Origin of the sequence: Dictyoglomus thermophilum H-6-12, assembly GCF_000020965.1 — a bacterium.
In the GTDB taxonomy this organism is placed as follows: domain Bacteria; phylum Dictyoglomota; class Dictyoglomia; order Dictyoglomales; family Dictyoglomaceae; genus Dictyoglomus; species Dictyoglomus thermophilum.
Genome location: NC_011297.1, coordinates 1,729,416 through 1,959,987, shown reverse-complemented (window position 1 = coordinate 1,959,987; position 230,572 = coordinate 1,729,416). Strand labels below are relative to the sequence as shown.

The following is a 230,572-nucleotide window of genomic DNA, read 5'->3' as shown; positions in this document are numbered from 1 at the left end:
TTGTATTGTTCAATTAAGGAAAGTTTAAAATTTAACTGTTAATTGAAAAATATATAGCATTAAACAATAACCTTAAATTATATGGATCTGAGAGTTTGATTGAGGTACCAGGTAAAGAGTTTAATTCTGGATGAAAAGAAAAAAGAATTATGTCACCCTTTTTAAAAGGTATATGCGATAGAGCGATACCAGTAGTTATTATCTTATTTAGTTCATAGAGATTGGGGAGATTATTGAGAAAATCTTTCGGAGAGGATAGAGGTAGATATGAGGCAATATTATAATTAGGGTTTATATTTTTAATTATAGGTCCATTGATATATATGACTGGTAGTTCTTCATAATTGAGACCTAATGTTATAGGGTGTTCTTTCATTTTTATTTTTAGGACTCCCATTCCAATATTCCAAGGTTTTTGGTTTAGGGTTTCTATATCTTTTAAAAATTTTAAGGATTCTATTCCGTGGGTACTATCTGATAAGAGTAAGTAGGCTCCTGCGCATATACCTATGTAGTTTCCTCCTTTTTCTATAAACTCTCTTATTTTCTTTCCTCCAATCTCTCCAAGGTTTTTGGCTATAGTATGAGATGTGCCTGGGGGAATGATTAATATATCGAAATTATTGATATCTAAGGCATTTTTCTTGATATCTTCTGGAGTTATTTTATGATAGGCAAAGTTTAGCATGTTTAATGAGTTATAAAGATAAAATGTATCTCCTGATTCAAGAACAGCAATTTTTACAGGTTTTATTTCTAAGGTAGGTACGTTTATTTTAGATATTTCGAGAAATTTTTTTATGTTGTGCTTTTTGATAAAATCTAAAATAAGTTTTTTATTATCTTTATTCACATAGAGTATAAGGGATCCTTTAGGAAAGGTATTATCTTTTATACTTAATGGCTCAAGAGTGAGATAAGCTTTAAAATTATCTTTATTAACTCTATTATTTAGATCTGATAAGATATTTAAAATTTTTGATTGGGTAAACTTTTCACTTTCAAGAGAGAATATTATATAGTGACTTGTTGTGTTTACATTGACAAGGACTATAATTAATAATGGTATTAACAATAAAGTGCTTACTATAACTGGAAATTTATATATAAAAGTCTTTGTTTTAGTAAAAGCGATCATAATTGTAATATATTATATAAAATTTTGGCAAATTTGACGATGGTTAACCTCTGATATAAAATACTTGAATGTGCTCTTAGAGTTTGTTTTTAAGGAAAAGAGGTGAATTTTTAACCTTTTTATGATAGAGAATGAATTAGCTCCTAAGAAGAGGGGAATTAATCCTGCAGCCTTCTTCATTATAAGTTTCTTAGTCATAATACTTACTGGAGCTGTTTTATTAACCCTTCCCATATCCTCTAGTCAGGGTAAATTTACTGATTTTCTTACCGCACTTTTTACAGCAACGTCGGCAACTTGTGTTACTGGGCTTGTTGTGGTTGATACAGGTACTTATTGGTCTGATTTTGGGCATTTAGTAATTCTTCTTCTTATACAGATTGGTGGCTTAAGTTATGCTGTAATTGCTACAGGAATGATGCTTCTTTTAAATAGAAGAATTCAACTTAGAGAAAGACTAATTTTGCAATATTCTTTAAATGCTACCTCTTTAAGAGGTATTGTTTCTTTTTTGAGAAATGTCTTGATAACTGTTTTTGTTTTTGAGACTATAGGGGCCTTTTCTTTGTTTTTTGTTTTTATTAAAAATTATCCTCTTCTGAAGAGTATAAAATTTGCTGTTTTTCATTCTGTTTCTGCTTTTTGTAATGCTGGTTTTGACTTAATAGGCGGTTTTAAGAGCTTCACTGAATACGTTTCTAATGCTCATCTTGTTTTTACTATTACGACTCTTATTATAGTTGGAGGAATAGGATTTATTGTTATACATGATATAATTCAGAAAATTAGAGGCATAAGAATGCATCTTTCTTTACACACTAAGATGGCTCTACTTACTACTTTATTTCTAATTGTAATTGGTACTCTCATAATTTTTGTACTTGAATATAATAACCCAAATACATTAAGGCCTCTAAATCTATGGGGCAAACTTTTAGGTTCCTATTTTCAGGCTGTAACTCCTAGGACAGCTGGTTTTAATACCTTGAATATTGGTAAAATGAACCCTTCTACATTGCTTTTTCTCATAGTTTTAATGTTTATTGGAGCTTCTCCTGGAGGTACTGGAGGAGGAATAAAAACAGTAACCTTTCTTGTTTTGTGGTTAAGTGTTACTGCTGTTATTCTTGAGAGAAAAAGTGTACGTTTTAAGGACAGAGCTATACCTTGGGAAAATGTAAAAAGAGCATATACAGTATTTCTGCTTTCATTAACTTTGGTAGTTGTTAGTTGGTTTTTGCTTCTTATTACTGAGCCCTTTCCACCCTTAAATATACTTTTTGAGGTAGTATCTGCCTTTGGTACTGTAGGACTTTCTACAGGAATTACTCCTTATCTTTCCCCTTTTGCAAGAATTGTTATTATTTTGACTATGTTTTTAGGAAGGGTTGGTACCGTTACTGCGGGTATGGCGGTTCTAATACCTTTCTCTAAGAGATCACAAATTGAGTATCCTTCTGAGGAGGTGAGTATAGGTTAATTTATGAAATCTTTATCTTATAGGTTAAAAAGAGCTGGCCTTGATAAGTCAAGATTAAACAGTTTTGCAGTAATAGGTCTTGGTAGGTTTGGGGCTTCAGTAGCTGTTACTCTTGAGAGAATGGGGTTTTCAGTGATTGCCATTGATAAGGATGAGAATAAAGTAGAAGAAATTAAAGATTATGTTTCTTATGCTAAAGTTTTGGATTCTACAAATATAAATGCATTAAGAGAAGCTGGCGTACAAAATGTAGATGTAGTTATAGTTTCCATTGCTCATGATATAGAGGCGAGTGTACTTACCTCACTGTTAGTTAAAGAACTTGGAGTAAAATTTGTTATTGCAAGAGCTATAAGTGAGCCTCATGAGAAGATTCTTGATAAAATAGGTGTAGATCTTGTGGTGTATCCAGAAAGAGATATGGGGGTAAGGATTGCTCAGAGACTAGTAGTTCCAAACGTTATAGATTATATGGAATTTTATGCAAATACTAAGATCTTTGAGTTAGAACCTCCAGAAGCGATTGTTGGTAAGACAATACAAGAACTTGATCTTCGTAAAAATTATGGATTATCTATAATTGCTATTCAGAGAGGCTCAGATTTAATTAGCAATATTTCTCCTTCTGAAAGAATACAAAAGGGCGATATTCTATACATTATAGGTAGTTTTGAAAATCTTAATAAGTTTTTAAGCAAATTATAACATTGGAAAGGGGGTTGTATTATGGCTTTTTTTGATTTACCTTTATCGGAACTTTGGAAGTATCTGCCTGAAAGAGAGGAGCCTGAGGATTTTGATAGTTTTTGGAAGGAGACTTTGGAAGAGTCTAAAAAATATCCTTTGAATCCTATTTTTGAGAAGGTAGATTTTGGCCTTGAGCTTGTGGATACCTATGATGTAACCTTTTCAGGATATAAAGGACAAAGAATAAAGGGATGGTTAATAGCTCCTAAAAATAGATCGGGAAAACTGCCGGGTATAGTGGAGTATATAGGATATGGTGGGGGAAGAAGTTTTGCTTATGATTTTCTTTTATGGGCAAATATGGGATTTATTCATCTTATAATGGATACAAGAGGACAAGGGAGTTCTTGGAGCCCTGGTAATACTCCTGACTATGATGATGAACCTTTCGATCCTCAGTACTCTGGATTTATGACAAGGGGTATTCTCCATCCTAAGAAGTATTATTACAGGAGAGTATTTACTGATGCGGTAAGGGCTGTGGAGACCCTTATGGCTTTTCCTGATGTGGATAGAGAGAGAATTGGAATAACAGGAGGAAGTCAAGGGGGAGGTATTACCATAGCAGTTGCAGGACTTGCCCCTTATGTAGGTATAGATATTAAGATTGCAATGCCTGATGTACCCTTTTTATGCCATTATAGAAGAGCAGTAGAGATAACGGATGGATATCCATACCAAGAAATAGTGCAATATCTTAAGACTCATAGGGATCATGTGGATAAGGTTTTTAAAACCTTATCTTATTTTGATGGGGTAAATTTTGCTGTAAGAGCAAAGGCAAAAGCACTATTTTCAGTGGCTCTTATGGACAATATATGTCCACCCTCAACGGTCTTTGCTGCATATAACTATTATGGAGGAGAAAAGGAGATAAAAGTTTATCCTTTCAATGGACACGAGGGTGGCGGTACTTTCCATACTTATGAAAAGATGAAGTTTGCAAAGAGAAATCTAAAAGATTAATCGGAATTTTCTAAGATCTTTCTTATGGTATGTAAATTATAGAGGTCTGCCATTGGAGTGTCTTTGGGGGTTTCGAGGATAAGAGGAATTTTTCTTATTTCTGGGATACTTAAAAGATTTTTAAATCCTCCTATCCCAATAGCCCCCTTTCCTATGTGAGCATGTTGATCTCTATGGGATCCTAAAGGAAAGTGAGAATCATTTACGTGAATCAGCACTAATTTTTCCATGGGAATCTTTTCAAAGAAAGAATGAAAGATTGATTGGCATACCCTCGGATTCTTCAAGTTGTACCCTGCTGCAAAGAGGTGACAAGTATCAATACAAAAATATACTACTGGGAATTCTTCATATATGGAGTAAAAGTCTTCTAAGGTTGAACCCCAACCGTCACCTTCTCCTGCGCTGTTTTCAACTATGAGTTTAGCTCTTATATCTTCTTCTAAAATTTTTTCAAGGGCTTTGAAAAAGTTCTTTTTAGCTACCTCTTTTCCCATCTTTTTACTACTTCCAGGATGTATTATTAGTCCTTCCCAGTCTAATTCTTCTGCAAGTCTTAATTCTTCTATGACTTTTTTGATAGAGAGATTAAAGACTTTTTCATCGGGAGATGCTATGTTTACTACATAAGGAGCATGGATAAAAACAGAATTAAAGGGAAAGATTGGAAGTTTCTCATTGGTAGGTTTATAGCTTCTTGGATTTCCTGAAAAAAGTTGAGCAGTATTTATTCGAAGTAATTTTATATCTTCTAATACTGATCTTCCACCTCTGAAAAGATGAACACCAAGTTTATAACTGTTCTTAGTCATTTTAAAATGGATGGCTCCCCCGTGAAGGGGGAGCCTTTTTGGTTTCATGATATTTATTTATTTGTAGCTTCTTCCATACTGAGGAGTCTTTTCCATTCTTCTTCTATATCTTTTTTGAATTCTTCTAATATATGAGCATTTTCTGGTTTGAGGAGGTGTGCAAATCTTCCTTGTACTTTTAAGAACTCCTCGACAGGTTTAAATCCTTTTGGCGGTTTGTAATTTATCTTGTATTTTCCATTCTCTACTTCGTAGAGAGGCCATACACCGGTTTCTACTGCAAGTCTTGCAATACTTATGGCAGAATTATCGGGAGTTCTCCATCCTCTTGGACATGTGGAGTATATATTTAAAAAGGCGGGTCCATCGGTGTTTACCGCCTTTTTTACCTTCTCCATTAAATCTCTCCAGTGACTTGGTGATGCTTGAGCCACATATTTTGCTCCATTTGCCACCATCATTTCTGTTAAGTTCTTTCTTTTCTGAGGTTTTCCAGGAATTGCTTTTCCTGCAGGAGATGTAGTAGTGAAAGCACCTCTTGGGGTTGCTCCTGATCTTTGGATTCCTGTGTTCATATATGCTTCGTTATTGTAGCAGATAAATACTGCTCTATGTCCTCTCTCTATTGCTCCAGAGAGAGCCTGAAGTCCAATGTCGTATGTTCCACCATCTCCGGCGAAGCTTATAAACCTTATTTCCCTATCTATTTCTCCTTTTCTCTTTAAGGCTTTGTATGCTGCCTCTACTCCTGCTATAGTTGCTGCTGCATTCTCAAAGGCAGAATGTATCCATGGTACATTCCATGCATTAAAGGGGAATATGGTTGTGGCAACTTCAAGGCATCCGGTGGCATTAGCTACTACTACGGGTTCGTCTATAGCGTTAAGGACCATTCTTACGATGATGCTTGCTCCACAACCTGCACACAATCTATGTCCACTAACTAATTTTTCCTCTTTTAAGGCTATTTCCCTTAAATTAATTGCCATTTTTAGCACCTCCTATTCTCTTACTCCGATATAGGTAAGAGGATTTGGCTTTCCTTTCTTACCTATATCTATGAGCTCTTCAAATACTTTTTCTATATGTTGAGTAGTGATATCTCTACCTCCAAGGCCATACACATATGCTTGAGCGATAGGCCTTTTTTCGTAATGATAGAAGGCAGAGGTAATTTCGTGATAGAGTGGTCCGCCGAAGGATCCAGGTACCATGCTTCTGTCAAGGATTCCTATTACTTTTGCATCTTTAAGAGCATTTATAATATCCTCGGTAGGGAATGGTCTAAATACTCTAATCTTAAGAAGTCCCACAGGAAGTCCCTTTTCTCTTAGGGTATCGACCACTTCTCTTGCGGTCCCCACTGTAGAGCTCATAGCAACTATGATATATTCTGCTCCTTCAGTTCTGTATCTTTCTATTACATCATAATATCTTCCTGTAAGATCACCGTATTCCTTGCCTACCTGTTTTATAATTGGAAGAGAATTTTCAAGGGCATAAGCCTGTGCTACTTTGAACTCAAAATAGGAATCGGTTAGAGCGAGGGGACCAACGGCTATAGGATTATCTACATCGAGCAAGGTGTATTTTGGTTTATATTTGCCTATGAAATTTCTTACTACATCGTCTTCGAGTATTTCTATCATCTCTTCTGAATGGCTTGTGATGAATCCATCGTATCCTACCATTACAGGAAGTCTTACATCGGGATGTTCTGCAATTTTTACTGCTTGAAAGATATTATCATATATTTCTTGCACATTTTCAGAAAAGATTTGTATCCAGCCAGAATCTCTTGCTCCCATAGCATCGCTATGATCTCCATGAATATTTATTGGAGCAGATAAAGCTCTGTTTGATACGGACATAACGATAGGGAGTCTGAGGGCTGATGCAATATAAAGCATCTCCCACATTAAAGCAAGTCCTTGGGAGGCTGTAGCAGTCATTACTCTTGCTCCTGCGGCAGCAGCACCAATACATGCACTCATGGCGCTGTGTTCACTCTCTACGGGTACAAATTCTGTATCTACCTCTCCATTGGCTACATATTCAGAGAATTTCTGAACTACCTCAGTAGAAGGTGTTATAGGATAGGCAGCAACTACATCAGGATTTACTTGCTTAAAGGCTAATGCTGCTGCCTCATTACCTTCTATAGCAATTCTTTTAATTTGAGTTTTCATTTCCTCTTCCCTCCTTTATTTTTCTTCTTCTTTCATAGTTATTGCTTTGACAGGACATTCAGCTGCACAAACACCACAACCTTTGCAGTAATCATAATCAATGTAGACTTTTTGTCCGTCAAATTTTACTGCAGAATCGGGGCAGAAGAGCCAGCAAAACAGACATGTAGTGCACTTGCTATAATCAATTTCAGGTCTGAAGGTTCTCCAATCACCCGTTTTATACTCTTTAGAAGTTTGTGCAGGTACAATAGGACCTATATTTACTAATTCTTTCCATCCTGGTAATTTCATTCTCCCTTTACCTCCTCGTAAGCTCTTTTTATTGCTTGAAGGTTACCCTCTATTACTTCGGGTTTAAACCTTCCTTCAAATTTCTTTCTAAACTGATTGAGAACTTCATCTAAGCTTATTATTGGAACTACACGAATTAAGGCTCCAAGCATAGGAGTATTTGGTATAGGTCTTCCAATAGTCTCTAAGGCTATACCAGTAGCATCTACAGTGTAAATTTTTCGGTCAGAGATTCCAAGCTGTTCTCTTATTTCTTCGGGAGGCTGAGTGGTGTTTACAATGATTATTCCGTCAGATGGAAGCCCCTCTAATACGTTGACTTTTCCGATAAGGGTCTTGTCGAGAACTACTACCACATCAGGGTTGTATATCTGGCTATGAATTCTTATAGGCTTGTCACTTATTCTTGTGTATGCTTTCATGGGTGCTCCTGTTCTTTCTGGACCGTACTCTGGGAATGCTTGGATATATTTTCCAGCCTCCATGGCTGTTTCAGCAAGGAGATAAGAAGCTGTTTTTGCTCCTTGCCCTGCCCTTGCATGCCATCGAATTTCTAGCATATCTTTCATACTATAACCTCCTTCTTTATACTTATTATAATATTAATTCCTTTCTTCCTTCCAATGCATGAATGAGGGTTATCTCATCGGCAAAATCAAGTTCTGTACCTGCAGGAAGTCCGTGAGCAAGTCTAGTGACTTTTACAGGATATTCCATAAGAAGCCTTGCAATATACATGGCTGTTGCTTCTCCTTCTGGGGTAGAGTCGGTGGCAAGAATAACTTCTTTTATCTCTCCTTTTTTAACTCTCTCTATGAGCTCTTTTATTCTTAGATCTTCAGGAAATACGCCATCTAATGGAGATATAAGTCCTCCAAGGACATGGTAAACCCCATTAAATTTAGAGGTCTTTTCTATAGCCCACAGATCTTTAGGTTCTGCTACTACACATATGGTTGTTTTATCTCTTTCTGGGTTTGAACAGATTTCACAGGGGTCTTTTTCAGTAATGTTAAAACATATGGAACAGTGTTTTATCTCTTTTTTTACTTTTAAAATGGTGTTTGCAAGGCTTTCCACACTTTCCTGTGGCTGTTTTAAGAGGTAAAAAGCAATTCTTTGGGCTGATTTAGGCCCAATTCCAGGGATCTTTGTTAGCTCGTCAATGAGCTTTTCAAAAATGCTTTTTTCTGCCATTTACTAAAAGAGCCCAGGTGGTAAAGGAAGTCCATCGGCGAGACTTCCCATCTTTTCTGCTGATTTTTCTTTTGCTTTTGTAAGGGCGTCTCTTAATGCAGCTGCAATAAGGTCCTCTAATATATCTACTTCATCCTTATTTACCACCTCAGGGTCTATTTTTACCTCCTTTATCTCTTCTTTAGCATTCATTATTATTTTTACTACTCCCCCTCCTGCAGTACCTTCTACTAAAGTTTGTTCTAATTCTTCCTCTATTTTTGCCATTTTTTCCTGAAGTTTTTTAAGTTGTTTCATTGCCTCAAATGGATTTTTCACTCTATCCCTCCTATTCTATTAATTTACCCTTAAACATATTTTTGACGTCATCAGTGGATAATGTCTTCTCTTCTTTTTTAGGATTTTCTTTTTCAGGATTACCTAAGGTTGGATTATCCTCAATAGTTATAAATTTTACTTGTATAGGGAAACCATATACTTTTTTAAATTCTTCTTCAATTAATAGTCTATTAGGCCTTTCCTCAAGCCTTTCTTTAAGAAAAGAGAAGTTTTTAGGAAGTCCAAGGATCAATTTACCGTCCTGATCTATTTCTATAATTCTTGCTTCTCTCAACATGGCTTCTAAGGAGATTTTTCTTCTTTTAATCTTTGCAAGAAGTTGGGGCCATTTGTCAATAATCTCGTCTATATTAGGTTTTCCTGTGACAATTTCCTCTTTTTTATCCTTTTCTTCTGTTTTTTCTTCGCCTTTAGGTGAAGAAGAGACTGCTTGAGTTAAAGGCTGACTGATTGGCTGAGTTTCAGCAGTTTCTTCTTTCATAAATAATGGTAAGAGAATCATTTCCATAACAAGAGGTGCATTGGTAAGGTCTCTAAGCCTATTTTCAAGGATAAGAAGTTGGTCAATAATATCCTGAAGCCTTTTTATCGTATATAATTTTGTTTCTTGCATTAGTTCTTCAAATTCTTCTTGGGTTAGAGATAGAAGATTTCCTATTCTTTCATCAGCTTTTAATAGAAGTAAGTTTCTGAAGTGTTGTAGTAGCTCCTTTGCAAATTGCTGAGGGTTTTTCCCCATTTGAAAGATTTGCTGAAGCAGGCTATATCCTTCAAGGATGTTATATTCACCAAGAGCTTTTGCAAAGTTGTAGGTAAATTCATAAGTAGGAAGGCCAAGAAGATTTCTGGCAAGTTCTTCGGTAATTTCCTGATCAGAATAGACTAACAGTTGCTCTAAAAGGCTTATAGCATCTCTCATAGAGCCTTGGGATTGTATGGCTATAAGTCTTAAAGCACCTTCGGATATTTTTGCTCCTTCTTTTTCTGCAATTTTTGCTAGTTGTTTTATTACTTCATCCCTTGTAAGTCTTCTAAAATCAAATCTTTGGCATCTTGATAAAATGGTTAAAGGAACCTTTTGAGGTTCTGTAGTTGCCATGATAAATACTACATGCTCTGGAGGCTCTTCAAGAATTTTTAGGAGGGCATTAAAGGCCTCGTTGGTTAGCATATGGACTTCATCTATAATGTAAACTTTATATCTATCTCTTACAGGAAGGAGTCTTGCTTTCTCTCTAATATCTCTTATCTCGTCTATTCCTCTGTTTGAGGCAGCGTCTATTTCAATCACATCTATACTTCTTCCTTCTGCAATCTCAACACAGGACTCACATTTTAGGCACGGAGTTGGGGTAGGCCCTTGAACACAATTTAATGCTTTTGCAAGGATTCTTGCAATAGTAGTTTTTCCTGTACCTCTTGGTCCTGCGAAAAGATACGCGTGGCCAATATGGTTGTATCTCAGGCTGTTTTGTAGGGTAATTACTATGTGTTCCTGCCCTACAACTTCCTCAAAGGTTTGTGGTCTCCATTTTCTATAAAGGGCTATAGGCATTTAGCTCACCTTCGATCCTGGATCTACCTCTTTTTCAGGAGTTAAAATAGCAAGTCTTCCTTTGTTATCTTTTGCAGCAAGAAGCATTCCTTGAGATTCATAGCCTCTTATTTTAGCAGGTTGTAAATTATAAACGACAACTATTTCTTTACCTATAAGTTCTTCTGGTTTATAGTATTCTGCTATTCCAGCCACAATTTGCCTCTTTTCGTCTCCAAGATCAATCTCAAGAAGTAATAGTTTGTCACTATTTTCTACCTTTCTTGCAGAAATAACTCTTGCTATTCTTAAGTCTATTTTCTTAAATTCTTCAATAGTTATTTTAGGTTCTTCTTTTTTCTCTTCAGCTACCTCTTTTTCTTCCTTTCTTTCTACTCTTGGGAATAAAATTTTACCTTTATTTAATTTTTGTCCTACAGGTATTTTAACATCTTTAATTAGGTCCCATGCAAATTGTACATCTTTGTATCCTAACTGTCTCTGGATTTCTTCTGCAGTGTTAGGTATAAAGGCATAAAGCATTATAGAAATTTTTCGTAAGGTCTCTAATAAGGTATAGATAACCGTATTTAGTCTGTCGTTATCACCAGAAGAAGCTAAATTCCAAGGGGCTTGCTGATCTATGTATCTGTTTGCTTCTTGAATTACTTCCCATATTTGTGTTAAAGCATTGGCAGGATTGAAATTTGCCATTGCCTCTTCTACTTTATTAGCCACATCTTCACCCTTTTGAAGTAAGTAAGTATCTTCTTCTTTAAATTCTTTTGGCTCTGGTACTTTTCCTTCAGTGTATTTTTCGGCTACTGTAAGAACTCTGTTTACTAAGTTTCCTAAATCGTTGGCAAGATCAGAGTGATATCTTCTATGGAAGGCCTCATCGCTGTACTCTCCATCAAGTCCTAAGGGTACTTCTCTCAGTAGGAAATACCTAAGAGCGTCTACTCCATAAAGGTTTATCAATTCATGAGGATCCACTCTATTCCCTTTTGATTTAGATATCTTACCACCTTTTATAGTCCAGAATCCGTGGGCAAGCACTGTCTTGGGCAGTGGAATGTTTAAAGCCATAAGTATAGCAGGCCATATAATTGCGTGGAATCTAAGTATGTCTTTTCCTATGAGATGAATATCTGCAGGCCAATATCTTTTGAATTTTGTGTCGTCATTGGTTAAATATCCTAAGGCACTTATATAGTTTACTAAAGCATCAAACCATACATATACGGTATGCTTTGGATCAAAGGGAACGGGAACACCCCATTTTACAGTGGTTCTTGTGGCACTTATATCTTTTAAACCGCTTTTTATGAAGCTTATAACCTCATTTCTTCTTGTTTCAGGGTATACAAATTCGGGATGCTCTTCGATATATTTCAATAGTGGCTCTGCAAAGGCAGAAAGCTTAAAATAATAAGTTTCTTCTTCGAGCCATTCTACAGGTCTTCCACAGGATGGGCAATTTCCATCATGAAGGTCTTCCTTTTGCCAAAAAGTTTCACATGGAGTACAGTACCAACCCGCATAGCTTCCCTTATATAGATATCCTTCATCGTATAATTTTTGAAAGACTTTTTGTACCACCTCTTCATGTCTTTTTTGAGTAGTTCTTATAAAGTCATCATTGGTTATGCCAATTTTTTTCCAAGTTTCTAAAAATTTCTGTGCCATCATGTCTACATATTCTTGAGGCATATAACCTTTTTCTTGAGCTGTTCTTGCTAATTTTTGCCCGTGTTCATCAAGGCCTGTGAGGAAGAATACATCATAATCTTTAAGTCTATAGAAACGAGCAAAGGTATCCGCAACTATAGTGGTGTAAACAGTACCTATGTGGGGTTCAGAGTTTGAGTAATATATGGGAGTTGTAATGTAGAATTTGTTCCTCACAAGTTATTCGCTCCTTTCATACACTAAAATTCCTTGATAATAATACTACTTAAATAGGAGTATGTCAAATTTATGTCTATTTTAAAAACTCACAGAAATATTACTTCCTATTTGGAGAATAAAAGAATGATTTAGAGCTAAACTATGATATATTCCTTTTAAATAGAAATAATTATACAAAAATTTCTGAGAAAGATTTTTAGGTATATAATTGATAGTTATTAAATATTTATCTAAACCAGTATTATATCTTTCATGGACTAAAGAGAACTCATATTTTCCTCTCTGAAGATCCTCCGAAAGGTTTATAGACTCGGAATTTAATAAATAAGTACCAAGGTTAGTTGATGGGGTATATTCTCTCCATGTTTTATGAAGTCGAAGTTTTAGTTCTTTTTGGGAAATCTTCTTTTTAACTTCTAGGATGAGAGAGAGGAACCTAAAGTATATATCGTAGTATGTATTTTCAAAATATTCGAAGGAAAGGTTTAGGAAGTTTTCTCCCCAAATCAATACTGGATTAAATTTAGAAGTTATTGTTTTTGCATAGGGAAAACTATTTATGTTGAGGTCTAAATATAAGTAGGAAGGGGTGAAAGAATACACAAATTTAAATGAGAATCGGTTATTCTTTTCATAAAATTTATAAATATTTGCCAGATCTAACCAAGCGTTTTCAAAGATTGTACCTTGAGTCGATAAATTTATAATATGTTCATAGTTGAGATCTTTTTCGATTCTCTGCAAAGATATAGAAAAACTTCTTTTAGGATTTATAAATTTTAACTGTAAATTTTGACTTAAAAGGTAGCTTTCTTGAGGAATGGCTATTGGATAGTATACGGTTATGGAAAGGTCTGGAGGAGGAGGATGTATACCTTCATTATCAAGGAAGAAAATATCTACTCTATTTTCGTAGATATATAAATTTACTCTGTAGGTTTTGGAGGTACCATCAGGGAGAAGATAGGTGAAGGTACTGTCGTTTTGAATAGGGATGTTATTAATATAGACACTTACGGAGCTTATATCGAGGGTAGTGTATGAAAAATAAAAAGAATAGTTTAATCCATCAGTCATATAGATCTGAGCTAAATAGATATATTCTTTAGAGGATAAGTTTTCTTTTTTATTAAAGCTTTCTCCTATATTGCATTCAAAATTTTTAGCCCTTATATTTATTCCTATGGTGTAAGAAAGGTCTTTAAGATAAGATTTGTCATAATAATTTTGAGTGCTAGACTGTAATATAAAGTATGGGTTTAAAAATTCTGCTATTGGGGAGAGAGAAATACTGTAAGTCTCACTTATAGACTGGGTTGTAATATTTTTTTTGTACATACCATTTAAGGATAGAGGGTTATATGTATAGGTTATTTCAATTTCTTCTTTTTGATTTTTGTAACTATAGGATAATTTTGTTTTGAGATTATTGGTATCTAATATAAGATTATGATTTTGTTTTGAATATTCTGTTTCAGTGTTATTTTTCCGCTCTAAATTAAAAGAATAACTTAAAGGTGAAAAAGGGAATAGATTTAGATTTAAATAGGTATATTTTGAGCCTGGTACAAGATTATTATTTCCTAAAATCTCAGGCTTATAGGAATAATCTTTATCTGCATATAAGTATTCAAAAGAAGTTATTAGAAAATCTTTACTTAACGCCAATTTTAAATAATCTGCGTGTCCTAAATATTCCCAATTATTAAAAGAAAAAGATCTTCTAATATTTATCAAGTTATTTTCATCTTTTTCAATATTTATGCCTACTTCTAAAAAATTATTTTTGGTATTATTGCTTGGATTTTCTATGTTGAGGTAAGATAAGTTTAGAAAGCTCATCCCTATAGATATTCCCGAAAGATTGTAAATTTCACTTATGTTAGAGGATTCATATTCTATAACTATTAGATCATTCGGTGTGATTACAAAGTTAAATAATAATATTCCTTGTCTATAATCTATAGTGTAATCGAAGTCTCTTTGTAGAAGGTTTCCATTTAAATATATTCTTTCACTAAGAGGGGTGATAGATGTATCTTGAAGAAAGTAAGGTCCAGGAGTATTGTCTCCGTAAAATTTTTTATATTTTTTAGCACCTTCTATTTTAGAAATTAGGCTTTGTAGTGAGAAAAGATTATTGCTGTATGATGTGTAAACTCCATTAACCCTTTTATTATATAGAGAAAGAGGAGAAAGGGTTAGGTCTATGATGTTACTAAATTTAATCTTAAATTCCGATAAATTTAAAAATAACTCCATAGTATCTATAGGATGAGATATGTAAGAAAAATCAAGAGTAAACTTGGGGATGTGGTAATTTAAGAAAAATTGAGAGTTTTGATAAATATATATTCCTTTAAGGATATCGGTAGTAAGAGATAAAAGATACGAATCTCCTGAAAATATGGAGAAATACGTATTTGTGTAAATATTTCCATTTACATTGAGACTCTGAGAGAAGGAGGGGGAAATGAGTGATATGATTATAAATATTATTAGAAAAACGTTTTTCATAGTAAAAATTATACATAAAATTTTTTATTTTTGTAATTTGGATAAGGTTAAAAATCTAAGGATATATTTCCTCCAAGTTGCAAGATGTGCAAAGTTGTATCTTTTTTATTTTGCGAATATCTTATAAAAAACAGTGAATTTGGCAAAGTTTTTATAGGAATTATAGATAGAGTTATTGTGTAGTTTTCTGCATTATTGCTATAGCATTCATAGGATAGGGATATTTCACTACTTAGATATTCATTGATTGCTCTTGATATAGATAGGCTTTGAGTGTCCTTTTTATAAGGAGGTAGTGAGTAAGAGGCTTCTTTTTTGCTCTTAATGATTTTTGCCTTAAGATCTCCAAAAGAAAATGATCTTTTTAATTCCAAGGATAAGGAAATATTTTTGTAGAAGTTTTCATAATAGAGATTTTGATAGTATTCGCAATAGAGAATAAGGTTGTAAGGAGTTATAGAAAGATTTAGATTAGTCTTTAAAGATAAGGTTTCTATATTTTCATTCTCGTTATAATAAAGATTGAAATTTAAAGAAGAAGGTTTGAGATAGTAATTACTATTTAAGGTTAGATTTCCTCTTTTTATTTCTATATCTTTATTTGCTGTGAGGCTTAGCCAGAGATTTTTTACAGGCATTCCATAGGTATATAAAGATATGTTGTGGTATATGAGATTATTATCGTTATTTTTCTGAAGAGTTAATAATGTGTTCAAGTTAAGGTATTTTACTCTTATCTTTGAGAAGATATTTTGTAAAAAAATCTTCTGAGGAAGAAGAGTCTGATAATTTATAGTTATGTTAAGGCCTGCTGGAGGAGGATTTTCTCCTTCTTCATCAATGAAAAATACAAAGACAGTGTTGTTGTAAAGGTAATAATTTACTGTGTAAGTTTTGGTTGTATGGTCTGGGAGATAGTAGGTAAAAGTTTCATTGTTTTTAACGTATATGTTATTTATATACAAGCTTATAGAGTCTTGAAGAGGAGTGTATTGAAGTTCAAACATATAAGTTTCACCATCGGTGATAAAATTTTGAGAGACTGGAATAGGAGTTTGAGGATCTAAATTTTCTTCTATTTTGTATTTTCCACCTATGGAAAAGTCAAAGATTTTTCCTATTAAAGTTATACTTCCTCCTACTACTTGTTCTTTTAGATAAGAGGAATCTATTAATTGATTATTTTGTGAGAAGTGAAAAGAGGAATTAAAGTTTCCAATTTGGGGAGAGACAGAGAAAGTATAGGTCTCTTTAATAAAAGAGGAAGTATTGATTTTTTGAATTAAGCCACATAGGTTTAGGGGGGTGTATGTAAAATTAAAGCCTTGAATTTCTTTGTCATTTTCCCTTCGGTAGGAGAGAGAAAATTGAGAGGAAGTGAGCTTAATATTTATATTATGAGACCATTTTATATTATCCTTACTTGTGTTGTATAAAAAATTATAATTAATAGAACTTAATGGGTTTAAATTTAAATTAAAATTTAACTTTTGATCTCCAGGAGTAAGGTTGAGATTTCCAAGTATTTCTGGTATGTAGGGATAGCTTTCTGTAGAATTTATAATTTCAAGGTTGGCATTCAATATATTTCCTTTTAAGGATAATCTCAAATAGTTAGCATAGCCAGAATAATTATTTCCAAGAAAAGCATAAGAATTTCTTAATTCTATAAAATTATTTTCATCTCTTTTTATAGTAAGAGATCCTTCTATAAAGCTTCTTCTTATATTTGTAGATGTGCTTTGTAAGGAGATATAGCTTAATTTAAATGGAGAGTAGCCTATGCCTATACCTAATATATTGTAAATTTCAGTTGTTCCTGAGATCTCATACTCTACTAATATTTCATCTTGAGAAGATATTATAAAATTAAAATAAATTATTCCATAGGTGTAATCTATAATATAGTCTTCCTCTCTTTTTAAGAGATTACCATTTAAGTAAACTTTTTCTTTATAAGGGATTAAAAAGAAATCTCCAATAAAATAGGGACCTTCAGTATTGTTTCCGTTAAGTTTTACTGTCTTTTTTCTTCCCTCAATTTTGGCAAATATTAGATCGACCTTTAATTTTTCTTTCTCATATATTCCATAAATACCATTTAGGACTTTATTGTAAAGGGTGAGAGGAGAAATACTTTTATAGAGTTCATTGCTGAAATTTCCATAAAAATCGCCAATTTTTATGGAAGATTCTACTTTTTCCTTGGGCTGAGATTTATATTCAAAGTTTAAAGATAAACTTTTTGAAATATAACTTATAGAAAAGTGGGAATTCTGTTGAAAATATATTCCTTCTTGTATATCTGAAGAAAGATAGCTAAGAGAAGGATCTCCTATAAAGTATGCGTAATATGAATTTATATAAATGTTTCCACTGAAACTCATGCTTTGAGCAAAAGTAAGAGATGACAACGATATTAGTATAAAAAATATTGTTATTAAAAATTTTTTCTTTCTCATAGAAAATATTATATATTAATTTATGATATAATTTCTTCAGGAAAAAGGAAACTTTAAGAGAATTAATATTATGAGAGAATTTTTTGAAAATCTAAATGGTGGTATTTTTATTATAAACTCTCAGGGATTAATCTTGGAGTGCGATCTAAATTTTGAGCTGAAGTCAGGATATAAAGGAGAAGAAATTAAAAATAAATATATATATGAAATCTTTGAGGATTTTAGCTCTTGGAGGAAGTTAGATTGGGGTTATGAAACCTATTTAACAAAGAAGAATGGAGAAAAAATAAAGGTATTTGTAAGGGTTTTACCCTTTTCAGATTATGATTTTAGAGTGGTAGCTGTTTATGATGGATTCTTTTTAACCTATATTTATGAAAATTACTCTTCTTTTATATCTCAAAGCCCATTTCCTATAGTTGAGGTAGATCTTTCAGATCTATTTAATTATTTTAGAACCTTAAAGAAGATTGCAGGAGACGAGATTAATAGATATTTTGAGATTTATCCTGAGGTTATTTATGAGATTATAGAAAAAATAAAAGTTACTCGCATAAATGAGAGTTTCTTGAAAACTTACACTTATGAAGGATTTAATTTTAATAATTTTAAAGAGAATATATTTAATTTTTTTACAGAAGAAAGTTTAAACATTCTTAAGGATACGCTTATAAAGGTTTACAAGGGGGATTTAAATCTAAATTTTGAGATTGAAGTTATTGATCCTACTGGGAAGATAAGATTTATAAATACTTATATTTATCCTATTGGAAAAGAAAGGGTTTTGATATATGTTCTTGATAAGACTAAGGAAAGAGAATTGGAAGCGGATTTAAGGAAAAGTCTTAATAAGATTACTTCTTTGTATAATCAAGTGATTAATGCTCTTTCCTCAATAATGGAGTATAAAGATTCTTACACTTCTTATCATCAAAAGAGGGTTGCAGAACTTTCTCAGGCTATTGCGATAGAGTTGGGATTGCCTAAGGATAAGGTTGATGCTATTAGGATAGGGGCTCTGCTTCATGATATTGGAAAGATTGCAGTTCCAGGAGAAATCTTAAATAAGCCAGGGAAACTAAACAATATTGAAATGGAGATAGTGAGGACTCATCCATTGATAGGGTATAACATGCTTAAAAATATAGATTTTCCTTCAGAAGTGCTTCATGCTGTACTTCAACATCATGAAAGACTCGATGGGTCAGGGTATCCTGAGGGATTAAAAAATGGGGAGATAAGCCTTTCTTCTAAGATTGTAGCTGTAGCAGATGTGGTTGAAGCAATGTCGTCTCATAGACCTTATAGGCCTCCTCTTGGAATTGAGAAGGCTTTAGAGGAGATAGAAATGAATAAGGGAATAAGATACGATCCTAATATAGTTGATATTTGTGTAAGACTTTTTAGAGAGAAGGGATTTAAATTTTCACTATAGTAAGTTGGAAAGCAGGGGATCCTTGATAAAAGATTGGGGTAGTTATAATTTCAAGCTCTGCAGATTCTCCCGAGGGCAGAATTGCGCTAATTTTAGTCTTTCTTTTCTCTTTTGAGGGTGTAAGAGTTTCTCTAAGTTGGGTGGTATTGAAAGTCGTAGTTTTTAATATTTCAAAAATATTTTTATTAACAATCTCCTCTCTTTTCATGTTAAATAAAGATAAAGCGGATGAATTTGCTCCTATAATCTCTCCCTTTACGTCTCTTATTATGATAATAGGTATAGGAATTCCCTCGATTAGAAAATCGTACTCTTTGTCTTTCTCATATAATTTTTTTAGTTCTTTATTTAATCTTTCAATTTCCTGTTTTAATTTCCGAATTTCTTCCATATTCTCAATAGCTTTTTCATAGGAAAGTAGTAATAAGTTTAATATTTGAATTTGGGTCGATCTGAGAGTATAATTCTTTCCCATAATATTTACTTCTAAAGTTGTTTCTGTATAACCAAGTTTTTTCAACTCTCTATGAGAGATGAGATATTGAATTGTAGCTATAAGATATTTGGAATCAAAAGGTTTTGTTACAAAACCATCAGCGCCAACTTCTAAAGCTTTTACTATATCTTGAGGATGAGATAAAGTGGTAACTAATAATATGATTATATCTTTCCATTTTTCATTACTTTTTACGATTTTACAAAGTTCAAACCCGTCAATTCCAGGCATTATTATATCAGATATTATTAATTTAGGAGTTTTATTTTTTAAAAGCTCTAAAGCCTCTTCTCCAGAAAGAGCTACAAGAGAGGAAAGATTATGGTCTTGCAAGATCTTTCTTAAATATTCTGCCTGAGTAGGAGAGTCTTCTACTATTATTATGTCTTTGTCATTTTCGGAGAGTTGCATTTTGTATTATTTTTATACACATTTAATTTCTAAACCTTTGGAATTATTATACCACAAATCTTTTTAACTTTTTCTTTTTGTGTTATAATTTTTTAAAAAAGTGATACTAAGAGGTGAAAAGATAGTTATGAAAAGGAATGTGTTTGTTCTTAGATTTATCTTATTATTACTGTTTTTAATTCTTGTTTCCTCCTTTTCCTTTTCTCAGTCAAAAAAGAGTGTTACTATAGTGGATCTTGCGGGTAGGAAAGTAGAGATCAATCTGCCAGTAAAAAGAGTTGTAGCTATTGGCCCTGGAGCTTTAAGGATTGTGAGTTATATAGATCAGTTTAATAAAATTGTAGGGGTAGAAAATATTGAGAAAAGATACACTGTTGGAAGGACTTATAATATGGCATTTTTCGATATTATAGAGAAGCTCCCTATAATTGGGCAAGGAGGTCCTGACACTTTACCTGATCCTGAGAAATTAATCTCGGTAAATCCTGATGTGATTTTTGTTATTCAGCTTCTTGATAAAAGTGGAGCAGATAAGTTGTATGAAAGGACAAAAGTTCCTGTAGTGGTCTTGAATTACGGAACTCTTGGGACTTTTGATGAGGATCTTTTTAAGTCTTTAGAAATTATTGGAAAGGTACTGAACAAGGAGGCAAGAGCCTCTGCTATTATAACTTATATTAAAAACGTAAGAAATTCCTTTGCTTTGAAGACAAGATATATTCAAGATAAGAATAAGCCCTCCGTCTATGTTGGAGCCTTGGGGTTCAAAGGAGCAAGGGGTATAGAGAGTACTCAGGGATATTTTCCCATTTTTACTCCTCTTTACATAAAGAATGTGGCAGATTCTCTTGGTAAAAAGGGAAGTATATTTATAGAGAAGGAGATGTTATTGGTTTGGGATCCTGATATAATCTTTGTTGATCTTGGAAATCTCAACCTTGTTAGGGATGATTTTAAGAAAAATCCTAATTTTTATAAAGCTCTAAAAGCTTATAGGAATAGAAGTATATATGGGATATATCCATATAACAATTATAATACCAATGTTGATACTGCTATATTAGATATGTTTTGGGTGGCAAAGGTAGTTTATCCTGATAAATTTAAAGATTTGGACATAGAAAATAAAGCACAAGAAATTTATACCTTCTTCTTTGGAGAAAGAGGCAAGAAAATTTATCCAGAATTTGTAAAAACTTATGGAAATCTTAAAGAAGTAAATCTTGAAGAGTGAAATCATGGAACAGGGAATTACTATAAAAAAGTATAAAGAATATACAGCAAAAAAGTTCTTGTTTATCTTTTTATTGATTTTTCTCATAATAGTTTTTTCTATCGTTGCTTTAAATATAGGGTCTTCAGGAGTTAATTTATTGGATTTTGTTAAACTTCTTATTGGAAAGGGCGATGATAGATTAAGTCTGATTGTATGGCAGATAAGGATTCCAAGGGTAATTGGAGCTATTTTGGCAGGTGTTGGCCTTGGAGTGGCGGGATGTATATCTCAGAGTGTTTTGAGGAATCCTATGGCCTCTCCCTTTACCTTAGGTATCTCTCAAGGGGCAGCTTTAGGAGTAACTTTATCTGTTGTATTGTTTAGGCAAACCCTTCCTTATTTAACTTCTCTTTTTGCCTTCTTAGGTGCTATGATGACTACTTTATTAATCATTCTTATTTCTTCAAAATTCAAGGTAACACCGGAAGCTATGATTCTTACTGGAGTTTCTCTTTCCTCACTTTTTTCGGCTTTAACCACTATTATTCAATATTTTGCCGATGAACTCAAGATTGCTACGGTTGTTTTTTGGACCTTTGGAGATATAGGAAGAGTTTCGTTAAGAGAGATAAGGATAATATTTGTTGTAGTAGTTTTAGGTATTTTCTATTTTCTTTTAAAAAGATGGGATTATAATGCATTAGAAAGTGGGGCCGAGACTGCAAAAAGTCTTGGAGTTAACGTGGAGAGAGAAAGAATTGTCTCTATGCTTGTAACCTCTCTAATTTCTGCAGTAATAACCGCTGGAGTTGGGGTTATAGGTTTTGTGGGACTTATTTCACCTCATATTGTGAGAAGATTTGTGGGGAATGATTATAGATTTCTTATCCCTGCCTCTGCTCTTTTCGGAGGCTTGCTTTTACTCTTAGCTGATACTTTAGCAAGAACCATAATCTCTCCTATAGTACTTCCTGTAGGAGCTATTACTTCTCTGCTTGGTGCTCCTTTCTTTCTTTATCTTCTATCTGTGAGGTTTAGGAGATGATTCTCGAAATTCAAGGAATTTTTTTCAGCTATAGAAGTATACCTGTTTTAAAAGATATAACCTTCTCTATAAAGGAAGGAGAAATGGTAGGTATTCTTGGAAATAATGGGGCAGGAAAATCTACGCTTATAAAATGTATTAATAGAATTCTCTCTCCTCAAAAGGGAGTCATTTATTTAAATAAAAAGGATATAAGAAGTATAAAAAGAAAGGAAATTGCAAAGCTTGTTGGATATGTAGCCCAAAAATATGATTATTCTAATCTTACAGTATTCGATGTGATTCTTTTAGGAAGAAGGCCTCATATTGAGTGGGATGCTACAGAGAAAGATCTTCAGATAGTAGAAGGGATTATTGGGGAGTTGAAACTTGAAAAGATTGCTTTAAGAAGCGTTAGTGAAATATCAGGAGGAGAACTTCAAAAGGTGATAATAGGGAGAGCTTTAGCTCAAGAACCTCGAATCTTACTTCTTGATGAGCCTACCAATAATTTAGACTTAAAGAATCAAATTGAAGTACTGCAAATTATAAGAGATTATGTAAAAAATAAAAATATTTCCGCTCTTGTGGTGCTTCATGATATAAATTTAGCCTTGAGATTCTGTGATAAGTTTATCTTTTTGAAGGATAACACAATATATGCTCAGGGGACAATGGATGTAATAAATGAAAATATTATTGAAGAAGTTTATGAAGTAAAAGTAGTTATTAATAAAATAAACGATATCCCTATAGTAGTACCGCTAACAGTATATTCCTAAGATAAATGTATTTGCTATTGCCTTGGAGCTAAGTCTAAGGAGTAAGATATTCAAAAAAGGAGTTAATAAGATTAGGAGGTATTTAAGATGAAAGAGATAATACTGAATAATGGTGTTAGAATGCCTATATTGGGATATGGGGTGTTTCAAATACCCCCTGAGCAGTGTGAAGAGTGTGTTTATAATGCTATATTGGTAGGTTATCGTTTGATTGATACAGCTGCTTCTTATATGAATGAAGAGGCAGTTGGTAGGGCAATAAAGAGGGCTATTCAGGAGGGAATAGTTAAGAGAGAAGATTTGTTTATTACTACCAAGTTATGGATTCAAGATACGGGTTACGAATCTACAAAAAAAGCTTTTGGGAAATCATTAAAGAGGCTGCAATTGGAATATATTGATCTTTATTTAATTCATCAACCCTTTGGAGATGTTCATTGTTCTTGGAAAGCTATGGAAGAGCTTTATAAGGATGGGTTTGTAAGGGCAATTGGAGTAAGTAATTTTTATCCTGATCGTCTTATGGATTTGATTGCTTTTCATGAGATTGTACCTGCTGTGAATCAGATTGAGATACACCCATTTTATCAAAGATATGAAGATGTTGAATTTATGAGAAGAAATAATGTTCAACCCGAGGCTTGGGGACCTTTTGCTGAAGGAAGAAATAATATTTTTCAAAATGAAGTTTTGCTTTCTATTGCTGAAAAGTATAAGAAAACTGTAGCTCAAGTAATTTTGCGTTGGTTAATACAGAGAGATATTGTAGCAATTCCTAAGACTGTTAAAAAAGAGAGAATGATGGAAAATTTGAGTGTTTTTGATTTTGAACTATCAGAAGAGGATATGGAAAAGATTAAAACATTAGATAAAAAGGAAAGTGCGTTCTTTTCTCACAGAGATCCTGAAGTTGTAAGATGGCTTACTTCAAGAAAACTTGATATTTAATTGGGAGAAGGGGGTTTTATATGGAGCTTAGACCTATTGGAGTTATTCACAGTCCATATAAGACTAAAGATGAGGCTCCCTTTCAAGGTAGATGGGCTAAAGAATTAAAAGAGTCTGTTATAGAGGTTTTTGAAGAATATAAAGATGCAATGCAAGGTTTGGAAAATGTAAAACATATAATAGTCCTCTACTGGTTTGATAGGGCAGATAGGGATAAGCTAAAGACTATAACCCCATGGGGTCCTGAGGAAAAAGGGGTTTTTTCCACAAGGTCTCCTTCAAGACCTAATCCTATTGCTTTTTCTATTGGAGAGATAAGAAAAATAGAAGAAAATAAGATTTATGTGTTGGGCCTTGATGCTCTTGATAAGAGTCCTCTTATTGATATAAAGGTGTATTCTTATGATATTGATGCTATAAAAAGACCGAGAAAGAGAATAGTTTTTAATTCTGCACTATGGGATGAATGTGTATCTTTTCATGGACATTCTTGTCCAGGACTTGCCATAGGATATAGGGCTGCCGAGGCGGCAGTTTTGAAGCTTAAGCTTACTTTTTCTGAGGATGAAGAAGTGGTTTGTATTACAGAGAATAATGCTTGTGGAGTAGATGCTATACAATACATTTTAGGTTGTACTTTTGGAAAGGGAAACTTGATTTTTAAAGATCGAGGAAAGCAGGCTTTTACTTTTTTTAGGAGAGACACAGGAGAGGGAGTAAGAATAGTATTGAAGGATCTTCCTAGGAAAGAAAACAGAGAGGAATGGACCGAGGAGCTTTTGAGGATGAATGTAGAAGATATCTTTGATTTTCAACCACCAAAAGATGATATTCCTAAAAAAGCGAGGATATATCCTTCTTTGAAGTGTGAGATTTGTGGAGAAAAGGCTTCAGAAAGAAGTATGAGGATTAAAGATGGTAAAATTGTTTGCATAGATTGTTTTGAAAAGGATTAGCTTCTAACGATTTCTGCCATTTTATCTTCAGCAAATTGCACAGAGCAAAGTTTGTAGTAAAGACCTTTTCTTTTCATAAGCTCTTCGTGGGTTCCTATTTCAACAATTTCTCCATCCTTCAGCACTATGATTTTGTCTGCCCTTTTTACAGTAGAAAGTCTATGGGCAATAATTAGAATAGTTCTTGTCCCAGCTAAGTTATTTATAGCCTTTTGAATCTCACTCTCAGTCTCTGTATCTACTGATGATGTGGCTTCATCAAGAATAAGTATAGGAGCATTTTTTAAAACCGCTCTTGCAATAGCCAGTCGCTGTTTTTGTCCTCCAGAAAGTTTTATTCCTCTTTCTCCTATTTCTGTGAAGTAACCCTTAGGAAGTCTCTCTATAAATTCGTGGGCGTGAGCTATTTTGGCAGCTTCTATTACTTCCTCAAGGGTTGCATTTTCTTTGCCATAGGCTATATTTTCAAAAATGGTACCATTAAATAGAAATACATCCTGAAGCACCATACTTATATTCTCGTGAAGAGATTTTAGGGTTACGTCTCTAATGTCTATGTCATCGATTTTTATCCTTCCAGAATCAGGATCAAAGAATCTGTTTATCAAATACATTATGGTGGTTTTTCCTACACCTGTAGGACCAACAAAGGCTACCATTTCTCCAGGGTTTATCTCAAAGGAGATATTTTTTAATACGGGTACTCCGGGGTTATAAGAAAAAGTAACGTTTTCAAAGGTAATTTTGCCTTTTACGTTTTTGAGCTCAGTGGCATTTTCTTTCTCCTTTATCTCTGGCTCTGTCTCTAAAACTTCAAAGACTCTTTCTGCTCCTGCAAGAGCTTGCTGAACATTTTCAAGAATTTGGGCAAGGGCATTTATAGGTTGATAGAACATACCAAGATAAAGTAAGAATCCTACAATATCCTGAACCTGAATCTTGCCGGAAAGGGCCATTATTCCACCTACGGAAACCACAATTAAATTTCCTAAAGAACTTAAAAATCCAACAGTGGGATGGAATATGGCACTAAGTTTTAAGGCAGAAAGGAGTGCGTGTATTTGGTTATATACTTTTTCCTTTATCTTTTTGTATTCTTTTTCTTGTTTGTTAAAAAGTTGTATTTCTCTTATACCAGAAAGATTATCTTGAAGGTCTGCATTAAGATCTGCAAGAGCTTTTTGAGCTTTACGAAATATGGGCATAATTTTTTTAGCAAATACAGTACTACTAAGAAGTAGAAAAGGAATTGGGATGAGAGAAAGAGCTGCTAATATGGGATTTATTATGAAAAGTATTACAGCAATGCCTATAAGTATTAGTAAATTACTTATTAGATCTGGAACTGCATGGGCAATTAGCATTTCAAGATTTGCTGTATCATTTACTACTCTTGACATAAGCTGTCCTGTTTGTTTATCTACAAAGTATCTATAAGATAAGTTTTGTAGTTTATCGTAAACCATCATTCTTACATCTGCTACAAGATGCCATGCTGCGTAATGAGAAAAATAATTTCTTAAAAATTGAAAGATTATGCCTAAAATATAAGATAAAACAAGGATGAGGGATATTCTTATTATATCTACCCTTGCATTGGGATATTGGCTAATATTTGTAATAATTCCTATAAGGCTTCTTATAAGCCATGGACCAATAAGGTTTAAGCCTGTTAATATAAGAAGACTTATGGCAGATATTATTAAATATCCCCAGTAAGGTTTCGCTATTTTAATAAGTTTCAAAAGATAGCGCAAAATTAACACCTCCAATAATTAGCTATCAAACTATTTTAATACAAAAAATAAAGTTTGTCTACTTTTGTGTAAAAATCCTAAAATAGTTTTATGAAAAATATAAATAGTTTCATTTTTTAAATGTGTTTTTCTTAAATCTTGTTTTTCTCAATATTAATTTCATTATGTAATTTTTTCATTGGATATTGACAAAGTTTTTTTCTTTCATATAATTTTTATTAAAATTATTTAAAGGTTTGTAAAAACGATTTTAAAATAAAAACGATTTTAAGAACGACCCCGAGGAGGCTACGTAGCCGTTAAGGGGAAAATTAAAGTAAAGTGGGGTGCGTAAAATGTTTCTTAAAAAACTTAGTAAGTTGCTCTTAGTCGTACTACTTGTCGCAGTATATACACAAGTTCATGCTCAAACGTCTATAACACTAACAAGTAATGCAAGCGGTACTTTTGATGGCTACTACTATGAACTATGGAAAGATTCAGGGAATACAACCATGACTGTATACACACAAGGAAGATTTAGCTGTCAGTGGAGCAATATAAACAATGCATTATTCAGAACGGGTAAGAAGTATAACCAAAACTGGCAGTCATTAGGCACTATTAGAATCACCTACTCAGCCACATATAATCCTAATGGTAACTCCTACTTATGTATCTACGGTTGGTCTACTAATCCCTTAGTAGAGTTTTATATTGTAGAGAGTTGGGGTAATTGGCGTCCACCAGGTGCAACCTCTCTTGGACAGGTTACTATCGACGGTGGTACCTATGACATTTACAGAACTACCCGTGTAAATCAGCCATCTATTGTCGGTACAGCTACTTTTGATCAATATTGGAGTGTAAGGACATCTAAGAGAACAAGTGGAACAGTCACTGTAACAGATCACTTTAGGGCATGGGCAAATAGAGGTTTAAACCTTGGTACTATTGATCAAATTACTCTTTGTGTTGAAGGATATCAAAGCAGTGGTTCGGCTAATATAACACAAAATACTTTTTCTCAAAGTAGCAGTAGTGGAAGTAGTGGTGGCAGTAGTGGTAGTACAACAACTACTAGAATAGAATGTGAAAACATGTCATTAAGTGGGCCCTATGTATCGAGAATTACAAGTCCATTTAATGGTATAGCTCTTTATGCAAATGGAGATAGTGCAAGAGCTACAGTAAACTTTCCAGCAAGTCGTAACTATAATTTCAGGTTAAGAGGATGTGGAAATAACAATAATTTAGCTCGAGTTGATTTACGAATAGATGGGAGGACAGTAGGTACGTTCTATTATCAGGGAACATATCCTTGGGAGGCTCCTATAGACAATGTATACGTGAGTGCAGGTTCTCATACAGTGGAAATTGTAGTTACTGCTGATAATGGTACATGGGATGTTTATGCAGATTATCTGTTGATACAGTAAGGAGGGGGAAGTTTAGGAGCTGGGAGGGACAACCTCCTAGCTCTTTTTATTTTTTCTCTTTTTCTTTTCTTTTTCTTTCTTCTTCTTTAAGATGTGCTATAAACATTCTTGCTCGAAGTTCGAGGGTTACAGTTTCAAGCATAGAAGGAGTAGGTTTTTTGTTAAACTCTTCTATCATTTTGCTTTCTATTTTTTTATACCATTCCTGATCTTCTGCTATCTTTATCCTTCCAAGAAGATTTAATATTATTTCTTGAATTTCTCTCCATCTTCTTAATATGAGTTCTATAAAGAAAAGTATTATACAAATTATTAAAAGAAATGGAGAAAGGTCTTTTTTATCTGCATCCTGGTAAGGCATTCTCCTAAAAACATCAGAAGGAGAGGATATAATTTTCCCTAAGGATAAAGAAGTGATTTTTTGGGCCAATTCTTTATTGAAGGTTTTAGGTATGAATTCCTGTGAACTTCCAAAGAACCATGGCACTTTAGCAAGAACCTTATCATTATCTTTAATAGTGATCTGATATTTTCCAAGTTTTTCTATAGGGAATACAGCCTCATAGGTTCCTGAAGACTTTTGGTAAAGGCTTCCTTTTAGCTCTTTTCCTTGTACATCAATAAGGGTGTATTTTAAATTGGCAAAATTTATATAATTTCCTTCTTTATCAGCATAAATTACATTTATAATTCCTTTTCCTTCTTCTTCTCTTATGGAAACTTTTATTTCAGGTACTTGGTGGGGTATTGTTTCTCTCAACATTTCACTGAAAAATTTTCCTAATTTATTCCATTTTAGCCACTCATCTCCCCAGTAACCTTTTAATGCAGAGGTGAAGGCTATTACTTGTCCAAGACCAAACTGTCCCCTTGCAAGTATAGGATCCCCTTCTGGAGAAGAAAGTATGGTGGGATAAGGGTATCGTGGAGATGTGAGAACATATCCCTTTAATGGAGGAACCTCTATTTTTTCTTCTGTAGAAGACTTAGGTACAAAATTTTTTTCTACTATATTAGATCTCAATAAAGCTTTTGTTTCTGAGAGTAAAAGTTGAGGAAGATTCCTTATATTCCATGTATGATAAAATCTGCCATTTCCCCAATTAGCTATATCTTTTAAGAGGGGTATATTAGCATCTTCTCCTATACCTATGGTAGATACAGTAATTTTATACTTTGCTAAGTATTTTACCAAATTATAGAAATCGCCACCTTCGGTTTGTCCATCGGTAATTGCGATGATATGTTTGCTTTTAATAGGAGCTTTAATTAAAGCTTCTCCGGCAGATTTTAAAGGTGGATATAAGGCAGTACCTCCTCCAGGAGATATTTTGGATATTAAACTTGCAGTCTCTTCTTTATTAGTAAGAGGTTGTAATGGGACAATCCATTGATAGGAATGATCAAAGGCAATGAGTCCAAAGTAGTCCTTTTCTTCCAGAAGATCAAGGACAAGTTGAGCAGATTCCTTTGCAAGCTCCATTTTCATGTCTCCTCCAGAATAACTTCCCATGCTTCCAGAGGCATCAAGGACTATTACTATAGCAACATTGCTCTTTTTAAGTATTTGTTCTGGTCTTAATGTTACAGGTAAGATTTCCTCTAAAGGAGTTCCTTGATAATTTCCTGCAGAGAAGCTTTTATCTCCTCCTAATACTAACAGAGTACCTCCTTTTTCAGTTACAAAATTTTTAAGGATTTCCATTTTATCAATGGATAGATCTTCTTGGGGAATATTGTCCATAATTACCGCTTGGTAGGAATTTAGATTTAGAATTTGAGGATATGGTTTGGAATCAAAGACCACATCCCAACCTTGTACCGCAAGAGATTTGGCAAAAGTTGGATTAAAATCTCTCCCTATGAGGTATAAAACTTTAGGTTTCCCTTGGATGTATATGTAAGAGGAGGTTACATTGTTATCTCTATAAGTATCTTCAGGAGAATATATTTCTGCTTCTATCTCTTTTAATCCTGTATTTTGGGATTTAAGAGATAGAGAGATGATATTATCTTCTTGAAGGTTTTTTAAATCATGGGTTTGAGATGTACCATCAAAATTTATCTTCAATTTTGCCTCTTTTATACCATAGCTTCTTATTCTTATACTCACAGGAAATTCTTGTCCTAAATGTCCTATATCGGAGTTTTGGATTTTTTCAATGGCTATCTCTTTATGAAAGGAGGTATTTAAGGGAAATACGTCTATTTGAATTTTTTCTTTTTTTATTCTTTCTTCCAAGTTTAATACTCTTCCTACATTTTCTTGTAAATCACTGAAGATAATTATTCTTGCTGGTTTTTGTTGGGGTTTAAGGAGAAGTGTTCGGTTCAAAGCCTCTTCTATATTAGTAAAATATGGATTTTTAATACCAGAGATGTTTGAAAGGTCAAGGTTTTCTGACAAATCTTGTTCTACGTTTACATCTCCTGCAAAGGATATAAGCCCTACTCTATCATAAATCTTTTTATTGTTGAGAGATTCTTTTATAAAACTTATAGCTCTCTCTTTTTCCCAGGAAGGAATACTTGCGGATTGATCAAGTAAAAAGAAGGTATTTACTCTATCTGAATAAGACAGTAACTTCATCCCAGAAAGGGAGAGTAAAATAAGTAATATCTCTATAGATCTTAAAACTGCCTTTTTCTTATATCTCTTAATAAGGAAGTATATTATGGGTATTAAGATTAGAAATAACGGTTTTTCAAAGCTTATCATGTATAAATCCTTCCTCCCATGTAAAGAAGCATTTCAAAAAATATGGCTATCAGAGCTAAAAATAGAAAAATGTAGGATAGATCAAGACTAATGTAAGATTTTTCTTTTGGTTTCTCCTTAGAAGAGATGACTTCTTGAGATCCTATTTGGGGTTCTATTTTAGATTCTTTTTCAGAGAATAAATTTATTGCGTAGACTCTCTTATCTTGTGGATCTTCATAGAATCCTGTAAAGTTTAAATTTTCTTGTACTTGTCTTTGAGGATCGTAAGATAGCATATATTTTATTAAATTGTATATGAAAAGTGGGAAAGAGTCGTGATATATCCATGATGTGGAAAGAAGATCAAAGGAAAGTATAACCCCCTCCATGTTTTCTTCTTTTAAGTAATAACCTACAGGTCCTTTTGTAGAATAGATGATAGTTTTTAATTTTTCGTCTTTGAATACATAGGCATTATCTATTTGAGTTCCATAAAGCTGTACAAATCTTAAAATAGGGTGGTCTTCCCAGGAGAGTATTTTTACCTTTCCTACCTTTTCTATTTTATTAGGATCCATACCAGGATAAGCTCCTATAAAGAGAAATTTTCCTGGAATTTTCAGGTAGGGTATTAGGCCATCAAAGATAAAGAAATCATAATTTTTAAAATCCATCTTCACAATGTCTCTTCTTATCTCTACCTTAGCTCCAGGTATAGCTCTTACAGCCTTTTCTAAAAATGGATTTCCCATGGTTATAATTAATATCTTTGGAGAAAAATCTGGTACATAAAAATAGGCAATATTGTCTTCTGGAAGGTCATCCTTCATATCTATAGAGGCTTCTATTTTTCCTTTCAATATTGGAGTCTCAAAGGTTAAAGTTTTTATCTCTTTTTGCTGTAAATGTATTTTGGTTCTAAAAAGATTTTTGCCATCGTTCTTTACAGTTATGGGAATTTCTTCTGAATTATTGCTAAAGTTCCCAATTTTTAAAAATATTTGAGAGACCTCTTCATTTTTTTGAAATACCCTACCATCAAGAATTGCTAAGTTTTTTCCTCCCTTCCCAATTATATGGATAAAATAATTGTTTTGAGAATTTTTAGGAATATCTAATTTTTCTGTACCATCAGTAAATATATGTATATCGCAAGATTCTTTAGGAAAGAGGTTTTCTACATAACTTATAGCATAATTTAGGTTTCCTTCTCCTAAAAAGGGTTTTTCATCTTTTAAGACTTTTTCAATCTCAGTATTTTTTCCCGAAGAGATTAAAAGCTGAGGTTTATCCTTGACTATAATGAGAGAGGCTTTATTATGAATTTTTTTAGAAAAGTTTATAATTTCTGTTTTTGCCCTTTCAAAGCGGGATGGAGAGATATCTTTTGCGGTCATACTTGCGGAAGAGTCTAATACAAAGATAACAGGCCTTCCTGCTATTCCTTCAAAACTAAGAACAGGTTTTGAGAGGAATAGAATTATAAACATGACAGTTAAGATTTGAAGGAGAAGAATTAAGTTTTTAGGAAGTTTTTTAAACCATCTTCCTATAGGTTCCTCTTTTAAGAGTCTTTCCCATAAAAGAAGACTTGGAACTTTTAATCTTAATCTTTTAGGCTTTATAAGGTATAGGATTATTATTAGTATTTCTAAGGACAACAATGGTAAGAAAAAGGGATTTAAGAATTTAAGGTTCATTTAATCCAACCACCTACTCTTAGATATTTTAGAATAAGATCTTCTATAGGAATAGTAGTTATGCTTCTTAAGTATTCTACATTGTAAAGCATGGTGAAGTATTCTATCTCGTTTAGGAATTTCTCTAATGTTTTCTGATACTTTATTTTCATATCGTCATCAAGAAAGAGATCTATTTTTTCTCCTGTTTCGCTATCCACAAGGGTTAGGTTTCCTGAATAGAAGGGAGAAATCTCTTCTTCACATATTATATGGGCAATATATACAGGTAGTTTTTTATATCTTGCGTATATTATTCCTTCTTTAAAGTCTGAGGAGAGGAAGTCTGAGATAAGAATTAAAATACCTTTCCTTCTTAAAGATGAAGCATATTTTTTAACTGTTTCATTTATGTTAGTAATACCTTCTGGCTTTATCTCATTTAAAAGATTTAAAAGTTTATATATATTCTCCTTTTTTCTCTCTAACGGAATGATCTCTTTGGTTTTGTTTTGAAAATAGGAAAAGGTAGTTTTTTCCCAAGAGGAAAGACTAAGGTATGCGAAGGCTAAGGCAAGTTTTTTACCATAGAAGAATTTTGAAGGATTTCCAAAATCCATAGAGGAAGAAGCATCAAGAAGAATATGTACCTCTACATCCTCCTCTTCTTCAAAAAGTTTTACAAGAAATTTTTCAAATCTGGCATATATGTTCCAGTCTAAATATCTTAATTCGTCTCCAATTTGGTAAGATCTATAGTCAGAAAATTCTGTTCCTCGCCCCATTTTGGGGCTTTTTCTTTCTCCGAGGCTACTCTTAAATCTTAGCCTCTTTACGGCAAGTCTTAACTTTTCAAGTTTTTCTAAAAACTCAATATCTAATTTTTCCATTAATCTTCTTTTATCTCCTCCAGAATATTCTGAATTATCTCATCAGGGGTTATGCCCTCTGCTTCTCCTTCAAAACTTAGGATAATTCTGTGTCTTAGGGCAGGAATTGCCACCTTCTGTATATCCTTAATGCTTACGTTGGCTCTATTATTTAATAATGAGAGAGCTTTTGCTCCTAATATTAGTGCTTGGGCACCTCTTGGGCTTGATCCATATCTCACATATTTCTTTACTTTTCCTGTGGCATATTTGTTTTCAGGATGGGTGGCAAGTACGATTCTTACAGCATATTCTTTTACTGCTTTTGAAATAGGTACACTTCTTACTAATTGTTTTAAGGCTTCGATCGTAGTTCCATCTGCAATCTTTTCTACTTTTGGCATCTCAACATTTGTGGTTCTTTCTATAATTTCAAGAAGTTCTTCCTCTCCTGGAGGAGTGAGAATTAGTTTGAAGAAAAATCTGTCAAGTTGAGCCTCAGGAAGAGGATATGTTCCTTCCATCTCAATAGGGTTTTGGGTTGCCATGACAAAGAAGGGCTTAGGTAGTAGGTAGATGTTTCCTCCTGAAGTTACACTACCTTCCTGCATGGCTTCTAAAAGGGCAGATTGGGTTTTAGGGGTAGCTCGGTTTATTTCGTCTGCAAGGATGATATTGGCAAAGATAGGGCCTTCTTGAAATTTAAAATGTTTTCTTCCATTTTCATCTTCCATAATTATGTTTGTTCCTGTAATATCGGCAGGCATCAAGTCAGGAGTAAATTGGATTCGAGAAAACTTTAGATTTAAAATCTCACTTAATGTCTTAACAAGCAAAGTTTTTCCAATTCCAGGCACACCTTCAAGGAGTACATGCCCTCCTGAAAGGAGAGCTATGATAGTAAAATCAATAATCTCACTGTATCCTACTATTACTTTACTGATCTCATTTTTTATCCTTCCTACCACATCGGTAAAGTCTTGAAGAGATAAAGCCAAGTGAAACGACCTCCTTTATTGAGAAAAGTATAGTTTTAATATTTCTTGAAACTCTTTAGGAAGAATTCTTGATGCAGTTGGATCCTCTCTTTCATAGGAGGGATTCAAGCTAATATTACCTCCTGAGGTTTTTCTTCTACCCTCCAAAGTAGGGGCTTGAAATAGATAGTTTTTACCTTCTTTTTCCGAAAGAGAGGGTGGAACATATATTTTTTCTCCTGAAAATACCTTTCTTTGACTTTCTGTTTCTCCAAGTTTTGTTTCTCTTTCTTCAGTACCAGGTAGAGATCCTGTTTGTTTTGTCTTTTCGGGTAATCCTTCGCCAGGAATAGGATTCTGTAACATTCTTTCCTGGGGTGAATTTTGAGAGAGATTGGAATCTTCTTTGGGCAAGTTTTCTTCTCCTTCTCTTTCAGCTCCTGAACTTTTAGGAGATTGGGCTAAGGAAGCTTGGTTTTTGCCCGCCAACGAAGGAAGATTACTACTATCTATGGAAGCTTCTTTATTTTCTTTTCCTTTTTCTTCTTTATTTTTATTTTCAGAGTTTTCTTTTTCTTCCTGAGTTTTATTAGAAGAGGCAGTTTTAATCTTTTCGTTTTTTAAAGTGTTTTTATCAAAATTATATTGGGATAAAAATTCTTCCAAAGATTTAGGCTTTTGAAGATCGCCTATTTTCTCTTTATAGAATTCATCTTCGGAGGCTTTCTCTTTTTGTAATTTTTCATTTAGAAGATCATTTTCAAGCATTTTACCTTTATTATTTACTATTTTTTGAAGATTTTGATTTTGCTCTTTATTTTTCTCGTGAGCAAGGTTTATGACTTTTGATATGTCCTTTGGAAAGGAGTATACAAGATTGAATATGAGAAGAATTACAAAGAATAATAATAAACCTTTTAAAAGTTTTGATGGTTTGAATTTATAAGCTTTAGAAAGATCAATTTTAGAAAGTTTTTCTTCAAGTTCTTCTTTTAATTTATTTATAAGGCCATAAGAATCATTAAAATCTTTGTACTCCCAAAAAGTGATTAGTCTTTCTTCTAAAGAGTAGTGTCTGTCAGCTCTAAAAATTATCTTATAATGGTCGGGCTTTTTCTTTAGTCGTATGTAGAGATAAAAAGTGAGAATATAAAGTATAGAATATACAGCAAAGCTAACCCTTAGTGAGAAAAGATTTAATAGAAGAAAAAGATTTAAGGTAAAAAAAGTGGATACCAATAAGCCCTCAATAAGATAGTATAGATTTGCTTTCTTAATAAGTCTTTCTATGTTACCGAAAAAATGTCATTTGTTTTTCTCTCCTCTATAATATTTTAATCTTTTTTGGGCTATTAGTATAGATATTAAAAAAATAAGTAAATAGAACAAAATAATTACAGGTAGATGCTTAGATGGATTAAAGTTTACACTTACATAGAGAACATTTTCTGCTCCTACCAACCAGAGAATATTGTTTAGAGGAAAAAAGAAAAAGGTTGAGGGAAAGATAAAGGGAATTATTATAAAGGCTAAATAGGAGATCCAATGAGAAAACCAGTTTAAGGCAGGGTTTATAAGGGTAGACCATAAGAGGCCAAGACCAATTAAAGGTATAGAATCTATTAATATCAGTAGATAGAGAATAAGGATCTTATTAGTACTTCCTGTAAAGCTTATTATAAGATTAAAAGGGAAAAGGATTATGAAAAGATAAAGAATATATAAAAGGGTAGATAAAAATCTTCCTAAAAGAATGTTTACAATGGAGAAATCCGAATATCTTACGAGGCTTAGTGTTTTAAATTCTTTTTCTGCAAGAAGATTCCCCGAAGAAATTAAAGACGAAAGATAGGTTATGAAGAAAAAATGGGATAGAGAAAAAATAAGGAATAGGTCAGGTATATAGTATTTATTCACATCTAAGGTTTTTGATGGCCATAAAATAAGGGTTAAAAGAAGAAGGATAAAAAAATAAGTGAATTCTGTCTTCATGTATTTTCTATCATTGATTTTAAATTTAAACTCTGTTAGCCACCAAAATCTCATTCTTTCTCCTCCAAGGGTATTATTAAGATATTGTCTCTGTAGATATCCACTTTTATATATTCAAAGTTAAAATGATTTATAGGTTCCTTTATTCTTCCCCAAAGAAGAATTTTCTTTTGGGAAATCAAAGGGGTTTTAAAGCGATAATTTTTGAGAATTTCGTTAAGAAGAGAAGGCTCTTTGAGTCCACTCTTCCATACTACTATGCTTTTCCTTTCTCCCCTCATAATACTTCCTATGTAGTTTTCTGCATTTCCCGATTTTAATATCAAATCTTTTAGATCAAAGTTTGCATCATTTTCAATATTAAGAATAAATCGGTCGGAAAGTTCTCTAAATTCTATATTTATAGGTAAAAAGTGAAAAGAAAGCCCTTCCAAAAAATAAACTCTGTTTCTCTCGATGGTGATCTTGCCATTATTTTCTTTTCGATCGATGATGAGGGATATTTTCCCTTTTTGGGGTTGATAGTAGGCATTGTAAAGGAGAAAAATATTGGGAGAGTAATTAAAGGAAAGGTTTCTTTTAAAGGGAGAGAAGATGGATAGGTTAAAGTAGTTTTCTGCAACAAAGGTTTCTGGATCAAGATATATAATAGATTTTTCAGAAATTGCGAGGGCGTCTTTTTCAAAGTAATTTTTTATTTGAAATCCAAAAACAGAGGAGAGAAGAATAAATATAGAGAAAATAATAAAGGAGAATCTTTTTCTTAGGAGGTATCTTTTCCATACAAACAGGAATAGGAAATAGACAAATAATGCTATTACAATAGTAAATCTATCGGGGTATAGGAATTTTTGTCCTTGAAGAAGGCTAATGTCAGGATTGTAAAGAATTGTATTGTGGGGAATAGTTATGCTTACAGGTGGTATTTTTAATAATTCTAAGGAGATTTTTTTGATTTCGTCCATAAAATATACTCTTCCTGTGAGAATTTTATACATGGTTATAGAATTTTTTAAATTTTGTGGTAGCGTTTTCCAAAAGTCTTTGTCAATTAATACCAGATCGTAGGTATCATAGGCTTTGTAGTTTAAGGGAAGAAGTCTTTCATCATATATTCTTAAGATCCTTGCTTTTTGGGAAATGGGTAGTTGAGGGATGTTTTTCCCAAGAATGAGAATGAGAGGAAGAACTATTTTTTCAAAGGATATTTCAATTTTTTCCTCCCTTAGTAACTTATTGTTATGCCATATTCTTACTCTTAGAGGATATCTGAAATCTATGGGAGGAATTAGAAATTCAATTTTTTTTGTTGCAAGAGGAGGAATCTCAACATTTTCTTGATATATAGTTTCACAGTATCCTGCATATCTAAGTCCTTGATTATATATGACTTCTATCTTTAAAGTTAGGCGATTTCCAGGGTTGTAGATTTCTATGAAAAGAGGTGAAAATCTTTCTAATTTCCATTCTGAGTTTATTCCTAAGGAAATATTAAAGCTTGGTTCCTGGGGATAGGATATAGAAGTTAAGAATATTAGTATAAAAATTAACAAAATTATCTTTTTCATACCTAAATTATACAATTTTTTGTGATAAAATAATTTCTATGATTATAGCTTATTTATTTTTGCTTGGTAGAATTATACTTCTTGGGTACGAAAAGATTGTGGTAAAAAAGGTAGGAGATAAGAGCGATAGCATAGCTACATCCTTTCTCTTTTTCTTTATAGCTACTTTATTTCTCCTTCCCTTTGCTTTTAACAAAAATATTTCTATAGACTTTGCAAGGCTGAAATTTGGAATCTTAAGTGGATTTATTTATTCCATATCCTTTGTACTCTATGTTAAATCATTATCTATAGGAGAAGCATCTTTAGTAGGTCCTCTTTATAATTTTAATGTTTTCTTTCTTCTTATTTTAACAACATTATTTCTTGGTGAGCCTTTTACTTTTCAAAAGGTTTTGGGACTTTTCCTTTTAGTTTATGGAGCTTCTTTTCTTAATAAACAAGAAAATCTACTTAGATCTCTTAAAGCACTTTTTGAGAGAAAAGAGACTCTTTATATGCTGGGAAGTTCTTTCCTTATAGCTATAGGAAGAACCATTGATGGTTTTGTAGTGGGGAAGGTTGATCCTTTATTTTATTGTTTTTTCCTTTACCTTGTTATAAGTATTTATCAATTTTTTTATATTCTTTTTAGGAAGGAGTTAAAAGAGGTTATTAGGATTTTAAGGGAGAAAACCTTTCTTGTCATTATTGCTGGAGCTATTAATGCTTATTCTTATTTATTTCTTCTTATTGCCTTTAGGAGTATAGATGTTAGTATTGCGGAGCCTCTTTCCATGTTGAGTATGATAATAACGTTAATTCTTGCCAAGAGTATTTTTAGGGAGAGTATAAAAGAGAGGACTATTGGGGTTTTAGTTATGATATTAGGGGCATGGATTCTTAATTGGAGGTAATTTATGGATAATATATGTTCTCCTTATTTAGAGATAAATCTTCCTGCAATCTATCATAATGCAAAGATAATAGTAGAAAAAGGGAGAGATTATGGAATTTTAATTGATGGGGTCACGAAGGTATCTCTTGGAGATCCAAAGATTGCAGAGGTTCTTGTTGAGGCTGGAGTATTTGGAATCTCTGATTCAAGAATTGAGAGTATAAAGAGAATGAAGGAAAGTAATTTAAATACTAATTTTACCCTTATAAGACTTCCTTGTCTTTCTCAGGTAGAGGAGGAAATAAAGTATGCAGATATTTCTCTAAACTCAGAGTTATCAACTCTTAGGGCTTTGAATGAGGCTGGCGAAAAACTTAAAAAGAAGCATAGAGTAGTAATTATGGTAGAGATGGGAGATATAAGAGAGGGTATATGGAATAGAGAAGAACTTTATTTTGTTGTTAGGGAAGTTTTGAAAATGAAGAATCTTGAACTTTTTGGGGTCGGAACTAACTTTACTTGTTTTGGAGGTGTTATTCCTACCGAAGAAAAGTATATGGATTTTATAGAAATTGTTGATGATTTGAAAAGGAAGTTTAATATCTCTTTTGCTATTGTTTCTGGAGGAAATTCTAGCACTATTCCTCTCCTTTTTAAGGGGAAGATACCTTTGGGAGTAAATCATTTAAGAATTGGCGAAGGAATTATGTTAGGGAGAGAAACAGCATATAGAAAAGTTATTCCTGGAGCAAGAACTGATACTTTTAGGTTTATAGGAGAGATTTTGGAGGTAAAAGAGAAGCCTTCTGTCCCCTGGGGAGTTATTGGGGAGGATGCCTTTGGGCATAAACCATCCTTTAAGGCAAGGGGTGTAAGAAAAAGAGCTATTCTTAATTTTGGAAGACAAGATATAGATCCTGAGGGCATAAAACCAGAAATTTTAGGGGTGGAAGTCTTAGGGGCTACTTCAGATTATACTGTTGTAGATATTTCTGAGAGAGATGATTTGAAAGTGGGGGATAGCATAAGCTTTTCTTTGAATTATTCTGCTCTACTGCAGGCTTTTACTTCTCCTTTTGTGAAAAAGATCTACAAGGAGGTAGATCTATGAGAAAAAGAGTAATTATTATGGGGGCTGGAGGTAGGGATTTTCATAATTTCAATGTATTATTTAAGCATAACCCTAACTATGAGGTGGTTGCTTTTACTGCTACTCAAATTCCTGGTATTGAGAATAGGGTTTATCCTAAAGAACTTGCGGGAGACCTTTATCCTAATGGAATACCTATATTTTCTGAAGATAGGCTTTCAGAATTAATTGAAGAATACAAAGTGGATGAAGTAATCTTTTCCTATAGTGATGTTTCCTATAATTATGTGATGCAGAAAGCAAGTATGATACTTTCTTTAGGAGCTGACTTCAAATTATTAGGTATAGAGACTATGCTTGAAAGTACGAAACCTGTGATTGCCATATGTGCAGTGAGGACAGGTTCTGGAAAGAGTCAAACCACAAGGTATGTGGTGAGATTATTGAGAGGAATGGGTCTTAAAACGGTGGTTGTTAGACATCCTATGCCCTATGGAGATCTTTTAAGACAGAAGATTCAAAGATTTGAGAAGATGGAAGATCTTGATACTTATGAATGTACCATTGAGGAGAGAGAGGAATATGAGCCTCATTTAAGGCAAGGGGCGGTGGTTTATGCAGGTGTGGATTATGAAGAGATATTAAAGGAAGCTGAAAAAGAGGCTGATGTGATTGTATGGGATGGAGGCAATAATGATTTTCCTTTTTATAAGCCTAATCTTTATATTACTGTTGTAGATCCTTACAGAGCTGGGCATGAAATCTCCTATTATCCTGGAGAGGTCAATTTAATCCTTGCAGATATTGTTGTGGTGAATAAGGTTGATACTGCTCCAAAGGAGAAGATTGAAGAAGTGGTGGAGAATATAAGGAAGAAAAATAAGAAATGTAAAATAGTATATGCTAAATCACCTATTAAGGCAGAAAAAGAAGAAGACATAAAAAACAAGAGAGTACTTGTGGTGGAAGATGGGCCTACCGTCACTCATGGAGAGATGCCCTTTGGAGCAGGTTATCTCTTTGCAAAAGAGAGAGGAGCAATAATAGTGGATCCAAGGGAATATGCTGTGGGTAGCATTAAGGAGGCTTATGAGAAGTATTCGCATCTAAAGGAGGTGCTTCCTGCTCTTGGTTATAATAAAGAGCAACTTAGGGAGCTTGAGGAGACTATTGATAGATCTGATTGTGAGTATGTGATAATTGGTACTCCTGTTGATTTGAGAAGGGTGATTGAGATTAGAAAAAAAGTTATAAGGGTATTTTATGAATATGAGGATTATGAAGAAAGAGCCTTAGAAAAGCTAATTGAGAGTTGGGTAAAGGAAAGAACTAAGTAATTTTTACTTTACTTTTTATAATCATCTCTATAAAGTAATCCGAAAGGTTTGGATCAAATTGGGAGCCTTTACATTTTTTTATTTCTTCAATTGCCTCTTCGATAGCTAATCTCTTTTTGTACGGTCTATATGCGGTCATTGCTTGAAAACTGTCTGCAAGGGTAAGAATTCTTGAATAAAAAGGTATTTCTTCTCCAGAGAGTCCATCAGGATATCCTCTTCCATCCCATCTTTCATGATGGTATCTTATTAATTTTCCAATTTCTCTAAAAGCAGAGACATTCTTAAGTATTTCTTCACCCCATACGGGATGCATTTTCATTATCATAAACTCTTCATCCGAGAGTTTTCCTGGCTTTTTTAAAATATAATCAGGAACTTTTATTTTTCCAATATCATGTAGATATCCCGCATATTCTAAGATTTTTAACTCTTCCTCTTTTAGACCTATATATTTACCAAAGTCTACTGCTATGTTTCTTACTTCTCTTGAGTGTCCTCCTGTATAGGGGTCTCTTGCATCAATCATCTCTACAAGTACAATTAATGATTCTTTGTTTAATCTATGTATTCTCTGTTCTAATTCCTCTTTGTAAAGTAAGTAGGCAATAACAGAAGCTATTTTTTCTACCATTGCTAAATCATTTTTATCGAATTTTTTAAAATCTTTTAAGCTATTTATGTTTAAAACTCCTACTAATTTGTTGTTATAAATTAAGGGATAACATATAGAAGATTTTATATTAAAACGAGGTTCAATTATAACAAATCTTTTGTCCTTATAAACATCTTCTAAGATTAAAGGTTCTCTATGTTGAGCCACCCAACCAGCTATACCCTCCCCCATTCTTAATACAGTATTTTCTACTACTTCTTGGGGGAGACCAAAACTTGCAACAATCCTTAGTACATTATCATCCTCATCATATCCCATTATGGAACCTGCATCCGCATCTAATATATTTAGAACTCTTTTCAGGATGCTCCCAAGTGGGGTTACTTTTTCTGTTTTTTCTGAAAAAAGATCAATAAGCTCTGAAACTTCCTTTTCTTTTTCTAATTTTTCTATTAGGGTTGTTTTTTCAATAACATGTTTGAATTCCTCTATAAGAAGATCAAATAGTCCCTCAGGTATTTCTTTTTCATAACAGATTACATATTGAATTTTGTTTTCTATGTCTATATATACTTTTTGGGATTTGTCTATCTCTAAATCTTCCATTTTTATTTTTAGCTGATCTTGTTTTGGATATAGATTTATAAATTCACTGTTTATTCTTTTTAATAGTCTTATGTTATTTTCAGGAAAAAGTCTATTTAATTCCTCATAGAAGGTTTTTTCCAATTCTTGTATATTTTTTGTAGAGATTTCCTTTAAAAAGTTATATCCTATTCTCAACTCTTCATATTTTTTCTTGTTTTCTTCAAGAAGTTTCCTTATCTCAAAAGTTTGTCTCTCTACTTCTTTTTTTAAGTACCTTCTGCTAAGGAAAATTACAAGAGATATAAAAAGTAGTATTGAAAGGAGAGTTAAAAGCCATTGGGTTTGGCTTTCTTTCTTTTTTATTTCAAGCCTTAAGAGTACTTCTTCACCAAACCATTTTTGTAAAAGATATATATATTGGGGGGATTTTATTATTTCATCTATTCCTTTTTTAAGGATTAAAAAGTAAGGGCTTCCTTTAGGAAGGGCAATTCCAGCGTAGTTTGTAAATAATTTGTCAGGAAGAATTTTCAATTTATCGTTCCAATTATTCTGGGTAATAAGCCATTTAGCTGTATAATAATTGATAACTCCAGCATCTGCCTCTCCTCTTAGTACTCCTAAAAGTACCTCGTAGGAAGATTTGTAAGAAATGGTTTGAGTAATATCTCTAAGGAAGAGTTGAGCTACATCAAGATTAAATACTCCTACTTTTCTTTCCTTCAAGTCCATAAAGTTATGTATGGTAGAGTTAACAGGTACAACAATCACACTAAAACTTTCTAAATAGGTTATAAAGTCGTATCTCTTTTTTCTTTCCTCGGTAACTCTCATAAACTCTATGCCATCTACTCTACCTGTATTTAAGAGCTCTACTGCATCATTCCAGGGTACAAGTTTTACTTCTATTTTTTTGTTTATTTTTTTGGAAAGTTCATTAACAATATCTACTGCAAAACCCTTAGGAACGCCTTGTGAATCCAAATACTCTATAGGTGGTAAATTAAAATCTCCGGCTAAGATAAGGGTATTATTCTCTTCACCTAAGGATAGAGAGGTAATTATAATTATTATTAAAATTATTGAAAATAATTTCTTCATTTATTTTTATTTTACTCAGATTTTTAAATTTTTGCATGATGAAAATTTTCATAAAAATAAAAAAAGGAGGGAAACCCTTAACGGGCCCCCCTCCCCCCTCAGCTTATTTGGAGGATGTCTCTACTACAATTTCTACTGGTGGTTTGGAAATACAAGTTTGATTTGCAATTATAACTTCATCTGCTAACACAGCGTTCAATAAAGTTAGAACAACTATTATAATAATTGCAATTATCTTTTTCATTTTTATATACCTCCCTTTTAGGATTCTTGTCTTTAAGGATAAGGGATTTTATTTGATAATCAAATTATGTCCATCCGTAAAAACTTTTATTTTGAGAGTTTCTCGATAGTTTAAAAAACTTTTTAATGGGAAACTCAGATTATAAGATTTTTACAATGATTTCTGATATAATAAATTTATACTATGTATAAAAAAGTGCCTATTATTGCTTATATTTTATTTAAATATGGCAATTTTTCAAAGCCTTTTTTAAACCTTGTTTTAGAGGAGAAATTGCCAGAGGATTGGCATCATTATTTTGTTGCTCAGAAATATAAGTGGAGAGGAGAATGGAATAAAAGTTTAGAAATTATAAAGAAATCTCTGAAAAAGGCAGAGGATAATTTAACTCTATTCTATTTATTGCAAGCAGAGCTTTTATACTTATCAAAGCTTGTAAAAGATGAGTCTGCAGATAAGATTTTTGATGAGTTAAGAAAGAACTTTTTTAAAATACCCCTTCTCGCAAGAAGAATTATTGCACCTACTCTTTGGAGTTATTCTATAAGTAACATTTCTTATAGTGGTGTATCAAAGGTAAGATTATGGAGCAGAGATTATGTGGAGGACAAGACTACTTATCTATTTATGCTTTTTAATAAAGCTAACGAAGAGAATAAGCGGGGAAATTTATCGAAGGCGATAAAATATTATTTCCAAAGCATTAAGATAGCAAGAGATATACCTCATCCCACAGGCTTGATATACTCTTTAAACAATTCTGCATGGTGTTTAAGGGATAGACATCCCTTATTTGCTCTAAAGCTTGCAGAAGGTGCCTTATACTATTTGGGATACTTTCGAGAAAACATAGAAAGTGGTTTTTTTGTTGTTGATACCCTTTTTCATATTCAAAGGAAGTTAAAAAGAGAAGATGTTTTTAATATGAGAGATATGGTGGTTACTCTTTATGGGAAACTTCCTGAAGGGAAAGGTTGGGGAACAAAGGAGCACTATAAGACGCTTAAAGAATTTTTTGATGTTAGAAAAATAAATTTAAACATAGATGTTTATGAAAATACTGATGAAGTAAGAAATTACCTAAAAAAGCTTTTTCAAGGTAAGAACTTAAGCACACTTTCAGAGGAGTTGAAAATTACGAAGACAAATCTTTCAAACTTGCTTAGAGGTCGAACATTAAAGATAAAGGGAAATACTATAAGAAAAATTATGGAAAAATATAGAGAGAATATTGATTTATTTGAAGCTCCCTTTCCTATAGTTAATGAATTTTTCAAAGAGAAGATAAGGAAAGAATATTTTGGGAAAAATAGAGATAAATTTATTAAACTCTCTACTGGAGAAAGGATAATTGGCGTGGTCTCAACTTATATGAGTCTTATTAATAGGGATTATTTTAAAAGAGACAATGATATCGGGAGTTTGGTAAAAATTATGGAAAGAGATTTTGAAGGCTTTTTGAGGATAGTAGATGAGGATTTATACCTTATGGAATTTTTAAATAGAATTTTCAGAGTAGATCCAATAATAGAGGCAAGAAAATGCTTAGTTCTTAAATTTATTAATGTGATTTCTGAAAAAAGGAGAGTAGATTTTATAAAAAGGTACCTTGAGTTAGAGGAGAAAGATAGAAATCTTATAGATGTCTTTGTAAGAAATTATGTAAGATACAATTTAAAATGGGAAATGGAACCTGAATCTAATTACTTTCCTGAAAAGTTTTTAAAATATTATCAACTTAAAAAGACGCCTTTAATTCTTTCTATTTATTACCTTGATAACAAGTTGCAAAGGAAAAGATTAATTAATTTACTTGACCAAATGGTGTTATAATAAGTTATGAGGTATCTAAAATCTTTAATTAGTCTTTTAGAGGAATTAGATAAGGAGAGTAACAATTTTCAAAAAGCAGTCGATAAAACCGTTGAAGCTATTAAAAATGGAGGAATAATACATATTTTAGGTTATGGTCATTATAATGTTATCCCTATGGAACTATTTTTTAAGCCTGGTGCTCTGGCTTGTATAAATCCTCTTTTAGATTTAAGTACGCTATATTCTGAGAGTATTTACAGGGCTAATTATCTTGAAAAGAATGAAGGATACGGTAAAAGCTTAATTGCTAATATTAATGTAAAGGAGAATGATATTTTTTATATAGCCTCATATAGTGGCAGAGATCTTGTTGCTATTGATGTATGCCTTGAGTTAAAGAAAAAAGGCATCTTTACTATAGGGATTATTAATAAAGAAAATTCAGCAAAAACTTCAAAACATTCATCTAAAAAGAATTTAAAAGATCTTGTCGATCTTGCTATTTTGGTGCCTGGTCCTTCCGATGAGCTCCTCTTGGCCTTAGAAGAGAATAGAGATATAAAGGTGGGTCCTTTAGGAGTTTTAATTCCTCTTTTAGTGATCAATGATATTTTTACTGAAGTGATTTATAAAATTGAAAATATAGGTATTATTCCTCCTGTCTTTAGAGTTCCTATTAGTAGTAAGAATCAGGAGATAAATGAAAAGTTGATAGAGGTTTATAGAGAAAGGGTTAGAGGTTTCTAAATGAGTAGTATTGTTATTTTGGGAAAAGTAATATTAAAAGATAGAATTTTAGAGAATGGATTCTTAAAGATTGAGAATGGTAGGATAGTACATATAGGAGAAAAAAGGGAAAGTAGTATAGATAAAGTAGATTATGATTTTAGTAATTTTTATATTTCTCCAGGATTTATTGATGTCCACATTCATGGAGCTGTTGGAGAGGATTTTTTAGATTGTGATTACTCCGATATAGAAAAGATAACAACTTTTTTGGCTTCAAAAGGAGTTACTGGTTTCTTACCTACTATAGTAACAGGCCCCCTAACAAGTATGAAGTTGGCTGTTAAAAAATTGGAAAGATATATAGAAAACCAAAAAGCTGGTGCAAGAGTTTTGGGGATGCATTTAGAGGGTCCTTTTTTAAATCCTAAGTACAAGGGTGCTCAACCTGAAGAGCATATTTTAGAGCCTAATATTGAGGTTTTAGAGGAATTATATTCCCCTTATTTAAAGTTAATGACTATTGCCCCAGAAAAAGATAAAGAATTTAAAGTAATAAGATATCTTAAGGAAAGAAATGTAATTATCTCTGCAGGACATACCGATGCATCGTATGATGTGATGAGGGAGGCAGTTTTAAATGGACTTTCCCATATTACTCACCTTTTTAATGGTATGAGGCCTCTTCATCATAGGGATCCTGGAATTGTGGGATATGCCCTTGTTAATGATGTAAGTGTAGAGGTCATCGTTGATGGTTATCATTTATCTGATGTAATCCTAAAGATGGTAACTAAATTAAAATCTAAGGAAAAAATTTTACTTGTTACTGATGCTATGATGGCTACAGGACTTGATGATGGAGAGTACAAGCTCTCAGGCCAGAAGGTAATAGTTAAAAATGGAAGAGCGGTTCTTGAGTCTGGCTCTCTTGCAGGTAGTACTCTCACTATGGATAGGGCTATAAAAAATATGATGAGTATGACAGGGATGGACATTGTAGATGCAGTTTTTATGGCTTCCTATGCTCCTGCAAAACTTCTTGGCATAGAAGATAGAAAAGGAAGTATAGATATAGGTAAAGATGCAGATATTAATGTTTTTGATGAAAATTTAAACATAAAAATGACCATGGTAAAGGGGAAGAAAGTCTTCCCCTCGTAATTTAATAGATTTCTAAATCTGCTCTTCCTCCTGCTCCATAGACTTTGGTTATTACTTTCTCTAAATTTTCTTTTTTCCTTTCGGAGAGCCATAATTCAGCATATTTGTTGCCAAAACTGGCAAATTCTGAGAATTTTAATCTTCCATTAATTCTATCAATGGAAATCTTTAACATATCTCTTATAAGTGCCAAATCTTCAGGTAGATTTGCCTGAGAAATGGTCTCAAAAACTTCTTCATATTTCTTTTTGAGTTTTTCTTTATTGGAAAGAAGATTGGTCATTTCCAGGTAATAATCTGCCCAGAAATCTCCAGTGGGTTTTCTTTCTCTATCCTTTAATAGTTCGGTAGCATGTCTATACATCTGATCTCCTAAGAATACATGTTTAATGGTTTCTGCTATGTCGTTTTGGCCTAAGGTTTTTCTTACTTCAAGAATCTCTCTACTCTCACCTCTTAAAGAGATCCATTTTTCTTCCCAATCTTTATTTCCCTCTGCTATTTCCATGGTGGCCAATATGAGTGGATCTAAGAAGGAGTATAGGCATTCTGCCCCATCATCTCCCCAAGAAGTAAGAAGAAAACCAATAAGTTTTTCCTTTTTGGCAGGAATTAGAAAGTTTGTGATATTGGCCAGAGCAACATCAAAATTAGGATAGAATCTGTTCCAATTGGAAAGCCCTGGACAAGCAATCTCCCTTTCTTTTCTTTTACCAAACATATTTATCTTGTTTAGGAAATGTTCTTGAGGAAGGTGAGTATAATCCCAATTAGCTATTATGGTTTCATCCCATATGTCACTTTCAAGCACAATCTTCCATCTTTCTTTTTCTTCCTCTCTTAAATACATGCCTGTTAACATATCTCCCCATACCATGGGGATTTTTCCCTTTTCTTTTACTTTGTAGATTAGATTTCTATGGTGCATCTCAAAAAGCTCTGGCCCTTTAAATACTCCATCTTTATCAAGACTTCGTCCTCTTCCAAGAGCCCAGGTTTCATCTCCACCTATATGAATGTACTTTGAAGGGAAGAAATTTATTACCTCTTCTAAAAGATCATAGGTAAAATTCTTTGCTTCTTCATTAGAGAGGTCTATACATCCTTCTTCGGGTCTATGCCACTCACTAAACTTCATAAAATTAGGAAGCACTAAAATATTTTCCATGTGGCCACAGAGCTCAAGAGAAGGAAACACCTCTATATTTAATTTTTGGGCATAGCTTATTATTTCTTTTAATTCCTCCCTTGTAAGTCTTCCTCTTAAGGCTCCAATCTCTGGATATTTTTCCCACGGAAAGAGATCTTCAAAGTAAATAGCAAAGTAATTATACTTGAGGAGGAATAACCATCTTAAAATTCTCTTGAATTCCTTTAAATGAGGAACTCCTCCTCGTGCAATGTCCAAATGGTAGCCACGGAATTTAAAAGAGAATTCTTCTTCTATTATTGCTTCTGGAAGTTTATTGGGGTTTTGCGTTAAAAGTTGAATAAGGGTTGCATAGGCTACATTTTCATCTCCCCATATTAATATCTCGTTTTCTTTTATTTCTATACCATTTCCTTCTTTTTCAATCTTTTTTATTCTTAAATTCCCCTTGGGAACTTTAAACTCTTGACTTAAGAATTCTGGGAAATTTTCAAAGCCTTTAAATTCAAACCATCTTCCTTTAAACTCTAATCTTTTAGGCTCTGGCACTATGAATATCTTATTCATCTTTTTCTTTAACCCCTTTCAAATAGTAATCTTTGTTTACTTATTATAGCATAAACTTCATTTTATTCTTAGTATTAGTTTTTCCCTGTCTACATTAGAAGTTTTTAGGTTGATTAATTCAGGATTATTTATACCTACACCAAGTTCTATTGCTCTCTTTATCTGAGGATGTTCCCACATGTTTTTATTTTGGATCTCTGGAGTAGTACCAAGGAGTTTTAATAAAGATAAGCCAGTAATATCGCAGGCAATTCTATCAGTAGAGGCTATAATCATTCCTACCTCTCTTTCCTCTCCCTTTGCAGGTCCTCCTCTTACAAAAACCTTTGAGGCATCAAGTATGTTTAAAGAGGGACTAAAGGCGGTATTTAATTCTCCAATCATCTCTTTTAGATATCTTGAGCTATGCATTAGTATTCTATCCTCTCTGTGAATGAATCCTACAAAATTTTTCAAAGACATTGTGAAGTCAGCTATAGAATGGGTCTTTACTACTGCCACATTTATGATATGATCTACTTCTTTTACAAGCTTTGGTATTCTGAAGCCTCTGCTCCAATATTTTAAGCCTTCTGGTTTTACCCAAATCCATTCCATGTTATCTAAAGAGTAGACTTCTATGCCTGCTTTTTTGGCAACTGCCAATATCCCTGTAGTTTCCATGTTTTTTAGAGTATTGGGCCAGGGAATTCCTGAGGAGTCTGCAACAATTATTCTTTTCGCTCCTTTTTCTTTTACCATTTCAATCACTTCTGCTAAAACTTCTGGGTTTGTAGTGCCTGGATAGGGATCATTGGAATTAACATTTGGTTTGATCAACACAGTATCTCCAGGCTTTATAAAGCTCATTCCTCCACAAAGTTCCACTGCTTTTCTCACTGATTTACGTATATTCTCTTCTTTAGCAACTCCTACATCTACAACTTCGGGGATTCTTTTTTCTTGATTTATTAGTTCAATGTTGTTTTTGGCAATGTAAACCCTATTTTTTTCAGAGATTTTAAATAAGGAATTTTCTTTTAAGATATCCTGTCCTTTTGATAAACTTTGAGAAATTAGAAAAAGAGCACCTAAACCAAGGGTAAGATATGTTTTCTTATCTTTCATAATTTATCCCCCTCCTCTTTTCTAATAAAAATTCTGCAAATTCTTCGTAGGGTTTAAGATCTTTACTGGGAATGGAGATTCCAATTTGCAAATTCTTACCATGAATTATAAGAAAAGTAGGCCTCCATAAGAGATATATTAAGAGAGAAATTAAAGATAGAATGTATAGTCTTCCTACTACAAAGGCCATGAAGAGAAAGGAAAATATCTTGTCTCCCTTCTGGGTTATTTCTACCCCTTCTATTTCTTTAATAAGAAGATAGGTTTTTCTTTCCTCAAAAAATACTTTTCTTCTCTCTATAAGAAGGTCTCCTTCTACCTCTAAAGTGCTTTCTCCTACAAGAAGATCTGATGGGAGAGATAACCAAACAGTTGCAGGTCTTCCCTTAACTTGCATTTTAATTACCCCCTATTTTTAAATCTAAAAAAATAAGGAGGAGACCAAAAGGCTCCTCCTTATTATATCAATTTCTATCTTAATAGGTTATTTTTAGCTATTTATTTCTTTTAATAGGTTTTCTAACATTTCTTCTGTAAATTTCCCTTGTCCAAAATGAATGAGATTTCTTAATGGCATGTATTTCATCATTTCTGCAAAATTCATAATTGCTTCTTCAGAAGAGAAGGCAGGGAAAGCACTTGCAAATTGCTCTAATATGTGCTTAAACTTGGCAGATGCCTCTGGATCGCTCATGATGTCCCCGATGGTTGAATTAATATGGTAATGTCTTTTTATCTTTGTGGTAGATTTTACGAATACTTTATCTTTTAATACAATGTCTCTTGATGATTTTCCAATTAGTATTTCAAACTCTCCGTCTTCCACATACCAATCTTTTATGTCTATGTTGTAAAAGGCAAAGGCTCTCTTATCAAGATAAAATACCACTTCTTTTTCTTCTCCTGGCTCGAGTTCTACTTTCTCAAATCCTTTTAGTTCTTTTTCAGGCCTTATATAATTACTTTTTACATCTCTTACGTAAAGTTGTACTATCTCTTTCCCTTTTACTTTTCCTGTATTTTTCACCTTTACACTAACTTTGAGTACTTCATCATCTTTCATCTCTTTCTTATCAAGTTTTAAATCAGAATATTCAAAAGTAGTGTATGAAAGACCATAGCCAAAGGGGAATAATACTTCCATCTCTTTCTTATCATAGTATCTGTATCCTATAAATATACCCTCTCTATACTCTGATCTATCGTCTTCTCCTGGGAAGAATAAGTAAGAAGGATTATCACTCAATTTCTTAGGAAAACTTTCTGGAAGTTTACCAGAGGGGTTTACTACTCCGAAGAGTACATCAGCTACTGCTCCTCCCCAAGCTTGTCCTCCTCTGTAGGTTTCGAGGATTGCTTTTGGTTTATCCACCCATGGCATCTCTATAGGAGCTCCATTACTTAGTACAACTACAAGATTGCTATTTACTTTTGCAACTTCCTCTATTAATCTATTATGGCTTTCAGGCATCTTCATATGAGGTCTATCAAATCCCTCCGATTCATATCTCTCAGGGAGTCCTGCAAAAATTACTACTACATCTGCTTTTTTGGCAATCTCTTTTGCTTCTTCTATAAGTTTTTCATCTACATCATCCTTTTCTATATGGTATCCATCTGCATAAAGAATTTCTACTTTATCTCCCACAAGTTTCTTTATTTCCTCTACTGCATCGTCTACCCTGGTAGGATTTACATGAGCGCTTCCTCCTCCTTGTATTTGAGGTTTCTTAGCAAAGGCACCTATTAAGGCTATCTTTCCCTCTTTCTTTAAAGGAAGGATATTATTTTCGTTCTTAAGAAGTACAAAACATTCTCTTGCTATCTCTCTTGCAAGTTTGTGATGAGCCTCTTTATCATATGTGGCATTTTCTTTTTTATTCTCTATTGCTTTAAACACTATTTTAAGGATTCTTTCTACTGCTCTGTCCAAGACTTCCTCAGGAAGTTTACCACTTTTGACTGCCTCTATAATCTTTTTATCTCCATTTCCGCCATCGTAGGGCATTTGAAGATCAAGTCCTGCAGCAAGTCCTTTTACTCTATCGTTTACTGCTCCCCAATCGGATACTACAAATCCCTCAAATCCCCACTCCTCTCTTAGCACTTTTGTAAGGAGAAATTCATTCTCTGAGGCATAAGTCCCATTTACTTTATTGTAAGAGCACATTACGGTCCAGGGCTTTGCTTCTTTTACTGCCTTTTCAAAAGCAGTGAGATAGATTTCTCTTAATGTTCTTTCATCAATTATAGCGTCAACAGTAAGTCTTCGGTGTTCTTGATTGTTGGCAGCAAAGTGTTTAAGAGAGGTTCCTACTCCTTGACTTTGTACTCCTTTTATAAAGTGGGCTGCAAGCTCTCCTGCAAGTATTGGGTCTTCAGAGTAATATTCAAAATTTCTTCCACATAGAGGGGATCTTTTCATATTTATTCCAGGACCAAGTAGTATCTGTACATTCTCAGCCTGACACTCTTCACCTATGGCTTTTCCCATCTTTTCAGCAAGCAACTTATCCCAAGAAGCAGCTATTGTCACTGCAGTAGGGAAACATGTTGCAGGTACTGTTTTGCTGAACATAGTTTCTTCTTTTCTAAGTCCATGGGGACCATCCGACATTCTTATGGATGGTATGCCAAGCCTTTCAATGGGTTTTGTATGCCAAAAGTCAAGTCCAGAGCAGAGACTTGCTTTTTCTTCAAGAGTCATTTGAGATATAAGCTTTTTAATATCCTTCTCCATTTGTTTACCTCCTTGACTAATAATTCTAATAAAAAGGGGAGAGAAATTTGTTTGCTCTCCCCTTTCTATTCTATAAGGAATTTTATACTCGAGTTTCAAGTTCTCCTATATCTTCCCACTTTTTATATAGAGTCGGTATACTTCCAATAAGATTCTTAGTGTAATCATGCTTTGGATTAGAAATTATTTCATCAGGTGTTCCTGTTTCTACTATTTCTCCTTTATACATTATGAATATTCGATTTGAAATATAATAAGCAAGTCCCATATCATGGGTAATAAATATGACTGATGTTCCTGCTTCATCTCTTAGATTTTCAAAGAGTTTGATTATACCACCACGGGTTGATGCATCGATCATAGATACAGGTTCGTCTGCTATAACAAGAGATGGTTTTAATAACCAGCATCTTGCGATCATTATTCTTTGTTTTTCTCCTCCAGAAAGCTGGTGAGGATACTTTCCAAGAATATTTTTAGGCTCTAATCCTACATGCCTTAATGCCTCTTCTATTAATTCTTTTGATTTTGGATTTTGGGGATCTACATCTATAAGTCTTAGAGCTTGATGTAATATTCTATCAATGGGGTAAAATTGGTTATAACTTGCAAAGGGATCTTGGAATACTGCGTGCACTTTTCTGTAGTAATTTTTCTTATCTTCCACTGTTTTTATGTCTTTCCATACATTTATGCCTTCTACAATGATATCCCCTGATGTTGGTTTTTCAATTCTTAATATCATTTTTGCGGTGGTTGTTTTTCCAGAGCCACTTTCTCCCACAAGGGAAATTATTTCTCCTCTTTCTACAGAGAAATTTACATTTTTTACAGCATGAACCTGTCTTCTTACGAATAAGCCAACCTCATATATTTTGTTTAAATTTTTAACTTCTAACAGTGCCATCTTCTCTCACCTCATTTATTAAATAGAAAACATGCTACTTCTCTATTGGTATCTACCTTCTTAAGGGGAGGTTCTTGTTCTTCACAGATAGGCATCTTGTAAGGACATCTTGTGTGGAATCTGCATCCTACGGGAGGATTAGCAAGGTCAGGAGGAGTTCCTGGGATGTATGATATTCCACGTTTTTTAATCTCAGGCTCAGGGGTCACTACTGAAAGTAGTAGACCTTTTGAATAAGGATGTAATGGTTCTTTAATAATATCTTCTACGGGGCTAACTTCGACTATTTTTCCAGCATACATAACCACCATTCTGGTTGCAATTTGTCTTACTGTAGCGATATCGTGGGTTATAAAGACAATGGATTCGACAATTTCTCTTCTTCTAAGTTGTTCCAAGGTTTTTAATACTAACTTTTGATTTGCTACATCTAAAGCAGATGTAGGCTCATCACATATAAGAAGCCTTGGATTTAGAAGAGTTGCGATGGCTATTACAGCTCTTTGTCTCATTCCTCCCGAAAGTTCAAAAGGATATCTATATATGTCATTAGGGCTTATTCCTACATCAGTAAATCTTTGTTTTGCTCTTTCTATTATTTCTTCCTCATTTAGAGCTCTTTCGAAGTGGTCTTTAACTAAATCCGATATAAAGTCTCTTATCTTTTTAGTAGGCATGAGGGCATTCATAGCAGATTGAGGGACTATAGAGGTTTCTCTTCCCCAAATAATTTTTTGGAGTTCTTGTCTTGGCATTTTATTTAATTCTAAAAAGTCTGCTCCTACGTTCAAAGTTACCTTTCCATCAATAAAAGTTAGGGGTTTTTTAATATTCATTATCATCACGTTGGAAAGAGTTGACTTTCCTGATCCGCTTTCTCCTACAATACCCACTACTTCCCCCTTGTATACATTTAGGGTAACTCCATCTACTGCTTTTACATAAGCATCTCCTCTTGCATAGTAAGCTTTTACGTTATCTAAGCTAATTATCAAAGTTCCTTTCATTTTTATCACCTCTCTCTTAACTTTGGATTGAATACTTCGTCCATTGCTGTAGTGATTATTAATAGAGAAGAAGTGAGGGCAACTATAATGACGCCAGGGGGAATAAACCACCACCAAAGTCCTCTTCTTATTGCTTCCATCAACACTGCCCACTGAAGAACTACTCCTAAGGTTACGCCTTTTGTAGGTCCTAATCCAATAAGACTTAATCCTGCCTCTCCTAATATACCACCGTTAATAAAGAGGATAAAGGCCATGAAGGTATATGTTGCAATTGCAGGGATTAGGTCTTCTATAGCAATTCTAAAGTCTCCATATCCTGCAAGTCTGGAGAGATATACATACTCTCGGTTTATTAAGCTCATGAGTTGAGCACGTATAGCCCTTGCAAACCATGGCCAGGAAAGTATTCCTAATATTATTGCGATAACTTCTAAACTTCTTACTTTTAGATAACTAGCAATAAGTATAGCAAGAAGAATACTTGGTATTGTTAGAACTATATTAGTAAGTCCCATCAAAAGGTCATCAACAACCCCACCTTTTATAGCAGAAAAGGTTCCCACAAGAAGTCCTATACTCATAGAGATAATTGCAACTAAAAATCCTATATATAGAGATGACCTTGTGCCATTTAGAACTTTTGCTAATAGATCTCCTCCATAGGTATCGGTTCCTAATGGATACTGTTTGCTTGGAGGTTGTTCTGGCATTCCTGCAAAGGAATTAGGATCCTTGGGATAAACAATAGGACCTAATATAGCCATTAAAACAATTAATAAGAAAATGGTTATGCCTACTATAAATTTGGGGCTTTTAAATAATGGTCTTATCATTTCTTTCCACATTTTAGCTTCCCTCTCCTTGTCCTAATCTTATTCTTGGATCCACAATGGCATATACAAAATCAACAATAAAATTGGCTAAATATATAGCCACAATTAAGATGACAAAAATAGCTTGAATTAATGGATAATCAAGGGTACTTAAGGCTCTAAAAAGAATGTATCCTGTTCCAGGATAGTTAAAAATAAGCTCCGTTATTAGGGCACCACCCAGGGCAGAACCTAAGTTAAGGGCTAAACCAGTAATCTGGGGTAACAATATATTTCTAAATACATATTTGAAAACAGTACGGTCTCTCATACCTAAATTTACAGCAAAAACAGTGTAGTCTGCATCTAATTCATATATAACCAGGAGTCTTGTTCCAATAGCCCAGCCTCCTATAGCAGCAATTACTATGGAGAGGAATGGAAGAATGTAATGATAAAGTACATCAAGAATAAAAGTAAGGGAAAAACTTGGAATTAGTCCTTGAGAGTATCCACCTTGGTTGGGAAAAATATTTAATTTCACAGCGAATAAATAAATGAGAAGCATTCCTAACCAATAATAGGGGATTTGGCTAATTACGAGAGAAGAGTTTAATACTATATTATCAATCCATGTCCCTCTCCTATTTCCAGCTACTGCTCCAAGGGTGTTTCCAATAATCCAGGCAGTTAGGGTTGCAGGTATCAGCAAGAATAAAGTCCATGGAATAAAGGGAGCTAAAACATCGATACATTTTTTTGGATAGTAGTGAATAGATGTTCCGAGATCTCCTCTGAAAAGACGTCCTAAAAAACTTAAGTATTGAACATGAAGAGGTTTATTAAACCCAAATTCTTCCATCATGGTTTTTTGTACGTTGGATATAGTTTCTGGATTGCTTGCTCCCTGTACTGCTATACGTTGGAGAAGAACTGCTAATGGATTTCCTGGAATAGCTCTTGGTAGTATGAATATTATAGTGATTGCTACAAAATAGGTGAGAATTAGGAAGAAGAGTCTTCGACCTATGTACTTTAGGAAGGGTTTCATGGCTGTTTTTGGCATTTACTCTTAAGCCTCCTTTTGCATTCCTTTAAATTTCCTAACTAAATAACCCCCCGGAAAGCCCGGGGGGTTTATATTTCTGGCTTTACATTAGGACCTTAGAGCATGGTCCATTAAAATCTTCCTAAGACTATTTTGCTTTTGCTAATGCGTTGAGAACGTCGTTTGTTGGTATAAGGAGCCCACCCTTTGCTTTTAACTCTACCCAAGTTGGCACTTTAGGTGTTTGTCCTTTTGGTGCTATACCAAAGAGCACAGGAAGTGCCATGTTGCTCCAAGGAGCAGCTGGGAACCACCATGGTCTGCTCTCATTGGGCCATCCAGTCCATACAGTCTCGTTGTACTCGTACCAGTGAGCACCATAGAAGAGTGGAATTGCTGGTAGATCTCTGTAGATTATTCTTTGTAATTGATAGAATAGTGTCTTCTTTACCTTTGGATCAAGAGTTGCTGCAATCTTATCTAAGATCTTACCAACTTCTGGATTATTATATCTTTCAAAGTTACCATATTGATCTTGACCAAATGGTTTGTAAAGGGCTGGGTCTAATACTAATCTGTATACGTTCCATGGATGATCAAATCCAGGACCTGCAGACCATCCAAGGATGAAATCAAAGGTTCCTTGAGTCCATCTGGTCCACCATACAGAGTAGTCTGGGAATTCTGTCTTGACATCGAGTCCGATTGCTCTCATGTTTGCTGCCATCATTTCACACATCATCATCCAGTCAGTCCAACCACTTGGAACTTGTATGGTGAAGGTACCCATTCTCTTACCATCTGGGCTTATTCTTATACCATCTTTTCCTCTCTTGTATCCAGCCTTATCCAGTATCTCGTTTGCTTTCTTAAGATCAGTCTTTGGTTTTCCATCGGGTGAACCCCATACATATTTTGCGTAGGCTTGATCGATGTATTCTTTGTATGATTCGAACACATCTATTACCATTGATGGATGAGCCTGGTTACCATAACCAAAGTATGCCTTATCAAGCATTTCTTTATATGGTATTGCATAAGCTATAGCTTTTCTTACAGCAGGGTCTTTAAGTAATGGATTGTAATAGCTAATGTAGAGGAGATTAACACCCTCTGGCATGAAGTATGGTTTGTTCTTGAACCAGGTTCCAATGGGGAGCTTCTTCTGAGTCCAGAGAGAGCTTACATCTGGTATGAATACCCCTGCCCAGTCAGCATTTCCTTTCTCAAAGTCTAAATTTGCTACAGCGTTATCTCTGTAAATTACGTTAGCAATGTATTTAGGAACAGGAAGTCCAAATACTGCTTTGCCCCACCAATCGTCTATTCTTCCATATACTACAATGTTGGGATCTGCATAATAGAGTTTGTATGGTCCAGAAACTACTTGTTTTGCAGGATCATCATTTTGAAAGTCCTTTACTGCTTGTACTCCTTTCTTTAATAGAGGCTCGTATACATGTTTTGGAACTATCCTTGTAGTGAAAGCATAACCTAAGAAGGATGCATAGTTTTGAGCATCTGGTCTCATTACGAATTCTACTGTTTTATCATCTATTGCTCTTACGGTTTGAATGTAGTCCCACCATCCATTACCAGGTCCAAATCCTACTTCTTTTGTGCAATTAAAAGTGAATACTACATCATCAGCAGTTATTGGTGTTCCATCGCTCCATTTTGCAATATCTCTAATCTTTACCCTTAGTGTTCTCTTGTTAACTGCTGTGAAGGACTCTGCAAGTACTGGAAGCCATCCATCTTTCATGTTGCTGTAGATGAAAAGTGGCATATACATGAAGTGCTCAGTACCGTAGGTGGAAGATGGTGCATATAAACTATAAGTGGTTGCAGACCAGAGAGCTCCAACGGTATAAACGGTCTCATTACGTGGTAAAGAAACCTGTCCTAATGTGGAAGGTACAAGTAAGAGAGTTAAAAGTAAAACTGTTAAAAATACCCCTAAAACTTTACCCCTCATTTTTACACCTCCTGTTTTGGGGTAAATTTATATCTGGACCATGCTCCAGGTCCTTCGTGTAAAGAATAATATCATAAGGAAACAATTTTGTAAAGGGGGTAATTTCAATTTGAAATTATTAAAATTTTTTAATAACTTTATGCAAAAAATTACTAAAACTCTTAGTTATACTTGAGGTACATCTTCTATGAAAACGACCTCTTCCAAATTTATAGCTTCCTTGAAATAGTAAAAGGGATCTTCATAAATATTGAGATTGTCCTTTGGAAATATAAATATATTCGTTCCATGGTTAGGCACATAAAATAAAGCAAAATAAGGTAGTTTCTTTTTCTCTTCCCAAAGTTCTACTGCCTTTTTCATGGCATATTTGCTCATTTCTTGCATTAGATCTACCCCACATCCTACCGGAGGATAATCTTTTATATCTATGGGAATTTCGAAAAATTTTGTAGAGAACTGTTTTATCTTATATCCTCGATGTAGGTGTACAACTCCTATTATGGGAGGATAGAGGTCAATTTTTGTTTTTATATTTAGTAAAGGTAATGTGAATTCTTCTGCCTCCACAGAGGGGCCAAGATTTTCTTCTTTTTCTTTTTTAATTAATCCCACCTTTCCATTTTTGAGAGGAATTATGGGGGCTAAATCTTTGTAAGATAGATTGCTTTTTACTGTACCATATTTTCCTGAACAGGTAACTATAAATATACCATTCATAAGATTAAACTCTTGAGGGGGTTTTATTTCAGGTTCAAAAGCTATAAAGGCTCCTTCTGCTTGACGTGAGTAATTTACAAGTCTTACGATAAGCTTTAGAAGTTTTTCATCTTTTACTAAATCCTTTATCTCTACAGGTTCAGAGAGTAATTTCTTTTCTCCTAAAAAATTCCCCAGGTTTATCATGCTATTTACAATTTTAGAGTTTTGCCATATTTCTTTCTTTATCTCCCAATCTATCTCTTCATAACCTCCTACTTCTTTGCAAGATCCGAAAACCATAAGCCTTTTTGCTAATTCTTTAAGGTCTAAAGATGGATGTCCTCCTTCTAATGTTCCTAATATAACTTTGTTTTGGGCAATATTTCCGTTTTTATAGGGAACAATAATATTCTTGAAGGCTCCTAATTTTGCCATTAGGAATCTTATGAATTGAATTTTTGTTTTTGAAGATAAAAGGTGAAAATTTATATTGTCCTCAATAAATATTAAATTTATAAAATTAGGGTGGAGTTCGGGAAATATTCCTAATTTCTTACATATTTCCCTTCCAATACTAATAGCGAAAGGGGGATTTACTTCAGGAAGATATTCCCTCAAAACTTTGCTTTTCTCCGAGATTTTGTTGTTTTTTAATACTTCTTCAATTTTCTCATCTAATTTTCCTAAAAATACTGGATTTATTATTACTGCATAATTATTTTTTAGTTTTTTGTCTGTGTTCTCTTTCCATGTAATTACTTCACAGCTTTTTTTAATAAATTCTTCTTTTAGGATATTAAAGATATGATTTTTAATCTCTTTGATATTCTCTGGTATCTCTATATTAGTCACTTTCTGTATATCTTCTAATAATATCAATGTGGGATATTTTAGCCACCAAGACATATTCCAATTTCCCCTCACCATTTTTAATTATTATAATACGTTGTATTAATTGTGTTGATAGGTTATTATTTTAAAAGTTAGGAAATAATAAGAGGGAGGGATAATAAGTGAAAAAAATTAAAGTAAAAAATCCTATTGTGGAACTTGATGGAGATGAGATGGCAAGAGTAATGTGGAAATGGATTAAAGAAGAACTTATTTTTCCATATTTAGACATTCCCATTAAGTATTTTGATTTGGGTATTCAAAATAGAGATGCTACCTCGGATATGGTTACTCTTGAAGCTGCCAAGGCTATAAAGGAATATAAAGTGGGAGTAAAGTGTGCCACTATTACTCCAGATCAAGAGAGGGTAAAGGAGTATAACTTGAAGAAAGCCTGGAAAAGTCCCAATGCTACTATAAGAGCTTATTTGGATGGGACGGTTTTTAGAAAACCTATTATTGTTAAAAATATACCTCCTTATGTAAAGACTTGGAAAAGGCCTATTATAATAGGAAGACATGCTTATGGAGATATATATAATGCTTTTGAATACAGAGTAGAAGAACCTATAGAGGTGGAGATTGTTTTAAGGAGTGGTTCTGAGGTTAAGAATTTTAAAGTTCACTCCTTTGACGGGAAAGGCGTATTTATGCTTCTCCATAATACGGAAAAATCTATAAGGAGTTTTGCGAGATCTTGTATAAATTATGCTCTTTCTGAGAAGGTAGATCTTTGGTTCTCTGCTAAGGATACTATATCCAAGATTTATCATGGATATTTTAAAGAAATATTTCAGGAAGAGGTAGAAAGAAGAAAAGATGATTTTGAAAAAGCAGGGATAAATTATAGGTATTTTCTTATTGATGATGCTGTTGCCCAGATATTGAAATCCGAAGGTGGTATGCTTTGGGCTTGTATGAATTATGAGGGTGATGTAATGTCAGATATGATTGCTGCAGGTTTTGGAAGTCTTGGACTTATGACCTCAGTACTTGTTTCCCCTGAAGGAGAATATGAGTTTGAGGCTGCTCATGGTACTGTAAGAAGACATTACTATGAGTATTTAAAAGGTAATAAAACTTCTACCAATCCTACGGCGTCAATTTTTGCTTGGACAGGTGGCATAAGGAAAAGAGGAGAGTTAGATGATACACCTGAAGTTGTTAATTTTGCCGATAAGTTAGAAGAGGCAACCATAAAAACTATAGAAAGTGGAATTATGACAAAAGATTTGCAACCTTTAGCAGATCCTCCAGTGGATAGATATTATTACACCGAGGATTTTATAAGGGCTATAAAGGAGAGATTAGAAAGTCTTTTAAAAAACTAAATCTTTCCAAAAATTTAGTAATTCGAAAAGATCATTGAATAGAAAGTTGGGATTAGAAAGAATAAGTTTCTCTTTTGGGGTGAAGGGGGAGAAAATTCCAATGGTTATGATTCTAACTCTTTTTCCCATCTCTATATCTTCAGGAGTATCTCCTACATATATTACCTCTAAAGGGGAAAGTTTTAGTTTACTTAATATTTTTAAAAGGGGTAAAGGATCGGGCTTTGGTTTTTGAGAATCTTCCCAAGTAATCCATTCATCTATGTATTTTTCAGGATGGAGATATGGTTTTTCTCTTTTTATGTCTTCCTTTGTGCTTGCTGTAACTACCCCTATTTTAAGATTAAGATCTCTCAAGAAAGTTAGGTTTTCTATTGCTCCCTCTCTCCATTTTACAAGGGAATAATCGAAGTAGTCTTTCCATAGTAGGTCAATTTCTTTCCAATATTTTTCTGGGATATTGTGCCTTCTATATATTTCGTACCAGTTAGGAGAAAATTTTTCTCTATATTCTTCTTCGGATATGTCAAATCCAAATTTATTAAAAATTTCCCTTGTAGCCTTTATACAAGCTGAAAATGAATCTACAAGGGTTCCATCCCAATCAAATATTACACCTTTTAATTCCATAGGGTTATATTATATTTATGAATACTTCTACTAATTTAGGATCAAATTGTATACCTGCAAATTTTCTTAATTCTTCTATAGCTTCTTCTTTTGTCTTTGCCTTTTTGTAGGGTCTTCCTGAGGTCATTACCTCATAAGCATCTGCTATAGCAAAAATCCTTGATACTAATGGTATTTCTTCGGCTTTTAACCCTCTCGGATATCCTTCTCCATTCCACCATTCATGATGAGTAAGAATATATTCTGCAATAGGGGCAAGTTCATGAGAGGTTATAGCGATTCTATAACCTGTTTCTGGATGAACTTTTACTTTTTCAAATTCGGTTGGAGTAAGTTTTTCAGGTTTTTTCATAATTTCCTTTGGAATTGCTATTTCACCAATATCATGAAAATGGGATAAAAATATTAGAGCTTCTCGATCTATATCAGAGAGAGTAAGAATGTCAGACATTTTTACCACTAAATCTTTTATATTCTTTTCATGTTCTTCATTTTCAAAGGTGTTTTCCCATAAAAGATTTTTAAGAGATCTAATGATGGAGTCTCTAAAGGTTTTGTCTTCAATTAATTTATTCCTATACATGCGGTCTTCTGCTTTTCGGAGGATCTCTGTCATCTCTTCATCTTCTTTTTCTTTTGTAGCATATCCAAGGGCAATACTAAGAGGTATGGGATGATTTTTATCGGTTTCTTGATTATATTTTTTGCAGTTTTCTTTTATTCTTTCACAGATTTTTTCTACCACGTCCTTTGGGGTTTTGGGGAAAATTATGACAAATTCATCTCCGCCCCACCTTGCAATTATATCTTCTTTTCTACACGATCTTTTTAAAACTTCTGCTATTCCCTTTAAGAGTTTGTCTCCTTCATTGTGTCCAAAGGCATCATTTACAAGTTTTAGACCATTTAGATCTCCCATTACAATGCTTATAGGAAGTTGCCTTTTAGTGTCGAGCCTTTTTAATTCTTCTTCGAAAAATGCTCTATTGTATAATCCTGTAAGTTTGTCATGAAAAGTAAGATACCTGATTTCTGCTTCTAGGATTTTTGCTTCTGTAATTTCTTGGGTTATTTCTATGGCTCCAATTATCTCGTCCCTTTCATTTTTAAGAGGGTAAGATTTTATGCGCCATACTCTTCCATCAGGAGTGGTTATTTCTCCTTCTGATACCTCTTTAGTTTCCATGGATTTTATTACAGGACAATTGGGGCATGGGGTATCTCTCAAGTGCCAAAGTCTATAACATTTTTTGCCTATTATATCTGCCAAATCTAAATCTAATGAAGATTGAGCTGATTTATTTGCATAGACAATATTCATCTCTTTGTCTAATACAATAACCATCTCTTTTAATGTGTCAAGAATCAATACCTCAATCAATTTTCCATTTATTTCTTTCATCTTTGTGTCCCTTAATCTAAGAACTTTTTGATAATATCTTCTAATTGTTCTAAACTTTTATATTCTATAGTTATTCTTCCTTTAGTAGGACTTTTAGGTTGGATTTTTACTTTAGTTCCTAAATATTTTTCCATTTTTTCTTCAAGAGATCTTATCTCCGGAATGTCTATCTCATCTTTAATTTTTCTTCTTTTAACAAGTTCTTCTGTCTCTCTTACCGATAGTTTTTCCTTTATTATCTTTTGGGCTAAAAGTTTTTGTATATAAGGATCTTCTACACTAAGGAGTGTTCTTGCATGTCCATAAGTTAGATTGCCTCTTCTTACTTCTTCTTGTATTTCAGGAGGAAGTTGAAGAAGTCTTAAAAAGTTTGAAATTTCAGATCTACTTATAGAAAGTCTTTGGGCAAGTTCTTCTTGAGTTACTTTGAAGGTCTCTATATAGTACTGAAATGCCTTTGCTTTTTCAATTGGGTTTAGGTCTTCTCTTTGTAGATTCTCAGTGAGGGCAATATCCCATGCTGATTGGTCATCAATGTCCTTGACAATTACCGGGATCTCTTTTAGACCTGCGGTTTTAGCAGCATGATATCTTCTTTCTCCAGCTATTATTTCATAATAATCGCCTTTAGGTCTTACCAATATAGGTTGTAGTAAGCCTAATTGTTTTATTGATTCTACTAATTCTTGTAAAGTTTCTGGATTCAGAGTTTCTCTTGGTTGTTGTGGGTTGGGGACTATTTTTTCTATAGGTATTTTTTCTATAAGATTTTCCTCTTCTCCTATTAAGGCTTCAAGTCCTCTACCTAACCCCTTTTTCTTCAAAGACACGTTCTATCACCTCTTTTGTAAGTTCTCTGTAAGCTTCTGCTCCTGAAGAATCTGGGGCATATTCAAAGATAGATTGAGAATAACTTGGGGCTTCACTTAATCTTACGTTCCTAGGAATAATAGTTTTAAAAACTTTGTCTTTAAAGTACTTTTGAGCCTCTTCTATAACTTGCTGGGCAAGAGTAGTACGGCTATACATAGTAAGGAGTACTCCGAGAATTTCTAAATCCTGATTTAGATTCTTCTTTATTAGGTTTATAGTTTTTAATAGTTGGCTTATTCCCTCTAAGGCATAGTATTCGCATTGTAAAGGAATAAGAACATAGTTAGAGGCAACTAAAGAATTGACCGTTAAAAGACCTAAGGAGGGGGGAGAATCAATGAGAATTATGTCAAAATTATCTTTGATTTTATCCAAAACTTCTTTAAGTTTTAATTCTCTGAAAAGCATGGATACTAATTCTACTTCTGCTCCAGCAAGATCAATATTGGAGGGAATTATGAATAAATTTTCTCTTATTGGGTTTTTCCCGTCTCTTAGCGAGTAAATTACATTCTCTACAGGAACTTCTTCAATAAGGGCTGAATAGAGATTGGGTTTTTGGTTTTTAAGATTTGAGATACCACTTGTAGTGTTTCCTTGCGGATCAGCATCTACTAAAAGTACTCTTATTCCCCTTTCTGCCAAGGAGTATCCTAAATTTATTGCTGTGGTAGTTTTTCCTACGCCACCTTTTTGATTGGCTATACTTATTACTTTCCCCATAGTTCTCCTTTATAGTGTTTCACGTGAAACATTTTTTAAAGTTCTTTTTTCATCTCTTCTACTTCTTCCTCTCCTTTTTTATAGAAATTTTCCTCTTCCTTATCAAGTTCTTTTAGCAATTTTAAGAATTCTCCTGCGTGTACTTTTTCTTCGTTGGCAATATCATAAAGTACTTTTTTAGCAAGAGGATCATCGGTTGCTTCAGCAATTTCCTCATATAGCTGTATAGCCTCGTATTCCGCAGCTACAAAAAATCTTATAGCTCTTATTAATTCTTCTTTGTTAATTTTTCTTCCTATTCCTAAGGTAGAATAAGGAGTACCAAATTCAGGCATTTTTTTACCTCCCCTTGAAAAGTTTGGTTTTTATTATATCATATAAAATCATGAATGAGAATTTAAAGGATAAAAGAGGGATTGTATTTTCTCTTCTCATAGCTTCTTTTTTAGCGAGCTTTTTAGGCTCTGCAATTAATATAGCTATACCTATAATAGGTAAAGAATTCAAATTGGATAATGTGGCTCTTACTTGGTTGAATACTTCTTTCCAACTTTCTTCTGCGACTTTTCTTTTGTTTTTTGGAAAACTTGCTGATATAAAAGGCAGAAGTAAACTATACTATTTAGGAATATCAGTTTTTGCTGTTGGAGTTTTTTTTCTATTTTCTCTAGGAACTATTTACTTTTACTTTTCTCGAGAATTATTCAGGGTATAGGGAGTTCTGTAATATTTGCCACTTCGTCTGCCATATTAACCTCTCTTTATTCTGAGAAAAGAGGATATATTCTTGGAATCTACACCACATCGGTTTATTTTGGCCTTTCCTTTGGACCTGTGTTGGGTGGGGTTTTAACTCAATATGTGGGTTGGAAGGGTATTTTTATATTTACTTTTATATTAAGTTTTTTAAGTATTATTTTAGGAATATCTTATAGATTAGATGAGGTTAGAAATGAGGAGAAATTAGATTTATTAGGAGGATTTCTTTTTTCTCTTTTTGTCTTTCTTATCCTCTTCGGAACCTCTCAGATCTTAAAGTTTACGGGAATAGTTAGTGTAGGAATTGGGCTTGTGACTCTTTTAGGGTTTTATTTTGTCGAAAGAAGAGTTAGTAATCCAATCCTTGATATGAACTTACTTATGAATAATAAAACTTTTACCTTTGCTAATGCTACTGCTCTTATAAATTATGCTTCTACTTTTGGGGTTTCTTTTCTTTTAAGTCTTTATCTCCAAAATATAAAAGGAGTTTCTCCCAGGGATGCAGGACTATTTCTTGTTTTTCAGCCTTTAACCCAAGCTTTCTTTTCGGCTTGGGCTGGAAGACTTTCTGATAGAAGAAGGCCAGAGATTTTGGCCTCCATAGGAATGTTTATTATTTCCTCTTCTCTTTTCCTCCTTTCTAGAATTGATACTGAAAGTTCTATTTTTTTGATACCTCTATATGGGATATTTTTAGGATTTGGTTTTGCTTTATTTTCTGCTCCTAATACTAATATAATTATGAGCTCTATAGATAAAAGATATTATGGTTTTGCTTCTTCTTTTCTTGCCACTATGAGAATTATGGGACAGAGTTTGAGCATGGTTATGATTGGAATAGTTTTTTCATTGGAGAGTTCTTTTATGAACTCTTATAGGATTCTTATGTTAACATATGGGATTTTGTGTATTTTAGGTGTTTTTCTGTCCATAAAAAGGCATGAAGTACATAAACTTTCTTAATATTTTACTGGTTTTCATTCTTTTTCTCGGAAATATGACTCCTGGATCTATGGATGAAAAAGAATTAGCCCTTAAATACTCACCCTTACTTTTTTTAGATGATAGGGAGCCTTTTTTGCCTTATAAAGTTGGTTATACTGTTTTTGGGAAGGACGCAAGAAGTTATTCCTTTAAAAGAATGATCTCTTTAGGAAAAGATGAGATATGCATAGAGTATGCCATATTTTGGGATTTTGATATTGAGCATATGTATGACTTAGAGCATTTATGGGTATATGTAAAGGATAATAAAGTAATTAAGTTTGAAGGTAGTTGGCATGGAAGATATTTAGTTTTTAAAGAATTTCAATTGATTGATTCTCATCCTGTAGCCTATGCTCAACCTGGAAAACATGCCTTTTCCTCAGTGAAGGATTGCTTTAATAGTAATTTAGTTACCTATCTAATGACTATAATCCCCTGTAGATTTTTAGCAGGAAGAGGTGGGGTTCTGCGAAAGGAATTTGAAAAGTCTTTAAAAGAAGAGGATAAAATTTTGGTAAAAAATTATTTAAAAAAGTTTGCTTTTTGGCCTTCTTTTTCTTTTAATAAAAGATTTGAGATAAATGAAAGTAATCTTATTCCTTGGAAGGAATTAAATATTGAAATTTCTAAAAGAATAGAATATCTTTTGCTTAAAATAAAAGAAGGATTTTAATTTACTCTTAACCTATTTATATAAAGATTTAATTGAAAATTAAATACCCTTTAAATTTAATGGTCTATGATTTAGAATGAAAAACAAGTGGGAGGTGAAAAAATGAGAAAATGGATTCTATTGCTTATGATTCTTCTTCTTTCCTCTGTATCCTTAGGACAACAAGTAATCATCAATGGTGCTGGTGCTACTTTTCCTTATCCTCTATATTCAAGATGGTTTTACGAGTTTGAGAGAGAGACAGGGATAAAGATAAATTATCAATCGGTAGGTAGTGGTGCTGGTATTCAACAGGCAAAAGCAGGTACTGTAGATTTTGGGGCTACTGATGCTCCTCTTCCTGGAAAAGAACAAGAAGAGTCAAAGCTTATTATGATTCCTACTGTGGCAGGAAGTGTTGCTATTGTATACAATCTTCCTAACGTAGAGAAGGGATTGAAATTGTCGAGGGAGGTTATTGCAGATATATATCTTGGAAAGATTAAAAAATGGGATGATCCTAAAATAAAGGCATTAAATAAAGATATTAATCTTCCTAGCATTCCTATTGTGGTGGCAAGAAGGTCTGATGGTAGTGGTACTACTGCTATTTTTACAAATTTTTTGTCTGCAGTAAGCTCTGAATGGAAGGAAAAGGTGGGAGCTGGCACATCTGTGAATTGGCCTGTAGGTATCGGAGGAAAAGGAAATGAAGGAGTAGCTGGAATAGTTAAGAATACTATTGGCGCTATTGGTTATGTAGAGTTTGCCTATGCAGTTCAAAATAAGTTAAGTTATGCTCAAATAAAGAATAAGTATGGGAGCTTTGTAGAACCTTCGATAGATACTGTAAAGTATGCAGCATCTTTCTTTAAACTGCCTGAGGATTTTGCAGTCTATATAGTAGATGCGCCAGGAAAAAATAGTTATCCCATAGCAGGATACACTTTCTTGCTTCTTAAGAGAGAATATCAGGATCTCGAAAAGGCAAAGGCAATTGTAAAATTCATAAGATGGGCCTATGAAAAAGGAGATAAATATGCTGAGGAGCTTCTTTATGTACCTCTCCCTGATAATGTGAAAAAATTGGCCTTAAAGAAATTAGATCTGATAACCTATCAAGGAAAGAAAGTAGTAGATCTTTTAAAGTAAATTAAGGCTTCCTGTAAGCCCTGAACTTTAGGGGAGGATATATTCCTCCCCTTTTTATTTTTGGTATAATTTCTTGATATGAATTTTGAAGGATTAGAGAAAGCTGAAGTTATAAAAAGGGAAAAAAGATTTAGGTTATACGTAAGTTTTAAAGGAGAGGAGATATTAACTTATTTACCTAATCCAGGAAGGCTTCAGGGTATAATATATCCTTCTGCCACAGTGTATATAAGGAAAAGGGAAAATGAGAAAAGAAAAACCTTTTATGAGGCAATATTAGGCGTTCAAAATGGAGTATTGGTCTCTTTAAATGCTAGTCTTGCTAATAAGATTTTTGAAGAAAATCTTTTTCGTTTTCCTGTAAAAATAAAGGAATTTAGGAGAGAATTTAATTACCATGGTAAGAGATATGATTTTTTAATAAACAATAAAATTCTTGTGGAGGTAAAATCCGTTACCCTTGTAGAAAAGGGAGTAGGGATGTTTCCAGATGCACCTACAATAAGAGGCTCGGAGCATTTAGAGTTTATGAAAGATTGGCTTTTTGAAAAATGGGTGGTATTTGTTGTTCAGAGAGAGGATGCTAAGATAGTTAAGCCCCATAGGGATTTAGATGAAAGATTCTATCGAGCTACACAGATTTTTAAGAGAAGCGGTGGGATATTTTGGGCCTTTACCTGTTATGTAACTCACTCTGGTATAAATTTCAAAGAGTTCATAGATGTACAAGTATAGATCTGCCTTTGAAAAAATAAAGAGTATAGAAGAGATTGCTTATCCTCTTGTGGAGAGGAGAATAAGGGAATTTGAAGCTTTGGGTAAATATGGTGATGAATTAGATCTTTTTTCAGAGCTTTCCTTTTGTGTTCTTACTGCTAATTGGTCTGCTGAGAGGGGTATAAAGGCTCAGGAATCTATAGGAAAGGCAAATTTTGCAAAGCTGTCTTTTGAGGAATTATTGGAAAAATTAAAGGAGGTAGGGCATCGATATCCTATTAGCAGGGCAAGATTTATTGTAGAAAATAGAAGGCTTATTGGTAGATTAAGAAGTATATGGGAAAAGCCGAGTAGAGAAGCAAGGAAGATATTAGTAGGAGAAGCAAAGGGAATAGGCTGGAAGGAAGCAAGTCATTTTCTAAGAAATACAGGAAAATTAGATTTGGCTATCCTTGATAAACATATATTGCGATTTCTTTTTAACGAGGGAATTATAAAGGAGATGCCTAAAGGTTGGACCCAGAGAAAATATGAGGAAATAGAAGAAAAATTTGTAGAGCTTTCTTCTCTTCTTGAAAAAACCCCAGGAGAAGTTGATCTTTATATTTGGTTTCTCCTAAAGGGTAAAGTTGAAAAGTAGTTATTATACAAGAGCTTTTTGAATATCTTTCAAGGAAAAGGAGACTTCTCCGATTTCTCTTACTCTTATCTTTATCTTAGGATCATCTTCTATGGTTATTGTAAATCTAATCCTTTCTCCTTGATTCCATAAAAAGGGTATGTTCTTATTTGTTTCAATTTTTCCTCCTTCGATATTTATCTCCTCAATGTGGAGGGGCATAACATAGTTTATAGCTTCAAATGAGAAGGTTTTTTCATCTCTTTTTATAGAGTTTCTATCTATCATCTGAATAAAGTAAGATAAATAGGGGTTTGAAAAGAACATACTTTTCTCCTCCTTTAATCCTTCAAGGATTTTGTCGGGAAAATCTGAGATTAAAGCAAATATTCCTTTATTTTTAAAGAATCTTGCCTTTTCAACGTCATTTACTGTCCATGCTATGAGGCGCTGATAATATTCTTCGTATATTTCATTGATATAAAGGAAATTTGGTTTTAGAAAATCGGATTTCTTTAAATAGCTTTCAAGTTCAGATTTTGTAGGTTGATGTACATAAAGAAAGGCAATTTTTATATGTGGATTTTCCTTTTTTAGTTGATAGAGGTTCTCATGCCAAAAGGAGGAAATAATATACTCCTTTAATTTAAATCTTTTTAATACTTGATGTACATCTTTAAAATCCTCAGGGTTTTTTACTTCTATATCTAAAAATTTTCCAGTACTTTCTATTATCTCAAGAACTTCCTCTAAGGTAGCAATTTTTTCTCCCTGTATTTTTATATCTTTTATCTCGTCAAAATTTGATTTTCTTATGTCTTTATCAATACCAGTGAGTCTTAATAGATTCTCATCATGGGATACTACTAAAACTCCATCCTTTGTTTTTTGCACATCAAGTTCAATCCCATCAGCAGATTTGAGGGCTTCCATGAAACTTTTTAGAGTATTTTCTGGAAAATAGGCACAACCTCTATGTCCAAGAATGAGCATTATTTAATTCTCCTTTTCTTTAGGCTCTTTCATTTTAATTTGAAGCATCATTAATAATGAGAGAGTAAAAAATATACCTCCTAATGGGAATATTACAAAGCGAGTTTTTAGTAAATCTGCAAGAAAACCAGCAAAGGGAGGTGCTACAATGCTTGCAAATTGAGAAGAAAAGTAATAAAAACCTGTATATGTACCTTGGCTTTTAAGGTCTCCAAGATCAAGTACCATAGGTAGAGAATTAATATTGATCAAAGCCCAAAATAGTCCACCTAACATAAAAAAGATTCTTATAATAGAAAGATTTTGAAAGGAGATAAGACCAATAAATATAAAAATCATTCCTAACAGTCCTATTATTATGGTGTTTTTTCTTCCTATCTTTTTTGCAATTAGTCCTGAAGGAATCGAGAATATCATAAAGGTTAGAGCAAGTATTCCAAGATTACTTTTTGCTATGCTTTCTCCTAAGGTAGGATCTAAGCCTTTTTCTAAGGCCATATATACGGAATAGAAAGTCTCTACGGCATTAAACCCTATAAACCAAAAGAATATGGCAAGAAGTAGAAATATTAAGTTTTTATCTTTGAGATTAATAAGTTTTTTAAAAGAGAATTCGTTGTTTTCTCTTTCTACTTTTGTCATTACTAGGGAGTCTTTTGATTCATTTATTGCTAAGAATATTATCCATACAGAGACTATCTGAATTAGACCTGCAATGCTAAATCCTAAAGTTCTATTAACAGCAGAGATTTTTCCTACTATAAAGTATGCTATAAGAGAACCAAGTCCTCCCATGAAATTTATGATGCCATTGGCCGGAGATCTATTTTCAGGAGGAACAAGATCAGGCATAAGAGATATCACAGGCCCTCTTCCTATGGCTTGGAAGATGTTCATCAGAAGAATAACAAGGATAAGAAGAATTAAAGAGGAAGTATTTATTCCAAAGAGAGCGGGAATCCAAGGGATGAAAGAGAAGAAGATAGCCCCTAAAGGAAGAGAGGTTATGATATATGGCATTCTTTTTCCTAACTTTGTCCAAGTACGATCAGATAGAGCTCCAATTAGGGGTATGAGAAATAAGGCAAGGATATTATCTAAATTCATTATCCATCCTACAGCAAAACTTGATATTTTATAGCTTTTTTGGAGTATTACAGGAATATCGGTGTTATAAAGAGACCAGAGAAGAGAAATAGATAAAAATCCAAAACCTAATAGGACAATTTTTAAAAATTTAAAATTATTAATCATTTACACCTCCCCATCTCTTTAGAAATATATTTTAACATAAATATAAGTTAAGGTATAATACACTCATTAAGGGAGAGTGGGTATGAGCAGGGAGTTTCATTACAACATAGAGTTATATCCTGAAGACTCTAAAAAGCTTATTCCTTTAGAGTTAGAGGTTCCTGAAGGTATTAAGGAGATAGTTATCAAAGCTAACCTTGACCCTGAATTTTTATCTCATGAAGAATCTAAGAAATTGATAAGAGAGGCTATTAAAAATTATATATCACAGGGTTTTGAACCTTTAGACATAAAACAAATATCTGCTGAGATATTGGATAAGATAATAAGAGAATTTTCTCCATTAAGAAATATAGTTAATTTAAGAGTTATAGATGCTGATGGAGATTTTAGAGGTACAGGAGATCAGAGATTTACTAAAGGAATTCCAATAAAAATTGGGACTTATGAGAGTACTCTTGGGTGTGTCTCAGGAGAGATAAAGCCTGGAATTTGGCAATTAATACTTGAGATAAAGCAGATTCTAAAAAAGTGTGTTCTAAATATAGTAGTGTATCTTAATAGAGAGGAAATAACAAAGGTTAAAGATGTTATACTTCCGTATACTCCTGTGATAAGGGAGCCTTATGATAAAAGTGGATGGGTGAAAGGTGATATTCATCTTCATTCCTATCATAGTGATGGAGAGTTATCTATAGAAGAACTTATAAAATTTAGTATAAAAAGAGGCCTTGATTTTATATTTCTTACTGATCACAATAAAATATCAGGTTTTCATACTATTGAGTGGGAGTTTTATCCTATTTATGGAGGTATTGAATTTACTACTTTTTGGGGACATTTTTTGGGTTTAGGTCTTAAGGAATATATTTCCTGGGATTTAGTAAATCCCAGTTTAGGTATAAGAAGATTGAGTGAGATGGTAAGATCTCAAGGTGGAATTTTTTGTGTTGCTCACCCTTATACTATGTCAGCTCCTGTGTGTCCGGGATGTAGATGTGAGATTTATCTTGACTATAATTTTGTAGATGCTATAGAGATATGGACAGGATCCTTTGAGAGGAGAAGATTTGAAATTACAGAGTCAATAAAGAGATGGAGAGAGATTTTGAAAAACGGATTTAGGGTGACTGCTCTTGGAAGTTCGGATATGCATAAGATAGAGGATATAAAAGAAGATGTACCTGTGAATTATTTGTATGTAGAGGATTTGAGTGAGGAGAGTATTTTAAAAGCTATTAAAGAGGGTAGAGCTTATGTTACTTCGGGCCCAGAGATAGAGTTTTATATAAATGATTATTCCATAGGAGATAGTGTAAATTTTGATGAAGACCTAATACTCAAATATGCTTGTGGAAGAGAAAGTGAGCTTAGAATTATATATAACGGAGATGAATATATAAAAATACCTAATACTAAGAAAGGAGCTTTCCATTTAAAGGTTAAAGATCCTGGCTATATTTATTTGGAATTTTGGGAAGGGAAAAAGCTAATAGCTTTTACTAATCCTATATATTTAATATAAGAGGGGCTTCATTGCCCCTCTTAATTATACTCCTGAGAAGGCATTAAAACCACCGTCAATAGGTATAACTGCTCCTGTGACAAAAGAACTAGCAGGGGAGGCAAGCCAAATTATAGTTCCTATAAGTTCCTCTGGTTCTCCAAATCTTCCCATTGGGGTATGTTCAATTACTGCTTTACCTCGGGGAGTAAGAGTTCCATCTTCATTTAGAAGGAGGTATCTATTCTGATTGGTGATAAGAAATCCGGGAGCGATAGCATTAACTCTTACTTTGGGTGAGAATTCTTTTGCTACATATACTGCAAGCCATTGAGTGAAATTAGCCACTGCAGCCTTTGCTGCAGAGTATCCTACTACCCTTGTCAGAGGCCTAAAAGAAGACATAGAAGCAAAATTTATAATTACTCCTCCTTCTGGGTTTTCTACCATCATCTTACCAATTATTTGGCTTGGAATGATAGCACCAGCAAAAAGATTTATATTTACTACTTTTTGGATGGATTCTATAGGAAGATCCCAGAAAGTTACTTTATCAGAAGTAACTGCTTCGGGGATATTTCCTCCTGCAGCATTAAGAAGAATGTCGATTTTTCCAAACATGTTTTTAACTTTTTCTGCAACTTCTTTCACATTTTCCTTTTCCAATGCATTCATCACAAAACCTTCAGCAGTAATTCCCATACTTTTTAACTTTTCGACTTGAGTCATTAAAGCTTTCTCATTTATATCGGTTAGGACTATTTTTGCTCCTGCTTTTCCTAAACCTTCAGAGATGGCAGAAGCTAAGATCCCGCCTCCACCAGTAAAGAAGGCCACCTTATCTTTTACGGAAAAAAGTTCTTCAACGTAGCTCATTATTTTCACCTCCTATTCGAGTTTTTCCCATTCGGTATGGAAGATTCCCTCTTTATCTATCCTTTCATAAGTGTGGGCTCCAAAGAAATCTCTTTGAGCTTGGATTAAATTTGCAGGAAGATTCTCTGTAGCAAGGGCAAAATAGTAGTCAAGAGCAGAGTTTAAGCAGAGAAGAGGAATTCCTGTTAGTTTTCCAAGGTTTGAGATTCTCTTTGCGGATTCTATTTTATCCTTTAAGAAATTTACTGCCTTTTCCGAAGCAAGAAGATTTGCATTTTGAGGATTCTCTTTTATGATTTCCCTTAAGAAGTTCAGAAGCTTGGCTCTTATAATGCATCCACCCTTCCAAATCCTCAGTACTTCTGATAGATCTATGTTGTAATTGAAGGTTTTTGAGGCCTCATCTATTAGCCAGAGTCCCTGAGAGAAGGATATAAATACTCCAAAGAGTAGAGCTTTTTCAAGGTCTCTTATTAGCTCTTCTCTATTTAAAGATAAGTTTTCTTTAGGCACTGGCAGTGTTTTTGATAAGTTTACTCTTAAGTCTTTAAAATGAGATATTATTCTTGCTTCTACGGCCATGTTTAAAGTTGGGGTTGGAATACCAAGATCAAGGGCTGTTTGAGAAGTCCATTTACCTGTTCCTTTCTGTTCTGCTTTATCCAATATAACTTCTACAAGAGGTTTTCCTGTTTCCTCATCTTTTCTCCTCATTATTTTATAAGATATTTCCATAAGAAAGGAATTTAGTTCTCCGTTATTCCAGGTTTGGAATACATCACCAATTTCCTCCGAAGTCATATTTAATACTTTTCTCATCACATCATAGACTTCTGCGATGAGTTGCATTATGGCATATTCAATACCGTTATGGACCATTTTTACAAAATGGCCTGCAGAATCATCTCCTACATAAGTACAGCAGGGACCATCCTCAGTTTTTGCAGCAATTTTAAGAAGCATTTCTTCCACAAGTTTATAAGCTTCCTTTGTTCCTCCGGGCATAAGAGAAGGCCCATGTAGGGCGCCGTATTCTCCACCAGAAACTCCCATTCCTAAGTAAAGTATTTCTTTTTCTTTTAGTTCTCTAATTCTTCGGGAAGTATCTTTGAAGTAAGAATTGCCGCCGTCAATGATCAAATCACCAGGTTCTAAATAAGGGAGTAGTTCGTTGATCATATCGTCTACAGGTTGCCCTGCTTTCACCATTAGAATTATTTTTCTTGGCTTTTCAAGGCTTTCCACAAAGGATTTTAAGTCATAATAGGGATAGATCTTTTCTTCTTTTACTCTTTTTTCTACAAACTCTTTAGTCCTGTCTGGAGTTCTATTATAAACTGAAATAGAATATCCTTTCCTTGCTATGTTTAATGCTAGGTTTTGACCCATAACAGCCAATCCTATTAAACCTACATAATTTTTCATAGTTTTAACCTCCCTTTTATAATTGACTGTGTATAGAAAAAGCTTCTTTTAAATTATGAGTTAGGTAGGTAAAAAATTCAAATTTTTTATTATAATAATCTGCTTTTTCTTTATTAGGTATGTAGACTTTTTCAATCTTTACAAGTTTTTCTGTAGCTTCTTTATAGGAGGAGAATTCTCCTAATAGAGTAAAGCCGAGAATTGCAGAACCAAGAAGGGCAGTTTCTTCTACCCTTGTTACTGCAACCTCTACTCCTAATATATCTGAAAGAATCTGCATCCAAGTATCAGATTTTGTTCCTCCTCCTCCTGATCTTACTTCCTTTACTTCTATTCCTAACTCTCTTAAAGTTTCATAAAGCATTCTTATGATATATGAAACTCCTTCCATTCCTGCCCTTATTATGTGGGCCTTGGTGTGATGTGGTCTCAATCCAAATAAAACTCCAGAAGCAATACTTCCTATTTCTGGATTTCTCTCCCCTGTGAGATAGGGTAAGAAGAATAGATTATCTGTTTCTATATCTTTTGCTATTTTACTTTGTTCTTCATAATTCAAATTAAATAAATTATCTCTATACCATTTTAGTATTATTCCAGCGTTATTTATTCCACCACCTGGGAACCATTTACTATCAAAGAAATAAGGTACTTGAATTCGCATTTTTTTAGGATCATCAAATACTGCTTTTGGATGGGGTACTCTAAACATAGCAGTAGTTCCTATATTAATTATTCCTATTCCATCTCCTCCTAAAGCTCCAATTCCAGTACCTACTGCTCCACCATCGTAAAGTCCTACCGCAAGAAGTACTTCTCCCTTTAATCCTAAGAGATCAAGAGTACTTTTGGGTAATGTCCCAAGAATTTTATCTGCAGAAACAACCTTTGGAAGATTTTCGTATGTGATTCCAAGAAAATCAAGTATGTAAGGATCCCAATTTAAGGTATGGATATTTAAAAGTTGGGTTGAGGAATCAATGCTCGGCTCAGTATAAGGCTCTCCAATTAGCTTATATATTAGGAAAGATTTAGAGCCAAGATAAAATTTAGCCAAATCAAAAATCTCTCTGTGTTTTTTCTTTAACCAATATATTCTTACAAAGGGGTAATAAAGTAAGGGAGGACATCCTGTTCTCTTGTAAATTTCTTGAAAATCTGCTTCTTTTAGAAGGTCTTCAAATATCTCTTTTGTGCGTGTATCAAGGAGGGTTATGATTCCTGTGAGAGGCTTCATATTTTTGTCCAAAGGTAATAGTCCAAACATATAGGAGGAGGTTATTAAAATGCCAACTTTATCCTCATAACCTCTTGTGGTCTCTCTAATGCTTTCTACGAAAATATTAAATATTTTCTCAGGATCATGTTCTGCTTTTCCTGTACTGTCTTTTTCGAGAGGTAATTCTTTTTGGACAAGAGATATTATCTTGCCTTCTCTATTGATTAATCCAGTTTTTATGTTAGTTGTTCCAAGATCAACGGCTAAGACTAACTTTTCTTTATCCATGGTAATCTCTCCAATACTTCTTTATTTATTATTTCCTCAGGTATTTCTTGGTTTACTACTCTTTCCACATCAGCTACTACTTTGTCGCCCATTCCCTTCAGGCATTCATAGGTATAGGCTGCAATATGTGGAGTAACTACTACATTTTCCATATGAAGGAGAGGGTTTTGGGGATCAGGTGGTTCATCTTTCATAACATCTAGGCCTACTCCTGCAACCTTGCCTGATTTTATAGCTCTTATCAGAGCCTCTTCATCCATTAGCTCTCCTCTTGCTGTATTTATAATAATTACATTATCCTTCATCATGGAAAATTCTTTATCAGAGATCATATGTCTGCTCTTTTCATTTAAAGAAGCATTAAGAGAAATAATGTCTGAGTTTCTAATGAGTTCTTCAAGAGATACTGGTTCTACTCCCTTCTCTTTAAGTACTTCGGGAGGTATATTAGGATCGTAGGCTATTATTTTTGCATTGAATCCATTTTTTAATATCTCTCCGACTCTGCTTCCAATATTTCCGTATCCTATTATTCCAACTATTTTGTCTTTTACTTCCCATCCTATAAATTTAGCTCTTTCTTCCCACTTTCCTTCTCTTGCTGTCAAAGAAGCTTCTCTTATTTTTCTAATTACCGTCATAAGCAGAGCTACAGCAGTTTCTGCTACTGCTTCTCTTTCTACTATTCCAGGAACCTTTGTTACAATGGTTCCCTTTTCTGTTGCAGATTTGATATCAATATTGTTGTATCCAATTCCATGTCTTGTAATTAATAAGGTTTCATCCTTATATTCAAAAAATTCTTTATCATAAAATGGGGTAACACTGGCAACAATAATATTAAATCCCATTAGCTTCTCTGCTAATTCTTTCCCATGAAGATCTCCTGGGAGAGTAAATCTTTCTACATCTCCAATCTTCTTAAGTCTCTCTATATGTTCAGGAAAATATTTCCCAAAACTGCTAGAGTTTACAATGGCAATACGGTACATGATTACTCCTCCTCAAATAAATTCTTTAGATGTTTTCTAATATTTTCTGATACATACTGATAATGTTCTTTCTCGTTTTTGTTCAATATCTCATATATTTCTTCTCTTTTTTCATCAAGGAGAACTCCATAAGAGATATGGAATAACTGTCTTACATTAGGTTTTTTAAGAAATTCTATATAGTCTTCTTTAATTTCTTTTGGAAACTCCTCTTTAGTTATGCTTACTTTATACGCTTTTTTACTTTCTTCTAAATTTTCAAGAGCAATATGGTATAACTCAAGGAATAAATCAGGAGAATATCTTGCTATTGTTTTAACAGCTTCAAGCCAACTAGTGCCTGATGTCTTTATATGGAAATTTCCCTCTGTTATTTTGTAGAAGCTTTTATAAATACTAAATTTATCGCTACCTGAATGGAGGCTCAGTCGGTATCCTTCTAGAGCCTTGGTTAAGGCATATTGTTTTTTTAGCTCATTTTCAAACTTTTTAATATCTCCTATATAATCTATCCCTTTTTGAAATTCGCCTGGGAATTTGGGAGCTAAACTCTTGAAATCAATTCCTTTTTCATGTAAAAATTGGACAACAAAGAAGTGATCTTCAGGGGTAGTATCTCTTTCTCCTTCGTCAATTGATACTTCTATATCAAATTCAAGAAGTTTACTTCTTAGGATTTCATATACCATCTCTACAAAAGATAGGGCTTTTTCGTAAACAATAGCAGATTTGCAGAGTTCATCATAGGATAGTTCGAAATACTCTTCATTAGAGATTTTGATTTTTTTGCCTGCATACTTTTCAATAATTTTTTTGGAAAAAGAAGAAATTTTTTCGTATTTTTCTCTTATCTCTTTTGAAGTAAGGTTTTCAATTCTTTCAATAAAATCACTTATATCAAGGGTGTACATAGTATACCCTGCGTCTATAGCTTCCATAAGATATTTTTCGTCCTTTATATGATCTGCATCTGCTCCATAGCTGTCTGTGTAACCTATCTCTAATACTCCTATGACACTTTTGAGTAGTACATCTTTAAAATCTCTCTTGGTTTTTATGAGTTCTCTTGGGGACTGTTGGGCAAGTATCGGGAAAAGATTGTAATCTTTAAGAACAGAGAGTTGAGCGGAGGTTACAAGTCCTAATCTATCTCCTGTTCCAAAGGAGATCTTTTTATTACATGTTTTTGGATTTATAGGTATTATCTCTTTTAATTTTTGATAATTTTCAAAATTTAAAGGATAAATGTTTACAGAGAACCCTGTTTTTTCTATTTTTTTGTCCTCAGAAAAATAAGGATTTGAAAAGTAAATAGATTGATTTTGCTTAATTATTCCTATATTTTTTGTATTATTTATTTTGGCCACAAAAATATATAACTCCTCATTGATTTTTCTTAAAGATTGAGGGTAAACAAAGATTGAAAAAGGTTTTAACAATTCTTCTAATAAGTTTAGCATATTCTTTAACCTCCAATTTTTCATGCTTAATAAAAATTAAGCCTATCTATAGTGAAATTTTAGCATATTTTTACATACTACGCAATAATTCTATTTGACTAAAAAGTAAATGATCTCTCCTAAGAGGCCTGTAAATAATAAGGTTTTTGTGAGACTCCATTTGTATTTATAGCCTAAAATGAAGGATAGGATAAAAATAACAGTTCCCCAAAAGTCTAAAACAGAACTTTTTAAAATACTATATGTTCCAGCAACAATGAGAGAGAATGTAAGAGGAGAAAGCAAAGTTAAGTATGTTTTAACTTTTTCTTGATTTATTTTGTGAACAAAATAGGAAGCAAAAAGCACTAATATAAAAGGAGCAAGGACAGAGCTTAAGGTTGCAAGTAAACTTCCTAAAATTCCTCCCATCTTATAACCTATAAAGGTTGCCGCGTTAATTGCTATAGGTCCTGGAGTCACTTGAGATATGGCAACAACATCGATAAATTCAAGATCATTAAGCCATTTCTCTTCTAATACGACTAAGTATCTTATGAGAGCGATAATAGCATATCCACCGCCAAACCCAAAAAGTCCTATTTTGAAAAATACTTTTATTAATGCTTCATATATACCCATAAAATCACTACTCCTAAGGAGATGAGAATTAAATAAATAGGATTAACCTTAAAGAATATTAGCAGTACTGACATAAACAAAAAAGAAATTATATTTAATTTGCTCCACTTTCTTTTTTTAATAAGTTCTAATACTGCAATTACCATGGCTGAAGCAATGGCAGGTCTTATGCCATAGAAAAGTCCTTGTACTATTTTTGATTTCTCAAAGTTTAAGAAGAATATAGCAATTACAAGAATTGATATGAAAGAGGGAAGAACCACAGCAATTCCAGAGATAATGGCTCCTTTTATTCTTTTCAATTTATATCCTACTGCAACGGCAAGATTAAAGGCGATAGGTCCTGGAAATAACTGGGCAAGGGTTAGGGTTTGTAAAAAGGTCTCTTCATCCATCCAGCCTTTTTTCTTTACGATCTCTTCCAAGAATAGGGGGACCATTACATAGCCCCCTCCGAGGGTAAGCCATCCGATTTTTAGGAACACAAAAAATAATTCCCACAAATTCATAGGAGTTATTATAGCAATAAATTCAGGTAAAGGCGAAATGATGTAAAAGAAATTTATTGAATAAAATATTATGGTTAAAATGATTGTTAAATGTTAAAATGATATTAAAGACAATATTATTATACGGTAAACATAAAATTAAAAGGGGGATAAAGAAGAAGGATGAAATTCCCAAAAGGAAAGCCAATCTATGAGGATACTCCTTCAGGACTTATTAATCTCAAAGAGCTTGTGGCTTGGATAAGAATGGAAAAATTTAGTGGAGTATTAGAGGGTAAGGTCTCAGATATTAAAACTCAAATATTAATTACTGAGGGAGAACCGAGGAAGGCTTTTACCTATAAAGATGGTGAACTTCTTCTTCAGGATGAGGAAGCTATTGATTCCTTTATTACTGATGCTATGATGAGGGTCTCTTTTATTTCTTTGTACAATCTTGAAGAAGAAATTATTAAAAACATTCTATTAAAGTTATTTTCTAATCCGATTCTAAATGGCGAGCTTAAGATTTTTGATCCTACGGGTATTATTGATAAATGTCTGGAAAAATCAAATGTCTCTCATCTTAACTTAATCTTGGAAGCAAATAATTTTCATTTTCTTTTTTATGATGGTAAATATTTAGGGTATTATAATGAGAGAGATGGGGAGTTTGTGGAAGATCAGGAAAAGATTGGACTTATTCAAAATTTAAATTCTAAGCTTGGTTATCTCTATTTTTATAATATGTCCATAAAAGAATTTGAGGGGTTTAAATTTCCCTCTTTAAAATTTGGAGAAATAGAGAAGAATATAGATTTCTTGATAGAAACTCTTATAGATTTTTTGAATCAATTAGTAACAGGTTATATAAGTACAGGAATTTATCCTGATAAGGTGAAGAAGATTTTGGAAAAAGTTTTCTTAAATCAAAATGGCTTAATGAGAGATTCTATTATTCTTGCAGAAGATCAGTTTATGATAAAGCAAAATGTTATAAACAGTTGGTATGAGGCTGTAAATCTTTTTGCTAATTTTATAAAAGAACTAAATAAAGAACTGGTTAGATTTTGGGGGAAGAAACTTCTTACAGAAAGATATACGGAGGTTTATAAAAATTACTATGAGAAAATAAAAGATCATCCTGAACTTTCAACTCTTTTTTCCTATTTGAGCCCAGAGAATATTATTTCTTAGGGGGGAGTCATGGAGAATAGACTTAGAGCTGTAGAGATTGTGTTTTTTATTAGCCTTTTTTTGGTAATTTTACTCTCTTTTCTTCCTTTGTTTAACGTTTATATACATAATTCAGTCTACCAGTTTGTCTATCTTTTAGCAGAAATAATTGGCCTACTCTTTGCGTTGGTTTATTTGTTAAAGATGGACAGAAGTCAAAGATTTTGGTTGGGATGGTTGTTTATTGTAGCAGGTTTAGCCTCATATTTATTGGGGGATTTTTTGAGTTTCTTAAGGGAAGAAAATATTTCTGAGATTTTCAAGATTTTCTCCTTCATTTTTAATATTGTAGGATTATTGATGTTTATAGTTTTTATTGGAAATTCTTTAAGATTAAGATTAACTTTTAATGAAAATTTCTTATTGGTAATTAATTCTCTTTTACTTTTCTTGCTTATACTACAGGTGGGTTTTCTTCCTGTAATATTAAATCGTGCTTACTCAGTGTGGGATAAGGTTACAAATATAATTTATCTCATAGAAAATTATATTTTACTTGTTTTATTTATGATTCTATTTCTTACAATTACCACCCATTTTTGGGGAGGAGAGATTGCAAGAAATTACTATCTATTAACATTAGGCATATCTCTACTTTCTTTATCTAGCCTAATATTTTATTTTGTCTTAGGAGAGTATAATGTTTTCAACATTGACAGAATTATATACCTAGGGGCTTACTTAGTTATTGCTTATGCTGTGGTTAAGGAGGGGGAAATGCATACAGTTTGATTAACACCAAAGTTGGTCATTTTTTAAAGTTCCATTTAAGCCATTTCTGGGTGTACTTAATTTAACTAACTCGTAGTCTACATTAGTTGGAGTTACATTGACTTTTATATAGTGATAAAAATCATGTTGAGGATCTACCCCAATAAGTTCTGCTCCTGCTCCTCCTGCTGGGGTAGGTGAAGAGAGTGGAACATGAAAGGAGTAATAAAAAGGCCAAAACATCTCATAATATAGGGATCTTCCATCCATAACTCTTCATTATTAACCCTGTTTAATTAGTTTGTTAAAGACTTTTGTTGAGTTTTTATTATCTCCGAATACTATGGAAGTAAAAGAGTTTACTTTGGGATTTATCTTTTGAAGCTGTTTATAATTCCAGTTTTCAACCTTTTCAAAACTAAATTCATAATGTATTTTAATTGAAATAGCTATGAGTAGAATTAATGAGACTATTAAAATAAAAGGTCTTGAATACAGTTTAATCATAGATGAAATTATACCATAAGATTGCTTATGGTATGAGATAAAAAATTAATTTTAATCGTATAGGTAGGGAGATAGTTACCTATGAAGTTAAAGAATTAGCTCACCTTATTGAAGATTTAGACCTTTTATGGAAAATTTTCCATACTTATCAAAGGTTTTATGCTTACTCTTTATATTATATGGAGGTCTTTTCTAACAATACAATTCTTTTTACAAAGGATTTATTTTTATTTCTTAAGAGTTATACCTATGATGTTCCTATCAAAGGCCTTTTTATATTGGTCATTTAAACGCCATTAAAAGATAATCAATTATTGAATTATAGCTTCCAATTATTGCGAGATTTATATAGTATAGTAATGAGTTTACTAAAATTCACTTTATTTTTATCCCATCATAATGTTTGATATTAAATTAAATATTAAATTTGTGTAAATAGATGGTATAATATTTGAGCTAAGAAAATACCTAATAAAAGGAGGTAGGATTATGGATAAAAGAACTGATGTGCTTATAATAGGAGGAGGTCCTGCAGGAATTGTTTGTGCCTCAACTGCTAAAAAATATTATCCTGATAAAAAAATTACTGTTATGAGAAATGTTCAAAATAGTGTGGTTCCATGTGGTATTCCTTATATGTTTTATAGTCTCCAAAAGCCCGAAGACAATAAAATGGGATATGCTGGGCTTGAAAATGCAGGAATAGAGGTATTAGTAGATGAGGCAGTAAATATAAATAGAAAAGAGAAGTATGTGGAAACCAAGGGAGGAGATAAGTATTATTATGAGAAATTAGTGCTTGCAACAGGTTCTCTTCCTATAATACCTAAGATTCCAGGCATAGAAAAGAAAAATATATTCCCTATTTATAAGAATTTGGATTATCTCAAAGAGGTAGTCGAAGAGATAAGAAAGTCTAAAAATGTATTAATTCTTGGGGGAGGATTTATAGGGGTAGAGATAGCAGATGAGGTCTCAAAATTGCAAGGGATTAATGTATATCTCGTGGAGATGCTTCCTCATCTTCTTGCTCAGTCTTTTGATGAGGAATTTTCCATACTTGTAGAGGAGAAACTTAAATCGAAAGGAGTTAATGTCCTTACTAATGCTAAAGTAGTTGAGTTTATAGGAGATGAAAAGGTTAGAAAAGTAAGACTTGAGGATGGAAGAGAGATAGATGTGGATGTGGTACTTTTGGGGATAGGAGCAAGGCCAAATTCTGAATTAGCAAAGACAGCAGGACTTGAGGTTATAAACACTGGGGCTATATGGGTTGATGAGTACATGAGGACTTCTGATCCTGATATTTTTGCTGTGGGAGATTGTGCTTTAAAGAGGGACTTTTATACTAGAAGAAATACTGCTGTGATGCTTGCCTCAACGGCTACTGCTGAGGCAAGAATAGCGGGAGCTAATTTGTATAAAATAAAATTAATAAGAGAGAACAAAGGCACTATTGCAGTTTATTCTACTTATGTGGATGGTCTTGTACTTGCCTCTGCAGGTCTTACCGAAAACAGTGCTATGAGAGAAGGATTTGAGGTAGTGACAGGAATTGCTGAAGGTATTGATAAGCATCCAGGTACCCTTCCAGGGGTAAACAAAACAAAAGTAAAACTTATTTTTTCAAAACATTCTGGAGTTTTACTTGGAGGACAAATCGCAGGAGGAATGTCTTTTGCAGAACTCATTAATCTCATCGGTTTAGCTATACAGCAAAGGATAACCGCATCGGAGCTTGAAACTCTTCAAATGGCAACTCATCCATATTTAACATGCGCTCCTACCGTTTATCATGTGGTAATGGCTGCTCAGGAGGCAATAAAGAAGATATATAAAGATTCTTAAACAAGATTTTTACTTAATTATTTTAGGGTATTTTTGGTTTTTTGACTTGACATAGTTATATAGGGATATATAATATATATAGACAAAGTTAATATATCTGAAATCTCAAAGGGGAGGTGAGACTATGTTAAGAAGATATTGGGATCCTTTTGAGGAAATAAGACACTTACAAAGAGAAATGGATAGATTATTCGCAGATTTCTTTGGTGAAACTACAGCTGTTGAGGAAAGAAGAGGAGCTTATGCTCCTGCCATAGACATGTATGAAACTGATGAAAATATCGTATTAAAAGTTGAACTTCCAGGCTTCAAGCCTGAAGATGTAGATATCAGTGTAACAGAAGATAGTGTAATAATTCAGGGAGAAACTAAGGAGGAAGAAGAGGTAAAGAAAGAGAACTTCTATAGAAAGGAAAGAAGATTAGGTAGGATCTATAGAAGAATAGATCTACCAAAGCCCATAGTACCTGACAAGAGCGAAGCTGTTTATAAGAACGGAGTATTGACCTTAACATTACCAAAGGCAAAACCTGAAAAACTTGAGGGTATTAAGATAAAGATTAAGGAAGAGAAGTAAAGAAGAAGGCGGGTTTATCCCGCCTTCTTTTTTTAAAATTCAGTTTTTCCTGTGAAATTGAAATTTTCTACTTTGATTGCTGGTACTTTTGAAAAACCCATACTGGGAACTAAAATTGCCTCGTTGGATATATCTACCACATTTGCTAAAGCTTCCACAAAACTTTGAGTGAATCTTAAATTTTTTAAAGGTTTTTTGATTTTTCCGTTTTCTATTAAGAAGGTTCCATCTCGTGTCATTCCTGTGGCGAGTACTTTTACAGGATCGAGAAAGGCATTTACATAATGGAATCTTGTCACTAATATTCCTTTTTCGGTTTCACTTATTATTTCCTCCAAAGTTTTTTCTCCAGGAGTAAAGAAAAGATTTAAGGGAGCAGGCCCCCAGGATGGCGGAGGAAGAGCATGTCCAGTAGATTTTTTGCCTTCCTTTGCTGCTGTTGCAGTATCATATACTGGTCCTATAGGAACCCCGTTCTTTATTAGGTCTACTCTCTTTTTAGGTACTCCCTCAAAGTCTATAGGAATTACAATTCCTTCAGGGTTTAATCCATCATCAAAGACATTGATAAATTCTTTGAAGATTTTTTGTCCCATATAAAGGTTCAAGAAAGATCTTTTTTCTTGAACAGCTTTTGCAGAAAAGCCAAAGTAAGAAAGCATTTCAAAAAGTTCTCCTACAGCGAGGGGTTCAAGAATTACTGTATAAATTCCAGGATCAATCTCTTCTGGATTTCTACTATCTATACATTTTTGTAATGCTCTTTCAGAGAGTTTTTCAAAGTTTATGCTAACTAAGTTTTTCCCTAATTCTTCTTGATATCCTGATCCTTCTCCCATGTACATAACCTTTCCATGGGCATAAGAATAGGTGGCATAAGCCTCTACTCCATTTGAATTTATAATCCCAAATTCTGTGGTGTTTTCTGATAGGGCTCCGAAAGCATCTAAATTATGTTTTTCTGCCTTCTCTATAAAGTTTTTTACAAGATCTGCTCTCAATTCAGGAGAGGGTGCTATAAGATTTTTTTCATATTCAGGGATAGGTTCTGACTCGGGTAAATATAGTTCTTCAGTTTCAGGTTGAGCCTTCAAAAGGTCATATAAGTCTTGAATTAATTTATCTATTTTTTCCTTATCAATGTCGCTTGTATTTACTATTATTTTTCTTTTTCCTTCACCTACCCTCATAGTCAGAGATAAATTTTCTTCGGCCACATTTTGGTGAATAGTGTTGTTGGCAAATCTTGTTAGCTCTTGACTATTTATAGATAAGCTTACTTCCTTTCTCTCAAAAGGTATTTTGTTGATAATATCTTTTAATAGGCTTAAAATCTTATCTTCTCCCCACATTATTTACCACCTACCTTTACTTTTCTAAATCTTGCAGGTGAAACCCCATGACCCACTCTTGCAATTTGTATTGGCTCTCCCTTACCACAATTAGGTACTCCCCATACTCTCCATGATTTTTCATCAGCTATAGCATCACAGCTTCTCCAAAATTCGTAGGTTATTCCTGTGTAATATGGGTTTTTGTAAATTTTTCCAAGTTTTCCATTTTTTATTTCATAAGCGATTTCACAGCCAAAATGAAAGTTTAACCTTTTATCATCAATAGACCAATTTTTATTGACAGCCATATATACCCCTTCATCGGTTGAGGCAATAAGATCTTCAAAAGGCATTTCTCCAGGAAGAAGGTTTATATTGGTCATTCTTATAATAGGAATACGGTTCCAACCGTCTGCCCTCATAGTACCATTGGATTTTTCACCAAAAATAACGGCAGTTTCCCTAGAAGTTAAATATCCGACAAAGAGTCCATTCTTTACTAAATAACTTCTCTGGGCGGGTACTCCTTCGTCATCAAATCCAAAGCTTCCAAGACCATAGGGATGAGTAGCGTCAGCAACAATATTAACTATTTCTGAGCCGTATTGAAAGTTATTTCTTTTGTCTAAAGTCAAAAAGCTTGTTCCTGCAAAACTTGCCTCCATTCCTAGAACTCTATCAAGCTCTGTTGGATGTCCACAAGACTCATGAACTTGCAATGCTAGTTGGGTTCCATCGAGGATAAGAGTGGTTACCATTTCAGGTAGTGGATCTGCTGAGAGAAGGGCAACTGCTTCTTTAGCTATTCTTTCTGCATTTCCCATGAGATCTAACTCCTCAATAAATTCCCATCCACCTTTTCTAAAGTCTCCTCCAAAAGAATTTGGATATGATCTTCTCTGAATGTCTCCTCCTTCTATAGCATATGCTGTTATACCGCCCCCACTTTCAAGAATACTTTGTTCAATTTCAGATCCCTCACTACTTAGAAATACTTTATCTTCTTTAAAGAAAGACAAATATGCTTCAGTAAGGCTTATTCCTTTTACCTCTCTCATTATTCTATCGGCAGTAAAAAGAAGGTCTAATTTTTTTTCAAAAGGAACAGAGAATGGATCAATTTTGTAATAACTTTCCCATTTGGTTTTGTAAACTTCTGCTGGAGCTAAAACTACCTTTTTTTTATTCACTGAGGCACTTGCTTTTGCTATTTGGAAAGCTTTTTCGACGGTTTTTTTATAGTTTGATAGATCAAAAGAAGATGCAAAGCCCCAGGCTCCTTTATAAAGTACTCTTATCCCGAAACCATAAGTTTCGTTTTTGCTTGCATTTTCTAAAACTCCGTTTTTAACCTCTATTTCTTCTTGTTTTCTTCTTACAATTCTTACATCTACATAATCCCCACCAAATCTTGAGGCATAACTTAAGATCTCTCTACCAATTTCTAACAAAATTCTCACTCCCTTCTTTAAAGATCTACAATAATTCTATCTCTTTTATTGAAGATTGATAATCTTTTAAATCCTAAATCTTTTGCTAATTTATATGCTTTTTCGATATCTCTTCCTACATCTTCAGGTGTATGGGCATCGGCTCCAAAAGTTAATGGAATGTTGTAATGAACTAATAATTTAAGGAATTCAGGTGAAGGATAGATTTCATTTACAGGTTTTCTCCAACCAGCAGTATTTAATTCTACAGATATATCGTGATTGGCAATCATTTTAGCTGTTTTTTCATATAGACTAATTAAATTTTTAGGTTTTCTTCCACCCCAAAGTTTCACCACATCAAGATGTGCAACCACATCAAATAAATTACTTTTTATTAGTTTTTCTAGCTTATCAAAATAATCTTCAAAGATCTCTTCAATATCTCTTTCGGTCCAACGAGGATCATTGGGATCTATGTCAAAACCAAATCCGTGGTCTATAAAGTGTACCGACCCTAAAACATAATCAAAAAAGTTGTATTCTTGTAAAAGTTCTTTGATTTCTTTTTCCTTTTCAGGAAAATAATCCATTTCAACACCAATCTTTATGCCATATTTCTTTTTCAAAAACATAGTAAATTCTTTATACTCAGAGAGGGTACTATCACACCATGGCTCTGTTATGGGAAGATGGTTATAAATAGGTCTAAATTCTTTGAAGCGATGTCCATGTTCTGAAATCCCTAATTCTTTAATATTTCTCTCTTTTCCTTTCTCATAAAATTTAAGCCACCAATTTTCCTCAAATGGTCCTCTTTCTAAATGCATGTGATAGTCTATCAGCATTCTTTATTACCTCCATATTTTTTGTTTGTAATATCTTTTATTTTAACTTATTTTATGTTAAACTTTTAACAGGGAATTTTTTATTATGGGGGAGAAGTTTATGAAAGAATTTATGTATCTTTTGGAAAGAGTAAAACCTGAATTTGAAAATCTCCCTGCTGCCTTACTTAATGCAGAAAGGTTTATAAAAAAGTTGAGGGCTGAAAAGGCTACAGGTGTCATTATATATAATTCTGAGAAAGTACGTGGAGCGATTTTTGTTTTTGAGGGGAAGGCCTTCTTTGCTAAAGTTGAAAATGAAAAAGTTTTAGAAGGGATTGAAGCCGTTGATTTTATAATGAGACAGATTCAGCAAGGGTATGGAAAGATTACTTATTATCCCACAGATGTGGTACTTATTCTTGTACTCTCAGCTATTTATGTAGGAACTCCCCTTTATGTAGACTTAGATGCTAATACTATTATACCAACAAAATTTTTCACTGCCCTTCAAAATAGAGAATTTAGTGGGGTTGTTTTATATAGAAGTGCTGAGGATGTTAAATTCTGGATTTTTAAAAAGGGTAAACCTACCAATCCTCCCCCTGTTGTGCTTCCCCCTTATGGTTTCATTAGTGTGTATGCTCTTGATACCATAGAAGTTAAAGATTATCTTGAACTTTGGGAGAAGGAAGCTAGGAGGAAGATTATAGAATTTTCTGAAAAACTTCTTTCTGCTATTGCGAGAACTTTAGTGGAGAAATGGGGACAAAATACTACGGAACTTATGTTACTTCCTTTAGAAAGTTATCAGGGGCCTGTAAATATAAAGTTTGATAAGAAAACTTGGAGTTGTAAAATTGAATCTAATGAAGAGCTTTACTTTTTAGCTAAAGAAATAGAAAGACTCTATGCAAGACTACTTAGGGCTATACGAGAGAGAGAAGAAATTGTGGCAGAAAATGTGGAACTTTATGCCTTTAATCTCATGCAGGAAGAGAATGTCCTTTGGCCTCCTACAGAGGAAAATATATTTAGAAGAGATTAATAATCTTCTGAGTTGATGCAAAGATCTGAGAGATACCCTAAACCTAAGGATTTACCCTTATTATATGATCTTCCTGACCCCTTTACTTTTTTTGATGGCAGTAGAGGGGAGAACTTGGAGGATTGGGATAGAAGAAGACAAGAAATCAAAGAACTCTACCAATTTTATATGTATGGTTATTATCCTGATACTTCTGAGGAAGAAGTAGATTATAAAGTTAACGAAAACACAGTAAGTATTAGGATAAGAAAGGGAAATAGAGAAACAACTTTTAATGCAAGATTTAGCCTTCCTGAAGAGAAAAATTTTAATCCTCCATATCCTGTTATTGTAGTTATTGGTTTTATTGGAGAACATATTCCTTATATTACATCTAAGGGTTATTCTGTAGTAATTTTTGATCCTTATCAAGTAGCAAAGGATGACTTTACCCATCAAGGAGCTTTTTATGAGATCTATCCTTACTCAAAGGATGTAAGAAAGAGTGCTGGAGTACTTATGGCATGGGGTTGGGGTGCTTCTAAGGTTATGGATATAATCTGTAAAGGGGCTTTTTCTAAAATAGATCCTTATAAGTCAGTTATTACGGGTTTTTCTCGTTTTGGTAAAGCTGCTATTTTAGCAGGTGCTTTTGACGAGAGGTTTCTTATTGTGAATCCTCATGCTTCAGGGGCAGGAGGTACTGCGCTTTTTAGATATGCTTCTCCTTCTTCTGAACCATTTTCAAACTTACAGAGTCCTTCAGAGGCTCATTGGTTTAATGATATTTTTAGGGAGTTTGATGATGTGAACAGATTACCTTTTGATCAACATCTATTATTAGCTCTCTGTGCTCCGAGAGGTTTAATTATCACTGGAGGGTATGCTGATCTATGGACAGATCCCGAGGGAACCTGGCGTGCTTTCTTAGAAGCTAAAAAAGTTTATGAATTTTGGGGGTATGCTGAAAGGATTAGATTTGCCTATAGAGAAGGAGGACATACTATTTGTCGTGAAGATATTGATAATTTAATAGATTTTTGTGAGTTCATTTTTAATAAGACAAAAAGGGGAGGATAAATTTCCTCCCCTTTAATTTTTAATTTATTACTACTCAAGTTCTTTGATTATTAAATCTACCACTGAATCTACATCTAAGCCCTGGAATTTGTAAAGAGCATCAGGTTTTCCAGAAAGTCCGTATTCTTTTACTCCTAATTTCTTAAACTTAACTTTATATCCTCCTTCAAGAAGGGCTTCTGCTATTATACTGCCTATTCCTGTATATACATTATGATCTTCGTATGTTAATACAAAACCTGTTTTAGCAGCCTCAGATAAAGCGTTCCAGTCAATTTCTTTAGGAGATGTAAAGTTAAAAACTTTAATTTTTATACCCTTTTCTTTTAATTTTTCCCAAACTTGTACTGCCTTTGCTACCATGGGACCACAAGCTATAATTGCAGCTTTATCTCCGTCCCTTACTTTGTCCATCTTTCCATATATAAACTCATAATTACCACCAAAAAGTGGATTGCCATTTTCATCGGTAATAATTGGGGTTACAGACCTTCCCATTGCGACTAAGAAGTTTCCAAATTCTTTTGCTACATATCTTATTACTCTATCAGTTTGGTTTCCATCTGCAGGTACAATAATCTTAAAACCAAAGAGATTTCTAAAAGCTCCGATGTAGTCAATACATTGATGAGTTTTTCCATCTTCACCTACATCAAGTCCGCAGTGAGTGACAATAACTTTTAAATTTGTAAAGTTAATATCGTTTAGTCTATGCTGATTGTAGGTTTCATCAACGCCAAAAACGCCAAAATCTGCGAAAAATGTAATTACTCCTTGAGAGGATAATGCTCCTGCAAGAGTTGCTGCATTATGTTCCTGTATACCTACCTCAAAGAAATTCTCAGGAGCTATTTTACCAAACTCATGAGTTCTTACTGATTCCATTAGATCGCAATCTACCACTGCTATAGGTGTTGTTCCTTCCTTTCCTACATTTAGTTTTCCAAGATCTGCAAGGGCTTTCCCAAAAGCACCTCTATTATCTATCTTTGCGTCTTTTTCATAAGTAAAGGGAGTACCTATATTTATGTTTATGGTATAAGGCTCTATTATATGTTTTCCAGAAGGTTTAAATTCCTCTCTCATTTTTTTGTATTTTTCAAGATCATCTTCAATCCCTAATTCTTCTAAGGCTTTTTTGTATTCGTCAGGCTTTAATGCTCTTCCATGAAACTCGAATTTGTTTTCCATAAATGATACGCCCTTACCCATAATGGTGTGGGCAAGAATAGCTGTAGGCTTGTTATCATAGATTGCTTCTCTTATGGCTTTGTAAAGAGCTTTGAAATCGTGTCCATCTACTTCTATTACTTCCCATCCATCGGCAAGATAATTTTCTTTAATATTCTGAGGCATTATTTCAGAAAGAGGCCCTGAGAGTTGTAATTTGTTATAGTCTATGAGTACAGTCAAATTAGATAGGTTATATTTTTTAGCAAATCTTCGGGCTTCGGAGATTTGGCCTTTTTGCTGTTCTCCATCTCCCATAACTACAAAGACGTGGAAATCTTTTTTAAGAAGTTTTGCAGAAATAGCCATTCCACATCCTGCAGAAAGTCCTTGGCCTAAATTTCCAGTACTCCATTCAACTCCAGGAACGTATCTTTCTACGTGTCCTTCAAATATACTTCCTGCGAGTCTGAAGTAGGCTATAGCTTCGTCGATATTAAAAAATCCTAAATTTCCTAAGGCAGAATATACGCCTGGAGAGGTATGTCCATGACTGATAATGATTCTATCCCTATCAGGATTTTTAGGATCTTTGGGGTCAACATTGGCAAAATAGTACAGGGTTAAGTACATTTCTATGGATGACATGGAGCCACCAGGATGTCCTGAACCAGCAAGAGTTGTCATCTTTAGAATATCGCCTCTGCATTTGTGAGCAAGAGCTTTTAGGTATTCTATATCCTTTTCATCTACTTGTTCGGCTGTAAAACGATTTCTTCTCATTAAGTTACACCTCCTATTATTGAAACTTATCTAAAGAATTATATCATATGATTTTATAAACTAATGGGAAAAATCTTTCTCTAAGTGGATTTTTAGACCTTACTCTTAAAACAGGAGGGATTTGTTTCCTTTTATATTCGCTCTTTTCTACTTTTTCAATTACAGTTTTCACAAGCTCTTCTTTATATCCCATTTGGAGAATTTCTTCCATAGGTTTGTTTTCATCTACGTAAGCCTTTAGTATAGGATCAAGAACAGAATAAGGGGGAAGAGAATCTTCATCTTTTTGTCCTGGTCTTAATTCTGCAGAAGGAGCCTTGGTAATTATGTTTTGAGGTATAATTTCTTTTTCTTTGTTTATATAATTTGCAAGTTCATACACAGTGGTTTTATATATATCTCCAATAACTTCTATGGCTCCTGCAGTATCTCCATATAAAGTACAATAGCCTGTGAGCGCTTCCGATCTATTTCCTGTAGCAAGGAGGAGGTATCCTTCCCTGTTAGATATAAACATTAAAACATTACCTCTTATTCTTGATTGTAGATTTTCTTCGGCAACATCCATTACAGGTTTTTCTGACGGATTTAATTCTTTTAGATAGGAGTAAAAAATCTCACTTATAGGAATTATTCTAAATTCGATACCTAAGTTTTGAGAGAGTATTTTGGCATCCTCTATGCTTTCTTTAGAGGTGTAAATAGAGGGAAGACTTACACCAAGAACATTGTCTTTTCCTAAGGCTTCTGTGGCTATACAAGCTACAAGAGCAGAATCTATGCCCCCAGAAAGCCCTATTACAGCTTTTCTAAAGCCAGATTTTTTTATAAAATCTCTTAACCCCATGACAAGGCTGTTATATAGAAAGGAAAGGTCTTCATTTTTGTGGAGTATTGGGAAAAGACTTTCAAGGTCTATTGTTTTAATGTCTTCGTTGAAGATTTCTCCTTCAAAAATTACAGTTCCTTCTTCAGAAATCACAAGACTTCCTCCTTCAAAAACTAACTCTCCATTTCCTCCTACCTGGTTAATATAAATAACTTTTTTACCTAAGTTCTTTGCAAAATTAGATATTTTTTCAATTTTTTCTTTCCTTTTTCCAAAGTAGTAAAAAGAGGAGGATACTATAAGAATTAAATTAGAGTTTTTAAGGTAATCATTAAACCCTGAGAAATCATAGGAAAAGAGAGTATCATCACTTATTAATATTGCGATCTTTTTATCATTTATTTCTATATATTCCGGCTTTGCATCCTTGGAGAAATAATCATTCTGACCTAACGGATCATTTGAGAAATAGAATTTATCAATTCTTTTTATTACTTTATTTTCCTTTATCCAATATACACTGTCATAGGTTTTATTATTTTCAAAATAGGGAGCTCCTAAAAGAATATTTATGGAGAATTTTTCTTCTAAGATTTTTTGAAGTGCTCTTTCTAATTTATCTCTAATAATTCTATTCTTTAAGAGATCAAAAGGGGGATATCCCAACAAGGAAAGCTCTGGAAAGATAATCACGTCACTTTTATCGGAAATAGCTTTTAATATGGCATTTTTTATCTTTATTAAATTTCCTTCTATATCTCCAATAGTGGGATTTATTTGAGCTAAAGTGATTTTCATTTGCTTTTTGCCTCCTTATCTAAAGTTAGTAGACTGTATATTCTTTCTACAGGAGCTGGATGGGAATAATACCATGTGCGGAATAAGGGATCAGGATAAATGTTGGATAGATTTTCTTTTATTAATCTCTTAAGAGCGTTGATTAGGGGATAAGGAGTGTTAAGAATTTCGGCAGAGAATTTGTCTGCTTCATATTCAAATCTTCTGGATATGGCATTCACTAATGGAGTTATGAAATAGAATAGAGAAGAAATGAACATGAAAGAATATAGAAGTATGGTAAATTCTTTTTTAATTCCGAAATATTGAGTAAAAGGAGCTTTTTTATATACTAAAAAGGTTAAGTATATATATAGAACATAAAAGACTATTGATAGAATTGATGATTTGGTGATATGTCCCTTCTTATGATGTCCTAATTCATGGGCAAATATGGCAAGTATTTCTTCTTGGGGATAGGAGAGTATAGTGTCATATAGTACTACTCTTCTTGTTTTTCCAAGACCAGTAAGGTAAGCGTTTTGTTTTTTTGTCCTTCGAGAAGCATCCATGATAAATACATTACTTATTTTAAATCCATTTTTATCTGCAATTTCCATTATTTTATTTTTCAGTTCTCCCTCTTCTAAAGGAATAAACTTATTGAAAAGAGGGGCTATGAGTACTGGATATATGTAAATCATGAAAACCTCGAAGAAAATTACCACAAGAGCAAACTTCCACCAGAAATTTGGATCTACTTTTATTATGTAAAGCAAGAGCGAGAGAATTGGGGTACCTAAGATTACCGATATTATAATAGACTTTATGATATCCAAGATAAAGGTTTTTACAGTCATTGTATTAAATCCATATTTCTGTTCTATAACAAAAGTATCGTAGATTTGAAAGGGTAGGGATAAGATTAAGTTTATAAGTCCAGAAATTGCAAAGAATAGAAGTCCTTGAAGAACAAAAGAAGATGTAATAGAAGATACAAAATTCTCAATATAGGGATAAAGGAAAAATAAGAAGACTAAAGTAATTACTAAATCAAAGGCCTGACTGATAAAACCAAATATGGTATTATCCTTTAGATAGCTTTTAGCTTTTTTGAAATTTTCCTCCGTTATTATATCCTTAAGTATGTCAGGGATTTCTTTATGAGATGTGGCATACTTTAGGTTCCTCCAGCTAAGATAAGCATGAACGATTTCTTTTCCTATTATAAATATTAAAAAAATCCAAAGAAACATATTTACCTCCTATTTTTAAAAACCGCTACGGATGATTATATTATAGTTCTTTGGAAATGAAAAAGAGGGAGACGCAATGTCCCCCTCTTTTTTATAGTACAGGTAAATAGGTTTCTAATTCATAGGTAGTAACTTGTTTTCTATAATTGTCCCATTCTATCTTTTTGTTCTCTATAAAGTTTGTGAAAACATGATCTCCTAATGCTTTTCTTACTAATTCACTTTTTTCTGTTATTTCTATGGCCTCAATTAAGCTTCCAGGAAGGCTTTCTATTCCTCTTTTTCTTCTTTCTTCTTCGGTCATATGATAAACATTTTCTTCTATAGGCTCAGGAAGAGGATATTTCTTTTCTATTCCTTCGAGACCTGCAGCAAGTATTACAGCAAAAGCTAAATATGGATTACAAGCAGGATCAGGAGCCCTGTACTCAATTCTTGTTGCTTCTTCCTTTCCAGGCTTATACATAGGAACTCTTATAAGGTCAGATCTATTTCTCATAGCCCAAGATATATAAACAGGAGCCTCATATCCAGGTACTAATCTCTTGTAAGAATTTACCCATTGGTTAGTAATAAGGGTTATCTCTTTTGCATGTTTTAAAAGACCTGCGATAAAGTGTTTTGCAGTATCAGAAAGATGATATTTATCGTTAGGATCAAAGAAGGCATTTTTGCCATTTTTGAATAAACTCATATGAACATGCATTCCAGATCCATTTTGGCCAAAGAGGGGTTTAGGCATAAAAGTGGCATAAACTCCATTAAGATATGCTACTTCTTTTACAGCCAATCTTGCTGTCATTACAATATCTGCCATAGTTAAAGCTTCTGCATATCGAAAATCTATCTCATGCTGAGATGGAGCCACTTCATGATGAGTAAGTTCTACCTCAATACCCATTTCTTCCAATATTGATACTGTTTGATGTCTTAAATCAATAGCTTCATCTCTGGGTATTAAGTCAAAATATCCTCCCCAATCTAAAACTTCAGGGTTAGAGCTTGGAGCTTTGAGATAGAAGTATTCTAATTCAGGTCCTACATAATAAGTAAAGCCTAATTCTTTTGCTTTTGCAAGCATTCTTCTTAGGACATTTCTGGGATCTCCTTCAAAGGGTTTTCCGTTTGGTTCTAAGATTGTTGCAAACATTCTTGCCACTTTTTTGTCTTTAGGTCTCCAAGGAAGGATGGTAAAGGTTTCTGGTTCAGGAAAAGCAATCATATCACTTTCTTCTATTCTTGTGAATCCTCTAACAGAAGAGCCATCAAAACCCAATCCTTCTTCGAAGGCCTTTTCTAACTCATGGGCAGTTATAGTAAAACTTTTTAGGTACCCTAAGATGTCTGTGAACCAAATTTCTATGAAGTAGACATTATTCTCTTTAACATACTTTAAAACCTCTTCTTTTGTCTTTGGAAAACTGTTTATCATCTTTTTTCCTCCCTTTAAAAGTGTTTTATAACTTTATTTTATGTCTTATTTTTGAAATTTTATCACAATATTATAAAGGAAAAATTAAATTTGAAAGATGGCTGTTTATTACCGCTTTCCTAAAAGAGTATTTTTATATTCTATGAGCGATAACGAGTTGTATTTTCTTGTATAATATTTTTTAAAATGCAAAAAGGGTGAAGAGTATGAAAAAAAAGAATTTGATTACTATAAAAGACATTGCAAAAGAAGCTGGAGTAAGTCCTACTACAGTTTCTAATGTCATACACAAAAAATATGAGCATGTTTCTGCTGAAACAGTAAGGAAGATTGAAAAAATAATAGAAGAAAAAGGTTATGTGCCTAATATGCTTGCACGATCTTTAGTTAAAAGAAATTCGAAAATAGTAGGGGTCATAAATTGTTTAATACCTACTGCAAGGGGGAGTTTTATACAAGATCCATTTCATACAGTTTTCTTAGGAGGAGTTGAGAAGGAATTAAGTAGTAGGGGATATTTTATTATGTTGCGTACAGTAAACAATAAAGAGGAATTAATTGCTCTTTTGAAAAATTGGAATCTTGATGGAGTAATAGTTACAGGTATTTTTGAGGATGAATTTTATGAGACACTTTTAAAAACGGAAATTCCCGTAGTACTTATAGATAGTTATGTGGATGGTGACAAGTTCTTAAAAGTTGGCCTTGAAGATTTTAAAGGGGGTTATTTGGCTACAAAATATTTGATAGAAAAAGGACACAGGGAAATTTTATTTGTATCTCCTAAGATTAAGCCTAAGGGAGTTTTGGAAGAAAGATTGAAGGGGTATAAAAAGGCTTTAGAGGAATTTGGTATTCCCTTTAAAAAAGAGAACGTTTATGAACATGGGACAAGGGTAGAAGAATGTATAGAGTTGGGAAGAAAGTTGAGTGAAAGAAAAGACTTTACTGCCATATTTGTCACTGCAGATATTATGGCTGCGGGGATTATGAGTGGACTGATTGAGATGGGGGTAAAAATTCCTGACGAGGTATCAATTGTGGGATTTGATGATCTTGACATAAGTCTCATAACTTCGCCAAGACTTACGACTATCCATCAAGATGTTGAGAAGAAGGGAATAATCGCTGCTAAAATGCTTGTGGATTATCTTGAAGGAAAGCCTATTAAAGAAAGAACAGTGATATTGCCAGTTAGAATTGTCGAGAGAGAAAGTGTGAGATATTTTGCTAAAAATTGAGAAAAATTTTAAAAATAGGAGAAAAGTATAATATAAGTTGCAAAAGTTTGTTTTTTATCCTTATAAAAGTGATTGAAGTTTTCTTTAAATTAATTTTAAACTTAATCAAGTTTAACGTTAAAGTAAAAGATCTTTACCTATAAAGAAGGAGAAAGGGGGTTATTAGATAGTAGTTTAAAGTTTAACGTTCAACTTAATATAATAAAAACTTGTTTTTAATTTTCCAAATTTAATTTAAGTAGGGAGGTATTTAAAATGAAAAGGTATATTTTAGGTATTTTAATTATGCTTTTACTTTTTACTTTTGTTTTTGCAGATGACGATTTTATTGTGGCAACGAAATTTGAGGAACAGAATGGGGAAGGTTATTGGGGACCATATGGTCCAGCTTATAAATTAGAAAAGGGACTATTGGTTTTTGATTCAAGTATCGAAAATGCTTGGATGACCTTAAATTTTAAAGATGATTTTATGGAAGCAGAGGACTATAGGTACGTGGTAATTACTATTAAAGCTGATGATCCAAAAGATGCACAAAATATAGTTATGACTCTTGGAAATTTAAAAAAGACTTTTACTGATTGGGGAATAACTCTATCTACCGAATTTAAGACCTATGTGATTGATTTATTTGCTCATGGTTTAAAAAATTGGGGAGATGGTACTAAAGCAGAACCTGATCTTGCTTTTAATAAAGCAGGAGCTGTGAAGGCTAAGATATATGTTAAAAGTATGATATTAACTAATAATCCTGAGAAATATGTTAAATAGGTTAAAGGGAGTTTAAGGAGGCAAAAGTTATGAAGAAGTTTCTTATATTTTTCTTACTTTTGCTTTTGATATTTAACGGATCGGAAATTTTTGCTCAAAAAAAGATAGTACTGAAGCTTGGAATGTGGCCTGAGCCCACATTGAAAAGTGACATTGAGATGTTTGAAAAATGGAAAAAAGAGTTTGAAAAGAAATATCCTAATGTGCAAGTTGTTCCAGCTACATACAAGTATTCTCCTGATACTTTTGTACCTCTTGCTGAATCTGGTAATCTACCAACTATTTTTGAGACATGGTTTACAGAACCTCAAAAGCTTATTGCAGGTGGTTTTGTCAAGGATATAACCAATGAGCTAAAGAAAAAGGGATGGGATAGTTTAATGAACCCATCAGTAAAACAAATACTTTCTAAAAATAATAGGATCTATGGTGTTCCAAGGGATGCCTATGCCCTCGGTATGTATCTAAATCTTGAACTTTTTGAAAAGGCTGGTTTAATGAATCCTGATGGTACTCCTAAATATCCAAAGACATGGGATGAATTGGCTAAATTTGCAAAAATTATAAAGGATAAAACTGGTAGTGCAGGTTTTTGTCTTCTTGCAAAAGATAATGCAGGGGGATGGCATTTTACACAAATAGCATGGAATTTTGGAGCTAAGCTTGAGATACAAAAAGATGGAAAATGGTATGCAAATTTAAATTCTCCTGAGGTTGTTGCAGCAATGAATTTTGTTAAGGATTTGAAATGGAAATATAATGTCTTAACCGATGATCCCACTAGTGAAGACTGGGGATCTGGTTTCGAGGCTATAGCAACTGGAAGAGCTGCAATGTATCTTGGAGCTCAGGATGCTGTAAACCAGCCTACTCAAGTCTATGGAATGCCTCTTGATAAACTTGCTATTGTCCCTGTTCCAGCTGGCCCTAAAGGGCATCAGTATTCTCTCATGGGTGGTACTCCTTATATGTTCAGCGCTAAAGCAACCTCTGATGAGATTATGGCTGCTCTAAACTTCCTTGAAATTATGGGGAAGGCTCCTGTAGTGACTCCTGAATCTCTGGCAGGAATGAAGGCAGATGCAGAAAATAGAGTAAAAAATGGAGTACCTGTAATTCCTTCTTTTCCGGCCTGGATTGCAAAGGATTGGCTTAAGGCTCAGGAAGAGATAACAAAGCAATATAGGAATGTAGACATGAGACTTTATAATGATTACTATAACTGGATAAAAAAGCCTAATGTCTTACGTCCTGAAGAACCCTATTTAACCCAGGATATGTATGCTGAGTTAACGAAAGTATTACAGGCTGTGGTAACTGATAAAAACGCTGATGTGAAGAAACTTCTTGATGTTGCAAATAGCAATCTACAAAAGATGCTAGACATGTATGTAAATAAGAAAAAGTAAAGTATGGGGAGCACTTTTTGTGCTCCCCATATTCTTTAGGAGGAAGGTAAGATGTTTAAAAGACATAAAAAGGATATAGCTGGATGGATAATAATGGCCCCTTCTATTATTCTTTTTGTCTTTTTTCTGTGGGAGCCTCTTTTGGCGAGCGTGGTGATGTCCTTTTATTCGGCAAAGGGTATCAGATTAGAGAGGTTTGTAGGTTTTCAAAATTATATAGAAGTTGTTCAACATCCAGATTTTAAGGCTGCTTTCTTTAATACTTTTTTATATACCTTTTGGTCCTTAGTTATAGGTTTTTTAGTACCTATAATCCTTGCCATTATTATTAATGAAATTATTCATTTTAAAGGATTTTTTAGAGTATCCGTATACTTACCCAACGTAATTCCTGGTCTTGCAGTAGCAATAATGTGGCTATACATATATAGGGCAGGTAAGACAGGGCTTCTGAATATACTTCTTGGAAAATTAGGTTTTCCTCCCCAAGCATGGCTTACAAAATCTCATTTAGTTATTCCTCTTATAGTACTTTTTATGACCTGGCGTTCAGCGGGAGCAACTACTCTTATATATTTGGCAAGATTGCAAGGAATAGATCCAGAGCTTTATGAGGCTGCTACTATAGATGGTGCAGGTATATGGGCAAGATTAAAGTATATCACTCTTCCTCAAATATACAATTTAGCAAGGACTCTTCTAATTCTACAAATAATTTTTGTATTTCAGGTACTTTATGAGCCATTAGTCCTTACTAATGGTGGACCTAATAACGCATCAACTACATTGATGCTTCTTGTATATAAATATGCTTTTGAAAAATTTGATTATCCTAAAGCTGCATCTATCTCTGTAATTATTGCTTTGATTCTTCTTCTTTTGACTACAGTGTATAACAGACTAGTTAAGGTAAATGAAGAATAGTTTATGGGGGTTAAGATGAATAGGTTGTTTTCTTTAAAAAAAGATTATGGTTTATTGAGAACTTATGATTTTAGGAGAAATTCTGTAAAGTTTTTATATCTTTTGATATATTTAGTGGGTTTTATTGTGGTATTTGTAGCTGTATTTCCTATCATATGGACTATACTTTCAGGCTTTAAAGATTTAAGAGAGTTTGTTAATGAGCCAAGAATTCTTCCTAAATCTTATGATATAAATAAATTTATTGAGACTTGGAAACTCCTAAATTTCAGCAAATTTTATCTTAATTCCTTCATAGTAGTGATTGGAAGTATAGTTTTTGCTGTTGTTGGTAATGGACTACTAGGCTATGCTCTTTCTAAGATAAAACCTAAGGGGTACAAACTTATCTATTATCTTTTATTATGGAGCCTAATGATTCCTACCACAACGAGTATTGTCCCTCTTTTTATAAACATAGTGAGATTGGGATTACAGGGAAGTTTTATACCTTTGTGGCTTTCAGCTGGAGCTAATGCTTTTTTTGTGATACTTTATAAGAACTTTTTTGACTCTATCCCTCAATCCATTATAGAGGCTGCAAGAATAGATGGAGGAGGAGAATGGTCTATATTTTTTAAAGTTGTTTTTCCCTTGAGTTATCCAATAAATACGGTGATCACCATATTTACTATAAATAGTGCTTGGTCAGATTTTCTATTGCCATACCTGCTCCTTAACAATACAGGAAAAGAGACGGTGATGGTAAGGTTGTTTCAATTTAGGACTAGTGTTGCTACCGATGTGGATATTATAAGAGCTGTTACTTTTTCGATAATTCCTCCCATATTGCTTTTTGCCTTTTTCCAGAGATATATGATGGAGGGAATGACTCGAGGAGGAATAAAAGGATAAGTTTAGGAGGTGCTTTTTATGAAATCTTTTAAATTTTTCTCTTTTATAGTGCTGTTCTTACTTCTAAATTTAATCTTGGAGGTAAATTTTGCTCAAAATTTAACAGAGCCAAAACTTGTGATCTATGAGGCACCTAAGACTATGAAGCCTGCAAGTGATATAAGAGTTAAAGTGGGGGGACATGAAGTTTTTGTATATGATATTCCTGTAAATCCCAATAGAAGATGGCTTGGAAATGAAGAAATAAAGCTTTCTTCGACTCCTATGTGTTACTTTGATTATGAAGGAGGAAAGTTAAAAATTGAGATATCTACAACAAAAGACGTAAAGAGTTGTAATGTTTTGCCCTCTTCGTATAGTATTAAACCTATAATAAGTGGAAAAAATATAACTTTTTATATTGAAGAGCCTGGATTTTACACCGTAATATTCAACGACTCTCCCGATAGGGCTCTCCATATATTTGTAAATCCTCTTGAAAAAGATGTTCCTGATAAAAATGATCCGAATGTTATTTATATAGGGCCTGGAGAATGGACCATAGAGGATATTCCTTTACAAAGTGGACAGACTCTTTATATCTCTGGAGGAGCAGTACTTCACACCTCAGTTCATGGAATATTTTTAAATAACGTAACTATAAGGGGAAGAGGAATTATTGATGGGAGTATATGGAAAAATTGGCTCACTCCTGGAGAGATAGCAAGAGTTCCTATCAACCTGAGGAATAGTAAGGGAATTACTATAGAGGGAGTTATAATCACTAATCCAAATGCCTGGGCATTAAACTTATTTGAATGTGAAAATACAGTAGTTAAGAATGTAAAGATAATTACTGCAAGACAAAATGGTGATGGTGTAACTATTCAGTCTTCAAGGAATATTAATGTTTCTGATTCTTTTGTAAGAAGTTGGGATGATAGTCTTGTGGTTAAAAATTACTCTGGAGATTCGAAATTTATAAACTTCAATAATATACAGATATGGACTGATCTTGCACAATCTATGGAGATAGGTTATGAGACTAATAAAGGACAGAAGGAAAATGCTGTAATCTCTGATATTAGCTTTAGAAATATTACAGTTTTATATAATTTCCATAAACCTGTAATAAGTATTCATAATAGTGATGATGCTCTTGTGAAAAACATATATTATGAAAACATAGTGGTGGAAAATGCTCTTATGGGACAAGGAGATGCAGGAGAAAATAATCAATTGATTGATTTTGCAGTACTTGCTAGTCAATGGTCTTCTACAAAGGAAAGAGGAAATATAAGAAATGTAAGTGTAGAGAACGTTAGAGTACTTAGAGGAAATTTTCCTCCCTCAAGGATTATTGGTTATGATGAAAAGCATACTGTGGAGAATGTATCAATTAAAAACTTGGAGATTTTGGGCAAGAAAATTAAGTCTCTTGAAGAAGGAAGGTTTAAGATAAATCCTTTTGTCAAAAATATTAATATAAGTTTTACTGGAGAAATACAAACTTCAGTTAGAAAATATGATCCTAATATACTGAAATCTCTTTCTAATATTAAGCCTGAGTATGTTAGGCTTGTCAAAACCCCAGAGCAAACAGAGTCTCAAGTTCCTGAAAGTTTCAAGAATTTCCAGCCTATAGTTCCTGAAAAACCCTCAGGAGTGAACGTAGCTCTTAAGAAGCCTATTACTGCTAATGGATTTCAAGATGTTTATAGAGAAAGATATGCTAATGATGGAAAGATTAAGAGTTATTGGGAAGGAAAGGCGAATTCTTATCCTAATATAGTCACCGTTGATCTTGAAAAAGTATATAAGATACATACTATAAGGATTGCTTTAAATCCTGATAGAATATGGAGTAAGAGGATACAAACTTTTGAAATTAAGTATAGTTTAGATGGTAATGAATATTTTACTCTTGTTCCCAAAGCAGATTACATCTTTGACCCCTTCACAAGTAATATTGTGGATATTAAGTTAAAAGAGCCTACAGAGGTAAGATTTGTCCAAATTATTTTCTATGCAAATACGGGGGCTACAGGAGGACAAATTGGCGAATTAGAGATCTATTCTGACGAAGTAAAGGAATAAAAAATTAAGAAGGGAGTAGTAAGGTTATATGATAGAGAAATTAAAGCCATGGTCAAAGATAAATTCATGGGAGAAAAAAGGAGAAAGTTTATTATTAAGAGGTGAGGAAGATTTAAAAATAGAGGTCATTAATGAGAAGGTGATAAGATTTCACTTTTCTAAAAATAAAGAATGGAGACACAATTATTCTTTTGCCATAGAAAGAGAAATATCTAAGATAGACTTCGTAGTAGAAGAGAACGAAGAGGATATAATATTGTATACAGGAATTCTTAAAGTAGTTATAAATAAGAATTTTCCTAATATAAAGATTTATGAGAAAGAAAAACTTATTCATTCCGATTATCAGAATTATGGATACGCAAAATATAAAAATAAAGTATTCTCCTTAAAGAGTTTTCATAAAGAAGAGGCTTTTTTAGGCCTTGGAGAGAAGATGGGAGGACTTAATAAAAAAGGGAAAAAATATGTGAATTGGAATACTGATGATCCTCATCATTATCCTAATACAGATCCCCTTTATCAGTCTCATCCTTTTCTCCTCGCTTGGAATAGTGAATTTTCTTATGGAATCTTTTTTGATAATACCTTTAGGACATATTTTGACTTAGGAGAAGAAAGTTCTGAGTATTACTGTTTTTATGCTGATAATGGAGAACTTGATTACTATTTTATCTATGGCCCAACCCCTAAGGAGGTAATTGAAAATTATACCTTTCTTATTGGTAGATATTATATGCCTCCCCTCTTTGCTCTCGGATATCAGCAGTCAAAATGGGGATATAGGAATAAAGAAATGCTCATGGATATTGCGAGAAAATTTAGAGAAAAAGATATTCCTTGCGATGTTCTTTACTTAGATATTGATTATATGGATGGGTTTAGGGTTTTTACTTTTGATGAGGAAAAGTTTCCTAATATAAAAGAAATGATAAAAGATCTTAACAAAATGGGATTTAAAGTAGTACCAATAGTGGATCCAGGAGTTAAGAAGGATATTAATTATGAGGTTTATAGGGAGGGAATCGAAAAGGAATGCTTCTGTAGAAGGTCTACAGGCGAAATTTATACAGGATATGTCTGGCCTGGAGAATGCGTTTTTCCTGATTTTGCAAAGGGGAGAGTTAGAGAGTGGTGGGGAGAGAAACAAAAAAAGTTGATTGACGCAGGGGTTTCTGGTATATGGAATGATATGAATGAGCCTTCGTCTTTTCCTCATCCTGTGGATAATTTTTCAAAATCTTGGGAAAGGCATAGTACTTTTTGGGGAATCTTCTCTGATCATACCGATGAAGTATTTTATGAGAAGACTTTTCCTAAGGATGTATTGCATGGGGAAAGAGGAGAGTTTACCCATGATGAAATTCATAATGTTTATGGACTTTTGATGGCAAAGGCAAGCTATGAGGGGTGGAGAAGGGAAAATCCTAATATAAGACCATTGATAATTACGAGAGCAGGTTTTTCAGGAGTACAGAAATATTCAGCAGTATGGACAGGGGACAATAAGAGTTGGTGGGAGCATCTCTATGTAAGTATTCCTATGCTTCAGAATCTTGGAATATCAGGAGTTCCCTTTATTGGTGCAGATGTAGGAGGATTTGGTCTTAATTGTTCTCCAGAACTTTTTGTAAGATGGATTGAGCTTGGTATTTTCTATCCCTTTTTTAGGAATCATTCAGAGTTAAATACAAGACCACAAGAACCGTGGGCATTTTCAAAGGAGGTAGAGGACATAGCAAGGAATTATATTAAGTTAAGATACAAACTTATTCCATATTTTTACTCTTTGTTTTGGGAGGCAAAAGAGAAAGGTATACCTCTTATAAGGCCTTTAGTTCTCGAATTCCCTAATGATAGAGAGTCCATCTATAATTATGATGAATTTATGTTGGGACCTTTTATGCTTGTTGCTCCTATTTATCGAGAAGGAGTGAGGGCAAGATTGGTCTATTTGCCTCCAGGTATATGGTATGACTTTTGGGGAAATGAAAAGTATGAAGGGCCTAATTATATTTCAGTGAAGGCTCCTCTTGGTAGGATACCATTATTTATTAGAGAGGGAAGTATAATTCCTCTTTGGGAGGTCCAATCTTTTGTGGGAGAAAAGAAACAAGAGATTTTAGAACTTCTTGTTTATCCTGGAAAGGGTGAATTTATGTATTACGAAGATGATGGTATATCATGGAGTTACGAGAATGGAGAATATAACCTAATAAAAATTGAAGTAAATGATGGAAAATTGGAAATAAAGTATCTTTATAAGGGATATAAATCGGATAGAAAAATGTTTAAGGTAAAGTATCTTGGAAAAGAATTTCTTTTAGAAGATAAAGATTATATAAAATTAGACTTATAAAAATAATAGTCTTAAATAGGGAGAGGGTATTTATAAGCCTTCTCCCTATTTTTAAGTAATAGTATTCCCTCTTTTAACTTTTTTCTGCTTCTGTTGTTATTTCCCTCTCTTGACAAATAAATAAAAAGGTTATATATATGAATTTAGAATATAGGAGGGAGTAAAAATGAAGTCAACAAGAAAATGTAGGACAAGGGTTACAGGACTTTCGCCTACTTTTTGGTTAAGAGCCTGGATAGTTGTCTCTCTCTCAGAGAGAGAGCTTCATGGTTATGAGCTTATTTCCTCTTTAAGCGAACTCTTTCCTAATCTTCTCTCTCCAGGCATAGGTGGTATGGGGAGAGGGTATAGAATTTTAAAGGATCTTGAGGAAGAGGGAATTATAATTGGAAGATGGGACGTAGAGGGTACAGGTCCTGCTAAGAAAATATATAGACTTACTTCAGAGGGAGAGAAGTTAAGAGAGGATATTATAAAGCATGTTGAGGAGATGCAAGATTATATTAATAAGTTTCTTGAGTTAACTTCGAAGAGATTTTAAAATTCTTCAAGCACTGCAATGTAAGGTAGATTTCTATATTTTTCTTTATAATCAAGCCCATATCCTATAACGTAATAGTTTGGTATTTCAAAACCTTTGTAATCTACCGTTATATCGATTATTCTTCTTCCGGGACAGTCAAGTAATGTACAGACTTTTATGGATGAAGGATTCTTAGCTTGAAGATTTCTAATTAGATAGGAAAGGGTTAAGCCTGTATCTACAATGTCCTCTATTATTAAGAGATCTTTTTTGTATATGTTTACATCAAGATCTTTTATTATCCTCACAATACCTTGACTTTCTCTAGAAGATCCATAGCTTAGAATGGATATGAAGTCTAAAACAAAAGGTATACTTAAGTTTCTTGTAAGGTCTACTGCAAAGTATACAGCTCCTTTAAGAATACAGGCGAGAACTAAGTCTTTATCCTTATAATCTTTGCTTATCTCTTCTCCTAATTCCTTTATTCTTTTTTCTATTTCTTCTTTTGTAAATAAAATTTTGCCGATTTTTTCCATGCTTTTATCTTATTTCTTTTATTCCAAACTTGGCAAGGAGTTTTTCGTATTCTTTTCCATAGAATAGCTTTATTTTAACATTAGGATATAATTCTTTTAATTTCTTAATTTTTTTTAGTTTTTCACTCATAACCCTTGGTTTTTGGAGTGTTAACTCAATGTAGAGATCAAAATCTGGAAGATAAAAGTCCGGAGTAAAAGACTCAATGATATTCCCTTCACTGTCCCATTCTAAAGGGAAGGTCCTTGGCTCGTATTCCCATTTTATTTGATAAAAAGATAATATTTTTGCAAATTCTTCCTCACTTTTGTTGGCAAAATTAGGTTTTGTAGGAAGTGGAATTTGTTCAAGTAAGATTTTAGGAATTTCTTTTTTCTCAACGATTCTTAAAATCATGTCTTCTATTTCGGGAGGAGTAAAAGCTGAACGATCGATGGCTAAATTGTATAAATAGGGATTTTTCCAGTTATTACCAAATATTACATTATAAAAGATTTCTCTTTCAAAGTCTTTCTCTTTTATTATCTCAAAGGCTTTCTCTTCAGGGAGAAGATATTTCTGAGCTAAATATTTTATTCTAAATTCTAAAGGTGCAAAGATGTTTAAATGAAAAGCATAATCCTCATCTTTAAATAGAAATTGTCCTCCTCTTCCCAATAAAAATAAGATTGAATCTTTTTCTTTAATTATTTCTGTTATTCCTTTTTTTATATACTCTTTATAATTTTCTATAAATTCCTTGTCTTTTCTCTGAAATATTAACTCTTTTTCTTTTTTTATTAATTCTTCTACATTTATGTTTTTTTCTTTAAGGTGATTTAAAATCTTTTGTTTATTAATGATTTCTCCATTTACTTTTTTAGCAACTCTTTCTACAATTTCATCAGCATCGGTGCCAAAATCTCTCGATACAGTGACAAGTTTTATTTTATTCATCTTCTACATCACTTCATAAAATAAATTATATATATCTTCTTCTTTCACTGGTCTTATGTTATTTTCCACATTAAATTTGGCTTCCATAGTCCTCTTTACTAAGAGATCGACGTCTAATTCTTCTCTAACTACTTGAGATATTTTAGTTGGAAGATTTAATTTTTTTATCAGTTCTTCTACTTTTTCTGCAGGATCTCCTTCAAAGAAAGTTTTTAAGAATTTATATTTTTCATCCGAAATAAAGGGAGCATTAAACCTTAGATAGGCTGGAAGTAAAATTCCGTTTGCTATTCCATGGGGAATCTTATAAATCCCTCCTAAGGGTCTGGACATAGCATGAACTAAGGTGGTTTTGGTATTGTTTATAGCTACACCAGCCCAAAAAGCTGCATAAGCCATCTTTTCTTTAGCACTTTCTGACTGCTTTAATACTGCTTCTGGTAAAAAGTTATATATGTCTATTATGGCAGATTTAGAGAAGCACTCTATCATAGGTGTAGAATTTCGGGATAAATATGATTCTATGGCATGAGAAAAAGCATCTATTCCTGTTGAGGCTGCTACAAGAGGAGACATGGTAAAGGTTAACTCTGGGTCAATAATGGTTAAAGTTGGTATCAAGGCCTTTCCCATAATTATGAATTTATCCTTTGTACTTTCATCAGTTATTACTGCGAATCTTGTAGCTTCACTTCCGGTACCTGCAGTGGTGGGTATGGCAATTATGGGAAGGGCGTCTTCTACTTCTTTCCCCCTTGCATCAACTGGACTTAACTTAGTCTTTATTCGAAAGGCAATGATCTTTGCCATATCCATTACACTTCCTCCCCCGATTCCCACAATTCCATCAAAATTATTACCTGTTATTCTATTACAGATTTGAAAAACTACATCTAAATTTGGTTCGGAGGGTATGCCAGTTATTACTATCACATCAAGGTCATTCTTTTTAATCTCATCCATGATTTTGTCTAAATGTCCACTTCTTTTGAGGGATGACTCACCAGTGAGGAATAAAAATTTATTTCCAATTTTTTTTAGTTCACTTCCTATGTGTGATATACTCCCCCTACCATATATTATTCTCTTAGGAAGCTCTAGTATATTAGTCATTAATGAAAAAGCCTTCCTCCCTTTTAATTTTATACAAAGAATATTATAATATACTTTAACAAATTCTTAAAGGAGTATGAAAATATGAAGAGAATAGATAAAATTGTGGAAGTACTTGGAATTTTGAGTCTTTTTATGAGTTTTGGGTTGTTTTTGTATGCGTTAATTTTCTTTATAAATTATCGTTATTAGGTATATAAATGGAAGAAGACATTCTATTAAATCCGCCCGACGAAAAAACAGTATTGAATAGAGCTATTTCTATAGCTGTGCTTTTTCTAAGAGCACAAGCAGAGGCTATTTATTCTTCTTCAAAAGATGAAGAGATTTTAAAAATTGAAAAAAACTTTTTTGATGAGGTTAATGAGTGGATTGAAGATGAAGGAATTAAGAGTATCTTAAGTGAAAGAGAAAAATTACTTTTTGGAAAAGAACTTGGTAAATGGGAAGAAATAGAAGTTTTTCTTTCATTAAGTTATTTGGAGGATTTAGGAATACTTCTATGGGCTCTTTCTTTTATTGATAAGCTTCCTCCTTATGAAGAAGGATTTAAATTGGTTGATGTTATAGGTTTAATTCCAGTTTTAAAAAGCATAAAGGAATTTGAAAAAATGGCAAAACTAAGAAATTATAAAGAACTTATGAGGGAGAGGGAGATTGCAGAACTTTGGTATTTTAGATGGAAATTGGGGAGAATGATGAAGGAGAATTATAAGCTGGAAGATGGGAAGTCTTATGAGGAAGCCATAAAAATTTTAGCTAAAAAGGCTCTTGATTTAGGAGCAATAAAAGAGATTTTAGAAAATGATTTTTCTGTTAAGGGTAAACCATTTTCTCTTCTAGAAGGAGAGGATTACGTATATATATCCAATATAATCATAGAGAGATATTTGACCCTTAATTGGCTTTGTGGCTATTATAAAAGTTGGGATGAGAGAAAGGAGTTTTAAGATATCACCTCCAATTTTACTGGAGAGAATAATCCATAGGGATAGAATACATAATCAGAGGTATAATCGTCTCCTTCTACTCTAAAAGCTTGGGCACTTACGAAGGATATCTTTTGGGCTCTATGATGTAAGGAACCAAGCATATTTCTTAGGCTACCATATAAAATTAATTCTATTTTATTTTCACCATTATTTATAAAGTTAGTGATATCCAGTTTATGAGATCTCCAAGGTATAAAACCACATTCTTTTCCATTTATTACTGCTTTTATTAAGGTGGCTGAAAAATTATCTATAGAAAGTAGTACTATATCATTTTCACTTTTTGTTATATTTAGGTTTTGCCTATAAAGCATTCTTCCAGCATAATGAGGATAACCTTGATGTACCCAATCTCCTAAGGATATAGTTTTATTCTCCTCTAATATCTCTCTCTTAAGGCTTACAGCAAAATCACCTAATAGATAAAAGTCTTCAAGTTCAGTGCTATTTTTATATTCAAGAATAATGTGTATAATGTTTTCTCCTTCTTGTATATTTTCTAGTGGTATTTTTTTGAAATTCTTATCTAAGTACCATCCCTTTTCTATTTTTTCTATCTCTTCTCCATTCACAAAGATTTTTTCTATATCTTTGAAATTTTCTGTTAAGAGATAGATCTCTTTATCTGGAACTTTCTTTACTTGGAATTTTAGTTTTAACTCTACCCTTGTATTATCATTGGGATGAGTATTATTTATCCATTTCCATCTCTGGACCCCATTATTGTAGTCAATATTTATCATGCCTAAGTTCTCTCTTATTCTTCTCTGAGCGATCCATATAGGTATTTCTTCTGACCATTCCCCTCCTATTTTATATTGGCAGGTATCAAGGGTAAGTATGTTTGGATCTAACCTTTCTACCTCAAAAGTTGGTTCCAAATATATGGTTTTTTTCACTTCTTTAGGCTTTTTTATTCTTATTGTTTCTCCCGGGTACATTACATAAAGTTTGGATTCAGCGGGAGCAAATTTTACTCTTATGTGTTGATAGCCTTCAGTGAACATTGAGAATACATCTCTAATCTCTCCTGTAAAAGGATCCCACTCCTCAATTCTTCCTTCTCCGTGGAGGTAAATGTCTACATCATAACCTTTTTCCCTATCATTATTTACGATAAAAAATATTTTTTTACCGTTAAAGATTCTTTCCATGTATAAAAATTGTTCCACTTCTTGACCTACCACATCTCTTATGGAAATTCTTCTTGGTAGAATATTTTCGATATTTTCTGTAAGAGTTTTTCTTCCCTTTAGAATTATGATGTTGGGGTGACTTATTAGTTTATCCAAAAGATCTTTATTTTCCTCTCCCTCTATATATTCTGGTAGAGGTTCTAATAGGATTACTTTTCCATCATTGTCTAAGAATTCTAAGAGAAGGGAAATAGTAGATTTCCTTAAAGTTAACATCTGGGGTAAGATTACTACTTTGTATTTTGCTTTTCCAACTATAAATTCTTTTTTCTCTTTGTCCACTCTGCCATATTTTTCTATAATGGACTCGTCTCCTAAATCAAAATCATAGTGTATTCCTAAAAGGGCAGAGATAATGTTTTGAAATTCTTCTCCTCTTTCTTTGGGAATACTTTTATCTTTTCCGTTAAATTCACACCAACTACTTTCGATAGGGTGAATAAGAAGGATATCTCTTATGGGATTTCCTAAAGTGAGAATATAGGATAGTCTTGCAAAATAGTCCTCTACTATATTTTGATATTCCCAGGATGGGTTGTGATTAAAAGAAGGGGGATAGTCTCTTTTTCTACAGCCTCTTAGAGAATACAAGAATAAATGTTGGCATCTTATATTTACTCCAAGGGCATATTGCCAATCTCCTACATGTTTTTGTCCTTCAAAAGTAAATTCCCATCCAGTACATCCATAGGTCTCTGATATTACCTTTTCTTTACCTAATTGGTTTGCTACGCTTGATGCTTGTTTTACCGTTAAAAATTCATATCTTACCTCAGTTAATATATCAATTCCTGGAATATCTAAGTATTCATAGTGGGGCATTATAGATCCTGAGCATAGTATAATATGGGGAAATATGTTTTCTTCTAAAAAATGCCCTGTAAAAAGTATATTATGCTCTTTACACCAATCAGAGATTTGTTTTGTGTAACTTTCTACAAAAAGTTCCGATATTGTTCGCCAAAAATCGTACCTTGCTTTTATCGATTTTTCTCCATTGAGAAATACATAAGGGGCTATTTCCCAAAAGTCATATCCTCGTTTTTCTTTAAAAAATTCTGGAAATATATCAGTGTAAGGTAAAACGTATTCAGTATCAAAACCTCCGCCCCAAAGATAAGGGTAGATATTAGGTTCGTCAGTGAATATACCTTTTATTGTCTTTCCAAACTCATCTTTAAGTCTCTCATAATATACCTCGTGGGTAGTTTTTATGAAAGCATTTACACTTTTTGGATTCAGATTATCAGGTGGAGAATCTCCATTGTACCAATCAGTTTTAGGAGCAATAAACCTATATAAAGCAATTAAGGATTCATCAGGAGATAAGTTAATATCTTTATTTTCTATTTTTTCTAAAGAAAATATTCTTTCTCCAATGATTTTAGCTTTGTATATTGCTATTTCATCTCCTTTTAATTCGTTGATATCTTTAAGAATCTTCATGGCTAAAACTTTTGCCCTTCCCTCATCTCCTACTTTTTCTGCTACTTTCCCTCCTGCAAAACCTGATGGCCATCTATCTTCATCATATAACCAAGGATCGATGTCTATTTCTTTTGAAGCTTTTACTACATCTTCTATGCATTTTAGCCATTCCTCTCCCATATATTCTGTTTCTAATCCCACCCGTGAATGCATAAAAAATCCGCCAATTCCTTTTTCTTTAAACTCTTTTGCTTGTGCAATGAGGTCTTGAGAGATTAATTTATCATTCCAAGACCAGAAGGGTATTGCTCGGTATTCTTTTCCAGGATTTTTAAAATATCTTTTTACATCTTCCATTTTTTATCCCCCTCTTATAATATTTAAAATCTTTTCTGCTATTCTTCTGGAGGCACCCTTTTCCCCCATTCTCTTTCTCCCATTTTCATATACTTCTTTTAGAATTTTCTCATTTTTGTATATTTTTTTAAAGATCTCAGGAACGTTTTCAGGATTTTCCGCTATAAAAAGAGAAGGACCGAGTAGTCTTTTTTGAGCATAAGCAAACTTTTTTGTGTACTGAGGCCCTTTCCCGGGAATTGCTATTGCAGGCTTTCCTAAACCTACAAACTGCTCTGTTGCTGTTCCTGCCATACATATTCCAATTTGGGCTTGATGTAGGCATTCGTTGAATAGATTGGTAAGAATAAGATAATGATCTTTATAGCTGTACATTGAATAATCTTCGCTGGAGTTTACGTAGAGGAAATTTTTCTCTTCGAGAATTTTTCTAACTTTTGGCAGGTTTAAGTTGGGAGCTAAAGCTATGAGAAATAGAAAGTTTTCTTTAATATCAGAATGAATAAGGGATAAAATACTTTCAGTTAGAATCTTTAAATTGGCATAGGCCTCTGGAGTTCTTGATCCTGGAAGAATAAGCACTTTGAAGTAATCTCTAAATGGGCTAAGATCTAATTTGTTTGTAGGATCTAAACCATCCATCATAGGATTACCTAAGTATTCAGCATTTATTCCAGACAATCTTAAGATATTATAAGATAATTCATCTCTGGGAAATATCTTTAGAAGTCTCTTATTTTTCATAAGATAATACTCTAAAAGATAGGCTTTTGGGGCTATTTTTGTTAATTCTTGTGGATTTATATTTCTATACTCATAGTTTTCCTTGAGAACATAATAAACAGATTTTTGAATGCTTACAAAAAAGAAGGATTTTTTAGATAAAACTGCCAAAGCTAAGGGAATCACATCTCCAACTGCTATAATAAATCCTTCTTTCTTTGCCCATTTCTTCATACTCTTTATTTGTTGGTAATGAAGACTTAATAGTCCTTCTTTTATATCCCTGAATAAGCTTTCTATACTGCTTAGAAATCCACCTGATGGGGTTGATTTATGAGGGCCTATTATGGGGATGTGATTATTTATATATAGCCTGCCCTCTCCAACTATAGGAAGTCCTTCTATGTTTATTGAGGGATCGATGTTTAGAATTTCTTTGGCAATATTGACTGCTACATAATCTTCTCCATATCCGTTGCTTATGAACAATATTCTTTTCATTTTTCCTCTGTTTAAGCTAAAATCTTATAAAATTCTAAATTTCTATGGAGCGTTTTGTCAAATAGAGCACTTTTTATTTAAGAAAACGTTTACAGAAAGTTTTAGGTTTGATAAAATATATTTTTAAAAGGAATAAATTAGAGGTGGTAAATAATGATTACCATAAAAGATGTGGCAAAAGAAGCCGGGGTAAGTATAGCTACTGTTTCAAGAGTTTTAAATAATTCTCCAAAGGTAAGTGAGGAAACTAAGAAAAAAGTAATAGATGCTATAAATAAACTGGGTTACTCGCCTAGTTTTGTTGCTAGGAGTCTTGCTACAAAAACTTTGAAAACTAACGTAATTTCTATTTTTGTACCCTTTTTTACCAGAGATTTTTTTGTGGAAGTTTTGAGAGGAATAAATAATGTGATCTCTAAGAGTGATTATTCGATTCACCTTTATAATGTGGAGAAATTAGAGGATAAGGAGAAAATTTTTACAAAAGAAGTTTTTAATAGATGTGATGGAATGATCTTGGTTTCTTTTGAACTTAAAAAGAAAGAGGCAGATTTTTTGAAAGAGATAGGAAAACCTGTAGTATTAGTAGACAGTTTTCATCCTGATTTTCCTAGTGTTTATGTAGATAACAAAAAGGGCGCATATATAGCAGTAAAATATCTTATAACTACTGGTAGGAAGAATATAGCTTTTGTTAGTGGAGCTATTCATGATCCTCTGGGTTTTATGGCAAGTTATAAGAGGTATGAAGGGTTGTTACAGGCTTTGAGAGAAGCCAATTTGGATTTTAATCCTCGTCTTCATATACAGACAGGTTTTTCATGGGAAAAGGGTTATAGAGCAGGAAAGACTCTTCTTAATAGAGGTATTCCTTTTGATGCGGTGTTTTGTACTTCAGATATTCAAGCTATGGGAGTTATGAGTGCCATAGTTGAAAGCGGTTTGAAGGTACCCGACGATGTGGCTATTATAGGTTTTGATGATATATCTGATGCTAGGTATTTGGGTCTTTCTACTGTAAGACAACCTATGACTGAGATGGGAGAAGTTGGAGCTAAAATTTTACTTGACCTCCTCTTAGGTATAGAATCTTCTTTTACTCATATCGAACTCCCCTTAGAACTTGTTATAAGATTAACCTCTTGACAAGTTGTTTTTCCCTGGAATATAATTCCCATGTAAAGCGCTTACACAAGGGGAGGTGAAAAAAGGGAAGTTCTTGATTTTATTTAATTTTGTTGTCTTTAGGGCTTTCTTTTATTTAAATTTTCTATAGGGGGAGGCGAATAAAGTGAAAAAGTTTTCAATCCTATTGTTATTCATTATTTTACTTTCCTTGTTAGGCTCTTCTATAACATTTTCTCAGGTTCTTCCCAAATTACCAAGACATGAAACCCTAATTGTAGATGCCTTACATGGAAGACTTGCAAATCCTAAAGATTTTAATTTTTGGAAACCTGGGGTTTCAGTTGGTAATGGAACTCAGCAGATGCTTCTTGATGGATTGTGGTACTTAGATCCACAAACTGGTAAGACAATAAATGCTCTTGCTTTATCTGCACCAGTTTATGAAAATAACTTTAGAAAGATGACGGTAAAACTAAGAAGTGGGATATACTGGAGTGATGGAAAACCCTTTACCGCTGATGATGTAGTATTCACGGTGACATATTTGATGAAGCATCGTGGTATGTCCTATAGTGATGTTTTTAACAGATATGTTTCTAAAGTTTATAAGAAGGACAACTATACAGTAGTTTTTGAGTTAAAAGAGTCTGTTCCTGCTTTTCATTATCTATTTACTTCTATTGTTTATTCTACGTGTTATATTATGCCTAAGCATGTATTTGAAAAGGTACAGGATCCACTGAAGTTTGAGTTTAATCCTCCAGTCTCTCTTGGCCCCTATGTATTAAAACAATATGATCCCCAGGGTTATTGGTGGCTATTTGAAAGAAGATCGGATTGGAAGAGAACAAGTGTAGGTCAACTTTATGGAATGCCAAAACCAAGATATGTATTGTTCATCTATTATGGTCCAGATGAAAAGAAGGTAATGTCTCAAGCTCAACATCAATTAGACTTGATCTTTGATTTAACTCCTGAGGCTTGGGAGATTTTGAGGAAGAGTAACCCCTATTCAAGGGTTTGGTATAAAGATTTTCCATGGGCATGGATGGATGATGTTAGAGCAAGAATTATGGCTATGAACTTAGAAAAAGCACCATATAACAATAAAGACGTAAGGTGGGCTCTAACTCTTGCTATAGATATCGTAGATGTAGTAACTTCTGGGTTTGATGGTATTGCAAGAGTAAATCCATTGTGGATTTGTGCCACAGAATCTTTATTGAAAGAATACTATTTACCTATGGAAGATTGGTTGAAAAACTTCGCTCTTGAAGATGGGTTTAAGCCATGGGATCCCACAGTTCCCGATAGAATTGTAGAGTATGCTAAAAAGAGAGGATATACTTTCTCTGGAAATCCAAGAGAGATATTTGGAATTGGTTGGTGGAAATATGCTCCTGACGAGGCTGAAAAACTCCTTACCAAGAATGGATTTAAGAAAGTTGGAGGTAAATGGTATCTACCTGATGGAACACCTTGGAAGATTACCATAACTGCACCAGCCAACTTTGAAATTCATGCTACAAGACTTGCCTTTGCTGTAGCAGATCAATGGAGGAAATTTGGAATAGATGTGAATGTAGAAACAGTAGAAGCTGGTCCATTCTGGAATAAGTGGAATCTTGGTGATTTTGAAGTTGGATCTTACTGGGGAGTACCTGCTACTGATTTCTACAATTTTGTACAAGGCTATCATTCCAGGTTCTTAAAGCCTACAGGACAGGTTGCTACAGCAGGAAACCAAATTAGATGGAAGAATCCAAAACTTGATGCACTACTTGACCAGCTTGTCAATCTGCAACCTGAATCTCCTAAAGCAAAGGCTATAGTTATGGACATATTGAAGCTTTATGTAGAAGAGATGCCTGCTCCTGTATTCATAATTAACCTTAAATTCAATTCTCAAGATCATTACTATTGGACCAACTTCCCAACTTCTGATAATTCCTATATGGCACCAGTTTGGTGGTGGGGTCAGTTTAAGTTTATCCTACCATTCATACAGCCAACAGGAAGAAGATAATTTGGAAAATTTTTTGGGGGACATCTTTTGGGATGTCCCCCCTCTTTTTTAAAAGAAGGAGGGAATTAGTACTAAATGAATTTTTTAAAAAGATATATAATACCTAGATTGATTCAGTATTTTGTAGTTATTTTCATTGGAATTACAGTGGTATTTTTGGTTCCAAGACTTACGCCCCTTGATCCTGTAGTAACGGTATTAAATAGAATGACTGCTTATGGGGCTCAATATCTTGATCCTTCAGCAATAGAAAAACTTAAAGAGACCATGATGGAGCTTTACGGGTTAAAAGGGAATATCTTAGAGCAGTATTTGAAGTTTTGGGGTAGACTTCTTAAAGGGGATTTTGGGCCTTCTCTTTCTATCTTTCCAACTCCTGTCATATCCATTATCATGAATTCTTTGCCTTGGACAGCAGGCCTTTTAATTACTGTAGCTTTACTCTCTTGGATTATAGGAAATATCCTAGGAGGGCTTGCAGGATATTACAGTGATAGAAATTGGGCAAAGATTCTGGGGCTTTTGGCTATGACCATATATCCAATTCCTTATTATATTATGGCTTTAGTCCTTCTCATCCTTTTTGCTTATCTGATTCCTTTATTTCCCATGACTGGAGGGTATAGCGTAGGTTTAACTCCTTCCTTTTCTTTGGAATTTATTTTAAATGTAATTAAACATGCCTTTTTACCTGCCCTTTCTCTCATTCTTATAGGGATAGGTTGGTGGTTTTTAAGCATGAGGTCTTTAACTTCTACTATTGTTTCTGAAGATTATGTGGTATATGCACAAGTTATGGGGATTCCATCTCGAAAAATACTTTTTCAGTATGTAATGAGGAATGCCCTCTTACCTCAAATAACGAATCTTGCCCTTCAGATCGGTGGTATATTTAGTGGTTCTTTGATAACAGAGACGGTTTTTTCCTATCCAGGTCTTGGCCAGATGTTATATATGGCAATAAATAATGGAGATTATAACTTGATTATGGGAATTGCGGTATTCTCTATTGTAGGAATTGCAACGGCAGCTTTATTAATAGATCTATTATATCCATTATTTGATCCTCGGGTTAGGTATAGATGAGGAGGTAATAGATAATGTTTTTAGTTATAAGAGATCTTTACAAAAGCGACAAGAAATTTGCTTTTGGTTTCACAGTCTTAGTAGTATTAGTTTTTTTAGCTTTGCTCTCTTTTTTTGCTCCTTATGATCCAAAACTTTGGAATGTAGCTCCTAAAAATCTTCCTCCTTCTTTTAAATATATATTAGGAACAAACTCCATGGGACAAGACATATTTTGGAATTTAACTCATGCTATTAAAAACTCTCTCTTCTTAGGATCTCTTACAGCTATAATCTCTATTTTGGTGGGGACAATAGTAGGGCTTATAGCAGGATATTTAGGGGGTAGAGTAGATAGGATATTGATGTCTATTAATGATAGCTTTATTGTGATTCCAAGTTTACCTATATTGATTCTTATTTCTTCTATTATTAAACAACACATAAGTATAATTTTGATAGCTATAATTTTATCTTTGTTCTCTTGGCCTTGGGGAGGAAGGCAAGTTAGATCTATAGTGTTAGGTCTTAGAGAAAGGGAATTTACCTATACTGCTAATTTTTCTGGAATGGATACTTTAAAGATTGTACTTACAGAACATTTGCCCTTTGTTATTCCATGGGTCATGGCTAATTTTATAAATACAATTCTATGGGCCATAGGAATGGAGACTACATTGGCCATATATGGACTTTCTAGTTTAGAAACTTCTACTATAGGAACAACCATATATTGGGCTCTTCAGTATCAGGCTCTTTTAAGGGGTATATGGTGGTGGATATTTACTCCTGTCCTTATAGCCATTTTACTCTTTATATCCCTCTATCTTCTTTCAGTAAGTGTAAGTAATTATTTAGATCCAAGGACCAGACTTCAGAGGATGAGGATGAAAGAAGGAGGCTTGGAGGCTTAAATGGAGATTTTAAAAATAGAAAATTTGAGAGCTTATTATATAACTTCTCTTTATGGAGTGGAAAGAAGAGTAAGGGCTGTAGATAATGTGAGTCTTGAAGTTATGGAAAATGAGATTCTTGGCATCGCTGGAGAGTCAGGTTGTGGTAAAAGTACTCTTCTAAAGACTATGATTGGTCTCATAAAGCCGCCTCTTACTATACTTGGTGGAAAAATTACATATAAATTTGACGGAAAAGATATAGATATTGTCTCTCAAAAAGAGGAAATAAATAATCTGAGATGGAAAGTTTTCTCTTATGTACCTCAAGGCTCAATGAGTGTGCTTAATCCAACCCGTAAGATTATAAAAACCTTTGAAGACTTGTTAAAGGTGCATCTTAAGATAGAGGGTAAAGAGGAGATAAAAAAGCTTTCTGAGGAGCACTTAAAGGCTTTAGGTCTTCCTTCAGAAGTTTTAACCTCATATCCTCATCAACTTTCAGGAGGAATGCGCCAGAGGGTTACTATTGCTTTAAGTACTCTTCTAAAGCCAAAGGTTATAATTGCTGATGAGGCTACTACAGCCCTTGATGTAGTAGTTCAAAGAGGAGTTATTCAACTTTTAAAGAGAATTCAGTCTGAGTTTAAGAATAGCATCATAATAGTTACTCATGACATGGGAGTTCATGCTAATATTGCGGATCGAATTGTCATCATGTATGCTGGAAAAATATTAGAGGTAGGTTCTGCAAAGGATATTTTTAAGAATCCTCTCCATCCTTATACTAAATATCTTATTGATTCTCTTCCTAAAATTGGAGATAAAACCTTTAAAAAGAGTGTGCCAGGAGCTCCTCCTTCTTTATTGAATCCTCCAACAGGTTGTAGATTTCATCCAAGATGCGGTATGGCTATGGAAGTATGTAAAGAGAATGTTCCTGCTCTTATAGATGTAGGAAGTGGTCATAAAGTGGCTTGTTTCTTATATAGTAAGGAGGCTGAAATTTCATGAATGAACAAAAATATCTACTTCATGTTAAGGATTTAACAAAAGTATTTATCATAGGAGGAAGATTTTTAGGAGTAAAACTGGTGGCTGTTAATAAAGAAAGTTTTAGCATTTCTCAAGACAAACCTGAAATCTTTACCATTGCAGGAGAGACTGGATCTGGAAAAACTACTCTTGCACGTATGATCCTTGGCCTTCTTGAACCGACCTCAGGAGAGATATTATATAAAGGCGTAAATATAGCAAAACTAAATTCTAAGAAGGATAGAAAAAATTTTATGAGGGAAGTACAACCTATATTTCAAAACCCTTTTGAGGCTTTTAATCCTTTGAAAAGAGTGGATTCTTACCTTTATGAAACCGCAGTAAATTTTGGGGTAGTAAGTAATAAAGGTGAGGCCAAAGAAGTGGTTAATAAAATGCTTGAGGTTGTAGGGTTGAGTTTGAGGGAAATAGAGAAAAGATATCCTCATGAGCTTTCAGGTGGACAACTTCAAAGAGTCTCTATAGCAAGAGCTTTGATAACCACTCCCTCTCTTTTAGTAGCGGATGAGCCTGTCTCTATGGTTGATGCTTCTTTAAGAATGTCTATAGTAAACCTTTTTAAAGATTTAAAGGAAAAGATGGGTGTGTCTGTTATATACATAACCCATGATTTAGCAACAGCTTATTATATAAGTGATAGAATTGCCATAATGTACAGAGGAAATATAGTAGAAATGGGACCAGTAGAAAAGGTTATGTTAAATCCTCTTCATCCATATACTAAGCTTCTTATTGCTTCTGTGCCTGAGGCAGATATTGACAAGCGTTGGACAGGAGAGATTAAACTTTCTACCCAAGAAGTGAAAGAGTTTACAAAATTAGGTTGTAAGTTTTCTGAAAGATGTGATGAGAAGGATAGTAAATGTATCAATGAGGAGCCCAAAAAGGTTTTTGTCGATGATAGGTGGGTTATGTGTCATAAATATGCAAAAAATTAACTTTAAGATTAAGGAGGTTAAATAGCTTATGGTTAAGATTAGTATTATAGGTGCAGGTAGCGTGTCCTTCTCTATGAAGCTTATCCAAGATCTTAATTATTACAAAGATCTCTCTGGAAGTACTGTGGTATTTATGGATATAAATGAGGAAAGATTAGATTTGGTTTATACTCTCGCAGATAAGTATATGAAAGAGACTGGAGCAAATTTAAAACTGGAAAAAACTACAGACAGAAAAAAAGCAATTGATGGAGCAGATTTTGTAATTAATACAGTAAAAGTTGGTGGATATCATAACATGGAGAAGGAAAGAGAGATTGCAGAAAGTCTTGGATACTACAGGGGTTTTGGAGATAGGGTAAGTGATTATTATGGTGGATTTGCAGCTTATGAGCAGTTGAAGTTTATAAGAGAGCTTGCAAAGGATGTGGAAAAGTTTGCGCCTGATGCTTGGTATATGCAGGTTTCAAATCCAGTATTTGAAGGGACAAACTTAGCTTTAAGAGAGACAGGACTAAAGGTTGTAGGTTTTTGTCATGGATACTTAGAATTATTCCATCTTATAAGAGTACTTGGACTTGATCCCAAAGATGTAGAAGAGCAGGTAGCAGGATTTAATCATTCTATTTTTCTTACAAAATTCAAATATAAAGGAGAAAATGCCTATCCCTTGATAGATAAATGGATAGAAGAGGAAGCGCCAAAACTTTGGAGTTCCTACGAATATATGATATCTCCTTGGGAATACACCCAACTTTCACCTGCAAGTGTGGAAATGTATAGGTTATATGGACTATTTCCCATAGGAGATACACCAAGGGCTGTTTCTCCATGGTGGTTTCATACCGATTTAAATGAGAAGAAGAAATGGTATCCTGCAGGAGGTCCTGATTCTGAAATAGGTTGGACTATGTATCTTTACGGTTTAAAAATGAGGCTTGCTCAGATGGAGAGACTGGCAAGAGATCCTAATGTATCCATAGTAAAGGAACTTCCTGTAGAAGAGAGTATGGAGTCTATAATTCCTTTTGTGGATGCTATAGTCAATAACCATAGGAGAAGACTTGTATTGAATGTGCCAAATCAGGGTGCAATTCCGGGAATTCCTGATGATGTGATAGTGGAAATTCCGGTATATGTGGACAAGAATGGAATAGAAAGGGAAAAGATAGAAAAAATACCATCGAGATTAATGCTATATGTTCTTATACCCAGATGGTTGAGGATGGAAAGGATACTACAAGCTTTTCAAGAAGGGGATAGAATTAGTCTCTTGCTTATGGTTATGGACGATCCAAGAACAAAGAGCTTTGAACAGGGTAAGAATTTAGTAGAAACTATGCTTTCTCAACCTTGGAATGAAGAGATGAATAAACACTATAAATAAATTAGGGAGGGGAGATTTCTCCCCTCCTTATGTCATTTATAAATAGATTCTTTTAAGCTCTTCTAAATAAACTTTATTGAGTACTCCCGAGAGAAATATTTGAGATAAAGTATGGTGTCCCCTTTTTTCTGCCCAGTGCCACCATTTTTCAATGTTTTTTTCATTTAATAATCCGAAAAACCTTTGTATAAAGTTTCCTATCTCGTATATTCTCCCAAGTTGTATCATCATCTTTACCTCTAATATGGGATGTTTTTGATAAAAATATATGGCAGATCTTGCTCTTTCTTTTTCTTTATTTATAAGGTAGGAGAGATTCTCAAGCTTAGGCGGAGTTTGTATATGCCATACAGTAACTTTTTCAGAATTTATTTTTCTAATGTTTAATTTTTTAATTCTTATTCCAAGTTCCAAATCTTCCCATCCATAGAAAGTGAAGTTTTCGTCAAAGAAGCCTGTTTTCAGTAAAATATCTCTCGCAATACTTGCGTTACCTGTAGCAAAATAAGCCGAGGAGAAGTCTCTTAGTTTAAATTTTTCTTCCCATGGTTTTTCAAGATTATAAGTGTTGATTACAGGTCCTTGGACAAGTACATTAAAGTTATTCTCTTTTTGGATTTCAAAATGATTTTTTAAAAAGTCTTTTTTTACATATATGTCGCTATCTATAAAAACTATCAATCTGCCTTGCGCAATTTCAAGGGCTCTATTTCTTGTATAGGCAGGTCCTCTCCTTTCCTTGTTTTTTATATATCTTAGTTGGGTATATTTTTCTTTAAGTTCCTCTATATAAGAAGAGGTTTCATCTTCTGAACCATCGTCAGAGAGAATAACTTCATACTTTCCCTCAAAGTCTTGATTGAGTATTGGGGGAAGAGTAATTTCTAAGATTTTTCTTCTGTTGTATGTAGGTATAATTACACTTACATCCATGAGGTAAATTATATCAGAATTTTTAAGATTTGGATTTGTTAATGGAGATACTTGTTATTGTAAGGAAAATATTTTAGAATTTGAAATGATAATTTAAGGGGGATTTTTGTAGAAGAGATAAAAAAGTTTCAGATTTTGCGAAGATTTAATCTTTTTATGGGATTTCTTCACCTTTTGCAAGGAATTTTGATGATCGTTTTGAGCAATGATAAAACTTATCCCATTTATTCCAACTTTTTAGCTTTTGATAGGGTAACTTCTTCTCTTGAACCTAATCCTCAATTAATCTATAATTTGAGATTTGGTCCTGCTGTAGCTCTCTTTTTACTTATTTCTGCCATAGCTCATTTTTATATTTCTACCGTTGGTTATAATCAGTATGTCAGCTTTCTGAAAAGGAGAATGAACCCAATTAGATTCTATGAATATGCTTTAAGTTCTTCTCTTATGATAGTGTTAATAGGTATGTTGGTAGGAGTTTGGGATATAGGCACATTAATTGCTATGTTTGGAGTTAATGCTACCATGAATCTTTTTGGAATAATGTTTGAGATTCATAATCAATATACTGAAAAAACTAATTGGCTTGCTTTTATATATGGCTGTTTTGCGGGAATTATTCCTTGGATTGTGATTTTTCTTTACTTTTATGGTTCTCTTAGTTCTTCAGAGGCCAAGCCTCCAGCTTTTGTTTATGCAATCATTCCTACAATTTTTATTTTCTTCAATATGTTTGCAATTAATGCTTTCTTACAGCATAAAAAGGTTGGCCCTTGGAAGGATTATCTCTTTGGAGAGAAGGTTTACATACTTTTGAGCCTATTTTCCAAGAGTGCTTTAGCCTGGATGATTTTTGCAGGAACTTTAGCACCAGTTTAGCTTTAAGGAATAGAAGAAAAGTTATATACTAAAATATGAAAATTCTTGTGTTAGAGGACGACAAAAAGATAGCTCATCTTTTGGAGTTAGAGCTTACCCATGAAGGTCATGAGGTGAGGGTTGTGGGGGATGGGTATGATGCTCTAATTGAAGCGGAAGAATTTAAGCCTGATGTGGTTATTCTTGATATTATGCTACCAGGACTTTCTGGAAAAGAGGTGGCTAAAAGATTAAGGGATAAGTATCCTGACCTTGGAATAATAATGCTTACTGCCTTAGGAGATGTAAAGGATAAGGTGGAGGCTTTTAATTTAGGAGCAGATGATTATGTGGTTAAACCTTTTAGTATAGAAGAACTTCTTGCAAGAATCCAGGCTGTTGCAAGGAGAAAAGAAAGAAAAGAGGAGGTTATAAGCAGTGAGGGGATTGAGCTTTATGTAGATCAGCATAGGGTAATTGTGGATGGCAAAGAGGTAGATTTATCTAAAACTGAATTTTCTCTTCTTTATCTTCTCATGAAGAATGAGAATATTGTTCTTTCTAAGGAGAAGATTTTGTCATCGATATGGGGAGATTACGATGATGAAAGAGAGAATCTTGTAGAGGTATATATAAACTATTTGAGGAAAAAATTGGGGGATAAGGGGAAATATATTAAAACTATAAGGGGAATAGGTTATTCCTTTAGGAAGGATTAATATATGAAGATTGCATGGAAAATTACGCTTATTTATGCTTTTATTCTTTTCTTTCTTATAATCATTCTTTCTTTTATTTTTTATGTACAAACTCAAAATGTTTTAATGGACGAGAATAAGAAAGACCTCTATAGGACCTTTATGGGGCTTGGTATAGGAAGGGGCTTTATGATGGGAAGAATGATGGGGGGAAGGATTTCCTCTTTTTATATCTCGGAGAAGGAGAATATAATTCAGGATCCCTTTAACTTAGGGCTTGTAGAAAAGGAAGGTATATACCAGACTTCTGAAGGAAGTTATGTGCTGGTTATAAAGAGAAATGATTACTTTATTGGAAAGGATATAACTTCCACCATAATTTCTTTAAATCGTTTAAGGAGAACCTCTATTTTTATCTCCCTCTTAGGAATAGTTCCCTCTCTTTTTATTGGTTATTTTCTATCTCAAAGAATGTTGTATCCTATTCGTAAAATTATAAGGGATGCTAATTTAATTGATATTAAAAAGCCAGGAAATAGGATAGAGCTTCCATCGGCAAGGGACGAGTTATGGGAACTTGCAAATACTCTTAATGTTTTACTTGATAGAATAGAGAAAGCCTACAAAAGGGAGGAAGAATTTTCTTCTGATATATCTCATGAGTTAAAAACTCCCTTGACTTCTATTTTGGGATATATAAGAATGCTTAAGAGATGGGGAAAAGAGGATAAGAAGGTTTTGGAAGAGTCTTTGGATATATTGGAAAGTACTACTTTAGATATGATAAACATGGTGGATACTCTTCTTGAAATATCAAGGGTTCCTGAAGATATTGAAAAGGAAGATGTAGATGTTGGAGAATTTCTAAGAGAGATTTGGGAAAAGTATAAAGGTATATATCCTAATTTCGAATTTAAGATACGTATTAATGATGGTCCTATAATAAAGACTTCAAAGAAAGTGATAGAAATTATTTTGGGGATTCTCATTGATAATGCTGTTAAAAACTCTCTTGATAAAAAAGAGATTGAGATAGGATATAAAGAAGGAAAATTTTTTGTTAGAGATTTTGGAAGGGGAATACCTGAGGAGGAAATACCAAAAATCTTTGAAAGATTTTATAAGCTTGATAAATCAAGAAGTAGTAAGGGGTATGGTTTGGGGCTTTCTCTTGCTAAAAAGCTTGCAGAAAGTATTGGATCTGATATTATAGTGGAGAGTAAGGAAGGAGAGGGAAGTGTATTTTACATAAAAGTATGAAGAAAAAGATAATAATTTTTTTAATCTTAGGATTAACATTTATATCAGGTTGTGCTAGGACTGTTACTCAGAGACCTAAAGGATACTTGGGAATCAATATATCTTTTTATAATTCTTTAATTTTTAAACAAGATAACTCCTATTATGCCTTTATAGTTGCTTTTAGCAAAGATAGTACGATTACTGAAGATCCAAGTACTTGGGATTATTTTATCATGTATGATGGTGATAATCAGAAATTTTTATGGGGAATATATGATGCTGATAGTTCGAGTTGGAGTACGTCTGATTTTTCATCATATGGGACATTGCTTAGTGGGAATATTTCTGAGAATGGCTTACAATTTTCTTTTAAAATCTCTATTAGCCTTTTTTCAGGACTTACTCAGGTTTACATGAAAATTTTCTTCTTTAGTTATGATCCTTCAGCGGGTGATCCTCCTTCAGGGCTTATAGATTTGGGATGGGAGTATCCTGCTTCTGGTGTTATAAGTATAGATCTTTCTGTTTATCCTTTTAGTCTTGATCTTCCCTCTTCTGATGTAATTGAGGATGTAAGAATATGGACCGAATAAAGTTATTGTCGCTTTTTATTTCTATAGCTTTATATATCCTTTCTTATCCACCCTTTAACATTCCTTTTCTTATATTCTTTGCTATTGTTCCTCTTTTTCTCTTGCTCCCCAAACTCTCCCCAAAAGAAGCTTTTCTCTATGGCTTCTTATATGGTTTTGGATTCTATGGAATTAATTTTTATTGGATTCCAAATTTGGTGGCTAAATTTGCAAATTTGTGGGTAGGTATATTGGCAAATCTTCTTCTTATCTCTTATCTCTCTTTATATTATGGGATTTTCCTGTGGGGAGTTAAAAAGAAGGAAGAATCCATATTTTTCCCTGCTTTTTTTATGGCTCTTCTCCAATGGATAAGGTCTCATGGCCCTCTTGCCTTTAATTGGGGATCCTTAGGAGAGCCTCTGGTAAATATAATTCCTTTCCTCCAGTGGGCAAGTGTTTTTGGAGAATTAGGTCTTTCCTTTTTTGTTGTCTTGGTAAATAGGGTTTTTTCAAAGTGGAGAGCGTTAAATTTTCATAAAAAAATAGGTTTTATCTTATTTGTATTTTTTGTTTTTCTCTCTGGTTTTCTAATGCTTGGAGATTCTGAAATTAAGTATAAAATAGGAGCTGTACAGGGAAATTACGATAGTTTCTCTAAATATTTTTACACTAATATTTATGATCAATTTATAGTTCATAGAGACTTAGCCTTAAAGCTTCCTAACAATTTGGATCTTATAGTTTTTGCAGAGAGTGTTCTCTTCTGCTATCTTAATGAGTATCCTGAGTATTTAACAGGTTTAAGAGAGCTATCAGAATACAAGAATAGTCCACTTCTTATTGGAGCCTTGGAGAGAAGGGATAATAAAATATACAACTCTGCCTATCTTATAGCTCAAGATGGAAGTTATGTGACTCATAAGAAAGCCCAACTTGTACCTTTTGTAGAGGAAGTTCCATTTCCTTTTACTCTTGTAATACCTGAATATTTCAGAGGATTAATAGGAAATTATAATAGAGGACCTGGTTTTAATCCCCTTCTTTTAAAGGAAAAATCTATTGGGGTTCTAATATGTTTTGAGTCTTTGTTCTCAGATCTTGCAAGGGAGTTATCTAAGAAAGGTAGTGATTTTCTTGTGGTTATAACTAATGATGGATGGTTTGAGGGTACGCCTGCAGTTTATCAGCATAGGAATCAATCTCTTTTGAGAGCAGTTGAAAATAGGATTTCTCTTGTTCAAGTGGCAAATACGGGTATTACCTTCTTTGTGGATCCTTTTGGCAGGGTAATTAGGGAGAGTAAAGAAGGGGAGAGGAATATTTTTGTGGCAGGTTTACCTAAAAGAGTATTTTCTGTTTATACTTTTTGGGGAGATTTACCAATTTTTATAGGCTTTATTATTTTTCTTTTGATAAAATTAATAAAAGAATGAAGAGAATAATATTTATTGGATTATTAGTATTATTAGGGCTTATTGTATGGGGCGCAAGTTACTATTTTGTTCCATTGGAAAAAGAAGTTGAAAATGTTAGCTCAGAAAAAGCTGGTATATATGCTGAGAAAGTTTACTTAAAGGGGAGAAATGAAGGCAATCTTTCTTGGGAGGTTTCGGCAGATAAATTAAATATAGATCTTTTATATAAGCATTTTGTTTTTGAGGGAGATGTAAAGGGAAAAGTTTATAGGGATAAGAATCTTTCTCTTTTGATAACTACAAAGAAGGCAGAAATAGATAGGGATAAGAATATACTTAAAATTCCTACAGAGTTATATTTTGAAACTGAGGATGGGTTTAAAGGAATAGCTCCTGAAGGTATATGGTATTTTGATAGTGGAATATTTATGAGTACAAAGGGAAGAGTGAAATTTGAAAAGGTAGGAGAGTTTAAAGCAGAGGCTGACATGTTTAGGTTTGATACTAATAAGGGAAAGGCTGAGTTTGAAGGAAATGTGGTTATTGAGACTTATTATTAGGGGAGGTTAATATGAAGAGAATAATATGTATTTTCATGATCTTAATATTTATCACAGTTCCTGTTTTATCTCAGACTAAAAATCCTGTAAAGATTACTGCCCAGAAGATTTCCTATGATTATGGAAAAAAGACCACTCGGGCAGAAGGAAATGTGGTAGTAATCTACAAGCCAGGGCAAGAAGACGAAACGAGAATTACTGCAACTCTCGTGTTTTACAATCAAGATACCAATGTGGTTGAAGCTCCAGGGAAGGTAAATATATCTCAAAAGGATTTAAGTATAGTAGGCGAAGATTTAAAAGTAGACTTGAAAAAAGAGGTTCTTGAACTTAAAAAGAATGTCAATATGGTGCTCCAAAGAAAAGCAGATAACAAAGTTGAGATTACAAAGCTTTTTGCTCAAAGTGTGGTCTACTCATTAAAAAATAAGACGGGGAATATGACAGGAGGAGTAAGGATTGAGAGAGACGATTTAACAGTTTCTTCAAGTAGTGCTGATTTTGATACTGATAAGGAGATTTATACCTTTGTGGATAATGTGAAGATGGTAGATAAGGATAAGAATGAGATAAATTGTAAGAAACTTGTGGTTTATGTGAAAGATAAAGTAGTTATGGCGGAGGGTAATATTGATACTACCTTCTATGTAACCGAGTAGTTATGAGGATTAAAACTTATCATAAATACATATTTAGTGAAATATTAGGTCCCTTTTTTCTAGGGATTTTCGGATTTATTCTGGTAATGTTGATTCAAATTCTGTATGAGTTTTCAGACTTTATTATTATGAGAAGAGTAAGCTTTGAGACTGTTTTAAAGCTTCTTTACTACAAAATTCCGTCTTTGTTTGTATTTGTTATACCTGTGTCCTTACTTTTTGCCATTATTTTTTCCTTTGGAAGACTTATGAGAGATGGCGAAATCTTTGCTATGAGATCAAGTGGTATATACTTTTTTACCCTTGCTTTAGCTCCTCTTCTATTTTCTGTATTTCTTTCTTTTGTCCTTTGGTTTTTTACTTATTCTCTTATTCCTGAGTCAAACTATAGGTCAAATAGGCTTATTCAGAAATATTTCTTTTTAAATCCTGCGCCTGTAAAGGGAGAAAATATATTTTTTCATGATGAAGAGGGTAGGTATTATTATGTAAAGAAAATAATAGAAGATAAAAACATTATGCAAAATGTGTTAGTTTTTGATACCTCATCCTCTAATAAGTATCCCATAATCTATACGGCAGAGGAGGCTGTATGGAATAGAGATTCTCTGGTTTTAAAAAATGGTGTGGTTCATCACCTTGGAGATGATGCTTTTGTGATATGGGAAGGAAAATTTGAAGAGTTTAAAATAAATCTTCCCCAAGATTTTATGTATATCTTTTATAGGGATAGGACTCCTCAGGAGATGCCAACTAGTGAGCTTAGGAAAAGAATTGAGGTTTACAAAAAGGCAGGAGTGTCTGCAAGATCATACCTGGTAGAAAATTATCTTAGGATTGCTCAGAGTGTGGCTGTTCCTATCTTTGCTCTCATGGGATTTAGTGTAATTCTTCTTACAGGTAGAGGGGGAAGATTGTGGGGTACTGCTTTTAGTATAATTATTGCTTTCTTTTATTATGGTTTTAATATCATAGCAAGGTCCTTAGGAGAATATGCGGTATTTTCTCCATTTCTTTCTGCTTGGCTACCTAATATAACCTTGGGAAGTTTGAGTTTGGGAGTATTCATATGGAAAGTAAGAAAGTGGTAAATTTTATAACCTTTTTGCTTTTCATAAGTCTTTTTATCCTTAGAGTTGCCTTTTCTCAGGAAGCCTCTTGGAAGATAAAGGCAGAAAAGATCTATTTCCATTGGGAAAGCCAAGAATTTGAAGCATATGAAAATGTAGAGTTTTTAGGAAGAGATATATCAGTAAAAGCAGATTACATAAAGGGGAATGTGAAAGAAGGATTCTTTGAGGCAAAGGGCAACATAGTTTTTAAGGATAAGAATGGAGAGTTTAATGCGGAATACATGGATTACTACTATAAAGATGATAGGGCAATTATAAAGAATGTAAAGCTTAAATATCCTGTGCCAGAAAGTAATGAAAAGATGTATATAAAGGGAGAAGAAGTCAAATGGGAAAAGGGTAATGTAGATCTGAAGAAAGGGAGTTTTACCACTTGCTCTTATGATATGCCCCACTATTATATTTCTTCGTCTCAGGTTGAATATTTTCCTAATGATAGAATAGTATTTATAAACATGGTATTTTTCTTAAGGTTCCCTTATCCTTATTTCTATATTCCTATCTTTTATGTTCCCTATTATGTTCTTCCTCTTACAAAAGAGCCATCGCCATTTCCCCAATTTGGGTATGATTCAACCTTAGGATTGTACTTCTCTTATCCCTTGACCTATTCTTTGTGGGGACTTCCAGGAGTTTTAACTTTTTTAGTCTCTCAAAATCAAGGAATTCAATTTACCTTAAATCAAAAATATCAATTTCCTAATTTATCAGGAAATATTAATACTTATTACCTCTATAACTATCTCTACAATACCGATCAATTTAAATTTTCCCTCTCTGGCTTATATAAGCCTTCTTCTAACCTTTCTTTTAACTTCAATACCAATTATTTACTTTATCCCTATTCACAAAATTACTCTTTTCAAAGTTCAGCTCAACTATCCTATACTCTAAAGTCTTTTAGATCTAATATACAGGCAAATTACAATAAAACTAACTCTCAGGATACTTTTAACACTGACATTAATTCTTCAATTAGGTTAAGTGATAAGTTTAATCTTTCTACCAATATAAAATACAATACTTTAAACATTGTTTCGAGAAGTAGTGTGGAAGATTTACAAGGAAACGTTAAATTTGAATTCAATGATCAGGGGCAAAATTTTTACATATATGCTAACCAGCGTTGGACAAATACTAATGATTATCTTCTAAGAAGACTTCCTGAAGTTTACTATGGTAGAAGCTTTAATCTTTTAGGTGTTCCGTCTAAGATGGAATTTCTCTTTGGTAACTATATTGAACCTTCTTATCCTTTTACGGTGAAGACATGGAAAATGGGATATTATTTAACCCTTTCTCCTAAAATTAGTTTATCCTTTATGAATGTAAATGCTAATATGGGGTATAAACAAGAATTTTATGGAACTCAAGATGCAAGATATATTTTGTATGCTAATCTTTCCTCAAACTATAAAATTTCATCAATAGTTTCTGGTGGGATTTCTTATAATTTCCAATGGTTGGGAAGGGATATAATTACTGGTGATTTAGGAAACTCTCCTTTTTACTTTGATTACGCTTCTAATTTAAATAATTTAAACCTTTCTTTGAATTTAGGAACACCAGATGTTAGATTAAGTTTCCAGGAATCTTACAATTTCATAACCAGCTCCCTTTCCCCTCTTTCTATTTCTGGATTAATAAGGTCGGGAAATAATTTTGTTTTAACAGCAAGAACTTCTTATAATTTTAATATCCAAAAACTAAATCCTATCTTTCTTCAAGGTACTCTTAATTATCCTTGGCTCTCTATAGGTTTTGGAAGTTTGTATGATGTCAATTTAGGATCATTCCAAAGAATTGATTATAGGTTGGTTTTAAAAATAACTGGAGATTGGCATTATGCTGGTAATATATCTCTTACTGGTTATTACTTGCCTTCTACAGGAAATACACTCTATTCGCTTTCTATTGACAAAGATCTTCATTGTTTTAATTTAAAATTCATCTATTATTTCCCTTTTCAAAGTTTTCAGTTTAGCTTAGCCTTAAAGGCATTTCCTACTAAAGGAATTGAGTTTATAGGTAGACCCGAAGGATTTTCTCTCCTTCCAAATTTTTGATAGTTTTGGTATAATTTAAAGTAAAAATAAATCTTAATAAGGGGGCCTTAAAATGGGAAAATATAGATGTGTTGTATGTGGGTATGTGTATGATCCTGAAGAGGGAGATCCAGAAGGGAATATTCCACCAGGAACTCCTTTTGAAGAGCTTCCTGAGGATTGGGTTTGTCCTGTTTGTGGAGCAGATAAAAGCATGTTTAAGCCTGTATAAAGTATGTTATATTTGGTTGTTGGGAATGGGATATCAGGGATAAATACTGCTGAAGTAATTAGGGAAAGAGATAAAGAAGGCAAGATAATTATAATAACTAAAGAAAAATATCCGTACTATTCAAGACCTCAGCTTATAGAGTTTCTTGCAGGGAATATCGATTTAGATAAACTACCTTTCTACTCCGAGGATTGGTATAAGGAAAAAAATATAGAGGTTCATTATGGTGAAACAGCTTTAAAGATTGAGACTGAAGGGAAAATACTTAAAACTGATAAAAATGAATATACTTTTGACAAGCTTATAATAGCCACGGGGGCTATTCCTTCTAAACCAAACATAGAAAATATAAATACTGAAGGAGTATTTACCTTAAGAAACATAGATGATGCTCTAAATATTATCTCTTATATAAAAGGTAAAGAAAGGGCAATCCTCTTGGGGTGTGGACTTTTAGGATTGGAAACAGGAAGGGCTCTTTCTCAAAGAGGACTAAAGATAATAGGTTTGGAGTTTTTTCCAAGACTTCTTCCGAGGCAATTAGATGATGAAGGGGCTAAAATACTTCAGAATATTATTGAGAAGAAATTTTCCTTTGAATTTTACTTAGGAGTTAAGGCTCAGAAAGTAATTGGAGATGGGAAGTTTGAAGGTATAGAGTTGGAAGATGGCAGAAAAATTATGGGAGATGTTTTGATAATTTCTGCGGGTATTATCCCTGATATTGACCTTGCTAAGAATTCAGGTTTAGAGACCAATAAGGGAATTATTGTAAATAATTTTATGGAAACCAGCGCTAAAGATGTATATGCGGTGGGGGATTGTGCAGAACATAATGGTAGGATTTATGGTATTATTCCGGCATGTATAGAACAGTCAGAAGTGGTAGGAAGGAATGTGACTTTTAATAGAGTAGAGTATAAGGGGACATTACCTTTTAACTCTCTTAAGGTTACAGGGGTAGATTTAACATCTATAGGTGAGATTGAGGCTAAGGAAGGATGTGAAGTGTTTGTTAAAAAGGATGAGGAACGTGGTTTTTATAGGAAAATAATATTTAGAGAAGATGTGATTGTGGGTGCTATTCTACTTGGAAATAAAAGGAGTTATGTGAATAAAATTTTAAACCTTATAAAGAAGAGAGAGAGGGTTTTAAATAAAGAAGAGTTAATAAATGAGGATTAAACTTTATTTATTTTTCTTTTTGTTTTTAATCTCAATTAGTTTTTCATACGATTTTCAAAACCTCTATAATCAAATTAAGAATATAAGCGACAGGGTTTTTTATGTAAACTCTTTTGACGGAACCAGATTAGCTTATAGAGTAGCAGAGCCTAAAGAACCTAAATATGTCTTAATTTTCATCCATGGTATATCCCTTTACGGTAAGTATTATTATCCCTTTTTAAAGAATCTATTTGATGATGGTATTAAGGTATATTTTTTGGATCTTAGAGGACATGGAAATTCCGAAGGGAGAAGAGGAGATTCTCCCAATGAGGATACCTTTGTTAAGGATTTGAAGAATTTTTATAGTTTTGTAAAAGAACAAAATAAGGATCTGCCTATTTATTTGGGTGGGCATAGCATGGGAGCAGGACTTTTGCTAAAATTTGTTTATTATGAGAAGATAAAACCTAAAGGCTTAATCTTAATTGCCGGAGGATTGCCAATGGAGAATTTTCGGCAAAATAATAGCTTATTAAAAATCAAAACTACCTCTAAGATTCTGTTTTTTACATCATATATATTTCCTCATTTTAGAATAATTGGCTGGGAACTACCAGAGGACATAGATGATCCTCTTATTGTTAAGGATTATTCTTATGCATTTTTTAGGGCCGTTTTTCCTTCAAATATAAAAGAAATCTGGAGGAATTTAGATATTCCTGTACTTTCTATAGTGGGAGATAGGGATGAGTTTTATCCTTCAGAAGAAGTTTTGAAGGTATATGAAAAGTATAAAGATGATAAAAGAAAATTTATTCTTTTGAAAGATACAAATCATATTAACGTCATAATAAAAAGTATTCCCTATATAAAAGAATGGATTCTTTCAGGAGGTTAGATTATGGAAGACTATGAAAAAATATTAGAGAGTTATTCAAATGCTCTTGTTAAAGTAGTAGAAAAAGTTAGTCCTGCGGTAGTAAATTTAGATCTTTCTCAAAGCACCTTTATTCCTTTTTTCTTTGGACCTCAAGAGATCAAAGGCTTTGCTTCTGGTTTTTTATTTACTCCTGATGGATATATTCTTACTAATAGTCATGTTACTCATCAGGCTTCTAAAATTCAAATCACTCTTGCAGATAGGAGAACCTATCAGGCAGAACTTGTGGGAGAAGATCCTCAGACAGATCTTGCCGTTATAAAAATTCCAGAGAATAATCTTCCTTATTTGGAACTTGGTGATTCGGAAAAGCTAAAGGTTGGACAAGTAGTTCTTGCCATAGGGAATCCTCTAGGTTTTGGGCATAGTGTAACTAGTGGAGTAATAAGTGCTCTTGGAAGATCTTTAAGGAGTTTTAGTGGACATCTTATGGAAAATATTATTCAAACTGATGCTGCATTGAATCCAGGAAGTTCGGGAGGGCCATTGGTGGATATATATGGAAGAGCAATAGGTGTAAATACTGCTATAATACAAGGGGCTCAAGGTATATGTTTTGCCATACCCATAAATACTGCAAAGTGGGTGGCAGGTCTTCTGATTAAAGAGGGGAGAGTAAGAAGAAGCTATCTTGGTATTATTGGACAAAGTGTTATACTGCCTAAGAGACTTAGGGATAATTTATCTTTAGCTCAAGAAGGAGGAGTATATGTTGTTAGAGTTGCTCCAGGAAGTCCTGCTCAAAGAGGAGGAATAAATAGTGGTGATATAATAATACAAGCAGAAAATGAGGTTATTAATAATATTGATGATTTGCATAGATTTTTGAGTCATACGCCACCAGGGAGTAGAGTGGTATTTAAAGTTTTGAGGGATAATACCATAAGAGAAGTTTATGTAACTTTAGGGAGTGAATGAGTATAAAAGAGAAATATCTGACCATAGAAAAGGAGGAAGTTTTTGAGGTAAAAATTGAGAGATCTCTATTTATAGGTATAGCTTCTCCTATTAGAGGTAGAGAGATCTCTAATATAATTAAAGAAGTAAAAGGAAAGTATAAGAATGCAACCCATTATTGCTATGCATATAGAAAGATAACAGGAGAAGAATATTTTACTGATGGGGGAGAACCTACAGGTACTGCGGGAATTCCTATTTTAAATGCCCTTAGAGAGAAAGATTTATATGATATTATAGGAATTGTGGTAAGATATTTTGGAGGGATAAAGCTTGGAGTTAGAGGGCTTATTGATGCTTACCATTATACTATGGAGAAGACCTTAGAAAAATGTAGTATTGTGGAGAGAATTGTAACAGCTGATTATTTGGTTAAGCTTTCTTATAAAGATTTCAATATTTTTAAAAGTGAAGTCTTAAAACACTTTAAGTGTGATGTGAATGAAAGTTTTGGAGAAGAAGTAATTATGGAGATAAAGGTTCCTCTCTTTTTGAAGGATGAGTTTGAAAAATTTATATCCAAAAGGGGGGTAGAATTTGAAAAAATCTGAAAGTTGTATAATTTGGGGAGAAGAATCTTTTCTTTATTCTTTTCCTGATCCCCATCCTATGAATAGGAGAAGGCTTGAAAGTTTTGACTCGGAATTTAAAAAGTCTGCGAATTCAAATAATGTAGAGTCTCCTGAGATGGCTTCTTATGAGGAGATTGCTTTGTTTCATACAAAAAGGTATATAGATTTGGTCATAGAGAAGTCTAAAACTGGAGAAGGATATTTGGACTATGGAGATACCCCTGCTTTTGTGGGGTGTTATGAGGCTGCTTCTTATGTAGTTGGTTCTGCTTTAAAGGGAGTAAAGTTAATTATGGAAGATAAATATAGACGAGTCTTTGTACCTATGGCGGGGCTTCATCATGCAAGAAGAAATAGTGCGGGTGGTTTTTGTATATTTAATGATATTGGAGTTGCTGTTGAATATTTAAGAAAAAAGTATGGGGTAAAGAATATCTTATACGTAGACATAGATGCCCATCATGGAGATGGTGTTTTTTATGAATATGTGGATGACCCTTATTTGTTTATAGCTGATGTGCATGAGGATGGAAGATTTCTTTATCCTGGAACAGGAAGAAGGGACGAGAGAGGAGAAGGGCAGGCTTTTGGAACAAAACTTAACATTCCTCTTCTTCCAGGAGCAGGTGATGATGAACTTTTGCTTGCTTTTGAAGAGATTAAGAATTTTGCTTGGGAAACCAAAGTTGAGTTTATTATATTACAGGCTGGAGTTGATGGTATTTCTGGTGATCCTATAACTCATTTGAATTATAGTGTGGAAGGTTATGGTAGGTTTGTAGAGGGCATAGTTGACTTAGCTAATCAAATTTGCGATGGTAAGATTATTATTCTTGGAGGGGGAGGATATAATCCTGAAAATACAAAGAACGGTTGGATGAAGGTGTGGAGGGTATTACAAGAAAAATAAGTATGAAAAGGATATTGGGGGATGATCTATTAATGGAAAAAGTTTTGGTGGTTTATTATTCACGTTCAGGAAAAACAAGAGAAGTGGCAGAATATATAAAAGATCTGTTAAAGGGGGATATAGAAGAGGTTATATCCTTGAGAAATAGGGACGGCTTTTGGGGGATATTGATCTCTATCTATGAGAGTTTGTTCAGAAAAAGGACTCCCATAAAGAATGTAGAAAAAGATCCGAGTAGTTATGACTTAGTTATAATAGGTACACCTATATGGGCGGGAAATTTGTCTTCACCTATAAGGACATATATTTCAAAGTTTAGAGATAGGTTGAAAAAGGTGATAGTCTTTTACACATATTCTCTGAAAAGAGAAGAAAACTCGGAAAGAAATCCTGCAAAAATTATTGAAGATGAGCTGAAAAAGATGGGAGTATTTGTAAGGGAGATAATTTCAATACATGAAGAAGAGGTTGAGAATGGAAGCTTCAAAGAAAAATTAAAGTGGAAGGAGGACTAAAGATGCTTTATGAAAAGATAACAAAGGACTATATGGCTGCGATGAAAAATAAAGACAGTTTTAGAGCAGAGGTTTTAAGTACATTAAGATCAGCAATAAAATATAGAGAAATAGAATTGAGAGAGAAGGGAAAAGAACTTGATGATCAAGAGGTTTTAGATGTGATAAAGAAAGAGATAAAAAAGAGAAAAGAAGCTATAGAAATGTATAAGCAAGGAGGAAGAGAAGATTTAGCAGAGAAAGAAGAAAAAGAACTCTTAATTTTGCAGGAATATGTACCACAAGGTTTGTCAGAAGAGGAACTTAAAGAAAAGATAAAAAGTATTATTGAAAGGGTTGGAGCAAGAACTCTAAAGGATATGGGGAAGGTTATGAAGGAAGCTATGGCAGAACTTAGAGGATTAGCCGAGGGTGAAGAAATAAGAAGGGTGGTAGAAGATTTACTTAAGGGTGAATGAAGTATAATCTGCATGTTGTATTAATAGAGCCACAAATACCATATAATACAGGTAATATAGGTAGGCTTTGTGTAGCAACAAATTCTAAACTACATCTTGTGGGGAAGCTTGGGTTCTCTCTTAATGATAAATATTTAAAAAGGGCTGGTCTTGATTATTGGAGTCTTTTGGATTATGAAGTATATAAAAATTTTGAAGATTTCTTAGAAAAAAACGAAGGTGGGAGATTTATCTTTGTAGAATTTCCAGCCTTTAAATTATATACTGAAGTCTCTTATCAAGAGGGTGATTATCTTATCTTTGGAGCAGAGGATTATGGAATTCCGAGGGAGATTATAGAAAGATATTGGGAAAATTCTGTGTCTATTCCTATGTTTGGCCCTGTAAGGTCTTTGAATTTATCAAGTTCTGTTGCTATAGTAGTTTATGAGGCTTTAAGGCAGATTAAAAAATTTTAGTGGGGGCTGTTATAGTTAATGAAAAGGAAAAAGCCTAAAAACATATGGGAGATATTTAACTTTACCTTTGCTCTTGGCACAGGGCTTCTGGGCTCTCTTCTTGTGGGTATTTTTATAGGATATTATTTGGATAAAATTTTTAAAACTTCTCCAGTTTTTCTTTTAGCCTTTACAGTACTTGGAATATGGGTGGGATTCCGTGACATATTCAGATTTTTACGGTAAATATTTAGATATTGCCTTTTATGGAGTATTGATAGGGCTTGTTTTCTTTTTTGTTTATCCCCCTATCTCTTCCTTGATTTTTGGATTATCGGGTAGTATAATTTCTTTTTGTTGGTTGGCAAGAGATTTGAAAAAATATGGTTTAAGTGGATATAATAAAAGCATACTAAAAAGATATGGAATTTTGATATTATTATTTTTATTAAGTATTAGGGCGAATATTATAGGAGTTTTCCTATTTTTGATAGGATACGTTATAGGACAATGGTATATGATATTGAAGACCTGGAGGGACAGAAATGGAACAAGGGCCTGAAATAGGACCACGGGTTGTGGCAGAACTATTTGGAATTCCTATAACAAATACTTTTATCTCTTTGCAGATAATATCCGTAGTTGTACTTCTTCTTTCTTTTTGGCTAAGTTATAAACCTAAAGAAAACCTTACGACAAAACAGAATATTATAGAAACCTTAGTTGAAATGTTTAGAAGATACCTCTCTGGCTTCCTCGAAGAACATATTGCAGAAAAATACTTTTCCTTCTTTGCAACCTTGTTTTTATTTATTCTTCTTTCGAATTGGTCTGGCTTTATCCCTGGTTTTGCTTCACCCACTTCAGATATTAACGTAACCGTAGGACTTGCTATTGGCACTATTCTTTATATTCAGTATGCAGCCTTTAAAGAAAGAGGAATAGAATATCTTAAAAGTTTTGTTTCTCCATCGGTTTTATTTCTTCCCATAAATATTTTAGAGCAAATTACTCGCCCTGTTTCCCTTGCGCTAAGGCTTTTTGGTAATATATCGGGTGAACATATTGTTCTTGGTATTATTTCTTTACTTGCTCCTCTTATTGTTCCTGTACCTATAATGGCTCTTAATATGTTTATGGGATTTATTCAAGCATTTATTTTTACAAGTCTTAGCGCTGCATATCTTGCAGCAGCATTAGAAGAATAGTAAGGAGGTAATAGTATGCTTGCATGGGTAATTATAGTTTCTATTATTACAGCTGGTTTGTCTGTGGCTCTTGTGGGTATGAATGCTACTAAGGCACAGGGAAATGCAGCAGCCAGTGCTCTTGAAAGTGTGGCTCGTCAACCTGAGGCGGGAGATCAGATAAACAGAATGCTCCTTTTTGCCCTTGCCTTTATAGAAACCATCATGATTTTTACATTGACTGTAGCATTGATTCTTCTTTTCGCAAATCCACTTCTTGGAAAACTCTAAAATAAAAAAAGAAGGCGAAAGGATATGTTCTCATTTAATTTGCTGACAATTGTTTCTTCTATAGTCAACCTTCTTGCTCTTGCTTGGATAATCAAGAGGTATTTTCTTGGTGCCATTATTCGTATAATGAACGAGCGAAGAGAAAAAATTGAGGCAGCAATGAAAGAGGCCGAGAAGAAGCTTCAGGAGGCTGAAGATTTAAGAAAACAAAGAGAGGCTCAACTTGCTCAGGCAAGGGATGAGGCTGCAAAGATTATTAAGGAGGCGGTTGATACAGCGGAAAAGATGAAGAGGGATATTACTGCTAAGGCAGAGGAAGAAGCGGAAAAGATCATAGTTAAAGCTCATGAAATAGCTACTGCTGAAAGAAAAAGAGTTTTAGAAACAGCTAAAAAGGAAGTATTGGCATTTTCAAGATTAATAATAAAGGAGTTTTTTAAGAGATTTTTACCTGTGGAGGCTGAAGAACTCCTTATTAGTCAATTTGCAGAGTCTTTAGATTCAGCAATTGCCAATATTAAGAGCGATAATATCGAAGAGGTAAAATTCATATCTCCTGATAATGTGAGTAGTCAGCTCAAAAAGAAGATAGAGGATAAATTGAGATCTTTGCTTCCTGGGAATTGGAAATTTATTTTTGATGTAGATCCGAGCATTGGATTAGGATTTAAACTTTTTATAGGTGAATTTTTAATTGATCATTCTCTTGATTATCACCTCTCTCAGATTTATGAAACCATAAGAGAGGTGGAAAATATATGAAAGAAGAAGTTCTTGGTTTGCCTATAGAGAAGATACAAGAAAAAATAAAAGAATATGATTTCTCTCCTCGTATATCCAATATAGGTTATGTAAAATCTGTAGGTGATGGGGTTGCCCAAGTCTCTCTCCTTAATGCTGCTTTTGTAGGGGAGATAGTGATTTTTGAGTCAGGTATTCAGGGAATGGTTCTTTCTTTAAAAGAAGATTCGGTAGGAGTAATTCTTTTTGGTAGAGATGAGTATGTAAAAGAAGGAGAGGTTGTTTACTCAACAGGTAAAATTTTACAAGTTCCTACTGGTAGTGGATTTTTGGGAAGGGTAATTGATCCTTTAGGAAATCCTATCGATGGTGGAGGATTAATATTTCCTGAGGCTTATGTGCCTGTAGATAATGAGGCTCCGAGTATTTTTGATAGAGAACCAGTAAAAGAGCCACTTTATACTGGTATAAGAGCTATAGATGCTTTAATTCCTATTGGACATGGCCAAAGAGAACTTATTCTTGGAGATAGGCAGACAGGTAAGACTACCATTGCTATTGATACTATAATCTCTCAAAGGAATTATGGTACCATCTGTATATATGTAGCCATAGCTCAAAAAAGGACAAATATTGCCCGAATTGTTCAAACTTTAAGAGAGTATGGTGCACTATCTAATACCATAGTTATTGCAACTTTTCCTGACGATCCACCTGCTTTAAGGTATATCGCTCCTATGGCAGGCTGTGCTATGGGAGAGTATTTTATGAGGCAAGGAGAGAGAGTCTTAATTGTTTATGATGACCTAACTAAGCATGCTAATACTTATAGAGAAGTGGCACTTCTTTTAAGAAGAGTCCCTGGAAGAGAAGCCTATCCTGGAGATATATTTTACCTTCATTCTCATCTTTTAGAAAGAGCGGCAAAATTGAGTAGAAAGCTTGGTGGAGGAGCTTTAACGGCTCTCCCTATAGCTGAAACTCTTGCAGGTGAGATTTCTACTTACATTCCTACAAACTTAATTTCCATAACCGATGGTCAGATTTATTTGGATACTGCGCTCTTTAATGCAGGAGTAAGACCTGCTATAAATGTGGGACTTTCGGTCTCAAGAGTTGGTGGGTCTGCTCAACCTAAAGGTATGAGACAGGTTGCAGGAAGGTTAAGACTTGATCTTGCTCAATACAGAGAATATGCTATGTTTCTTGAATTTGGAACAGAGCTTGATATGGCTACCAAGAAGAAAATTGAGAGAGGAAGAAGAATTGAAGAGCTTTTGAAACAAGGAGCTCATGAAGTACAATCTGTGGAAGAACAGATTATTACTTTTTACCTTGCTAACGGAGGATTTCTTGATAACTATCCTGTAGAAAAAGTCAAAGATGTGGTCATTAAGTACATTGCATACTTAAAGCTTAAATACTCTTCAGTTTTGACTCTTTTAAGAGAACAATTGGAGCTTTCTGACCAAATAATTTATCAAATTCATAATATATTTCAGGAATTCGAAAGGGAAGTATATGCCAACCCTTCAAACCCTCAGGCGTAAAGTAAAGACAATTCAAAATATCACTCATATAGTCCATTCTATGGAGACCCTAAGTATGGTAAAAATTAGGGCTCTGCAGGATAGGTCTCTACGATTGAAACCATACACTGAAGAATTGAATAATATATTGATGGAGCTTGTGAAAAGACTTTCCAATGAGTATTTGAATCATCCCCTTGTTAAAGAAAGGGTAGTATATAAAACTGGAGTTTTAGTTTTTACATCTGATCTTGGCTTTTGTGGAAGTTATAATTTACAAATAATTGAGACTTTAAAAAAATTTATTGGAAATAAAAAATCTCAAAACTTAGTATTTTATTCTGTTGGGTCTTATGCTCAAAGATATCTATCATCAAATAACTTTAACATCAGAAAGAAGTATATAAAGTTTCTTGAGGATACATCTTTTTCCAATGCAAAGCTTCTTGCAAGAGATCTTCTTGATGATTTTCTTAATTATTACATAGATGAACTTTTTGTTATATATTTTGACTTTATAAATATAGCTAAACAGGAGGTAAGAATCAAAAAACTGCTTCCTCTGATTCCTATTAGTTTAGAGGAGAAAAAAGAAGAGTTTTTCCTCTTTCTTCCTTCTCTTTCTGAGATATTAGATCCTTTACTTATGGATATTTTTGAAACTCAGATTCATCAGATAATGCTTGATTCTGCTGCAAGTGAACAGGCCTTTAGAAGATTTGCTATGAAGAGGGCGCATGAAAATGCCCAGAAAATATATTCTAAATTGCTCTTTCAGCTTAACCAATTAAGACAAAATCAAATTACTAGGGAGCTTTTAGATATTACATCAAGTATAGAGGCTATGAAAGAAGAGGTGAAATAAATTGGAAGGTAAAATAATATCAGTTAATGGACCTGTTGTTGACATATATTTCCCCAATGATGTTCCTCACATATATGAGGCATTAGAAGTAGAAAATCCTATAAAGAACGAAAAATTAGTTCTTGAAACAAGAATACTTTTTGGAGAAAATAAGGTGAGAGCTATAGCTCTTGGTTCTACTGAGGGGATAAGTAGGGGGCTGACGGTAAAAAGAACCTTTCATCCTATAAGTGTTCCTGTAAGCGAAGAGATTCTTGGGAGAGTAGTAAATGTTTTTGGTGAGCCCATAGATGGAGGAGAAAAAATAAGGGGTGAAGTGACTCCTATCATAAAGAATGCAGCAGAATTTAGAAGAGTACAGCCTTCTTATTCCATTTTAGAGACAGGTATAAAGGCTATTGATCTTCTTACTCCTTTCCCTCAGGGAGGTAAAATAGGTCTTTTTGGGGGAGCAGGCGTAGGAAAAACAGTATTAATTATGGAGTTAATTCACAATGTAGCTGTAGCTCATGGAGGTATATCGGTTTTTGCAGGTATTGGGGAAAGGTCTCGTGAGGGAAATGAACTTTGGTTAGAAATGAAAGAATCGGGTGTGCTTTCAAAGGCTGCACTTGTATTTGGACAGATGAATGAGCCTCCTGGTGTAAGAATGAGGGTACCTCTTACAGCTTTAACTATTGCAGAATATTTTAGAGATTATCTTGGTAAAGATGTTCTTCTTTTAATGGATAATATATTTAGATATGTACAGGCAGGTATGGAAGTTTCTTCAATGCTTGGGAGAATCCCTTCTGCTGTGGGATATCAGCCAACCCTTATTACAGAACTTGGAGAAGTAGAGGAAAGAATTCTTTCTACCGATACTGGATCTATCACTGCTGTGCAAGCAGTTTATGTGCCTGCTGATGACCTTACCGATCCTGCTCCGGCTACTATATTTTCGCATCTTGATTCTACTCTTGTCTTGTCAAGAAGTATAGCAGAAATGGGTATTTACCCAGCTGTAGATCCTTTAGCCTCTTCTTCTCAGATTCTTGAACCTAAGTTTGTAGGTTATGAGCATGCAGAAGTAGCAAGAAAGGTTGTTGAAATTTTGCAACACTATGAGAGTTTGAAAGATATAATTTCTATCTTAGGTGTAGAAGAGCTATCTGAGGAAGATAGAATCATCGTAAATAGGGCAAGAAAGATACAAATGTTCCTTTCTCAGCCTCTATTTGTGGCTTCTGCATATACGAACATACCTGGTGTTTATGTCCCAAGAGAAAAAACTATAGAGGGCTTTAAAGCAATAATAGAGGGAGAGGTAGACGATCTTCCTGAGGATGCATTTTATATGGTAGGAACTCTTGAAGATGTCAAGAAAAAGGCAGAAGAACATGGAGCTTTAATGTACTGATATGAAAAGAGAAACCTCAAGTAAAAGATTATATCTTGAATTAAGTACCCCAACCAAAATGGTATTTAGAGGATTTGTTGATGGGGTTAGCGTGCCTATAGAAGATGGTATGGTAGGTATTTTGCCCGGACATGTTAATACTTTAGCAAGGGTTGTACCGGGAATTATTAAGGCAAAAAGTGGGAATAGAATAATTTTCCTAATGGTTTCTGAAGGATTTATGGAGGTTGCCAAAGACAAAGTATATATAATTACAGAATATGGAGAATTAGGAGAAAAATTAAATGAAGAAGAGCTTAAAAAAGAAGAAACTGAGCTTAAGAATAGATTAAATCAAGCTCAAAATTATAGAGAAAGAGAAGAGCTCAGAAAAAGCCTTCTCTTAAATTACTTAAAACAGAAGGCGCTTAAATTATCCCAATCTGTCACATATTCCACAAAGTAACCGAGGTTGTAGATACTGCAGTAGCTCCTGCCTTTAAGATATCTCTTGCCTCTTCAGGAGTTCTAATTAATCCACCTGCTATAAGTGGATAGGGAATTTGTGTTCTTAATTCCTCTCCTAAATGAATAAAGATAATTCCAGGAAGAATTTCTACCATGTCAGGTTCTGCTGACTGCATAATTTTTACTCCTGTGGCGAGGGCAGAGGAGTCCAGCACAAAGAACCTCTGAATAGCTATCAAATCTTCTGCTTTTGCTTGTTGAATTAGGTTTGCCCTTGTGGTTATTACACCATCAATACCTACCACATCCCCTAAGTACCTTAAGGCATATTTATCTTGAGCTAAACCCTCTAAAAGGTCTAAATGTATAAAAACTAGCTTTCCGTGAGATTTAATTTCTTGAACTACATTAGGAAGAGTCAATACGTTAGTTTTAAGGAGGAAAAGAACTTTTGATTTGCTTTGTAGTGCTTGTGAGAGTCTTTCTTCTTCTCTGACGGCTGCTATAATAGGATTACTTTTAAGAACTTCAAGAAACTCTTCTTTTGAAATTCTTTTCTTTTCCATTTTATCCCCTCTCTAAAAGAGATTTTAAAACCTTATATATCCTTGCTTTCATTATATCAGAAAGAACAAGACTGTGTCAAAAGGAAATATGATATAATAATTCAAATATCATTTAAGCCTTGGGGAGGATGAAGATGGGGATAAATTCTTCAAACTATAAAAATATTCTAATTCTTTTGTTTTTTGTTATTTTATTACTCTTTTCCATATCCTATGCTCAAACCATATCTTGGGTTTCTGGTTATCCAAAGCCTCTTTCTGGTGGAAGAATAGAACTTAGATGGGATGTTGTACCGGGAGCTACGTCTTATACAATTTATAGGATAGAGGGAGCAGGAAATCCCTATCCAGCTTATGTGTATACTTCGGTTAGTACTAATACTTACGTAGATACAAATACAAAAGATGGAGTGCTTTACAGCTATGTTATAAGTACTACTGCTAACAATAATCTTTATACCTCCACTATTGGTTCTGCTAAAGCAGATAAAACTAAACCATCTATTGAAAATTTATCGGCAATTCCAAATCCATTTTCTCCCGATGGTGATGGTTTTAGAGACAAGGTTACTATTTCGTTTTATTTAAGTGAGTATGCTACAGTTACTGTTACATTAAGAGACAGTAATAATAGTGTTTACACAGTTCCCGACTGGAATGGAAGAGTTTGTCCTAACGATGGTACATATAATCTTGAATGGGATGGATATTTTGGTAGCACATTAGCAGGAGAGGGGATAGTTATCTATACAATCACAGCGACAGATTACGCAGGGAATACAAATTCCGCAACTGGTAAACTTATTTTAGACATACCTGATATCAGTATAAATAGCCTAATAGCTACTCCTAATCCTTTTAGCTCTTCATTAAGACCCGATGCTACATATACTCTTTCATATTCTTATTTTGTTAATAATCCATTTTTTAATTTGACCCCTTCTTACTATCTTGATCAATCTGGTATAGTTATAGGAGGGGTAGGCATAACTTTTAATACGGATCCACCTAATTCTACAATCCCAAGTATAAAAATAAGCATTTACGATACAAAAGCCAATTATGTAAGGAGTTTTCAGTATGATAACGTTACTTCTACCACTGTTTTTTATTGGTACGGTGAGAAAGATCTAGAGTTAGTTAAGGAAGATCCTACATATACGGGTTCTTGGTGGTATAAGGTTTTGGGTAATCCTGTGGGAGAATACAAAGTGGTTTTAGAGGCTACTTATACAATTCTTGATCCTTCAAATGGTGCTATAATTTCAGTTCCTTTAAAACCATTGACTACTAATGTGGTTTTAGGCGAGATAATCACTCTTCCTGAAGATACGACTCCTCCTAAAGTACTTACAATTTCTCCTAAAGATGGAAGCTTAGTAAGTGATATTAAGGTGGTTTCTGCCATATTAGATGATGGGAATGGTGTGGGGCCTGATTTAGACATGTCTACTATTAGGGTAAAAGATACTATTGGGAGATATGTAGGAGGTATTCAGTCGAATAATGGGGTTGATACCTTATATTGGACATTTGCAGCCACATTAACATCTGGCTATTACACAATTGAGGTGATTCCAGTAGATAAAAAGGGTAATAAAGGAGAACTTGTTACATCTCGTTTTATAATTGATAATTCTGCTCCTCAGATAATTGATATTTCTCCTAAAAATGCTGTAATCAAAGTTTCGGAGATTGAGGTTCAATACCAGGATATTGGTTCTGGACTTAACCTATGGGATAATTATCCATATCCTCCTGTAGGATCTCATATCGAGTTGCTTTTGCCTGATGGTGCTTCTCGGAAATTGGTTTTCAATAAATCTAAAACTTCTTCGAGTTTAGCTATTGCTGATATTCCAAATGATCTTCAGTTGAAAGATGGAGTTTATAATTTGGGTGTTTATCTGGTTGACAAGGCAGGAAATGCTACTTTCACTAATTCTTCCTTTATCCTTGATACTACGCCACCATACGTAGTTAGTTCATCGTTAAGTTATACTTGTATTAATTATACAGTTAGTCAAGTACAAGTAACTGTTAGGGATGATGGAGTTGGAATTGATTTATCCTCAAATAATACTTTTCTTAAATTGTTAAGAGGTACTGAAGTCATAGCAGGCCCTGAGATTACTTCAACTTATACTTATGATCCTACTAATTCGACTTATACTAATAGTGCTACTCTTATTCTCAATATTCCTAACGGATTTAATTGGAGTGATGGTGATTATTATCTTATAATAAAGGCTACAGATATATTAGGAAACTCATTTTTTACAAGTATAAGATTTTCTGTAGATTTTACAAAACCTACAATCATTTCTGTAGCCCCAACAGGGCTAGTTCCAAAGGTTGATAGGGTTTCTGTTGTCTATTTAGAGACTGGAAGTGGAATAGATCTTGATAGATCAAGCTTAAATATTTCTTCTCCTTCGGGGAGTACTAGTCTTAAATTTGAAAAGGATCCTTCTCAGAATTTGTTATATGCAATCTTGTCTTCAGAAATCTTGTCTGAAGATGGTAGATATGATTTAAATATCACTCTGTATGACAATGCTGGAAATGTAGCATCGACTTCTACATATTTTATATTAGATAGAGCTAAGCCTTACATAACATCAGCCTCACCAAGTAAGGGAGCCACATTGGTTATTCCTCCATCTCAAATATCAGTGGAAGTCAAGGACAGCACATCAGGAATAGATGTTGATCTTGGAAAAACTTATTTGAAACTTAAAGATCCTTCGGGAATTGACGTAGGAACCTACACTTATCAAGTATCGCAGGATTACTTAACTGCTACTTTAAGGGTGAATGTTTCCTCTTATACTTGGACAAAAGGAATATATACAGTGATATTAAAAGTGACCGATAGAACTGGTAATTCTCTTGATGAGACATATACATTTACTCTTAACTTAGAATCAGCTCAGCCTACAGGAGATCTTGTGGTTTCTCCTTCGGTCTTCTCGCCTAAGAAAGGTAATTTAAGGATAGACTTCCAGTTCCAAGCAACATCGGGGAATATAACAGAGGTCACCATAGATATTTATTCAATGAACGGAAAATTAGTTAAAACTATTTATAACCATACCTTTAATACTCCTCAAGCGATAGATACAGTTATATGGGATGGAAAGGATAATTTAGGTAGATTACTTCCTAATGGATATTACCTTATAAAAGTAACTATTAAAGAAAGTTCAGGAGCAACAAAAGTGAAATTTAAAGGAATTGTTTTGATAAAGTAATAAGGAAATAGGAGGTCTTAAGTATGCGAAAATTGTTTGTTTTAACCATATTATTATTGGGAGTTCTTTCTATAGGCTATGCTCAGGTTTTTGGTAGCTTTACTGAGGGTCCTACTACGGGGTGGAGTCCAAAGGCAATAGGTATGGGGGGTGCTTTTGTAGCTGTTGAAGGAGATATTAATGGCGCAACATATAATCCTGCTTTTGCAGCAAGATTGCCAAATTCGCAGCTTTTAATATCTTATCAATATATAGGGTTAGTTCCTGATAGTTTGGGCTTCGGACAGGTAAATATGACGGGTAATTTACTTTCTTTCGCAGTTCCAGACAATGGTCTTTGGGCCTCTGCAATTTATTATACCCGTATTGCGCCTCAAGAGGATTTAGGAGTTTCTTATTCAGAAAATGTAATTAGTTATTCTGCGGCAAAGATTTTATTTAATAATCTTGCCTTAGGTGTTAATATAAAGAGGCTTTGGGTTTCATTACCTCAGCCTTATGTTGGAGATGGCATAGGCTTGGATTTGGGGTTAATTTTTAGACTTACACATAATTTTAAAATTGGAGTTACTGTTTACAATTTGTACAGTAATGTATATTGGTATAATGGTGAAGAAGGTTATCATGAGAGTGTATCTACAACAGTTAAAGCAGGTATTTCGTATCAAACAGATAGATTTACCATAGCAGGTGATGTTGATTTTCCCGATTTAACTTATCATGTTGGAGGAGAATATATTATAAATAAAAATTTAGCTGTTAGGTTAGGATGGAACATAGATTCTCCTACTTTTGGGATTGGATTTAAGAAGGATAATATAGCTCTTGATTACGCCATGTTATATTCATTAAGACTTGGGGGAGTTTATCATAGAGTTGGCTTGAATATGAGTTTTTAGAGTTAAGGGGGAAGGAAAAACCTTCCCCCTGATTTTTTATCCCTTGATTACAGCAATTGGTTTCATCTGAGCTACTCTCTTAGAAAGTCCAGCATTGTGAACTACATTAACCACATCTACTACATTTTTGTATGCTTCTGAGGCCTCTTCCACAAGAGAGGATTTGGAAGCAGCTCTTACCAGAATTCCTTTTTCTAAAAGCTCTTGTTCAATTTCATAGGCCCTTCTTCCACTTTTTAAAAGTTGGCTTCTACTTTGGGTTCTTCCTGCCCCATGACATGTGGATCCAAAGGCAAGTTCCATAGCTTTTTGAGTACCTATTAAAACAAAAGATGATCTTCCCATATCTCCAGGAATTATTACTGGTTGTCCTATATCTTTATAGTCTTCTGGTAGATCTGGATGTCCAGCAGGAAAAGCTCTTGTTGCTCCTTTCCTATGTACTACTACCTCCTCAAGTTTTCCATCTACATCGTGTTCTTCAAGTTTTGCAATATTATGGGCTACATCATATATTAACTTCATACCAAGGGATTCTGCACTTTCTCTAAATATTTCTTCAAATACCTCTCTTACCCAATGAGTAATCATTTGTCTATTTGCCCATGCAAAGTTTGCAGCAGCGCACATTGCTGAGAAGTAATCTTGCCCTTCGGGAGAGTCAAAAGGAGCACAAGCAAGTTGGATATCAGGTACTTCAATTCCATATTTTTTCATTGCACCTTTCATTACCCTAATGTAATCTTCTGCTACCTGGTGTCCTAATCCTCGGGATCCTGTATGTACCATTACTACTATCTGATCAGGGAATAGACCAAGTTTATCTGCAATCTCTGGCTCAAAGATTCTACTTACTACTTGTACTTCAAGAAAGTGATTACCTGATCCAAGGGTTCCAAGTTGGAATTCTCCTCTTTCTTTTGCTTTTTTCGAGACTTTATCCGGATTAGCATAAATTAATCTTCCTCTTTCTTCTATATGTTCTAAATCTTCTTTCCATCCATATCCTTGTTTTACAGCCCATTGAGCTCCTTTTTCTAAGACTTCATCAAGTTCTTTTCCTTTTACTCTTAGATCTCCTTCAGAACCTACCCCTGCGGGTATTTTATCAAATAAGGCATCTACAAGTTCTTTAAGCCTTGGCACTACATCCTCTTTAGTAAGATTTGTTCTTATAAGTCTGACTCCACAGTTAATATCATACCCAACTCCTCCTGGAGATATGACTCCTCCTTTTTTCTTCATAGCAGCTACTCCGCCAATGGGGAAGCCATACCCCCAATGAATATCAGGCATTGCTAAAGAATGTTTAATTATACCAGGAAGTGATGCTACGTTTGCTACTTGTTCAGGAGATTGATCTTTAAGAATATCCTCCATAAGTTTGTCATCAGCAAAAATTATCCCATCTACTCTCATTAAAGGCTTATAGTCTTTTGGAATCATAAATCTATAGTCATCTATCTTAATGATTTTTCCTTTCCATTCGTTGCCCATAATATATCACCTCCGCCTATAATTTATTATAATGGAAATATCTTTAAAAGAAATAAGGAAAGGAGGAAAAAGGGGTAATGTTTTATGAAATATCTGTATCTACACCTCAGAAAACTGCCCTTGTGGATGTCACTGAAAGGATAGAAGAGGTTGTTAAAGAGAGTAAGATAAAGAATGGAATTTGTTTTATTTATGTGCCTCATACTACTTGTGGAATTTTAATAAATGAAAATTATGATCCAAGCGTTGTGAGGGATATATTAAATACTTATGAGAGGATAGTTCCCCAAAATTTACCATATACCCATTTAGAAGGAAATTCTCCAGCTCATATTAAATCTACTATAGTTGGAGTTAATACCTTCGTTTTTATTAGAGATGGAAAATTAAAACTTGGTACTTGGCAGGGGATATTTCTTGCAGAATTTGATGGTCCAAGATATAGAAAGCTTTGGATTGACATAATAGAAGATAGGGATTAGAATTAAGCATAATTTAGGAAAGGGGGGATAGTAAATGGCATGGTATTGGTGGGCACTGATCGTAATTGTTATTATTCTTGTAATTTGGTATTTTACAAAGGGTAAGAAATAATTTTATTTTGCTTTTAATTATAGACTTGGGTTAAAAGGGGTGGCTTTATGCCATCCCTTATTATTTGCTATAATAGTATCAAATTGGTGGGATTTTGGGGAGGTGGTGAAAGTGCGTCCTGCATTGATAATTGTAGATATGGTGGTTGATTTTGTAACTGGCAAATTTGGTAATCCTTATGCTCAAGGGATTGTTCCTAATATTAGACTTCTTATTGATAAGGCTCATGAAAAGAATATTCCAGTAATCTATTTGCGGGATGCTCACACAGAAGAAGATAAAGAACTTTCTCTATGGGGAAAACATGCTATGGAAGGAGATAAAGGTTCTGAGATTATTCCTGAACTTTCTCCTCAAGAGGGCGATTATGTAATTAAAAAGAAAGTATATAGTGGATTTTATAAGACTAATCTTGAGGAAGTTCTTAGGAATTTGAATGTGGATACAGTAATATTAACAGGTACAAGCACCCATATTTGTGTACTTCATAATTCCGCCGATGCCTTTTTTAGAGGTTTTGAGGTTATAGTGGTTTCTGATGCTACAGCTTCTTTTGTTCCTGAGGAACATGAGAGGGCTTTAAAATATATGAAAGATATTCATAATGCGAAAATATATACTACACAAGAATTATTAGAAATATTGGAGAGATAGGAGGAATAAAGAATTGAAAGAATTTCTTATAGCAAAACCCGAAGAGATAAAGAGTGGTCTAAATACTGATGCTTATTTTTTAAGAACAGAGGAAGTTCTGGAAGGTATGGGTAAAAACCCTGATGTGGTTATGGAGCTTTTTACCAAGAGTTTTCCCGATGAAAATTATCAGTTTGGAGTTGTACTTGGAATTTACGAGGTAGCAAAACTTTTAGAGGGTTTACCTGTGGATGTTTATGCTATGGACGAAGGAGAAATATTTTTTCCATATGAGCCCGTATTACAAATAAGGGGAAAGTATAAAGATTTTGCAAGATATGAAACTACGATTCTTGGATTTATTTCTTTTATGTCGGGTATTGGCACAAAATCGGCAAGGGTAAGAATAGCTGCAAAAGATAAAAAAATTTATAGCTTTGGTACCAGAAGGCAACATCCTTTTTTGTCACCTGTTGTTGAGTATTGTACTTATGTGTCTGGTTTTGACGGAGTTTCAAATGTTCTTGGAGCTAAGTATATTTTCAAAACTCCTGTGGGTACTATGCCTCATGCTCTTATCCTTATAATAGGAGATGAAAAAGAAGCCTTTTTAGCCTTTGATCAGTATGTAGACCCCAAAGTCCCACGCATTGCTTTGGTAGATACTTATGGATCTCCCACAATAGGTGCGATAAATGCTTTAGAGGCATTAAAAGAGAAACTTTCGGGGGTAAGAATAGATAGTAAAGACTATGCTTATTTGATAAAAGATATAAAGTGGGAGTTTGTGAGAAGAGGATTTAGTAATGTTCAGATATTTTTAAGTGGCGGTTTAGATGAGTATGAAGTAGAGAGATTTTATGATTATGCTGATGCTTTTGGAGTAGGTACGAGAGTAGCTAACGCACCTGTTATTGATTTTGCATTAAAGATCGTAGAGGTAGATGGAAATCCCGTTGCTAAGGTTGGTAATATGCCTGGGGCGAAGCAAGTACATAGAGGTAATGGTTATAGCGATACAATAAGGCTTTTTAATTCGGAACTCCTTCCTGGTAAAAGACCTCTTTTAAAACCTCTTATTAGGGAGGGACAAATAGTTAGAGATTTTGAGGAGATTGACTCTATAAGAAAGAGGGTTTTGAACAACATAAATTCTCTACCTGAAAATTTAAAACTTATAAAAGGTGGAAAAACCTATATTCCAGAATTCTTACCTTGACGATAAAATACTTTTTTGTTAGTATTACGTTGTATTTATTTAAATTTTATAAATGCTAAAGAAAGGGAGAGGGTAAGAAATGAAGAGGACTTATCAGCCTAAGAAGCATCACAGAAAAAGAGTTCATGGATTTCTTGCCCGTATGAGGACACCAGGTGGAAGAAGAGTTATTAAGAGAAGAAGAGCAAAGGGAAGAAAGAGACTTACAGTATAATTGGGACTTTTTTCTTTTCCTAAGGAAGAAAAATTAAGGAAGCAAGAAGATTTTCTAAGGGTTTTAAGAGAGGGAAGGCCTTATTCCCTCTCTAAGAGTTTTATTATTTATATTAGAAAAGGAGCAGAGAAAAGGCGTATTGGAATAAGTGTAAATAAAAAAGTTGGAAAGGCTGTAGTAAGGAATAGAATAAAAAGACTCATAAGAGAGGTTTATAGACTTCATAGACCTTATTTAAGAGAAGACATAGAGATGCTTGTAATAGTAAAACCAGGAGAAAATATAAAGGATCTGGATTTTCATAAAGTTAAGGATATGCTTATTAAAATATGGGAAAAGGCCGGGGCTTTAAAAGAACAATGAGAGGTTTGTTAATTATCCTTATAAAGTTTTATAAAAAGTTTATTTCACCTGTTCTTCCTAAAAGTTGTAGATTCTACCCCACATGTTCTACTTATGCCTTAGAAGCTATTGAGAGGTTTGGGGCTTTTGAGGGAGGAATTCTTGCTATAAAAAGAATTTTGAGATGTCATCCTTTTAATCCTGGGGGATACGATCCTGTACCTACAAAAGAAGAATTCTTAGAATTGAAATTAAAAAGGAGGAAAAATAAATGATAAATGCACTTGCTAATGGGCTTGGATATATCTTAGAACTTTTTTATAAATTAACAGGAAACTATGGAGTTGCAATTATTTTCCTTGTTATTCTTGTTAGAATAATTCTTTATCCTTTGACCCATGCCCAATTAAAGAGCCTTTTTATGCAACAAAAAATTCAACCAGAGATAAAAAAGATTCAGGAAAAATTTAAAGATGATCCCAAAGAGATGAATAAACAGATAATGCTTCTCTATCAACAGTATAAAATTAATCCTATGATGGGGTGTCTTCCTTTGCTGATTCAGTTCCCAATATTGATTGCTCTTTACCAGCTATTACTTCATTATAAGTATGCTGTTACGCCTAAATTTTTGTGGATTTCTGATCTAACAAAGCCTGATTATATTTTGCTTATTGTCATGGCTCTTGTTACTTATTTTTCTGGAGAACTTTCTTCTTTAGCTTCTTCTCCAGAGCAAAAAAGCCAGCAAAGAATTATGAATATTTTTACCACTATGCTATTTACAGGTATGTTTCTGCTATATAAGGTGCCTGCTGGAGTTATGCTTTACTGGTTGGTATCAAGTTTATTCCAGTTATTACAACAAGTGATTGTTTTTAGACTCCATAAGGGGGGCTAATAATCATGAAGGAGATAGAGACTGAGGGAAAAACCTTGGAGGATGCTCTCCTCAAGGCAAAGGCTGTTTTAGAGGTTCCTTTGGATAAAATTGATTATAAGATTCTAGAATATGGAAGGGAAGGTATTCTTGGAATAGGATCAAAGCCCTTTAGAATTTTAGCATGGATAAAGAAGGATCCTGAAGATGTCTTGAGGAGTTTCTTAGGAAATGTATTGAACAAATTAAATTTAAAGGCAAGAATAAAGATAACACGAGAGGAAGGATATATTAAAATTAATTTAGAGGGAGAAAATTTAGGAGAATTAATTGGTCCTGGAGGAAGAACTCTATCTTCCCTTGAATTCATACTTAGACTTTTTGCTGCTAAGAACCAGATTTCAGAGATAGTAATCCTTGATATAGATCATTATAGAGAAAGAAAGGAAAAATATCTATCTAATCTTGCTAAGAAGATTGCTGAGAAGGTTAAGAAAGAAAAGAAAGAGTTTCATTTAAAGCCTATGAATTCGAGAGAAAGGAGAGTTATTCACCTAACTTTACAAAATGATCCTGATGTAATTACATATAGTGTTGGAGAGGAACCCGAAAGAAGGGTAGTAATAGCACCTAAAGAAGATGAAAGATAATATTGTTGCTATTGCAACTCCTCTTGGTTTTAGTGCTATAGGGGTCATAAGGTTAAGTGGGCCTGATGTTATAGATATTGTTAAGAAGATCTTTATTCCTAAAAAAGAAAAAGATCTTAAAGAGGTTCTCTCTCATACCATTCATTATGGAAATATAGTTTATAAGAATGAAATTATAGACGAAGTACTCGTGGCAGTATATAAGGCTCCTAAGTCTTACACTGGAGAAGATATGGTAGAGATCTTTACTCATGGGAGTCCTATTATTCTTGAGGAGATATTAAAGATCCTTGTGGAAGAGGGAGCAAGGATTGCAGAAAGAGGAGAATTTACCAAGAGGGCCTTTTTAAATGGAAAAGTTGATCTCTTACAGGCAGAGAGTATAAATGAGATTATAAGGGCAGAAAGTAAAATAGCCTTAAAAAGGGCTTTGTCAAAATTAAAAGGAGAATTATCAAGAAAGCTTAGGGATTTAAAGTCTAAGGTGGAATATCTTCGGATATACTTGGAAGCCTCTATAGATTTTCCTGAAGATGTGGAAGAAAAAGAGAAAGAAGATTGGATAAGGAATATTGAGGAAATAAAAAAAGAAGTTTCTGATTTGCTAGAAAAGGCAGAAAAAGGGGATTGGATTAGGGAAGGATATGGGGTTATCTTGGTGGGAAGACCTAATGTTGGAAAATCAAGCCTTTTTAATGCATTGATGAGGGAGGATAGAGCAATAGTAACCCCTATTCCTGGTACTACCAGAGATTATATAGAGGGTGAGCTTTATCTTTCTTCGGGTCATCTGGTAAAGATTTATGATACTGCAGGCCTTGGAATACCTAAGGATATTTTGGATAAGATGGGAATGGAAAGGACAGAAAAAATTCTTGAAAAATCTAATTTGATTCTTTTTGTGGTTGATGGAAGTTGCGAGGCTTCAGAAGAAGAAATCAATCTTTTGGAAAAGATTAAAAGTTATCAGAATAAAAAACTAATTCTTGTGGTGAATAAAATAGATCTTCCTCAAAAGGTAGATTTATCTGTTTTTCCCAAAGATATAGAAAAGATATTTGTATCTGCTAAAGAGAGAAAAGGTATAGAAGAGATCGAGAAGGTTATTGAGAGGCATATTACATCTCAGGATGTTGAGGATGGAATATTTCTTAATATGTACCATAGAGAAAAATTAAAAGAGGTTTATAATCTCTGTGAAGAGGGATTAAATGTACTTAAAAATCTTCCTCAAAGTTTAGATGTTCTGGGAGATATCATATACGATATGGATAGAGCTTTTGGAGAGATTCTTGGAGAAGAAGTCTCGTTAGATATAACAGATAAAATCTTTGAAAATTTCTGTGTTGGAAAATAGGAGGTAGATATGAATTTCTGGGTTATTATTCTTAGTATTGTGCAGGGAATAACAGAATTTCTTCCTATAAGTAGTACTGCTCATCTTATTTTGATACCCTATCTTGTCAAAATTCCTGATTTTGGGCTTTCTTTTAATGTAGGACTTCATCTTGGGACTCTTTTAGCAGTATTTTTTTACTTTATAAAAGACTGGTGGGAGTTCTTAGTGAGCATATTTATAGGGGGAGAGAAAAGAAGAATATTGGGACTTATTATCCTCGCTACTTTGCCTGCAGGAGTTTTAGGGGTTTTTCTTGATCCATTAGTGGAGAAAATCTCTCAGCCTCAAGTTTATTCTTTTTCTATTTGGATAATCCTTTTGGGAGTAATATCTTTTGGTATTGTATTTCTAATTCTTGAGAAGATTTCCAAAAAAAATCTTGAAATAAAAGATATGGATGTAAAAAGAGCGCTAATTATAGGATTTTGGCAGGTTTTCTCTCTTTTCCCTGGAGTATCGAGATCTGGTTCTACCATATCAGGAGGAATGTTTACAGGGCTTAGAAGAGATGAAGCCACAAAGTTTTCCTTTTATCTTTCTTTGCCTATAATAGGTGGTGCAGTATTTTTTAAATTGCTCCATGTAATAAAGGGTGAAAATCCTGGAAATCTTTATTTAATACTTTGGGGAGCCTTTTGGGCTTTTATTGTGGGTATTTTGACCATTCATTTACTGTTGAATTACGTTAAAAAGTCCTCTCTAAAAGTTTTCTCATATTATAGATTTATACTTGCTTTATCTATTTTGTTTGCATACTTTGGGCTTCAAATACCCTCGCTTATAATTTTTGGAGTTGCGATAATTTATTTGATTTTTAGTATGGCAAAAGCAGAAGGATAACTCATACAAAGCTCTTAAGATTGTTTTCTTGTTTTTAATAACTTCTTTAGTAGACTATGGTTTCCTGCAAGTCTACGTTTTCTTATTTGTATTACTTGAGAGGGATATACGCTTCGTTCTCCATTTATTATAAAGGCAATAATACAAGAGATGATTGCATAATAGGCATTGTTTTTCCCAAAAAGTTCTATAAACATAATACTTGAAGCAATAGGAGTATTTGTGACACTTGCGAGAAGGTTTATCATGCCTATTGCTGATAAGGTTGCTCTATCAAAATGTAAGAAGTTAGCAAGAAAGTTTCCTGCAGTTGATCCAATAAAGAAAATTGGAGTTATTATTCCTCCGCTTCCTCCAAAACTTAGCGTAATAATTGTAAAAATAATCTTCACAAGGAAGAAGTACCATGCAATCCTTTCTCCATTAAGGGCACGTTCTATAGTGTCTATGCCGAGTCCTAGAAAATTTTTAGAAAAAATGAGGGTTAAAAGTACGAGTATACTTCCTCCTATGAGTCCTTTGACTGGGTTCCATATTTTTAATTTTTTATATATATCTTCGAAGAAATTTAGAGTCTCAATAAATATTATGGAGACAAGCCCTAAAAATATACCTGCAATGATAGCCTCAGCAAAGTGCAATTCATTAAAAGAATAGTTAAAGCTTAAAGGATGATAGGAATAGCTTATTCCTAATTTAGATGAAACCTGGAATGAAACTATTCCTGCTATAAAAGAAGGAAGTAAGGCCTCATAGAACATATTACCTACAATTAAAACTTCGATACCAAAAATAGCTCCTGCAATTGGGGTACCAAATACCGATGCAAATCCAGCACTTATTCCGCATATTACGAGTTTTTTTCTATTCCTATCGTCAAGTTTAAAAATATCTGCAAAAATAGATGCAAGTCCTGCTCCTATTTGAGCACTTGGTCCCTCCTTTCCCGCAGAACCTCCTGCTGAAAGGGTTATAATAGTTCCAATGAGTTTTATGGGGACCACTAAAGGATTTATTTTTCCGTTTCTTTTATGTATGGATTCTATCACTTTTTCCGTACCGTGTCCTTTAGCTTCAGGAGCAATTTTCTCAATAATAAGAGCTGTTATAAATAAAGCAAAGGGTAGAAGAATATAATAGTATTCAAATTTACTTGTAAGGTTTATACTTGCATGTAGAAGCTTTAGAAAGACGGTTACCCCAATGCCAACGATGATACCTATGATAGTTGATAAGATTACCCATTTTATTGCTCCATAAAAAAGAACAATTTCTTCGTATAACTTCTTTTTCAAATTTTTTACCTCCCTTTAAGATTTAAACTAAAATAAATTGAATTTTTTGATCTTATTATTGTCAATATAAGTTTTGCATTATATTATAATTATAATCCCCCAATAGATTTTTAAAATTAGAAAGGAGAAAAAAGTGCTTAAAAAATTACTATTTCCCATGATTTTAGTAGTTTTATTGGTTTCCTTTTCCTTAAGTCAAAGTCAACTTTCTTACGCTACCTTAGAAGGCCTAGTAACTAGTAAAGATAGAATTCCGGTAGAGGGAGCAAAGATATTAGTACTTGGAACAGACTGTACAGCTATAAGTGATGAAGAGGGAAAATATTACATAAAGAATATTCCAGTTTTAGGTGAGGAAGAAAAATTCTTGATTGAGGTTATCGAACCTAACAATAATGCTAGGGTAGTAAGTAATACTTTTTCTATAAGAAGTGGATTAAACAAAATAGATTTTCAGATTAGTTTGAGCCTTACTTTTGGTAATTATTATGGGGATTTTAGATGGGAGACTCCTTTCTCAGTAAAAGAGACAAGAGATGCAAATTATATAATTTCGGGAATATCCTCCTATGCACCAAGGAACAATATATACCTTTTGAAAGTAGATAGGTATGGAAGAAAAATCTGGGGTAGAACTTATTTAATAAACAAAGATTTTACAAACTCTTATGTAATAGAAGATGATAAAGGATATCTTATATCTGCCACCTCTAATAACGGAGATATCCATCTTTTAAAAACTAGTACTGATGGGGGATTTTTGTGGGAGGCAGTTTATGGAAGACCAGATAGTGTGGAAACAGTAAATAGTGTTATTTTAACTGATACTGGAGATTATTTAGTAGTTGGAAGAATAAAAACTTTGGATAAAGATGGTAAAAATTATATGATGGATGCTCTTGTGATTAAATTTGACAAAAATGGCCACAAACTTTGGGATGTTATTTTTGGAGAAAAGGGTGATGATGAGTTTAGTAATGCGATTCAGGCAAGGAATGGTGATTTTATTTTAGCAGGTACTTTTGATATGTCACGTTTATCTAAAGGAGTAATATATCGGATTGATAAGGATGGAAGGCTAATTTGGAATAAAAAGTTGTCAGGGGAAGGTCCGGTACGTGGAGAAAGACTTATTCCTACAGATCAAGGATATTTAGTAGGAGGATATGCTTATAAAGATTTAAGGCACGGTTTTTATTTGGCTTATTTTAATGATAAAGGGGATATATTGTGGAGAAAGAATTATAACAAAAAGGGTATGAAAATATTTCTCACAACCATTTCAATGGTAAAATCAAATTTTATCATAGGAGGTTATACTTTAGAGGACGAAATTTTTAGTCCCTATATTATGCTTACTGATCTTAAAGGAGAGATGTTGAAAAAAATAGTAAAAGCTGGCTTAAATAGAGTAGTTAGAAGCGCTATTACCACAAAAGATCTTTATAGTGTTTTTGTGGGTTTTGTGGAGAGCGAAAAAGACAGAAATATTTGGATATATAAAACAAAATTTTAAAAATTTTAATTACTTGTATTATAATATTTATAAGGGGTTAAAAAGTATAAACTAATAATAATCTTATTATTTTATATTTTTTAACCTCTTTCAAAACCTTTTGAAAGGAGAGTTGGAGTATGAGGGGGATTTTAATTTTCTCTTTCAGCCTTATTATTTCTCCTTTTAATAAATGGATGTACTATGAAGGATACCATGAGACCTTAGGTGGCAATCCTAGATCTACAGGATGGTAGTAAAGTTTCAGGAGAAGTTTTAGTAAAGGTTAATGCTTCTGATAATGTAGGGGTAACAAAGGTGGAAATTTATATCGATCAAAATATGATAAAAGAATTTAGTCAAGCCCTATATGAATATGCATGGGATACAAAGGATTTAACTTATGGTTCAACTCATACTTTAAAAGCAATGGCGTATGATAAAACAGGAAATGTAGGAGAGACTCTTAAAATAACAGTAGTAATAGGAGATAATCAAGTGCCACAGGTTACTATAACCTCTCCTCAAAATGAAGATTTAGTTGATAATATAACTACTATTGTAGTACAGGTTGTTGAGAAAAGTCCAAAAATTAAAGTTAATAAAACTCCAAGTTCTGTAAGTAAAGTTGAATTTTATGTAGATGATCAAATTATAGGAACAAAAACAGAAGGTATTAATGGAACTTACATATGTAGTTGGAATACACAAAGTTTTGAGACAGAAAATCATACTATTACAGTGAGAGCATATAATGCGGAGGGAAATATAGGCTCTGCAAGTATTAATGTAGGTAAAAATACATTTTTAAAGTGGAAATATTCAGCAGGTTATGTATATGCCTGTCCTTCTATAGGAGATGATGGAACAATATACATTGTTGCTAATGGGCTTTATGCTCTTAATCCTAATGGAAGTGTAAAGTGGCAAAAACAAGGTGATGGCTTTATTTCTATGACTGAAGCTTATGAGTGGGTTGCTGTTAAATCTCAAGCATATAATCCTCCTAAATATCCCTTATTTGATGATAATGGAGATAAGGTGGGAAGCTCATATAGGACCTCAGAGATATGGGTTCAAAAAGATGGTAAAACATTGATAAACGGTGCCCAGAATAATGCTCCTGATGGTTTTGATCTATGTCTTTTAGATGATAGTGGAAAAACAGTAAGGGGTGTATGGGTGTTATGGATGGCGTTGTTCCAAGCCCAAGAAATGGCTTTAAGGGAGAAGTAAAAATGAGAAGCCATGGGCAAAATATACAGTTTAGCCCTCCCTTTACAAAAGAACCTGCATATGTTCTATCAGCACAACCAGGTGTGATGGCTGAAGCAGTAAATAATCGTCAAGATGGCTTCATATTAAGCTTGATTAAACATGACGGGACGACTGCAAATAATATTTGGACTCAGTGGCTCGGTTATATTGATCCATAATGTAAGACTGGGAAAGTAGAGATAAAAGTTCGTTTATATCTCTGTTTTCCCTTATAGAGGAGGAGAAGTATGAAAAACAAAATATTTCTTTTTTCTCTATTTTTTATCTTTTTACTTTCTCTTCAGTTTGTGAAAATAGCTTTTGGTTTTTCCATGGGGTACCATTATGATTTGATTAGAGAAGTAATGAGAAAGGAAGGACTAAGTAAAGGTGCCATTTCTGTTGCTCTTGCTGGAAATTCTTATGTGGATATATTTCAAGAAGATGTAGTAGAGTACGTAATTGATGATGATTTTTGTAGAGTTTCAAAAAGATTAGTAGATTTTCTACATTTTGATAATCTCTATGGCAAAGATGTCATTGATAGGTATTGGAGACAGCTAATATTCAATACTTATAATGCCTTAAGGGAGAAAGTTGAAAAAAACGACAAATTAGGAGCACTTTTAATAATAGGTATTTCTTCTCATATAGTTCAGGATTTTTATGCCCATTCCAATTGGGCAGAATTAGATTTAAATACCCTCTCAGGTATTAAAGATGCCACATATTTTGACATAATGTATAGATCCTACAATACCTTAGATAAAGCAATCTCAAATCTTAAAAATCTTGGCGGTATGTATTATGGGGTAAGTGGACTCACAACCCATTGGGGAAAGATAAGTCATGATATCTTAAATAAGGATCATTCAGGAAGACCTTACTTTGATTGGGCATATAGATCTGCATATAAAGGTTCCTTGCAATGGCTAAGGTTAATCAAAAAGTGGATAATTGAAGACTTTAAAAAAGAGACTTTTTGGAACAGTCTTATAAACTATGATTTCAAAGAAGGGAATAAGAAACATTTATATACTTTGACAGATTTTGATGAAGGAACCATAAGATGGCTTTGTACTTATGGTGGTGCTTGGAAGGCTCCCAGAATATGGGGGGCTTAGATACAATCTTTGATGATATGCCTAATGTTCCTGGTATTGGTCTAACTTCTCAGACCGATTCTGATTATCCCTTTTTAGGTATAGAGTGGTTTGTAAATTATTCCTTAATTGCTAAGAATATGTTTGAAGCAGATTATCCAGGGGGCTTTACAAGGTTGCAAAATATTGAGAGATTAGAGGAGGGAATTAGAAATAGAAGTGATTTTGGAGAAATAGTAAAGGTAAATTATTCTAAGGTTCAGAGCTTAGCTCCTCTTGAGAGTAGTATTATCATTGATGCTTATAGATTTTTGGCAAATGCTACTTTAGATTATGAGAATGTTGTGAAGTGGTTGAGAATAAGAGTTCCTGAAGTAATGGACTTGGACACTGGGGAGGGTTGGGATAACATTAACAATGAAGAGCCAGGGGGGACGAGTGACTATTGGGTTATGTTTGTTATAAATAACGAATTTGATTATCCTTATACTGAGGCTGAGTATGTAGATAAGAGTCATCCATATACTATATGGGGAGTTTTAAAGCCTCTGTGGGATGATAGGAATGTGAGGATACAAGTAAGAATGTTTGAAAGCGATTCTGGACTGCGTGGCTCTCAGCACAAAGATGAAGAGATGGATATTAGAACAGGAGCGGGAAAGGATTTTGTGTTTGAATTTGATCCAAGAAGTATGAGTTATTCAATAAGCTTAGGTACAAAAGTTTGGGGTATTCCAGCAGGATTTTTTATAAAAAGCAATGGGGAAGGAGATTTGAGAGCAAGGATATATGTTAAAGTATGGATTATGGGGGATAGAAAGGATGAACTCTTTTACCCTGTATTTTATGAGGATAAAAACTGCGATGGTTTTTATTTTCCTGTTTTGAATGATATACCAGACTTATCTCAAGTAGGATTTAATGATAGAGTATCATCCATATACTTGCCTCCTTCTCTTTGGGAATTAGAGGTGTATGAGGATCAGAATTATAAAGGGAGTAGGTTATTAGTGCAGAGTACTTTTTCAGATTTACATTCAAGGGAAGTAAAAATGGGTGATAAAATTTCATCTGTAAGAAATTTAAAGTATCCAAGAGATTTGCTTGAATTTCCTATATTTTATGAGAACAAAAACTTTTCTGGAGCTTTCTTAAAGCTCCCTTATAGCTTGCCTAACAATGCCATATGTGGTTTTTACTCTGAACTTTCTCAATACAAGTTTAATGATAGGATATCATCAATAAAGATTCCTTCTGGTTGGAAGATAATTGTTTATGAAAATACCCATTTTGAAGGAAAAGAGATGGAAATTACATCCTCAATAAGTGATCTAAGTAGTATGGGATGGAATGATAGAATTTCTTCTATAAGAATAATTCCACCTTTGTCCGTAATTTCTCTAAAACCTGTGGAAGGCCCTATAAAAATTGCTGAAAATCTTGCAATTATAAACACTGTAAGGGAATCTTTAAAAGATTTTCCAGAGAAATACATTAATTCAACCTTTTTTTATAAAAGAGGAGATGTAAAAATTCCTAAGGATATAAATATAGAGCTTGATATCAAATATTTAAGCATAAAAAGTAACTATGCATATATAGAGGTTGAGGGTAAAAATTACTATTTTTATCTTTGTATATTGCTTTCAAAAGAAAATGATTTTTGGAGAGTAAAAGAGATAATAAACCCCTATTATGTGTTATGTTCTGATAAAGATGAGAGTATAGACGTACATCAGTGGATTTACAAAAAACTTAATGAAAAATATTTTCTCCTTCCTCGGGATATTTTTCCTTATTTAAATCCTGAAAGAAGAATGCTTCTTAGTATATTAAGAGAAAAATTAAAAAATTTGATTTCCGAAAACACAGTTTTTGTGGTGAGAGAATATAGAGCTGAAGGAGAAAATATAACAATCAGAGCTTATCCAAGATCTCTTGATGGCCTTTCTCAATATGAGCTTGTGAGTGCTATTTTTAAAAGAGAGGAGGAAGCATGGAGATTAATTAAATTATAGATAAGATAATGATGCTTTTAATGATTCAAAATGGTGTGATAGAATTTTATATATTCTACTCGGTAAAAAATGACAAAAGATGACTTTAAAGGGAAAAATTATTATTGGCGATGCTAGAAGAATGAAAGAAGTATTTTGTTGATTAATACTATTATTTTACCTAAAACCAATTATGTTCCAAGAATACAAAACGCAGAGCCTTTGGTGGATCCTAAGAAATTTAAATTTGGAGAAGAGAATTCATATAAAGTTGTAGAAATTATAGATGAAGGGATTTTAAAATTAGATACAGGACTAATTGTTAAATTTTTAGGTGTAAAAGTTATTAAAAGAGAGGAGACTTTAAAATACTTAAAAGAATACGTACTTGGTAAAGAAGTTATTTTAAAATTTGATTTTCCAACCTTAGAGCAAGATTCTATAAAAGCGTATGTGTATTTAAAAAATAAGATCTTTATTAATGCATATCTCATAAAATCAGGTTTGGCTATACCAGACTTATTGGTTCAACACAGATATAAGGAGAAATTCATTGAGATATGGAAGGAGATAGAAGATGCCAAAGGAATGGATATTAAATATGGCAACAAATAGATGGGGATTAAATAAGAAAGAGAGTGTTGGACCTGTAGCTTTGTGGATTAGGGAGTGTGATCCTAAAAATGTTGAGGAATGGAGAACATTTTATTATAAAAGGTTAGGAGAATTTTTGCAGAGGAAAGGTATTAATTTATCCTCATCAGAATATCTTACAGATTTAGGGAGGAAATTATATGTAAAAATATCCGAAGTAATGAAATCTGAGATTGAGAATATAACAGAGGAAGATTGTGTTAATTACATTTATGAATTGGTAATAAAAAGGACTTTTGAGGGCTATAGAACAGAAATTGAAACCATTTATGGTCAATTACAGAATATTTTGGAGGTTGAGATAAAGCCAGCCCCTGATAAATGGGATAGATTGTATAACTATGAGCAGACACCCGAAATTTATAAATGGAAGGAATGGTTAAGTAGAACTCATGAGAGATTTGAAAAAGAAGTAGGAGGGAAAGTATTTATAATATTTTCTCTCAAAAGAGATAAAAAAAGGAAATTTTAAATAAAGAAGTAATAGAGGAGATTAAAAAGGAATTGGGAAAATAAGAATATAAAATCTTTATCTTTAATATCTTATTCCAAAATAATTTCTACTTTTTCATAAACTCCCTCTCTCAAATTATAAGAATAGGGCGTTTTAAGAATTTCTCCGTCTATTTCTTCTTTTTCTCCATTACTGTACAGTACATATTTTTTAATTTTTGCTCTATCTTCACCAAAGGTATTTTTTCTTTTAGGATTTATAAAACAAACAAGGGTATTTTTAAGGAAGTTTATAACGAAAGAATTTTTAGGTATAAATATTTCTTCTTTCTTACCATGACCATAATAGTTTACAGTTTCATCTTTTGTGGTAAATAAAAACTCAGGTATTGAGGTTTGGGGCTTAAAGCAGAGAGTATTACTCTCATCAAGATAAAATGGTTTTTTCCCAAGAGCCATAACAAGGAGCATATGGTAAAATTCTGCAGTACTTCCAGAAAGTCTTGCAGAAAATCCTACTCCATGAAGGTTAGGGTCAGGATTTCTACTACTCACAATAAAAGATACATTCTCAAATATGCTTCTTCTATATATTTCTGGATTCATAAAGGGTACGAGACAATTTTTCATTTCTTCATAGAATTTTTCAAATTCTTCTGCTTTTAATATTTCAAGGAGATATTTGTATTCAAGATGTAGAAATATGCTTTCATTTTCAAGCCATCCAGGAAGAAAAGCTTTTATTCTTCCAATTTCAAGGGGGGCAGAATCTAAGGATGCATTAACTTTGTACATCTTTAGCTTTTTGTCATATAAATCACTTTGTTTTATCCTCTCTATAATTTCTCTCTTTTTGTTTTTATCTTTCTCAATTTTGAGATAATGTACTTGTCCTTCAAGAAAAAGAGGCATATCTTTTCTTACAAATTTCTTTGGCTTTATTACTTTTTTCCCATTCTTTTCTTGAGTCTCATATTCTACAAGTTCATAATAAAAGTATGTATGGTAAAGTCCCTTTTCTTTATCAAAGGCTTTTTCAAGTTCTTTATCTAATTTTTCTAAAAATAGATCTAAAACATTTAAAATTTCAGAAAGTTTTATGGATTTTTCTTCGCCTGATATACCTAATTTAGTATTTTCTCTATATTCTTCTCTTACGCTTGAGCTTTTATCCCAGAACTCAAAGTTTGATATCTTGCCCTCAAGATTTTCTTTTGTTATTTCCACAAGGGAATTTAAAAGTTCTGATACTTCTTGTGGAATTTTTACTTCTCTTTCGTAAAGTTTGTATTTTTCAATCCATGATTTTATAAGTAATAAAAGCCTTTTGAGTTCAAAAGTTTCATTTACTGATGATCCAAAAAGTCCGGGAAGACCATTTAATGCATCATTCCAGCCAGGCCTTCCTGCTTCCATCTCTATACCTATATTTTTGGGATCAAGAGTTGAATATTTAACAGTGGCAAGGGTAATAAGCTTGGAAAGTAAAGAGGTATAATAAATATCTCCCTTTCCATATTTGGCTCTTACTTTATTAGGCTCTATCTTCCTTGATTTTATAAGAGATATCTTTTCTTCGTCATTTTTTAAAGATCTATATTGGCGTACTCCGTTTTCTGTAAGAATATATCTTTCTTCTCTTGGAAGTACAATCTCAGAATTATCATAATAGGTGAAAATCTCTTGATTTAAAAGGAGATCTTCCATTTTGTCTGGAAATATGGATTCATAGCTCTCTATAAGATCTAAGTTGTAAAACCAATGATCTATCCAATATCCTTCTCCATGTTCTGCAAACTCTATTTTTCTACTGTTGGTAAGTAGGAATGCTATAAATTCAATGAGATCTCCCTTTTTCAGCTCATAACTATATTTCTCAAGAATTCTTATTACCTCGGAAGGAACGAAAGGCTTTTGAAGTATTTCTTTTAATTCCTCTTCTATCTCTTCCTTAACCCAGTTTTTTAACTCCACCACCATATTTTCCTTTAAAAGGTATTTAATTCCTCTTATTACTAAGGGATTATATCCATCAAGCTGAATGAGATTCATAAAGTACCATATATTGAAATATCCTACATCAGGATTAAAGTAGATATCATTTCTCCTATTTTGATTTATATCCCTATAATTGGCATTTCCTTGGGAAAAATAATTGGCTTCAAGGGTAAAGAAGTTATAGTCTCTTTCTAAATCTCCATGTTTTCTTCCAAAAAGATAAATTACATCTTTTTTAGAATTATAGTTTAAAGTAATAGGAAGTCCTCCCCTTAAAAGGTTATCAAGAAAACTTTGCCTTACGTAAGAATTAAATTCTTTTGAAGCACTATGTACAAAGGCATTATCCATTATACTTTTTATAAGCATCTCATTTTCTTTAGCTTTTTTATCTACAAATTCTTTATGAGCATAATCTTTTACTATTTTATTTAATCTCTCCAAGGAATCTGCCTTTCCTGCAAAAGATATTATGGATCTTTCCTCATCAGGAGAAAGTGTAATTATAGTGTAGGAGAAAGCAGAAGGAGTTCTATTTCCATAAAATACTGCCTTAGGAAGAGTAAATTTTTCCTTTGCAAATTTATAAGGATAAGAAAAATCATTGGAAGGATAAAAGATAAGATCAGGATCTATTATTACAGGAAGAAGTTTCTCATCTTCTAAGAAAGCAAAATAAAAATGGCCTTCTTTTATTACCTTTACTTCGGTTATATCCTGAAAGGTTGTATAAAGCCTGTAAAAAGGTACATTATTTTCTAAATTATCTACCCTATACCATGCCTCAATGGTTCTGGACATGTTTTTCATAACTTCATTGGTAAGTCCATAGGGTAGAAATTGAGGTATTCCATCAATAATTTCAAGGTTTATTTTGTTTTTTCCATGATTTTTTATAGTGAGAACCCTTATTAATGCTCCTACAGGCTCGTTGGGAAGAGTAAAATAATTTACTTTACAGGAAATATTAAGGTTTTTGTTTGTCTCAGATATGGTAAGGTCATAAGGAGTTATACTCATATAATTCTCTCTTTCAAAAATTTCGTTTTCGGGAGATTCTCTAAAGGGCTCATAAAAAACATTGTCAATTTTTATAAAGGTCCTAAAACCATATATGGGGGTAAGTTTATAGGCTTTGTTGGCAGGATGAAACTCAAGTATAGCACCATCTTTACTCTCAAACCCAAAACTTGTAATACATTGCCCCCTATTTACATAAAAGCACCACATAGGTATTCCCATAATCCCAGATATCCCGGGAAGGAAGCTGGAAAAGGGGAAGGCATGGTTGTAATTGTAAATATTAAAAGTCAAATCTTTCTCTTTATCCACCTCATATTTAATTTTGGGATTCATAAAACCCTCCATAATAAAAATTGTTTCATTATAAAACTTATTTAATATGAAAGATAAAGTTGGTCAATAAATAAGGAATAAGCTAAAAAGAGGGTCCTTTGCTATGCTCAAATCAACACCAAAATAAAAATGAATTATTTTATCTCTCGTTTTTGATATCTCTCGCCACCCAACTTCTTTATATCTTTCTTTCAATTCTTTAGAGATATTCTTAGAGGCTTCCCCTAAAATTTCAATATTCCTTACAACAGCATCAATAATCATATCATTATTTTGAAAATCCTTGTAAGATAGATTCTTTGTGTATTTTATTATCTTCTCGCACGCAATAAGCATATCTATTAAGAACTCTCTATCTCCACGTTTAGACATATTCAATCTCTCTTTTTATCTCTTCTTTTATATGCTTTATCCTTATATTTTCAATACCATCAGGAGTTAAAATATCTATCTCTCTTCCAAATAATTCTTCAAGAAAGTCTATAAGTCCTGCAACATTTTTGAAAGTTGCCTTGCCTCTTTCAAATTCTACAACAAAATCAATATCACTATCCTCTCTTAGCTCTCCTCTCACTACTGATCCAAATATTCCTAACTTTTTTACTCCGAAACTTTTTATCTTTTCTCTGTTTTCTTTTAATTTCTCAATAATCTCCTCTTTTTTCATACTCTCACCTCTTTATACTCCTTTCCTGTTTCAATTATAACATTACATCTCTGATTCTTCTTTATCCCTCAAAGTATTTCTAAGGTTCTTTTCTCAGAATCTTTACTTCGCAAGAAATTTATGATTCTAAATTATTGTATTTCATTATTTCAAAATAAATTACAAAAATGACAGCATTTGAATATTTGATTAAATTCGAAATAACTGTAGAAAGGTTGAAAAATAAAAAATTTAAAAACATAAAAATTTTGGTCTTTTAAAATTAAGATTTTATCAATATTCCTAAGTGTGACAAATTTGAAAGTCATATGCGTTGAGGTAAAGTGAAGATAAAAAGAAAATAAGGGAGAGAATGTTTAATATACTTAATTTATATAAGGATTCTCCTAAAACGAAATACATGTAATAAGAAGGTAGGAAAAGAGAATGCCTTATTGTTCAGCATGTGCTGCATGTGCTGCATGTGCAGGGTGTAGACCTAATTCGGCATGTACGACTTGTCAAGGATGTGGAGGGTGTGTTATTTCACCTGCCCCTGATTTCGAAGTTGCAATTACAGGGATTGCAGCAACAGCAGGTTATACTGTTTTTGCTGTTGGTGGTGTAGCAGGTGTAGCAGCTTGGTAATTACTAAGATGGGGTCTACCTTATCTAAGGTAGACCCTCCTTTGAACAATGAATATACAACTTAAAAAGATTGCATATTTTGATTTAAATGTCTTAGGGTTATTAAACAATTAAAAAGAGGTGAATAAAATGGAGAGTTCCATAGGGATAAATCTTATTAAAAGTGGAAATGTTTATCCTTACCTAACGGATAAGATAAGAGCTATGCATTTGATGCCTACAAAAACATTAATTTTTTGTAGTATTGGTGATAAAGTTGAAAGTGTATACGGATATAATATGGAGGTAATAAATAAAGATTATGGGAATATATTATTAAGAATCGATGGAAAAACCTCTCTTTCTAATATAATAAAACATTTTGAAGTATTAAAAAACAATATATATAAATATATTGAAAATGCTTATTTTAAGGGCTGGATAGAATTTAGTGATACACCAAAACCCTACTGTTCTTCGCATTTAGTAACAGGAGACAGAGAATATTTTTATCCAATTCATCTTGCTATCGAGTTGACTGATAGATGTAATTTGAGATGTTTGCATTGTTATAGAAGTTCTACTTGCGAAGGGATTTTTATAGAGAAAGATAAATTATTTAAAATTGTAGAAGTATTAACTAAAAAAGGACTCCGAATGGTAGAATTGACAGGTGGAGAACCTACTTTACATCCTAATTTTATTGAAATATTAAGCTATCTTTTGAGTAAATTAGAACTTGTCGCTATATTAACAAATGGGACTACAATAGAAGAACAAGTCTATAAATTTTTAAAAATAAATTCTGATAAGTTGTTAATAAATGTGAGTTTAGATAGTTCAACACCAGAATTTCATGATAAATTTAGAGGTGTAAAAGGTTCATGGGAAAAAGCGTGTAAAATAATTGCAAAATTAAGTAATGATGGTTTTATTGTGAGAGTTGCGATGAGTATTGCTCCTGAAAACATGATGGATGTTGAAAATACTTTACTTTTGGCAAAAAAGTTAGGAGCTGTTAGTTTTGCATGGGACCTATGTAATTCTTTTGGTAGAGGAAGTAATATAGATTGGAGTATCGTAAGAGATGAAGAATGGATGAAGTACGAAGCAATGTCCAAATACATTCTTAAAAAATATCATTATATGATTAACTTTTTGCCTCCTTCTTCTATAAGAAAAATGTCTTTAGGCGAAGAAAATTGCGGTGCTGGATGGAGAACATTTGTATTAGGGCCAGACGGAAATTTAAGAATATGTGTTAATAGTCCTATAACTTTATTTAAAATCGGGAATATTTTTGAAGAAGGAGCAAAAATATTAAAAAATAAAATTTTAGAAGAACTATCTGAAATTCCTCTTCCTCGATATGAGTCTTGTAAAAATTGTAAATTTTATGCCTTTTGTAATAACTGTATAGTTAAGGCAGTAATTACTGCTAAGAATTATGATAAATGTGAATGGGAAGGTAAAAGGCTTATTGAATATAGCGATATTATTGACAATAATTTAGTTTGTTTTATTAAAAAGAGTATTGTATATTAAAACAAGTTTTGTAAAAATTTTTGAGTTATCGCAATATTTTTATATGAGGTGATATGTGTGATAGCAATGAAAAACTTAGCTGCAATTATATTAAATTGCACCAGTAGATGTAATTTGAACTGTTATTACTGTGCAGCAAAAGAGTTTACTGACGAATTAGATAGGAATAGTATAGAAAAAATATTGAACTCAACAATAGAACTTAAAACTTACTACTTAATGATAGCTGGTGGAGAACCTCTTCTAAGAAGTGATATATATGATATATTAGATCATGCGAATAAATTAGGATTGGTAATAATACTTATGAGTAATGGTACACTAATAAATAAATATATAGCTAAAAAACTTAAAGATATAGGGGTTGATGCTGTTAGATTAACGTTAGATAGTACAGAAGAATATAAAATTGATAAAATAAAAGGTAGTGGAGCTTATAGAAAAATTTTAATGGCTATAAATTATTTAAATCATGAAGGAATAGGTGTAAATCTTAATATACCTATAAGTTATGACAACATTAATGAAATTGAACAATTTTTAAACTTTGCAATAAACAACAATATTAGAACTTTAAGATTTTCTCCAATTATTAAAAAGGATTTAAATGTAGAAATTTGTGAGATATTGCTAAGACAAATATTAGTACTTCACGAGAAATATAATGAAAATATATCTTACATAGATTATGAACCTATCAACGAACTAGATGAATTCTATGAAGTTCTTGGAAATCTTAGATGTACTGGTGGTAGAATGCTTCTAAATGTAAATCCAGATGGAAGTATAACAAAGTGTCCTTATGTGAGAAGAAGTCTAGGAAATATAAAGGAGAATGAATTGAAGGAGATATGGATAAAATCATATTTTAATACAAAATCCTCTTCGATTTGTGAGGTTATGAAGATAAATTTGGCTGTTCTTCTTGGCAATATAGTTTATAATGTAAAAGAAGTAAGTATTGAAACTATAAGAAAAGTTGTAAGCGCATGGTATTTTATGATAAAAGGAAAAGAAGAATATTGTTTAAGAGATTTGCCTTTGTGGTATATCAATTTAAGATGATAAATTACTAAAAAATAAAAAGGAATTTTGTCTTATGGAAGTTATAACTTTTTCAAAGGTTAGTAAAGTAATAGGAAAAAGGATAATATTAAAGGATGTCTCTTTTAAAGTAGAAAAAGGTAGCATATTTGGTCTTTTGGGACCAAATGGAGCAGGAAAGACTACAATAATAAGGATTATTTTAGGACTCTTTGAACCTACTTCTGGAAAAGTTGAAATTTTGGGAAAAGAGATAGGAAAAACAAAAGAAAAAATTGGCTTTATACTTCATAAAACAGGATTATATCCTAAATTATCCTGTATAGAAAATATACTTCTATATGCTGATATCTATAAAGTCCATGATAGATCTAAAATAGAATTTCTACTTAAAGAGGTAGGACTTTGGGAAAGAAAAGACGATAAAGTAGAAATTTTCTCCCGAGGAATGCAACAAAAATTAGCTCTTGCAAGAGCTTTAATCCATAATCCTGATTTATTAATCTTGGATGAACCTACTGTAGGACTTGATATAGAAACAAAAATATGGTTTAGAGAATACATTAAAAAATTAAGAGAAGAGGGAAAAACTATACTTTTATCTTCTCACGAACTCACAGAAGTAGAAAAATTATGTACTCACATAGGAATAATAAGAGAAGGAAATTTATTAGAGTATGGAAAAGTTGAAGATTTAAAGGAAAAATATAAAAAATACTCTTTAGAAGATATTTATCTTTATTTAAAAGATGAAATATATTTGGAAAGAGTTTAAAGTAACTTATTCTAATAAAAGTTTTGTAGTTTTATACATTTTTGTTATTATTCTTTTTACTGTCACAGGTTATAGTCTTGGATTTTTATATAAGGCCACAAAAAATTCTTTCATGCCTCTTTATTTTTCTACTATTTATAGTTTTGTTTTATTGTACTTTTTTTTAAATCTTTATCCTATTGGAGAAAATATAAGGGAGCAAATTAGTGGAGGGCTTGAAAATCTATTAGCAACACCTCTGGAACTTAATAGAATTATTTTCTCAAAAAGTCTTGTGGTTTTTATTGCTCTTTACACTCCTACTCTACTTTTTCAAATTTCTATTTTTCTTTGGTCTAAAGATCTTATTACATTTCTTTTTTCCATTTTTTTTACTCATCCCTTATACTTATGGGGTATCTCAAATATTTATGTATCTACTCTTATATCTACTGCAAATCCTATGGGAGCTTTAACTAAAGGATTAAGAGTTTCTACATTTCTTATTTATCTCTTCTCTATTGGTCCATCCTTTTTAAAATTAGAATTTCCACAATTGCTACTTTTAATACTAACTTTATTGATATCTTTAATAGTGTTAATATACTCAATCAACTTTAAGAAAAAACTTAATGTAGAGAGAATAGTAAGGAGTATAATGTGGTAGATATATTAGGAGTTTTACTCTTTTTAATTCTAACAAAATTTTACAATCAAAAAATTTCATATGAGTTTTTCGGCATTTATACTATTTTACAGATTTCCATGTATTCCTTAAGCTTGAATAGTAACGTTACTTTTAATAAAGAGCTTGGAATTTATGAAAATTTGTTAGGTACTCCCATGGACATCAAAGGTATTATAAAGCGTGAAACTATATTCTATTTTAGAAAACTTTTTCCTTCTTTATTTAAGTATCAGCTAATTTTGTCTACTTTTTTAATTCTCTTTGGCCATTTAGAGTTCTCTTTTCTTTTACTTTTCTGGCTAATAGTAGCGGTTCCCTTTTTATTCATTCTTTTTGAAATTTTTACTATTATATATTCTCTAAAAAATAGCTATGCAAAAGGAATCATCTTTATGGTTTCAATATTTATGTTTTTTATCTTTATTTTCTTTAAATTTTCCATATTCTCTATCTTAGGGATAATATTATTTTTGAGTCTCTGTATTTTAAGCTCATATTTTAAGCTAAAAAACGATGATATAATATTTTTGTGAACAAGGAATTTTACTTTCTTGATGAGAGAGAAAGAAAAAAGGTTATTGAAGAGTTTAAAAGAATTCTTCAGGAAGAAGAAAGTATAATTTTTGCATATTTATTGACATCTGAAGAAAATTAATCTACCTTTCTTTAAGAGAGTTTCTTCCTTAATGCGGATTGATCTTGAAAAAATCAAACGGAGAATTTCCGATTTTAATGAATCCTTAGATGTAAATGAGTTCTGGTTTGATAAAAGAAATATAGCAAGCTTTAAAATACTTCCTTATAACAAAGTTTAACCCACCTAATTTCTGAAACTTATGAGAAAATGGAGTCTAATAAATTTATATATAAAACTTAGCTTAAATCTCTTTAAATTGAGGCTTAAGTATGGTGTTTATTTCAAAAACCTAAATATAAACCTATAAATCAGAGAGCAGAATTAGTTTCTATTGTGAGATTTTGGAAGAAAAAATTCAGGATTTCTTTTGGGGGAGAAAGTTTATTAATAAACCTACAAGGGATAAAAAAAGAATATATTAGCACGGTAAGACTTTATGAATCATGAAAAGGATGAAATGAGACTAAGAATTTTTATTTTAAGCATAGCTCTTTCCCCTGTGGGAGATCTTTCCTTTTCATTTTTCTGGAACGCTAAATTTGTCCTTTTTTATCCTGTTTTTGGTCTTACAGGAGCTGGAGTACTGACTATTTTAGCTTCTCTTTCTGGATTATATATACTGAGAAAATTCCGTAAATATAGTAAAAGCTATATCCAATGTAATAATCACAGGTACTATAAATTTCATTATTTCATTTGTTGTTCCTGATAAAAAGAAGTTTAATAAATATATAGGTTTTTAAAGGACAGCAACAAGTGGTTTCATAATTTCTATCTCTTCGGTCTACTTGGTATACCTTACTTCAGCCTCTACTTTACTATTAATCCTAAAAATTTCTTAGTATCCAATAGGATGAACTGTTCACACTGGAAGATGTGAAAAGTTTGCAATTTATAATTCAGTTGCTAAATTAGTGGATATATTTATCTTGTCTCAGTATACTCTAAATATAGGCAAGCATGAAGAAATTTAAAACAATTTTTTAATTTCGTTGATAAAGTCATAGAGATCCTTAAGGTCTTTTTGGGCATACTCATAAACCTTTTTGTCATCTATCTCCCAATATCTATGTATCAATCTATTTCTAAATCCTATCATTTTTTTGAGTCTTACAAACAAATCAAGGGAGATTATATTTTCTTTTTGAAGTAATTCTATGCACTCACCTATACTGGAAACTCCTCTGTTAAGTTTTTTAGCACAAATATGTACACATATACTTCCTAATGCTTCTATTGCCTGAAGAAGAAAATATTTTAATGAGGCTATATTTCTTTTATCTACCCAAAATTCCCCTTCATCCATAGAGGTTAACTTATTAATTTCCTCTATTGATTCTATGATATCTGATACTCTTTGCTTAATTTTCTCCAAATCAATATTCATAGAGAAAGGAGTTCCTTTAAAGAGAGTTGAGAGATATATTCATTAGCAATAGCTTCTAAGGAAGTTTCTTCTATTAAATCAGTAAGTAATTTTTCATTCTTTGTAAATAATAAGAGTCCTGTTCTAAATATGTTATTTAAGAAGGAATGTTTAGCCTTATTAATTATTCTTAAATCTATGATCTCAAAAGGTAAATTAATGCTTTTTGAGATTTTATCTATCAACTTAACTTCAAAATCTTCATCTAAATTTATATTGTCTACAAAAATACCTATATCTATATCTCTAAAGGAGGGATCATTTAAAAAGGATCCAAAAATATAGGCAAAAACAATATATTCTTCTTGTATGAGAATATTTTTTATCTTTTCAATTATTTCTTTCTTAATATCTTCTGAAAGGGAAAAGAATTTATCAAACATAGCATAATTATTATAGCACAGCCTTCTGAGATAATAGAGTAATTTTCTTTAAAATAAAATCCTTAACTCTTATGGCTAAATTATAGCTTTAACATCTACATAAGTGAGAAATGATTTTAAGTATTTTTTAATAGCCTGTTGACAATGAAAACATATGATATCTGTAGATGCATCTTCAATATCAAGATACTACTTTGAGATCATTATCAGCCTTTTTTAACTACCTAAGAATGATTTCTTCTTTCATAATTTTATTCCTTCTGTATAAGCCTTATTGGAAATGGTATTAGCTATATCTTTTTTCATCTCAAAGGTATCCTCACTCTTTATAATTATGTCAAAAGAAGAACCAGGAAAGTGGGAATGCATAGCATAGTATATTCTTCGCCAGAGCCTTTTTCTTTCTGCTAATGTTAGTTTTTCCTTTACTAAAATTAGAATATCCCAATCACTCTCTTCTACAAAATCACTTCTAGCTTTAGAGCCAAATAATATTATTTGGCTTAAAGTAAAGCCAGCTTCTAAAAGAATAATTAGTTATAACTTCTCTAATAATTTTCTCTTTCAACCTTTTCCCTTTTATAAATAGATCTCTTGAAAATATTATATCAAACATACATTTTTGAAATTTCACAGGTTTGGTTTAATCTTTTAGGTTTGCGAAGGCTATTCTCAATGCTTTCCCCTTTGGGAAGTCGTTTTTGCTTACCCAACAAATTTATCTTTGCTCCTTAAAAGTAATACCTATGTTTCTGTCAAATGCCAATTTGTATTATATTTGTTGGCTTCCAAATAGGTTTTCTATCATCCTTTTATTTACGAAAGAATTAGATCATAATCCTAATAATTTTAATAGTTTATCTGTCCATTCTCCCAATTTAATAATTACCATGGAAAAAATATCTACGAAAATTCTAAGTATAGTTACAGAACATGTGAATAGGACTAATATTTGAATTAGAAATCTTACAGACCTTCTAAGGGGCATTGGACTAAAATATTTTTTACAATCTCTAATTTTTTCATTAAAATACCTCCTTATTTTCTTTTATAGGGCTACTGAGTCTAAGAGACTCAGAGAAAATGATTCTACTTTTCATCCCCTTCCTTTTTGTGGGGTATTTTACTTTAATATTATTTGATTGTCAAAGGACAAATTTTTGTGGTTTTGAAATTTCTATGATAAGATGTTTTATATAATTATTTTAAATTTAATTGGATATTTAAAATAGACTTTTATAAAAATGGGTAAAAGCAGTTAGTAAGATCCTTTTTTATTCTTTCTCAGACATGCTAAAATTAAGAAAATAGATTTTCATAAAATGAGCAAAATTATAAGGTAGGTGTTTAAAAAAAATGCAAGAAGATTTAGATTTTCTATTTCCTCAAAAGGAAAAAGTTTCTCTATCAGAGTTTAAAATATTATTTCCTTATTTAAAAACTCATCTAAAAAGTTTTATACTTGCAAGTATCTTTCTTATAATCTCTTCTTTCATTACAGTTCCCATTCCCTATTTAACAAAAATGGTAATTGACAAGGTTTTACTGGGAAATAAAGACGTAAGACTTCTTTTTAATTTGATCATTGTCATGGCGGTTCTTCATATAGCAAGAAGCATCTTTTCGGGGATAACTCAATACCTTTTTGTAAAACTGAATCAAGAAATTATTGTTACTTTAAAAAGTGATTTATTCAAAAAGATTCTAAAACTGCCCTTTTCCTTTTATGATCGAGCACAAACAGGATATCTACTAAGTAGAATTGGAGAAGCAGAAGGCTTAGGTTTATTTTTCTCTTCTAATTTAGTAGGCCAATTAATAAGATTAGGAGAATTTATCTTTGCTCTTTGCATGCTTCTTTATCTCAATTGGAAGTTGACTATTATTGCTCTTTTAATTCTCCCTTTTTATTATTTTGCTCTTAAACCTTTAGCAGATAGGATCTCATATGTTACAAAGGAAATTTTAGAATCTTCTGCTAAATTGATGGGAAAAGTACAAGAAAGGATTTCAGGAGCAGAAGTTATTAAGCTTTTTGTGGCAGAAGAAAGAGAAGCAGAAAAAATAGAGAAAGGGTTTAAAGAGCTTGGAAGAAAGAATATTCTACAAAGTATAATCTTTACCTTATTCGCAGAATTTAACATAACCCTTACTGCTTTGGGAGGACTTCTCATCCTATGGAGGGGCGGAATAGATATAATAAATGGAACGTTTACCTTAGGAAGCTATATTGCTTTTACAGCTTATGTACAAAGGCTTTATGCTCCTATTCAAAGTTTAGCTACTTTTAATTTTACTCTCTATCCAGCGCTGGTTTCTCTGAAAAGAGTAGCTGAAATTATGGAAATAACGCAAGAGGAAGGAGGTGATATACAAATTAATGAATTAAGAGGAAATATATCTTTTAATGATGTCTCTTTTTCCTATCATGAGAATAATAGGGTTTTGGAAGATATAAATTTAGAAATAAAAGAAGGAGAAAAAGTTGCTATAATAGGTCCTAATGGTAGTGGAAAAACCACCCTAATTCGATTACTTCTTAGGATGTATAAGCCTCAAAAAGGAAAGATCTTTATAGACGGTATTGATTTAGAGAGAATAAAGCTTTCCTCTTTAAGAGAAAAAATTGGGATTATTTCTCAAAATGTTTTTCTATTTAATGACACTGTTAAGAATAATATCTCTTATTCAAGACCTGATATTTCTGATGAAGAATTAATAAAACTCTTAAAGGAAACAGACTTATACGACTTTTTTATAGAAGGATTCCCAAAGGGTCTTGATACGGTAATAGGAGAAAGAGGGGTAAGAATATCTGGAGGGCAGAGGAAGATTATTGCCTTCCTTAGAGCCATATTGAAAAATCCCAAAATTCTTATACTTGATGAAGCAACCTCTGAAGCAGATACAATAGTAGAGGAAAAAATATTTAAATTTATAAAAGAAAAGATGAAAAATACAACATGCATTATTATTACTCCCAAGAATTTGCTTGAAAAAAACTTTGTAGATAAGCTTGTTTATCTCAGTAAGGGAAGAATTGTGGAGATAATAGACGAAAAATAATATGCGCTAATCTCTTTTTATGGCAACCTTAGTTTCTCTTACCATTCTTTCTTATAATTCCCATACTTTTTATTTTAATAGCGATTTTAAATACAAAAATATTTATGAAGAGTCAAAAGCTCTCAGAGATTCATCAGTGAGTTTCCAAAGGAGTTAAAAGAAAGCCTTGACAGTAAAAATTGATGGTTTATACAATAAAGTTTGTTTAGGGGTTTAAGGTAAGGCTTTTGTTTTTGATGATGGGAAAAAGTTTTTAGAAAGCAAGAAGTTTGATACCTTTTTGGGAGAGGGAGGGATAATTTTTGCGTAAATTTAAATTTTTTCGTTTTGTAGAATTTTTAAGAGAGAATCCTTCTTTTTTTAAGGTATGGCTTGGATATTCTCAGAGTAATATGGGTACAAGATTTACCATGATTGCAAGGACTATTTTATTTTATCAAATTACTAATTCTGCGAGTGCTGTAGCCATCTTTAGTATTTTTTCTATGTTGCCTTTTATTTTGGTAAGTCCTATTGCAGGATGGTTTTCAGATTTTATTTCAAGAAAAAAGATCTTAATATTTTCTCAAATAATCAATGGATTTTTAGTTTTGGGTTATATTATCGCAAGAGATCCATGGATATTTTATATTTTAGTTTTTCTTAATGGTGTTTCTGGAGTCTTTTTCTCTACTTCTTTTTATTCCATGGTTCCTCAAACTGTGAAAGATAAAGATGATATAGTAACAGCAAATTCATTAAACAATTTTAGTGAGAATTTGGTGGATGTTTTAGGACCATTTTTAGGTGCCATTGTAGTGAAATTCTGGGGTTTTATTCCTGCTTTTATCATTGATTCTATAACCTTTTTTATAAATGCCTTTTTATTATCAATAACTTTTATCTCAGGTGAAGAGAGATTTGAGAAGGAGATTAGACCTAAAGCTTTGATATTGTCTTTCTATAATGATACAAAAGAAGCTATAAAGTTTCTTATAAATGAAGGAAGGTTTGTAAAATATATACTTGTTACTGAATTTTTGACACTTTTAGCAGGTGGTACCATAAACAACTTGCTTGTAGTTTTTACAAAAGAAGCCCTTCATAGTTCTGAAGCTATGTATGGTTATTTACTTTCTGCGGGAAGTATAGGAGCTTTAATAGGTTCTTTTATTTTGGGGAATTTAAATATGAAAATTACAAGTTATAAATTGTATTTTGTAGGTCTAATATCTATTGGAAGTTTTTTGACCATATTTTCCTTTGCTAATAACATTTCCTTAGGTTTAATACTTTTCTTTTTAAATGGTATAGCCAATGCTCTTTTGCAGGTAGGATTTATGAGTGCTATAATGGCAAATGTTTCCTCCCAATATAGAGGAAAGATATTTTCTATTTACATAGTATCTTCTACCTTAGGCAGTGTAATTTCTTTACTTATAAGTCAAAGGATGCTAACAGGGTTAAATATTCAAGTTATCTATAGAATTGGAGCTCTCTTTATCCTTATGATAAGTGCAATTAGATTTATTAGGATTCAATATTTTAAGAGTAAAAAAGTGCCGTGGGTAAGTTATTAACCTATCAAACTGTATTTTAATGTTCAAAAATGAGGTGGAGAGCATGGTAAGTAGCCAAATTTTATGAGAAACTTAAAAATTAAGCGTGAGATTTTGGAATTGAAACTTTCAGAAATTGCTTTTTCGTAATTTTTTGGATAGTATGGTGAAAGGACCTTAAAGCTCTAAAATTTCAATTATTTTATTGATCAAAGCTTTTAAATCTTTAACATTATTTTTTAGGATTGAGTATAAAAACTCATTATCAATCTCCCAATATATATGTACTAATCTATTCCTAAACTTGACCATATTCACCAAATTTTCAAAGAACTCTTTCTCCAAAAAGCCATTTTCAAAAAGAACTCTAAAAGTATCTGAATAATCTTTTGGGGGCCTTAGTCCATTTTGAGATATTATGTGATTGCAGATATCAATAGCAGACTCAATGGCTATTATAAAATTATATTTTGCACTGTCAACCTTATCAGGATCTTTTAGGAATTCTTCCTTTTCCACATTACTCAAAGAGTCTAATCTACTTACTGCTCTTCGCATTTCATAAAGGAGTTTGGATATTTTTTCTCTATTAAATTGGAGCATTTTTTATCTCCCTTAAATATTCTTCTATTAAATGTTTATAGTCAAAATATTTTCTAAAGATTAAGCTTTCAAAATCTGCTCTTAGATCTATGTCTCTATCTATGATCACAATCTTGTTGCTCAAGACATTATAAACAAAGCCTAATGGTGCATTATTTATTAATCTTACATCTGTAGGTATATTTATCTTGTCTTCAACTTTTCTTTCTAATTCAAGTTCCAATTTCAGTATACTCTCCTTATCTTTGGGGGAATCTTTAATATAAATTGCTATATCTATATCGTTAAATCTGTCGGAATAAGCAAAGGATCCGAAAATATAGGCAAAAACAATATATTCTTCTTGTATGAGAATATTTTTTATCTTTTCAATTATTTCTTTCTTAGTATCTTCTGAAAAGGAAAAGAATTTATCAAACATAGCATAATTATTATAGCACAGCTTTAAACTCCTGTTCCTTTATATCTTCTGGTACCTCTTATCCAAAGTTTATAAGCAAGGAAGAATAATAGTATGCCTACAAAAGGGGAGATAAAGACTAAGAAATTGATATTTTGAGGTCTTAAAAATATTTGGGAGGGATAAAAAGCTACAAAGGCTATAGGGATTATAAAAGTGAAGATAAATTTAAAGAATGGATCAAAGATATCTGCTGGATATCTTGTATATTCTCTAAGTCTAAAAATAAAGTTTAAAAGGGGAGTTACATTCAATACCCAAAAAGCTACTGCAGACCCCATTACCATAAGAGAGACCATAACTAAAGAACTGCTTACTAAGGAGATTATTAAAAGAAGAAATTTTAAGAGATTAAATTCTAAATTTAATTTTATCCATGCATAAGAGAGAGTAATTATACCTATGATTAATTGGCTTAAACCTTTCATGTCAAAAACTTCTGCAAAATAGAAAAAGAATATATTAAGGGGCTTAAGATAGTATTTTATAAAATCGCCTGAGATTAGATAGTAAGGTAGATTCCAGAGGTTGTCAAAGAAAAGTTGCAAAGGAGTTAGAGAAAGTAAAGAAAAACCATATATGAACAGGATCTCATAATAATTCCATCCCAAAATATTTGGTATGGATCTAAAAATTACATATATAGAAAGAAGCCCAAAAAGATTTGTGATTACCATACCAATAGTACTAATAAAGAAGTCTACCCTATATTGCATTCTTCCCTTTATATCCTGAGCAATAAACCAAAAATATACCTTTATGTAGTACTTTAATCTGGATTTATCCCCCATTTATCTTAATAAACCTCTCTGTTAATTTATAATATATTCTGCTTAAAGCTAAAAAGATAAAAAGCCAAAAGATTTGTACTATTAAGGAATTCAAATAATCGGGGAGGGTATAGCTTTTGTTGATAAGAACCTCTATGGGCATATGGTATATGGTTTTAAAGGGTAATAGTTCTAAAATCTTCCTTAAATTTTCTGGGAAAAGAGGGATAGGTATGATTCCTCCAGAGAGAAATAAGATTATGGCGTCTTTTGTTACTGAAAGTCCCCAAATGGTTTCAGTAAAAAAGGCAGTAACTCCTACGATAAAGTCAATACTGAAGTATATTAAATATGAAATAATTACAGAAAGGATAAAGAATAAAAAATTAATGCCTATACTAATGGGCATATTGAGAATAAACCTGAGAATTACTAAAACGGGAAAAGTTATAGTTAAAAGATTAAGTATAACCCATGTGATTCTTTTGAAAAACATATAAATCTGAAAGTCTAAGGGCTTTGTCAAAATGATGGAAAGATTTCCGCTTAACATAAGTTGAGCTATGTCCCAGTCTACCCAGGTCTGAAAAAGACCAAAGATTGCGGTTGCTAAGGAAAGGTAAGTAAAGGTACTTTCAAAGCTCATGTTTAAACTTTCCTGTCCTAAACTTCTATATATGGCTTTCCACAAAAAGAAAATCAATAAAATATAAATATATTTTTCTAAAGCATTAAAAAATAAGGAAAATCTATAAACCATCCTTTCCAGAAGAAATCCTTTAGCAATATAAATATACTTTTTCATCTTTGGGCTTCCTCATATATAAGTTTGATTACTTCTTCGGTCTGAATATCCTCATTATGTATATCCTCTATAGGTATGAAATTGGCAATAAACCTTAGGATTTCTAATAAATTTACATCTTGTTTTTTGAAGCTTATATCCAGTAAGTAGGATTTAATTATACAGTCGGAGATCACATCATTAAATTTTTCAAAAAGCATTAGTTTTATTTTGTTAATTTCTCCTTCATCCACATCATCTCTTACCCTTATTTTTGCCTTTCTATAAATTTTAAGTCTTTATTTAAGATCTTCTTATCATTTTATCTTCAAAAGTGAAATAAAGTTGTTTATTAGATTATCCTAAACCTAATAATTTTAAGAGTTTATCCGTCCATATTCCTAAATTAATAATTATGATAGAAAAAATCTCTACTAAAATTCTAAGCACGGTTACAGAACATATGAATAGAACTAATATTTGAATTAAAAATCTTATAGGTCTCTTAAGAGTCATTGGACCAAAAGACATCTTTTATAATCTTTAATAAGTTTTCCATTAAAATACCCTCCTTTTCTTATAGAATTACCGAATCTGAGACACTCAAAGAAAATGATCCTATAGTGCCTCCTACTCCCGCTATTCCTATATAAGCTCTGAAATTTGCTTGTCCTTTTGCCCAAGCAATATTTGCACCTACAGTTCCATAGGAACAGGAGGTAGTAACCTCAGTAAACATACCAGAGGAAGCAACAACTCTTATGGACAGAACTTTGCTCAGTGGAATAAGGTTATATATTCTTCCATTCAGTATTATTGTTTTACTTTCCTCCATACTACCTAAAACAATTGCTCCGAGTAGCAAAAATAATAAAGAAAAACATACTAAGAGATTTTTAATTTTACCCAAGAAATAATTCTTTAGCACTTTTCAAATACCCTTCCCCTTTTTGGGATATATTTTACTTTAATATCATTTGATTTTCAAATTTACCTTACTTGGAAGTATTGATAAAATCTTTATTTTAAGAGGACAAATTTTTGTCTTTTTTGAAATTTTGGTGATAAAACGTTTTACACAATTATTTTGAATTTAATTATATATTAAAATAGATTTCTATAAAAATGAGTAAAAGCAGTCAGTAGGATCTTTTTATTTTTCTTATTCTTTAGATTAAATGTGAAATAGGGTATGGAAAGGACAAAAGAAGCCTATAAATTTGCAAATATTTTATTTGGGAATGGTCTAATAAGAGATTAATCATATTTTTTCAAGGTTTATGAAGTATGGAAAGGATAAATTTTGAGCAAGAATAATTGTTATGTTAAAATAGCAAAAATTTTCAAAGGGGTGATGCGTAGGTGATAGGTTTTATAGGCTACGGTAATATGGGAAGTATGCTGGTTAAAAAGTTTATTGGAGAGAGAATATTAAAACCAGAGGAAATAATTGTTTCTACAAGGACAAAAAGTAAGCTTTTAGGATTAAAAGAAGTTTATCCTAAAATTAATATTGCAGAGAATAATAAAGATCTTGCAAAAAAGGCAAAATATATTTTTATCTGTGTGAAACAGCCAGAAGTAAAAGGAGTTTTAGATGAAATAAAGGAATTTTTTGAAAAATATTGAAAAGGTATTTGATGGGCAAATTTCAAAGGTTACTCCCACAGTATTGTCAGAGATAAATGAGGGAATAACCCTCATTTCTCATAATGATAAAGTTAGAGAAGAGAACAAGGTTTTTATAAAGTCGCTATTTGAGAAGATAAGTAAGGTGAAGAGAATAAGAGAGGAAGATTTTCCTTTTGCAGTAGAGATAACAAGTTGTGCGTCAGGATTTTTAGCTTCTATTTTTAATGAACTCCTGAAATCTTCCTTGAGACATAACAATACTATGAGAGAAGACGTGGTAATATAGTACTGCAAAGTTAATTTATAATATGAACTTGACTTTTGAAGATATAATAGAAAAAGTTGCCACAAAAGGGGGAATAACCGAAGAAGGGGTTAAAGTATTAGAGAGTTATCTTCCTAAAATTTTTGATGAGGTTTTTGAAAAAACCCTTGAAAAGAGAAAACTGATAAAAGAAAGGGCAGATGAGCTTTTTAGGGTGAATTAATTTTAAAAGGAGGTATTTTAAATGAGATTTAAGAAATTTATTTTTCTTCTTCTCTTGTTATTAGTGTTTTCTCTTATTAACACTGAGTTGATTGAGGCAAAACCAAGAGAAAATTTTAATATTAAAGGGTCTATAATGTTTATTGGTCCTTCTGGGCTTCTTAAAGTAAAGGTTGAAAGCCATAGTAAAAATATAAAGGGATTTGTGAGGAATGATGTGGTAAGTATAAAAATAACTTCGGGCACAAAATTTTATTTTGCCAGTTTTGTGAAAACGAACAAAGGTTTGGAATTGAAAAAACATAAAAGTGTGGGTTTTGGTTTTCTTAAAATAAAGAGTAAGGTTTTTATAAATGGATTCATTTTTGAGAATAATAAAAAAGAGTTGGTGGCAACTGAAATTTATATAATTTTAAATTAATATAAAAAATACCCCTTGACAATTTTTAAAGTTATGTTAAAATTATAATTGCTACAGGCGTCAAGGGGTCCGAAAGGTACTCCTGATGTACCTTGGCACTGAGTAAAGTCTTGGGTACCTAGGGAAAGGTGAAGGAGCTAGACTCCTTACCAAGTACTTAGGGGGTGGAGAGTAGTAGGAGTGTTGGAGAAGCCCGGTGCTCCTATGAAATCTGGAAAATCCTGAGGCTGAAAGGTGAGAAGGTACAAGGAGGCTTCCAAGTAGGGTCTGTTGAGCCTGTGGCACTTTATTTTTAAATTAAACCCTTTTTTATTCTCTTTTATTCAAAAAGTTTTGAATCCTTTCAAACTCTTTTAAACCCCTACCAATAGGTATAAAATATATGAAGAATTTTAGAAGGGAGGGACTTTTTTGAAAGGCTTCAAACTTTTTCTTTTAATTCTCTTCCTGGTTTTCTTTACATCGGGGTGTGTAAAAGAATCATCTCAGGGAGGTGTTATTACGCCAATAGGTGAGTTTACAGTAAATATTACTGTGAATCCTGATCAGGATAGAACTCCCATAGTCCCTATATTTATGGGGCAAACCAAGATGTAGAAGGGGTAAAGCATACAGCAAGAAGGATTGGAGGAAATAGGTTGACAGGATATAATTGGGAGACTAATATGTCCAATGCAGGATCAGATTGGGATCATTCTAGCGATTATTACTTACCTTGGGCTATGGGTATACCTGAAAATCAGTATAATGTTCCTGCCATAGTACTCACAGAGTTTCATAAGCAGTCTCTTAGTATGGGAGCAATAAGTCTTATTACTCTACAGATGGCAGGATATGTGGCAAAAGATAGTAATGGGACTGTTTTGGAAAGCGAGACTGCGCCATCTCCAAGATGGGCTGAAGTAAAATTTAGAAAAAATGCTCCTTTCTTTTTAAATCCTGATACCTCTGATAATTATGTTTATATGGATGAACTTTTGAATTATCTGATTAATAAATTTGGAAAAGCAAATACTGATACAGGGATAAAAGGATATATACTTGACAATGAGCCAGATCTTTGGTCAAGTACTCATCCCAGGATACACCCTAATAAAGTAACTTGTAGTGAACTAATATCAAAATCTATTGAGCTTGCTAAAGTTATTAAAGAAATGGATCCTTATGCAATGGTTTTGGGTTATGAGTCTTATGGTTTTATGGGATATTATTCCTTACAAGATGCACCTGATTGGAATCAGGTAAAGGGAAATCACAAGTGGTTTATAAGCTATTACCTTGAGAAGATGAAACAAGCATCGGAAAGTTATGGAAAAAGGCTTCTTGATGTACTTTCCATTCACTGGTATCCTGAGGCGAGATCTTCTTCGGGTGTGAGGATTTGTTTTGATAGAGAAAATGCTACTAATAAAGATACATCTATTGCAAGAATGCAGGCACCAAGAACCTTATGGGATCCAACTTATAAAACATCTCAAAAGGGACAGATTACTGCAGGAGAGAACAGTTGGATAAACCAATGGTTCCCAGAGTATCTGCCTATTATTCCTACTGTAATGAAAGATATAGAGACTTATTATCCTGGTACAAAGCTTGCCATAACAGAGTATGATTATGGAGGTAAAGATCATATATCGGGAGGAATTGCCCAGACAGATGTATTAGGTATATTTGGGAAATATGGGGTATTTCTTGCTACAAGGTGGGGAGATTCTGGGAGTTATATCACTTCTGCCTATAATATTTATTTGAATTATGATGGAAAAGGATCTAAATATGGAGACATATGTGTCAAGGCAGAAACTTCTGATGTAGAGAATATGCCAGTTTATGCCTCTATTCACAGTGATAATGAAGGAAAACTACATATTATAATAATTAATAGAAGCTGGGACAAAGAGGGAATTGCAAAGATAAATATTGGGGGAGGTAGAACTTATACCTCCTGTACTATTTATGGCTTTGATTACCAATCCCCTGAAATAAGAAAGATGGGAGAAGTGAATAATATTCAAAATAATTACTTTGAATTGAAGATACCTCCACAAACTGTATACCATATTGTATTTTAAAATATAGGGAGGGAGTTTTATCTCCCTCCTTTTAGGAGTTGATATAAATGAGGCTTGATAAATTTCTTGTAAATCAAGGATTTGGTAGTAGAAAGGAAGTACAAAAACTTATTAAAGCAGGAATAGTATATGTTAATGATGTTCCTGTGAAAGACCCTTCTTTTCATATAGACCCTAACACTGATGTGGTGGAGATAGAAGGGCAGGAAGTTGAATACAAAGAGAATTATTACTTTATGCTTAATAAACCCAAGGGTTATATTACTGCTACATATGATGAAAATTATCCTACAGTAATGGATCTTTTTTCAGCAGAGCCCATAGTAAATAAGCTTTTCCCTATTGGAAGGTTGGATATCGATACAGAAGGACTTCTCATAATTACCTCCGATGGAGTTTTAGCTCATAGGCTTTCTCATCCTAAGTGGAATGTAGAAAAAGAGTACTTTGTGATTGTAGAAGGAGATGTTTCAGATATAGATTTTTCAAAGTATGAAAAAGAAGGGATATATCTTAAAAAGGATAAATATAAAACAAAGCCTTTTAAGGTGAATGTGTTGAAAACTTCTTTTGAAGAGTCGGAGCTTCTTATAACTATCACCGAAGGTAAATATCACATAATAAAAAAGATAATGTATGCCTTAGATCATGAAGTTAAGTACTTAAAGAGGGTAAGAATTGGACCGCTTACTCTTGATGAGGATCTGGATGTGGGAGAATATAGAGAGCTTACAGAAGAGGAGATTGAGCTTCTTAAAAGATATGTAAGAATGTGAGGAGGAAGAGCTTTAACAATTAATAGTGACATAAGTCTTTCAAGTAATAAAGATAAATTCTTTGTAAAAAGGCCATGCGATGGGGAAAGTACATTCCATAAGAACGGTATGAGATTAATTAAGGCTTGATTTTTTGTACCTTTCTTACATGAGATTTCTAAGTTTTTGACTTTTCACCCTGATATTCTCTCTCAATGCTCATACGGTTATAATTAATCCTATTTATTTGGCAGTTTAATAAACTAGTGATGACCATCATACTACTGATTTATCTATGGAGTATAAGTCTATAGCAAAAGGTTTAGTTGAGGTAGGAGTAGCTGATAAGGATTTAGGTGAAAAACTTGTCCAGATGGTAGGTTATAGAAATAGATTAGTACAATGACAATTTGATTACTAAAGAAGAATTATATGAAATTCTTAAAAATAACTTTAAAGATATAGAAGAGTTTATTTCTGTAGTAAAAAGGTATTTAGAGAAAGCATAAATAAACTAGTTAAGATAAAAATTTTGAGGTGTTCTCTTTCCTGAACTTAACAAGAGATATTTCCCAATACAAAGTTTTTGATATCGAGTATTATTTTTTTATTTCTTTAGCATCCTAAATAAGAAAATACTAAAGCTTGATTTTTGGTACCTATTTTATTTGAGTTTTTAAGTATCATGTTTTTTATATTTACACTTATTCCCTACCTATATGGTCTGTTTTCTCAAGCAGTCTTGACTTATGCCCTTACTTGCTGTATCTTATTATAAGATGTTGAAAAATGATGAAACCTTAAGGGCTTAAAAAGGTTTAATGTCGTGCTAAAAAGCTTTTCCAAATAATGACTCTTAAGGAAGCAATAAGATGTTTAAAAGGGGAAAATTTGCTTTTTGTAAAATGGTAAAGAAATACAAAGTTTATTTTATTATTTAAAAATAAGATAGAGTATACTGGAATATAAAAAATGACTAAAAATTATAAAGATATGAAAGAAATAACAAAAGAGGATTATATAAGGTTTGTAGAAGAAAATGAGTTTGTCATTATTGAGGATGTAAAAGTAAAGCTAAATAAAAATTGGGATATTAAGTCATACAGCCCTCCTGAAAATTATACTCCTGAAAAAACAACTGTTTGGAGTTTTCCTGATAGAGGTAGTTGGGCTACTCATAAAGGAAATTATAGAGGAAATTGGTCTCCCTATATTCCGAGAAATCTTATCTTAAAGTATACCGCAAAAGGAGATTGGGTTCTTGATCAGATGATGGGAAGCGGCACTACGCTTGTTGAAGCAAAACTACTTGAAAGGAATGCAATAGGTGTTGATATTAATTTAGATGCAGTGATGGTTGCTTTAGACCGTTTGAACTTTTCTTATAATCCTCTCTTTCCTAAATATAGTGAGCCAATTATAAAAACTTACTGGGGGGATGCTAGAAATCTTAATAAAATTGAGGATAATAGTATAGATCTTATTGCTACTCATCCACCATATGCAGGTATAATTTCGTATACTAAAAATAAGAAACAAAGTGATGATTTGTCACAGCTTCCTTTAGAAGAATATTTAAAAGAGATGGAAAAAGTGGCGGAGGAATCATTTAGAGTATTGAAACCTGGTAAAGTATGTGCAATTTTGATTGGTGACACAAGAAAGCATAAGTATTATGTGCCTATTGCCTATAGGGTTATGCAAGTATTTTTAGAGGTGGGATTTATTTTGAAAGAAGATATTATTAAGTTACAATGGAATATGAAAGCTACAAGGGAGAGGTGGCGAGCAAAGGAGTATGAATTTTATCTTATTGGACATGAACATATTTTTGTTTTTAGAAAACCAGAGGATGAGAAAGAGTATAAAAAATATAAGTTTAGCATAAAATGGTGGAAAGATGGTTAAGTTTAAAGAATTAGGTTTTAAAGATTTTGATGAATACAAAAGTTATTTTTTTGATAATCTGTTATCTTCAAACAAAACTTATGATTATTTTGTTGATTGGACTAAGGTAAAGGAAGCTGTTAATCAACATCTGATTGAGCTGTCTTTGTTGAACTCTTTAACTAAAGTAGAACCTAAAGATATAAAAAAACATTTACAAGATTTATTATTAGAATATCCACAAGTTGTAGAGGTGATTCCCCTACTTATTGCAGAGAGAATAAGAAATGGGAAAATTGATATTTTTGAGCCTAGTATTGAGGAATTTATTACTTTTGAATTCGAGCGGTCTCGTATAAATGAAAGTAATGTTTATCAGATTGTAAATTTTTGTCATAAAACTGGAATCCTGGATTTGTTTCAAGAGGTTACAGATATTCATGACTACCTTCTTGGGGTGGAGGTTGGTTTAGATACAAATGCTCGAAAGAATAGAAGTGGAGATATTTTTGAGAGGATGTGCCAGCAAAAAATAAAGAAACTTATCTCTACAGAAGATTATGTTATGGTAGAGAATGATTCAAATTTTTCTCTATATCCTGTAATTTCTAAAGAAGAAAGCAAGGGAAAAACTCATGATATTGTAATTTATAAGAATAACTCGCCCATATTGATTATTGAGTGCAATTTTTATAATGTTGTAGGTAGTAAACCTATCTCTATTGCAGAAAGCTATATTGAGATGAATAGAGCTGCTAAGGAGAAGGGGATAGATTTCTTATGGATTACCGACGGTCCAGCATGGCATCATATGAAAGAGCCATTGTTAAGGAGTATGAAAGAAATTGACTGGATATTAAATTTTAAAATGTTGGATTTTTTGAGAAAAATTTTAAAAGTATAATTATTAAAATGGCGTAAAAGTCAGTATTGTCAAAAATATTATAAAGTCCTTGTCTTTTAAACTTTTGGCTTTTTATAAAGTTCAAAGTGTTCTTTCTTAATAGAACTATAACCTTTTTCTGGTTGATTTTTCTATTGATATTTTCTATAGACTGGATATTCAATAATTTCTTTCTTCTTCATAGAGTTTTCCAATACCAATCTTTTTGATTTTCTTATTTTAAATCAAAATTCTTATGCTCCTTCTGTTCTGTTTCCAATTCTGTAAAGATTGTCTCTACTTGAATACCTCAATATCTGTTTTATCTTTATAACTAGTTTAAGTTTTTTCTCTATCTTTTTTATCTTTATAGACTTATGTTCTTTGTTTCCTAAAAATAGAATTACTTAGATTTGTGAGTTTTATATTACTGCTGTATATCTTTTCTTACTTTACCTTCTAATACTATTCTTTTCCTTTTACCTAGCATATATACTATCATACATACCTTTACGTTTGGTTTTTATCTTTACTATTCCTTATTCCTTTCGAATTTCATAGTATATTATATTGTTATATCTAAATCTTATCTTGCTTATTATCACATACTCTTTTCTCATGTGAAAACTAAAAATTCCTTCTTTTCCTATTCGAAAAGCTTGAATCTAAAAAAATAGAAGGTAAATCAGAAAGCTTTTTTTGCTATCTCTTTAAATTCTTTAATTGATATTTTGTAGAAATATTAAATAATAGGAGTTCAAAAATAAGATAATTAGGATAATATTTTAAGATTTCTTTCTTTTATTGTTTTTCTTTATTTTTTCAAAGAAATTTTTGAAAGATTTATTAGTAGCTTAAATTCTATCTTTCTAATCTTTATGCCATATATTTTATAAAATAACAATTGTTTCGTAAACTTTTAAATAGTCTTCCAATCGATTCTTGGTAAAGGATGAGCACAATTTTAAAGATAAATTTTTTGTAAAAGCCCGTATGTTAAGAAGAGTACATTCCGTAAAAATGATATGAGAGTGCTAAAGCTTGATTTTTTATACCCATGTGGTTGAGTGTAAAACTTTTTGGTTGAAATATTATTAGCATGGTCTTATAATGATTTCATGAATACTTACAAATTTATTGTTGAAGTAGAAGATCTAAGAAAATATTATGGAAATATTAAGGCTGTTGATGGTGTAAGTTTTAAAATCAAGCAGGGCTCTATATTTACCCTTTTAGGACCTAATGGGGCTGGTAAAACTACAACTCTTGAGATTATTGAAGGATTAAGAACTCCTGATAGTGGAAAGATAACCATCTTTGGAAGACAAGTGGAAAGGATAGGAAGAGAAGAAAAAGAATTCATAGGTGTTTCTTTGCAAGAGACAAATCTCATTGGCAACCTTACAGTAAGAGAAACCCTTTCTATGTTTAGGAGTTTTTACAAGAAAGGCTTAAATGTAGATGATGTTCTTGATTTTGTAAGTTTGAAGGATAAAGCAAAAAGTTATGTGGAGAAGCTTTCTGGAGGGCAGAGACAAAGGCTTGCTATAGGTCTTGCTATTATTAATGATCCTCTTCTTCTGTTTCTTGATGAGCCTACTACAGGGCTTGATCCACAGGCAAGAAGAAGTATTTGGGATTTGCTTTTGCAGCTTAAAAAGCAGGGAAAAACCATAGTATTGACCACTCATTATATGGAAGAGGCTGAATTTCTCTCTGACTGGGTCTGTATTATGGATCATGGAAAGATAATAAGGGAAGGAACCCCTGAAGATTTGATAAAGAGTATTGGTGGGGAGAGTGTAATTGAGGTAGAAGTAGAGCATAGTGATGGTTTCTTGGAAGAGTTAAGTAATATAGGTTTGAATTATTCTTATAATGAGAAGCATAAGCGCCTTATAATAAAGACCAATAATGTGCTTGAAACTATTGGAATTCTTTTACGGATTGCTAAAGAAAAGGGAATTAATGTAAGAAATGAGATTATTAGGCAACCTAACTTAGAAGATGTATTTTTAACTCTTACTGGAAAACAGCTTAGGGAAGAATGATGGTTTTCAAGAACTCTATTTACTTTTTTAAATCTGCTTTAAGAGAAAGATCTTATGTTTTCTGGTGTGTAGCCTTCCCTGTTCTTCTTATGGTTATACTTATCACTATTTTTCCTTCCAAAGTAGAAAAAGTAAATTTTGATGTATATTTATTAAAATCAGAATATGGCGATTTCTCTAATATGGTTTATCAGGTGTTTGATACCTTGAGTAAAGGAGAAAACAAGGTATTTAACTTAAAGGTTTTTAAAGATAATTCTATTAAGGACAAACTTATAGAAGATCTTAAAAAGGGAAAAACTAAGCTTATTGTGGAGATACCAGAGGGTTTTGATAGCCTTGTTATTTCTAATATTACTATGAAGATGATGGGTTTTGGGGAAAATCCTGCTCCTATTAAGGTTTATACTTTGAAGCATGATGTTTCTTCTCAGGCTGCGAGTATGGTGGTAAAAAATATTGTTGAAAGATTAAATTTAGAATTTGCTAAGAGAATGACAAAAATAAAAGATTATGAGGTTAAGAGTGAAATAGTAGGAAGTAAAGTTGGTTTTTCTTATGTAGATTTTATATATCCTGGTATTGTAATTCTTGCTATATTTTTTACGGGTTTGTTCGGAATTGGTCAGGAACTTTCTTGGTATAGAGAGGGAAAGATATTGAAAAGGTTTATTATTGCTCCTATTTCTTCTTTAAATTTCTTTCTCTCTTATTTTCTTTCCCGTTTTTATCTCTTTATGCTTCAAACTTTGCTTGTTACTTTTGTAAGTAAGGTTATATATAAAAGTAGTGTGAACTTTCTTTCTTTTTATTTCTTCCTTTATACTTTTCTTGCTATGCTTGCTCTATCAGCTATGGGATTCTTTATATCTGCTGTTGCTAAAAATACTAGCTCTGCAGGAGTGATAGGCCAAATTCTTAATTTTCCCTTGCAATTTCTTGGAGGTATATACTTTCCTATAAGTGATGTGCCATGGTTTATAAAATGGATTGTGGTTATTAATCCTATTACTTATCTTGCAGCAGGTATAAGGGATACCCTTGGAGTTATGCCATCTCCTTATCCTATTTATTTAACAATTCTTATTCCCTTACTCTATACCGTCTTATTTTTAGTAGTCTCTATAAGAAAATATAGGCGAGTGGAACTGTCATGAAGACATTTATAACTATTGCATTATATAGGATAAAAAGTTTTTACAGAGATACTTTTACCTTCCTTTTTTCTCTTATTTTACCTATTATGTTTGTAGTAATATTTGGGTTTGTCTTTGGAGGAGGGGAAGGATCTAGTGAAAATGGAATTAAAATTGGAGTAATAAAGGATAGTGCTGAGATTGTTAAAGTTTTGGAGAGGATAGAAAATATTAAGGTTGTTGAATTTGAAAATGAAGCGATTTTAAGGGATAAAGTCTTAAAGGGCAGTGTTGATGGAGCAATAATCTTTGATGGAGAGAAGTTTAATTTTATTATTAACTTTGCGAGTTTTCAACAGAAACCTTTCTTAAGGACTTTTGGAGAAAGCTTTTCTAAGATTTATTCCCTTCATGAGGCTGGAATAGATAGAGGATTTATAAGGGTAGAAGAGGAATTAATTGATCCAGGAAAGGCTCAGGTTTCTACCTTAGGATATACAATACCTGGAGTTTTAAGTTTTTCCATTTCGTCGGCTATATTTACTATGATTGCTCTTTTTGGATATTATAGGAAAAGGAAGGTTATTAGAAGATTTGCTGTAACTCCAGTAAGTCCTATTACATTTATATCAGGGATGATTGTAGGTAATTTTATTGCAGGGATTTTTTCTTGTTTATTTGTTCTTTTGATAGCTCAGCTTATTTTTAGCTTAAATTTTTCCATAAATTGGACCTTTTTACTTATCTCTATCTCTTCTTCAATTCTTGGTATGATGGCTTTGGGAATACTCCTTGCCTCGTTATTTAGAGAGCCTCAAGCGGCAAATAATGTAGGAAATCTTTTAGTAAATATTATGTTATTCTTCTCTGGTGTTTACTTTCCTTTAGACTTTCTACCTAACTATTTGAAGGTTTTTGCAAGGTTTTTACCTCTTTATTATGTGGGAAGAGCCTTGAGAATTTCCTTAGGCGTGGAGGAAGGAGGAGCAACTTTTGTCTTTTCTTTTGCTTTTGTAATGATCTTTGTTTTTATTACGCTTATACTTATTTTTGGAAGGAATATTTTTGAATTAGAAGATAGATAATTACCCAAATAACTTTCTGGCGAGTAAACTCTTTTCTAATCTTATAGCCTTTTGGGGACAAAGCTCGTGACAGCAAAAGCAGGAGATACATTTTTTATAATCTATGATCATTCCTTCTGGGGTATAAGTTATAGCCTTGTTAGGACAACTATTTTCACATATTCTACATTTTATACATTTCTTGTCTTCGATAACAGGATATTGCCTAATCAATTTGTTATATAAAAAGGAGGCAATGTTTCCCATAAAGGAAGGAACTTTTTTAGAAAGGTTGTAAAAGCTTTTTACTTTTGCCACATCGGGGTTATAAATTTTATCTTTTTCTTCCCCTATAACCTCAATTTTATCAAGCTCTATTTCTCCAAGCCCTTTTTTGTGGGCAATAACATTTGTGTAAATCTCTTCGGGTTTATATCCAAGAAGAAGACTTGATATCACATCTACTGCCACAGGATCTTTTCCAATGATGATTTTCCCAAATTTTCTTGGATTTCCAGCAGAGGGACCTTCTCCTTCCATTCCTACTATTCCATCCACTATATTTATTATGGGATTTACCTCATTAAATATCTCCACTAGGATTTTGGCAAAATTTTCTGGATTTATGGCAATAGCATGCATACGAGATTTATTCATCCCTGGCACAAGTCCAAAGGTATTCTTTATAACACAGGTCATTAGCATAAAGGTATGGGTTTTAAGCTTTGGTACATTAATTATGTAATCCACATCTTTTATAAATTTGGTTATTGGAATATTTTCTGCAACCTCACTTTTAATATTAATAACTCCGTAGGTATATAAATTTACAAGATTTACTTTTTGTCTTTCTGCAATCTCTTTCATACCCGTTATCTTATAAAGATAATCTAAGTTTGTAGATGTGTTTCCAGGAGTGTCTCCTATAAATATTTCTCCTACCTCTTTCTCTTTTAAGACTTCTATGATGGCCTCTATTAGTACAGGATGGGTTGTAATTGCTTTATCAGGAGATGAGGCCATGAGAAGATTGGGTTTAATAAGAATTCTTTTTGCCTTAAATTCGGGAAGGTCAAAGTATTTTAAAGCATTTCGAATCTTATCTTTTAAAGATTCTTTTTCATATTCTGCGTTATATATAACTACTTTTGAGCTCATACTTTGTTATTATAAGGCAATAAAACTTATTTTTAAAGTAGATAATGTTAACATTTTTCATTTTCTTGACTTAGAGTTTACTCTAAATGGTAAATTGATTTCTATATAAAACTTTGGTTAGAGGTAAGGAAATATGAGGTTTAAAAATAAAGAACTTTATTTATTGAGGATTTTTCTTTTTGTATATTATATGGCTTGGACTTTTATATTCTTTTTTATTCCTGTGTATTTAAGAGAGCAAAAAAATTTCTCTATAGGTATGATAGGAATTCTTGCAGGACTATTTGGGTTTTTTGGTGCCTTTTCTCAGGTATATATTGGATATTTGTCGGATAAATTTAGAAAAAGAAAACCCTTTATGGTTCTTAGTGCAATAATGCTTATGTTAGGTTATGGATATTTATTTCCTAAATTAGGATCTTATTTGTCTTTTCTTATAATTTATCCTATATTTGGGATTTTTATGAATACTATTACTACCTTAAGTAATGTTCTTATTCTTGATTATTCATCTACATCTTCTGTAGGCAGATCTTTTGCTTCTACAAGAGTATGGGCGCCTATTGGTTTTTTAGTAATGATGCTTGCTACAGGCTTTTATCCAAAATTAACTGATCCTAAATATATGTTTCCTATAATTTCAGCGATATTTTTGCTTTGTTTTCTCATTCTTTTATTGGTCAAAGAACCAGAATTTAAAGTTGAAACAAAGACTTTAACTTTTAGTGATGTAAAGAGGTTAGTTTTAATAAAAGAGATAAGGAAATTCTTGTTGTTTATGTTCTTTTATAGCTTTGCTCTTACTGGAACCTCTGGTAATGTAAATCTTTTGATTAAATATTTAGGGGGTTCAAATAGTGACATAAGTTGGGCCTTAGTGGTGTGCTCTGCTCCTGAAATTCCTATGTCTTATTTTTGGGGAAATATGGCAGATAAATTAGGGAAAAAAAATCTTGCTTATTCTTGCAGGGATTGCCATGCCTATTAGGTCTACTCTTTACTTTTTTGCAAGAGGGGCTTTGGATGTAATATTGGTTCAACTTTTTACCCATATTTTTACTTTTGTGATAACTATAAATGTAGCACCTATTTATATGAATGAGTTGGTCCCTCCTGAGGAGAGGGCAATAGGACAGGGTATATTAAATCTATCTATAGCTTTATCTCAAACTTTATCTTCTTTTGTTTCAGGGAATGTAGCGGACATAATAGGACTTAAGGGAATGTACCTATTTCTTGCTTTAATTGGAATTATAGGAGGTATATGGGGATTAAGAATATTTAAGAACACAGGCTCCCATTGAGTTTTTCTCACTCTCAATGGGAGCCTTTTTATTAATATCCACCTGGTATTTTGCTATCGTCGAGACCTATATAGGTATGTGATTCATCAATAACCTTGCTTATTTCAAAGAGGGTAACAGCATTTTTACCTAATGTAAATTCAAGAGTAATATGTCCATTTTCTACTGTTTTTCTGAAAGTAGTTACTTTAGGAGTTGCTACTTCTCTTAATGTTTCTATTTGCTTTTTGCTTGGAAATCTCGGCCTGCCCATTTGAATCCAGGTGCGCCATGGATTTCCGTATTCCTCATCAATTAACTTTTGTTTTATGAAAACCTCTTTGTAATCTACGGGTATCTCTATTCTATATTTTCTTTCTTGATTTTCTTCTTTTGTCATGACTTCATTCCAAGCAATTAAGGCAACTGACTTGTCTTCTCTTTCGGTTATTAAGATATGGTCATCTCTATAGAGGATCTTTTCTCCCATAGCATTAAAGAAGGTGAACATATGGAAAACTGGTTTTGGAATATTGTGGAATGCTACAAGACCAAATCCACCATGGAAGAGTGATCTTGGAACGTCTGCTTCCTCAAACACATCACTAAAGGTCCAATAAGAGAAGGAGTCAACATAGTCTCCTCCCTCACTTAGTACCCTTGCTAAGTAAGCAGCATTGAAGGGAGTATCGTGTATGGGGCAGAGGGGATGGTAAGAACTGTTAAATTCAGTAATATGTATTGGTAGGTTAGGGAATGGAGAATTTTTCACCATCTCTCTAACGGTTTTGAATTCATTTAACATGTATTCGATGGGATGCACATCTTGGTATACAAAGTGAGGGGTATATATAGGAGGTTTGCCTGTATAGGCATGTCGAGTTAAAAAGTCTACAGGTACATTGTTCTTATAACAGAAATTTAGAAAATCAGTTATCCAATAGTCTGATCCACCACAGATTGCAGGTCCTCCAACCTTTATGTTTTCATTTACCTCTTTTATTGCTTTTACTGTAACCTCGTATAATTTGAAGTATTCTGCCTGATTTGCATCTTTCCAAAATACGGTTAAATTGGGCTCATTCCAAATCTCAAAAGGCCATTGAGTAACCTCTTTTTCTCCATATCTATCTATGAAATGTTTCACCACATTTTTTATTAACTTTTCCCATTCTTTATAATCTTTAGGGGGAGTAACATTGCCTCTCCAGTAAAATACTGTTTGATCTCCAGAGGCAAGTTTTGAGGGCATAAATCCAATTTCAACGAAAGGTCTTATTCCAATTTCTAAAAAGGAATCGTATATTCTGTCAATGTAGGTGAAATTATAAAAAGGGATTGTTTTTCCGTCTACTATGTCTTCTCTGTAAATTCCCACATCGTCATGGAGTAATCCGTGGGCTCTTAGATATTTAAAATCTATATGCCTTTTTACAAAAGAGAGGGCATCTATATATTCTTTTTGGAGAGCAAGACCTATTCTTCCACTTCCTACGCAAAACTTCCAATTGTCAGGAAAAACACCAACATATTTGCCTTTTTCAATCTTTATATGGTTCATTTTCTCCTCCTTCCTTTTTATTTAAAAATTACTTTATAAATTGCCAGTAATCAAAGTCAAAGAGGCTCTCACCCTCACCTCTGAATATAAAGTATAGATCATGGACTCCTTTTACCTCATCAACAGATGTTTCTATTTCTATCCAAGAGGAGTTATTACCTTGAGGTTTTATTTCTAAAGTTCCTATCTTTTTGCCATCGATAGAGTCTATTCTTATTTCTATATAACCTTTGCCTTTGATATTGGCGATAGCTGCTTTAAATTTTTTAGGAGGATTATTTCCAAAATCTACTTTAGATAGAGCAATCCAGTCTCCATTATCTATGTCGGTTAGACATATATTGTTGCTTGCATTGGCTTTTTTAGTTGAGATTCCTGCGCACCATGCATAGGTTTCTGCTTCCACAATTCTATAGGGATCAAAATTTTTAACTTGAGGTACTCCCTTGTAGTCTGCAAATACTTCTTTTATAACTCCATTTTCAATTTGTACCTCATTAATATGGGGTGATCTATATCCCTTTGCAATGCCTAAAGCCCTTGCCAAGGTTTGGGCGTGGTATGCTATATACCATTTTCCTTTGAAGTCAAATAATTGATGATGGTTATTTCCTCCAACCCCAAAGAAATTGCCTGGATTTTTAAGTATGATTCCTTTATATTCCCATGGTCCCATAGGATTTTTGCTGGTCATATATGCAATAGCTCCTAAGGGGAGGCCACCTGGTTTGCGAGGGCCAAAGTTAGTGCAATATGAATAGTAGTAAATATTATTGATCTTATTTATTCCTGAGTCTTCAAACATATAGGGGGCTGGAATGGGTACTGCTGTCCCAACAACGCTTATCATATCGCTACCCAGTTCCATAACACGTGCAGTATTAGGATCTTCCTCTCTTCCAGGCATAACCCCTCCCCCAAAGTATATGTATGCTCTGCCATCATCGTCTACTAAGACTGCTGGATCAAAGAGCCATACAACTCCTGCAACTCCTGGAGTTGCCCAGTTGATGAGTGATCTTCCCAAAGGATCGGTCCATGGTCCTAAAGGAGTGTCTGCTGTTAATACTCCTATCCCATTAGCATTGTTAGCAAAATATAGGAAGAATTTATCCTTACCATCTATCTTTTTGTAGGCAACGGCAGGTGCCCAAGAGTTTTGAGCCCATTTAGCAATACCATTTGGCCCTGCAACTTCAATTTCGCCATGGTCAGTCCAATTTACTAGATCTTCCGAAGAGATTACTGTGATTTTGTTTATTTTGCTATAAGAATTTTCCAGTACATTTCCATTTTTGTCATATTCTACTATGTCGTTAGTAAGGTAAATATATACTCTATCTTTATAAACAAGTACCGCTGGATCTGCGCCAAATTTATGGGATATAAGAGGATTTCCATTGGGTGGAATTTTTCCTATGGGTTTTTTTAACAATGAAGTATCATCTCCTTTACTAGTTGTTATAGTTGAGATGGTAAAAATAAGGATAAAAAGGAGTATTAAGCTCGTAAGATTTTTCTTTGATAAAATCCTTTGTAAAATCCTTTTTGTTGACATCGAAAAAAACACCCCCTTTTGTGTTTTTAGCAAATCCTTGGCAATAAGTCTCTTTTAAGAGGATCTAATATTCTTCTTGTACCAAGTCTTGTTTTTAGGTAAACTCTACTTCCCTTTCCTTTAATTTTTCCTATGATCCTTGCCTCTTTTCCTTGAGGATGATTTTTTAAAAAGTTCATAATTTTGTCCTGATCTTTTTCAGAGGCAATTATTACTACCTTTCCTTCATTGGCAGAGTATAGTGGATCTATTCCAAGAATTTCACTGGCAGACTTTACCCAGGGTTTTATGGGGAGATTTTCTTCCTCCACCTCAATCTCTACATTATGCTTTTGAGCAATCTCATTTAGTACTCCTGCAACTCCCCCTCTTGTAGGATCTCTCATAAATTTTATATTATTAGAGATTTTTAGAAGAGGCAGGGTTAAAGAGTTTAAGGGAGCAAGATCTGATTTTACTTCTGCGTCAGTTTTTATACCGAGTCTTTGAAGCATAATACAAAGTCCGTGTTCTCCAATTCCTCCATTTATTATTACTACATCTCCTTCTTCTATTTTTCTTCCTCTCCAGTCCATTCCTTCTTCAATTATTCCAATACCTGTAGTGTTTATAAAAATCTTATCGCCCTTTCCTTTTTCTACTACTTTTGTATCACCCGTAATAATCTTTACCATGCATTCTTTACTGGCAGATTTCATAGATTGAAGTATTTGACGAAACTCATTAAAAGTAAGGCCTTCTTCAATAATAAATCCTACACTCAAATAGAGAGGTTTTGCTCCCATAACCGAAAGGTCATTTACAGTTCCATAGATGGAGAGTTTTCCAATATCTCCACCGTTAAAAAAGAGAGGAGATATTACAAAGGAGTCTGTGGTAAAGGCAAGTTTTCCAGAGGCTTCAAAGATGGAAGAGTCATAAAGCTCATTTAATAATTCGTTTCCAAAATATTTTAATATCTCTTCTTCTATTAATTTTCTTGTGCTTTCTCCGCCACTTCCATGAGAAAGAAGGATAATATCTTCCATAATCTATACTCCTCCATAGAGGTAATAGGCAGAGCATGTCCCTTCTGAGGATACCATGCAGGGACCTTTAGGATATTCTGGAGTACAGGCTTTACCAAATAGTGGACATTCGGTGGGTTTTAAAACTCCTCTAAGAACCTCTCCGCATTTACAAGGGTTATAGTTATCTACCCTTTTTTCTATCTTTAATGGATAAATTCTTCTTACATCAAAATCTTCAAATTCCTCTCTTAAAACAAGGCCACTTTCTTCTATAATTCCAAGGCCACGCCAATTAGCAGGTCCTTTCTTAAAAACCTTATACATTACTTCAAGGGCATGTTTGTTTCCTTCCTCTTTTACACTTCTTTCATAGGCATTTAAAAGTTTTGGCTCTCCTTCTTCTATGATTTTTACTAAGTGATATATTCCGTAAACAATCTCTTCAGGTTTGAATCCCATGATTACGAAAGGTACTCTATACTTTTCAAAGATCTCCTTCCAGCCTACCCTTCCTATTATGGTAGATACATGCCCAGGTCCAATAATCCCATCGAGTTTTATTTCTCCCATATCTAATATGGCTTTCATAGCAGGAGGAGTAAGCTTATGTAGGGATAGGAAGTATAGATTTTTAATGTTTTCTTCTGTTGCCTTTATAAGGGTGTAGGCTAAATTAGGTGCAGTAGTTTCAAAACCTATTCCCACGAGGAGATATTTTTTATGAGGATTCTCTTTAGCAATATTTAAAGATTCAAGGGGAGAATATACTACTCTTACTTCTTTTCCTCTTGCCCTTAGGTAATTTAAGCTTCCTAAACTTCCTGGTACATTCACAAGGTCTCCAAAGGTTATGATGCCTAAGTTGTATTCTTGAGAAAGGGCAATTATATAGTCGATATCTTCCTCTGCAGTGACACATACTGGGCATCCGGGCCCAGAAAGAAGGTGAATGTTGGGTGGGAGAATTTCTCTTATGCCATAACGAAATATCTCATGAGTATGGGTACCACAAAATTCCATTATATTTATTTCTTTTGTGGAGATGGTTCTTATTTTCTCTAAAAGATCTTTTAGTTCCATTTATTTTTCAAGCTCTTCTAATGCCGAAATTATTTCTTCTGCTTCCTCGTTGGATAGAATACTTATAGAGAATCCAGCATGGACTAATACATAATCTCCCACTTTAACTTCTGGGGTAAATATGGTGCTTATCTCTAAGGTGGATCCTCCCATGTCCACTATGGCAATATTTCCTTCTTTTATTTCTACGATCTTTAACGGAACTCCAAGACACATATCTTACCTCCACTTTTTTTCAAATTATTTAATCATTTCTTCCAGAATTTTACAAGCTGACTCTACAAACTTGGGGCATATATTACCAAATATTTTTTCTTCTTTTGCCTTTTTTAATCCTTCTTCTGTTCCTATATCTACTCCAATTAACTCCTTACATATTATACTCTTGTTTTCTTCCTCAAATCTCTTTAAAAATTCCTTTACTTTGGAGTATACTCTTTCTTTTCCCAGATCTATTTCATCTTCTTTAAAAAACCCATATTTGAGTCCTAAAATAAGTACTGCTCCAGTTACTGCTCCACAGACATTTCCTGTTCTTCCTATTCCACCCCCAAGGCCACTTGCAATAAGCAAGGCAGTGTTTCTATCTACATTAAATATGTCAGAATAAGCTGAGAATACCGATTGGGAACAGTTATATCCCTTTTTGAAAGACTCAAGAGCTTTTTCAACCCTTTGCATAAATTAATCCCTCCAGTGGAATTTTATTGATATAATTTAATGTTATCATTTTAATAGGGGGTTTGCAAAATGTTAAAGATAAATCTTGATAAAGATTGGGAATATTTAGAAGGGAATTTAGCTTTCTTGAGCCAAGTTCTCCTTAGAGATGATTGGAAAAAGGTGGATCTTCCCCACGATATAGCTATTGAGAAACCCAGAAGTAAAGATAATCCTTCGGGACCTGACGAGGGATTTACTGCTGGAGCTAATATCTTTTACAGGAAAGATTTAGTTATTGATAAAGAACTTTTGGGAAAAAATTTAATCTTAGAATTTGAAGGCATAATGGGATACTCAGAAATTTATTTAAATGGAACTCTTCTTAAAAAGCATTTTTATGGATATTCAAGCTTTTTGGTAGATATTACAAAATATGTCCACGAGGGGTTAAATACTCTGTTAGTGTATATAAATAATGTACATAAACCAAGCTCCAGATGGTATGCAGGCACTGGTATTTATAGGCATGTTTGGTTGAGGGTAGGGGGAGAGGTATTTATTAAACCTTGGGAACTTCATGTGAAGAGTGATGTCATTGATGAGAAGAAGGCTTTATTAGATATTAAGGTTGGGCTAAAAAGTGGGAAGAGAATTGGAGGTAAATTGCAATTTAGGATTTTTTCGAAAGAAGATGAATTAATAAAAGAGGATGAAGAAAATTTTGAAATAGACGAAGAAGAAAAGGTCATCTCAAAAATATTAGAGATTTACAATTATAGGTTGTGGGATATTGAAGATCCGTATCTATATAAGCTGGAGGTAAAAGTTTTAGTAGATGGGGAAGAGTCCGATGTTGATTCTACTTACTTTGGTATAAGAAAGATTGAGATTATACCTAAGGTTGGTTTTAAGTTGAATGGTAGGGTTATTAAACTCAAAGGTGGATGTATACATCACGATAATGGAATTCTTGGTAGTGCAAGCTATGATAGGGCTGAAGAGAGAAAAGTTGAAATCTTAAAACAGAATGGTTTTAATGCCATAAGGACTGCTCATAATCCCTTTTCTCCATCCTTTCTTGATGCCTGTGATAGATTGGGTATGTTGGTAATGGAAGAGTTTTTTGATGTATGGACTATGGGGAAAAGGGCCTATGATTATCATCTATTCTTTGAAAAGTATTGGGAGGAAGATATAGAAAATACTATAAAGAGGGATTTTAATCATCCCTCCATAGTTATGTGGTCTATAGGTAATGAAATAACTTGGGGATCAGGCGTAGACTGGGAGAGAGATGAGGGATATGCAAGCATTTTTGAATGGAGTGAGAGGCTTTCTAAGAAGGTTAAAGAATTAGACTCTTCAAGGTTTGTAACTTCTGCCTTTTGTGGAATTCCTTTTGAAAATATAAAGGTGGAAAATGTGGAAGAGAACGGTATTGTAATATTAGGAGTTTGGCAAGAAGGTGAAGAGGTAAGAGAGAAATGGGGAAAGATCACTGAAAAGTATTTTAAAACCCTTGATATTGCAGGATATAACTACAAAATAGATAGATATAGATATGACGCCGAGAAATATCCCAATCGTATAATTTGTGGAACCGAAACTTTTCCTTATACTTTGTATGATAATTGGAAGGAAACCTTAGAAAACTCCAATGTAATTGGAGATTTTGTTTGGACTGCAATGGATTACTTAGGTGAGGCAGGTATTGGTAGAGCATCGTTGGATGAGAATGAGGCAAGGAATTTTTTAGGGCATTTTCCTTGGTTAATTTCTAATTGTGGAGATATTGATATTTGTGGTGACAAAAAGCCTCAATCCTATTATAGAGATATTGTATGGGGATTAAGAAAAGATCCTTATATTGTAGTTCTTCCCCCTGAGATTTATGGGAGAAAGATATACTTGAAGATGTGGGGATGGGAACCTGTAGAGAGAAATTATAATTTCAAGGGTTATGAAGGTAAACCTTTAAGGGTTTACATATATTCTGATGCTGATGAAGTAGAGCTATTTTTGAATGGAAAAAGTATGGGCAGAAAGATTGCTGGAGATAGGGTGAAATACAAAGTCTTTTATGATTTAAATTATGAAGAAGGCAGACTTGAGGTTATAGCTTATAAAAATGGGGTAGAGGTAGGAAGAGATATTTTAGAGACTACAGGAGATCCTGTAGGTTTGAGATTGATTCCTGATAGAAATATAATTTCTTCTTATGAGGATCTTAGCTTTATAAAAATTGTTGCAATAGATGAGTTGGGAAGAGAGGTAACAGATGCAAAGAATAAGGTAAGGGTTAAAGTGGAAGGAGTAGGTAAATTATTAGCTTTGGGTAATGCAGATCCTGTTTCTCAGGAAAGTTTTGTAGGAAATGAGATAAGTCTTTATAAGGGAAGAGCTCTTGCAATAGTAAAAAGCCTTGGACTTTCGGGGGAGATAAAATTAAAAGTTTGGGGAGAAGGGTTAAAGGAAGAGGAAGTAATAATAAAGTGTGAATGACATTATTTGTATCCCATAATCATTTGTCCTAAGGATATTCCTCCATCATTGGTAGGGACCTTTTGGTGGGTATATACTTCAAATTTTCTTTCTTTAAGAATAGGGATTGTGGTTTCTAAAAGTAGCCTATTTTGAAAGACACCTCCTGAAAATCCAATTTTGTTTATTTTGTATTCTTCTCTAAATATTTCTGATAAGGCTATTATTATTTGGGAGACGGTGTTGTGAAATTTTCTGGCAATGTCTCTTTTATCTTTTTTATTTTTTTCTTTTATAATCTTCTCAATGCTTGGCAAAATGTCAATTTCAAGGATTTCGTTTTCAACAAGGCGAAAAGGATAATATGACTCTTCCTTGGATTCCATGGCATGCATTTCTAATTCAATGGCTGCTTGTCCTTCATAGTCAATCCTTTCTCTTATTCCAAGGAGGGCAGATACAAGGTCAAAGATTCTTCCGCAAGATGATGTGTAAAATACGTTTTCTTCTCTTTCAAGGAGTATTTTAGTTACGTTCTTTTCAAGTTCATCTATATTAGGCAGTATTTTGTCTGTATCTTCTGGAAAATTTTTAAGTATATAGGAAAGAGCAATTTTTCTTGGGTTTTCTATAGCTATATCTCCTCCTACAATGGGAAAGTATTTGAAGTGCGCAACTCTTTTTATCTCCTCTATATTTCCTACAAATACCTCTCCTCCCCATACTTTTCCATCTTCACCATAGCCTGTTCCGTCAAAGGTAAAACATATTATATCTTCGGTAATCTCTCTATCAAGAAGAAGGGAGTAAAAATGGGCTTTGTGGTGTTGGATTGCTCTTACCTCCATATATTTTTTGAATCTTTGAGCCAAATCGGTAGAGAGGTATTGAGGATGGAGATCATGCACAAGTATTTCAGGCTCGATTTTGAAAAGTCTTATATATTCTTGGATGGTCTCCTCATAGACTTCTAAGGTTTCCTTATCCTTTAAGTCTCCAATATGAGGACTCATAAAAACGTAATTTTCTTTTCCCAAAGAGAAGGTATTTTTTAGTTCTCCTCCTAAGGCAAGGGTAGGTTTTAATTTAATTGGAATCTTTACAGGGTCGGGAGCATATCCCCTTGCTCTTCTTATAATCTGAACCTCTTTATTTTCTACAAACACTACGCTATCATCTATGCGATGTTTTATTTCTCTATTGTGAAAAACAAATATATCGGCAATATTTTTTAATCTTTCCATAGCTTCCTCATTATCTTTTACTATAGGTTCGTCGGATAAATTTCCACTGGTCATAATGAGGGGTTTTTTGAAGTGATCAAAAATAAGGTGGTGGTAAGGAGCATATGGAAGCATTACTCCTAAATAATTATTTCCAGGAGCTACAAGAGGTGATATATCTTTTAGATCTTTTATCCTTAGAAGGACAATGGGAGATTGCTTTGATTTAAGAATTTTCTCTTCCTCTTCACTTACAAAGCAGTATTCTTTTATAGTCTCTATATCCTTCATCATGAGGGCAAAGGGTTTTGAAGGCCTCTTTTTTCTTTCTCTCAGTTTTCTTACCGTATCATCTTGAGTGGCGTCACAGGCAAGATGAAATCCTCCAATGCCCTTTATGGCAAGAATCTTTCCTTCATCAAGATACTCTGATATCCTTTTAAAAAGGTCTTTGGATTCTTCTCCATAGATCCAAATTTGAGGGCCACAATTATAACAGGATATGGGTTGGGCATGAAATCTTCTGGATGAAGGATCATGATATTCTTTATAACATTCCTCACACATTTCGAATATTTTCATAGTAGTTTTGTCTCTATCATAGGGAAGATCTTCTATTATGGTATATCTGGGTCCACAATTGGTGCAGTTTATAAAAGGGTAATTGTATCTTCTATCTTTAGGATCTCTCATCTCTCTTAAACAGTCTTCGCATATGGCGATATCAGGGGATATGAAATTAAAACCAATATCTTCTTTGCTTTCAAGAATTTTAAAATCTGATATCTCTTCTACTTCTATTTCTTCTTTTTCTATACCTTCAATCCTTGAGAGGGGAGGGGCTTCCTTTAAGAGTAGTTCCATAAATTTTTCCAAGTCTTTTTCTTCTCCTTGTATGAGGATTTGAACTGATCCTGTGGAATTTAAAATCCATCCCCTAAGGTTTAGACTTTTTGCAAGTCTATAAATGAAGGGTCTAAAACCTACTCCCTGTACAATTCCCCAGACTCTTAGTTTGTAAGATTTCATGAAATGCTCTCAAGAAAGCCTTTAATAAATTCTAATGCCTTTTCTAAATTTTCCTTTGCTTTATCTGATAATTCCTCTCCAAAGTCAAAGTCGTATCCTCTTATAGAGAGAAGATAAAATTCTGGTGTCTTTCCATATAATACTCTTGTCCAAGATAAGAGTTCCTCGCAGGGGGTATGGTGGGTAAGAGGAGAAAAGGTAGATTCTTCTTGTATCTTTCTAAAACTTATCTCATCGCCTTCTAAGGAAGCATCAACAAAGATTACCATATCGTAATCCTTAAGAATCTCAGCCATATCAAAACTAAGCTCCTGGACCTTCATTTTCTCCACATTATAATTTATGAGATCCAGGAGCTTTATTCCTAAGCCATCATCTCTTCTATAAGGATTTCCAAATCCTACCAGTAATATCTTCAATCTCTCTTTATAACGTCAATGATATTTCCATCTTTGTCGTATAGTTCAACAACAAGGGGCATTTTTCCTATGGCATGGGTGGAACAAGACAAGCAAGGATCATAACATCTAATAGCTCCTTCAACTCTGTTGAGCATACCTTCTTTTAGATTTTTACCATCTACAAAGGCCTTTGCTACCATTTCTACAGCTTTGCTCATGGCCCAATTGTTGTGTCCAGTAGACACTATGAGATTTACTTTCTCAATGGTGCCTTTTTCGTCTACCCAATAATGGTGAATTAATGTTCCTCTTGGAGCCTCTACTACGCCTACCCCTTCTTCATTGGTTACTTCTCCTACCTCTAATACGTTGGGGCTCATTACTTCAGGATCTTCCAAAATTTCTCTTGCTCTTTCCAGGGCATAGATGGTTTCAATAAGTCTTGCATAATGATAGTAAATAGATCCTTCTACAGGTTTACCATTGTTAATAGATTTAAACTTCTTGAATTCCTCATTGGCAAGAGGAGTGCTAATTTTGTCGGCTATGTTTAATCTTGCAAGAGGACCTACTCTATAGACTCCATTAGGATATCCTAAGGGTTTATAGTATGGGAATTTTAAGTAGGACCAATCTTCAACCTTTTCTCCAATATATCTTAGATAGTATTGGGGCTTGAATTCTTTAACAATGTTTCCATCTTTATCCATAAATCTTATTTTTCCATCATAAAGTTCAAGAGAACCATCTTCTTTTACAAGTCCCATGTATCCTGTAGGGAAGGAGGCAAATTTGTCACATAGCTCTTTATTCTTTTCTATAAAGTCTTCAGCTAATTTTATACCTTCTTTAATATATCCAATCATTTCATCAATACCACTTAAGATCTCATCCCTTGCAGAAGGAGATAGGGAAGAATTAACCCCTCCTGGTACGGCGAAGGTGGGGTGAATTCTTCTTCCTGCCACAAGTTCAATAATCCTTTGTCCAAACTTTCTTAGCTTTACTGCTTTCAATGCAAGGTCTGGATTTTGTTGAATTAGCCCTACTACATTTCTAATTTTTGGGTCTGCATCCCAACCTAAAATGAGATCTGGTCCTGCCAATTCAAAAAAGTGCATGGAATGGGACTGAATAATTTGTCCCATATGGATAAGTTCCCTTAAAAGTTTTGCAGTTCTTGGTATTTCTACTCCTATGATCTCATCGGTAGCCTTTGCAGAAGCTAAGTGATGGCTTATAGGACATATTCCGCATATTCTTTCAGTGATAACTGGCATTTCTGCAAAATATCTTCCCTCAGAGAATTTTTCAAATCCTCTAAATTGATCTACATGGAAGAATGCATTTTCTACCTTTCCTTCATCATTGAGATGGATGGTAACTCTTGCGTGTCCTTCTATTCTTGTAACTGGACTTATGGTTATCTTCTTTTCCATAGTTTTCTCACCTCTTATTCATACTTAAGAAGTTCGCCTTCTAATTTAGGAATTCTTCCCTCAAGAACTTCTTTCAAAACATAATATATAGCGTCTGCCGATGGAGGACATCCCGGAACATAAAGGTCAACTTTTATTACCTCATTTACTGCTTTGGTTTTTGGAAGATGTTTACCTATTTCTGGAGAGGTAGGTATTTTACCATCGACAGTACTTTCTGTGGTTATATAACCTCTTTCTAGAAGTTCTTCTCTTGGAATGTAGTTTCTCATGGTGGGAATTCCGCCAAAGACTGCACAATCTCCTAGGGCTACAATTATTTTACATCTTTCTCTCATCATCTTCACTTCTTCTTCATGATGGTCGGTGGCTACTGCCCCCTCGATTATTCCTATATCGGTTCCTTCATCAGGTATTTTCAAATCGGTTATAGGAGTTGCATTTATTTCCAATCCTTTATTAATTAGTTCTACTAATCTTTCGTCCATATCAAGGAAGGACATATGGCATCCAGAGCATCCCTCACACCATACAGAAGCAACTTTTATCTTTCCCATAATTTTTCACCTCATTCTTTAGAATACTTTTTCAGTTTTTCCTAATACTGTGGAAAGGAAAGATTTTAAATCTAACACATCAAAATCTGGCTTTAGAACCTTTTCCTTCTTAAGTTTTTTGCCTTCTAAATTATAGAAAGATCCTTCTCTTTCAAAGCCATTGGTTATTCCTACTATTAGGTCTGCTCTTCTTAATACCTCATCCTCGTAGGGTGTAAATACCACTACAAAGGAATTCTGTATAGGAAGATCTTTTATACCTTCTAAATTCTTTCCAAAGATGAATACATTTTCTGCTTCTACCTTTTCATGCTTGATATCATATTTTTGAAGTCCAATGGAATTAGTCTCTTTAGGAAGATGCAAGAATTTGGCGTTATTTAATGAGCTTAGGAGGTTTTTCTCCTCCTCAGTAATATCCTTATAGATAACTACTACTTCTTTTTGCTTCTTCAATATATCCATAGCTAAGTTTGGGTCTTTTATGTTGAAGACGTAATCTGCTATCTTAGCGAGGCTATTAAATTCCTTATCGATAACCATTAATTTTGCTTTTTTCCCTATAACATTTCTCTTCACTATGGATCCTACTGCTCCATATTCTCTATTTAGATCTGCATTTATAACTACATAAAATTCTTTGTTGTCAAGCTCTGATAAGTTGATGTTTGTGGGTATAGGAGAATTATTTGGATAAAGAGAATATACTTTGTCTTTAAAGATCTCCTTTATCATCTCTATCTCTTCGTTAAATAAGGATCCATCTACATAGGCCACAGCATTATTTAACTTATTCTTAAAAATTTCAATTAAATTGTCTTCATGTAATCTTCTGTAGCCAAAGTCATCCTTTAATTTTATGCCTACAACTCTATCTTTCTCATCATACAAAGATAAATACCTTCCCACTTTACAAAGGAGTCCATGGGATACATCGGAGTTCCAGTCTCCATATATCTTAACTATAAAGTTGGCTCCTTGCTTTTTATAAATCTCCATTCCACATCCTACAGGACACATATCACAGTTTGAATAAATAATTTCTGATTGTACTTCTCTTCCAAGGTAAGAAGATCTTTTATCAATAATTGCTCCTGTAGGACATACCTGGGCACATAAACCACAGGATACGCAAGATGAATTTCCAAGGGGTACATCCATATCTGCGATAATCATAGTATCTATTCCACGTTCCATCTCTCCAAGTACGAAATGTCCTGCAACTTCAGAACAGACTCTTACACATCTTCTGCAAAGCACACAGCGATTATGATCCATCATTATAAAGTCATGGGTGTTGTCTACTGGAAATCTTCTTTCATAGGTGGGAAATTCAAAATGGTCTAATCCAAACTCATAGCCTAAGTCCTGAAGTTCACATTCTCCTGTTACTTCGCAATACATACAATAATGGTTTCTTTCACTAAAGAGTAGTTGGAGTACAAGCTTTCTTGAGTTTATTACGTTAGGAGTATCGGTCTTTATGTCCATATTGGGTTCTACAGGAGTGGTGCAGGCAGTCTTTAATACTCCCCGGTCTTCTACTACACAAAGTCTACAAGATCCTTGAGGCATAAGGGGTTCATAATGGCATAGCACAGGTACATGGATTCCAAGATCCTTTAAGACTTGAAGAACTGTTTTACCAGGGGAGACTTCTACTTCATTCCCATTAACCTTAATTTTGATATTCTCCATAGTCCACCCTCTCTCTTTATTCAAAGTTTTTTATGTGAAATTAGAAACAATTTGATTAATTTCCTTATCTAAGTTTTGATTTATTAATTTTTCTGGAATACCATAATAATTTTCTATATCCTCGTAGAAGGATATGTGGCCTAAGTATTTAACGTTTAGCTCTTTGCATTTTTCTTTTACAAAGGTGCCATCTTTATTTTTCATATTTTCTACTAATCCTAAAATAGGGTAATTGCTTTCCTTTAAAAATCTTATAAGCTTTTCTACGGTTTCCATAGCAATCTTAGTGGGATTAGTTATTACGATAAATTGTAGATTTTTTATAAACTTTATAAGATCTAAAAGAACCTCTCCCATTCCTGGGGGCATGTCGATGATTAAGTAATCTAAATTATTCCATCGAGTAATTGCAAATATTTCAAGGATTGTATCGGTAAGCTCTTTTCCACGCATAATTAAGGGTTTATTTTGGGTGAAGTAGATTATGGACATAAATTCTATTCCATTTATATCTACGGGTTTTAAACCGTATTCCTCTTGGGGAGTTTTATCTTCTGCATTTAATATAAGATGGGTTGAAGGTCCATATATATCTAAGTCTAAGAGGCCTACTTTATATCCTTTTTTGTTTAAGAATAAAGAAAGTAGAGATGAAAAAGTACTTTTACCAACTCCTCCTTTTCCACTTCCTATGGCAATGATATTTTTCACATTCTCTAATCTTTTGTCTATAATTGATGTTCTTGGATCATGTATCATGTTATTTCCTCAATAAATACTCCTCTTCCTTCTTTTATTTCAAAATCTGGACTTTTACATTTTGGACATTTTATATATACATGAATGGTTTCTGGAATAAAGTGAATTGCTTCTCTTTCTTCTTCTGTAAGGCTCTCAAAACTTTCCATATAGCTCCATTCATTTCCACAGTTATTGCAGAGAAGTTTTGCAGGGAAGATCGTATATTTTATCTCAGAATTTTCTAAGATTGTGCCTTTGGAAATCTCCTTTATTGCATAATCAAACACTTCCATATCAATTTGTTGTACTTCCCCCACTTTAAGGGACAAAATCCTAACTTGGCTCAATTTTTTCTCTTGAGCCATTTTTATTGCAGAATTTACTACTGCTTCAGCAAGAGCCCACTCGTGCATTTTTTAACAATTCCCTTTTTTGATTTTATCTTAATTATAGATAAATATCAAGAAATTAGGATACTCCATGGGGTATAAAATATGGGTTTCTAAGATAGGAAAATTTATCTTTTTAGATAAAACTCTTTGAAAACTTCTATATGATTAGGGGTTGTACCACAGCACCCGCCTATAAAATTAATATTTAACTTTAGCATCTCCTCAACAAAAATTTTGAATTTGTCAGGAGTTTCAGGGTATGTTAGTTTTCCATTTTCCCATTGGGGTATGCCTGCATTAGGTTGAATAAGTACAGGAAGAGTAGTAGCCTTTCTTATTATAGGAGCAATTTTTATCATATCTTCAAAACCTCTTCCACAATTTGCTCCTACAAAATCTGCCCCATTCTCCTCTAAGGTTTTAATAGAGTACTCTACTTCATCTCCAAAAGGAGTTCTACCTCCCCTTTCTGTCCATTCAAAACTCATAGTTACTCCTACAGGAATATCAAACTTTTTAGCGGATTTAAGGGCAATAAGAGCCTCATTTAAGGAGATCATGGTTTCGATAAGAATTAAGTCTACTCCTGATTTTACGAGAATTTCTATCTGTTCTGTAAAAACCTCTTCTGCCTCTTCTTCGGAGATATCTCCATAGGGTTCAATGAGCTCTCCTAAGGGTCCTACAGAACCTGCTATGAGGACTTTCCCTTCTGAGGCTTTTTTGGCTATTTCCACTCCCTTTTCGTTTATCTCTTTGATTTTCCCATCAAGACCTGCCCTTTTAAGGCGAATTCTATTTCCTCCAAAGGTGTTGGTTTCTATCACCATAGATCCTGCTTTTATGTAATCTCTATGAACCTCTTCCACAAGAGTAGGATTTTCTAAGTTTAATACTTCAGGTGGAGTTCCAGGAGGAAGACCTCTCCTTTGGAGCTCTGTCCCCATAGCTCCATCAAAAAATAAGAATTCTGGAAGTTTAATCTTTCTGTTCATGGCATAAAGTATAGCATATTTATTGCAATTTGTTATAAAATATTTAACTCATTATGGTATGGAGATGGGTGCTATTGGAAAGAGAAGAAGGATTAAAGTTATCCTAAAAGTATGGCTAAAATTTAATCATTGAATAGGTCTTTGGATAATTCAATGTATTGGGCTAAATAATCAGATTCTTCTGGATGTTTATCAAGGATTTGTTTTATTTCTATGAGAATTTCTTTCTTTAACATGATATTATCGGACTTTTGAAGTATCTCTTTTAGTCTTTTTTGAAATATTTTATCATTGAATTTTACCTTTTGATTTCTAAGAAGTCTTTTTCTATAGAGTGCAAAGTATATAAATAGGGGTGCTGATTCTGGGATGTACTCTAAGGTATCCAACACTTTTTTGGCTTCCTTTGTGGAGAGATCGGTATAAACTAAGAAGATCTTACATAGGAAGTTTGCTATGGCTATGTATTGAGGATTATTTTTAATAAATTCAAGCATGTAAAAACAAAGCTTATAAAATTCTTTATATTCATCTTTTCTTGGTCTTTCTCCATATCCTTTAAGAAGCGATCTATTTACTGAAATTTTTAATAGGGGAAATAAGCAAAAATATTTTACTCTTTGATCTCTATATAGTAAAAGTTTTTTAGTATAATACAGAGCTTTTGAGATATAATTATCAAGAGCTAAAAAATGTACTATGTAAGCTACACCCTCAGTTACAGCAGAGATTGGGATGAAATTTCTATCTTCTTCTATTTCTTTAAATTCTTCAGGATCTGCCTGATCGGGGTCATTGATAAAAGTGTTAATGAGCCATATCAAATCATCATATTTTTTGTTTTTTCCTAACCATTCACCTAAATTTGTGACTATGGAAATACGAACATATTTGTTGTCAAATATTTTATGGGGGTCTTTTCGAGCAAATAAGATTTTTAGGTTTTTAAGAATGATTTCATTAATTCTATCATCTTTTAATTCTAATAAGTGCGATAAAAGCCCTTCTAATAATTTTAGCTCTTTTTTATTTTTTATCCTACTATTGAGAAGATTATTGGGAAATTTTTTTGTAAATAGAAGTTTTGGGGGTATATTTGTATCAATTTTAGGACTTAACAACCATATCTCATCTATATTATATATTAGTAATTTTTCAAAATTTTTGGCGAGTGCTTTAAAATAATCCTCTTCTTCAAAACCAGAATTATTAGTTATTAGTAAGATTCTTTTATTTGCCTGTATATTGTTAAACTTTTCATTTGTTTCTTCTAATTTTATACATTGTTCAATGATATCTGATGGATTAATAAATTTAGCGTCTGATGTAATAGCTAATAGTATATCTGGATCACTTTTTTCGTTATGACATACAACTTCGAAATCTCCTACATTTTTAATATGGAAATTTTGTTTATCTTGAATAATTTCTTCAATAATATTCTCTCCAATTTTTTCTATGTTCTTTTTAGTTATCTTCAAATTTGAGGAATAGTGTAAGAAGTATTTTCCTTTTATTTTATCCTTGTTTTTAGCAATTAAATTATCCAATGCTTTTTGTAATTCTGAAACATTTTTAAAAAGATTATGTTTTTTTCTTATTTCTTCTTCGTCTAAGATCCTTTTATGTTCTATAGCAAATTTATGGTTATTACTTAATGTTATTAAAAAGTCTGGAGCTTTTTTATTTCTCTCATTTAGATCAGGAAATTGTATTTTAATCTTTTTTTGAGGGAAATAAAATCTGATGAATGGTTCTATGTATTCATATTCCTTCCTTTTTTGTGGATCAAAATAGTTCATTTATATCTTCACTTTCCTTATTTTCACTTTCAATAATTTTTATCTCTTCATCGGTTAAGTTGTAGAGTTTGTAGACCAATTGGTCGATTTCTTTTTCGAGAGCTTTGACCTGGGATTGCTTTTGGTAATTTAGATCGTAATCTTTTGACTGGGCAAGGGAGAGAATTTGATCTACAAGCTTTTCTATTTGATTTACTATGGATTGATTTTGAGAAGTGATGGGAGGGATGGGGAATCGTCCTATAAATTCTCCTTTTATTTCGCCCTCGATTCCTCCTCCCATGTAAAATTTATAAAATGCAAACTTGAAAAATAGTGAATTGAAAATACCAACTAAGAAATTTATATATTCATTACTGCAAGTGATAAAGTGTGTAGTTGCCTCACAATATATACTTGGCGGGATTATTGTAAATTTAGGACTCTTTGTTACTCTTTGCCACACAATTTTTTCTTTTTCAAATTCGGGGTAATAAGCTATATTATCTTGAGTTTCAAACCATTTATTATGTGTTTTTTTTCTATGTCCTGGTTTTCCATCTTGATTTAATCTTTCTCCAAAGGATTTTAAGTATTCTTTTAGGGCTGGATAGTAGTCAATATTTAGATTTAAGGCAGGAAAAGTTCCAATAATCCACAGTCCTGCCCATTTATATCTCCATTTCTCAATATCTCTTCCCCTCAAAACTGGTTTAATTATTTCTTCTGTTCTCTTTCTCTCTTCCTCTGTTTTACAGTTGGCAAGAATTTTATTTCTTGTTTCTGTATCAATAATAAATGCCTCGTTAAATCCTGTTAAAACACCACGATAAATATTTACATTCCAAGCTTTCAGAGGTTTGCCTATATGCTCAATTTTTTCTTTTAAGGATAAGATTTTTTGGTCTGCAAGTACGAAGGTTTGGGAATTTAGTGATTTTTGAGACATAGGTTTTAAGTTTTGCTTTATATATTCTATTGCTTTTTCATGATTTTCAATTTCAGAGGGTACACTTGCTACGTAGTAAAGAATATGATCGGTTTTAGGTTTTTCTTTTCTAAAAAGTACTGTACAAGTATCAACTGTTTGGCCGAATACATGGTAACCACCAAAGTCTATAAGTTTCAAGATTGTTGTTTTCTCTTTTAGGAAATCTCTTAATTTCTCTCCATATTTTGCTCTCATCCATTTATTACTTGAGATAAAACAGTGTATTCCTCCATTTTTGAGAAGATTGTAGCTTTTTTCATAGAAATAAACATATAGGTCTGCTGTAGAGACAAAGGTTTCATATCCTTGAGATTGTAGTACGGGTTTAATTGGTCTTATATTTTCTTGCCTTACGTATGGTGGATTTCCAATTACAATATCAAATCCATCCTCAACTCCCAGCATCCATTCGGGATCAAACCAGTCTGCCGTTGCAGTTTGAGAGAAAATGTCAAAATTGGCTATTTTTTCTGCCTCTTTAGTGTTCCAGCCTTCATCGATTAATCTTTCCTTTATTTTATTTCTTAATTCTTGGGCTTTTTCCTGCAATCTTTTTTTCTCTCCCCTTGTTTTAATATTAAAGTGCTTTTTATATAAATCTTTCAATTGAGTTTTTAAGTCTTCTAACAAATAATCTCCCATGTTTATTTGTCTTGGTTTTTCCAATCCTATTAGAGTATTTGCACAGACAAATTTTGTTTCTAAGTGGGGTAGTGGCTTTACTCCATAATTTTCCTTGGATTCATCAATTTTTTGGTCAATAATAAGAGATAGGAAAAATCTTAGTTTACATATTTGGATTGCAATGGGCTGAATATCAACTCCATAAATTGAGTTTTCTATGATATAGAGTTTCCTTGCATAATCATGGTAATTTATACTTTCATCAAAATTCTCATTTACTTCTTTAAGCTTCTCTTCTCTTTCGCTTCTATCTTTAATTTTTAAGACCTTTTCTATCTCAGTAAGGGCTTTTTTGTATTGTAATTCATACCAGAGCTTGTTTTCAGGATCTATTTTATTTAGTATGTGTACAAGTTTGTGTACTATTCCCATGGGAAAGGCTCCAGATCCTACTGCTGGATCAATAACCTTTAGGTTATCTATAGCATGTAAGATTGATTCTTTTTCTTCATTGCTAAGATTTATATCTTCCTTGTAAGATAGGAGGTCTCTTAATTTTTCCTCTTCAATTTTTGTTTTTATTTTGAAGTACTCTATGAGGGATTCTTCCACCATAAAATCAACAATTTCTTTGGGAGTGTAGTAAGAGCCTGTAGCTTTTCTTGCTGTAGTTTGAGTTTCTGGGTTATATGATGCAAGGAGATTCTCGAAGATATGTCCTAAGAGCTCTGGATCCAGGGATACTTCTACGTCGATAGGAGTATTTTCATCAGTTGTGAAGTTGTAGTCTTTAAAAATATTTATTAATCCTCTTACTTTTACCCTTCTCCTTTCACCATAAAAATCTGAGAGGTCTTCTTCTCTTTCCTCTGAGAAGAAAAGAAAATCAGGAAGTTTGGCTCTTTTTTCTTCTCTTCTGGTAAAGCCATCTATGTAGTTAGAATCATCATCAAGGCATTCAAAGAGTCCACCATTTATGAAGGGAACTTTTTCAAATATCTTAATGAATTCCCTTTCAGGTATTAGGAGATATTTGTCATATCTGAAAAGGGTCTTTACTCCAAAGTTTGTTTTGTTTTCTGGAAAGCCTAAATCTTTGGCAAAGTCTCTTTCTTTTGCCTCTCGGTTTAGAGTTGCAAAGAAGAGGTTTTGAAGAATAGTGTTATAGTAATAATCTGCTTTTCCAAAATCTTTTACTATATCTTTTAGAAAATTGGGTTCAAAAATTTCTTCGGGAATAAGCTTACGTTCCTTAAGAAACCAAACAAAAATAATTCTTGTAAGAAGTCTTATGAGATTTTCTTCTTTTTTTCCTCCAGGAAACCAGGCGTGTTTTGACGCCCAGGCATACCAGTTTTGTATTTCTGTGTAAAATTCTTTTGTAAGGGGTAATGTACTGAAGGCATCGATTATATCTTCAAGAGTTTCAAATTTCACTTTATACAAAGCTTCCTTAAAGGTATGATATGGTCTTCCTTTAGCGACATAGTAGGTATATCTTTTATAATAGCTGTATTCTCTTTTGGTTCCTGAGAAGGTAGAGTAAACAAGTGAAAATCTAAAGTTTCCATTCTCATCATGAAATACAAAAATCCCAGCTTGAGTGAGAGAATCTCTTAAGATTTTCTTGGCAAGGTCGTATTGCTTCTTTTTACTGGTTCTTTCGGTAATTTCCTTTTGGGTTTTTATTGTAAATATTTTTAATTTGTTCCCATTTTTCAGATCTTTTTCTGCTACTTCATAGATCTCATCAAATATATCACCTTCATATCCATAATGTCTCTTAGAATATGTGTCAAAATTATTCTTTTGGGATAAATACTCTACAAGGTTTTCTTTAGAAAAATTTTTTATAAGGTTATCAATATACTTTTCAATTTGGTCAGGCATTTTGAGTCCCCTCTTCCATAATTCTATTTTCTATAGCAATTATAATTTCCTCTTTATGACTTTTTATATTTTCCAATACTTTATCGAGAAAGTCTTCTCCAATTAATTTTTTTAATTTTTCCAGCTCTTCTATTATTTTGTCGAGTTCTTTATTTTCTAAATCTGCAATTTGGTTAAGAGTGTATTCTGAGAGAGTCCCAAAGGATCTTATATCTTCTATGAGATTAGATATGAATTTTTCATACGGCTTTATTTTAATCCTTTTTTCTTCATCTTCTTCCTGAAGTAGAAAGTTAAGCATGTTATATGCTTTCTCTTTTATACTTTGTCCTCTTGAAGTAGAGTACTTTTTATAGGCTGTTTGATCAAGGATCAAATTGTAATTTGTCCAAAAGTTATCACTCAGAGGTAGGGCTTTTTCCTCTTTTTGGGCTATTATTTTTTCATATACTTCTTCAAAGGTTACTGATTTTGGTTGTTTTTCTTCGTAGTTTTTATAACCTACAAATAAGTCTTTTCCTTTTTTAATGAATACCAGTAATTCATTCTCTTTTCCTTTTTTAGATATTTTTACTCTTTTAGGCATATCTTTTATCTCTTCTATAATTTCAGGATAATTTTTCTCTATTAATTCAAAGTCTCTTCTTACTCTTGTAAAGAAGCTTTCTTCTTCCTCTTCGTAATAAGTATTCAATCTTTTATATAATTCAGCTGGCTGAGGCTCTTCATCAGGATCAAAAATCTTTGCATCCTCTCCCAGTACATTGTGTATCATAAACATCTTTGTTTGGGCTATTTCTCTTGATTTTACAATATCAGCACCTTGTTCAGTAGGGAAGAAATTTAATATATAGATCTCATCATAAACTTTTTTGGCTATTCTGTTTATTCTTCCTACTCTTTGAATTACTCTTACAGGATTCCAAGGGATATCATAATTTATTACAACTCCTGCTCTGTTTAGGTTAAAACCTTCAGAAAGTTTGTCAGTAGTAAGTAGAATTTTATATTTATCTTCTTGATCTTTATATTGGGCATCAAAATTTTTATAGATGTCTTCTATTGTCTTTCTGCTAAAGTTTCCATAAGCAGAGAGAAGAATATCTTTAAATTCTTTCTCTAAGATTCTTTCTAAATATTTTGCAGTATCCAGATATTCTGTGAAAATTACGACTTTTCTTCCCTCATTTATATAAGTTTTTATTTCCTCAATTAGTTTTTCGGCTTTAGGATCTTTTTCCAAAAGTTTTAAATTGTCTATTTTTTCAATTAGTCTATCAAAAAGGGTAAGATCCTTTTCTATATCTTTAATGAATTCTTCTCTGTATTCAAATTTATCTATATCATATATCTTGTAATATTTATTATTAATATTTTCTTTCTTTAGCTCCTCCTCATATTTCTTGAGTTCTTCAAGGATCTCATCGGGATCTGCTGTTACTAAATCGTCCATTAACTTTCTATCCAGTATAAATTTCCTTGTTTTCTTGACAAATTCAAGGGCCGTTTTGTGTACATCTCTAAATCTCAGAATACTTTCTCTGAAAGCTCCAAAGCTACTTTCAAATCTTTTTACAAGGAGTCTTCTCATAAAGTCATATAGGTTTCTCTGATAGATGTATAGGAATTGCTCTTCTTTTGTTAAACTTCTTTCATTCATTTCCTCCCAAAGACCTAACTGTTCAACCTTTTCGTATCTTGCAGGAAAGTAAATGGCTCCTGTGAATGTTCCTCCATCTTCTAATGGGGCGAAAGTGGTTATTACTTCATCGTAGAATTTAGATTCTTCTTGGGTAAGCTCAAAGAAGCATTCTTTGGGGTCTTTTACTTCTGGAAGTTCAATTTTTTCTCCATAGTATTTCAAATCAAGTCTGTTTCTCCTTATTACTACTGGTTCAAGGGTGGCTCTTATTTCTCGGGCAAGAAGCTTAGTAAGATTTTTTACTTTTGATAAGTCTATTTCGTTTTCTCCAAATATATCTCTGTAGTATCTTTGGGCTCTTCTTTTTCTTCTGTTATCTTTAGAATTCCAATAGTTTTTTATGTATGCAAGTTTATAGAAAATGCTTTGGTAATAATCAAACCTATTTTCTAAATCTTCATCTAATATTATTGTGGATTTTTTGGGTACAGTGAAAAGTTTTAATAGAGAGAATAGGTCAGAGGGTTCATTATTAAAAGGTGTAGCGGTAATTAGAATTACAGTTTTACCTCTACATATTTCTTTTAAGAATTGATAACTTTGGGTATTTTCATTTCTGAAACGATGAGCCTCATCTACTATTACTATTTGGATATCTTCTCTATCTTTTACAAATTCAAGGGTTTCTTCTAATTTTCCTAAGGATCTTACTTCCCAATCAAAAAGCTTGAAATCTTCAAGATATTTTTTCCAACCAGAGGTTTTATTATCATCTCCCATAAGATGAGGGGGACAAATTACTATACCTCTCTTTCCCAAGGCTTTTCCCACAAGACATGCAACAATTGTTTTTCCAAGTCCTACCACATCTGCTAATAGGGTTCCTCCATGAGATTCACAATTGGCTAAGGCTTGAGCTACTGCTTCCATCTGGTAGTTGTAAGGTTTATAGCCTTTTTCTTTTAAGAGGTCTTCAAGTTCTTTTCTTAGAATTTTGCCCTTGTGAAGTTCTAAGTAAGTTTTTAAAAGGTAGGCATAAGCCTCAAAGGGTGAGATTTCTTTTAGAAAGCTTTTGTTTTCTAAAATATAAATTGTTTTGTTTATATCCTCCTGAGAAAGCTCTATTCCTTTTTCCCATAATTCATCAAAATACTTTTCTGCTTCTTCAAAGCCATAATCTTTAACTTCTACGTTAAATTCATCTTGAGATTCTAATCCAAATTTTGTTAGGTTACTACTTCCTGTTATGAAAAGATTGGGAATTACTGATTTTATAGATTCATCCATTTTAAATAAATAAAGTTTGGCATGGTTGGGGTCTTTTGTTTTTCTTAGAACTAACTTTCCTTCTTTAAGGAGTTTTATGAAAAATTTAATCTGTTCATAGGTTTCTTTATTATCTAATTCCTCAGAATTGAAGGCAATTTTTAGTGAATTGAAAAATTTTTCTTTTAAACGGTTTTTATTGTAGATTTCGTTGATTATGGCAGTCTCATAAATTCCCCAAACTCCTTCGTCTATATCCAATCCTACGAGTATTTTAAGATGTCCTTCTTTTAACTTTCCGTTTTCGTCAAGCCTTTTTAGGGATTCATAAAGCTCTCTAACACCAGAAAAATAAAAGAAACCAACAAGAAATTTTAACTCTTCGCTTTTTTCAATGAGTTCCTGTAATCTTTTCTTTAGTGATTTTTCCCCTGAATTTGTTATAAAAGTACTCATAATTATTAAATAAATTATATCATGATCCTCTTACTGACTGAAGTAGTATTGTTTTTTTAATGTCTTTGTTTATTAACATTTTCTATGTAATTTGTTATAAAATATTTCTAATTACAATAGGGGGAATTAAAAGATGATTATTTTGGAGAACATACTAAAACTTATATTCTCAATTGGTTTGGGTTATCTTTTTGGTTCTTTTCTTCCTGGGTATTTCTTACCCTTATGGTTTAAGAAGGTAGATATAAGAAAGCTTGGAGATGGAAATCCTGGGGTATTGAATGTAAAAAGATCGGTAGGATTATTTCCAGCCATAATTACTGCTTTGTACGATGTTTCTAAAGGCTTTATTCCTATGATAATTTTGAGGTGTATTTTTAATTTTCCTGAATTTTTTGTCTATCTTGGAGGATTTTCCGCTGTTTTAGGGCATAAATTTCCCTTTTATTTGGGCTTTAAAGGTGGGAGAGGGTTTGCTACTTCTTTGAGCCTTTTTATCTTTTTATTTGTTAAACTTTTGGTTCAGAATTTCTCTTCTGTCCAAATAATACAATTTTTTGTTTTTCTCGTGATTTATTTTCTTTTATTAAATATAGCCACTCATGGGGTAGGAGATGTGTTTACTATTACTGCCTTTCCCATAATAGCTTTTTTCATGTGGCTAAATGCAAAAAGTTATGTAGGGGTTTTATTTTTGACAATTTTATCTGTGATTATTACCTATGAGGCTGTTAAAAATCTTTTAAGAGATAGGTTTAAATTTTATACGGAGAAACATACTTTTTGGAGGATTTTGGCAAGGCCTTTTGCCCTCTTATTTATACCCCTTTATATTTTCACTTCAAAGTTTGTTGTTCTTTTGATACTTGGGATTATTCTTGCAATCTTCTCTCTTCTTGACATATTGAGAATCCTGGTAAGAAGAATAGAAAATTTCTTTCAACTTGAGATAACCAAGAATTTTAAAATCTTTAGAGAGAAAGAAGTGGGAAGAGTATCCTCTATAACTAATTTTTTACTTGGAATATTTATAAGTTTTGTCCTCTTTGAGAGAGAGATTGCTTTTGCTTCTTTAGGATTTACTTCTCTTGGAGATATGATGGCAAAATGGGTTGGTATAAATTTGGGAAGGAAAAAGCTTTTTAAAAATTCTGACAAAACTTTAGAGGGTTCTCTTGGTTTTTTAAGTATGAGTTTCGTAGTATCCTTCTTTTTATGGTTTGAGGGATTACTTCCTTTATATATTGTATTGGTAGGAGCAATAGTTTCTTTTATTGTGGAGGCACTACCTAATGTGATAGACGATAATTTTAGTGTTCCTATTATCTCAGGGGTAGTAATGGAGTTTATAAAAAAGTATTTTTAAAGTTTTTACCTTAGAACTTTATATTTAATTTTCTTCTTTTTCTCGTAGGGGAGAGATGCATAATAGATCCATTGGAAAAGTTGTTTTATCCATCCATTTTTCTCAAATCTTCTAGTGGAAGAGAAGACCTTCTTGGTCTTGAAAAAGAAATATTTTGCTCTTTTTCTGCAAGCCCTTATCATCATGGTATCTTCATCAAAGGTAAGACTCTCATCAAATCTCAGATCTCTAAGAAGATCTCTTCTTATGATTTGAATAGATCTTGTGGTTTTTGTAACTCTGTTGGCAAAGTTGTAAAAGTGGTACCAAAATCTTGCTATCTTGTAGTCAGGGTAGGGAAGAAGAGAAACCATTCCACATCCTAAATTTTTATCTTCGTTTTTTCTTAAGAATTCACTTAAATCCTTTAAAAAACTTTGGCCTAAGTATGTATCTGCATCTAAAAATATTACCCATTCACTTTCTGGAGAGAGGTTTTCAATACCTACGTTTTTAGCCTTTGAGACTCCAGCCTCTTTTATAGATATGATTTTAAACCAGGGGGGAGATAATTTTTTAATTACCTCAAAGGTATTATCGGTGGATCCATTTTCTACTATGATTACTTCTAATTTATCCCTTGGGTACTCCATCTCTTTCAACGAATTGATGGTTTTATCAATATAAAGTGCTTCATTATGAGCTGGTACTACTATGGAGAAAAATACTTCCTTCATAATAATGAGATTATAAAGTAATATGAAATAAGATACAATAGCTATTTTTTATTGTATAATTTTAGAAAATGGGTGATATAGTAACTTATTTTCAGCTTTATGGGGAAGAGATATATAAATATGTAAGAAAGCTTATTGGGGATGAGGAGGGGGCAAAAGATATTCTTCAGGAGACTTTCTTAAGGGCTATGGACGTTTATATTGAAGAGAAAACAGCTAAAAATTATCTTTTTAGAATTGCTCATAATCTTGCTATGGATTATTTAAAGGAAAGGAATAGGTTTATAGATGTAGAGATAGAAGATAATAAATATTATAATCCTGAGGAATTGGTAGAGCAGAGGGATGTATGGAGGCCTTTATCTCCTTTGGAAAAGAGTATATTGATTCTTTATTATCAGGAAGGTTATTCTTATAAAGAAATAAGTGAGATATTAGATATTCCATTAAATACTTTAAAAAGTTATATTTGTAGAGCTAAAAAGAAGGTATATAATTATTTAAGGGAGCAAAAATGAATTGTCAGGACTTTAGAGAAAAAATGTTTTTATATCCTGAGGTAGATGAAGAATTTTTTACTCATCTAAGAAATTGTGATGAGTGTAGAAGAGAATTTGAAGAATTTTTGGAGATAGAGAAGAAACTTAAAGAAAAAGTTAATGAAGAAGACGAGATTGTTAGGGAGTGGGATAGAGTTTACATTAAGGTCCTTAATACTCTAAGGTATGAGAAGATAAAAAGACAAGTTTACATTTTTATACTTTTATTATTAGAGGTTTTTATTTTCTCTTTAGTTTTTATAATTGGATATAGATTGGTGAGATTTTTTATACAAAATCCTTCCTTATTTGTTCTTACTTTAAAGTCTCTCTTCCAGATTTTTTCACAGTTTAATTTTTATCTTTTTGTTATTCTTTTGCTTGTATTTATTTATCAGACCACCAAATTACATGGAAAATATAAATAAGGTGATATTTTGAAGAAAAAAAGAGATATTAAGGAAATTGAGAATTCTGTAAGAAGAATAGTGGGAAGGATGAATGTAGAAGATATTGTAAGAAAGGCTATTGAACATTATGATCCTCCAACATTAAATGGAATTGTAGCTCTTGATTTGAATACTGGAGAAATATTTAGTTATTCTTCTATAGAGGAGCCAACCTTTAATAAGAATATTGTTATCCTTTACAAGCTTTCAGTTTCAAGATTCCCTCTTGAGAGACTTTTTTCTGAGAAGGATTTAAATATTGCTAAGATGATCCTTGGAGATTTTTGGAATTTAAGTGCAAGGGATAT

General features: G+C 33.1%; 217 protein-coding genes and 1 pseudogene (1 of these 218 running past the window's edge). 121 read left to right on the top strand and 97 right to left on the bottom strand.

Annotated features, from left to right (window positions below):
• Positions 1–31: 31 nt before the first annotated feature.
• Positions 32–1,075: a BPL-N domain-containing protein gene (locus tag DICTH_RS09745; protein WP_049751908.1), complete on the bottom strand. Its 1,044-nt coding sequence runs from the start codon at positions 1,073–1,075 to the stop codon at positions 32–34.
• Positions 1,076–1,259: 184 nt separating this feature from the next.
• On the opposite strand from DICTH_RS09745, the gene DICTH_RS09625 reads away from it, so the two are divergent.
• Genes DICTH_RS09625 through DICTH_RS09615 form a run of 3 tightly spaced genes read left to right on the top strand, consistent with a single transcriptional unit; the run spans position 1,260 to position 4,331 of the window.
• The gene (locus DICTH_RS09625) at positions 1,260–2,618 is read left to right on the top strand and encodes a TrkH family potassium uptake protein (protein ID WP_012546986.1); all 1,359 of its coding nucleotides are present in this window, start codon (positions 1,260–1,262) and stop codon (positions 2,616–2,618) included.
• A 3-nt stretch (positions 2,619–2,621) separates the two neighbouring features.
• Positions 2,622–3,323 (top strand): potassium channel family protein, encoded by a 702-nt coding sequence (locus tag DICTH_RS09620; RefSeq protein ID WP_012548048.1) that lies wholly within the window; start codon positions 2,622–2,624, stop codon positions 3,321–3,323.
• 21 nt (positions 3,324–3,344) lie between these two features.
• Positions 3,345–4,331: an acetylxylan esterase gene (locus DICTH_RS09615; protein ID WP_012548105.1), complete on the top strand. Its 987-nt coding sequence runs from the start codon at positions 3,345–3,347 to the stop codon at positions 4,329–4,331.
• Here the strand turns inward: DICTH_RS09615 and DICTH_RS09610 are convergent.
• From DICTH_RS09610 to DICTH_RS09560, 11 genes are all read right to left on the bottom strand, one after another.
• Positions 4,328–5,143, bottom strand: coding sequence for a deoxyribonuclease IV (locus DICTH_RS09610; protein ID WP_012548463.1), 816 nt, complete (start codon positions 5,141–5,143; stop codon positions 4,328–4,330). The genes DICTH_RS09615 and DICTH_RS09610 overlap by 4 nt on opposite strands.
• A gap of 53 nt (positions 5,144–5,196) precedes the next feature.
• Complete coding sequence (locus tag DICTH_RS09605; protein WP_012548639.1) at positions 5,197–6,132, bottom strand: thiamine pyrophosphate-dependent enzyme; 936 nt, start codon at positions 6,130–6,132, stop codon at positions 5,197–5,199.
• Between the two features lie 12 nt (positions 6,133–6,144).
• Positions 6,145–7,332, bottom strand: a complete 1,188-nt coding sequence (locus DICTH_RS09600) for a transketolase C-terminal domain-containing protein (RefSeq protein WP_012547817.1) — start codon at positions 7,330–7,332, stop codon at positions 6,145–6,147.
• 15 nt (positions 7,333–7,347) lie between these two features.
• Positions 7,348–7,626, bottom strand: coding sequence for a 4Fe-4S binding protein (locus tag DICTH_RS09595; RefSeq protein WP_012548703.1), 279 nt, complete (start codon positions 7,624–7,626; stop codon positions 7,348–7,350).
• Entirely contained in the window at positions 7,623–8,195 is a 573-nt protein-coding gene (locus tag DICTH_RS09590) for a 2-oxoacid:acceptor oxidoreductase family protein (protein ID WP_012547593.1), read from the bottom strand. Before DICTH_RS09590 ends, DICTH_RS09595 begins: the two co-directional genes overlap by 4 nt.
• A gap of 25 nt (positions 8,196–8,220) precedes the next feature.
• The gene (gene recR / locus DICTH_RS09585; protein ID WP_012548020.1) at positions 8,221–8,823 is read right to left on the bottom strand and encodes a recombination mediator RecR; all 603 of its coding nucleotides are present in this window, start codon (positions 8,821–8,823) and stop codon (positions 8,221–8,223) included.
• Between the two features lie 3 nt (positions 8,824–8,826).
• Positions 8,827–9,141: a YbaB/EbfC family nucleoid-associated protein gene (locus tag DICTH_RS09580; RefSeq protein ID WP_012547809.1), complete on the bottom strand. Its 315-nt coding sequence runs from the start codon at positions 9,139–9,141 to the stop codon at positions 8,827–8,829.
• A 10-nt stretch (positions 9,142–9,151) separates the two neighbouring features.
• On the bottom strand, positions 9,152–10,717 hold the full coding sequence (dnaX, locus tag DICTH_RS09575) for a DNA polymerase III subunit gamma/tau (protein ID WP_012548189.1): 1,566 nt from the start codon (positions 10,715–10,717) through the stop codon (positions 9,152–9,154).
• Positions 10,718–12,604 (bottom strand): methionine--tRNA ligase, encoded by a 1,887-nt coding sequence (gene metG / locus DICTH_RS09570; RefSeq protein WP_012546893.1) that lies wholly within the window; start codon positions 12,602–12,604, stop codon positions 10,718–10,720. It abuts the gene before it with no gap.
• An 81-nt stretch (positions 12,605–12,685) separates the two neighbouring features.
• The gene (locus DICTH_RS09565; protein WP_012547059.1) at positions 12,686–15,124 is read right to left on the bottom strand and encodes a hypothetical protein; all 2,439 of its coding nucleotides are present in this window, start codon (positions 15,122–15,124) and stop codon (positions 12,686–12,688) included.
• Between the two features lie 47 nt (positions 15,125–15,171).
• Positions 15,172–17,586 (bottom strand): hypothetical protein, encoded by a 2,415-nt coding sequence (locus DICTH_RS09560; protein ID WP_012547876.1) that lies wholly within the window; start codon positions 17,584–17,586, stop codon positions 15,172–15,174.
• A gap of 70 nt (positions 17,587–17,656) precedes the next feature.
• Between DICTH_RS09560 and DICTH_RS09555 the strand changes: the two genes are divergently transcribed.
• Positions 17,657–19,021, top strand: a complete 1,365-nt coding sequence (locus tag DICTH_RS09555) for an HD domain-containing phosphohydrolase (protein WP_012547380.1) — start codon at positions 17,657–17,659, stop codon at positions 19,019–19,021.
• On the opposite strand, the gene DICTH_RS09550 is transcribed toward DICTH_RS09555, so the two are convergent.
• Entirely contained in the window at positions 19,005–19,928 is a 924-nt protein-coding gene (locus DICTH_RS09550; RefSeq protein WP_012547277.1) for a response regulator, read from the bottom strand. The genes DICTH_RS09555 and DICTH_RS09550 overlap by 17 nt on opposite strands.
• A gap of 127 nt (positions 19,929–20,055) precedes the next feature.
• Here DICTH_RS09550 and DICTH_RS09545 point away from each other — a divergent pair, with 127 nt between their 5' ends.
• The 6 genes and pseudogenes from DICTH_RS09545 (at position 20,056) to DICTH_RS10435 (ending at position 24,854) form a co-directional block, all read left to right on the top strand.
• Positions 20,056–21,162, top strand: coding sequence for an iron ABC transporter substrate-binding protein (locus tag DICTH_RS09545; protein ID WP_012548504.1), 1,107 nt, complete (start codon positions 20,056–20,058; stop codon positions 21,160–21,162).
• Positions 21,163–21,166: 4 nt separating this feature from the next.
• Positions 21,167–22,189, top strand: a complete 1,023-nt coding sequence (locus tag DICTH_RS09540) for a FecCD family ABC transporter permease (protein ID WP_012547137.1) — start codon at positions 21,167–21,169, stop codon at positions 22,187–22,189.
• Positions 22,186–22,950 (top strand): ABC transporter ATP-binding protein, encoded by a 765-nt coding sequence (locus DICTH_RS09535; RefSeq protein WP_012548224.1) that lies wholly within the window; start codon positions 22,186–22,188, stop codon positions 22,948–22,950. The genes DICTH_RS09540 and DICTH_RS09535 overlap by 4 nt, the downstream gene beginning before the upstream one ends.
• A gap of 87 nt (positions 22,951–23,037) precedes the next feature.
• Entirely contained in the window at positions 23,038–23,898 is an 861-nt protein-coding gene (locus DICTH_RS09530; RefSeq protein ID WP_012546972.1) for an aldo/keto reductase, read from the top strand.
• Positions 23,899–23,918: 20 nt separating this feature from the next.
• A pseudogene (gene tsaA / locus DICTH_RS10440) lies at positions 23,919–24,308 on the top strand (tRNA (N6-threonylcarbamoyladenosine(37)-N6)-methyltransferase TrmO); the annotation flags it as partial.
• A 27-nt stretch (positions 24,309–24,335) separates the two neighbouring features.
• Positions 24,336–24,854, top strand: a complete 519-nt coding sequence (locus tag DICTH_RS10435; protein ID WP_407919143.1) for an FmdE family protein — start codon at positions 24,336–24,338, stop codon at positions 24,852–24,854.
• On the opposite strand, the gene DICTH_RS09520 is transcribed toward DICTH_RS10435, so the two are convergent.
• On the bottom strand, positions 24,851–26,611 hold the full coding sequence (locus tag DICTH_RS09520; RefSeq protein WP_012548467.1) for an ABC transporter ATP-binding protein: 1,761 nt from the start codon (positions 26,609–26,611) through the stop codon (positions 24,851–24,853). The genes DICTH_RS10435 and DICTH_RS09520 overlap by 4 nt on opposite strands.
• A gap of 335 nt (positions 26,612–26,946) precedes the next feature.
• Between DICTH_RS09520 and DICTH_RS09515 the strand changes: the two genes are divergently transcribed.
• Complete coding sequence (locus DICTH_RS09515) at positions 26,947–28,029, top strand: glycoside hydrolase family 11 protein (RefSeq protein ID WP_012547705.1); 1,083 nt, start codon at positions 26,947–26,949, stop codon at positions 28,027–28,029.
• A gap of 46 nt (positions 28,030–28,075) precedes the next feature.
• Here the strand turns inward: DICTH_RS09515 and DICTH_RS09510 are convergent, their stop codons facing one another.
• The 7 genes from DICTH_RS09510 to DICTH_RS09480 form a co-directional block, all read right to left on the bottom strand.
• Positions 28,076–30,748, bottom strand: coding sequence for a VWA domain-containing protein (locus DICTH_RS09510; protein WP_012548784.1), 2,673 nt, complete (start codon positions 30,746–30,748; stop codon positions 28,076–28,078).
• Positions 30,745–32,430: a vWA domain-containing protein gene (locus DICTH_RS09505; RefSeq protein WP_012548146.1), complete on the bottom strand. Its 1,686-nt coding sequence runs from the start codon at positions 32,428–32,430 to the stop codon at positions 30,745–30,747. Before DICTH_RS09505 ends, DICTH_RS09510 begins: the two co-directional genes overlap by 4 nt.
• Positions 32,427–33,299 carry a DUF58 domain-containing protein gene (locus DICTH_RS09500; protein WP_012548525.1) on the bottom strand — a complete coding sequence of 291 codons (873 nt, stop codon included), beginning with the start codon at positions 33,297–33,299 and terminating at the stop codon, positions 32,427–32,429. Before DICTH_RS09500 ends, DICTH_RS09505 begins: the two co-directional genes overlap by 4 nt.
• Complete coding sequence (locus tag DICTH_RS09495; protein WP_012548655.1) at positions 33,299–34,276, bottom strand: AAA family ATPase; 978 nt, start codon at positions 34,274–34,276, stop codon at positions 33,299–33,301. Before DICTH_RS09495 ends, DICTH_RS09500 begins: the two co-directional genes overlap by 1 nt.
• A 15-nt stretch (positions 34,277–34,291) precedes the next feature.
• Positions 34,292–35,494 (bottom strand): hypothetical protein, encoded by a 1,203-nt coding sequence (locus DICTH_RS09490; RefSeq protein WP_012547075.1) that lies wholly within the window; start codon positions 35,492–35,494, stop codon positions 34,292–34,294.
• Positions 35,495–35,560: 66 nt separating this feature from the next.
• Complete coding sequence (locus DICTH_RS09485; protein WP_012548645.1) at positions 35,561–36,301, bottom strand: hypothetical protein; 741 nt, start codon at positions 36,299–36,301, stop codon at positions 35,561–35,563.
• The gene (locus DICTH_RS09480) at positions 36,298–37,815 is read right to left on the bottom strand and encodes a hypothetical protein (protein ID WP_012547777.1); all 1,518 of its coding nucleotides are present in this window, start codon (positions 37,813–37,815) and stop codon (positions 36,298–36,300) included. The genes DICTH_RS09485 and DICTH_RS09480 overlap by 4 nt, the downstream gene beginning before the upstream one ends.
• Before the next feature lie 38 nt (positions 37,816–37,853).
• Between DICTH_RS09480 and DICTH_RS09475 the strand changes: the two genes are divergently transcribed.
• Genes DICTH_RS09475 through DICTH_RS09465 form a run of 3 tightly spaced genes read left to right on the top strand, consistent with a single transcriptional unit; the run spans position 37,854 to position 41,119 of the window.
• Complete coding sequence (locus DICTH_RS09475) at positions 37,854–38,711, top strand: EamA family transporter (protein WP_012546958.1); 858 nt, start codon at positions 37,854–37,856, stop codon at positions 38,709–38,711.
• Between the two features lie 3 nt (positions 38,712–38,714).
• Positions 38,715–39,803, top strand: coding sequence for an alanine/ornithine racemase family PLP-dependent enzyme (locus tag DICTH_RS09470; RefSeq protein WP_012548047.1), 1,089 nt, complete (start codon positions 38,715–38,717; stop codon positions 39,801–39,803).
• Complete coding sequence (locus DICTH_RS09465; RefSeq protein ID WP_012547374.1) at positions 39,800–41,119, top strand: cyclic 2,3-diphosphoglycerate synthase; 1,320 nt, start codon at positions 39,800–39,802, stop codon at positions 41,117–41,119. Before DICTH_RS09470 ends, DICTH_RS09465 begins: the two co-directional genes overlap by 4 nt.
• On the opposite strand, the gene DICTH_RS09460 is transcribed toward DICTH_RS09465, so the two are convergent.
• Together DICTH_RS09460 and DICTH_RS10070 are read right to left on the bottom strand one after the other, a co-directional pair.
• Positions 41,112–43,424 (bottom strand): HD domain-containing phosphohydrolase, encoded by a 2,313-nt coding sequence (locus DICTH_RS09460; protein ID WP_012548497.1) that lies wholly within the window; start codon positions 43,422–43,424, stop codon positions 41,112–41,114. The two genes, DICTH_RS09465 and DICTH_RS09460, sit on opposite strands and share 8 nt — an antisense overlap.
• A gap of 103 nt (positions 43,425–43,527) precedes the next feature.
• Complete coding sequence (locus DICTH_RS10070; RefSeq protein ID WP_158301529.1) at positions 43,528–43,668, bottom strand: hypothetical protein; 141 nt, start codon at positions 43,666–43,668, stop codon at positions 43,528–43,530.
• A gap of 273 nt (positions 43,669–43,941) precedes the next feature.
• Between DICTH_RS10070 and DICTH_RS09455 the strand changes: the two genes are divergently transcribed.
• Genes DICTH_RS09455 through nagA form a run of 3 tightly spaced genes read left to right on the top strand, consistent with a single transcriptional unit; the run spans position 43,942 to position 47,373 of the window.
• A complete protein-coding gene (locus tag DICTH_RS09455) occupies positions 43,942–45,501 on the top strand; it encodes a hypothetical protein (RefSeq protein ID WP_236608266.1) in 1,560 nt (519 codons plus the stop codon).
• Positions 45,502–45,507: 6 nt separating this feature from the next.
• Positions 45,508–46,230, top strand: coding sequence for a sugar isomerase domain-containing protein (locus tag DICTH_RS09450; RefSeq protein WP_012548063.1), 723 nt, complete (start codon positions 45,508–45,510; stop codon positions 46,228–46,230).
• Complete coding sequence (gene nagA, locus DICTH_RS09445; RefSeq protein ID WP_012548407.1) at positions 46,231–47,373, top strand: N-acetylglucosamine-6-phosphate deacetylase; 1,143 nt, start codon at positions 46,231–46,233, stop codon at positions 47,371–47,373.
• Between the two features lies 1 nt (position 47,374).
• Here nagA and DICTH_RS09440 read toward each other — a convergent pair whose 3' ends face one another.
• The 10 genes from DICTH_RS09440 to DICTH_RS09395 form a co-directional block, all read right to left on the bottom strand.
• Positions 47,375–49,090: a beta-N-acetylhexosaminidase gene (locus tag DICTH_RS09440; RefSeq protein ID WP_012548003.1), complete on the bottom strand. Its 1,716-nt coding sequence runs from the start codon at positions 49,088–49,090 to the stop codon at positions 47,375–47,377.
• A 57-nt stretch (positions 49,091–49,147) separates the two neighbouring features.
• A complete protein-coding gene (locus tag DICTH_RS09435; RefSeq protein WP_012548587.1) occupies positions 49,148–50,197 on the bottom strand; it encodes a DUF362 domain-containing protein in 1,050 nt (349 codons plus the stop codon).
• Positions 50,187–50,594: a hypothetical protein gene (locus tag DICTH_RS09430; RefSeq protein WP_012548578.1), complete on the bottom strand. Its 408-nt coding sequence runs from the start codon at positions 50,592–50,594 to the stop codon at positions 50,187–50,189. The genes DICTH_RS09435 and DICTH_RS09430 overlap by 11 nt, the downstream gene beginning before the upstream one ends.
• Positions 50,595–50,687: 93 nt before the next feature.
• Positions 50,688–52,937 carry a glycoside hydrolase family 3 C-terminal domain-containing protein gene (locus DICTH_RS09425; RefSeq protein WP_041723615.1) on the bottom strand — a complete coding sequence of 750 codons (2,250 nt, stop codon included), beginning with the start codon at positions 52,935–52,937 and terminating at the stop codon, positions 50,688–50,690.
• Between the two features lie 82 nt (positions 52,938–53,019).
• Positions 53,020–53,844, bottom strand: coding sequence for an ABC transporter ATP-binding protein (locus tag DICTH_RS09420; RefSeq protein ID WP_012548219.1), 825 nt, complete (start codon positions 53,842–53,844; stop codon positions 53,020–53,022).
• Positions 53,845–53,855: 11 nt separating this feature from the next.
• Positions 53,856–54,851, bottom strand: a complete 996-nt coding sequence (locus DICTH_RS09415) for an ABC transporter ATP-binding protein (RefSeq protein WP_012547387.1) — start codon at positions 54,849–54,851, stop codon at positions 53,856–53,858.
• Between the two features lie 5 nt (positions 54,852–54,856).
• On the bottom strand, positions 54,857–55,699 hold the full coding sequence (locus DICTH_RS09410) for an ABC transporter permease (RefSeq protein ID WP_012547951.1): 843 nt from the start codon (positions 55,697–55,699) through the stop codon (positions 54,857–54,859).
• Between the two features lies 1 nt (position 55,700).
• On the bottom strand, positions 55,701–56,732 hold the full coding sequence (locus DICTH_RS09405; RefSeq protein WP_012547103.1) for an ABC transporter permease: 1,032 nt from the start codon (positions 56,730–56,732) through the stop codon (positions 55,701–55,703).
• Between the two features lie 130 nt (positions 56,733–56,862).
• A complete protein-coding gene (locus DICTH_RS09400) occupies positions 56,863–58,692 on the bottom strand; it encodes an ABC transporter substrate-binding protein (protein ID WP_012547263.1) in 1,830 nt (609 codons plus the stop codon).
• Between the two features lie 165 nt (positions 58,693–58,857).
• Positions 58,858–60,300: a hypothetical protein gene (locus DICTH_RS09395; protein WP_012548116.1), complete on the bottom strand. Its 1,443-nt coding sequence runs from the start codon at positions 60,298–60,300 to the stop codon at positions 58,858–58,860.
• Positions 60,301–60,407: 107 nt separating this feature from the next.
• Between DICTH_RS09395 and DICTH_RS09390 the strand changes: the two genes are divergently transcribed.
• Positions 60,408–61,616 (top strand): NADP-dependent isocitrate dehydrogenase, encoded by a 1,209-nt coding sequence (locus tag DICTH_RS09390; RefSeq protein ID WP_012547826.1) that lies wholly within the window; start codon positions 60,408–60,410, stop codon positions 61,614–61,616.
• On the opposite strand, the gene DICTH_RS09385 is transcribed toward DICTH_RS09390, so the two are convergent.
• Genes DICTH_RS09385 through DICTH_RS09365 form a run of 5 tightly spaced genes read right to left on the bottom strand, consistent with a single transcriptional unit; the run spans position 61,605 to position 65,579 of the window.
• On the bottom strand, positions 61,605–62,246 hold the full coding sequence (locus DICTH_RS09385) for an HAD family hydrolase (protein WP_012546998.1): 642 nt from the start codon (positions 62,244–62,246) through the stop codon (positions 61,605–61,607). The genes DICTH_RS09390 and DICTH_RS09385 overlap by 12 nt on opposite strands.
• A 4-nt stretch (positions 62,247–62,250) precedes the next feature.
• A complete protein-coding gene (locus tag DICTH_RS09380; RefSeq protein ID WP_012547766.1) occupies positions 62,251–63,648 on the bottom strand; it encodes a sensor domain-containing diguanylate cyclase/phosphohydrolase in 1,398 nt (465 codons plus the stop codon).
• Positions 63,649–63,659: 11 nt separating this feature from the next.
• Positions 63,660–64,478: a ParB/RepB/Spo0J family partition protein gene (locus DICTH_RS09375; RefSeq protein ID WP_012548648.1), complete on the bottom strand. Its 819-nt coding sequence runs from the start codon at positions 64,476–64,478 to the stop codon at positions 63,660–63,662.
• Positions 64,450–65,244, bottom strand: a complete 795-nt coding sequence (locus DICTH_RS09370) for a ParA family protein (protein WP_012548633.1) — start codon at positions 65,242–65,244, stop codon at positions 64,450–64,452. Before DICTH_RS09370 ends, DICTH_RS09375 begins: the two co-directional genes overlap by 29 nt.
• Before the next feature lie 35 nt (positions 65,245–65,279).
• A complete protein-coding gene (locus tag DICTH_RS09365) occupies positions 65,280–65,579 on the bottom strand; it encodes a ferritin family protein (RefSeq protein WP_012548406.1) in 300 nt (99 codons plus the stop codon).
• 50 nt (positions 65,580–65,629) lie between these two features.
• Between DICTH_RS09365 and DICTH_RS10185 the strand changes: the two genes are divergently transcribed.
• The 6 genes from DICTH_RS10185 to DICTH_RS09340 all read left to right on the top strand — a co-directional run bounded on the left by DICTH_RS10185 (position 65,630) and on the right by DICTH_RS09340 (position 70,154).
• Positions 65,630–65,959, top strand: coding sequence for an MFS transporter (locus tag DICTH_RS10185; RefSeq protein ID WP_012547644.1), 330 nt, complete (start codon positions 65,630–65,632; stop codon positions 65,957–65,959).
• Entirely contained in the window at positions 65,860–66,969 is a 1,110-nt protein-coding gene (locus DICTH_RS09735; protein WP_081428041.1) for an MFS transporter, read from the top strand. The genes DICTH_RS10185 and DICTH_RS09735 overlap by 100 nt, the downstream gene beginning before the upstream one ends.
• Positions 66,947–67,666 (top strand): hypothetical protein, encoded by a 720-nt coding sequence (locus DICTH_RS10180; RefSeq protein ID WP_049751903.1) that lies wholly within the window; start codon positions 66,947–66,949, stop codon positions 67,664–67,666. Before DICTH_RS09735 ends, DICTH_RS10180 begins: the two co-directional genes overlap by 23 nt.
• A 102-nt stretch (positions 67,667–67,768) precedes the next feature.
• Positions 67,769–68,797 carry a phosphate ABC transporter substrate-binding protein PstS gene (gene pstS / locus DICTH_RS09350; RefSeq protein ID WP_012547024.1) on the top strand — a complete coding sequence of 343 codons (1,029 nt, stop codon included), beginning with the start codon at positions 67,769–67,771 and terminating at the stop codon, positions 68,795–68,797.
• Positions 68,798–68,875: 78 nt separating this feature from the next.
• Positions 68,876–69,532 (top strand): DNA/RNA nuclease SfsA, encoded by a 657-nt coding sequence (gene sfsA, locus DICTH_RS09345; protein WP_012548149.1) that lies wholly within the window; start codon positions 68,876–68,878, stop codon positions 69,530–69,532.
• Positions 69,519–70,154 (top strand): N-glycosylase/DNA lyase, encoded by a 636-nt coding sequence (locus tag DICTH_RS09340; RefSeq protein WP_012548797.1) that lies wholly within the window; start codon positions 69,519–69,521, stop codon positions 70,152–70,154. The genes sfsA and DICTH_RS09340 overlap by 14 nt, the downstream gene beginning before the upstream one ends.
• 3 nt (positions 70,155–70,157) lie before the next feature.
• On the opposite strand, the gene DICTH_RS09335 is transcribed toward DICTH_RS09340, so the two are convergent.
• Positions 70,158–71,126 carry a glycerophosphodiester phosphodiesterase gene (locus tag DICTH_RS09335; protein WP_012547807.1) on the bottom strand — a complete coding sequence of 323 codons (969 nt, stop codon included), beginning with the start codon at positions 71,124–71,126 and terminating at the stop codon, positions 70,158–70,160.
• A gap of 3 nt (positions 71,127–71,129) precedes the next feature.
• Positions 71,130–72,380 carry an SLC45 family MFS transporter gene (locus DICTH_RS09330; protein ID WP_012547582.1) on the bottom strand — a complete coding sequence of 417 codons (1,251 nt, stop codon included), beginning with the start codon at positions 72,378–72,380 and terminating at the stop codon, positions 71,130–71,132.
• An 82-nt stretch (positions 72,381–72,462) separates the two neighbouring features.
• On the opposite strand from DICTH_RS09330, the gene DICTH_RS09325 reads away from it, so the two are divergent.
• Positions 72,463–73,905 (top strand): CehA/McbA family metallohydrolase, encoded by a 1,443-nt coding sequence (locus DICTH_RS09325; protein ID WP_012548085.1) that lies wholly within the window; start codon positions 72,463–72,465, stop codon positions 73,903–73,905.
• Between the two features lie 24 nt (positions 73,906–73,929).
• On the opposite strand, the gene DICTH_RS09320 is transcribed toward DICTH_RS09325, so the two are convergent.
• The 7 genes from DICTH_RS09320 to DICTH_RS09290 form a co-directional block, all read right to left on the bottom strand.
• Positions 73,930–74,760, bottom strand: coding sequence for an SDR family oxidoreductase (locus DICTH_RS09320; RefSeq protein ID WP_012547708.1), 831 nt, complete (start codon positions 74,758–74,760; stop codon positions 73,930–73,932).
• 12 nt (positions 74,761–74,772) lie between these two features.
• Positions 74,773–76,185, bottom strand: coding sequence for an NADP-dependent phosphogluconate dehydrogenase (gene gndA, locus DICTH_RS09315; RefSeq protein WP_012548791.1), 1,413 nt, complete (start codon positions 76,183–76,185; stop codon positions 74,773–74,775).
• A gap of 16 nt (positions 76,186–76,201) precedes the next feature.
• A complete protein-coding gene (locus DICTH_RS09310; protein ID WP_012548783.1) occupies positions 76,202–77,692 on the bottom strand; it encodes a gluconokinase in 1,491 nt (496 codons plus the stop codon).
• Positions 77,674–78,687, bottom strand: coding sequence for a D-isomer specific 2-hydroxyacid dehydrogenase family protein (locus tag DICTH_RS09305; protein WP_162466983.1), 1,014 nt, complete (start codon positions 78,685–78,687; stop codon positions 77,674–77,676). Before DICTH_RS09305 ends, DICTH_RS09310 begins: the two co-directional genes overlap by 19 nt.
• On the bottom strand, positions 78,687–80,144 hold the full coding sequence (locus tag DICTH_RS09300; RefSeq protein ID WP_012547214.1) for a tagaturonate epimerase family protein: 1,458 nt from the start codon (positions 80,142–80,144) through the stop codon (positions 78,687–78,689). Before DICTH_RS09300 ends, DICTH_RS09305 begins: the two co-directional genes overlap by 1 nt.
• Before the next feature lie 90 nt (positions 80,145–80,234).
• Positions 80,235–80,765, bottom strand: coding sequence for a chromate transporter (locus DICTH_RS09295; protein ID WP_012548291.1), 531 nt, complete (start codon positions 80,763–80,765; stop codon positions 80,235–80,237).
• Complete coding sequence (locus DICTH_RS09290) at positions 80,744–81,274, bottom strand: chromate transporter (protein ID WP_041723366.1); 531 nt, start codon at positions 81,272–81,274, stop codon at positions 80,744–80,746. Before DICTH_RS09290 ends, DICTH_RS09295 begins: the two co-directional genes overlap by 22 nt.
• Before the next feature lie 162 nt (positions 81,275–81,436).
• On the opposite strand from DICTH_RS09290, the gene DICTH_RS09285 reads away from it, so the two are divergent.
• On the top strand, positions 81,437–82,450 hold the full coding sequence (locus DICTH_RS09285; protein ID WP_012547444.1) for a hypothetical protein: 1,014 nt from the start codon (positions 81,437–81,439) through the stop codon (positions 82,448–82,450).
• A gap of 9 nt (positions 82,451–82,459) precedes the next feature.
• The gene (locus tag DICTH_RS09280) at positions 82,460–83,221 is read left to right on the top strand and encodes a hypothetical protein (protein WP_012548356.1); all 762 of its coding nucleotides are present in this window, start codon (positions 82,460–82,462) and stop codon (positions 83,219–83,221) included.
• On the opposite strand, the gene DICTH_RS09275 is transcribed toward DICTH_RS09280, so the two are convergent.
• Positions 83,222–83,470, bottom strand: a complete 249-nt coding sequence (locus DICTH_RS09275; protein ID WP_012548658.1) for a hypothetical protein — start codon at positions 83,468–83,470, stop codon at positions 83,222–83,224.
• 726 nt (positions 83,471–84,196) lie between these two features.
• On the opposite strand from DICTH_RS09275, the gene DICTH_RS09270 reads away from it, so the two are divergent.
• Both DICTH_RS09270 and DICTH_RS09265 read left to right on the top strand, forming a co-directional pair.
• The gene (locus DICTH_RS09270; RefSeq protein WP_012548671.1) at positions 84,197–85,555 is read left to right on the top strand and encodes an FAD-dependent oxidoreductase; all 1,359 of its coding nucleotides are present in this window, start codon (positions 84,197–84,199) and stop codon (positions 85,553–85,555) included.
• Positions 85,556–85,679: 124 nt separating this feature from the next.
• On the top strand, positions 85,680–86,132 hold the full coding sequence (locus DICTH_RS09265) for an Hsp20/alpha crystallin family protein (RefSeq protein WP_012547816.1): 453 nt from the start codon (positions 85,680–85,682) through the stop codon (positions 86,130–86,132).
• Positions 86,133–86,164: 32 nt separating this feature from the next.
• Here DICTH_RS09265 and DICTH_RS09260 read toward each other — a convergent pair whose 3' ends face one another.
• The 3 genes from DICTH_RS09260 to DICTH_RS09250 are packed head-to-tail and all read right to left on the bottom strand — an operon-like array spanning position 86,165 to position 89,744.
• Positions 86,165–87,484, bottom strand: a complete 1,320-nt coding sequence (locus DICTH_RS09260) for a TldD/PmbA family protein (RefSeq protein ID WP_012547929.1) — start codon at positions 87,482–87,484, stop codon at positions 86,165–86,167.
• The gene (locus tag DICTH_RS09255; protein ID WP_012547018.1) at positions 87,484–88,917 is read right to left on the bottom strand and encodes a TldD/PmbA family protein; all 1,434 of its coding nucleotides are present in this window, start codon (positions 88,915–88,917) and stop codon (positions 87,484–87,486) included. The genes DICTH_RS09260 and DICTH_RS09255 overlap by 1 nt, the downstream gene beginning before the upstream one ends.
• Positions 88,918–88,934: 17 nt before the next feature.
• On the bottom strand, positions 88,935–89,744 hold the full coding sequence (locus DICTH_RS09250) for a histidinol-phosphatase (RefSeq protein ID WP_012547268.1): 810 nt from the start codon (positions 89,742–89,744) through the stop codon (positions 88,935–88,937).
• 100 nt (positions 89,745–89,844) lie between these two features.
• On the opposite strand from DICTH_RS09250, the gene DICTH_RS09245 reads away from it, so the two are divergent.
• Together DICTH_RS09245 and DICTH_RS09240 are read left to right on the top strand one after the other, a co-directional pair.
• Positions 89,845–90,771, top strand: coding sequence for a hypothetical protein (locus DICTH_RS09245; protein WP_012547591.1), 927 nt, complete (start codon positions 89,845–89,847; stop codon positions 90,769–90,771).
• Between the two features lie 15 nt (positions 90,772–90,786).
• Positions 90,787–91,830 carry a glucuronyl esterase domain-containing protein gene (locus DICTH_RS09240; protein ID WP_012548670.1) on the top strand — a complete coding sequence of 348 codons (1,044 nt, stop codon included), beginning with the start codon at positions 90,787–90,789 and terminating at the stop codon, positions 91,828–91,830.
• A gap of 30 nt (positions 91,831–91,860) precedes the next feature.
• On the opposite strand, the gene DICTH_RS09235 is transcribed toward DICTH_RS09240, so the two are convergent.
• The 4 genes from DICTH_RS09235 to DICTH_RS09220 all read right to left on the bottom strand — a co-directional run bounded on the left by DICTH_RS09235 (position 91,861) and on the right by DICTH_RS09220 (position 98,077).
• A complete protein-coding gene (locus DICTH_RS09235) occupies positions 91,861–93,783 on the bottom strand; it encodes a transketolase (protein WP_012547776.1) in 1,923 nt (640 codons plus the stop codon).
• Positions 93,784–93,826: 43 nt separating this feature from the next.
• Positions 93,827–95,410, bottom strand: a complete 1,584-nt coding sequence (locus DICTH_RS09230) for an NAD+ synthase (RefSeq protein ID WP_012546924.1) — start codon at positions 95,408–95,410, stop codon at positions 93,827–93,829.
• Positions 95,407–96,645, bottom strand: a complete 1,239-nt coding sequence (locus tag DICTH_RS09225) for a M48 family metallopeptidase (protein ID WP_012547452.1) — start codon at positions 96,643–96,645, stop codon at positions 95,407–95,409. Before DICTH_RS09225 ends, DICTH_RS09230 begins: the two co-directional genes overlap by 4 nt.
• Before the next feature lie 91 nt (positions 96,646–96,736).
• On the bottom strand, positions 96,737–98,077 hold the full coding sequence (locus DICTH_RS09220) for a glutamine synthetase family protein (RefSeq protein WP_012548729.1): 1,341 nt from the start codon (positions 98,075–98,077) through the stop codon (positions 96,737–96,739).
• A gap of 206 nt (positions 98,078–98,283) precedes the next feature.
• On the opposite strand from DICTH_RS09220, the gene DICTH_RS09215 reads away from it, so the two are divergent.
• The 8 genes from DICTH_RS09215 (at position 98,284) to DICTH_RS09180 (ending at position 108,292) form a co-directional block, all read left to right on the top strand.
• The gene (locus tag DICTH_RS09215) at positions 98,284–99,318 is read left to right on the top strand and encodes a LacI family DNA-binding transcriptional regulator (RefSeq protein ID WP_012547628.1); all 1,035 of its coding nucleotides are present in this window, start codon (positions 98,284–98,286) and stop codon (positions 99,316–99,318) included.
• A gap of 255 nt (positions 99,319–99,573) precedes the next feature.
• Positions 99,574–100,089, top strand: a complete 516-nt coding sequence (locus tag DICTH_RS09210) for a hypothetical protein (protein WP_012547023.1) — start codon at positions 99,574–99,576, stop codon at positions 100,087–100,089.
• Positions 100,090–100,118: 29 nt separating this feature from the next.
• On the top strand, positions 100,119–101,498 hold the full coding sequence (locus DICTH_RS09205) for an ABC transporter substrate-binding protein (protein WP_012548524.1): 1,380 nt from the start codon (positions 100,119–100,121) through the stop codon (positions 101,496–101,498).
• A 51-nt stretch (positions 101,499–101,549) separates the two neighbouring features.
• Positions 101,550–102,422 (top strand): carbohydrate ABC transporter permease, encoded by an 873-nt coding sequence (locus DICTH_RS09200; protein ID WP_012547280.1) that lies wholly within the window; start codon positions 101,550–101,552, stop codon positions 102,420–102,422.
• Positions 102,423–102,437: 15 nt separating this feature from the next.
• Positions 102,438–103,316: a carbohydrate ABC transporter permease gene (locus DICTH_RS09195; RefSeq protein WP_012547812.1), complete on the top strand. Its 879-nt coding sequence runs from the start codon at positions 102,438–102,440 to the stop codon at positions 103,314–103,316.
• 18 nt (positions 103,317–103,334) lie between these two features.
• Positions 103,335–105,392: a discoidin domain-containing protein gene (locus DICTH_RS09190; RefSeq protein ID WP_012548465.1), complete on the top strand. Its 2,058-nt coding sequence runs from the start codon at positions 103,335–103,337 to the stop codon at positions 105,390–105,392.
• Positions 105,393–105,420: 28 nt separating this feature from the next.
• Complete coding sequence (locus DICTH_RS09185) at positions 105,421–107,751, top strand: glycoside hydrolase family 31 protein (RefSeq protein ID WP_012548044.1); 2,331 nt, start codon at positions 105,421–105,423, stop codon at positions 107,749–107,751.
• Between the two features lie 166 nt (positions 107,752–107,917).
• Positions 107,918–108,292 carry a PadR family transcriptional regulator gene (locus DICTH_RS09180; protein WP_012548014.1) on the top strand — a complete coding sequence of 125 codons (375 nt, stop codon included), beginning with the start codon at positions 107,918–107,920 and terminating at the stop codon, positions 108,290–108,292.
• Here the strand turns inward: DICTH_RS09180 and hpt are convergent.
• The 3 genes from hpt to DICTH_RS09165 are packed head-to-tail and all read right to left on the bottom strand — an operon-like array spanning position 108,289 to position 110,863.
• Entirely contained in the window at positions 108,289–108,813 is a 525-nt protein-coding gene (hpt, locus tag DICTH_RS09175) for a hypoxanthine phosphoribosyltransferase (RefSeq protein ID WP_012547340.1), read from the bottom strand. The two genes, DICTH_RS09180 and hpt, sit on opposite strands and share 4 nt — an antisense overlap.
• Before the next feature lie 4 nt (positions 108,814–108,817).
• Complete coding sequence (locus DICTH_RS09170) at positions 108,818–109,750, bottom strand: cytidylate kinase family protein (RefSeq protein ID WP_012547308.1); 933 nt, start codon at positions 109,748–109,750, stop codon at positions 108,818–108,820.
• Positions 109,751–109,753: 3 nt separating this feature from the next.
• Positions 109,754–110,863 carry an iron-containing alcohol dehydrogenase family protein gene (locus DICTH_RS09165; protein ID WP_012548687.1) on the bottom strand — a complete coding sequence of 370 codons (1,110 nt, stop codon included), beginning with the start codon at positions 110,861–110,863 and terminating at the stop codon, positions 109,754–109,756.
• A 200-nt stretch (positions 110,864–111,063) separates the two neighbouring features.
• On the opposite strand from DICTH_RS09165, the gene DICTH_RS09160 reads away from it, so the two are divergent.
• Positions 111,064–111,813 carry a DUF4272 domain-containing protein gene (locus tag DICTH_RS09160; RefSeq protein WP_012548677.1) on the top strand — a complete coding sequence of 250 codons (750 nt, stop codon included), beginning with the start codon at positions 111,064–111,066 and terminating at the stop codon, positions 111,811–111,813.
• Here DICTH_RS09160 and DICTH_RS09155 read toward each other — a convergent pair.
• Positions 111,810–114,836 carry a glycosyl hydrolase gene (locus tag DICTH_RS09155; RefSeq protein WP_012547011.1) on the bottom strand — a complete coding sequence of 1,009 codons (3,027 nt, stop codon included), beginning with the start codon at positions 114,834–114,836 and terminating at the stop codon, positions 111,810–111,812. The two genes, DICTH_RS09160 and DICTH_RS09155, sit on opposite strands and share 4 nt — an antisense overlap.
• A 3-nt stretch (positions 114,837–114,839) precedes the next feature.
• Positions 114,840–116,060 (bottom strand): lipid-A-disaccharide synthase-related protein, encoded by a 1,221-nt coding sequence (locus DICTH_RS09150; RefSeq protein WP_012547785.1) that lies wholly within the window; start codon positions 116,058–116,060, stop codon positions 114,840–114,842.
• 153 nt (positions 116,061–116,213) lie between these two features.
• Here DICTH_RS09150 and DICTH_RS09145 point away from each other — a divergent pair, with 153 nt between their 5' ends.
• From DICTH_RS09145 to DICTH_RS09115, 7 genes are all read left to right on the top strand, one after another.
• On the top strand, positions 116,214–117,206 hold the full coding sequence (locus DICTH_RS09145) for a LacI family DNA-binding transcriptional regulator (RefSeq protein ID WP_012548427.1): 993 nt from the start codon (positions 116,214–116,216) through the stop codon (positions 117,204–117,206).
• 145 nt (positions 117,207–117,351) lie between these two features.
• Entirely contained in the window at positions 117,352–119,214 is a 1,863-nt protein-coding gene (locus tag DICTH_RS09140) for an ABC transporter substrate-binding protein (RefSeq protein ID WP_012547360.1), read from the top strand.
• A 75-nt stretch (positions 119,215–119,289) separates the two neighbouring features.
• The gene (locus DICTH_RS09135) at positions 119,290–120,300 is read left to right on the top strand and encodes an ABC transporter permease (protein WP_012546959.1); all 1,011 of its coding nucleotides are present in this window, start codon (positions 119,290–119,292) and stop codon (positions 120,298–120,300) included.
• A 14-nt stretch (positions 120,301–120,314) separates the two neighbouring features.
• The gene (locus DICTH_RS09130; protein ID WP_012547906.1) at positions 120,315–121,193 is read left to right on the top strand and encodes an ABC transporter permease; all 879 of its coding nucleotides are present in this window, start codon (positions 120,315–120,317) and stop codon (positions 121,191–121,193) included.
• Complete coding sequence (locus tag DICTH_RS09125) at positions 121,194–122,186, top strand: ABC transporter ATP-binding protein (protein WP_012548618.1); 993 nt, start codon at positions 121,194–121,196, stop codon at positions 122,184–122,186. It abuts the gene before it with no gap.
• Positions 122,183–123,166 carry an ABC transporter ATP-binding protein gene (locus DICTH_RS09120; protein ID WP_012547499.1) on the top strand — a complete coding sequence of 328 codons (984 nt, stop codon included), beginning with the start codon at positions 122,183–122,185 and terminating at the stop codon, positions 123,164–123,166. The genes DICTH_RS09125 and DICTH_RS09120 overlap by 4 nt, the downstream gene beginning before the upstream one ends.
• A gap of 28 nt (positions 123,167–123,194) precedes the next feature.
• Complete coding sequence (locus DICTH_RS09115) at positions 123,195–124,553, top strand: alpha-glucosidase/alpha-galactosidase (protein WP_012548332.1); 1,359 nt, start codon at positions 123,195–123,197, stop codon at positions 124,551–124,553.
• Positions 124,554–124,589: 36 nt separating this feature from the next.
• Here DICTH_RS09115 and DICTH_RS09110 read toward each other — a convergent pair whose 3' ends face one another.
• Entirely contained in the window at positions 124,590–125,486 is an 897-nt protein-coding gene (locus DICTH_RS09110; protein ID WP_012547322.1) for a glycosyltransferase family 2 protein, read from the bottom strand.
• A gap of 135 nt (positions 125,487–125,621) precedes the next feature.
• Here DICTH_RS09110 and heR point away from each other — a divergent pair, with 135 nt between their 5' ends.
• Genes heR through atpC form a run of 27 tightly spaced genes read left to right on the top strand, consistent with a single transcriptional unit; the run spans position 125,622 to position 147,319 of the window.
• Complete coding sequence (heR, locus tag DICTH_RS09105) at positions 125,622–126,365, top strand: heliorhodopsin HeR (protein ID WP_012548299.1); 744 nt, start codon at positions 125,622–125,624, stop codon at positions 126,363–126,365.
• Positions 126,366–126,400: 35 nt separating this feature from the next.
• Entirely contained in the window at positions 126,401–127,063 is a 663-nt protein-coding gene (locus DICTH_RS09100) for a response regulator transcription factor (RefSeq protein WP_012547021.1), read from the top strand.
• A gap of 3 nt (positions 127,064–127,066) precedes the next feature.
• Complete coding sequence (locus DICTH_RS09095) at positions 127,067–128,302, top strand: sensor histidine kinase (protein ID WP_012548581.1); 1,236 nt, start codon at positions 127,067–127,069, stop codon at positions 128,300–128,302.
• Complete coding sequence (locus DICTH_RS09090; protein WP_012547516.1) at positions 128,299–128,877, top strand: hypothetical protein; 579 nt, start codon at positions 128,299–128,301, stop codon at positions 128,875–128,877. The genes DICTH_RS09095 and DICTH_RS09090 overlap by 4 nt, the downstream gene beginning before the upstream one ends.
• Positions 128,865–130,292 carry an apolipoprotein N-acyltransferase gene (lnt, locus tag DICTH_RS09085; RefSeq protein ID WP_012548401.1) on the top strand — a complete coding sequence of 476 codons (1,428 nt, stop codon included), beginning with the start codon at positions 128,865–128,867 and terminating at the stop codon, positions 130,290–130,292. Before DICTH_RS09090 ends, lnt begins: the two co-directional genes overlap by 13 nt.
• Positions 130,289–130,834, top strand: a complete 546-nt coding sequence (locus DICTH_RS09080; protein ID WP_012548472.1) for a hypothetical protein — start codon at positions 130,289–130,291, stop codon at positions 130,832–130,834. Before lnt ends, DICTH_RS09080 begins: the two co-directional genes overlap by 4 nt.
• 11 nt (positions 130,835–130,845) lie before the next feature.
• On the top strand, positions 130,846–131,493 hold the full coding sequence (gene lptC, locus DICTH_RS09075) for an LPS export ABC transporter periplasmic protein LptC (RefSeq protein ID WP_012547226.1): 648 nt from the start codon (positions 130,846–130,848) through the stop codon (positions 131,491–131,493).
• 2 nt (positions 131,494–131,495) lie between these two features.
• Positions 131,496–132,584, top strand: a complete 1,089-nt coding sequence (locus DICTH_RS09070) for an LptF/LptG family permease (RefSeq protein WP_012548707.1) — start codon at positions 131,496–131,498, stop codon at positions 132,582–132,584.
• Positions 132,563–134,692 carry an LPS-assembly protein LptD gene (locus DICTH_RS09065; protein WP_012547457.1) on the top strand — a complete coding sequence of 710 codons (2,130 nt, stop codon included), beginning with the start codon at positions 132,563–132,565 and terminating at the stop codon, positions 134,690–134,692. Before DICTH_RS09070 ends, DICTH_RS09065 begins: the two co-directional genes overlap by 22 nt.
• A 52-nt stretch (positions 134,693–134,744) precedes the next feature.
• Positions 134,745–134,903: a rubredoxin gene (rd, locus tag DICTH_RS09060; RefSeq protein WP_012547478.1), complete on the top strand. Its 159-nt coding sequence runs from the start codon at positions 134,745–134,747 to the stop codon at positions 134,901–134,903.
• Positions 134,904–134,906: 3 nt separating this feature from the next.
• On the top strand, positions 134,907–136,088 hold the full coding sequence (locus DICTH_RS09055) for an NAD(P)/FAD-dependent oxidoreductase (RefSeq protein WP_041723358.1): 1,182 nt from the start codon (positions 134,907–134,909) through the stop codon (positions 136,086–136,088).
• Complete coding sequence (locus DICTH_RS09050) at positions 136,078–136,971, top strand: alpha/beta hydrolase (RefSeq protein ID WP_012547849.1); 894 nt, start codon at positions 136,078–136,080, stop codon at positions 136,969–136,971. Before DICTH_RS09055 ends, DICTH_RS09050 begins: the two co-directional genes overlap by 11 nt.
• Before the next feature lie 3 nt (positions 136,972–136,974).
• Positions 136,975–137,931 (top strand): S1C family serine protease, encoded by a 957-nt coding sequence (locus tag DICTH_RS09045; RefSeq protein WP_012548726.1) that lies wholly within the window; start codon positions 136,975–136,977, stop codon positions 137,929–137,931.
• Positions 137,928–138,521 carry an IMPACT family protein gene (locus DICTH_RS09040; protein ID WP_012547244.1) on the top strand — a complete coding sequence of 198 codons (594 nt, stop codon included), beginning with the start codon at positions 137,928–137,930 and terminating at the stop codon, positions 138,519–138,521. The genes DICTH_RS09045 and DICTH_RS09040 overlap by 4 nt, the downstream gene beginning before the upstream one ends.
• A complete protein-coding gene (locus DICTH_RS09035; RefSeq protein ID WP_012548052.1) occupies positions 138,508–139,452 on the top strand; it encodes an acetoin utilization protein AcuC in 945 nt (314 codons plus the stop codon). Before DICTH_RS09040 ends, DICTH_RS09035 begins: the two co-directional genes overlap by 14 nt.
• A 32-nt stretch (positions 139,453–139,484) precedes the next feature.
• On the top strand, positions 139,485–139,967 hold the full coding sequence (locus DICTH_RS09030; RefSeq protein WP_012547165.1) for a flavodoxin family protein: 483 nt from the start codon (positions 139,485–139,487) through the stop codon (positions 139,965–139,967).
• A 2-nt stretch (positions 139,968–139,969) separates the two neighbouring features.
• Positions 139,970–140,425 carry a GatB/YqeY domain-containing protein gene (locus DICTH_RS09025; RefSeq protein WP_012547925.1) on the top strand — a complete coding sequence of 152 codons (456 nt, stop codon included), beginning with the start codon at positions 139,970–139,972 and terminating at the stop codon, positions 140,423–140,425.
• On the top strand, positions 140,422–140,883 hold the full coding sequence (locus tag DICTH_RS09020) for a tRNA (cytidine(34)-2'-O)-methyltransferase (RefSeq protein ID WP_012548426.1): 462 nt from the start codon (positions 140,422–140,424) through the stop codon (positions 140,881–140,883). Before DICTH_RS09025 ends, DICTH_RS09020 begins: the two co-directional genes overlap by 4 nt.
• Positions 140,884–140,901: 18 nt before the next feature.
• Entirely contained in the window at positions 140,902–141,108 is a 207-nt protein-coding gene (locus DICTH_RS09015) for an AtpZ/AtpI family protein (RefSeq protein WP_012548303.1), read from the top strand.
• Entirely contained in the window at positions 141,083–141,424 is a 342-nt protein-coding gene (locus tag DICTH_RS09010; protein WP_012548617.1) for a hypothetical protein, read from the top strand. Before DICTH_RS09015 ends, DICTH_RS09010 begins: the two co-directional genes overlap by 26 nt.
• Complete coding sequence (gene atpB / locus DICTH_RS09005; protein WP_012547483.1) at positions 141,408–142,070, top strand: F0F1 ATP synthase subunit A; 663 nt, start codon at positions 141,408–141,410, stop codon at positions 142,068–142,070. The genes DICTH_RS09010 and atpB overlap by 17 nt, the downstream gene beginning before the upstream one ends.
• 15 nt (positions 142,071–142,085) lie before the next feature.
• Positions 142,086–142,340, top strand: a complete 255-nt coding sequence (locus tag DICTH_RS09000; RefSeq protein WP_012547711.1) for an ATP synthase subunit C — start codon at positions 142,086–142,088, stop codon at positions 142,338–142,340.
• 24 nt (positions 142,341–142,364) lie between these two features.
• The gene (gene atpF / locus DICTH_RS08995) at positions 142,365–143,102 is read left to right on the top strand and encodes a F0F1 ATP synthase subunit B (RefSeq protein WP_012548420.1); all 738 of its coding nucleotides are present in this window, start codon (positions 142,365–142,367) and stop codon (positions 143,100–143,102) included.
• Positions 143,099–144,631, top strand: coding sequence for a F0F1 ATP synthase subunit alpha (gene atpA, locus DICTH_RS08990; RefSeq protein WP_012548013.1), 1,533 nt, complete (start codon positions 143,099–143,101; stop codon positions 144,629–144,631). Before atpF ends, atpA begins: the two co-directional genes overlap by 4 nt.
• On the top strand, positions 144,603–145,475 hold the full coding sequence (gene atpG, locus DICTH_RS08985; protein WP_012548641.1) for an ATP synthase F1 subunit gamma: 873 nt from the start codon (positions 144,603–144,605) through the stop codon (positions 145,473–145,475). The genes atpA and atpG overlap by 29 nt, the downstream gene beginning before the upstream one ends.
• 1 nt (position 145,476) lies before the next feature.
• Positions 145,477–146,874, top strand: a complete 1,398-nt coding sequence (gene atpD / locus DICTH_RS08980; protein ID WP_012547055.1) for a F0F1 ATP synthase subunit beta — start codon at positions 145,477–145,479, stop codon at positions 146,872–146,874.
• A 1-nt stretch (position 146,875) separates the two neighbouring features.
• Positions 146,876–147,319, top strand: coding sequence for an ATP synthase F1 subunit epsilon (gene atpC, locus DICTH_RS08975; RefSeq protein WP_012547758.1), 444 nt, complete (start codon positions 146,876–146,878; stop codon positions 147,317–147,319).
• Here the strand turns inward: atpC and DICTH_RS08970 are convergent.
• On the bottom strand, positions 147,300–147,887 hold the full coding sequence (locus DICTH_RS08970; protein WP_012548594.1) for a glycerol-3-phosphate responsive antiterminator: 588 nt from the start codon (positions 147,885–147,887) through the stop codon (positions 147,300–147,302). The two genes, atpC and DICTH_RS08970, sit on opposite strands and share 20 nt — an antisense overlap.
• A 128-nt stretch (positions 147,888–148,015) precedes the next feature.
• On the opposite strand from DICTH_RS08970, the gene DICTH_RS08965 reads away from it, so the two are divergent.
• Together DICTH_RS08965 and traF are read left to right on the top strand one after the other, a co-directional pair.
• The gene (locus DICTH_RS08965) at positions 148,016–151,141 is read left to right on the top strand and encodes a FlgD immunoglobulin-like domain containing protein (RefSeq protein WP_081428040.1); all 3,126 of its coding nucleotides are present in this window, start codon (positions 148,016–148,018) and stop codon (positions 151,139–151,141) included.
• Positions 151,142–151,164: 23 nt separating this feature from the next.
• A complete protein-coding gene (gene traF, locus DICTH_RS08960; protein WP_012548145.1) occupies positions 151,165–152,040 on the top strand; it encodes a conjugal transfer protein TraF in 876 nt (291 codons plus the stop codon).
• 36 nt (positions 152,041–152,076) lie between these two features.
• Here traF and DICTH_RS08955 read toward each other — a convergent pair whose 3' ends face one another.
• On the bottom strand, positions 152,077–153,537 hold the full coding sequence (locus tag DICTH_RS08955) for an RtcB family protein (protein WP_012547286.1): 1,461 nt from the start codon (positions 153,535–153,537) through the stop codon (positions 152,077–152,079).
• A 77-nt stretch (positions 153,538–153,614) separates the two neighbouring features.
• Between DICTH_RS08955 and DICTH_RS08950 the strand changes: the two genes are divergently transcribed.
• The 10 genes from DICTH_RS08950 (at position 153,615) to DICTH_RS08905 (ending at position 160,308) form a co-directional block, all read left to right on the top strand.
• Positions 153,615–154,019, top strand: a complete 405-nt coding sequence (locus tag DICTH_RS08950; RefSeq protein WP_012547881.1) for a secondary thiamine-phosphate synthase enzyme YjbQ — start codon at positions 153,615–153,617, stop codon at positions 154,017–154,019.
• Positions 154,020–154,242: 223 nt separating this feature from the next.
• Complete coding sequence (locus DICTH_RS08945; RefSeq protein ID WP_012547013.1) at positions 154,243–154,785, top strand: cysteine hydrolase family protein; 543 nt, start codon at positions 154,243–154,245, stop codon at positions 154,783–154,785.
• Positions 154,786–154,798: 13 nt separating this feature from the next.
• On the top strand, positions 154,799–155,983 hold the full coding sequence (locus tag DICTH_RS08940; protein ID WP_012547908.1) for a nicotinate phosphoribosyltransferase: 1,185 nt from the start codon (positions 154,799–154,801) through the stop codon (positions 155,981–155,983).
• Positions 155,984–156,062: 79 nt separating this feature from the next.
• On the top strand, positions 156,063–156,197 hold the full coding sequence (gene rpmH / locus DICTH_RS08935) for a 50S ribosomal protein L34 (RefSeq protein ID WP_012547104.1): 135 nt from the start codon (positions 156,063–156,065) through the stop codon (positions 156,195–156,197).
• Positions 156,198–156,560, top strand: a complete 363-nt coding sequence (gene rnpA, locus DICTH_RS08930; protein WP_012548397.1) for a ribonuclease P protein component — start codon at positions 156,198–156,200, stop codon at positions 156,558–156,560.
• Entirely contained in the window at positions 156,557–156,814 is a 258-nt protein-coding gene (yidD, locus tag DICTH_RS08925; RefSeq protein ID WP_012547409.1) for a membrane protein insertion efficiency factor YidD, read from the top strand. The genes rnpA and yidD overlap by 4 nt, the downstream gene beginning before the upstream one ends.
• Positions 156,811–157,440, top strand: coding sequence for a YidC/Oxa1 family membrane protein insertase (locus tag DICTH_RS08920; protein WP_012548202.1), 630 nt, complete (start codon positions 156,811–156,813; stop codon positions 157,438–157,440). Before yidD ends, DICTH_RS08920 begins: the two co-directional genes overlap by 4 nt.
• A gap of 5 nt (positions 157,441–157,445) precedes the next feature.
• The gene (gene jag / locus DICTH_RS08915; RefSeq protein ID WP_012548441.1) at positions 157,446–158,069 is read left to right on the top strand and encodes an RNA-binding cell elongation regulator Jag/EloR; all 624 of its coding nucleotides are present in this window, start codon (positions 157,446–157,448) and stop codon (positions 158,067–158,069) included.
• Positions 158,059–159,426, top strand: a complete 1,368-nt coding sequence (mnmE, locus tag DICTH_RS08910) for a tRNA uridine-5-carboxymethylaminomethyl(34) synthesis GTPase MnmE (protein ID WP_012547486.1) — start codon at positions 158,059–158,061, stop codon at positions 159,424–159,426. Before jag ends, mnmE begins: the two co-directional genes overlap by 11 nt.
• A 9-nt stretch (positions 159,427–159,435) precedes the next feature.
• On the top strand, positions 159,436–160,308 hold the full coding sequence (locus DICTH_RS08905; RefSeq protein ID WP_012548573.1) for an undecaprenyl-diphosphate phosphatase: 873 nt from the start codon (positions 159,436–159,438) through the stop codon (positions 160,306–160,308).
• A gap of 14 nt (positions 160,309–160,322) precedes the next feature.
• Here the strand turns inward: DICTH_RS08905 and DICTH_RS08900 are convergent, their stop codons facing one another.
• A complete protein-coding gene (locus DICTH_RS08900) occupies positions 160,323–161,603 on the bottom strand; it encodes a chloride channel protein (protein ID WP_012547789.1) in 1,281 nt (426 codons plus the stop codon).
• Positions 161,604–161,736: 133 nt separating this feature from the next.
• Here DICTH_RS08900 and DICTH_RS08895 point away from each other — a divergent pair, with 133 nt between their 5' ends.
• The 7 genes from DICTH_RS08895 to DICTH_RS08865 all read left to right on the top strand — a co-directional run bounded on the left by DICTH_RS08895 (position 161,737) and on the right by DICTH_RS08865 (position 168,581).
• Positions 161,737–163,119: a carboxypeptidase-like regulatory domain-containing protein gene (locus DICTH_RS08895; RefSeq protein WP_012547941.1), complete on the top strand. Its 1,383-nt coding sequence runs from the start codon at positions 161,737–161,739 to the stop codon at positions 163,117–163,119.
• Between the two features lie 207 nt (positions 163,120–163,326).
• Positions 163,327–164,334 (top strand): Ig-like domain-containing protein, encoded by a 1,008-nt coding sequence (locus DICTH_RS10175; protein ID WP_012548265.1) that lies wholly within the window; start codon positions 163,327–163,329, stop codon positions 164,332–164,334.
• Positions 164,335–164,336: 2 nt separating this feature from the next.
• Positions 164,337–164,534, top strand: coding sequence for a hypothetical protein (locus DICTH_RS10170; RefSeq protein WP_041723356.1), 198 nt, complete (start codon positions 164,337–164,339; stop codon positions 164,532–164,534).
• A 69-nt stretch (positions 164,535–164,603) separates the two neighbouring features.
• Positions 164,604–165,479: an HET-C-related protein gene (locus DICTH_RS08880; RefSeq protein WP_012548084.1), complete on the top strand. Its 876-nt coding sequence runs from the start codon at positions 164,604–164,606 to the stop codon at positions 165,477–165,479.
• Positions 165,467–167,476, top strand: a complete 2,010-nt coding sequence (locus tag DICTH_RS08875; protein WP_012547230.1) for a beta/gamma crystallin-related protein — start codon at positions 165,467–165,469, stop codon at positions 167,474–167,476. The genes DICTH_RS08880 and DICTH_RS08875 overlap by 13 nt, the downstream gene beginning before the upstream one ends.
• A gap of 138 nt (positions 167,477–167,614) precedes the next feature.
• Entirely contained in the window at positions 167,615–168,070 is a 456-nt protein-coding gene (locus DICTH_RS08870) for a hypothetical protein (RefSeq protein WP_012547675.1), read from the top strand.
• Positions 168,033–168,581: an MjaI family restriction endonuclease gene (locus tag DICTH_RS08865; RefSeq protein ID WP_012548751.1), complete on the top strand. Its 549-nt coding sequence runs from the start codon at positions 168,033–168,035 to the stop codon at positions 168,579–168,581. The genes DICTH_RS08870 and DICTH_RS08865 overlap by 38 nt, the downstream gene beginning before the upstream one ends.
• A 71-nt stretch (positions 168,582–168,652) precedes the next feature.
• Here DICTH_RS08865 and DICTH_RS08860 read toward each other — a convergent pair whose 3' ends face one another.
• The 3 genes from DICTH_RS08860 to DICTH_RS08850 all read right to left on the bottom strand — a co-directional run bounded on the left by DICTH_RS08860 (position 168,653) and on the right by DICTH_RS08850 (position 172,583).
• On the bottom strand, positions 168,653–171,916 hold the full coding sequence (locus DICTH_RS08860; RefSeq protein WP_012547574.1) for a hypothetical protein: 3,264 nt from the start codon (positions 171,914–171,916) through the stop codon (positions 168,653–168,655).
• Between the two features lie 63 nt (positions 171,917–171,979).
• A complete protein-coding gene (locus DICTH_RS08855; protein ID WP_012548725.1) occupies positions 171,980–172,288 on the bottom strand; it encodes a HepT-like ribonuclease domain-containing protein in 309 nt (102 codons plus the stop codon).
• A complete protein-coding gene (locus DICTH_RS08850) occupies positions 172,281–172,583 on the bottom strand; it encodes a nucleotidyltransferase family protein (protein ID WP_012547343.1) in 303 nt (100 codons plus the stop codon). The genes DICTH_RS08855 and DICTH_RS08850 overlap by 8 nt, the downstream gene beginning before the upstream one ends.
• A 426-nt stretch (positions 172,584–173,009) precedes the next feature.
• Here DICTH_RS08850 and DICTH_RS08845 point away from each other — a divergent pair, with 426 nt between their 5' ends.
• From DICTH_RS08845 to DICTH_RS10335, 6 genes are all read left to right on the top strand, one after another.
• Positions 173,010–173,210, top strand: a complete 201-nt coding sequence (locus DICTH_RS08845; protein WP_012548400.1) for a hypothetical protein — start codon at positions 173,010–173,012, stop codon at positions 173,208–173,210.
• Positions 173,211–173,339: 129 nt separating this feature from the next.
• Positions 173,340–174,734, top strand: coding sequence for a radical SAM/SPASM domain-containing protein (locus DICTH_RS08840; protein ID WP_012547100.1), 1,395 nt, complete (start codon positions 173,340–173,342; stop codon positions 174,732–174,734).
• 66 nt (positions 174,735–174,800) lie between these two features.
• Complete coding sequence (locus DICTH_RS08835; RefSeq protein WP_236608298.1) at positions 174,801–175,799, top strand: radical SAM/SPASM domain-containing protein; 999 nt, start codon at positions 174,801–174,803, stop codon at positions 175,797–175,799.
• A 34-nt stretch (positions 175,800–175,833) separates the two neighbouring features.
• On the top strand, positions 175,834–176,553 hold the full coding sequence (locus DICTH_RS08830) for an ABC transporter ATP-binding protein (RefSeq protein WP_012547820.1): 720 nt from the start codon (positions 175,834–175,836) through the stop codon (positions 176,551–176,553).
• Positions 176,528–177,199, top strand: a complete 672-nt coding sequence (locus DICTH_RS08825) for a hypothetical protein (RefSeq protein WP_012547915.1) — start codon at positions 176,528–176,530, stop codon at positions 177,197–177,199. Before DICTH_RS08830 ends, DICTH_RS08825 begins: the two co-directional genes overlap by 26 nt.
• Positions 177,200–177,749: 550 nt before the next feature.
• Positions 177,750–177,875, top strand: coding sequence for a hypothetical protein (locus DICTH_RS10335; RefSeq protein WP_012547770.1), 126 nt, complete (start codon positions 177,750–177,752; stop codon positions 177,873–177,875).
• Positions 177,876–178,827: 952 nt separating this feature from the next.
• Here the strand turns inward: DICTH_RS10335 and hepT (DICTH_RS08810) are convergent.
• From hepT (DICTH_RS08810) to DICTH_RS10425, 4 genes are all read right to left on the bottom strand, one after another.
• Entirely contained in the window at positions 178,828–179,244 is a 417-nt protein-coding gene (gene hepT / locus DICTH_RS08810) for a type VII toxin-antitoxin system HepT family RNase toxin (RefSeq protein ID WP_012548077.1), read from the bottom strand.
• A complete protein-coding gene (locus DICTH_RS08805) occupies positions 179,241–179,666 on the bottom strand; it encodes a nucleotidyltransferase domain-containing protein (protein WP_012547234.1) in 426 nt (141 codons plus the stop codon). The genes hepT (DICTH_RS08810) and DICTH_RS08805 overlap by 4 nt, the downstream gene beginning before the upstream one ends.
• 75 nt (positions 179,667–179,741) lie before the next feature.
• On the bottom strand, positions 179,742–179,846 hold the full coding sequence (locus DICTH_RS10430) for a HEPN domain-containing protein (RefSeq protein ID WP_081428049.1): 105 nt from the start codon (positions 179,844–179,846) through the stop codon (positions 179,742–179,744).
• A gap of 63 nt (positions 179,847–179,909) precedes the next feature.
• Positions 179,910–180,164: a nucleotidyltransferase domain-containing protein gene (locus DICTH_RS10425; RefSeq protein ID WP_407919142.1), complete on the bottom strand. Its 255-nt coding sequence runs from the start codon at positions 180,162–180,164 to the stop codon at positions 179,910–179,912.
• Between the two features lie 858 nt (positions 180,165–181,022).
• On the opposite strand from DICTH_RS10425, the gene DICTH_RS08800 reads away from it, so the two are divergent.
• Together DICTH_RS08800 and DICTH_RS08795 are read left to right on the top strand one after the other, a co-directional pair.
• Positions 181,023–182,732, top strand: a complete 1,710-nt coding sequence (locus DICTH_RS08800) for an ABC transporter ATP-binding protein (protein WP_012547312.1) — start codon at positions 181,023–181,025, stop codon at positions 182,730–182,732.
• Positions 182,733–183,034: 302 nt separating this feature from the next.
• Positions 183,035–184,291, top strand: a complete 1,257-nt coding sequence (locus DICTH_RS08795; protein ID WP_012547381.1) for an MFS transporter — start codon at positions 183,035–183,037, stop codon at positions 184,289–184,291.
• A 156-nt stretch (positions 184,292–184,447) separates the two neighbouring features.
• Here DICTH_RS08795 and hepT (DICTH_RS08790) read toward each other — a convergent pair whose 3' ends face one another.
• From hepT (DICTH_RS08790) to DICTH_RS10255, 7 genes are all read right to left on the bottom strand, one after another.
• On the bottom strand, positions 184,448–184,873 hold the full coding sequence (gene hepT / locus DICTH_RS08790; RefSeq protein ID WP_012548469.1) for a type VII toxin-antitoxin system HepT family RNase toxin: 426 nt from the start codon (positions 184,871–184,873) through the stop codon (positions 184,448–184,450).
• A complete protein-coding gene (locus tag DICTH_RS08785) occupies positions 184,860–185,294 on the bottom strand; it encodes a nucleotidyltransferase domain-containing protein (RefSeq protein ID WP_012548335.1) in 435 nt (144 codons plus the stop codon). The genes hepT (DICTH_RS08790) and DICTH_RS08785 overlap by 14 nt, the downstream gene beginning before the upstream one ends.
• 23 nt (positions 185,295–185,317) lie before the next feature.
• Positions 185,318–186,124 carry an ABC transporter permease gene (locus tag DICTH_RS08780; RefSeq protein WP_012547730.1) on the bottom strand — a complete coding sequence of 269 codons (807 nt, stop codon included), beginning with the start codon at positions 186,122–186,124 and terminating at the stop codon, positions 185,318–185,320.
• A complete protein-coding gene (locus tag DICTH_RS08775) occupies positions 186,114–186,908 on the bottom strand; it encodes an ABC transporter permease (RefSeq protein WP_012548606.1) in 795 nt (264 codons plus the stop codon). Before DICTH_RS08775 ends, DICTH_RS08780 begins: the two co-directional genes overlap by 11 nt.
• Positions 186,905–187,141, bottom strand: a complete 237-nt coding sequence (locus DICTH_RS08770) for a hypothetical protein (protein ID WP_012547071.1) — start codon at positions 187,139–187,141, stop codon at positions 186,905–186,907. The genes DICTH_RS08775 and DICTH_RS08770 overlap by 4 nt, the downstream gene beginning before the upstream one ends.
• 103 nt (positions 187,142–187,244) lie before the next feature.
• The gene (locus tag DICTH_RS10005; protein WP_012547253.1) at positions 187,245–187,403 is read right to left on the bottom strand and encodes a hypothetical protein; all 159 of its coding nucleotides are present in this window, start codon (positions 187,401–187,403) and stop codon (positions 187,245–187,247) included.
• A 61-nt stretch (positions 187,404–187,464) separates the two neighbouring features.
• A complete protein-coding gene (locus tag DICTH_RS10255) occupies positions 187,465–187,815 on the bottom strand; it encodes a hypothetical protein (protein ID WP_012548122.1) in 351 nt (116 codons plus the stop codon).
• Positions 187,816–188,249: 434 nt separating this feature from the next.
• Here DICTH_RS10255 and DICTH_RS08760 point away from each other — a divergent pair, with 434 nt between their 5' ends.
• The 13 genes from DICTH_RS08760 to DICTH_RS08700 all read left to right on the top strand — a co-directional run bounded on the left by DICTH_RS08760 (position 188,250) and on the right by DICTH_RS08700 (position 199,296).
• Positions 188,250–188,516: an NAD(P)-binding domain-containing protein gene (locus tag DICTH_RS08760; protein ID WP_049751894.1), complete on the top strand. Its 267-nt coding sequence runs from the start codon at positions 188,250–188,252 to the stop codon at positions 188,514–188,516.
• Positions 188,503–188,805 (top strand): hypothetical protein, encoded by a 303-nt coding sequence (locus tag DICTH_RS08755; RefSeq protein ID WP_041723341.1) that lies wholly within the window; start codon positions 188,503–188,505, stop codon positions 188,803–188,805. The genes DICTH_RS08760 and DICTH_RS08755 overlap by 14 nt, the downstream gene beginning before the upstream one ends.
• A 13-nt stretch (positions 188,806–188,818) precedes the next feature.
• Positions 188,819–189,007 carry a pyrroline-5-carboxylate reductase dimerization domain-containing protein gene (locus DICTH_RS08750; protein ID WP_269087848.1) on the top strand — a complete coding sequence of 63 codons (189 nt, stop codon included), beginning with the start codon at positions 188,819–188,821 and terminating at the stop codon, positions 189,005–189,007.
• 21 nt (positions 189,008–189,028) lie between these two features.
• Positions 189,029–189,427, top strand: coding sequence for a hypothetical protein (locus DICTH_RS08745; protein ID WP_012547844.1), 399 nt, complete (start codon positions 189,029–189,031; stop codon positions 189,425–189,427).
• Between the two features lie 411 nt (positions 189,428–189,838).
• The gene (locus DICTH_RS10250; protein ID WP_012547510.1) at positions 189,839–190,024 is read left to right on the top strand and encodes a hypothetical protein; all 186 of its coding nucleotides are present in this window, start codon (positions 189,839–189,841) and stop codon (positions 190,022–190,024) included.
• Positions 190,025–190,065: 41 nt separating this feature from the next.
• The gene (locus DICTH_RS08735; protein WP_012547429.1) at positions 190,066–191,499 is read left to right on the top strand and encodes a glycoside hydrolase family 44 protein; all 1,434 of its coding nucleotides are present in this window, start codon (positions 190,066–190,068) and stop codon (positions 191,497–191,499) included.
• Between the two features lie 47 nt (positions 191,500–191,546).
• Positions 191,547–192,275, top strand: a complete 729-nt coding sequence (locus DICTH_RS08730; protein ID WP_012548763.1) for a pseudouridine synthase — start codon at positions 191,547–191,549, stop codon at positions 192,273–192,275.
• A gap of 274 nt (positions 192,276–192,549) precedes the next feature.
• Positions 192,550–192,660 carry a DUF86 domain-containing protein gene (locus DICTH_RS10300; RefSeq protein WP_236608264.1) on the top strand — a complete coding sequence of 37 codons (111 nt, stop codon included), beginning with the start codon at positions 192,550–192,552 and terminating at the stop codon, positions 192,658–192,660.
• A 566-nt stretch (positions 192,661–193,226) separates the two neighbouring features.
• On the top strand, positions 193,227–194,162 hold the full coding sequence (locus DICTH_RS08720; protein WP_012547676.1) for a TRM11 family SAM-dependent methyltransferase: 936 nt from the start codon (positions 193,227–193,229) through the stop codon (positions 194,160–194,162).
• Complete coding sequence (locus tag DICTH_RS08715; protein ID WP_012548030.1) at positions 194,155–195,045, top strand: DpnII family type II restriction endonuclease; 891 nt, start codon at positions 194,155–194,157, stop codon at positions 195,043–195,045. Before DICTH_RS08720 ends, DICTH_RS08715 begins: the two co-directional genes overlap by 8 nt.
• A 1,097-nt stretch (positions 195,046–196,142) precedes the next feature.
• Positions 196,143–197,075 carry an ABC transporter ATP-binding protein gene (locus DICTH_RS08710; RefSeq protein ID WP_012548713.1) on the top strand — a complete coding sequence of 311 codons (933 nt, stop codon included), beginning with the start codon at positions 196,143–196,145 and terminating at the stop codon, positions 197,073–197,075.
• Positions 197,072–198,232 (top strand): ABC transporter permease, encoded by a 1,161-nt coding sequence (locus DICTH_RS08705; protein WP_143707884.1) that lies wholly within the window; start codon positions 197,072–197,074, stop codon positions 198,230–198,232. The genes DICTH_RS08710 and DICTH_RS08705 overlap by 4 nt, the downstream gene beginning before the upstream one ends.
• Positions 198,229–199,296, top strand: a complete 1,068-nt coding sequence (locus DICTH_RS08700) for an ABC transporter permease (RefSeq protein WP_012547256.1) — start codon at positions 198,229–198,231, stop codon at positions 199,294–199,296. Before DICTH_RS08705 ends, DICTH_RS08700 begins: the two co-directional genes overlap by 4 nt.
• Here DICTH_RS08700 and DICTH_RS08695 read toward each other — a convergent pair whose 3' ends face one another.
• The gene (locus DICTH_RS08695) at positions 199,297–200,433 is read right to left on the bottom strand and encodes a DUF362 domain-containing protein (protein WP_012548089.1); all 1,137 of its coding nucleotides are present in this window, start codon (positions 200,431–200,433) and stop codon (positions 199,297–199,299) included. It lies immediately after the preceding gene.
• 133 nt (positions 200,434–200,566) lie between these two features.
• Here DICTH_RS08695 and DICTH_RS08690 point away from each other — a divergent pair, with 133 nt between their 5' ends.
• Together DICTH_RS08690 and DICTH_RS10165 are read left to right on the top strand one after the other, a co-directional pair.
• Complete coding sequence (locus DICTH_RS08690) at positions 200,567–201,421, top strand: MFS transporter (RefSeq protein ID WP_012547355.1); 855 nt, start codon at positions 200,567–200,569, stop codon at positions 201,419–201,421.
• On the top strand, positions 201,411–201,737 hold the full coding sequence (locus DICTH_RS10165; RefSeq protein ID WP_012548092.1) for a general substrate transporter:Major facilitator superfamily MFS_1: 327 nt from the start codon (positions 201,411–201,413) through the stop codon (positions 201,735–201,737). The genes DICTH_RS08690 and DICTH_RS10165 overlap by 11 nt, the downstream gene beginning before the upstream one ends.
• 31 nt (positions 201,738–201,768) lie before the next feature.
• Here DICTH_RS10165 and DICTH_RS08685 read toward each other — a convergent pair whose 3' ends face one another.
• From DICTH_RS08685 to DICTH_RS08660, 6 genes are read right to left on the bottom strand one after another with little or no spacing between them, the layout of a single operon-like run.
• Positions 201,769–203,277 (bottom strand): GH39 family glycosyl hydrolase, encoded by a 1,509-nt coding sequence (locus DICTH_RS08685; protein WP_012547134.1) that lies wholly within the window; start codon positions 203,275–203,277, stop codon positions 201,769–201,771.
• A 28-nt stretch (positions 203,278–203,305) separates the two neighbouring features.
• Positions 203,306–204,835 (bottom strand): glycoside hydrolase family 43 protein, encoded by a 1,530-nt coding sequence (locus tag DICTH_RS08680; protein WP_012548284.1) that lies wholly within the window; start codon positions 204,833–204,835, stop codon positions 203,306–203,308.
• 26 nt (positions 204,836–204,861) lie between these two features.
• The gene (gene hypE, locus DICTH_RS08675) at positions 204,862–205,863 is read right to left on the bottom strand and encodes a hydrogenase expression/formation protein HypE (RefSeq protein WP_012548558.1); all 1,002 of its coding nucleotides are present in this window, start codon (positions 205,861–205,863) and stop codon (positions 204,862–204,864) included.
• 3 nt (positions 205,864–205,866) lie between these two features.
• Positions 205,867–206,925 (bottom strand): hydrogenase formation protein HypD, encoded by a 1,059-nt coding sequence (gene hypD / locus DICTH_RS08670; protein ID WP_012547153.1) that lies wholly within the window; start codon positions 206,923–206,925, stop codon positions 205,867–205,869.
• Positions 206,926–207,141, bottom strand: coding sequence for a HypC/HybG/HupF family hydrogenase formation chaperone (locus DICTH_RS08665; protein ID WP_012548604.1), 216 nt, complete (start codon positions 207,139–207,141; stop codon positions 206,926–206,928).
• Positions 207,142–207,165: 24 nt separating this feature from the next.
• Complete coding sequence (locus DICTH_RS08660) at positions 207,166–207,606, bottom strand: C-GCAxxG-C-C family protein (protein WP_012547069.1); 441 nt, start codon at positions 207,604–207,606, stop codon at positions 207,166–207,168.
• 69 nt (positions 207,607–207,675) lie between these two features.
• On the opposite strand from DICTH_RS08660, the gene DICTH_RS08655 reads away from it, so the two are divergent.
• Positions 207,676–210,090 carry a glycoside hydrolase family 2 TIM barrel-domain containing protein gene (locus DICTH_RS08655; protein ID WP_012547909.1) on the top strand — a complete coding sequence of 805 codons (2,415 nt, stop codon included), beginning with the start codon at positions 207,676–207,678 and terminating at the stop codon, positions 210,088–210,090.
• A 2-nt stretch (positions 210,091–210,092) separates the two neighbouring features.
• Here the strand turns inward: DICTH_RS08655 and hypF are convergent, their stop codons facing one another.
• The 11 genes from hypF to DICTH_RS08600 form a co-directional block, all read right to left on the bottom strand.
• Positions 210,093–212,321: a carbamoyltransferase HypF gene (gene hypF / locus DICTH_RS08650; RefSeq protein WP_012547351.1), complete on the bottom strand. Its 2,229-nt coding sequence runs from the start codon at positions 212,319–212,321 to the stop codon at positions 210,093–210,095.
• Entirely contained in the window at positions 212,318–212,740 is a 423-nt protein-coding gene (locus DICTH_RS08645; RefSeq protein WP_012547507.1) for a hydrogenase maturation protease, read from the bottom strand. The genes hypF and DICTH_RS08645 overlap by 4 nt, the downstream gene beginning before the upstream one ends.
• Positions 212,737–214,161, bottom strand: a complete 1,425-nt coding sequence (locus DICTH_RS08640) for a Ni/Fe hydrogenase subunit alpha (RefSeq protein ID WP_012548375.1) — start codon at positions 214,159–214,161, stop codon at positions 212,737–212,739. Before DICTH_RS08640 ends, DICTH_RS08645 begins: the two co-directional genes overlap by 4 nt.
• Positions 214,162–214,175: 14 nt before the next feature.
• Entirely contained in the window at positions 214,176–214,718 is a 543-nt protein-coding gene (locus DICTH_RS08635) for an NADH-quinone oxidoreductase subunit B family protein (RefSeq protein ID WP_012547697.1), read from the bottom strand.
• Between the two features lie 18 nt (positions 214,719–214,736).
• Entirely contained in the window at positions 214,737–216,416 is a 1,680-nt protein-coding gene (locus DICTH_RS08630; RefSeq protein ID WP_012548584.1) for a 2Fe-2S iron-sulfur cluster-binding protein, read from the bottom strand.
• A 30-nt stretch (positions 216,417–216,446) separates the two neighbouring features.
• Positions 216,447–217,175, bottom strand: a complete 729-nt coding sequence (locus DICTH_RS08625) for a P-loop NTPase (protein ID WP_012547213.1) — start codon at positions 217,173–217,175, stop codon at positions 216,447–216,449.
• Entirely contained in the window at positions 217,172–217,570 is a 399-nt protein-coding gene (hypA, locus tag DICTH_RS08620; protein WP_012547853.1) for a hydrogenase nickel incorporation protein HypA, read from the bottom strand. The genes DICTH_RS08625 and hypA overlap by 4 nt, the downstream gene beginning before the upstream one ends.
• A 104-nt stretch (positions 217,571–217,674) precedes the next feature.
• On the bottom strand, positions 217,675–218,544 hold the full coding sequence (locus DICTH_RS08615; protein WP_012547616.1) for a homocysteine S-methyltransferase family protein: 870 nt from the start codon (positions 218,542–218,544) through the stop codon (positions 217,675–217,677).
• Positions 218,545–218,666: 122 nt separating this feature from the next.
• Entirely contained in the window at positions 218,667–220,346 is a 1,680-nt protein-coding gene (locus DICTH_RS08610; protein ID WP_012548466.1) for a hypothetical protein, read from the bottom strand.
• A complete protein-coding gene (locus DICTH_RS08605) occupies positions 220,333–223,830 on the bottom strand; it encodes an Eco57I restriction-modification methylase domain-containing protein (RefSeq protein WP_012548680.1) in 3,498 nt (1,165 codons plus the stop codon). Before DICTH_RS08605 ends, DICTH_RS08610 begins: the two co-directional genes overlap by 14 nt.
• Positions 223,823–227,194 carry a helicase-related protein gene (locus DICTH_RS08600; protein WP_012547772.1) on the bottom strand — a complete coding sequence of 1,124 codons (3,372 nt, stop codon included), beginning with the start codon at positions 227,192–227,194 and terminating at the stop codon, positions 223,823–223,825. Before DICTH_RS08600 ends, DICTH_RS08605 begins: the two co-directional genes overlap by 8 nt.
• Positions 227,195–227,327: 133 nt before the next feature.
• On the opposite strand from DICTH_RS08600, the gene DICTH_RS08595 reads away from it, so the two are divergent.
• Positions 227,328–228,560 carry a glycerol-3-phosphate acyltransferase gene (locus DICTH_RS08595; protein ID WP_012547001.1) on the top strand — a complete coding sequence of 411 codons (1,233 nt, stop codon included), beginning with the start codon at positions 227,328–227,330 and terminating at the stop codon, positions 228,558–228,560.
• Between the two features lie 5 nt (positions 228,561–228,565).
• Here the strand turns inward: DICTH_RS08595 and DICTH_RS08590 are convergent, their stop codons facing one another.
• A complete protein-coding gene (locus DICTH_RS08590; RefSeq protein WP_012548065.1) occupies positions 228,566–229,276 on the bottom strand; it encodes a glycosyltransferase family 2 protein in 711 nt (236 codons plus the stop codon).
• A gap of 68 nt (positions 229,277–229,344) precedes the next feature.
• Here DICTH_RS08590 and DICTH_RS08585 point away from each other — a divergent pair, with 68 nt between their 5' ends.
• The 3 genes in view from DICTH_RS08585 to DICTH_RS08575 are tightly spaced (at most 9 nt apart) and all read left to right on the top strand, a layout consistent with a single transcriptional unit that may run on beyond the window.
• Positions 229,345–229,794: an RNA polymerase sigma factor gene (locus tag DICTH_RS08585; protein WP_012548540.1), complete on the top strand. Its 450-nt coding sequence runs from the start codon at positions 229,345–229,347 to the stop codon at positions 229,792–229,794.
• On the top strand, positions 229,791–230,243 hold the full coding sequence (locus DICTH_RS08580) for an anti-sigma factor family protein (RefSeq protein WP_012547753.1): 453 nt from the start codon (positions 229,791–229,793) through the stop codon (positions 230,241–230,243). Before DICTH_RS08585 ends, DICTH_RS08580 begins: the two co-directional genes overlap by 4 nt.
• A gap of 9 nt (positions 230,244–230,252) precedes the next feature.
• Positions 230,253–230,572, top strand: partial view of a hypothetical protein gene (locus tag DICTH_RS08575; RefSeq protein WP_012548086.1) — the 5' portion only. Its footprint extends 130 nt past the window's final position; 320 of the gene's 450 nt are visible here — the first part of the coding sequence; the start codon lies at positions 230,253–230,255; its stop codon lies beyond the right edge, outside the window.

Coding starts and splice junctions, on each gene's coding strand:
- DICTH_RS09470 (WP_012548047.1), top strand. CDS start 38,715: ATGGATAATATATGTTCTCCTTATTTAGAGATAAATCTTCCTGCAATC.
- DICTH_RS08660 (WP_012547069.1), bottom strand. CDS start 207,606: ATGCAAAGGGTTGAAAAAGCTCTTGAGTCTTTCAAAAAGGGATATAAC.
- DICTH_RS09020 (WP_012548426.1), top strand. CDS start 140,422: ATGAAGTATAATCTGCATGTTGTATTAATAGAGCCACAAATACCATAT.
- DICTH_RS08700 (WP_012547256.1), top strand. CDS start 198,229: ATGAAGACATTTATAACTATTGCATTATATAGGATAAAAAGTTTTTAC.
- atpB (WP_012547483.1), top strand. CDS start 141,408: ATGGAACAAGGGCCTGAAATAGGACCACGGGTTGTGGCAGAACTATTT.
- DICTH_RS10180 (WP_049751903.1), top strand. CDS start 66,947: ATGAAGTACATAAACTTTCTTAATATTTTACTGGTTTTCATTCTTTTT.
- DICTH_RS09235 (WP_012547776.1), bottom strand. CDS start 93,783: ATGAGAAGAAATCGTTTTACAGCCGAACAAGTAGATGAAAAGGATATA.
- DICTH_RS09160 (WP_012548677.1), top strand. CDS start 111,064: ATGGAAGAAGACATTCTATTAAATCCGCCCGACGAAAAAACAGTATTG.
- yidD (WP_012547409.1), top strand. CDS start 156,557: ATGAGAGGTTTGTTAATTATCCTTATAAAGTTTTATAAAAAGTTTATT.
- DICTH_RS09190 (WP_012548465.1), top strand. CDS start 103,335: ATGAAATCTTTTAAATTTTTCTCTTTTATAGTGCTGTTCTTACTTCTA.
- DICTH_RS08745 (WP_012547844.1), top strand. CDS start 189,029: ATGAGATTTAAGAAATTTATTTTTCTTCTTCTCTTGTTATTAGTGTTT.
- DICTH_RS09000 (WP_012547711.1), top strand. CDS start 142,086: ATGCTTGCATGGGTAATTATAGTTTCTATTATTACAGCTGGTTTGTCT.
- DICTH_RS09050 (WP_012547849.1), top strand. CDS start 136,078: ATGAGGATTAAACTTTATTTATTTTTCTTTTTGTTTTTAATCTCAATT.
- DICTH_RS08970 (WP_012548594.1), bottom strand. CDS start 147,887: ATGGAAAAGAAAAGAATTTCAAAAGAAGAGTTTCTTGAAGTTCTTAAA.
- DICTH_RS09195 (WP_012547812.1), top strand. CDS start 102,438: ATGAATAGGTTGTTTTCTTTAAAAAAAGATTATGGTTTATTGAGAACT.
- DICTH_RS09025 (WP_012547925.1), top strand. CDS start 139,970: ATGCTTTATGAAAAGATAACAAAGGACTATATGGCTGCGATGAAAAAT.
- DICTH_RS09610 (WP_012548463.1), bottom strand. CDS start 5,143: ATGACTAAGAACAGTTATAAACTTGGTGTTCATCTTTTCAGAGGTGGA.
- DICTH_RS09080 (WP_012548472.1), top strand. CDS start 130,289: ATGAAGAGAATAATATTTATTGGATTATTAGTATTATTAGGGCTTATT.
- DICTH_RS08850 (WP_012547343.1), bottom strand. CDS start 172,583: ATGAAAAAAGAGGAGATTATTGAGAAATTAAAAGAAAACAGAGAAAAG.
- hypD (WP_012547153.1), bottom strand. CDS start 206,925: ATGGAACTAAAAGATCTTTTAGAGAAAATAAGAACCATCTCCACAAAA.
- DICTH_RS08840 (WP_012547100.1), top strand. CDS start 173,340: ATGGAGAGTTCCATAGGGATAAATCTTATTAAAAGTGGAAATGTTTAT.
- DICTH_RS09405 (WP_012547103.1), bottom strand. CDS start 56,732: ATGCCAAAAACAGCCATGAAACCCTTCCTAAAGTACATAGGTCGAAGA.
- DICTH_RS09500 (WP_012548525.1), bottom strand. CDS start 33,299: ATGGAAAAATTAGATATTGAGTTTTTAGAAAAACTTGAAAAGTTAAGA.
- atpF (WP_012548420.1), top strand. CDS start 142,365: ATGTTCTCATTTAATTTGCTGACAATTGTTTCTTCTATAGTCAACCTT.
- DICTH_RS09600 (WP_012547817.1), bottom strand. CDS start 7,332: ATGAAAACTCAAATTAAAAGAATTGCTATAGAAGGTAATGAGGCAGCA.
- DICTH_RS08855 (WP_012548725.1), bottom strand. CDS start 172,288: ATGTCTAAACGTGGAGATAGAGAGTTCTTAATAGATATGCTTATTGCG.
- DICTH_RS09295 (WP_012548291.1), bottom strand. CDS start 80,765: ATGGGTATATATGAAGCATTAATAAAAGTATTTTTCAAAATAGGACTT.
- DICTH_RS08685 (WP_012547134.1), bottom strand. CDS start 203,277: ATGAACCATATAAAGATTGAAAAAGGCAAATATGTTGGTGTTTTTCCT.
- DICTH_RS09145 (WP_012548427.1), top strand. CDS start 116,214: ATGATTACCATAAAAGATGTGGCAAAAGAAGCCGGGGTAAGTATAGCT.
- DICTH_RS09620 (WP_012548048.1), top strand. CDS start 2,622: ATGAAATCTTTATCTTATAGGTTAAAAAGAGCTGGCCTTGATAAGTCA.
- DICTH_RS09260 (WP_012547929.1), bottom strand. CDS start 87,484: ATGTGGGGAGAAGATAAGATTTTAAGCCTATTAAAAGATATTATCAAC.
- DICTH_RS09555 (WP_012547380.1), top strand. CDS start 17,657: ATGAGAGAATTTTTTGAAAATCTAAATGGTGGTATTTTTATTATAAAC.
- lnt (WP_012548401.1), top strand. CDS start 128,865: ATGGACCGAATAAAGTTATTGTCGCTTTTTATTTCTATAGCTTTATAT.
- DICTH_RS09265 (WP_012547816.1), top strand. CDS start 85,680: ATGTTAAGAAGATATTGGGATCCTTTTGAGGAAATAAGACACTTACAA.
- DICTH_RS09290 (WP_041723366.1), bottom strand. CDS start 81,274: ATGAATTTGTGGGAATTATTTTTTGTGTTCCTAAAAATCGGATGGCTT.
- DICTH_RS08950 (WP_012547881.1), top strand. CDS start 153,615: ATGTTTTATGAAATATCTGTATCTACACCTCAGAAAACTGCCCTTGTG.
- hypE (WP_012548558.1), bottom strand. CDS start 205,863: ATGGAAGATATTATCCTTCTTTCTCATGGAAGTGGCGGAGAAAGCACA.
- atpA (WP_012548013.1), top strand. CDS start 143,099: ATGAAAGAAGAAGTTCTTGGTTTGCCTATAGAGAAGATACAAGAAAAA.
- DICTH_RS09415 (WP_012547387.1), bottom strand. CDS start 54,851: ATGAAAGGAACTTTGATAATTAGCTTAGATAACGTAAAAGCTTACTAT.
- DICTH_RS08655 (WP_012547909.1), top strand. CDS start 207,676: ATGTTAAAGATAAATCTTGATAAAGATTGGGAATATTTAGAAGGGAAT.
- DICTH_RS10005 (WP_012547253.1), bottom strand. CDS start 187,403: ATGACTCTTAAGAGACCTATAAGATTTTTAATTCAAATATTAGTTCTA.
- DICTH_RS08800 (WP_012547312.1), top strand. CDS start 181,023: ATGCAAGAAGATTTAGATTTTCTATTTCCTCAAAAGGAAAAAGTTTCT.
- DICTH_RS08835 (WP_236608298.1), top strand. CDS start 174,801: ATGAAAAACTTAGCTGCAATTATATTAAATTGCACCAGTAGATGTAAT.
- DICTH_RS09280 (WP_012548356.1), top strand. CDS start 82,460: ATGGAGAATAGACTTAGAGCTGTAGAGATTGTGTTTTTTATTAGCCTT.
- hypA (WP_012547853.1), bottom strand. CDS start 217,570: ATGCACGAGTGGGCTCTTGCTGAAGCAGTAGTAAATTCTGCAATAAAA.
- DICTH_RS09565 (WP_012547059.1), bottom strand. CDS start 15,124: ATGAAAAACGTTTTTCTAATAATATTTATAATCATATCACTCATTTCC.
- DICTH_RS09170 (WP_012547308.1), bottom strand. CDS start 109,750: ATGAATAAAATAAAACTTGTCACTGTATCGAGAGATTTTGGCACCGAT.
- DICTH_RS08860 (WP_012547574.1), bottom strand. CDS start 171,916: ATGAATCCCAAAATTAAATATGAGGTGGATAAAGAGAAAGATTTGACT.
- DICTH_RS08775 (WP_012548606.1), bottom strand. CDS start 186,908: ATGAAAAAGTATATTTATATTGCTAAAGGATTTCTTCTGGAAAGGATG.
- DICTH_RS09130 (WP_012547906.1), top strand. CDS start 120,315: ATGTTTTTAGTTATAAGAGATCTTTACAAAAGCGACAAGAAATTTGCT.
- DICTH_RS09110 (WP_012547322.1), bottom strand. CDS start 125,486: ATGGATGTAAGTGTAATTATACCTACATACAACAGAAGAAAAATCTTA.
- hepT (WP_012548469.1), bottom strand. CDS start 184,873: ATGCTCCAATTTAATAGAGAAAAAATATCCAAACTCCTTTATGAAATG.
- DICTH_RS09385 (WP_012546998.1), bottom strand. CDS start 62,246: ATGGAATTAAAAGGTGTAATATTTGATTGGGATGGAACCCTTGTAGAT.
- DICTH_RS08710 (WP_012548713.1), top strand. CDS start 196,143: ATGAATACTTACAAATTTATTGTTGAAGTAGAAGATCTAAGAAAATAT.
- DICTH_RS08585 (WP_012548540.1), top strand. CDS start 229,345: ATGGGTGATATAGTAACTTATTTTCAGCTTTATGGGGAAGAGATATAT.
- DICTH_RS09425 (WP_041723615.1), bottom strand. CDS start 52,937: ATGGAGAAGGATATTAAAAAGCTTATATCTCAAATGACTCTTGAAGAA.
- DICTH_RS09395 (WP_012548116.1), bottom strand. CDS start 60,300: ATGTCTTGGTGGCTAAAATATCCCACATTGATATTATTAGAAGATATA.
- DICTH_RS09065 (WP_012547457.1), top strand. CDS start 132,563: ATGGAAAGTAAGAAAGTGGTAAATTTTATAACCTTTTTGCTTTTCATA.
- DICTH_RS09560 (WP_012547876.1), bottom strand. CDS start 17,586: ATGAGAAAGAAAAAATTTTTAATAACAATATTTTTTATACTAATATCG.
- DICTH_RS08880 (WP_012548084.1), top strand. CDS start 164,604: ATGAAAAACAAAATATTTCTTTTTTCTCTATTTTTTATCTTTTTACTT.
- DICTH_RS08695 (WP_012548089.1), bottom strand. CDS start 200,433: ATGAGCTCAAAAGTAGTTATATATAACGCAGAATATGAAAAAGAATCT.
- DICTH_RS09245 (WP_012547591.1), top strand. CDS start 89,845: ATGAAAGAATTTATGTATCTTTTGGAAAGAGTAAAACCTGAATTTGAA.
- rpmH (WP_012547104.1), top strand. CDS start 156,063: ATGAAGAGGACTTATCAGCCTAAGAAGCATCACAGAAAAAGAGTTCAT.
- sfsA (WP_012548149.1), top strand. CDS start 68,876: ATGAATTTTGAAGGATTAGAGAAAGCTGAAGTTATAAAAAGGGAAAAA.
- DICTH_RS08785 (WP_012548335.1), bottom strand. CDS start 185,294: ATGTTTGATAAATTCTTTTCCTTTTCAGAAGATACTAAGAAAGAAATA.
- DICTH_RS09615 (WP_012548105.1), top strand. CDS start 3,345: ATGGCTTTTTTTGATTTACCTTTATCGGAACTTTGGAAGTATCTGCCT.
- DICTH_RS08965 (WP_081428040.1), top strand. CDS start 148,016: ATGAAGATGGGGATAAATTCTTCAAACTATAAAAATATTCTAATTCTT.
- DICTH_RS08615 (WP_012547616.1), bottom strand. CDS start 218,544: ATGAACAGAAAGATTAAACTTCCAGAATTCTTATTTTTTGATGGAGCT.
- DICTH_RS09325 (WP_012548085.1), top strand. CDS start 72,463: ATGAGCAGGGAGTTTCATTACAACATAGAGTTATATCCTGAAGACTCT.
- DICTH_RS09540 (WP_012547137.1), top strand. CDS start 21,167: ATGGAACAGGGAATTACTATAAAAAAGTATAAAGAATATACAGCAAAA.
- DICTH_RS09165 (WP_012548687.1), bottom strand. CDS start 110,863: ATGACTAATATACTAGAGCTTCCTAAGAGAATAATATATGGTAGGGGG.
- DICTH_RS09430 (WP_012548578.1), bottom strand. CDS start 50,594: ATGCAAGTTAAGGGAAGACCTGCAACTGTTTGGTTATCTCTCCCATCA.
- DICTH_RS09285 (WP_012547444.1), top strand. CDS start 81,437: ATGAAATTCCCAAAAGGAAAGCCAATCTATGAGGATACTCCTTCAGGA.
- DICTH_RS08640 (WP_012548375.1), bottom strand. CDS start 214,161: ATGGAAAAGAAGATAACCATAAGTCCAGTTACAAGAATAGAAGGACAC.
- DICTH_RS08730 (WP_012548763.1), top strand. CDS start 191,547: ATGAGGCTTGATAAATTTCTTGTAAATCAAGGATTTGGTAGTAGAAAG.
- DICTH_RS09210 (WP_012547023.1), top strand. CDS start 99,574: ATGAAAAGGTATATTTTAGGTATTTTAATTATGCTTTTACTTTTTACT.
- DICTH_RS10300 (WP_236608264.1), top strand. CDS start 192,550: ATGGAGTATAAGTCTATAGCAAAAGGTTTAGTTGAGGTAGGAGTAGCT.
- DICTH_RS09220 (WP_012548729.1), bottom strand. CDS start 98,077: ATGATAAACAGTTTTCCAAAGACAAAAGAAGAGGTTTTAAAGTATGTT.
- traF (WP_012548145.1), top strand. CDS start 151,165: ATGCGAAAATTGTTTGTTTTAACCATATTATTATTGGGAGTTCTTTCT.
- DICTH_RS09510 (WP_012548784.1), bottom strand. CDS start 30,748: ATGATAAGCTTTGAAAAACCGTTATTTCTAATCTTAATACCCATAATA.
- DICTH_RS09040 (WP_012547244.1), top strand. CDS start 137,928: ATGAGTATAAAAGAGAAATATCTGACCATAGAAAAGGAGGAAGTTTTT.
- DICTH_RS08715 (WP_012548030.1), top strand. CDS start 194,155: ATGGTTAAGTTTAAAGAATTAGGTTTTAAAGATTTTGATGAATACAAA.
- DICTH_RS09090 (WP_012547516.1), top strand. CDS start 128,299: ATGAAGAAAAAGATAATAATTTTTTTAATCTTAGGATTAACATTTATA.
- DICTH_RS08600 (WP_012547772.1), bottom strand. CDS start 227,194: ATGAGTACTTTTATAACAAATTCAGGGGAAAAATCACTAAAGAAAAGA.
- DICTH_RS09595 (WP_012548703.1), bottom strand. CDS start 7,626: ATGAAATTACCAGGATGGAAAGAATTAGTAAATATAGGTCCTATTGTA.
- DICTH_RS09370 (WP_012548633.1), bottom strand. CDS start 65,244: ATGGGGAAAGTAATAAGTATAGCCAATCAAAAAGGTGGCGTAGGAAAA.
- DICTH_RS08955 (WP_012547286.1), bottom strand. CDS start 153,537: ATGGGCAACGAATGGAAAGGAAAAATCATTAAGATAGATGACTATAGA.
- DICTH_RS09155 (WP_012547011.1), bottom strand. CDS start 114,836: ATGGAAGATGTAAAAAGATATTTTAAAAATCCTGGAAAAGAATACCGA.
- rd (WP_012547478.1), top strand. CDS start 134,745: ATGGGAAAATATAGATGTGTTGTATGTGGGTATGTGTATGATCCTGAA.
- lptC (WP_012547226.1), top strand. CDS start 130,846: ATGAAGAGAATAATATGTATTTTCATGATCTTAATATTTATCACAGTT.
- DICTH_RS09380 (WP_012547766.1), bottom strand. CDS start 63,648: ATGAAAGAAATAAATGGAAAATTGATTGAGGTATTGATTCTTGACACA.
- DICTH_RS08705 (WP_143707884.1), top strand. CDS start 197,072: ATGATGGTTTTCAAGAACTCTATTTACTTTTTTAAATCTGCTTTAAGA.
- nagA (WP_012548407.1), top strand. CDS start 46,231: ATGAGTAGTATTGTTATTTTGGGAAAAGTAATATTAAAAGATAGAATT.
- DICTH_RS08580 (WP_012547753.1), top strand. CDS start 229,791: ATGAATTGTCAGGACTTTAGAGAAAAAATGTTTTTATATCCTGAGGTA.
- DICTH_RS09135 (WP_012546959.1), top strand. CDS start 119,290: ATGAATTTTTTAAAAAGATATATAATACCTAGATTGATTCAGTATTTT.
- DICTH_RS09465 (WP_012547374.1), top strand. CDS start 39,800: ATGAGAAAAAGAGTAATTATTATGGGGGCTGGAGGTAGGGATTTTCAT.
- DICTH_RS09535 (WP_012548224.1), top strand. CDS start 22,186: ATGATTCTCGAAATTCAAGGAATTTTTTTCAGCTATAGAAGTATACCT.
- DICTH_RS08865 (WP_012548751.1), top strand. CDS start 168,033: ATGCCAAAGGAATGGATATTAAATATGGCAACAAATAGATGGGGATTA.
- DICTH_RS09070 (WP_012548707.1), top strand. CDS start 131,496: ATGAGGATTAAAACTTATCATAAATACATATTTAGTGAAATATTAGGT.
- DICTH_RS09440 (WP_012548003.1), bottom strand. CDS start 49,090: ATGAATAAGATATTCATAGTGCCAGAGCCTAAAAGATTAGAGTTTAAA.
- DICTH_RS08595 (WP_012547001.1), top strand. CDS start 227,328: ATGATTATTTTGGAGAACATACTAAAACTTATATTCTCAATTGGTTTG.
- atpG (WP_012548641.1), top strand. CDS start 144,603: ATGCCAACCCTTCAAACCCTCAGGCGTAAAGTAAAGACAATTCAAAAT.
- DICTH_RS10185 (WP_012547644.1), top strand. CDS start 65,630: ATGAATGAGAATTTAAAGGATAAAAGAGGGATTGTATTTTCTCTTCTC.
- DICTH_RS08605 (WP_012548680.1), bottom strand. CDS start 223,830: ATGCCTGACCAAATTGAAAAGTATATTGATAACCTTATAAAAAATTTT.
- DICTH_RS09340 (WP_012548797.1), top strand. CDS start 69,519: ATGTACAAGTATAGATCTGCCTTTGAAAAAATAAAGAGTATAGAAGAG.
- DICTH_RS09125 (WP_012548618.1), top strand. CDS start 121,194: ATGGAGATTTTAAAAATAGAAAATTTGAGAGCTTATTATATAACTTCT.
- DICTH_RS08825 (WP_012547915.1), top strand. CDS start 176,528: ATGAAATATATTTGGAAAGAGTTTAAAGTAACTTATTCTAATAAAAGT.
- DICTH_RS09230 (WP_012546924.1), bottom strand. CDS start 95,410: ATGAAAATCACTTTAGCTCAAATAAATCCCACTATTGGAGATATAGAA.
- DICTH_RS09450 (WP_012548063.1), top strand. CDS start 45,508: ATGAGGTATCTAAAATCTTTAATTAGTCTTTTAGAGGAATTAGATAAG.
- DICTH_RS09550 (WP_012547277.1), bottom strand. CDS start 19,928: ATGCAACTCTCCGAAAATGACAAAGACATAATAATAGTAGAAGACTCT.
- DICTH_RS09310 (WP_012548783.1), bottom strand. CDS start 77,692: ATGGATAAAGAAAAGTTAGTCTTAGCCGTTGATCTTGGAACAACTAAC.
- DICTH_RS10070 (WP_158301529.1), bottom strand. CDS start 43,668: ATGAAAAAGATAATTGCAATTATTATAATAGTTGTTCTAACTTTATTG.
- DICTH_RS09180 (WP_012548014.1), top strand. CDS start 107,918: ATGAAGTCAACAAGAAAATGTAGGACAAGGGTTACAGGACTTTCGCCT.
- DICTH_RS09205 (WP_012548524.1), top strand. CDS start 100,119: ATGAAGAAGTTTCTTATATTTTTCTTACTTTTGCTTTTGATATTTAAC.
- DICTH_RS08625 (WP_012547213.1), bottom strand. CDS start 217,175: ATGATACATGATCCAAGAACATCAATTATAGACAAAAGATTAGAGAAT.
- DICTH_RS08720 (WP_012547676.1), top strand. CDS start 193,227: ATGACTAAAAATTATAAAGATATGAAAGAAATAACAAAAGAGGATTAT.
- DICTH_RS08920 (WP_012548202.1), top strand. CDS start 156,811: ATGATAAATGCACTTGCTAATGGGCTTGGATATATCTTAGAACTTTTT.
- DICTH_RS09185 (WP_012548044.1), top strand. CDS start 105,421: ATGATAGAGAAATTAAAGCCATGGTCAAAGATAAATTCATGGGAGAAA.
- DICTH_RS08690 (WP_012547355.1), top strand. CDS start 200,567: ATGAGGTTTAAAAATAAAGAACTTTATTTATTGAGGATTTTTCTTTTT.
- DICTH_RS09045 (WP_012548726.1), top strand. CDS start 136,975: ATGGAAGACTATGAAAAAATATTAGAGAGTTATTCAAATGCTCTTGTT.
- hpt (WP_012547340.1), bottom strand. CDS start 108,813: ATGGAAAAAATCGGCAAAATTTTATTTACAAAAGAAGAAATAGAAAAA.
- jag (WP_012548441.1), top strand. CDS start 157,446: ATGAAGGAGATAGAGACTGAGGGAAAAACCTTGGAGGATGCTCTCCTC.
- DICTH_RS09605 (WP_012548639.1), bottom strand. CDS start 6,132: ATGGCAATTAATTTAAGGGAAATAGCCTTAAAAGAGGAAAAATTAGTT.
- DICTH_RS08635 (WP_012547697.1), bottom strand. CDS start 214,718: ATGGGAAAGATAAAAGTTGCTTCTGTATGGTGTGAGGGATGCTCTGGA.
- pstS (WP_012547024.1), top strand. CDS start 67,769: ATGAGAAAATGGATTCTATTGCTTATGATTCTTCTTCTTTCCTCTGTA.
- DICTH_RS08665 (WP_012548604.1), bottom strand. CDS start 207,141: ATGTGTCTTGGAGTTCCGTTAAAGATCGTAGAAATAAAAGAAGGAAAT.
- DICTH_RS09055 (WP_041723358.1), top strand. CDS start 134,907: ATGTTATATTTGGTTGTTGGGAATGGGATATCAGGGATAAATACTGCT.
- DICTH_RS09435 (WP_012548587.1), bottom strand. CDS start 50,197: ATGAAAGATAAGAAAACATATCTTACCCTTGGTTTAGGTGCTCTTTTT.
- DICTH_RS09485 (WP_012548645.1), bottom strand. CDS start 36,301: ATGAGATTTTGGTGGCTAACAGAGTTTAAATTTAAAATCAATGATAGA.
- DICTH_RS09015 (WP_012548303.1), top strand. CDS start 140,902: ATGAAAAGGAAAAAGCCTAAAAACATATGGGAGATATTTAACTTTACC.
- DICTH_RS09095 (WP_012548581.1), top strand. CDS start 127,067: ATGAAGATTGCATGGAAAATTACGCTTATTTATGCTTTTATTCTTTTC.
- gndA (WP_012548791.1), bottom strand. CDS start 76,185: ATGAAAAATTATGTAGGTTTAATAGGATTGGCTGTTATGGGTCAAAAC.
- DICTH_RS09250 (WP_012547268.1), bottom strand. CDS start 89,744: ATGCTGATAGACTATCACATGCATTTAGAAAGAGGACCATTTGAGGAA.
- DICTH_RS09320 (WP_012547708.1), bottom strand. CDS start 74,760: ATGAGCTACGTTGAAGAACTTTTTTCCGTAAAAGATAAGGTGGCCTTC.
- DICTH_RS09420 (WP_012548219.1), bottom strand. CDS start 53,844: ATGGCACTGTTAGAAGTTAAAAATTTAAACAAAATATATGAGGTTGGC.
- hepT (WP_012548077.1), bottom strand. CDS start 179,244: ATGAATATTGATTTGGAGAAAATTAAGCAAAGAGTATCAGATATCATA.
- DICTH_RS09400 (WP_012547263.1), bottom strand. CDS start 58,692: ATGAGGGGTAAAGTTTTAGGGGTATTTTTAACAGTTTTACTTTTAACT.
- DICTH_RS08845 (WP_012548400.1), top strand. CDS start 173,010: ATGCCTTATTGTTCAGCATGTGCTGCATGTGCTGCATGTGCAGGGTGT.
- DICTH_RS09270 (WP_012548671.1), top strand. CDS start 84,197: ATGGATAAAAGAACTGATGTGCTTATAATAGGAGGAGGTCCTGCAGGA.
- DICTH_RS10170 (WP_041723356.1), top strand. CDS start 164,337: ATGAGAAGCCATGGGCAAAATATACAGTTTAGCCCTCCCTTTACAAAA.
- DICTH_RS09625 (WP_012546986.1), top strand. CDS start 1,260: ATGATAGAGAATGAATTAGCTCCTAAGAAGAGGGGAATTAATCCTGCA.
- DICTH_RS09335 (WP_012547807.1), bottom strand. CDS start 71,126: ATGCTCATTCTTGGACATAGAGGTTGTGCCTATTTTCCAGAAAATACT.
- mnmE (WP_012547486.1), top strand. CDS start 158,059: ATGAAAGATAATATTGTTGCTATTGCAACTCCTCTTGGTTTTAGTGCT.
- DICTH_RS09240 (WP_012548670.1), top strand. CDS start 90,787: ATGCAAAGATCTGAGAGATACCCTAAACCTAAGGATTTACCCTTATTA.
- recR (WP_012548020.1), bottom strand. CDS start 8,823: ATGGCAGAAAAAAGCATTTTTGAAAAGCTCATTGACGAGCTAACAAAG.
- DICTH_RS09545 (WP_012548504.1), top strand. CDS start 20,056: ATGAAAAGGAATGTGTTTGTTCTTAGATTTATCTTATTATTACTGTTT.
- DICTH_RS08905 (WP_012548573.1), top strand. CDS start 159,436: ATGAATTTCTGGGTTATTATTCTTAGTATTGTGCAGGGAATAACAGAA.
- DICTH_RS09115 (WP_012548332.1), top strand. CDS start 123,195: ATGGTTAAGATTAGTATTATAGGTGCAGGTAGCGTGTCCTTCTCTATG.
- DICTH_RS09530 (WP_012546972.1), top strand. CDS start 23,038: ATGAAAGAGATAATACTGAATAATGGTGTTAGAATGCCTATATTGGGA.
- DICTH_RS09150 (WP_012547785.1), bottom strand. CDS start 116,060: ATGAAAAGAATATTGTTCATAAGCAACGGATATGGAGAAGATTATGTA.
- dnaX (WP_012548189.1), bottom strand. CDS start 10,717: ATGCCTATAGCCCTTTATAGAAAATGGAGACCACAAACCTTTGAGGAA.
- hypF (WP_012547351.1), bottom strand. CDS start 212,321: ATGAAATCTTACAAACTAAGAGTCTGGGGAATTGTACAGGGAGTAGGT.
- DICTH_RS08590 (WP_012548065.1), bottom strand. CDS start 229,276: ATGAAGGAAGTATTTTTCTCCATAGTAGTACCAGCTCATAATGAAGCA.
- DICTH_RS09475 (WP_012546958.1), top strand. CDS start 37,854: ATGATTATAGCTTATTTATTTTTGCTTGGTAGAATTATACTTCTTGGG.
- DICTH_RS09460 (WP_012548497.1), bottom strand. CDS start 43,424: ATGAAGAAATTATTTTCAATAATTTTAATAATAATTATAATTACCTCT.
- DICTH_RS09330 (WP_012547582.1), bottom strand. CDS start 72,380: ATGATTAATAATTTTAAATTTTTAAAAATTGTCCTATTAGGTTTTGGA.
- DICTH_RS09515 (WP_012547705.1), top strand. CDS start 26,947: ATGTTTCTTAAAAAACTTAGTAAGTTGCTCTTAGTCGTACTACTTGTC.
- DICTH_RS09215 (WP_012547628.1), top strand. CDS start 98,284: ATGAAAAAAAAGAATTTGATTACTATAAAAGACATTGCAAAAGAAGCT.
- DICTH_RS09505 (WP_012548146.1), bottom strand. CDS start 32,430: ATGAACCTTAAATTCTTAAATCCCTTTTTCTTACCATTGTTGTCCTTA.
- DICTH_RS08875 (WP_012547230.1), top strand. CDS start 165,467: ATGGGGGGCTTAGATACAATCTTTGATGATATGCCTAATGTTCCTGGT.
- DICTH_RS08830 (WP_012547820.1), top strand. CDS start 175,834: ATGGAAGTTATAACTTTTTCAAAGGTTAGTAAAGTAATAGGAAAAAGG.
- DICTH_RS09030 (WP_012547165.1), top strand. CDS start 139,485: ATGGAAAAAGTTTTGGTGGTTTATTATTCACGTTCAGGAAAAACAAGA.
- DICTH_RS10165 (WP_012548092.1), top strand. CDS start 201,411: ATGCCTATTAGGTCTACTCTTTACTTTTTTGCAAGAGGGGCTTTGGAT.
- DICTH_RS09590 (WP_012547593.1), bottom strand. CDS start 8,195: ATGAAAGATATGCTAGAAATTCGATGGCATGCAAGGGCAGGGCAAGGA.
- DICTH_RS09410 (WP_012547951.1), bottom strand. CDS start 55,699: ATGTGGAAAGAAATGATAAGACCATTATTTAAAAGCCCCAAATTTATA.
- DICTH_RS08610 (WP_012548466.1), bottom strand. CDS start 220,346: ATGAACTATTTTGATCCACAAAAAAGGAAGGAATATGAATACATAGAA.
- DICTH_RS09120 (WP_012547499.1), top strand. CDS start 122,183: ATGAATGAACAAAAATATCTACTTCATGTTAAGGATTTAACAAAAGTA.
- DICTH_RS09300 (WP_012547214.1), bottom strand. CDS start 80,144: ATGCTAAACTTATTAGAAGAATTGTTAAAACCTTTTTCAATCTTTGTT.
- DICTH_RS09275 (WP_012548658.1), bottom strand. CDS start 83,470: ATGGATGGAAGATCCCTATATTATGAGATGTTTTGGCCTTTTTATTAC.
- atpC (WP_012547758.1), top strand. CDS start 146,876: ATGAAAAGAGAAACCTCAAGTAAAAGATTATATCTTGAATTAAGTACC.
- DICTH_RS09100 (WP_012547021.1), top strand. CDS start 126,401: ATGAAAATTCTTGTGTTAGAGGACGACAAAAAGATAGCTCATCTTTTG.
- DICTH_RS08805 (WP_012547234.1), bottom strand. CDS start 179,666: ATGTTTGATAAATTCTTTTCCCTTTCAGAAGATATTAAGAAAGAAATA.
- DICTH_RS08630 (WP_012548584.1), bottom strand. CDS start 216,416: ATGGAGAATATCAAAATTAAGGTTAATGGGAATGAAGTAGAAGTCTCC.
- DICTH_RS09480 (WP_012547777.1), bottom strand. CDS start 37,815: ATGAAAAAGATAATTTTGTTAATTTTTATACTAATATTCTTAACTTCT.
- DICTH_RS09200 (WP_012547280.1), top strand. CDS start 101,550: ATGTTTAAAAGACATAAAAAGGATATAGCTGGATGGATAATAATGGCC.
- DICTH_RS08680 (WP_012548284.1), bottom strand. CDS start 204,835: ATGTCAACAAAAAGGATTTTACAAAGGATTTTATCAAAGAAAAATCTT.
- DICTH_RS08780 (WP_012547730.1), bottom strand. CDS start 186,124: ATGGGGGATAAATCCAGATTAAAGTACTACATAAAGGTATATTTTTGG.
- DICTH_RS09225 (WP_012547452.1), bottom strand. CDS start 96,645: ATGTTTCTTTGGATTTTTTTAATATTTATAATAGGAAAAGAAATCGTT.
- DICTH_RS09365 (WP_012548406.1), bottom strand. CDS start 65,579: ATGCCTGAATTTGGTACTCCTTATTCTACCTTAGGAATAGGAAGAAAA.